Source organism: Spirosoma oryzae (assembly GCF_003002825.1).
Classification (GTDB): domain Bacteria; phylum Bacteroidota; class Bacteroidia; order Cytophagales; family Spirosomataceae; genus Spirosoma; species Spirosoma oryzae.
Genome location: NZ_PVTE01000009.1, coordinates 1 through 226616 on the forward strand (window position 1 = coordinate 1; position 226616 = coordinate 226616).

General features: G+C 53.1%; 247 protein-coding genes and 1 pseudogene (1 of these 248 running past the window's edge). 109 read left to right on the forward strand and 139 right to left on the reverse strand.

What is annotated here, in order from left to right; translation table 11 throughout:
* Positions 1-398: 398 nt before the first annotated feature.
* Complete coding sequence (locus CLV58_RS11765; RefSeq protein ID WP_106138014.1) at positions 399-683, forward strand: hypothetical protein; 285 nt, start codon at positions 399-401, stop codon at positions 681-683.
* Between the two features lie 27 nt (positions 684-710).
* On the opposite strand, the gene CLV58_RS11770 is transcribed toward CLV58_RS11765, so the two are convergent.
* From CLV58_RS11770 to CLV58_RS11780, 3 genes are all read right to left on the reverse strand, one after another.
* Positions 711-1280: a helix-turn-helix domain-containing protein gene (locus CLV58_RS11770; RefSeq protein ID WP_106138015.1), complete on the reverse strand. Its 570-nt coding sequence runs from the start codon at positions 1278-1280 to the stop codon at positions 711-713.
* Positions 1281-1283: 3 nt separating this feature from the next.
* Entirely contained in the window at positions 1284-3566 is a 2283-nt protein-coding gene (locus CLV58_RS11775; RefSeq protein ID WP_106138016.1) for a TonB-dependent receptor, read from the reverse strand.
* 79 nt (positions 3567-3645) lie between these two features.
* Positions 3646-4098, reverse strand: coding sequence for an HYC_CC_PP family protein (locus CLV58_RS11780; protein WP_106138017.1), 453 nt, complete (start codon positions 4096-4098; stop codon positions 3646-3648).
* A 119-nt stretch (positions 4099-4217) separates the two neighbouring features.
* Between CLV58_RS11780 and CLV58_RS11785 the strand changes: the two genes are divergently transcribed.
* The 5 genes and pseudogenes from CLV58_RS11785 to CLV58_RS11805 all read left to right on the forward strand — a co-directional run bounded on the left by CLV58_RS11785 (position 4218) and on the right by CLV58_RS11805 (position 12041).
* On the forward strand, positions 4218-4814 hold the full coding sequence (locus tag CLV58_RS11785) for a Crp/Fnr family transcriptional regulator (protein WP_106138018.1): 597 nt from the start codon (positions 4218-4220) through the stop codon (positions 4812-4814).
* A gap of 85 nt (positions 4815-4899) precedes the next feature.
* Positions 4900-5862 (forward strand): NAD-dependent epimerase/dehydratase family protein, encoded by a 963-nt coding sequence (locus CLV58_RS11790; protein WP_106138019.1) that lies wholly within the window; start codon positions 4900-4902, stop codon positions 5860-5862.
* Positions 5863-5939: 77 nt separating this feature from the next.
* Positions 5940-7409 (forward strand): annotated as a pseudogene (locus tag CLV58_RS11795) (DASH family cryptochrome).
* A gap of 273 nt (positions 7410-7682) precedes the next feature.
* The gene (locus CLV58_RS11800; RefSeq protein WP_106138020.1) at positions 7683-8189 is read left to right on the forward strand and encodes a cold-shock protein; all 507 of its coding nucleotides are present in this window, start codon (positions 7683-7685) and stop codon (positions 8187-8189) included.
* Positions 8190-8432: 243 nt separating this feature from the next.
* Positions 8433-12041, forward strand: coding sequence for a CRTAC1 family protein (locus CLV58_RS11805; RefSeq protein WP_245882309.1), 3609 nt, complete (start codon positions 8433-8435; stop codon positions 12039-12041).
* Between the two features lie 153 nt (positions 12042-12194).
* Here the strand turns inward: CLV58_RS11805 and CLV58_RS11810 are convergent, their stop codons facing one another.
* Complete coding sequence (locus tag CLV58_RS11810) at positions 12195-12704, reverse strand: DUF4494 domain-containing protein (RefSeq protein WP_106138022.1); 510 nt, start codon at positions 12702-12704, stop codon at positions 12195-12197.
* Positions 12705-12872: 168 nt separating this feature from the next.
* Here CLV58_RS11810 and CLV58_RS11815 point away from each other — a divergent pair, with 168 nt between their 5' ends.
* Both CLV58_RS11815 and CLV58_RS11820 read left to right on the forward strand, forming a co-directional pair.
* Positions 12873-13559, forward strand: a complete 687-nt coding sequence (locus tag CLV58_RS11815) for a thioredoxin domain-containing protein (RefSeq protein ID WP_106138023.1) — start codon at positions 12873-12875, stop codon at positions 13557-13559.
* Positions 13560-13761: 202 nt separating this feature from the next.
* Positions 13762-14304, forward strand: a complete 543-nt coding sequence (locus CLV58_RS11820) for a YceI family protein (RefSeq protein WP_106138024.1) — start codon at positions 13762-13764, stop codon at positions 14302-14304.
* A gap of 111 nt (positions 14305-14415) precedes the next feature.
* Here the strand turns inward: CLV58_RS11820 and CLV58_RS11825 are convergent, their stop codons facing one another.
* Positions 14416-16455: a M3 family metallopeptidase gene (locus tag CLV58_RS11825; RefSeq protein WP_425443517.1), complete on the reverse strand. Its 2040-nt coding sequence runs from the start codon at positions 16453-16455 to the stop codon at positions 14416-14418.
* 240 nt (positions 16456-16695) lie between these two features.
* Positions 16696-17220, reverse strand: a complete 525-nt coding sequence (locus CLV58_RS11830; RefSeq protein WP_106138026.1) for an acyl-CoA thioesterase — start codon at positions 17218-17220, stop codon at positions 16696-16698.
* A 208-nt stretch (positions 17221-17428) separates the two neighbouring features.
* Between CLV58_RS11830 and CLV58_RS11835 the strand changes: the two genes are divergently transcribed.
* From CLV58_RS11835 to CLV58_RS11845, 3 genes are all read left to right on the forward strand, one after another.
* The gene (locus tag CLV58_RS11835) at positions 17429-17884 is read left to right on the forward strand and encodes a DUF2147 domain-containing protein (RefSeq protein ID WP_106138027.1); all 456 of its coding nucleotides are present in this window, start codon (positions 17429-17431) and stop codon (positions 17882-17884) included.
* A 168-nt stretch (positions 17885-18052) separates the two neighbouring features.
* Complete coding sequence (locus CLV58_RS11840; protein WP_106138028.1) at positions 18053-19189, forward strand: flavin-containing monooxygenase; 1137 nt, start codon at positions 18053-18055, stop codon at positions 19187-19189.
* A gap of 57 nt (positions 19190-19246) precedes the next feature.
* Positions 19247-19432, forward strand: a complete 186-nt coding sequence (locus tag CLV58_RS11845; protein WP_106138029.1) for a CsbD family protein — start codon at positions 19247-19249, stop codon at positions 19430-19432.
* Positions 19433-19685: 253 nt separating this feature from the next.
* Here CLV58_RS11845 and CLV58_RS11850 read toward each other — a convergent pair whose 3' ends face one another.
* Entirely contained in the window at positions 19686-20531 is an 846-nt protein-coding gene (locus CLV58_RS11850; RefSeq protein WP_106138030.1) for a bacteriorhodopsin, read from the reverse strand.
* Positions 20532-20868: 337 nt separating this feature from the next.
* Between CLV58_RS11850 and CLV58_RS11855 the strand changes: the two genes are divergently transcribed.
* Both CLV58_RS11855 and CLV58_RS11860 read left to right on the forward strand, forming a co-directional pair.
* Positions 20869-22323: a leucine-rich repeat domain-containing protein gene (locus CLV58_RS11855; protein WP_106138031.1), complete on the forward strand. Its 1455-nt coding sequence runs from the start codon at positions 20869-20871 to the stop codon at positions 22321-22323.
* Between the two features lie 211 nt (positions 22324-22534).
* Positions 22535-23455 (forward strand): EamA family transporter, encoded by a 921-nt coding sequence (locus tag CLV58_RS11860; protein ID WP_106138032.1) that lies wholly within the window; start codon positions 22535-22537, stop codon positions 23453-23455.
* Positions 23456-23525: 70 nt separating this feature from the next.
* Here CLV58_RS11860 and CLV58_RS11865 read toward each other — a convergent pair whose 3' ends face one another.
* Both CLV58_RS11865 and CLV58_RS11870 read right to left on the reverse strand, forming a co-directional pair.
* The gene (locus CLV58_RS11865) at positions 23526-24317 is read right to left on the reverse strand and encodes an SDR family NAD(P)-dependent oxidoreductase (protein ID WP_106138033.1); all 792 of its coding nucleotides are present in this window, start codon (positions 24315-24317) and stop codon (positions 23526-23528) included.
* Between the two features lie 54 nt (positions 24318-24371).
* A complete protein-coding gene (locus CLV58_RS11870) occupies positions 24372-25349 on the reverse strand; it encodes an N-acetylmuramoyl-L-alanine amidase family protein (RefSeq protein WP_245882310.1) in 978 nt (325 codons plus the stop codon).
* Here CLV58_RS11870 and CLV58_RS11875 point away from each other — a divergent pair.
* Complete coding sequence (locus CLV58_RS11875) at positions 25349-25531, forward strand: hypothetical protein (RefSeq protein ID WP_106138034.1); 183 nt, start codon at positions 25349-25351, stop codon at positions 25529-25531. The two genes, CLV58_RS11870 and CLV58_RS11875, sit on opposite strands and share 1 nt — an antisense overlap.
* An 87-nt stretch (positions 25532-25618) precedes the next feature.
* Here CLV58_RS11875 and CLV58_RS11880 read toward each other — a convergent pair whose 3' ends face one another.
* Positions 25619-26035 carry an OsmC family protein gene (locus CLV58_RS11880; protein ID WP_106138035.1) on the reverse strand — a complete coding sequence of 139 codons (417 nt, stop codon included), beginning with the start codon at positions 26033-26035 and terminating at the stop codon, positions 25619-25621.
* Between the two features lie 114 nt (positions 26036-26149).
* Between CLV58_RS11880 and CLV58_RS11885 the strand changes: the two genes are divergently transcribed.
* Complete coding sequence (locus CLV58_RS11885) at positions 26150-26743, forward strand: Crp/Fnr family transcriptional regulator (protein WP_106138036.1); 594 nt, start codon at positions 26150-26152, stop codon at positions 26741-26743.
* 14 nt (positions 26744-26757) lie between these two features.
* On the opposite strand, the gene CLV58_RS11890 is transcribed toward CLV58_RS11885, so the two are convergent.
* The 3 genes from CLV58_RS11890 to CLV58_RS11900 form a co-directional block, all read right to left on the reverse strand.
* A complete protein-coding gene (locus CLV58_RS11890; protein ID WP_106138037.1) occupies positions 26758-27213 on the reverse strand; it encodes an RES family NAD+ phosphorylase in 456 nt (151 codons plus the stop codon).
* Positions 27213-27635: a type II RES/Xre toxin-antitoxin system antitoxin gene (gene parS / locus CLV58_RS11895; RefSeq protein ID WP_106138253.1), complete on the reverse strand. Its 423-nt coding sequence runs from the start codon at positions 27633-27635 to the stop codon at positions 27213-27215. The genes CLV58_RS11890 and parS overlap by 1 nt, the downstream gene beginning before the upstream one ends.
* A gap of 149 nt (positions 27636-27784) precedes the next feature.
* Positions 27785-29491 (reverse strand): IlvD/Edd family dehydratase, encoded by a 1707-nt coding sequence (locus CLV58_RS11900; RefSeq protein WP_106138038.1) that lies wholly within the window; start codon positions 29489-29491, stop codon positions 27785-27787.
* A gap of 166 nt (positions 29492-29657) precedes the next feature.
* On the opposite strand from CLV58_RS11900, the gene CLV58_RS11905 reads away from it, so the two are divergent.
* From CLV58_RS11905 to CLV58_RS11915, 3 genes are read left to right on the forward strand one after another with little or no spacing between them, the layout of a single operon-like run.
* Positions 29658-30953: a CitMHS family transporter gene (locus CLV58_RS11905; RefSeq protein ID WP_106138254.1), complete on the forward strand. Its 1296-nt coding sequence runs from the start codon at positions 29658-29660 to the stop codon at positions 30951-30953.
* Positions 30950-32272: an acyclic terpene utilization AtuA family protein gene (locus CLV58_RS11910; protein WP_106138039.1), complete on the forward strand. Its 1323-nt coding sequence runs from the start codon at positions 30950-30952 to the stop codon at positions 32270-32272. The genes CLV58_RS11905 and CLV58_RS11910 overlap by 4 nt, the downstream gene beginning before the upstream one ends.
* Positions 32269-32580, forward strand: a complete 312-nt coding sequence (locus CLV58_RS11915; RefSeq protein ID WP_106138040.1) for an AtuA-related protein — start codon at positions 32269-32271, stop codon at positions 32578-32580. Before CLV58_RS11910 ends, CLV58_RS11915 begins: the two co-directional genes overlap by 4 nt.
* Positions 32581-32592: 12 nt before the next feature.
* Here the strand turns inward: CLV58_RS11915 and CLV58_RS11920 are convergent, their stop codons facing one another.
* Positions 32593-32877, reverse strand: a complete 285-nt coding sequence (locus CLV58_RS11920) for an Rdx family protein (RefSeq protein WP_106138041.1) — start codon at positions 32875-32877, stop codon at positions 32593-32595.
* Between the two features lie 156 nt (positions 32878-33033).
* Between CLV58_RS11920 and CLV58_RS11925 the strand changes: the two genes are divergently transcribed.
* The 4 genes from CLV58_RS11925 (at position 33034) to CLV58_RS11940 (ending at position 36865) form a co-directional block, all read left to right on the forward strand.
* Positions 33034-33810 (forward strand): lytic transglycosylase domain-containing protein, encoded by a 777-nt coding sequence (locus CLV58_RS11925; protein ID WP_342748905.1) that lies wholly within the window; start codon positions 33034-33036, stop codon positions 33808-33810.
* A gap of 266 nt (positions 33811-34076) precedes the next feature.
* A complete protein-coding gene (locus CLV58_RS11930) occupies positions 34077-34892 on the forward strand; it encodes an MlaE family ABC transporter permease (RefSeq protein WP_106138043.1) in 816 nt (271 codons plus the stop codon).
* Positions 34893-35007: 115 nt separating this feature from the next.
* Positions 35008-35757 (forward strand): ABC transporter ATP-binding protein, encoded by a 750-nt coding sequence (locus CLV58_RS11935; protein WP_106138044.1) that lies wholly within the window; start codon positions 35008-35010, stop codon positions 35755-35757.
* Between the two features lie 82 nt (positions 35758-35839).
* Positions 35840-36865, forward strand: a complete 1026-nt coding sequence (locus tag CLV58_RS11940; protein WP_106138045.1) for an MlaD family protein — start codon at positions 35840-35842, stop codon at positions 36863-36865.
* A 4-nt stretch (positions 36866-36869) separates the two neighbouring features.
* Here the strand turns inward: CLV58_RS11940 and CLV58_RS11945 are convergent, their stop codons facing one another.
* A complete protein-coding gene (locus CLV58_RS11945) occupies positions 36870-37778 on the reverse strand; it encodes a hypothetical protein (protein ID WP_106138046.1) in 909 nt (302 codons plus the stop codon).
* A 157-nt stretch (positions 37779-37935) separates the two neighbouring features.
* Here CLV58_RS11945 and CLV58_RS11950 point away from each other — a divergent pair, with 157 nt between their 5' ends.
* The 3 genes from CLV58_RS11950 (at position 37936) to CLV58_RS11960 (ending at position 40680) form a co-directional block, all read left to right on the forward strand.
* A complete protein-coding gene (locus CLV58_RS11950) occupies positions 37936-39186 on the forward strand; it encodes a cation:proton antiporter (RefSeq protein WP_106138047.1) in 1251 nt (416 codons plus the stop codon).
* A gap of 119 nt (positions 39187-39305) precedes the next feature.
* A complete protein-coding gene (locus CLV58_RS11955) occupies positions 39306-39875 on the forward strand; it encodes a DUF4142 domain-containing protein (protein ID WP_106138048.1) in 570 nt (189 codons plus the stop codon).
* 124 nt (positions 39876-39999) lie between these two features.
* Positions 40000-40680 carry a hypothetical protein gene (locus CLV58_RS11960; protein WP_106138049.1) on the forward strand — a complete coding sequence of 227 codons (681 nt, stop codon included), beginning with the start codon at positions 40000-40002 and terminating at the stop codon, positions 40678-40680.
* Positions 40681-40768: 88 nt separating this feature from the next.
* On the opposite strand, the gene CLV58_RS11965 is transcribed toward CLV58_RS11960, so the two are convergent.
* A complete protein-coding gene (locus tag CLV58_RS11965; protein ID WP_106138255.1) occupies positions 40769-41497 on the reverse strand; it encodes an EcsC family protein in 729 nt (242 codons plus the stop codon).
* A gap of 89 nt (positions 41498-41586) precedes the next feature.
* On the opposite strand from CLV58_RS11965, the gene CLV58_RS11970 reads away from it, so the two are divergent.
* Together CLV58_RS11970 and CLV58_RS11975 are read left to right on the forward strand one after the other, a co-directional pair.
* Positions 41587-42306: a murein L,D-transpeptidase catalytic domain family protein gene (locus CLV58_RS11970; protein WP_106138050.1), complete on the forward strand. Its 720-nt coding sequence runs from the start codon at positions 41587-41589 to the stop codon at positions 42304-42306.
* Between the two features lie 105 nt (positions 42307-42411).
* Positions 42412-43053, forward strand: a complete 642-nt coding sequence (locus CLV58_RS11975) for a histidine phosphatase family protein (RefSeq protein ID WP_106138051.1) — start codon at positions 42412-42414, stop codon at positions 43051-43053.
* A 215-nt stretch (positions 43054-43268) separates the two neighbouring features.
* Here the strand turns inward: CLV58_RS11975 and CLV58_RS11980 are convergent, their stop codons facing one another.
* Together CLV58_RS11980 and CLV58_RS11985 are read right to left on the reverse strand one after the other, a co-directional pair.
* On the reverse strand, positions 43269-44042 hold the full coding sequence (locus tag CLV58_RS11980) for an SDR family NAD(P)-dependent oxidoreductase (protein ID WP_106138052.1): 774 nt from the start codon (positions 44040-44042) through the stop codon (positions 43269-43271).
* Positions 44043-44129: 87 nt separating this feature from the next.
* Positions 44130-45800 (reverse strand): UxaA family hydrolase, encoded by a 1671-nt coding sequence (locus CLV58_RS11985; protein ID WP_106138053.1) that lies wholly within the window; start codon positions 45798-45800, stop codon positions 44130-44132.
* A 231-nt stretch (positions 45801-46031) separates the two neighbouring features.
* Between CLV58_RS11985 and CLV58_RS11990 the strand changes: the two genes are divergently transcribed.
* The 5 genes from CLV58_RS11990 to CLV58_RS12010 all read left to right on the forward strand — a co-directional run bounded on the left by CLV58_RS11990 (position 46032) and on the right by CLV58_RS12010 (position 52311).
* Positions 46032-47231, forward strand: coding sequence for an acyltransferase family protein (locus CLV58_RS11990; RefSeq protein WP_425443511.1), 1200 nt, complete (start codon positions 46032-46034; stop codon positions 47229-47231).
* A 3-nt stretch (positions 47232-47234) separates the two neighbouring features.
* The gene (ade, locus tag CLV58_RS11995; protein WP_106138054.1) at positions 47235-48890 is read left to right on the forward strand and encodes an adenine deaminase; all 1656 of its coding nucleotides are present in this window, start codon (positions 47235-47237) and stop codon (positions 48888-48890) included.
* Positions 48891-48987: 97 nt separating this feature from the next.
* A complete protein-coding gene (locus tag CLV58_RS12000; RefSeq protein ID WP_106138055.1) occupies positions 48988-49587 on the forward strand; it encodes an RNA polymerase sigma factor in 600 nt (199 codons plus the stop codon).
* A 108-nt stretch (positions 49588-49695) separates the two neighbouring features.
* Entirely contained in the window at positions 49696-50967 is a 1272-nt protein-coding gene (locus CLV58_RS12005) for a replication-associated recombination protein A (protein WP_106138056.1), read from the forward strand.
* 165 nt (positions 50968-51132) lie between these two features.
* A complete protein-coding gene (locus CLV58_RS12010; RefSeq protein ID WP_146141419.1) occupies positions 51133-52311 on the forward strand; it encodes a carboxypeptidase-like regulatory domain-containing protein in 1179 nt (392 codons plus the stop codon).
* A gap of 60 nt (positions 52312-52371) precedes the next feature.
* Here CLV58_RS12010 and CLV58_RS12015 read toward each other — a convergent pair whose 3' ends face one another.
* The 7 genes from CLV58_RS12015 to kdpB form a co-directional block, all read right to left on the reverse strand.
* Positions 52372-52959, reverse strand: coding sequence for a GNAT family N-acetyltransferase (locus tag CLV58_RS12015; RefSeq protein ID WP_106138058.1), 588 nt, complete (start codon positions 52957-52959; stop codon positions 52372-52374).
* A 30-nt stretch (positions 52960-52989) separates the two neighbouring features.
* Positions 52990-54813, reverse strand: coding sequence for a HAMP domain-containing sensor histidine kinase (locus CLV58_RS12020; protein WP_106138059.1), 1824 nt, complete (start codon positions 54811-54813; stop codon positions 52990-52992).
* Between the two features lie 87 nt (positions 54814-54900).
* Positions 54901-56031, reverse strand: coding sequence for a sensor protein KdpD (locus CLV58_RS12025; RefSeq protein ID WP_106138060.1), 1131 nt, complete (start codon positions 56029-56031; stop codon positions 54901-54903).
* A 52-nt stretch (positions 56032-56083) separates the two neighbouring features.
* Entirely contained in the window at positions 56084-57259 is a 1176-nt protein-coding gene (locus tag CLV58_RS12030) for a porin (protein WP_106138061.1), read from the reverse strand.
* A 207-nt stretch (positions 57260-57466) separates the two neighbouring features.
* Entirely contained in the window at positions 57467-59194 is a 1728-nt protein-coding gene (gene kdpA / locus CLV58_RS12035) for a potassium-transporting ATPase subunit KdpA (protein ID WP_106138062.1), read from the reverse strand.
* Between the two features lie 55 nt (positions 59195-59249).
* Positions 59250-59813, reverse strand: coding sequence for a K(+)-transporting ATPase subunit C (locus CLV58_RS12040; RefSeq protein ID WP_106138063.1), 564 nt, complete (start codon positions 59811-59813; stop codon positions 59250-59252).
* Between the two features lie 101 nt (positions 59814-59914).
* Positions 59915-61969 carry a potassium-transporting ATPase subunit KdpB gene (gene kdpB, locus CLV58_RS12045; RefSeq protein WP_106138064.1) on the reverse strand — a complete coding sequence of 685 codons (2055 nt, stop codon included), beginning with the start codon at positions 61967-61969 and terminating at the stop codon, positions 59915-59917.
* 32 nt (positions 61970-62001) lie between these two features.
* Between kdpB and CLV58_RS12050 the strand changes: the two genes are divergently transcribed.
* The 4 genes from CLV58_RS12050 to CLV58_RS12065 are packed head-to-tail and all read left to right on the forward strand — an operon-like array spanning position 62002 to position 63357.
* Positions 62002-62298, forward strand: a complete 297-nt coding sequence (locus CLV58_RS12050; protein ID WP_106138065.1) for a hypothetical protein — start codon at positions 62002-62004, stop codon at positions 62296-62298.
* A complete protein-coding gene (locus CLV58_RS12055; protein ID WP_106138066.1) occupies positions 62295-62648 on the forward strand; it encodes a toxin-antitoxin system TumE family protein in 354 nt (117 codons plus the stop codon). The genes CLV58_RS12050 and CLV58_RS12055 overlap by 4 nt, the downstream gene beginning before the upstream one ends.
* Positions 62649-62695: 47 nt before the next feature.
* Positions 62696-63013 (forward strand): hypothetical protein, encoded by a 318-nt coding sequence (locus CLV58_RS12060; RefSeq protein WP_106138067.1) that lies wholly within the window; start codon positions 62696-62698, stop codon positions 63011-63013.
* Entirely contained in the window at positions 63010-63357 is a 348-nt protein-coding gene (locus tag CLV58_RS12065) for a toxin-antitoxin system TumE family protein (protein ID WP_106138068.1), read from the forward strand. The genes CLV58_RS12060 and CLV58_RS12065 overlap by 4 nt, the downstream gene beginning before the upstream one ends.
* On the opposite strand, the gene kdpA (CLV58_RS12070) is transcribed toward CLV58_RS12065, so the two are convergent.
* Both kdpA (CLV58_RS12070) and CLV58_RS29140 read right to left on the reverse strand, forming a co-directional pair.
* The gene (gene kdpA, locus CLV58_RS12070) at positions 63344-65059 is read right to left on the reverse strand and encodes a potassium-transporting ATPase subunit KdpA (RefSeq protein ID WP_106138069.1); all 1716 of its coding nucleotides are present in this window, start codon (positions 65057-65059) and stop codon (positions 63344-63346) included. The genes CLV58_RS12065 and kdpA (CLV58_RS12070) overlap by 14 nt on opposite strands.
* Positions 65060-65108: 49 nt before the next feature.
* Positions 65109-65189, reverse strand: a complete 81-nt coding sequence (locus CLV58_RS29140) for a potassium-transporting ATPase subunit F (protein WP_106138070.1) — start codon at positions 65187-65189, stop codon at positions 65109-65111.
* Positions 65190-65676: 487 nt separating this feature from the next.
* On the opposite strand from CLV58_RS29140, the gene CLV58_RS12080 reads away from it, so the two are divergent.
* The gene (locus tag CLV58_RS12080; RefSeq protein WP_106138071.1) at positions 65677-66699 is read left to right on the forward strand and encodes a sugar phosphate isomerase/epimerase family protein; all 1023 of its coding nucleotides are present in this window, start codon (positions 65677-65679) and stop codon (positions 66697-66699) included.
* 40 nt (positions 66700-66739) lie between these two features.
* On the opposite strand, the gene CLV58_RS12085 is transcribed toward CLV58_RS12080, so the two are convergent.
* The 11 genes from CLV58_RS12085 to CLV58_RS12135 all read right to left on the reverse strand — a co-directional run bounded on the left by CLV58_RS12085 (position 66740) and on the right by CLV58_RS12135 (position 78960).
* Positions 66740-68086: a sigma-54-dependent transcriptional regulator gene (locus CLV58_RS12085; protein WP_106138072.1), complete on the reverse strand. Its 1347-nt coding sequence runs from the start codon at positions 68084-68086 to the stop codon at positions 66740-66742.
* A gap of 293 nt (positions 68087-68379) precedes the next feature.
* Positions 68380-69000, reverse strand: a complete 621-nt coding sequence (locus CLV58_RS12090; protein ID WP_211300853.1) for a DUF4190 domain-containing protein — start codon at positions 68998-69000, stop codon at positions 68380-68382.
* Positions 69001-69205: 205 nt separating this feature from the next.
* Positions 69206-70186, reverse strand: a complete 981-nt coding sequence (argC, locus tag CLV58_RS12095; protein ID WP_106138074.1) for an N-acetyl-gamma-glutamyl-phosphate reductase — start codon at positions 70184-70186, stop codon at positions 69206-69208.
* Between the two features lie 54 nt (positions 70187-70240).
* Positions 70241-71503 carry a glycosyltransferase family 4 protein gene (locus CLV58_RS12100; protein ID WP_106138075.1) on the reverse strand — a complete coding sequence of 421 codons (1263 nt, stop codon included), beginning with the start codon at positions 71501-71503 and terminating at the stop codon, positions 70241-70243.
* Complete coding sequence (gene argG / locus CLV58_RS12105; protein ID WP_106138076.1) at positions 71487-72686, reverse strand: argininosuccinate synthase; 1200 nt, start codon at positions 72684-72686, stop codon at positions 71487-71489. Before argG ends, CLV58_RS12100 begins: the two co-directional genes overlap by 17 nt.
* A gap of 201 nt (positions 72687-72887) precedes the next feature.
* Positions 72888-73307, reverse strand: coding sequence for a response regulator (locus CLV58_RS12110; RefSeq protein ID WP_106138077.1), 420 nt, complete (start codon positions 73305-73307; stop codon positions 72888-72890).
* Positions 73304-74365 carry a sensor histidine kinase gene (locus CLV58_RS12115; protein ID WP_106138078.1) on the reverse strand — a complete coding sequence of 354 codons (1062 nt, stop codon included), beginning with the start codon at positions 74363-74365 and terminating at the stop codon, positions 73304-73306. Before CLV58_RS12115 ends, CLV58_RS12110 begins: the two co-directional genes overlap by 4 nt.
* 240 nt (positions 74366-74605) lie before the next feature.
* On the reverse strand, positions 74606-75328 hold the full coding sequence (locus CLV58_RS12120) for a hypothetical protein (protein WP_106138079.1): 723 nt from the start codon (positions 75326-75328) through the stop codon (positions 74606-74608).
* A gap of 767 nt (positions 75329-76095) precedes the next feature.
* A complete protein-coding gene (locus CLV58_RS12125) occupies positions 76096-76974 on the reverse strand; it encodes a diacylglycerol/lipid kinase family protein (RefSeq protein ID WP_106138080.1) in 879 nt (292 codons plus the stop codon).
* Positions 76975-77242: 268 nt separating this feature from the next.
* Positions 77243-77980, reverse strand: a complete 738-nt coding sequence (fabG, locus tag CLV58_RS12130; protein WP_106138081.1) for a 3-oxoacyl-ACP reductase FabG — start codon at positions 77978-77980, stop codon at positions 77243-77245.
* A complete protein-coding gene (locus CLV58_RS12135) occupies positions 77977-78960 on the reverse strand; it encodes an NADPH:quinone oxidoreductase family protein (protein ID WP_106138082.1) in 984 nt (327 codons plus the stop codon). The genes fabG and CLV58_RS12135 overlap by 4 nt, the downstream gene beginning before the upstream one ends.
* Positions 78961-79129: 169 nt before the next feature.
* On the opposite strand from CLV58_RS12135, the gene CLV58_RS12140 reads away from it, so the two are divergent.
* Positions 79130-79579 (forward strand): YybH family protein, encoded by a 450-nt coding sequence (locus CLV58_RS12140; RefSeq protein WP_106138083.1) that lies wholly within the window; start codon positions 79130-79132, stop codon positions 79577-79579.
* A 79-nt stretch (positions 79580-79658) separates the two neighbouring features.
* Here CLV58_RS12140 and CLV58_RS12145 read toward each other — a convergent pair whose 3' ends face one another.
* The 3 genes from CLV58_RS12145 to CLV58_RS12155 form a co-directional block, all read right to left on the reverse strand.
* On the reverse strand, positions 79659-80477 hold the full coding sequence (locus CLV58_RS12145; protein ID WP_106138084.1) for a ThuA domain-containing protein: 819 nt from the start codon (positions 80475-80477) through the stop codon (positions 79659-79661).
* A 3-nt stretch (positions 80478-80480) separates the two neighbouring features.
* Positions 80481-81155 carry a hypothetical protein gene (locus tag CLV58_RS12150; protein WP_106138085.1) on the reverse strand — a complete coding sequence of 225 codons (675 nt, stop codon included), beginning with the start codon at positions 81153-81155 and terminating at the stop codon, positions 80481-80483.
* A 163-nt stretch (positions 81156-81318) separates the two neighbouring features.
* Positions 81319-82467, reverse strand: a complete 1149-nt coding sequence (locus CLV58_RS12155; RefSeq protein WP_106138086.1) for an aldose epimerase family protein — start codon at positions 82465-82467, stop codon at positions 81319-81321.
* Between the two features lie 171 nt (positions 82468-82638).
* Here CLV58_RS12155 and CLV58_RS12160 point away from each other — a divergent pair, with 171 nt between their 5' ends.
* Positions 82639-83508, forward strand: coding sequence for a sugar phosphate isomerase/epimerase family protein (locus CLV58_RS12160; RefSeq protein WP_106138087.1), 870 nt, complete (start codon positions 82639-82641; stop codon positions 83506-83508).
* A 72-nt stretch (positions 83509-83580) separates the two neighbouring features.
* On the opposite strand, the gene CLV58_RS12165 is transcribed toward CLV58_RS12160, so the two are convergent.
* Entirely contained in the window at positions 83581-84240 is a 660-nt protein-coding gene (locus tag CLV58_RS12165) for an MBL fold metallo-hydrolase (protein ID WP_106138088.1), read from the reverse strand.
* A 129-nt stretch (positions 84241-84369) separates the two neighbouring features.
* On the opposite strand from CLV58_RS12165, the gene CLV58_RS12170 reads away from it, so the two are divergent.
* Positions 84370-85404 (forward strand): sodium:calcium antiporter, encoded by a 1035-nt coding sequence (locus CLV58_RS12170; protein WP_106138089.1) that lies wholly within the window; start codon positions 84370-84372, stop codon positions 85402-85404.
* Between the two features lie 32 nt (positions 85405-85436).
* Here CLV58_RS12170 and CLV58_RS12175 read toward each other — a convergent pair whose 3' ends face one another.
* Both CLV58_RS12175 and CLV58_RS12180 read right to left on the reverse strand, forming a co-directional pair.
* Positions 85437-85748, reverse strand: coding sequence for a cupin domain-containing protein (locus tag CLV58_RS12175; RefSeq protein ID WP_170108692.1), 312 nt, complete (start codon positions 85746-85748; stop codon positions 85437-85439).
* A 101-nt stretch (positions 85749-85849) separates the two neighbouring features.
* Positions 85850-86080: a helix-turn-helix transcriptional regulator gene (locus CLV58_RS12180; protein WP_106138091.1), complete on the reverse strand. Its 231-nt coding sequence runs from the start codon at positions 86078-86080 to the stop codon at positions 85850-85852.
* Between the two features lie 305 nt (positions 86081-86385).
* Here CLV58_RS12180 and CLV58_RS12185 point away from each other — a divergent pair, with 305 nt between their 5' ends.
* The 8 genes from CLV58_RS12185 (at position 86386) to CLV58_RS12220 (ending at position 96722) form a co-directional block, all read left to right on the forward strand.
* On the forward strand, positions 86386-87282 hold the full coding sequence (locus CLV58_RS12185) for a LysR family transcriptional regulator (protein WP_106138092.1): 897 nt from the start codon (positions 86386-86388) through the stop codon (positions 87280-87282).
* A 268-nt stretch (positions 87283-87550) separates the two neighbouring features.
* Positions 87551-89050, forward strand: coding sequence for a tetratricopeptide repeat protein (locus CLV58_RS12190; protein ID WP_146141420.1), 1500 nt, complete (start codon positions 87551-87553; stop codon positions 89048-89050).
* A 114-nt stretch (positions 89051-89164) separates the two neighbouring features.
* Positions 89165-90010, forward strand: a complete 846-nt coding sequence (locus CLV58_RS12195; RefSeq protein WP_106138094.1) for a hypothetical protein — start codon at positions 89165-89167, stop codon at positions 90008-90010.
* 251 nt (positions 90011-90261) lie between these two features.
* Positions 90262-91260, forward strand: coding sequence for a YeiH family protein (locus CLV58_RS12200; RefSeq protein ID WP_106138095.1), 999 nt, complete (start codon positions 90262-90264; stop codon positions 91258-91260).
* A 177-nt stretch (positions 91261-91437) separates the two neighbouring features.
* Positions 91438-92685: a sulfite oxidase gene (locus tag CLV58_RS12205; protein WP_106138096.1), complete on the forward strand. Its 1248-nt coding sequence runs from the start codon at positions 91438-91440 to the stop codon at positions 92683-92685.
* Between the two features lie 337 nt (positions 92686-93022).
* The gene (locus CLV58_RS12210) at positions 93023-93538 is read left to right on the forward strand and encodes a hypothetical protein (RefSeq protein WP_106138097.1); all 516 of its coding nucleotides are present in this window, start codon (positions 93023-93025) and stop codon (positions 93536-93538) included.
* A gap of 524 nt (positions 93539-94062) precedes the next feature.
* Positions 94063-95013: a TlpA family protein disulfide reductase gene (locus CLV58_RS12215; protein ID WP_170108693.1), complete on the forward strand. Its 951-nt coding sequence runs from the start codon at positions 94063-94065 to the stop codon at positions 95011-95013.
* Positions 95014-95147: 134 nt separating this feature from the next.
* On the forward strand, positions 95148-96722 hold the full coding sequence (locus tag CLV58_RS12220; protein WP_106138099.1) for an amidase family protein: 1575 nt from the start codon (positions 95148-95150) through the stop codon (positions 96720-96722).
* A 75-nt stretch (positions 96723-96797) separates the two neighbouring features.
* Here the strand turns inward: CLV58_RS12220 and CLV58_RS12225 are convergent, their stop codons facing one another.
* The 4 genes from CLV58_RS12225 to CLV58_RS12240 all read right to left on the reverse strand — a co-directional run bounded on the left by CLV58_RS12225 (position 96798) and on the right by CLV58_RS12240 (position 102791).
* On the reverse strand, positions 96798-98594 hold the full coding sequence (locus CLV58_RS12225) for a thiamine pyrophosphate-dependent enzyme (RefSeq protein ID WP_106138100.1): 1797 nt from the start codon (positions 98592-98594) through the stop codon (positions 96798-96800).
* 263 nt (positions 98595-98857) lie between these two features.
* Positions 98858-99628: an MIP/aquaporin family protein gene (locus tag CLV58_RS12230; RefSeq protein ID WP_106138101.1), complete on the reverse strand. Its 771-nt coding sequence runs from the start codon at positions 99626-99628 to the stop codon at positions 98858-98860.
* Positions 99629-99710: 82 nt separating this feature from the next.
* A complete protein-coding gene (locus CLV58_RS12235) occupies positions 99711-100124 on the reverse strand; it encodes an EamA family transporter (RefSeq protein WP_106138102.1) in 414 nt (137 codons plus the stop codon).
* A 174-nt stretch (positions 100125-100298) separates the two neighbouring features.
* The gene (locus CLV58_RS12240; RefSeq protein WP_245882311.1) at positions 100299-102791 is read right to left on the reverse strand and encodes a PAS domain-containing sensor histidine kinase; all 2493 of its coding nucleotides are present in this window, start codon (positions 102789-102791) and stop codon (positions 100299-100301) included.
* A gap of 708 nt (positions 102792-103499) precedes the next feature.
* Between CLV58_RS12240 and CLV58_RS12245 the strand changes: the two genes are divergently transcribed.
* Both CLV58_RS12245 and CLV58_RS12250 read left to right on the forward strand, forming a co-directional pair.
* Positions 103500-103838: a PadR family transcriptional regulator gene (locus tag CLV58_RS12245; protein WP_106138104.1), complete on the forward strand. Its 339-nt coding sequence runs from the start codon at positions 103500-103502 to the stop codon at positions 103836-103838.
* 38 nt (positions 103839-103876) lie between these two features.
* Positions 103877-106564 (forward strand): ABC transporter permease, encoded by a 2688-nt coding sequence (locus CLV58_RS12250; RefSeq protein WP_106138105.1) that lies wholly within the window; start codon positions 103877-103879, stop codon positions 106562-106564.
* 276 nt (positions 106565-106840) lie between these two features.
* On the opposite strand, the gene CLV58_RS12255 is transcribed toward CLV58_RS12250, so the two are convergent.
* The gene (locus CLV58_RS12255) at positions 106841-107704 is read right to left on the reverse strand and encodes a hypothetical protein (protein ID WP_106138106.1); all 864 of its coding nucleotides are present in this window, start codon (positions 107702-107704) and stop codon (positions 106841-106843) included.
* A gap of 540 nt (positions 107705-108244) precedes the next feature.
* Between CLV58_RS12255 and CLV58_RS12260 the strand changes: the two genes are divergently transcribed.
* Positions 108245-109468 carry a site-specific integrase gene (locus CLV58_RS12260; protein WP_106138107.1) on the forward strand — a complete coding sequence of 408 codons (1224 nt, stop codon included), beginning with the start codon at positions 108245-108247 and terminating at the stop codon, positions 109466-109468.
* Here CLV58_RS12260 and CLV58_RS12265 read toward each other — a convergent pair.
* From CLV58_RS12265 to CLV58_RS12400, 27 genes are all read right to left on the reverse strand, one after another.
* Complete coding sequence (locus tag CLV58_RS12265; RefSeq protein WP_106138108.1) at positions 109460-109744, reverse strand: hypothetical protein; 285 nt, start codon at positions 109742-109744, stop codon at positions 109460-109462. The genes CLV58_RS12260 and CLV58_RS12265 overlap by 9 nt on opposite strands.
* A complete protein-coding gene (locus CLV58_RS12270) occupies positions 109734-110036 on the reverse strand; it encodes a hypothetical protein (RefSeq protein WP_106138109.1) in 303 nt (100 codons plus the stop codon). Before CLV58_RS12270 ends, CLV58_RS12265 begins: the two co-directional genes overlap by 11 nt.
* Positions 110026-110301: a hypothetical protein gene (locus CLV58_RS28010; RefSeq protein WP_146141421.1), complete on the reverse strand. Its 276-nt coding sequence runs from the start codon at positions 110299-110301 to the stop codon at positions 110026-110028. The genes CLV58_RS12270 and CLV58_RS28010 overlap by 11 nt, the downstream gene beginning before the upstream one ends.
* Positions 110302-110552: 251 nt before the next feature.
* Complete coding sequence (locus CLV58_RS12280) at positions 110553-110852, reverse strand: hypothetical protein (protein ID WP_106138111.1); 300 nt, start codon at positions 110850-110852, stop codon at positions 110553-110555.
* Positions 110839-111105: a hypothetical protein gene (locus CLV58_RS12285; RefSeq protein ID WP_106138112.1), complete on the reverse strand. Its 267-nt coding sequence runs from the start codon at positions 111103-111105 to the stop codon at positions 110839-110841. Before CLV58_RS12285 ends, CLV58_RS12280 begins: the two co-directional genes overlap by 14 nt.
* On the reverse strand, positions 111098-111415 hold the full coding sequence (locus CLV58_RS12290; protein WP_106138113.1) for a hypothetical protein: 318 nt from the start codon (positions 111413-111415) through the stop codon (positions 111098-111100). The genes CLV58_RS12285 and CLV58_RS12290 overlap by 8 nt, the downstream gene beginning before the upstream one ends.
* 498 nt (positions 111416-111913) lie before the next feature.
* Positions 111914-112201 carry a hypothetical protein gene (locus CLV58_RS12300; protein ID WP_106138115.1) on the reverse strand — a complete coding sequence of 96 codons (288 nt, stop codon included), beginning with the start codon at positions 112199-112201 and terminating at the stop codon, positions 111914-111916.
* Positions 112194-112451: a hypothetical protein gene (locus CLV58_RS12305; RefSeq protein WP_106138116.1), complete on the reverse strand. Its 258-nt coding sequence runs from the start codon at positions 112449-112451 to the stop codon at positions 112194-112196. The genes CLV58_RS12300 and CLV58_RS12305 overlap by 8 nt, the downstream gene beginning before the upstream one ends.
* 239 nt (positions 112452-112690) lie before the next feature.
* On the reverse strand, positions 112691-112951 hold the full coding sequence (locus tag CLV58_RS12310) for a hypothetical protein (protein WP_106138117.1): 261 nt from the start codon (positions 112949-112951) through the stop codon (positions 112691-112693).
* Positions 112952-112955: 4 nt separating this feature from the next.
* Positions 112956-113237 (reverse strand): hypothetical protein, encoded by a 282-nt coding sequence (locus CLV58_RS12315; RefSeq protein WP_106138118.1) that lies wholly within the window; start codon positions 113235-113237, stop codon positions 112956-112958.
* Positions 113234-113500, reverse strand: coding sequence for a hypothetical protein (locus CLV58_RS12320; RefSeq protein WP_106138119.1), 267 nt, complete (start codon positions 113498-113500; stop codon positions 113234-113236). The genes CLV58_RS12315 and CLV58_RS12320 overlap by 4 nt, the downstream gene beginning before the upstream one ends.
* A gap of 200 nt (positions 113501-113700) precedes the next feature.
* Positions 113701-114045 carry a hypothetical protein gene (locus CLV58_RS12325; protein WP_106138120.1) on the reverse strand — a complete coding sequence of 115 codons (345 nt, stop codon included), beginning with the start codon at positions 114043-114045 and terminating at the stop codon, positions 113701-113703.
* Positions 114018-114482, reverse strand: a complete 465-nt coding sequence (locus CLV58_RS12330; RefSeq protein ID WP_106138121.1) for a hypothetical protein — start codon at positions 114480-114482, stop codon at positions 114018-114020. Before CLV58_RS12330 ends, CLV58_RS12325 begins: the two co-directional genes overlap by 28 nt.
* A complete protein-coding gene (locus CLV58_RS12335; RefSeq protein WP_106138122.1) occupies positions 114479-114925 on the reverse strand; it encodes a hypothetical protein in 447 nt (148 codons plus the stop codon). The genes CLV58_RS12330 and CLV58_RS12335 overlap by 4 nt, the downstream gene beginning before the upstream one ends.
* Entirely contained in the window at positions 114922-115236 is a 315-nt protein-coding gene (locus CLV58_RS12340; protein ID WP_106138123.1) for a hypothetical protein, read from the reverse strand. Before CLV58_RS12340 ends, CLV58_RS12335 begins: the two co-directional genes overlap by 4 nt.
* Positions 115233-115523, reverse strand: coding sequence for a hypothetical protein (locus CLV58_RS12345; protein WP_106138124.1), 291 nt, complete (start codon positions 115521-115523; stop codon positions 115233-115235). Before CLV58_RS12345 ends, CLV58_RS12340 begins: the two co-directional genes overlap by 4 nt.
* A 168-nt stretch (positions 115524-115691) precedes the next feature.
* Positions 115692-115937, reverse strand: coding sequence for a hypothetical protein (locus CLV58_RS12350; protein WP_106138125.1), 246 nt, complete (start codon positions 115935-115937; stop codon positions 115692-115694).
* The gene (locus tag CLV58_RS12355; RefSeq protein ID WP_106138126.1) at positions 115934-116422 is read right to left on the reverse strand and encodes an HAD domain-containing protein; all 489 of its coding nucleotides are present in this window, start codon (positions 116420-116422) and stop codon (positions 115934-115936) included. Before CLV58_RS12355 ends, CLV58_RS12350 begins: the two co-directional genes overlap by 4 nt.
* Positions 116423-116465: 43 nt before the next feature.
* Positions 116466-116708 carry a hypothetical protein gene (locus CLV58_RS12360; RefSeq protein ID WP_106138127.1) on the reverse strand — a complete coding sequence of 81 codons (243 nt, stop codon included), beginning with the start codon at positions 116706-116708 and terminating at the stop codon, positions 116466-116468.
* A gap of 83 nt (positions 116709-116791) precedes the next feature.
* Positions 116792-117280, reverse strand: coding sequence for a hypothetical protein (locus CLV58_RS12365; RefSeq protein ID WP_106138128.1), 489 nt, complete (start codon positions 117278-117280; stop codon positions 116792-116794).
* 335 nt (positions 117281-117615) lie between these two features.
* Positions 117616-117852 (reverse strand): hypothetical protein, encoded by a 237-nt coding sequence (locus CLV58_RS12370; RefSeq protein ID WP_106138129.1) that lies wholly within the window; start codon positions 117850-117852, stop codon positions 117616-117618.
* A 178-nt stretch (positions 117853-118030) separates the two neighbouring features.
* Entirely contained in the window at positions 118031-118381 is a 351-nt protein-coding gene (locus tag CLV58_RS12375) for a hypothetical protein (protein WP_106138130.1), read from the reverse strand.
* Between the two features lie 11 nt (positions 118382-118392).
* Positions 118393-118716 (reverse strand): hypothetical protein, encoded by a 324-nt coding sequence (locus CLV58_RS12380; RefSeq protein ID WP_106138131.1) that lies wholly within the window; start codon positions 118714-118716, stop codon positions 118393-118395.
* Between the two features lie 12 nt (positions 118717-118728).
* Entirely contained in the window at positions 118729-119280 is a 552-nt protein-coding gene (locus CLV58_RS12385) for a hypothetical protein (RefSeq protein WP_106138132.1), read from the reverse strand.
* Positions 119281-119305: 25 nt separating this feature from the next.
* Complete coding sequence (locus CLV58_RS12390; protein ID WP_106138133.1) at positions 119306-119533, reverse strand: hypothetical protein; 228 nt, start codon at positions 119531-119533, stop codon at positions 119306-119308.
* Positions 119534-119572: 39 nt separating this feature from the next.
* Complete coding sequence (locus tag CLV58_RS12395) at positions 119573-119980, reverse strand: hypothetical protein (protein WP_106138134.1); 408 nt, start codon at positions 119978-119980, stop codon at positions 119573-119575.
* A 10-nt stretch (positions 119981-119990) separates the two neighbouring features.
* A complete protein-coding gene (locus CLV58_RS12400; RefSeq protein ID WP_106138135.1) occupies positions 119991-120839 on the reverse strand; it encodes a GIY-YIG nuclease family protein in 849 nt (282 codons plus the stop codon).
* 128 nt (positions 120840-120967) lie between these two features.
* On the opposite strand from CLV58_RS12400, the gene CLV58_RS12405 reads away from it, so the two are divergent.
* The gene (locus CLV58_RS12405; RefSeq protein WP_146141422.1) at positions 120968-121558 is read left to right on the forward strand and encodes a hypothetical protein; all 591 of its coding nucleotides are present in this window, start codon (positions 120968-120970) and stop codon (positions 121556-121558) included.
* A gap of 540 nt (positions 121559-122098) precedes the next feature.
* On the opposite strand, the gene CLV58_RS12410 is transcribed toward CLV58_RS12405, so the two are convergent.
* From CLV58_RS12410 to CLV58_RS12445, 8 genes are all read right to left on the reverse strand, one after another.
* Positions 122099-122389: a hypothetical protein gene (locus CLV58_RS12410; protein ID WP_106138137.1), complete on the reverse strand. Its 291-nt coding sequence runs from the start codon at positions 122387-122389 to the stop codon at positions 122099-122101.
* A 49-nt stretch (positions 122390-122438) separates the two neighbouring features.
* Positions 122439-122633, reverse strand: coding sequence for a hypothetical protein (locus CLV58_RS12415; RefSeq protein WP_106138138.1), 195 nt, complete (start codon positions 122631-122633; stop codon positions 122439-122441).
* Positions 122630-122896, reverse strand: coding sequence for a hypothetical protein (locus tag CLV58_RS12420; RefSeq protein WP_106138139.1), 267 nt, complete (start codon positions 122894-122896; stop codon positions 122630-122632). The genes CLV58_RS12415 and CLV58_RS12420 overlap by 4 nt, the downstream gene beginning before the upstream one ends.
* Positions 122897-122908: 12 nt before the next feature.
* The gene (locus tag CLV58_RS12425; protein WP_106138140.1) at positions 122909-123301 is read right to left on the reverse strand and encodes a hypothetical protein; all 393 of its coding nucleotides are present in this window, start codon (positions 123299-123301) and stop codon (positions 122909-122911) included.
* Positions 123302-123315: 14 nt separating this feature from the next.
* Positions 123316-123537 (reverse strand): hypothetical protein, encoded by a 222-nt coding sequence (locus tag CLV58_RS12430; RefSeq protein WP_106138141.1) that lies wholly within the window; start codon positions 123535-123537, stop codon positions 123316-123318.
* 105 nt (positions 123538-123642) lie between these two features.
* Positions 123643-123831 carry a hypothetical protein gene (locus CLV58_RS12435; protein WP_106138142.1) on the reverse strand — a complete coding sequence of 63 codons (189 nt, stop codon included), beginning with the start codon at positions 123829-123831 and terminating at the stop codon, positions 123643-123645.
* A 9-nt stretch (positions 123832-123840) separates the two neighbouring features.
* Entirely contained in the window at positions 123841-124041 is a 201-nt protein-coding gene (locus CLV58_RS12440) for a hypothetical protein (protein WP_106138143.1), read from the reverse strand.
* A 109-nt stretch (positions 124042-124150) separates the two neighbouring features.
* Positions 124151-124840, reverse strand: a complete 690-nt coding sequence (locus CLV58_RS12445; RefSeq protein WP_106138144.1) for a hypothetical protein — start codon at positions 124838-124840, stop codon at positions 124151-124153.
* A gap of 638 nt (positions 124841-125478) precedes the next feature.
* On the opposite strand from CLV58_RS12445, the gene CLV58_RS12450 reads away from it, so the two are divergent.
* The 50 genes from CLV58_RS12450 to CLV58_RS12690 all read left to right on the forward strand — a co-directional run bounded on the left by CLV58_RS12450 (position 125479) and on the right by CLV58_RS12690 (position 177883).
* Positions 125479-126405, forward strand: a complete 927-nt coding sequence (locus tag CLV58_RS12450; protein ID WP_106138145.1) for a hypothetical protein — start codon at positions 125479-125481, stop codon at positions 126403-126405.
* Complete coding sequence (locus CLV58_RS12455) at positions 126402-126836, forward strand: hypothetical protein (protein ID WP_106138146.1); 435 nt, start codon at positions 126402-126404, stop codon at positions 126834-126836. The genes CLV58_RS12450 and CLV58_RS12455 overlap by 4 nt, the downstream gene beginning before the upstream one ends.
* A complete protein-coding gene (locus CLV58_RS12460) occupies positions 126757-127173 on the forward strand; it encodes a hypothetical protein (RefSeq protein WP_106138147.1) in 417 nt (138 codons plus the stop codon). Before CLV58_RS12455 ends, CLV58_RS12460 begins: the two co-directional genes overlap by 80 nt.
* A complete protein-coding gene (locus CLV58_RS29145; protein WP_106138148.1) occupies positions 127151-127570 on the forward strand; it encodes an endonuclease VII domain-containing protein in 420 nt (139 codons plus the stop codon). Before CLV58_RS12460 ends, CLV58_RS29145 begins: the two co-directional genes overlap by 23 nt.
* On the forward strand, positions 127570-127860 hold the full coding sequence (locus CLV58_RS12470) for a Thoeris anti-defense Tad2 family protein (RefSeq protein ID WP_106138149.1): 291 nt from the start codon (positions 127570-127572) through the stop codon (positions 127858-127860). The genes CLV58_RS29145 and CLV58_RS12470 overlap by 1 nt, the downstream gene beginning before the upstream one ends.
* Complete coding sequence (locus CLV58_RS12475) at positions 127857-128240, forward strand: hypothetical protein (RefSeq protein ID WP_106138150.1); 384 nt, start codon at positions 127857-127859, stop codon at positions 128238-128240. The genes CLV58_RS12470 and CLV58_RS12475 overlap by 4 nt, the downstream gene beginning before the upstream one ends.
* Positions 128241-128280: 40 nt before the next feature.
* Entirely contained in the window at positions 128281-128580 is a 300-nt protein-coding gene (locus tag CLV58_RS12480) for a hypothetical protein (protein ID WP_106138151.1), read from the forward strand.
* Positions 128577-128885, forward strand: a complete 309-nt coding sequence (locus CLV58_RS12485) for a hypothetical protein (RefSeq protein WP_106138152.1) — start codon at positions 128577-128579, stop codon at positions 128883-128885. Before CLV58_RS12480 ends, CLV58_RS12485 begins: the two co-directional genes overlap by 4 nt.
* A 10-nt stretch (positions 128886-128895) precedes the next feature.
* The gene (locus CLV58_RS12490; protein WP_106138153.1) at positions 128896-129099 is read left to right on the forward strand and encodes a hypothetical protein; all 204 of its coding nucleotides are present in this window, start codon (positions 128896-128898) and stop codon (positions 129097-129099) included.
* The gene (locus CLV58_RS28015; protein ID WP_146141423.1) at positions 129086-129496 is read left to right on the forward strand and encodes a hypothetical protein; all 411 of its coding nucleotides are present in this window, start codon (positions 129086-129088) and stop codon (positions 129494-129496) included. Before CLV58_RS12490 ends, CLV58_RS28015 begins: the two co-directional genes overlap by 14 nt.
* Positions 129489-130061, forward strand: coding sequence for a hypothetical protein (locus tag CLV58_RS12495; protein ID WP_106138154.1), 573 nt, complete (start codon positions 129489-129491; stop codon positions 130059-130061). The genes CLV58_RS28015 and CLV58_RS12495 overlap by 8 nt, the downstream gene beginning before the upstream one ends.
* A gap of 1384 nt (positions 130062-131445) precedes the next feature.
* Entirely contained in the window at positions 131446-133167 is a 1722-nt protein-coding gene (locus CLV58_RS28020) for a hypothetical protein (RefSeq protein WP_146141424.1), read from the forward strand.
* Positions 133164-133652, forward strand: a complete 489-nt coding sequence (locus CLV58_RS12505) for a hypothetical protein (protein ID WP_106138156.1) — start codon at positions 133164-133166, stop codon at positions 133650-133652. Before CLV58_RS28020 ends, CLV58_RS12505 begins: the two co-directional genes overlap by 4 nt.
* Complete coding sequence (locus CLV58_RS12510) at positions 133649-134176, forward strand: hypothetical protein (protein WP_106138157.1); 528 nt, start codon at positions 133649-133651, stop codon at positions 134174-134176. Before CLV58_RS12505 ends, CLV58_RS12510 begins: the two co-directional genes overlap by 4 nt.
* Complete coding sequence (locus CLV58_RS28355) at positions 134176-134325, forward strand: hypothetical protein (protein WP_170108695.1); 150 nt, start codon at positions 134176-134178, stop codon at positions 134323-134325. Before CLV58_RS12510 ends, CLV58_RS28355 begins: the two co-directional genes overlap by 1 nt.
* On the forward strand, positions 134322-134570 hold the full coding sequence (locus CLV58_RS12515) for an Acb2/Tad1 domain-containing protein (protein ID WP_106138158.1): 249 nt from the start codon (positions 134322-134324) through the stop codon (positions 134568-134570). The genes CLV58_RS28355 and CLV58_RS12515 overlap by 4 nt, the downstream gene beginning before the upstream one ends.
* A complete protein-coding gene (locus CLV58_RS12520) occupies positions 134567-134941 on the forward strand; it encodes a hypothetical protein (protein WP_106138159.1) in 375 nt (124 codons plus the stop codon). The genes CLV58_RS12515 and CLV58_RS12520 overlap by 4 nt, the downstream gene beginning before the upstream one ends.
* Positions 134941-135144: a hypothetical protein gene (locus CLV58_RS12525; RefSeq protein ID WP_106138160.1), complete on the forward strand. Its 204-nt coding sequence runs from the start codon at positions 134941-134943 to the stop codon at positions 135142-135144. The genes CLV58_RS12520 and CLV58_RS12525 overlap by 1 nt, the downstream gene beginning before the upstream one ends.
* A gap of 207 nt (positions 135145-135351) precedes the next feature.
* On the forward strand, positions 135352-135630 hold the full coding sequence (locus CLV58_RS12530; protein WP_106138161.1) for a hypothetical protein: 279 nt from the start codon (positions 135352-135354) through the stop codon (positions 135628-135630).
* 122 nt (positions 135631-135752) lie between these two features.
* Complete coding sequence (locus CLV58_RS12535; RefSeq protein ID WP_106138162.1) at positions 135753-135992, forward strand: hypothetical protein; 240 nt, start codon at positions 135753-135755, stop codon at positions 135990-135992.
* An 11-nt stretch (positions 135993-136003) separates the two neighbouring features.
* On the forward strand, positions 136004-136183 hold the full coding sequence (locus CLV58_RS12540) for a hypothetical protein (protein WP_106138163.1): 180 nt from the start codon (positions 136004-136006) through the stop codon (positions 136181-136183).
* Positions 136184-136509: 326 nt separating this feature from the next.
* Positions 136510-139272, forward strand: a complete 2763-nt coding sequence (locus CLV58_RS12545) for a hypothetical protein (RefSeq protein WP_106138164.1) — start codon at positions 136510-136512, stop codon at positions 139270-139272.
* A 65-nt stretch (positions 139273-139337) separates the two neighbouring features.
* Positions 139338-140630 carry an ATP-binding protein gene (locus CLV58_RS12550; protein ID WP_146141425.1) on the forward strand — a complete coding sequence of 431 codons (1293 nt, stop codon included), beginning with the start codon at positions 139338-139340 and terminating at the stop codon, positions 140628-140630.
* Between the two features lie 3 nt (positions 140631-140633).
* Positions 140634-142364, forward strand: a complete 1731-nt coding sequence (locus tag CLV58_RS12555) for a hypothetical protein (RefSeq protein ID WP_146141426.1) — start codon at positions 140634-140636, stop codon at positions 142362-142364.
* Positions 142365-142435: 71 nt separating this feature from the next.
* A complete protein-coding gene (locus tag CLV58_RS12560) occupies positions 142436-143323 on the forward strand; it encodes a hypothetical protein (RefSeq protein ID WP_106138167.1) in 888 nt (295 codons plus the stop codon).
* Positions 143324-143941 carry a hypothetical protein gene (locus CLV58_RS12565; RefSeq protein ID WP_106138168.1) on the forward strand — a complete coding sequence of 206 codons (618 nt, stop codon included), beginning with the start codon at positions 143324-143326 and terminating at the stop codon, positions 143939-143941.
* Positions 143942-143992: 51 nt separating this feature from the next.
* Positions 143993-145921 (forward strand): hypothetical protein, encoded by a 1929-nt coding sequence (locus CLV58_RS12570; protein ID WP_106138169.1) that lies wholly within the window; start codon positions 143993-143995, stop codon positions 145919-145921.
* Positions 145922-145997: 76 nt separating this feature from the next.
* On the forward strand, positions 145998-146465 hold the full coding sequence (locus CLV58_RS12575; RefSeq protein WP_106138170.1) for a hypothetical protein: 468 nt from the start codon (positions 145998-146000) through the stop codon (positions 146463-146465).
* On the forward strand, positions 146462-146644 hold the full coding sequence (locus CLV58_RS12580) for a hypothetical protein (protein WP_106138171.1): 183 nt from the start codon (positions 146462-146464) through the stop codon (positions 146642-146644). The genes CLV58_RS12575 and CLV58_RS12580 overlap by 4 nt, the downstream gene beginning before the upstream one ends.
* A gap of 104 nt (positions 146645-146748) precedes the next feature.
* Entirely contained in the window at positions 146749-148440 is a 1692-nt protein-coding gene (locus tag CLV58_RS12585) for a hypothetical protein (RefSeq protein ID WP_106138172.1), read from the forward strand.
* A complete protein-coding gene (locus CLV58_RS12590; protein WP_106138173.1) occupies positions 148437-151112 on the forward strand; it encodes an SGNH/GDSL hydrolase family protein in 2676 nt (891 codons plus the stop codon). The genes CLV58_RS12585 and CLV58_RS12590 overlap by 4 nt, the downstream gene beginning before the upstream one ends.
* 11 nt (positions 151113-151123) lie before the next feature.
* Entirely contained in the window at positions 151124-151330 is a 207-nt protein-coding gene (locus CLV58_RS12595) for a hypothetical protein (protein ID WP_106138174.1), read from the forward strand.
* The gene (locus tag CLV58_RS12600; protein WP_106138175.1) at positions 151330-151929 is read left to right on the forward strand and encodes a hypothetical protein; all 600 of its coding nucleotides are present in this window, start codon (positions 151330-151332) and stop codon (positions 151927-151929) included. The genes CLV58_RS12595 and CLV58_RS12600 overlap by 1 nt, the downstream gene beginning before the upstream one ends.
* A 1-nt stretch (position 151930) precedes the next feature.
* Complete coding sequence (locus CLV58_RS12605) at positions 151931-153421, forward strand: hypothetical protein (protein ID WP_106138176.1); 1491 nt, start codon at positions 151931-151933, stop codon at positions 153419-153421.
* 64 nt (positions 153422-153485) lie between these two features.
* Positions 153486-153860, forward strand: a complete 375-nt coding sequence (locus tag CLV58_RS12610; RefSeq protein ID WP_106138177.1) for a hypothetical protein — start codon at positions 153486-153488, stop codon at positions 153858-153860.
* A 318-nt stretch (positions 153861-154178) separates the two neighbouring features.
* Positions 154179-154769: a hypothetical protein gene (locus tag CLV58_RS12620; protein ID WP_106138179.1), complete on the forward strand. Its 591-nt coding sequence runs from the start codon at positions 154179-154181 to the stop codon at positions 154767-154769.
* Entirely contained in the window at positions 154766-155368 is a 603-nt protein-coding gene (locus CLV58_RS12625; RefSeq protein ID WP_106138180.1) for a hypothetical protein, read from the forward strand. The genes CLV58_RS12620 and CLV58_RS12625 overlap by 4 nt, the downstream gene beginning before the upstream one ends.
* The gene (locus tag CLV58_RS12630; protein ID WP_146141427.1) at positions 155334-155804 is read left to right on the forward strand and encodes a hypothetical protein; all 471 of its coding nucleotides are present in this window, start codon (positions 155334-155336) and stop codon (positions 155802-155804) included. The genes CLV58_RS12625 and CLV58_RS12630 overlap by 35 nt, the downstream gene beginning before the upstream one ends.
* Positions 155804-156412: a hypothetical protein gene (locus CLV58_RS12635; protein ID WP_106138182.1), complete on the forward strand. Its 609-nt coding sequence runs from the start codon at positions 155804-155806 to the stop codon at positions 156410-156412. The genes CLV58_RS12630 and CLV58_RS12635 overlap by 1 nt, the downstream gene beginning before the upstream one ends.
* 3 nt (positions 156413-156415) lie before the next feature.
* The gene (locus CLV58_RS12640; RefSeq protein WP_106138183.1) at positions 156416-160879 is read left to right on the forward strand and encodes a hypothetical protein; all 4464 of its coding nucleotides are present in this window, start codon (positions 156416-156418) and stop codon (positions 160877-160879) included.
* Positions 160876-162375 (forward strand): phage tail tip lysozyme, encoded by a 1500-nt coding sequence (locus CLV58_RS12645; RefSeq protein ID WP_106138184.1) that lies wholly within the window; start codon positions 160876-160878, stop codon positions 162373-162375. Before CLV58_RS12640 ends, CLV58_RS12645 begins: the two co-directional genes overlap by 4 nt.
* A complete protein-coding gene (locus CLV58_RS12650; RefSeq protein ID WP_106138185.1) occupies positions 162365-162595 on the forward strand; it encodes a hypothetical protein in 231 nt (76 codons plus the stop codon). Before CLV58_RS12645 ends, CLV58_RS12650 begins: the two co-directional genes overlap by 11 nt.
* Positions 162592-164658 (forward strand): hypothetical protein, encoded by a 2067-nt coding sequence (locus CLV58_RS12655; protein WP_106138186.1) that lies wholly within the window; start codon positions 162592-162594, stop codon positions 164656-164658. Before CLV58_RS12650 ends, CLV58_RS12655 begins: the two co-directional genes overlap by 4 nt.
* A 55-nt stretch (positions 164659-164713) precedes the next feature.
* On the forward strand, positions 164714-165040 hold the full coding sequence (locus CLV58_RS12660) for a hypothetical protein (RefSeq protein ID WP_106138187.1): 327 nt from the start codon (positions 164714-164716) through the stop codon (positions 165038-165040).
* A 14-nt stretch (positions 165041-165054) separates the two neighbouring features.
* Positions 165055-165876 carry a hypothetical protein gene (locus CLV58_RS12665; RefSeq protein ID WP_106138188.1) on the forward strand — a complete coding sequence of 274 codons (822 nt, stop codon included), beginning with the start codon at positions 165055-165057 and terminating at the stop codon, positions 165874-165876.
* Positions 165877-165942: 66 nt separating this feature from the next.
* Positions 165943-168066, forward strand: a complete 2124-nt coding sequence (locus tag CLV58_RS12670; RefSeq protein WP_106138189.1) for a GDSL-type esterase/lipase family protein — start codon at positions 165943-165945, stop codon at positions 168064-168066.
* A gap of 108 nt (positions 168067-168174) precedes the next feature.
* Positions 168175-170802, forward strand: a complete 2628-nt coding sequence (locus CLV58_RS12675; RefSeq protein ID WP_106138190.1) for a hypothetical protein — start codon at positions 168175-168177, stop codon at positions 170800-170802.
* A gap of 3 nt (positions 170803-170805) precedes the next feature.
* Entirely contained in the window at positions 170806-171276 is a 471-nt protein-coding gene (locus CLV58_RS12680) for a DUF5675 family protein (protein ID WP_211300854.1), read from the forward strand.
* Positions 171276-176714 (forward strand): hypothetical protein, encoded by a 5439-nt coding sequence (locus CLV58_RS12685; RefSeq protein ID WP_106138191.1) that lies wholly within the window; start codon positions 171276-171278, stop codon positions 176712-176714. Before CLV58_RS12680 ends, CLV58_RS12685 begins: the two co-directional genes overlap by 1 nt.
* Before the next feature lie 98 nt (positions 176715-176812).
* Entirely contained in the window at positions 176813-177883 is a 1071-nt protein-coding gene (locus CLV58_RS12690; RefSeq protein ID WP_146141428.1) for a hypothetical protein, read from the forward strand.
* A 2-nt stretch (positions 177884-177885) separates the two neighbouring features.
* On the opposite strand, the gene CLV58_RS12695 is transcribed toward CLV58_RS12690, so the two are convergent.
* The 6 genes from CLV58_RS12695 to CLV58_RS12720 form a co-directional block, all read right to left on the reverse strand.
* The gene (locus CLV58_RS12695; protein WP_106138193.1) at positions 177886-178284 is read right to left on the reverse strand and encodes a hypothetical protein; all 399 of its coding nucleotides are present in this window, start codon (positions 178282-178284) and stop codon (positions 177886-177888) included.
* 2 nt (positions 178285-178286) lie between these two features.
* Positions 178287-178493 carry a hypothetical protein gene (locus CLV58_RS12700; protein ID WP_106138194.1) on the reverse strand — a complete coding sequence of 69 codons (207 nt, stop codon included), beginning with the start codon at positions 178491-178493 and terminating at the stop codon, positions 178287-178289.
* Between the two features lie 228 nt (positions 178494-178721).
* A complete protein-coding gene (locus tag CLV58_RS12705) occupies positions 178722-179159 on the reverse strand; it encodes a hypothetical protein (RefSeq protein ID WP_106138195.1) in 438 nt (145 codons plus the stop codon).
* A 120-nt stretch (positions 179160-179279) separates the two neighbouring features.
* Positions 179280-179705, reverse strand: a complete 426-nt coding sequence (locus CLV58_RS12710; RefSeq protein WP_106138196.1) for a hypothetical protein — start codon at positions 179703-179705, stop codon at positions 179280-179282.
* Positions 179706-179919: 214 nt separating this feature from the next.
* Positions 179920-180354 carry a hypothetical protein gene (locus tag CLV58_RS12715; protein WP_106138197.1) on the reverse strand — a complete coding sequence of 145 codons (435 nt, stop codon included), beginning with the start codon at positions 180352-180354 and terminating at the stop codon, positions 179920-179922.
* Positions 180355-180356: 2 nt separating this feature from the next.
* Positions 180357-180896 (reverse strand): hypothetical protein, encoded by a 540-nt coding sequence (locus tag CLV58_RS12720; RefSeq protein ID WP_106138198.1) that lies wholly within the window; start codon positions 180894-180896, stop codon positions 180357-180359.
* Positions 180897-181272: 376 nt separating this feature from the next.
* On the opposite strand from CLV58_RS12720, the gene CLV58_RS12725 reads away from it, so the two are divergent.
* Both CLV58_RS12725 and CLV58_RS12730 read left to right on the forward strand, forming a co-directional pair.
* Positions 181273-191343 (forward strand): AAA family ATPase, encoded by a 10071-nt coding sequence (locus CLV58_RS12725; RefSeq protein ID WP_106138199.1) that lies wholly within the window; start codon positions 181273-181275, stop codon positions 191341-191343.
* Positions 191343-195881 (forward strand): hypothetical protein, encoded by a 4539-nt coding sequence (locus tag CLV58_RS12730; RefSeq protein WP_106138200.1) that lies wholly within the window; start codon positions 191343-191345, stop codon positions 195879-195881. The genes CLV58_RS12725 and CLV58_RS12730 overlap by 1 nt, the downstream gene beginning before the upstream one ends.
* A 43-nt stretch (positions 195882-195924) precedes the next feature.
* Here the strand turns inward: CLV58_RS12730 and CLV58_RS12735 are convergent, their stop codons facing one another.
* The 4 genes from CLV58_RS12735 to CLV58_RS12750 are packed head-to-tail and all read right to left on the reverse strand — an operon-like array spanning position 195925 to position 197493.
* Entirely contained in the window at positions 195925-196326 is a 402-nt protein-coding gene (locus CLV58_RS12735; RefSeq protein ID WP_146141429.1) for a hypothetical protein, read from the reverse strand.
* Between the two features lie 44 nt (positions 196327-196370).
* Positions 196371-196640, reverse strand: coding sequence for a hypothetical protein (locus tag CLV58_RS12740; RefSeq protein WP_106138202.1), 270 nt, complete (start codon positions 196638-196640; stop codon positions 196371-196373).
* A gap of 12 nt (positions 196641-196652) precedes the next feature.
* Positions 196653-197075, reverse strand: a complete 423-nt coding sequence (locus CLV58_RS12745) for a hypothetical protein (RefSeq protein WP_106138203.1) — start codon at positions 197073-197075, stop codon at positions 196653-196655.
* A gap of 13 nt (positions 197076-197088) precedes the next feature.
* Positions 197089-197493 (reverse strand): hypothetical protein, encoded by a 405-nt coding sequence (locus CLV58_RS12750; RefSeq protein WP_106138204.1) that lies wholly within the window; start codon positions 197491-197493, stop codon positions 197089-197091.
* A 201-nt stretch (positions 197494-197694) separates the two neighbouring features.
* On the opposite strand from CLV58_RS12750, the gene CLV58_RS12755 reads away from it, so the two are divergent.
* The 5 genes from CLV58_RS12755 to CLV58_RS12775 are packed head-to-tail and all read left to right on the forward strand — an operon-like array spanning position 197695 to position 202664.
* Entirely contained in the window at positions 197695-198390 is a 696-nt protein-coding gene (locus CLV58_RS12755) for a hypothetical protein (protein ID WP_146141430.1), read from the forward strand.
* 32 nt (positions 198391-198422) lie between these two features.
* Positions 198423-199613, forward strand: coding sequence for a hypothetical protein (locus CLV58_RS12760; RefSeq protein WP_106138206.1), 1191 nt, complete (start codon positions 198423-198425; stop codon positions 199611-199613).
* Between the two features lie 14 nt (positions 199614-199627).
* Positions 199628-201868 (forward strand): glycosyl hydrolase family 28-related protein, encoded by a 2241-nt coding sequence (locus tag CLV58_RS12765; protein WP_106138207.1) that lies wholly within the window; start codon positions 199628-199630, stop codon positions 201866-201868.
* A gap of 2 nt (positions 201869-201870) precedes the next feature.
* The gene (locus CLV58_RS12770) at positions 201871-202218 is read left to right on the forward strand and encodes a hypothetical protein (RefSeq protein WP_106138208.1); all 348 of its coding nucleotides are present in this window, start codon (positions 201871-201873) and stop codon (positions 202216-202218) included.
* Positions 202215-202664 (forward strand): hypothetical protein, encoded by a 450-nt coding sequence (locus CLV58_RS12775; protein ID WP_106138209.1) that lies wholly within the window; start codon positions 202215-202217, stop codon positions 202662-202664. The genes CLV58_RS12770 and CLV58_RS12775 overlap by 4 nt, the downstream gene beginning before the upstream one ends.
* 72 nt (positions 202665-202736) lie before the next feature.
* Here the strand turns inward: CLV58_RS12775 and CLV58_RS28360 are convergent, their stop codons facing one another.
* The 45 genes from CLV58_RS28360 to CLV58_RS28380 form a co-directional block, all read right to left on the reverse strand.
* Complete coding sequence (locus CLV58_RS28360; protein WP_170108696.1) at positions 202737-202898, reverse strand: hypothetical protein; 162 nt, start codon at positions 202896-202898, stop codon at positions 202737-202739.
* Complete coding sequence (locus CLV58_RS12780; RefSeq protein ID WP_106138210.1) at positions 202895-203185, reverse strand: hypothetical protein; 291 nt, start codon at positions 203183-203185, stop codon at positions 202895-202897. Before CLV58_RS12780 ends, CLV58_RS28360 begins: the two co-directional genes overlap by 4 nt.
* Before the next feature lie 3 nt (positions 203186-203188).
* On the reverse strand, positions 203189-203494 hold the full coding sequence (locus tag CLV58_RS12785; protein ID WP_106138211.1) for a hypothetical protein: 306 nt from the start codon (positions 203492-203494) through the stop codon (positions 203189-203191).
* Between the two features lie 12 nt (positions 203495-203506).
* Positions 203507-203659 carry a hypothetical protein gene (locus tag CLV58_RS28365; protein ID WP_170108697.1) on the reverse strand — a complete coding sequence of 51 codons (153 nt, stop codon included), beginning with the start codon at positions 203657-203659 and terminating at the stop codon, positions 203507-203509.
* Positions 203660-203975: 316 nt separating this feature from the next.
* Entirely contained in the window at positions 203976-204881 is a 906-nt protein-coding gene (locus CLV58_RS12790; RefSeq protein WP_106138212.1) for a hypothetical protein, read from the reverse strand.
* Positions 204878-205345, reverse strand: a complete 468-nt coding sequence (locus tag CLV58_RS12795) for a nucleoside triphosphate pyrophosphohydrolase family protein (protein WP_106138213.1) — start codon at positions 205343-205345, stop codon at positions 204878-204880. Before CLV58_RS12795 ends, CLV58_RS12790 begins: the two co-directional genes overlap by 4 nt.
* Positions 205345-205710 (reverse strand): hypothetical protein, encoded by a 366-nt coding sequence (locus tag CLV58_RS12800; protein ID WP_106138214.1) that lies wholly within the window; start codon positions 205708-205710, stop codon positions 205345-205347. The genes CLV58_RS12795 and CLV58_RS12800 overlap by 1 nt, the downstream gene beginning before the upstream one ends.
* Positions 205694-206041, reverse strand: a complete 348-nt coding sequence (locus CLV58_RS12805; protein ID WP_146141431.1) for a hypothetical protein — start codon at positions 206039-206041, stop codon at positions 205694-205696. Before CLV58_RS12805 ends, CLV58_RS12800 begins: the two co-directional genes overlap by 17 nt.
* 29 nt (positions 206042-206070) lie before the next feature.
* Positions 206071-206586, reverse strand: coding sequence for a hypothetical protein (locus CLV58_RS12810; protein ID WP_106138216.1), 516 nt, complete (start codon positions 206584-206586; stop codon positions 206071-206073).
* Complete coding sequence (locus CLV58_RS12815) at positions 206583-207245, reverse strand: metallophosphoesterase family protein (protein ID WP_106138217.1); 663 nt, start codon at positions 207243-207245, stop codon at positions 206583-206585. Before CLV58_RS12815 ends, CLV58_RS12810 begins: the two co-directional genes overlap by 4 nt.
* Entirely contained in the window at positions 207245-208144 is a 900-nt protein-coding gene (locus CLV58_RS12820; RefSeq protein ID WP_106138218.1) for a hypothetical protein, read from the reverse strand. Before CLV58_RS12820 ends, CLV58_RS12815 begins: the two co-directional genes overlap by 1 nt.
* Before the next feature lie 10 nt (positions 208145-208154).
* Positions 208155-209069: a uracil-DNA glycosylase family protein gene (locus CLV58_RS12825; protein ID WP_106138219.1), complete on the reverse strand. Its 915-nt coding sequence runs from the start codon at positions 209067-209069 to the stop codon at positions 208155-208157.
* Positions 209066-209446 (reverse strand): hypothetical protein, encoded by a 381-nt coding sequence (locus CLV58_RS28370; RefSeq protein ID WP_106138220.1) that lies wholly within the window; start codon positions 209444-209446, stop codon positions 209066-209068. The genes CLV58_RS12825 and CLV58_RS28370 overlap by 4 nt, the downstream gene beginning before the upstream one ends.
* Positions 209446-209814 (reverse strand): hypothetical protein, encoded by a 369-nt coding sequence (locus tag CLV58_RS12835; RefSeq protein WP_106138221.1) that lies wholly within the window; start codon positions 209812-209814, stop codon positions 209446-209448. The genes CLV58_RS28370 and CLV58_RS12835 overlap by 1 nt, the downstream gene beginning before the upstream one ends.
* Entirely contained in the window at positions 209798-210055 is a 258-nt protein-coding gene (locus CLV58_RS12840; RefSeq protein WP_106138222.1) for a hypothetical protein, read from the reverse strand. Before CLV58_RS12840 ends, CLV58_RS12835 begins: the two co-directional genes overlap by 17 nt.
* The gene (locus CLV58_RS12845) at positions 210052-210288 is read right to left on the reverse strand and encodes a hypothetical protein (protein ID WP_106138223.1); all 237 of its coding nucleotides are present in this window, start codon (positions 210286-210288) and stop codon (positions 210052-210054) included. The genes CLV58_RS12840 and CLV58_RS12845 overlap by 4 nt, the downstream gene beginning before the upstream one ends.
* 194 nt (positions 210289-210482) lie before the next feature.
* Positions 210483-210785 carry a hypothetical protein gene (locus CLV58_RS12850; protein WP_106138224.1) on the reverse strand — a complete coding sequence of 101 codons (303 nt, stop codon included), beginning with the start codon at positions 210783-210785 and terminating at the stop codon, positions 210483-210485.
* Positions 210772-211161 carry a hypothetical protein gene (locus tag CLV58_RS12855; protein ID WP_106138225.1) on the reverse strand — a complete coding sequence of 130 codons (390 nt, stop codon included), beginning with the start codon at positions 211159-211161 and terminating at the stop codon, positions 210772-210774. Before CLV58_RS12855 ends, CLV58_RS12850 begins: the two co-directional genes overlap by 14 nt.
* 174 nt (positions 211162-211335) lie before the next feature.
* Entirely contained in the window at positions 211336-211632 is a 297-nt protein-coding gene (locus CLV58_RS28025; RefSeq protein WP_146141432.1) for a hypothetical protein, read from the reverse strand.
* Positions 211632-212108 carry a hypothetical protein gene (locus tag CLV58_RS12865; protein ID WP_106138227.1) on the reverse strand — a complete coding sequence of 159 codons (477 nt, stop codon included), beginning with the start codon at positions 212106-212108 and terminating at the stop codon, positions 211632-211634. The genes CLV58_RS28025 and CLV58_RS12865 overlap by 1 nt, the downstream gene beginning before the upstream one ends.
* A gap of 38 nt (positions 212109-212146) precedes the next feature.
* Positions 212147-212347 carry a hypothetical protein gene (locus tag CLV58_RS12870; RefSeq protein ID WP_106138228.1) on the reverse strand — a complete coding sequence of 67 codons (201 nt, stop codon included), beginning with the start codon at positions 212345-212347 and terminating at the stop codon, positions 212147-212149.
* Between the two features lie 64 nt (positions 212348-212411).
* A complete protein-coding gene (locus CLV58_RS12875) occupies positions 212412-213164 on the reverse strand; it encodes a GP88 family protein (RefSeq protein ID WP_106138229.1) in 753 nt (250 codons plus the stop codon).
* Entirely contained in the window at positions 213161-213361 is a 201-nt protein-coding gene (locus CLV58_RS28030; RefSeq protein WP_146141433.1) for a hypothetical protein, read from the reverse strand. Before CLV58_RS28030 ends, CLV58_RS12875 begins: the two co-directional genes overlap by 4 nt.
* Positions 213321-213683, reverse strand: a complete 363-nt coding sequence (locus tag CLV58_RS12880; RefSeq protein WP_106138230.1) for a hypothetical protein — start codon at positions 213681-213683, stop codon at positions 213321-213323. Before CLV58_RS12880 ends, CLV58_RS28030 begins: the two co-directional genes overlap by 41 nt.
* A gap of 27 nt (positions 213684-213710) precedes the next feature.
* On the reverse strand, positions 213711-214547 hold the full coding sequence (locus CLV58_RS12885) for a hypothetical protein (protein WP_106138231.1): 837 nt from the start codon (positions 214545-214547) through the stop codon (positions 213711-213713).
* Between the two features lie 68 nt (positions 214548-214615).
* Positions 214616-214993 (reverse strand): hypothetical protein, encoded by a 378-nt coding sequence (locus tag CLV58_RS12890; protein WP_106138232.1) that lies wholly within the window; start codon positions 214991-214993, stop codon positions 214616-214618.
* Positions 214990-216138, reverse strand: coding sequence for a vWA domain-containing protein (locus tag CLV58_RS12895; protein ID WP_106138233.1), 1149 nt, complete (start codon positions 216136-216138; stop codon positions 214990-214992). The genes CLV58_RS12890 and CLV58_RS12895 overlap by 4 nt, the downstream gene beginning before the upstream one ends.
* Entirely contained in the window at positions 216135-216482 is a 348-nt protein-coding gene (locus CLV58_RS12900) for a hypothetical protein (RefSeq protein WP_106138234.1), read from the reverse strand. Before CLV58_RS12900 ends, CLV58_RS12895 begins: the two co-directional genes overlap by 4 nt.
* A gap of 45 nt (positions 216483-216527) precedes the next feature.
* Positions 216528-217574: an AAA family ATPase gene (locus CLV58_RS12905; RefSeq protein ID WP_106138235.1), complete on the reverse strand. Its 1047-nt coding sequence runs from the start codon at positions 217572-217574 to the stop codon at positions 216528-216530.
* 118 nt (positions 217575-217692) lie between these two features.
* A complete protein-coding gene (locus CLV58_RS12910) occupies positions 217693-217971 on the reverse strand; it encodes a hypothetical protein (RefSeq protein ID WP_106138236.1) in 279 nt (92 codons plus the stop codon).
* A 236-nt stretch (positions 217972-218207) separates the two neighbouring features.
* Positions 218208-218543, reverse strand: a complete 336-nt coding sequence (locus CLV58_RS12915; protein WP_146141434.1) for a DUF5983 family protein — start codon at positions 218541-218543, stop codon at positions 218208-218210.
* A gap of 81 nt (positions 218544-218624) precedes the next feature.
* A complete protein-coding gene (locus tag CLV58_RS12920) occupies positions 218625-219035 on the reverse strand; it encodes a hypothetical protein (RefSeq protein WP_146141435.1) in 411 nt (136 codons plus the stop codon).
* A complete protein-coding gene (locus CLV58_RS12925) occupies positions 219002-219337 on the reverse strand; it encodes a hypothetical protein (protein WP_106138239.1) in 336 nt (111 codons plus the stop codon). Before CLV58_RS12925 ends, CLV58_RS12920 begins: the two co-directional genes overlap by 34 nt.
* Before the next feature lie 32 nt (positions 219338-219369).
* Positions 219370-219687, reverse strand: a complete 318-nt coding sequence (locus CLV58_RS12930) for a hypothetical protein (RefSeq protein ID WP_106138240.1) — start codon at positions 219685-219687, stop codon at positions 219370-219372.
* Complete coding sequence (locus CLV58_RS12935) at positions 219684-219959, reverse strand: hypothetical protein (protein WP_106138241.1); 276 nt, start codon at positions 219957-219959, stop codon at positions 219684-219686. The genes CLV58_RS12930 and CLV58_RS12935 overlap by 4 nt, the downstream gene beginning before the upstream one ends.
* Positions 219959-220255 carry a hypothetical protein gene (locus CLV58_RS12940; protein WP_106138242.1) on the reverse strand — a complete coding sequence of 99 codons (297 nt, stop codon included), beginning with the start codon at positions 220253-220255 and terminating at the stop codon, positions 219959-219961. Before CLV58_RS12940 ends, CLV58_RS12935 begins: the two co-directional genes overlap by 1 nt.
* A complete protein-coding gene (locus tag CLV58_RS12945) occupies positions 220252-220695 on the reverse strand; it encodes a hypothetical protein (RefSeq protein WP_106138243.1) in 444 nt (147 codons plus the stop codon). Before CLV58_RS12945 ends, CLV58_RS12940 begins: the two co-directional genes overlap by 4 nt.
* On the reverse strand, positions 220670-220825 hold the full coding sequence (locus CLV58_RS28375) for a hypothetical protein (protein WP_170108700.1): 156 nt from the start codon (positions 220823-220825) through the stop codon (positions 220670-220672). The genes CLV58_RS12945 and CLV58_RS28375 overlap by 26 nt, the downstream gene beginning before the upstream one ends.
* A 486-nt stretch (positions 220826-221311) precedes the next feature.
* A complete protein-coding gene (locus CLV58_RS28750; RefSeq protein WP_146141436.1) occupies positions 221312-221785 on the reverse strand; it encodes a hypothetical protein in 474 nt (157 codons plus the stop codon).
* A 2-nt stretch (positions 221786-221787) separates the two neighbouring features.
* Entirely contained in the window at positions 221788-222636 is an 849-nt protein-coding gene (locus tag CLV58_RS12955) for a GIY-YIG nuclease family protein (protein ID WP_106138245.1), read from the reverse strand.
* A gap of 21 nt (positions 222637-222657) precedes the next feature.
* Positions 222658-223668, reverse strand: a complete 1011-nt coding sequence (locus CLV58_RS12960; protein WP_106138246.1) for a hypothetical protein — start codon at positions 223666-223668, stop codon at positions 222658-222660.
* Positions 223669-223761: 93 nt separating this feature from the next.
* Positions 223762-224361, reverse strand: a complete 600-nt coding sequence (locus CLV58_RS12965) for a hypothetical protein (protein ID WP_106138247.1) — start codon at positions 224359-224361, stop codon at positions 223762-223764.
* A gap of 113 nt (positions 224362-224474) precedes the next feature.
* Positions 224475-225350, reverse strand: a complete 876-nt coding sequence (locus CLV58_RS12970) for an AAA family ATPase (RefSeq protein ID WP_106138248.1) — start codon at positions 225348-225350, stop codon at positions 224475-224477.
* Positions 225351-225385: 35 nt separating this feature from the next.
* Positions 225386-226555 carry a P-loop NTPase family protein gene (locus tag CLV58_RS12975; protein WP_106138249.1) on the reverse strand — a complete coding sequence of 390 codons (1170 nt, stop codon included), beginning with the start codon at positions 226553-226555 and terminating at the stop codon, positions 225386-225388.
* 30 nt (positions 226556-226585) lie between these two features.
* A protein-coding gene (locus CLV58_RS28380; protein WP_170108701.1) for a hypothetical protein crosses the window boundary here: on the reverse strand, positions 226586-226616 show its final stretch. Its footprint extends 137 nt past the window's final position; 31 of the gene's 168 nt are visible here — the last part of the coding sequence; the start codon falls outside the window, past its right edge; it ends in the stop codon at positions 226586-226588.

Sequence of the window (226616 nt, forward strand, 5' to 3'; positions counted from 1 at the left end):
CGTAGCCGAAAGCCTGCATGGTGAGCAATATTGTGATGTGAGATACCACAAAATTGCTCAACTCGTCAGGCTTTCCCTATTTTCGGATAGACTCTTAATATCATAAAATATAACAATAGTTATATTCACTAAAAATCACCATCAACGCAATGACCTTTCTCCATCTACCTCGCCTATCTACTACAGCAATTCTGCTGTGCCTTGTTGGTTTAATTAGTTGCGGACGCTCATCCCAGTCTGGCGCGGACCCGACACCGCAATTACCTCAGCCAACCAACCAACCTTACCCGCAAAGCGACGGCGCGCCTATCACACCTATCTTCGGAAACTATACCGCCAGCTGGTATGAAGAATCATCCGATCGGACGAATTATCCGATTAATAATCAGACAGTATCGTTGAGCATTAGTCCAGTTGCGGGCGATACAGTACAGGTATCTATCCAAGCAACGAAAAACGGCAAGTTCTCACCGGGGCAGAATCTTACGTACACTAAAGCGGTCGTTATCAGTAGGATCTTTACGGACGGCAGTGTTACGTATTACGTATACCTGACACAACCTACGCAGGAAAGCTGTGGCTATAACACACTATACATCTACTCGAACACCACAATGGACTACTTTTTCGTTCCACCGGGTAACCGCCCCTGCGTAGGCTCCCGTATCCGCCTGCTCAAATAATAGTTGAGGCTTCTTCACCGGCACACTCTACAGTGTGTCCAGGCTGCGCCGGTCGGCCTGGGCGGCTTTGCGAAACTGCCCCGGCGTCTGCCCGACGACCTGCCGAAACTGATTCGACAGGTGCTGAACGCTGCTGTAACTCAACCGCCACGCCATTTCACTGAGGGTCATTTCCCCGTACCGCAGCCACTCCTTTACCTTCTCGATCTTCAGTGCGATCACGTATTTTTCGACCGTCTGCCCCTCGCTGGCCGAGAACAGGCTACTGAGGTACGAGTATTCATAACCTAGTTTACGCTCCAGAAAGGTCGATATGTTTTCCGTTGGCAGGCGGTCGCCCTTTAGGTGCTGTATTTCGTTGATGAGAAGGACTTTCGTGTACTCGACCAGCGACTGCCGCCGATCTTCGACCAGGTCAAACTCGTTGGCCTGCAACACCCGGCGCACATCGTCCATCGTCACGGATGGTGGTAGTTCACCAATCTCGACTTCTCCGAGGTCGACCCGCCCGACCGTCAGGCCCAGCGTTTCGAGTTCGTCGCGCACCACCCGTTTGCAGCGGTTGCAAACCATATTGCGAATCATCAGCGTCGTCATTGGCTAGCGTTGGGGTTTAAAGCGGAAACCAACATAGACCATCGCCCCCGTAATCGGGCCCCACACCTGCGAACCGGCGTCGAAGCTGGCGCTGTATGGATCGCTGGGATTGATAATCGGGTTGGTTTGCCGGAAGCCGGTCAGGTTTTCGCCACCCAGATACACTTCCCAGCCACTGCGAAACGCCCGACTGACCTGCGCGTACAGCGTCGCGAAACCGGGCGAATAGGCGATGGGCATGTTTTCGTAACTCGTATGCACGTAACCTTCGCGCAGGTACGGAATCCGGCGGGGACCGTTCCATTGCAGCGTAGCGTCAAACTTCCACTTGTCGAACGGCAGGGCGTAACCCGCGTTGAGCAGCACCCGGTCGCGCGAAACCATCATCTTCGGCAGCAGGCGCGACTCGCCAAACGGACCGCCCATCGTTTGCTGCACGTCGAACAGGCGGTAGGCCACTTTGACGTCGAACCGGCGCGCGGGCTGTACGTTCAGTTCGGCCTGAAAGCTGTTCGCGTAGGACTGAGCACTACGCCCCTGACTGTTCAGGTTGTAGAAATGAATTTCGCGCGGATGGTCGACGTCGACGATCAACTGATTCTGGAACGTCGTTCGGTGATAATCGACCACAAACGACGATTTCATACCCAGCAGCTGAAAATCCTGACTCAGGCTCAGGCCGTAGTTCCACGAGATTTCGGGTTGCAGCGTAGACTCATTGACAATGGCCCGCGAACTGACGAAGTAGCCAAAGTTCTCGATGAGCAGATTCGGCACCCGGAAACCCCGCCCACCCGACGCACGGAGTGTCAGGCTGTTACTCAGGTTGTATTTGAGGTGCGCACGCGGGGTCCACTGCGCGCCGAACAGGTTGTGATAATCGAACCGGCCACCCAGCACCAGCGTCAGCTTATCGGAATCGGTATAGGTGTACTCGGCGAACACGCCCGGTACCGACTCTGTCCGGTTTTGCTGAATCGGGGTCAGCGACTCGCGGTAATCATCGAGCAGATAGCTTAGTCCCGCCTTGTAGGTGTGGTTGGTATTGCCGATGATGTTCTGGTAAATCAGGTTGGCGTAGAGCGTACGCTGCTGCCCCAGGTACGGCCGGTAGCCGAAATTCGCCGTCTGGTCGTGGGTCAATCCGTTCAGAATCAGGCCCAGCCCTTTGTACGGTTTATCCGGGAAGAGAATCGCCGTTTTCGAGAAAAATTCGAGCCGTTTAGTTGTGTTGCCGAAATCGTACCGCGTTGGTCCGAAGCGCGACAGTTGTCCCCCGTCGCGATTGTCGTACAAAGCCTTGACGCCAACCTGCGCCATAAACCGATCACTGCTGTATTTGTAGCGGTTGATGGCGTTGAGCTGCGTGTACAGCGGTAAATCGCGAAAGCCATCGCCGTTCTGGTCGATCTCGGCCTGTTGCGTGCTGGCGTGTCCCAGGACACCGACGCTCCATTTTTTGTTGATTGGCTGCGACCAGTTGACGTTCCCTTCGAACCGGCCGAAACTGTTGGCGTAGCCGTTGAGAAACAGGCGATCGGGCGAATCGGGCTTCTGTAGTTCGATGTTCATCTGCCCACTCATGCTCTCGTAGCCATTCACCACCGACCCGGCCCCCTTGCCGACGTCAATGCTCGTAATCCAGGTGCCGGGGATGTAGTTCAGGCCGAAGGTCGTCGCCAGTCCGCGAATGGTCGGGATGTTCTCGACATTGGTTTGTACGTACTGCCCGCCCAGTCCCAGAAACTGAATCTGCTTGGCCCCGGTCACGGCATCGGCAAACGACACACTGACCGACGCATTCGTTTCAAAGCTTTCCGACAGGTTGCAGCAGGCGGCTTTGGCGAGTGTGCGTTGCGTGATGAGTTCGGTCTGGATGGGATTGATCCGGTCGATCTGCCCCGGCGAACCCGACACGGTGACAGCCGCCAGTGTCCGTGCGGCCCGTAACGTGGCCACCACAGCCTGCGCTGGATCGGCGATGGTCAGGGTATCGGATTGGTAACCAACGTAGCTGACAACCAGTCGCCGGGCAGCGTCGACAACGGGCAGCGCGAACCGCCCTACTGAATCAGTTGAGACACCAGTCGTCGTACCGAGCCAGTACACATTAGCCCCGACGAGGGGTACACGTTTGTTGGAGACGGTCTCCCCCACGGTGCCGCGCAGCAGCGTAACGGTCCGCAGCGTGTCAGCGGGTTGACCGGATGAAGTAGAAAGCGTATCAGACTGCGCCAGACCCGGTACAGACACCGCCAGCAACAATCCTAAAAGCAGATAATGCATGAAGAATCGGATTGGTAAACGAAACAGAAAAGCGGCTGCATCCGGCCGGACACAGTCGTAGCTTAGCGAATCAAACCAATCAGATCAGGAGGGTTTGTACGAACGTGAGAATGGCACGCCCGGACAAGGCAAAGGGAGGGGAATCAGAAACGCTGGCAACCGTGCTCTGTTGGTTGAAAAGCCAACCCAGCAGGTACTTGACAAGGGTAATAGCGCCCGCCACGACGGCTTCGGTGACAACCTTGACGAAGTGGGCAATCAGCTGGCTCAACGACGACGATGTTTCGACGTTGTCGTACGACAGTTCATCGTCGCAGCAGTCGGTTTTCTTGACCATCGTCTGCCCCGTTGGTTTCGTCTGGACATCGCTGGCGCAGGTTTTGGCCGGTGTCTGTTTGCTGAACGCGACAACGAGTGTCTTTTTCTTCCCGCGCATCTGACAGGTATGCTCAACGAGACCAAAGCCGGTACTGCTTAGCAGCACGACGCAGGCCATCAGGACGTTGAACAGTTGACAGAGTGCACGTTTCATAGACGGGTCAAAAGTAAATCTGCCCGGTAAGATTTGCAAACCAGCGCATTCGAAAGGGGGAAATTCTGCACGGCTACCCCTGAATCGTGTTAGCTTTCCAGCAACAACTCACTCACGTTATGTATACACTCGTTCAGGCAGCTACCCAGCTCCGTCAGCAGATCGATCAATTTACACCCTTATCCGACGACGAATGGGCCAGACTGGTCCCGCACCTGACCATTGTGACGCTGCAAAAGCAACAGACCTTTGCCCGGCAGGGCATCACAGCCGACCGGATTGGCCTGGTGCTCGACGGGGCATTGCGGCAGTTCTACACGAAAGACGGCGACGAGCGCACAACGTATTTTTTCTTCGAGCACCAGCTTACCGGAGCCTACATGAGCTGCGTAACAGGTCGGCCGTCGCCCGTCACGATCGAAGCCCTCACACCGACCACCTGCGTCAGCTTTCCCTACGCTGTATTCCACGATTTGCTCGAAACGTACCCCGGCTGGCAGCGGTTCGGGCGGTTACTGGCCGAGTACCTGATGGTTGCGCTGGAAGAACGGATGGCAAGTCTGCTGCTTCTTAGTCCCGAAGAGCGGTATCTGTCCCTGCTGGAAGGGCCGTATAAAGACCTGCTTCAACGCGTCCCCCAACATTACATCGCCAGCTATCTGGGCATCACGCCCGTCAGTATGAGTCGCATCCGCAATCGTATCCGACCGCGTTGAGTGCATTCCTTATCTTTTGTTATCGTTTTGGCGCGTGAGCCAGCCGCACCTTTGTCGTAGCAATCACCCGCAAACAGCCAACGACATGCACACGATCTTAGGAGCCGGCGGACACGCATCCGGCGCATTGACCCGCGAGCTTATCAACGCCCAGTTACCCGTTCGGCTCGTTAGTCGCCGACCCATTTCGACCGACGCTCCCAATGTAAGCTGGCTACCGGCCGACCTGCTCAGCTATAATGAGCTGGTGAAAGCGACGAAAGGCGCTACCGTGCTCTACCTCTGCCCCGGTCTGCCCTATGACAGCACCGTCTGGCGGCAACAGTGGCCGACGATCGTTCGCAACGCCATCGACGTCGCCAAAATCAACCAGGCCCGGCTGATTTTCCTGGACAATGTTTATATGTACGGACTGGTCGACGGCCCGATGACCGAGCAAACGCTTTACAACCCCATGAGCCCGAAAGGCGAGGTGCAGGCCCAGACGGCAACGACACTGCTGGACGAGGTCAGGGCCGGAAACATTCGGGCCAGCATTGCCCGATGCCCGGACTTCTACGGCAGCGGAGCCAGCAGCTTTTATGACGCCACCGTACTCGACAAGTTTGCCAAAGGACAGCGGGCGCAGTGGATCGGGCGGGTCGACAAGCGGCATAGCTATCTGTATTTACCCGACATCGGCAAAGCCATGTATTTGTTAGGGCAGCGACCGGAAAGTGACAATCAAATCTGGCACCTACCCACCGCCCCTGCCCTGACCGGCCGGGAGTACATCAGCCTGGCAGCCGCTGCCTTTGGTGTACCTGATCGCTATATCGCCTTGCCCAAACTCGCCGTTCAGTTGACAGGGCTGTTCATACCATTCATGAAAAATCTGGCGGAAGTATTCTACCAGTACGACCACGATTACGTATTCAACTCCGATAAGTTCGAACAGGCATTCGACATGCAGCCAACCAGCTATCTTGATGGTGTTACGGCCCTCGCCGATAGCCTGCGGCAACCGACGACAGCCCCAGCGAAGCCTTTGTCGCTGGTAGCCCGTTAGCTCCGGCAGAACATCAACCGCCACAGGCAGTTTGTAACAGCACGGCCCCGGTCCGACGAAGGATGGGGTTGTGCTGTATGAAAAAGACGATTATCTACTGGTTCCGCAACGACCTGCGCCTGCATGACAACGAAGGGCTGTACCGGGCGTACGACGATGCCGAGATCATGCTGCCTGTTTTTGTAGTCGATCCGCGATCCGTTGCCCCGATTCCCGGCATCGACGCACCGAAGGCCGGGCCGCACCGCATCCGGTTTTTGCTTGAATCGCTACACGACCTGCGCGAATCGCTGCGCAAACGGGGCAGCGATCTGCTTATCCGGCTGGGCGATCCGGTTGAGGAGTTGGCAAAGCTAGCCAGGGAACAGGGGGTAACCGCCGTCTATGCCGGTCAGGAAGCCACCACCGAGGAAATCGATCTGGAACAGCAACTGGCCAAACGGCTCAAGGCCGATCACGTCGACCTGCGGCTGTTCTGGATGCTGTCGCTCTACCACATCGACGACCTGCCATTCGACGTATCGGAACTGCCCGATGCCTACCGAGACTTCCGACGGGGCTGCGAGAAAGAAGCGCATGTCCGGCAGGTGCTTCCCGAACCAACCATCAGCCCGATTCCTAATGGCATCACTGCCGGCAAGCTACCGACGTATACGAGTCTGGGCATGACTAAACCTAACGTCGATAAGCGGGCGGCCATCAAATTCACGGGTGGCGAAACCGAAGCGCTCGCCCGACTGCACGACTACATCTGGGAGCGCGACCAGTTGCGGAATTACAAATACACCCGCAATCAGCTACTGGGCGACGACTATTCGAGTAAGTTCTCCCCCTGGCTGGCTAACGGTTGCCTGTCGCCCCGGCAGGTGTACTGGGAGGTGAAGCGATACGAAACCGAACGCGTCAAAAACGTATCGACCTATTGGCTGGTGTTTGAGCTGATCTGGCGGGATTATTTCCGCTTTCAGGCCGCGAAACAGGGTACCCTGATTTTCCAGGCAAAAGGTCCCCGGCAGGTAGCGGTAGCGGGTTGGACGAAAAACAAAGCCTTGTTTTCAGCATGGGCCGCCGGGCAAACAGGCATTCCCTTTGTCGACGCGGGCATGCGCGAGCTTAACGCGACGGGGTACCTGTCCAACCGGGCCCGGCAGAACGTAGCCAGCCTGCTCATCAACCGCGACGGCAAGCCCGACCTGAGCGTGTGGTGGCCGTGGGGCGCAGCCTACATGGAAAGCCTCCTCATCGACTACGACCCGGCCAGCAACTGGGGCAACTGAAACCTGGTCGCTAAAGTGGGGGCCGACCCGCGTAACGACCGCTATTTCAACATCTACACCCAGGCCACGAAATACGACGCGAACGGTGACTACGTAAAGCTGTGGTGCCCCGAACTCAAAAACGTCCCTGCCGATAAGTTACAGTTACTGTCGCTCAATAGTCCCGGCGAATTGGCGGGCTGGGGCGTCACGCTGGGGAAGAACTACCCGAAACCGCTGGTCGATCCGCAAAAGTGGACCCGCCGGAAAGTGAAAGCTACGAAAACCTGACGGCGCTGGAAACATAACAGCCAGCCGCAGCAGCCTTGGAGAACTTATGCGCCTGCCGTACGGTTGTCAATAAAGAACTCACCGCTTCAGCTCATCCGGACTTCTTATTTAACCTCAACCAGGTTTGCCACGATTTGCTGACGACTGATTTCTGTCCGATTCAGCAATGTCGACTGGCTTCTACAGTCCGCTTTCCTTTCAGGTCTGAATTGCCCAGACAGTGCTGTCCGGAACAGGACTATTTTTTTACACACGCTAGCAATACGAGTAACTATGGGCGCATCGAGCGAGACCTTCAGTAAACGAGAAAAAGAAAAACAACGTCAGAAAAAAAAGCAGGACAAACAGGAGAAGCGCGAAGACCGGAAGGCTAACGCGATCAAAGGGCAGGGCCTCGATCAGATGATGGCCTATGTTGATGAGTACGGCAACATAACGTCTACCCCGCCGAACCCAAATCGCCGGAGTACCGTGGCGCAGCACGATATCGCGATAAGCACAGCCCGGCGGGAAGCCGAACCACCCCAGGACCTAATTCGTCGGGGAACAGTCACGCGCTTCGATTCGTCGAAAGGCTACGGCTTTATCCAGGATGGGCAAAGTCAGCAGAGCGTATTCGTACACCAGAACGAGTTGATCGATTCAATCCAGCAAAACGACAAGGTTACGTTTGAGATCAAGATGACCCCCAAAGGTGCCAGCGCCATCAACGTAAAGAAATGGGTCAACGAACCGGCTCCGGCTCCAGCCGCTGCCGACGAGCCAACCAGTCAGTCCTAACGTAGTATGGTAGTTGCTCTCTGTCAGCAACTATCACCTCGTATACACGCTCGGTTACCGAGATCGAAAGCCCAGCCATACGCCCGAGCGTGTGGCTGGGCTTTCTGTTTGAACCCATATCGGTACTACTGTAATCGTTATGATTTATCTTCCCTTGAGCGTATTTTTGTCAGCTACGATTTTGTCAAAAACACTCAGCCGATCCGCATTCCGCGCAATTCTTCCGTAATCAGCCTAACCCCCGTGAAACCGACCCTTTTGTTTGTGCTGCTGGCCCTGCTGCTGACCAGTTGCGAGAAGCCCCTCTTCACGCAGCTCCCCGCTGACGATACCGGCATCACCTTCGCCAACCGCATTGTCGACAACGATTCGATGAACATCATCGACTTCGAATATATCTATAACGGCGGGGGCACCGCCATCGGCGATTTCAACAACGATGGGCTGGCCGACATTTTCTTTACCGGCAACCAGGTAGCGAACCGCTTATACCTGAACAAGGGGGATTTCAAGTTCGACGACGTCACCAAAACAGCGGGCGTCGACGGGGGCGGCAAATGGTGTTCGGGCGTAGCCCTGGTCGACATCAACAACGATGGCTGGCTCGATATTTACGTTGGCGCGACGGTGAGTAAAGTCGCCAGTCGGCGGGAGAATATGCTGTTTGTCAACCAGGGTTCGACAAACGGACAACCGCCCGTGTTTCGCGAAATGGCCAAGGAGTACGGCATCGCCGACGACGGTCACACGACCAACGCAGCCTTTTTCGACTACGATAACGACGGTGATCTCGATCTGTATGTGCTGACCAATACCATCGAGGAATACCCCAACGCCTACCGTGCCCGCCTGACAGATGGCTCGTCGATCACGACCGACCGGCTGTATCGCAACGACCCTAACCCTACGCTGGGCCACCCGGTATTTACCAATGTCTCCAAACCCGCCGGCATTCAGATCGAAGGCTACGGGTTGGGCCTGAACATCACCGACATCAACCGCGACGGCTGGAAAGACGTCTACGTAACCAACGATTACCTGAGCGACGATCTGTTGTGGATCAACAACAAAAACGGGACGTTTACCGACCGGGCACCCGAGTACGTGAAGCACACCAGCGGCTCGGCGATGGGCAATGACATTGCCGACGTCAACAACGACGGACTGGTCGATATTATGGCCGTGGACATGCTGCCGCGCGACAATTTCCGTAAGAAAATGCTCGTCGGGCCGAACAACTACCAGACGTACCTGAACAACGATCAGTACAAGCACACCTACCAGTTTGTGCGGAATACGCTGCAACTGAATCAGGGCATGGCCCGTACCGATTCGGGGGGTACGCATCCGGTGTTCAGCGAAGTAAGCCTGTTCAGCGACGTCGCCGAAACCGACTGGAGCTGGACGCCCAGCCTGCTCGATTTCGACAACGACGGCCATCGTGACCTGCTGGTTACCAACGGCTTTCCCAAAGACATTACCGACCGCGACTTTATCTCGTTCCGGGCACAGAGTTCGTCGGTGGCCACGAAAGAGTTTATGCTGGCGCAGATCCCGGTCATCAAGATCAGCAATTACGCCTTTCGCAACCGGGGCGAAGCCGGTGTTCCGACCTTTGAAGACGTAACCGAGAAGTGGGGGCTGAAAACGCCGTCGTTCTCAAACGGCGCGGCTTACGGCGACCTCGACAACGACGGTGACGTCGACTACGTGGTCAACAACATCAACGACTCGGCCTTCGTCTACCGCAACAACCTGATCGAGAGCAAGCAGCCGAAAGCCAATTACCTGCGGATGAAATTCGTCGGTGAGGGGCAGAACCGCATGGGTCTGGGCGCGATCGTTGAACTGCGCTACGGCAAAGGACAGCAGCAGGTGTACGAACATACGCCGTATCGGGGTTATCTCTCGACCGTCGAAGCCGTTGCGCACTTCGGGCTGGGCGACCAGAAAACCGTCGATGAGGTACGGATTATATGGCCCGGCCTGAACGGTGCCCCGCAGCATCAGCAGGTCCTGCGCAACGTGCCGGTCAATCAGGTGCTGACCGTCGACGCCCGTAACGCCCGTGCCCCCTACGTACCGGCAAGCCAGCCGGCCGGGCTGTTCGCCGACGTTACCGACTCACTGAACATCACCTATCGCCATTCCGAACCCGACTATATCGACTTCAACACGCAGAAACTGCTGCCGCACAAACTCTCGCAGTTTGGACCGGCCGTATCGGTGGGTGATGTCAACGGCGACGGGCTGGACGACCTGTTCATCGGCGGCTCACGGTTGAACAAAGGGCATTTCCTGATTCAGACGCTTCGCAACGGCAAGCCAACCTTTACCGAACAGGATCTACTGCCTGAACCAGCCATTGCGGGTACGATGTACGGCGGATCGGGCAACGCCAGAGATAAAGTGCAGGAAGACATGGGCACGTTGCTGTTCGATGCGGACGGCGACGGGGATGTTGATCTGTACATTGCCAGTGGCAGCGTAGAGGGTCAGGCCAATTCCACTGCCTTTCAGGACCGGCTGTACCTGAACGACGGCAACGGCAAATTCAGCCTGACACAAACTGCCCTGCCAGCCAATACGACGAGCAAGTCGTGCGTCAAAGCCGTTGATTTCGACCGCGACGGTGACCTCGATCTGTTCGTAGGTGGTCGTATCGAACCCGATCATTACCCCAAACCGGTGTCGAGCTGCCTGCTCCGTAACGACTCGCGGCCCGGTCAGCCCAGCTTCACCGACGTTACCAAAGCCGTTGCCCCCGCGCTCGTCGATGCGGGGCTGGTCTGTGATGCGCTGTGGACCGACGCCGATAACGACGGCTGGCCCGACCTGATGCTAGCCGGTGAGTTTATGCCGCTGACTATTCTGAAAAATCAGAACGGCAAAAAACTGGACGCGCTGAAAACCGACCTGGATGGTTATAAAGGCTGGTGGAACAGCCTGATCGCGGGCGACTTCGACCGCGACGGCGACATGGATTACGTAGCCGGTAACTTCGGTCTGAATGCCCGGATGCGGGCGTCGGAGCGCGAGCCCGTACGCATGTACGCGGGCGACCTCGACAATAACGGCTTCTACGATGCCATCCCAACGCTGTTTCTACCCGACGAAAATGGCGTCAGCCGCGAGTTTACGCTGCACGGGCGCGACGACCTGATTAAGCAGATGATCGTCATGCGGAAGCGGTTCCCGATGTACAAAGACTTTACGCAGGCCAGCATCGACAAACTGCTGACACCCGAAGAGCGGGAAAAGGCGGTGGTATTGGAAGCGAACTACTTACAATCGGCCTACATTGAAAACAAAGGCAACGGCACGTTCGCCATTCATCCCCTGCCCGACCTCGCACAACTCGGCCCGATTTTCGGGATGGTCGCCCAGGACGTCGACCGCGACGGAAATCTGGACCTGATGCTGGTTGGCAACGACTACGGTGGTGAAGTGCTGATCGGGCGGTACGACGCGCTGAATGGCCTGTGGCTGCGGGGCGATGGCAAAGGCGGTTTTGCCGCGCAGTCGATCGCCAGGAGCGGCTTCTACGTTCCCGGCGACGCCAAGGGACTCGCCCAGCTAACCGACGCACGGGGTCGCCAACTACTCGTAGCGTCGCAGAACCGGGGCCGACTCTGTGTCTTCCAGAATAGTAAACCGGCTCCCTCCGTCCGGCTGAAACCAACCGACGCGTCGGCGCTGCTGACATTTGCCGATGGTCGGAAGCAGAAGGTTGAACTTAGCTACGGCAGTTCGTTCCTGTCGCAGTCGGGCCGGTCGCTCTTAGTAAGCCCCCAAATCAAAGCCGTCGACATCATCGACTCAAAAGGGACAAGACGACAGGAGAAATTATAGACAGGATTACAGGATTTTCTACTATGGCTGGCGGTGTTGTCAGGTCGGGAACTTGGCAACACCGCCAGCCATAGTATTGAAAAAGGTCGGGTTTAAAATCCGACCTTTACAACAGAATAAAATCCTGTCAATCCTGTAATCCTGTCCAAAAACCTATTCCTGTTCGCTGACGACTTCGGCGAGGGGGCGCAGGTTGCGTTGTTCCTCTTCGTTGTACGGGAAAATATCCAGAATCTTCGTGATGTTGACGTCGGTGATTTCGAACGGATCGAGCGACGATTTCAGACTTACCTCCACGCGTTCATACGCTTGTTTGGGCGTTTCGGCATTGACAAGCATCACGCTCGGCGTTTTCTTCTGCTTACCGGTTTTTTCGTCGTCCAGGATAAACAGCGCTTTAACCTTGAACCAGGTTTCGCCACCGTCTTCGATCATCAGCACGTCGGCCAGTTTCATCCGCGAAATGTTCGTAATTTCAAACTCCGGCGTGTTGGCAGCAATCTCCTGATAGAGTCGACCTTCAGCATCGGTATAACTCACGGCATCGACCAGATAAGCCTCCGTGACGTTCTTTTGCTTGATAAACTCTTCGTTGCGCGTTCCGACGGTAGCGTCGTCGACAGGCTGCTGATAACGGATCTTTCCGAGAAACCAGTTGGGCATTTTTGATTGATTTAGTCTGTAATTAAAACAAAAACCGGGCGGCAAAAGTGCTTATTTTTGGGATCTGTTCGTGCTTTATTCCGCGTTGTTTTTACCACGCAACGGCCGATACACCATTGCTCTACGCCTGACAATCTATTCGCTTATCGCAGCAACTCACAAACGACAATGAAATTTATCCTCCTCTCCCTCCTGCTTGGCGCGGCCGTCTCCGGGCAGGCACAGACTGTTTCCGCCGACACGTTTGCCACACAGCTGAAACAAAGCGCACAGGCACAACTGATCGACGTACGGACACCCGCCGAATTTGCCGACGGGCATTTACCCAACGCCGTCAACATCAATTCCCAGCGTCCCGACTTCTCGCAGGCGCTGGGTCAGCTCGACAAGTCGAAACCCGTCTTCGTCTACTGTATGTCGGGCGGACGCAGCAAAGGCGCGGTCGAGACGCTCCGGGAATTGGGCTATACCGATGTGCATGAACTGAGGGGAGGCTATCTGAAGTGGGCGTCGAAGATGATGCCGGTAGCCGGCGTAACGCATTCGACAGCCAAGCCAGAGTGGCCTGTCGCCCGCTTCGACAGTCTACGCCAGAAACAGTCGCTACTGATGGTCGACGTGTACGCGCCCTGGTGCGGTCCGTGCAAGAAAATGGCCCCGGCCATCGTCAAGCTACAGCAGGAGTTTGCTGGGTCAGCGACCATTCTTAAAGTGAACGCCGACACGGAAAAACCTTTTCTGGCTGCGTATCAGGTCGATGAATTACCGACGATACTGGTCTTTCGAAACGGCAAACTGGTCGACCGCCAGATCGGCTACCGCGACGAAGCTGCCATGCGCGCCCTGTTGAAGTAACTATGTAGCCCAGACCTCCAGGTCTGGAGGCCGGCAGGTCAATTTATTCGGATGGAGACTACGTTGGCCGCTTCGCGTCCTCCAGACGTGGACGTCTGGGCTACACGAACGTCAAATTATTTTTTGGCTACCTGAACCATTCGAAACAATTACGTGTATAGACATTAAATATACATGTAACTAAGTAACACATCACTCAATCATGGAAGCACAAACAGCCACCACCTGGGTTATCGACCCCCTGCACTCAGAAATCCAGTTCAAAGTAAAACACCTGATGGTATCGACCGTGACCGGTTCATTCGGCCAGTACGAAGGTTCGGTCGAGATGGTGGGCGACGATTTTGAAGACGCCAAGATTCAGTTTTCGGCGGATATCGACAGCATCAGCACGGGCAACGAACAACGCGATGGACACTTGAAGTCGGGTGAATTTTTCGACGCGGAGCAGTTCCCGAAACTGACGTTTGAATCGACAGACATGCGCAAAACCGGCGACGATACGTACGAACTGCGCGGTAACCTGACCCTGCACGGCGTAACGAAGCCCGTCACACTGAAAGCCGAGTACGGTGGCCAGATGGTTGATTTCTACGGACAGACGAAAGCGGGTTTTGAAGTGACCGGTACCATCAAGCGGAAAGAGTTCAGCCTGACCTGGGACGGCGTAACCGAAGCTGGTGGCGTTGTTCTCAGCGATGATGTTCGGCTGGTCATGAACATCCAGGTGACGAAGCAAGCGTAGTTATACAGTTATAAAGTTGTAGGGTTGGATAGTTGTAAAGTTGGCTGACGCCGATGTTGTTCGCGTCAATCAACTCTATAACTATCCAACCCTACAACTTTATAACTCCACTTACAAAATCAGACCGCTTCGGCGCAGCATGGCTTTGGGCGACGGTTCGCGACCCCGGAACTTCTTGTAGAGCTCCATCGGGCGCTCGCTGCCGCCTTTCTCCAGTACATTCTTCCGGAAACTGTCGGCAGCGGCTTTGTTATCCAGCCCACCTTTTTCTTTAAAGAACTCAAACGCGTCGGCATCGAGCACTTCGCTCCATTTGTAGCTGTAGTAACCCGCTGAGTAACCACCGGCGAAAATGTGCGAGAACGCCGGGCTGAACGCAACGCCATCGACGCGCGGGAACAGGTTCGCCACCGAATCGACGCGGTTTTCAACCTCCGTGATGCTCTCACCCGTTGGCTTCTGACCGTGGTAATACATGTCGACCAGGCCGAAGCGAAGCTGTCGCATGTTGGCCAGACCAGCTAAGAAATTCTGGCTGGCGCGGATTTTCTCGATTAGTTCGTTTGGAATGACTTCGCCCGTCTGGTAGTGCTTGGCGAACAATTTCAGCGCTTCCGGATCGTAGCACCAGTTTTCCATAACCTGCGACGGCAACTCGACGAAGTCGCGGGGCACGCTGGTTCCGCTCAGACTTTCGTATTTGCCATTGGCCAGCATACCGTGCAGGCCGTGGCCGAACTCATGGAACAGGGTCGTCACTTCATAGAATGTCAGCAGCGACGGTTTGGTGTCAGTCGGGCGGGTGAAGTTGCAGACGTTGATAATCTGCGGCCGGATGTTCTGGTTGTTTTCAATCTTCTGCCCCTGAATGTCGTTCATCCAGGCACCGCTACGCTTACCGGCACGGGGGAAGTAATCGCCGTAGAACACCGAAACGAACTTGCCGTCTTTATCGAATACGTCGAAGGTGCGGACTTCGGGGTTATACACCGGGATGTCTTTACGCTCCTTGAACGTGATACCATACAACTTGTTGGCGACCATGAACGCGCCGTCGAGTACGTTGTCGAGCTTGAAATACGGCTTTAGCGTTTCATCGTCGAGGTCGTACTTTTCTTTCTTCAGCTTCTCGGCATAGTAGCTGTTGTCCCACGCCTGAAGTTTGTCTTCCGTGAAGCCGTTGGCTTTCGCGTAGGTCGTCAGTTCGGTCAGTTGCTTTTCAGCAGCCGGGCGGGCGTAGCCGACCAGTTCGTCGAGGAAGCTCTGCACTTTGGCCCGCGAGCCGGCCATACTTTCTTCCAGCACAAAATCGGCATGGGTTGGGTAGCCAAGCAGGTTCGCCCGCTCATAGCGCAGGTCAACGATTTTTTTGATGATCGCCGAATTATCGTTTTTGTCGCCGTGGAAGCCGCGTCCGTTAAACGCCATGTACAGTTTCTTCCGCAGTTCGCGGTTATCGGCGTACTGCATAAACGGCCCGTAACTCGGTGCCTGTAGGGTGAATACGTACCCTTCTTTCCCCTGTTTCTGCGCGGTTGCCTTTGCCGCTTCCAGCACGTAATCGGGCAAACCGGCCAGTTCTTTTGGGTCGGTCACGAGCATCGAAAATTCGTTGGTCTCGTTCAGTACGTTCTCGCCAAACTGAAGCGACAGTTGCGACAACTCCTTATCGATGGCCCGCAGGCGCTCTTTTCCTTTCTCGTCCAGATTAGCACCATTGCGGGCAAAGCGCTTGTACGCCTTTTCCAGCAGCATGTCGCTTTCGGGATCGAGCTTCAGACTGGCCCGTTTGTCGTACACTGATTTGATGCGGGCGTACAGTTTCTGATTCAGGGTAACGTCGTTGCCGTACTCGGTCAGCATGGGCGACGCTTCTTTAACGATCTTTTGCAGGTCGGGGGTCGTTTCGGCGCTGTTGAGGTTGAACAGAACCGACGTCACTTTGCCGAGCAGATCACCCGTGCGTTCGAGCGCCACAATGGTGTTATCGAACGTAGGTTCTTCCTTGGTGCTGGTGATGGCGGTTACTTCCTTACGCGCCTGCTTGATGCCTTCTTTGAGGGCAGGCATGTAATCGTCGTTGGTAATCTTGTCGAATGGAGCCGTCTGATGCGGTGTCGTGTACGGCTGTAAAAACGGATTCTGATGCATGGGAACGCGGGTCGTTTTAGACGGCGATGGTTGCGCTACGGCCGTGATAGCCGCCACGCCCAACCACAGGCCCGTCAGAGCAAGCTGTTGATGACGTAACATAGCGTGGGTTAAAATGAGTTTCCCCGCAAAATACAACAAAAACAGGCAGGGCTGGCGGGACTTTGATGAGCGGTGTAGCCTGGACCCGCGCCGGCGGACCGGTCCAGGCTACACGGCAACGCCAGGCCACAACGAAAGTTATACGGCGACACTCAGCACCTGCTGCTTGATTGCTTTGATCCGGTCGTTGAAGTCGATGTGCGGATAGTCGACGTTGGGCAGTTCCGTGGTTTTCAGAAAGTCCATGATAATCGGGTCGTGGGGAACACGCTTGCCGGTGTCGACACTGACATATTTCGAGACTGTCCAGAGCACGTTTTTCAGGTGCGTCCGGGCATCGTCGGTCATATAAAACTCGGTAACGATCGTGTCTTCGTTGTGGTAAATCAGCCGTGACGCGATACGAATCCACTCGCTAACCAGCGCGGGGCGGATGTAGGCAATCTGGTGTTGATAAACGACCCAGCTTGTCCGTAGTTCATGGAACATCTGGCCGGGGTTGAAATCGTAGAGTTTGGCAACCTGATCCTCGCGGGCGTTGAAGTAGTAGTCGAAATACTTGGCGTTGTTGAGGTGCTGAAGGGGGTCGCAGTCCTGAAAGCGGATAATCACCCGCGATTCAGTTTCGGTCGGATAGTGGCGTCCGGGATCGAGTCGGAACATAGTTGTCTGGTTTTCGGTATATGGTTTTCGGGTTACGGCGGTCCGCCGGGTCAATGATCTATCGCACGACGAGCTAGGCACCGAAAACCGTACATCGTAAACCGAAAACTACAGTCTGAGAACCGTAAAATTTCCGGCTAGATTCCGGTTCGGTGTAATCACAGATCACATCTTTGCGTTTAGTACAAAAAAACCAATTTTTATTCCTATGAACAAAGGTCGCTTCATCGTCGCTACACTCGCCATCGTATTTGTTTCCCTGACTGCTTTCGCCCCCAAGGCCGACAACCCCGACGCTGTACTGGGTACCTGGCTCAACGGCACCAAGAAAGGGCATGTCGAGATCTACAAAAAAGGCGGTACGTACTTCGGCAAACTCGTCTGGCTGGGTCAGCCCAACGATCCGACAACGGGCAAACCCCGTACCGACGAGAACAACGTGGATGCCTCGAAACGGTCGCGACCGTTGATGAACCTGCCGTTGATGTACAACTTCAAGTACGACGGCGGCAATGTCTGGAGCGACGGCAAAATTTACAATCCCGAAGACGGTAAGGAATACAACTGCAAGATGACACTGACCGATCCCAACACGCTCAACGTGCGCGGCTATGTCGGCATCTCCCTCCTCGGCAAAACGCAGATCTGGACGCGGGTGAAATAAAGTTTTCGGTGTACGGTTTAAAGTTTACGGTTTACCTAGGCTGACGGTACTTGTGCGCCGAACTGCCACCGCCGACCAATCGACAACCCCACGATTTGTCGAGAACAACCACCTTCAGTCTTATCACCGTAAACTGTAAACCGTATACCGATCGACTACCAAACGCACATGCACACGCTCATCATCGGAGCGGGGCCGGCGGGACTGGCGGTGGCCGGCGAGCTGGCTTACCGCAAGCAGCCCTTCGTGATTATCGAAGCCAGCGAATACGTGGGCTATAGCTGGCGGCAGCACTACGACCGGCTGCACCTGCACACGGTCAAGGAGTACTCCGCCCTCCCCCATTTTCCCTTTCCGGCCAGTTACCCTACCTACCCCTCGCGCTTGCAGATGGTCGAGTATCTGGAGCAGTACACGGCTCATTTCCACATCAGGCCGCGCTTCGAACAACGGGTGGTCAGTATCCGGCGCAATTCGGCTGGCAAAGGCTGGACGGTACAAACGCAGACCGATAGCTTCACGGCGGAGCAGATCGTGGTAGCAGCCGGCTACAACCGGGTACCCAATATCCCTGACTTGCCCGGTCAGCGCGATTTTCGGGGTATCATCTGGCACAGCTACGAATACCGCAACGGAGCTGCCTTTCGCGATGAAAACGTACTGGTTGTCGGCATGGGCAACACGGGCGCGGAACTGGCACTCGACCTGCTCGACTATGGTGCCCGGCCGGTAATCTCCGTGCGTCGCCCGATCAACATCACCCGGCGGGACACCTTTGGCCGCCCGACGCAACGCACGGCTATTTTCCTGAATCGGTTTCCAAACTGGTTTTACGATCTGGTAACCGGCATTGCGCAAAAGCTGACAATAGGCGACCTATCGGCTTACGGACTGGGCAAACCCACTCACCCGGCGTCGTACGACACCCGGCGGGACAGGATTCCGGTTATCGACGTGGGCACACTCGACAAGATCAAGTCTGGCGCGATCAAGGTGGTACCGGCGGTGCAACAGATCAACGCCCGCACCGTTACGTTCAGCGATGGCCGTGAACTTCCCTTCGACGCGATCGTGCTGGCAACGGGCTACCGGCCGGGCCTGGCCGACCTGCTGGGACCGGATCTGTCGCAGCAGGTACTCAACGAAACGGGCTACCCTCGCCGGTTGTGGTTTACCGAGTCTACTCTGAAAGGCCTTTATTTCCTGGGCTATTCAACCCCGCTGACGGGCATTCTGCACAACATTGGCCGGGAGGCTGGCAGTATCGCAGAAGCCATCGCCGAAAACAATTTTGTCACCACATAGTTCTATTCGTATCAACCCGGAAATACCGGACTTTTCGCAACACAAATCACTACGACCATGAACGAGACAACAGCAAGCGGCATGTGGGATCAGCTAAAAGGAAAGATCAAACAGGCGTATGCCGACCTGACCGACGATGATCTGACCTACGCAGAAGGTAAAGAAGACGAAATGTGGGGCCGCCTGAAAGAAAAGACGGGTAAGACCAAAGACGAAATTCACAAGCAGGTAGCCGACATGTAGTTTGTCTACCAAGATGAAAGCAGAAAGCCGGGGCAGTGCTCCGGCTTTTTTCGTGTCCTGCCAGCAATTTCAGCAAAGCCGCCAAACAGTGGCCGATAAGCAACCTGCGCCAGCAGTTAGTAGCAGCAAGAACCAGCATTCCCAGACCTAAAAGGTTGTTAAAACCTTTTAGGTCTCCACCCCTTCTTTACTAAAAACGGCGTCAGTTGCTTTCTGACACCGTTTTTATTACCCCTGACACCCATCCTGATCACTAACTCACCGAGCGATACGGCGCGACACTGTCCATGGGCAGACGCTCTTCCAGCACGGCGTCAGCAGCCTGGTAGGCGATAGCGCCCACGCCAACTTTATTGATGACGTCGGCGATGGAAAATGATAGGTGAATCCAGTTGGTATCGATGCTCGTGATAGCCGTCAGCACATAACCGATTGGGTAAACACCCCAGAATGTTACGACCATGATCCCCATTACTTTATAGGCCCAGCGTTCAGGGGCTTTTACGTGCCACTCGTTGCTACAGTCGCGCCAGATTTTGTAAAGAATGTAGACGACGATGACGTAGCCGACCGTTGAAATTGCCCCCCAGACCAGCTTGGGTACCACAAGAATTTCGTTGTCGGGCGTCAGTTGCTGTTCGCCGATGTAGCCCGTTACGATCATAAATAAATCCGCCAGCAGCAGCGTATTGATCATGCTCCGGTACTTCCGGTAATGCACTTTCAGCATCGCCGTCATTTTCAGCAGCAACAGCGGGGTTGTAATCGCCCAGTCCATGTAACGCAGTTGTCCGATCGCGTTGTACGACGTACGAAGAAGTTGCGCCCGTCCTTCCTCGTTGTCGATCGTGGCCAGTTCGTGCAGCATATCCTTGTAATAACTCTGAATCAGAAAGTACGATATGCCCGCAACAGCCGCGATAATCGCCGTGTAGTCGCGGGAGATCCGGTGCTCGGGTGCTACGCTGCTCCGGCTCATCAGCGCAAAAATGACGTTGCCGACAAAGGCGTAAAACGCGACAAGCATGGAGAACCAGGTAATCATCGGCAGTATGCCTACGAGTCCGGCGGTTGGCAGAAATTTCTCGGCGAATTCCATTCTGTTTGTACTGATTAACGTTGAGTTGATTGGTTAGCGCGGGCGCTCAATACGTGAACAAAGACCGTTCGTCAGCAAATGTTTGTCACCGATTTGGACCAAACGAAACACAGTATAATGAGCGGTGTAACAGACCTGTTCAATACAAACAACAGACTCTGTTAATCAGCACATTAACTAACCATACCAACCGATTCGAGCCGCAATTAAATAGTAGTTAATCTTTACCAGTGCGCTTATTGACTCGCCTGCTGGCTGGAATTGTACGGTTCTTTTTGCTACACGTTGTGGAAAAATAAACGCCCTGGCATCTTAGAACTAAAATTTTCGTTGCGCCATGAAATCGATACTACTTTGCTTACTCCTGCTGGCGTTGGTCAACGCCGGTCAGGCACAGGACCGCATTGCGCTGCTGCGCGATACAACCCGGCTAGGCATTTCTCCATATGCCCTGCAACAACGGTATCCTTCGACGCATGCCCGAATTACGGCACGTCCGGGCAGCATGACCTCATCAAAACCAGGCGCATTCGACAATAAAGGAAAGCAGTTCCTCGATACATTAAACGCGGTTCAGCAGCGGTTTTTCCGCTTCATTGACGCCCGTAAAAAACGGTTGCCAGTCTTGGGGCTGGTCGTTGAAACGCAGGAGTATGTCAACGCTGACGGTACATACGACCAAGTGCTTTGTCATTTCCTGACCGACACGCTCTCCAGTGAGCAGGAACTGGCCTGTCTAACGCTGCTGGCCGAGTGGTATGCGGCTAACCCGTTCCCGCTCAAAAGCAAAGCCGGCTTCTGGCGTCAAAGCCACACGCAGTTGGGTTCAACTAAACAAAAACGAAAGATCATTCGAGGGCCGGGTACGATCAACACCCTGGCCACAGCCCGGCAAACCGATCGGCCCGATACCGTCAAGGTGCTGGCACTCAACCAGCTCGATTTAGTCAGCATTCCCGACATCGTCTACCGCTTTCCAAATCTGGAAGAACTCGACTTATCGACTAATCAGCTTACCCAGCTACCCGCCCGGCTGACGAGCGACCTGCCCCGGCTTCGGCGACTGAGCGTATTGCGCAACGACATTCCCGACGACAGTGTCTTCTTCACGAAAAACAAGCACCTCACCGCCCTCAATTTACAGGGCAACAAACTGACCCGTATTCCGTCGTCCGTACAGTTAAATCGTAAGCTAGAAAGCCTGTGGATGGGTAATAACAACCTGAGTGAACTGAATACCAGACCGCTCCATAGCCTGCGACGGCTCAACGATCTGAACCTGTACAATGCGGGTCTGAGTCGGATACCCGCGTCGATCAAGCGTCTGCGTCACCTGACCGTGCTCGATCTGTACTACAACAAGCTAACGACCTTACCGAAGCAACTGGGCAAACTGAAACGGCTCGATCAGCTGGCGCTGGCCTACAACGACCTGACCGAACTACCGCCGGCACTGGCTAAACTGAAACGGCTTCAACAGCTTTACGCGCACCACAACCGCATCAGTCAGTTACCGCCCGCGTTTACGCGCCTGCGTAACCTGCAAAAACTGGATCTTGGCAATAACTGGATCACGGTAGCCCCGCCCGTACTGGCCAGCCTGCCCGCCCTGTCTGACCTCGACATAGCTGGCAACAACCTGCAGGAATTTCCGACCGTGCTGTTTTCGATCAAACCCCTGAAGCGGGTTTATCTGGGCAGCAACCCACTGTTTGGTCAGGAGGCCATGAGTAGTCCGTACGCTCCGCAAATCCGGCAGCTCCAGGCCCGCCAAACCGAAGTGTTTTATTAGTCCATGTAGTTGTGTAGCCTGGACGTCCACGTCCGGGTGGACGCAAAGCGGCCTGTTAGCTGCCGCCTGCAACAGTTGCCCTGACGGGCACCCGGACGTGGACGTCCAGGCTACAGACCGCCGGTCTAGGCTACACCCACACACAAAAAAAACACCCTGGCTGGATAGAAAGTGAGGGGAAGGCTGTTAGCCCGGTAGTAACCGTTACGCTATGCAGGCTAATTCTCCCTCCCTCACTACCTCCCCCAATCGTGTTATGCTCTGGTCGGCCCTGCTGGCCGTGTACATTTTGTGGGGATCGACGTATCTGTTCATCCACTTCATGACCGAGCAGATGCCCCCGCTGTACATGGCATCGATGCGGTACATTGTGGCAGGTACACTTCTGTACAGCTACGCCCGGCTGACGGGTATGCCCCAGGCAACCCCCGTCGAATGGCGATCCGCCGGAATCGTCGGTGTGATGCTGCTGACTATTTCCAATGGCTTGCTGACGCTGGGCATTCAGTACATACCGACGGGGATGGCTGCCCTGCTGGGAGGAATGCTGCCCGTCTTTCTGCTCAGTCTCAACTGGTTTTCGTTTGGTCGTCAGCGCCCGTCCAACGCAGCGCTGATGGGCTTACTGCTTGGCGTTGTCGGTGTCTTTTTCCTGATCAAACCCGACCGACTACAGCCAGTAGGTGGCGCGCAGGCTAACCTGATCGGGTCGGCGCTCGTCATTGCTGGCAATTTTTCGTGGGCAATCGGTACGCTGCTCACGCCCCGACTGACGTTACCCAGCGGTCCTTTGTCGAGCGGTATTCAAATGCTGGTGGGTGGCCTGGTGTTGTTGTTTATCAGCCTGTGTCTGGAACCGGTTACCCCGCTTAGTATCTTCCAGGCTCCGCCGAAAGCCCTCGGCTCCATGCTTTATCTGGTCATTTTCGGGAGCATCATCGGCTTTTCGGCTTATTCGTGGCTGGCCCGCAACGCCCCGCCCCAACTCCTGTCGACTTACGCGTTTGTCAACCCGGTCGTGGCGATGCTGCTGGGCTCCCTTCTGGCGGGCGAACTCTTCTCCACACAGTCGCTCATCGGTGCCCTCATCATCCTCGCCGGCGTCGTCCTGATCACGGTGGGGAAGAAGTGATTGAATGACTGAGTGATAGAATGATTGAGTGGGTCTTACGCAAAACCCACTCAATCATTCTATCACTCAGTCATTCAACCGTTGGCGGAACGCCAACGCTCGACCAGCCGCCGTCGATAACCAGACTTTGTCCGGTGATGTGGCGCGACGCGGGCGAAAGCAGAAAAAGCGCAGCATTGGTAATGTCGTCTACCGTGCCGGGGCGTCCCATCGGGGTAATCCGCGACCAGGTCGGAATATAGTCAGGGTCGTCGAGTGTGCGCTCGGTGAGCGTGGCTCCGGGGGCAATGGCGTTGACGTTGATACCCAGGGGGGAAAAGTCGATCACCAGTTGCCGGGCCAGCATTTCCAGCCCCGCTTTGGTCATGCTGTAGACGGGCAGACCGGGGTGCGCGATATGCCCTACCACCGACGACATAAACAGCACACTACCACCACGACGACCGATTGTGTCGGCCTGCTGCCGCATCTGCATAGCCGCCCGCTGCGCCAGGAAAAAAGTACCGCGCAGGTTCAGATCAACAATTTTCTGGAAAGCCTCGGGCGTAGTCGTGAAAATATCGCCGAATACCGTAATACCTGCGTTGGCAATCGCCAGATCGACCGACCCGAACCGGTCGACCGCCGTATCGACCAGGCGCTGAACAAACGTCACGTCCGACGCATCGCCGGGACAGGCTTCACACAGCCCACCCGCTTGTCGAATGGCTTCAGCCGCTTGCTCAGCGACACTAGCGTCAAAATCGTTCAACAATACCTGCGTTCCCTGTTGGGCCAGCGCCTTCGCAATGGCAAAGCCGATACCGATACCGGCCCCGGTGATGATGGCCGTAGTTTTCGTTGTGGGTTGATTGGTCAGCATAAAGTAAGCAGGCGTATCGACAGGGTAAGGCCACTCCCGACGGGTTTTACTGCCTTACTGATCGCGGTAATCGTCCATCAGCCCTTCGGCCAGCCAGCTGGCGAGCGCCTGCCGGTTGCTGGCCAGCAGAAATCGCTTCTGATCCTGCCGGTTCTGAATATTTCCCAACTCGATAAACACCGTCGGGGCCAGGCTCTTACGGACCACGTACAGTTCACTGCGCGTGCTGACATTACCCACGTACGGGCGGCTCGGGCGATAGCGCCGATAATTCGCCAGAAAACGCTTGTGAATACGGTTGGCCAGTCGTTTGCCGACCGCACTGTTTTCGTGGTGGTAGAAAAATACGTCGATCATTTCCCCCCGGCTTCGACTATCGACATGAATGGTGACCAGCCGCTGATAGGCACCTTTGTGTTTGGCGTAGAGCCGATTGACGGCTGAGGTTGTCTGGTTAAGTCGCGCCAGTTGGTTGAGGGGTATACGCTGCCCGGAATACGATACCTCGTCGTTATCGAGTTTCAGCACGGCATCGTTGCGGACGCCATCGTTCGGGTCGCGGACCATCATGTATACCGTAGCCCCCTGTTGTTTAAGCAGTTGTGACAGACGCATGGTCACGTCGTAGGCATATTCATCTTCCGCCAGCCGGAAGCGCCCGTACCGACCGATCGCGCCGGGGTCAGGCCCGCCATGACCGGAGGCCAGGTAATAGACCGTACCCCGCAAGGATCTGGACCGGGTCAGGCGTTTGGTCGGGATGCGGTTCGCGGTTTTTCCTTTCTTCGAAACGATCTTGATGACCCGCCGTCGGACGACGATTTTCTGGCGTTTAGCCTTCCGGTCCTGCTTCGGCCGGACGCCTTTCGCAGGCCGTTTAGTGGCTTTGATCGCCTTTTTCGTCGCAGGCCGGTGTTTGTCGCGACGGATGTTCGACGGTCTGGAGGGAGTATGCCGTTCCGCCCCCATCGTTACCAGCATGGGCAACCCGCACGTCAGCAGGTACAGCAAAAGAAGAAAACGTATACGCAATGCAGCAACAGCTCAATGAAGCCGTAAAGCTATCGGTCAATGCGTTGCGGGCCAAGCGTACGCCCACATACCCTATCCAATGGGGACAGTTTTGTCGGAACGTGGACAAAAAAAGCGAACAGAGCCAATCCGTTCGCTTCGGTTATGTACTTCGTTACGGTAGTAATTTATTTCTGATCTGATGTCAGGCACTTTCTCCTCGACCGCCTAGTCTATTCCTCCGTGCCCAGGCACCAGATCAGAAACGAGTTATCATAGGTTACAGTAGATTAAGCAAGTGTCGATTCGACGCTTATTTCGGCGTTGAACAGTTTCGAAATCGGGCAGTTGTGTTCGGCATGGTCGACCAGCTCATCGAATTTCGCTTTGTCGAGACCCGGAACCGCTGCATCGAGTTTCAGCGCCGAGCTGGTGATGGCACCGTCCTGTAGGGTGATCGTACACTGAACGTCCAGCGTGTCGGCGGTGAAGCCAGCCTGCTGAATGTTGAAGGCCAGTTGCATGGCGAAACAACCCGCGTGGGCAGCCGCAACCAGCTCCTCAGGATTCGTGCCAACCCCATCTTCAAAACGCGTGTTGAACGAATACTGTGTCTTGTTCAGCACGGTACTGTCGGTTGTCAGCGACCCTTTGCCGTCTTTACCTGAACCAGCCCAATGAGCAGAAGCCTTACGTGCAATTTTCATAACTCTATAAACCGTTTTGTGGTAGTTGATTTGATAGGTCAAAGGTAAAACCGTCGATTCACCCGTTTTTTCACCTATGTTAAAAAGCGTCGAGCACCGTTATTCTTCCCGTCTATGAACGCTACGCAACAAGCCGTACTGCACCAGCACCTCCACCAGTTCGCCAACCTGTCCGAAGCCGATACGCAACTAGCCGATCCGTTCTGGCAGGTGCGCCACATGGCCCGCCCCGACCTGTTTACGTTCACGAATTCGGTCTGTCGGCAGCTGGGCTTTGTCCTGAAGGGATTCTTCCGGGTGTATTACGTCGACCCGCGCACGGAACAGGAGCACAACATGTACTTTCTGGCCGAACATACGTTTCTAACGTCACTGAAAGGGTTGTTGACGCAAACGACCTGCCCGTACCTGATCGAAGCGCTGGAGGACTGCGAACTGCTGGTCATCGACTACGAGCGGCTGTTGCAACTCTACGCCCAGTCGCACGCTTGGGAGCGCTTTGGCCGGTTGCTGGCCGAACAGTATTTCATGATCAACCAGAGTCGTTCGGAGAGCTTACTGACCCAGACAGCCGAAGAACGCTACGTCGACCTGCTCGACAATCACCCCGACATTCTGAACCGCGTATCGCTGGGTCATATTTCGTCGTATCTGGGGATCAAAGGGCCGTCATTGAGCCGCATCCGTGCCCAGGTCGCCCGACGGTAAACGTTTCAATAGCATTACGATAACAGGCGGGTATCGATAGCGAACGGTATGTTTTCAACAATCCGCACGGCGGTTTGAAAGTCGGGATGTAGCGTATGGATGAGGTAGTTGCGGGATCGACTGACGATAGCCGATGGCACAGACATAGTCAACACGCTGGGTTGCGAGAGCCAGTCTGTCAGATAAGTCTGTACCGATTCAACCTGCGTTTCTGCATGCCAGTCAGCGGGTAGGTCGGTCAACGACACGGCCCGATAGTCGTCAGGAATTTCCAGTACCAGTAACTGAAAAGCGGGCACAAAAGCCGGATTCAGGTGCGCAATAATCTCCAGCAGGGCCAGTTCGGGCGTGGCTGACGTATACAGAATAGGCACTCCCTTCGGATTCCATCGTCCACCAGCCCGGCGCGCGCCTTCCGCCGACAGCGGATCGTTGATGTACGCGCTTTTATATAAGCGATAGACAAACATCAGGCGTACACTCCGTACTCAATGCGGGTCAGCACATCGTCAACCAGCATGAAGCCACTGATTGTGTTCAGCAACGCAAGCGGTGGCTGATTTTTCAACTCCCGCAGCGGGTAGCGCAACCAGTTGGCTAACGCATCGGCCCGCCCGTCGAATACCAGCAGCCCGTGAGCGGCCAGATTTTCTAACAATAGCAACCGCTCCGACGAAGGGCTGTCCAGGAGTCCCTCACTCCGAAAGCGATGCAGGGTCCGTTCGGCGATTTGAAGAACAAAGGCCAGTTCCTTGAACGTCACGCCGAGCAGATTTGCCAATTGGTCGGCCTGCTGCGTATCAACCCGTTGTTGAGCCTGCTCGATAATTGTAAAGCCAGACGCGCGCTTAGGTTGGTAATTTGTGTGTTGTTGCCGGGAGATTGCAGTCATGGCTTCGGTCATTTCTACAAAGATAACTGCTTTTTAGCAACTATATCACTGCCAATTGACAACAGCGGTTTTATGGACAGGATTACAGGATTAGCAGGATCGTCTTATTAATTGAAATCCTGACAATCCTGTAATCCTGTCCATAAACCTTAATGACTGTCGCGTCGGACTTCGCTGCCGGAGCCGCCCTTTAAAAAGTCAAAGTCGGCCCCTTCGTGCGCCTGCGTGACGTGCTGAATGTACAGATTCACGTAGCCCCGCCCGTAGCCGAGGTCAGGCGCGATAAACTGCGACCGGCGTTCGGTCAGTTCGTCGTCCGATACGTGCAGGTGCAGGCTGCGATTTTCCACGTCGAGCGTAATCAGATCACCGTTTTGCACCAGCGCGAGGTTGCCGCCAACCGCCGATTCCGGAGACACGTGCAGGACCACCGTACCGAAGCCCGTACCGCTCATGCGTCCATCAGAGATACGGACCATGTCGTGTACGCCCAGCGCCAGAATTTTAGCGGGTAGCTGCATGTTACCTACTTCGGGCATACCGGGATACCCCTTCGGCCCCACATTTTTCAGCACCAGCACACTGTCGGGGTCGACGTCGAGCGCGGGATCGTCGATACGGGCTTTGTAATCGTCGATGTTTTCAAACACCACCGCCCGGCCTGTATGCTTCATCAGCGCCGGCGTAGCCGCCGAGGGTTTCAGCACAGCCCCGTTCGGACACAGATTCCCGCGCAGCACGGCAATGCCCGATTCCGGTTTGAACGGCTTCGTGATACTACCAATAACCGCCGGATCATAGCATTGCGCATCGGCGCAGTTCTCACCGATCGTATGACCATTCACCGTCAGCGCATCGGTATGAATGAAGTTTTCCAGTTCACGGATTACGGCGGGCAAACCACCAGCATAGAACAGGTCCTCCACAAAGTGCTCGCCCGACGGTTGCAGGTTGGTTAGCAGCGGAATCTGGGCAGAAAGTCGGTCGAAATCATCCAGCGACAGCTCGACACCGACGCGACCCGCAATGGCCGTCAGGTGCAGAATGAAGTTGGTCGACCCACCTAGGGCCGCGTTAATCATAATGGCGTTTTCGAATGCTTTACGGGTCAGGATTTTCGAGGGCGTCATGCCTTCGCGTACCAGTTCGACCATGCGCGCCCCCGTCAGATGCGCCAGCACTTTCCGACGCGAATCGGCGGCCGGAATCGTCGCGTTGTCAGGCAACGCCAAACCCAGCGACTCGACCATAGCCGCCATTGTCGACGCGGTTCCCATCACGGCGCAGTGCCCCTGCGAACGGGCCATTCCCGCTTCGGCCGCTACGAACTCGGCCTGACTCATCTCACCCATTTTGAACGCTTCGGCAAAGCGCCAGAGGTCACTCGTACCGATTTTGCGGCCCTGAAAACGACCGGCCAGCATCGGTCCGCCCGACACGACCATCGTCGGAATGTCGACACTGCACGCACCCATCACCAGCGAAGGCGTCGTTTTGTCGCAGCCGCACATCAGAATGACACCGTCGAGCGAGTTACCCCGGATACTTTCTTCGACGTCCATACTGGCCAGGTTCCGAAACAGCATGGCCGTCGGCTTGATCTGGCACTCCCCCAGCGACATCACCGGAAATTCCAGCGGAAAGCCCCCGGCTTCCCAGACACCCCGCTTGATGGCTTCGGCCAGTTCACGAAAGTGGGCGTTGCAGGGCGTCAGTTCCGACCAGGTATTACAAATTCCGATGACGGGTTTCCCTTCGAATTCGTGGTGCGGGAATCCCTGATTTTTCATCCAGGCGCGGTAGATGAAGCCGTCTTTTCCGGTGCGGCCAAACCAGTCCTGCGAGCGTAAAGGCATTGGTAGTCAGTTTGTCGTGGGCAGGGTGTACTTTCCAGGTTAGTCCTATCCCGGTTTTTGCGCACAACCCACTGTCGTAAAGGTAGGCAACGGCTCCTTTTTACTTTGCCTAACGAGTAATCCGCCAACCCTACTTTCCCGATGCCGTATGGAACCTGCTAACCCATTGCTCGCTCTGCTTGGCTTTGCAACCATCGCCATTTTCCTGCTGCTGATCATCACCAAGCGGTTGTCGGTCAATACAGCGCTGGTGCTGGTGCCGCTGGCGATGGGGGTCCTGGCTGGTTTTTCGCCCAAGGAACTCGGCGAGATGATTCTGGCGGGTATCAAACAGGTAGCCCCAACGGGTATCCTGCTGATGTTCGCCGTGCTTTACTTCGCCACCATGCTCGACGCCGGCCTGTTCGATCCGGTCATTGCCGCCATTATTCGCTATGTACAGGGCGACCCGCTCAAAGTCATCGTCGGCACGGCTATCCTAACAATGATCGTTCACCTCGACGGCGACGGTACGGCTACGTTCATGATCGTAATGTCGGCTTTTCTGCCCATCTACCGGCAGTTGCAGATCAATCGGCTGGTGTTGCCGGGCATCGTAGCCCTGAGCGTAGGGCCGTTGCACCTGGTCCCCTGGTCGGGCACGTCGGCGCGGGCTATTTCGACGCTTAAAACCGATGCCGCTCACCTTATTGCGCCCAATATTCCGGCCATTCTGGCGGGCATTGTCTGGGTGTTGGCCGTAGCGTACTGGTTTGGCCTGAAAGAGCGGAAACGACTCGGCATCAATGCGCTGACCTTTGTTCACCGCGATAACCTGACCGATGCGCAGCGGCAGCTTCGCCGGCCCAGACTGGTCTGGCTCAACGCCATACTAACGATTGGGCTAATTCTCACCTTGATGAAAGGCTGGGTACCCGCCCCGGCCCTGTTTGTCACGGCAAGCGCGCTGGCACTGCTGATTAATTACCCAAAGCTGAGCGAACAACAGCAGGTGTTACGCGCCCACGGCAACAACATCTTCATGGTGTCGAGTATGATCTTTGCCGCCGGGGTATTTTCGGGCATCTTGACAGGTTCCAAGATGATCGACGCCATGGCTGGCTCGCTGGTATCGGCCATCCCGGCACAGCATGCCGCCTGGCTACCAACGCTGACAGCCGTTACGAGTATGCCCGCCAGCCTGCTCTTCACGCCCGACGCCTATTACTTCGGTGTCATTCCTATCGTGAGTCAGTCGGCCGCGCAATTTGGTATCGACCCCCTCGAAATCGGACGTGCCGCCTTGCTGGGACAGATGACCGTTGGTTTCCCGGTTAGTCCACTCACCGCGTCCACCTTTCTGCTGGTCGGGCTGGCCGAGGTCGACCTGGGCGACCACCAGCGATTTACCCTCAAGTGGGCATTCGGCACCACACTCGTCATGACCATCGTAGCGTTGCTAACCGGCTCTATTCACCTATGAAACAGCGCATTCGTATTGGCTGTGCCGCCGGCTTCTCCGGCGACCGCCTAGAACCCGCCCTGCTGCTAACCCAACACGGGCAACTGGATTATCTGGTGCTGGAATGTCTGGCCGAACGTACCATTGCCCTGGCGCAGAAACGCAAACGCCACGACCCTACGCAGGGCTACGATCCGTTGCTGGAACGGCGACTGGAAGGGCTATTGCCCCTACTGCTGGCTAACAACGTCCGGCTGATTACCAACATGGGGGCGGCTAATCCGTTGGCTGCTGCTGAAAAAATTGCCGCCATCGCCCGGCGACTGGGCCTTTCGGTCACTATCGCCGTGCTGACGGGCGACGACGTATTCGATCAGCTGTCAGGGGATGAGACAGCGCTGGAAACCGGTCAGCCGTTATGCGCGTCCGGGCCTTTATTATCAGCCAACGCTTATCTGGGCACCGACGCTATATTACCGGCGCTGGCTACCGACGCGCAGATTATCATCACCGGTCGGGTAGCCGATCCGTCGCTGTTTGTTGCCCCGTTGGTGTATGCCTTCGGCTGGCCACTGACCGACTGGGACCGGCTTGGTCAGGCTACGGTGGTGGGGCATCTGATGGAATGCGCCGGACAACTGACAGGCGGCTACTTTGCCGATCCAATTCGAAAAGACATACCGGACATGGCACACCTTGGCCATCCCTTCGTCGACGTCACGGCTGATGGCATGGCGGTTTTCGGCAAAGTCGCCGGTACAGGCGGAAAGCTGAGTTTGGCGACGGCGAAGGAACAACTGCTCTACGAGGTTATGGACCCCGGCCAATACATTACGCCCGACGTGGTAACCGACTTTACGCAGGTACGCTTGCTAGAAACCGGGCCCGACCAGATTAGCGCGACGGGCGGGCGGGGCAACAGCCGCCCGGACACCTTGAAAGTAAGTGTGGGCTACGACGGCGGTTTCATCGGCGAGGGCGAGATTTCCTACGCAGGTTCGAATGCACTGGGTCGGGCCGAGTTAGCCGGCAGCATCATACAGGAACGGTTGCAGGATCAGTTCAGCGACCTGCGTATCGACTACATCGGCAGCACGTCTGTTCACCGTACCAACTTTAATCAGCCCCCCGCCCCCTACGAGATTCGATTACGGGTAGCGGGCCGGGCCACGACCGCGCAGCAGGCGGCACTGGTCGGCGAAGAAGTCGAAGCCCTGTACACTAACGGACCAGCAGGTGGCGGGGGTGCCCGAAAATACGTCCACGAAGTCGTCGGGATTGTATCGACATTACTCGACCGCAGCCAGATAAACCCACAGATTACGTTGATCGACGCATGAGTATCAAACTGTATGACATTGCCCACAGCCGGGCCGGCGACAAAGGCAATACGCTGACCCTGTCGCTGATTCCGTACGATCCGGCCGACTATCCACTCCTGCGCGACCGCGTAACGGCCGAAGTCGTACAGACGCATTTGCAAACAATCGTCACCGGTCCCGTCACACGCTACGAGCTGCCGAATCTACCCGCGCTTCATTTCGTCTGCCAGCAGGCACTGACCGGCGGAGTAACGACGTCGTTGACGATGGACACGCACGGAAAAAGTCTCAGCTACGCCCTGCTCGAACTGTATATCGACGCCTAAGTTACTGAGCAGCTAAGCAGGCTTCCGGTCGGAATGCCCTAGCGGTTTGTCGGGGGCAACGGCGTCGCGGACGAGTTGCTTCAACTCTTTGATGTCGGGAAACCGACCGGCCGTTTTTCGGTCGAAAATAACCTGTTCATCGACCCGCACCGAAAAAAGACCACTGGTTTCCGACGGCTGTAGCAGCACCCCGTGTACATCGTCGGTGAAGGTGGTAAGCAGTTCCTGCGCCATCCAGGCTGAACGCAGCAGCCAGCCGCATTTAGGGCAATATTCAAGGGTTATCGTTGGTTTCATACGCTGTTTCAGGAGATTATAGACAACCTGTCGAACGGCTGTGGAACGAGTCGTCTGGAATGGACAAAACCAGTCGTCTCTCGTATCCGTCTGACGATCCTGGCACTAAACTGGTGGTTTTCAACGTTAAGACCCTAATACCATCTATAAACTGTTTTGCTTAAACGAGTTGGACTTTCGGTATTGATGGCCGCCCTGCGCCCGTCGCTTACCATTGCCGCCAAGTTAACGGCGGCCCCCGTTTTACCTCCTAATCTGGCTTCAGCCAATCAGACTGTTTCGGCCGATGCCACGGCCACCCGGCTTATTCCAGTCACTACCAAACCGGAACTTCCCCTGCTGGATGTTGACTTCTGTGGCGAATGTATGCCGTTTCACCAGAACGAAGTAGTAAGTCGCTGGAAACATGTGTTCACACTGTTTCGCCCGCAGGCCCGCTCGCTCGACGCTCTTCGCGAACGCGCCGACGCTTTCTTCCCGATCATCGAACCGATTATGGCGAAGTACGACATTCCCGACGATTTCCGGTACGTCCCCATTGCCGAGAGCGACTTGCAGCCTCGTGCTGTCTCGCGGGCAGGTGCCGCCGGTTACTGGCAGTTGATGCCCGGCACGGCCCGCGCGCTGGGCCTGAAAGTCGGCAAAGGTGTCGATGAGCGGTTCAACGCCAAGAAAGCAACCGAAGCCGCCTGCAAATACCTACGGTCGCTATACAACCAGTTAGGCTCCTGGTCGCTGGTAGCTGCTGCGTATAATGCGGGGCCGGGTCACCTGAAAAACCAGCTCCGGCGCAACGGCAAAGCCGATTATTACAGCATGACACTCCCCCGCGAAACCCGCTACTACCTCTTCCGGGTGCTGGTCTACAAAGAAGTGATGTCGCGCCCCAGCGATTATTCCGCGTTTCTGTCGCCAATGCCGCAGGCGGCCTAGCGGTTGAATGATGGAGTGATAGAATGATTGAATGGTGCTAGTCCGTTTAGTTGGCCGACTAACCAGCTTTTCTATTGTCAGCTTCCACACGACCGACAGTTGACTGACTGAGTGATTGATTAACTGAATCGTTTTCGCCAGTTTATTCAATCATTCAGTCACTCTATCATTCAACTACTCCCCATTATATTTGCAGGTGCAAACTTCCGGGCAGTCAAATCAGTTTACTACCCTGCCGACGTCCCGTTTGCTTACTCTGCTCCTGAATGCTATCCGATACAAAAGCGTCTCCCGCCCCGCCCCCCGAGAAACCTGCCGAACCGGGACGGCTCACCCGCCTGTTTCTATCGCTGGCGGATGTAGCATCATTTGTGGGGCGATTTTTTCGGGAGGCCTTTCTACCCCCTTACGAATTTGGTGAGATCGTCCGGCAGTGCTACGAAGTGGGCTACCGATCCCTCCTGCTGATCTCGACGACCGGTTTCATCACAGGTATCGTCTTTACCAACCAATCGCGCCCATCGCTGTCTGAATTTGGCGCTACCTCCTGGCTTCCCTCACTGATCGCGATTGCCATTGTACGAGCGCTGGGACCGCTCGTTACGGCGCTGATTGCCGCCGGAAAAGTGGGATCGAGCATCGGTGCCGAGCTGGGCTCGATGAACGTTACCGAACAGATCGACGCGATGGAAGTGTCCGGCACCGACCCGTTCAAGTTTCTGGTCGTCAGCCGCGTGCTGGCTACGTCGTTTACCATTCCGATTCTGACGTTCTACACCATTTTTGTTGCGCTGATTGGGGCCTTTATCAACGTCAACGCCAACGAGCAGACCAGCTTCCCGTCGTTTATGCAGGAAGTATTCGGTGCCGTTACGTTTCTCGACATCTTCGCGTCGCTGTTCAAATCCATCTTTTTTGGCTTTACGATCGGTATAGTTGGTTGTTACAAAGGCTTCCACTCATCGAAAGGTACCGAAGGGGTTGGCAAAGCCGCCAATGCGGCCGTTGTTACCTCGATGTTTCTCATCTTTATCGAAGAGCTGCTCGCCCTTCAGATCATCAGCGCCCTGCGGGGAAGCTGATATAAATGCATGAATGATAGACTGACTGAGTGATTGAATAAGCTGACGCAACAAAAGCTTTCAATTCGCATTTCATTCTTTTATTCAATCATTCTATCATTCACTCATTCAACCTATGGCCTCCGAAGCTGTCATTGTTATCGAAAACCTGCGAAAGTCGTTTGGCAATCTTCACGTATTGCAGGGCGTCGATCTGACAGTTAATCAGAACGAAAACGTGGTGGTGCTGGGGCGGTCGGGAACGGGTAAGTCGGTGTTGATCAAGATTCTGGTCGGGCTGCTAAAACCAGACTCCGGCTATGTGTCGGTACTGGGTCAGGAAGTTGAAACGCTGAAAGGGCGTGAACTCGATCAGTTTCGGCAGAAAGTCGGCTTTTCGTTTCAGAACAGCGCGCTCTACGACAGCATGAGTATCCGGGAGAACCTGGAATTTCCGCTGGTGCGTAACGTGCGCAACCTGAGCCGGGCCGAGATCGACCGGGCCGTCGAAGAAGCGCTGGACGACGTAGGGCTGAGTCAGACCATCAATCAGATGCCGTCGGAACTATCGGGGGGACAACGTAAGCGCATCGGTATCGCCCGCACGCTGATTCTCAAACCCGAGATCATGCTGTATGACGAACCCACCGCCGGACTCGACCCCATCACCTGCATCGACATCAACAACCTCATCAACGAAGTGAAAGAACGTTACAAGGCAACGTCTATCATTATTACCCACGACCTTACCTGCGCCAAAGCGACCGGCGACCGGGTAGCGATGCTGCTCGATGGCAAGTTTGAACGCGTCGGTACCTTCGACGACGTATTCGCGGATTCCGATGAACGCGTTCAACAGTTTTACAATTACAACTTTGTGAATTAAACCAGTCACCCACACGGGTAGTTTTCCTCTTACCGGGCAGCATACCGCCGTCCAATAACCTATTCACTACGCATCAACTCGAATGAGTGCAGAATCAAACAAACGCTCGGTCACCGTCGGCATCTTCGTCCTGGTAGGGCTCGTCATTTTCGTAGCCGGCGTCTTTGTGCTGGGCGGTCAGCAGAAACGCTTCACCCGCAGCCTTCGCATCATGGCCGTTTTTAACGACATCAGTGGTCTGAAAGTCGGCAATAACGTCTGGTTTTCGGGCGTGAAGATCGGAACCGTCAAACGCATCAGCTTCTTCGGCAATTCACAGGTCGAAGTCGACATGGACGTTGAGCAGAGTTCGCAACAATACATCCGCAAAGACGCGAAGGCGACCATCGGCTCGGACGGGCTGATTGGTAACAAAATCGTCGTTATTCAGGGTGGCACCATCAGCCACCCGGAGATTGAAGAAGGTGATCGGTTACAGACCGTAGCTGCGCTTAGTTCCGATCAGATTCTGGAAACGTTGCAGGAAAACAACCGGAACCTCGTGCGTGTCACGCAGGATTTCAAGGCGCTGGTCGGCAACATCCGGCGCGGTAAAGGCACCGTCGGCGCGGTGCTGACGGATTCGCTGGTGGCCAACAACTTCAAGATGGCGATGGCAAACCTGGAAAAAGCGTCGGTCAATACCGCAGCGATTACCGGCTCGGTATCGCGTTTTGCGTCAAAGCTGAACACGAAAGGTACGCTGGCAAATGAACTGGTTACCGACACGACTATTTTCCGCCGACTCAGCCGGTCGGCCAACAAACTGGAAAACGTCGCCAGTAATGCCGACAAAACTGTTGGGACGCTGGGGCAGGTATCGCAGAACCTGAATCGGGCATCGGAGAAACTCAACAACAACAACAGTCCGTTGGGCGTACTGCTCACCGACCAGGAAACGGCAACCAACCTGCGTATCACGCTGCGTAACCTGAACGAAGGAACGCGCTTGTTGAACGAGGATTTGAAGGCGGCTCAGAACAACTTCCTGTTGCGTGGCTACTTCAAGAAAAAAGCGAAGGAAGACGAAAAGCGTAAAGCCGACAGCACGGACGCTTCGCAGAAGTAACCCTTTATACAAACTGCTGCCACGACAGCAACCCAATTGCCAGCACGGCCAATCCGAGTCCTATCCGGTTGGCCGTGTTTAGTTTTTCGTGAAAAAAGATCCCGGCAACGGCGGCTGCGACCAGAATAACGCCGATGTTATACAACGGGTAGACAAACGCACCATTCCCCCGGAAAGCCGACAGGGCCAGTAACAGCGTGTAAAAACTCAGGAAGTTTGGCACACCCAGCGTTACGGCCCCCAGCAGACTCTTTGCCTGCAATCGTATTTCCCCCCGCACCAGCCGGACGAGCAACATCACGGCACCAGCCGCAATCGCACCAATCACCATCGTCAGGGTTACCTGCACGGTTTTGTCCGCCGACGGAATGTAGTGGATGTTCATGTAGTTGATCGTCGTATTTGTTCCGCCGTAGCACAGAAACACGGCGATCGGCAATAGCACGGCCCCCAGACTTTTCGGTTGCCCAGCGGTAGCCGCGTCCGGAGTAGCCGGGCGATACGTGCTCAGGGCTACGGCAACAATGGCCAGTGCCAGTCCCACGTAATTCAGGGCATCGAAGCGCATGGAGTTACCATCGCTGAAGATGAACAGGCTGAAACAGACCGGAATGACGAGCGACAGATTATTGGCCAGCGACGTCACGGTGATGCCCATGCGCTGCGTCGACGCGCCCGACAGCAGGAACGTTACGATAAAGCCTACACCCAGCCCCAACGCCATCCAGGTCCAGGTCTGGCTAAAGTCGATAGTAAACACTTGTCCAGCCGGTAACAGCAGCCAGCCCGTCAGGAAACAGACCGGATAGTTGAATACGATCGCCTGGAACGTATCGACGTTATAGCGCGGGAACAAGCGAAAATTAAGCAGTAACAGTACCGACAGCAGTACGCTCAACAGTAAGAAAAGCATTGACAAACGGATTGTAAAGGGCCGTAAAAATAGCAGTCTGCCCGTGAATAGCGCAGGGCGCGCGGTAGCCAATTACCAAACAGATAGCGCCTAACCGAGTTGTATTTGGGTACACAATTCTGTTTTTACCCAATATCACTACGCTAATTACGTGCTTATGGATAGTTATACTGCCGTCAGTATACTGGTGGCGCTCGGTGCGATGCTGTCGTATATAAACCTCCGTTTCGTTCGCCTGCCGGGCACGATCGGCATCGTCGTGTTAGCAGCCGCCGTTACGATTATATCGCTGATACTGAGAAACATATCGCCAACATTCGCGGAAGCCCTGCGCGACATCACCGAGCGCATCGACTTTTCCCGTACGCTTCTGGAGATCATGCTGGGCTTCCTGCTTTTCGCAGCTGCCCTTCAGGTCGATTTCGATGATTTGAAAGCCCAGTTCAGGCCCGTACTGGTTCTGGGAACCGTTGGCGTCATTTTGTCGACCGTCCTGTTTGCCTTTGGGTTTCTGTTCCTTACCCGCGCACTGGACATCGACATGCCGCTCATCTTCTGTTTCCTGTTCGGCGCTCTGATTTCCCCGACCGACCCGGTGGCCGTGGGGGCCGTTCTACGTCAGTCGCCCATTCCACGGCGGCTCGAAACGATCATCACCGGTGAATCGCTGATTAATGACGGTGTAGGACTGGTGCTGTTTGTGTCGTTGCAGGAAGTAGCCGACCCGAATGTCGACTTTCACTTTTCGGATGCGATACTGCTGTTTGCCCGTGAGGTAATCGGTGGCATCACGCTGGGGCTCGCCCTGGGCTACGTCGCTTACCGACTGATTAAGGCTACCGACGATTTTCAGACCGTCGTGCTGTTATCACTGGCGCTGGTCATGATCCTGTCGGTGTTTACGAGTGCCGTTCACGCATCGGTACCACTTGCCGAAGTAGCAGCCGGTCTCTTCCTGGGCACCCGCCTGCCCGACTCCAAAGCGGAGAACTCACCCAAAGCCTATCTGAACCGGTTCTGGCACCTGATCGACGAGATCCTGAATACCATTCTGTTCGTCATGATCGGTTTACAGATCGTCGTGCTGCCATTTTTGTCGAACTACCTGGTTATCGGCCTGCTCAGCATTCCGCTGATGGTACTGGCCCGTGGCCTGAGCATCGCCTTACCCTTTCTGCTTCAGTTCCGGCGGGAGAAACAGACGCCCGGTAGCCTGCGTATCCTGACGTGGGCGGGTCTGCGGGGCGGTATTTCGATCGCCTTGGCACTGTCGCTGCCCGACTCATCGCACAAAGAGCTAATTCTGGCGAGCTGTTACTGTCTGGTGCTGTTCTCCATCATCGGGCAGGGACTTACGCTGGGACCACTGGTAACGTCGGTAGCGCAGCCCAAACAGGCAGAAGCCTAGCCAGCTGTAGGTCAAGCTACCTGCGGCTGCGTGTACCCGCACAAGCGTATTCTAAACATTCCCTACAGGCTAAGGTTGATTTACTGATAATTGCCAAAGCCTAATTAATCAGCGCAACAATGAAAAAGGTAGTCTTATTGGCCTTCCTGATAGCCGGTGGCCTGACCGTACAATCGTGCGGAAGTGAAAAGAAAGACAGCACCGAACGGGCTGAAGACATGAACGAGCAGAAGGTCGACGACAAAATGACGTCTGTCTCGGAAGACGGGACGGAGTTTGCCGTCAAGGCCGCTAATGGTAGTATGCTGGAAATAGCCGCTGGCAAAATGGCTGAAGAAAAAGGAACGAGCCAGGCTGTTAAAGACTTCGGCGCTATGATGGTCAAGGACCACGGTAAAGCCAGCGAAGAGCTGAAAAGCATTGCGACCAGTAAGAACATCACCCTGCCCAGTACGATGGGGGAAGAACAGCAGAAACACGTCGACGAACTCGCCAAGTTATCGGGGAAAGAGTTCGACAAAAAATACGTCGACATGATGGCTGACGATCATGATGACGACATGGATATGTTCGATAAGGCGTCGAAAGACCTGAAAGATCCCGAGCTGAAAGCCTTCGCTACGCAGACGGCATCGGTTGTCAAGGGCCACCTGGAGCGGATCACCACGATCAAGAAAGACATGAAATAGGTCCGTCGTTTGTCGTCAGTGGTTCGTAGTCGATGGTTATTGCGAACACGTGCGGTGACAACCATAAACACGAAAAAGGACGCGGGCAATCAGTCGGCGTCCTTTTTTTGGTTTACTTCACCTGATGAGGCTTCTGAACCGACTTTTATGGATTACCGCTGGTAGTCAACTACTGCTGGTATCCGCTGCGGTTGGGCAGCGCAGCGTGGCCCTGTCGGCAGTTGTCGCGCCGACCTACACGACCACGAATTACGCCCGGCAAACGCTATACCCTACCAGCGACGGGCAGATTGTCGAACCCGTACACCTGGCGGGGCATCGTGGTGCAACGGGCTTCACCATTGGCGGCTCCCTACTGTACACCTACGCTCCTGGCTGGACGTTCAGTACGGGTTTGTTGTATCGGCAGTCGAGCATGCGACAGGAGCGGCTGCCCATAGCCGGCGAAGGCTCTACGCGGGTTAGCAGCCGGTCAATCCGCCTGCCGGTCGCGATCAGTTATCGACCGTCGTTAAAACCGCTGTCGCCTTATTTTTCCCTTGCCCTGCTCACCGACTTACCACTAGCGACACGCCTGCTGGCGACCCGGAATGGTGAACCGACGCAGCAGCTACGCGTTCGGAACACGCTCAACCCAACGTTTTCGGCCCAGCTTGGCGCAGGTGGTTATTGTCAGCTCACCGATCGGTACGCTCTGATTGTCCAACCTACCCTTGCCTACACCATCGGCCGTTTTGGGGGAGCCACCGCCTTCAGCCCTTCGTTTGAACTGGGGCTACAGCTACAAGCCGTGTATCGGTTGTAGCTAATCGGTTTACGGTTTACCTCATCAAACAGTGGTAATGCTCATGTAGCGACCACCGTAAACCGAAAACTGAATACCGTAAACCGGCTTACATCTTCCCTTCGGCCTCCCACCGCATGCGGTATGCGTTCATGGCAGTGTGGCCTAGCTGGTCGATCAGGCGATAATTGGCGACGATACCTACCGCAGCCCCGATGCCCGGTATCAGCTGTGCCATTTTTACCAGATCGATGTAATCGCGGTATTCCTGCTGGAACGTTAGCCAGTCGAACTGATTGATGTCGACGGGAAGTTGGGTACTGTGCGCGGGCCAGTTGGCGATGTGCTGGTACACGACCTGCCGGCGCTCCTGACTCGAAAAGGCCAGTTGAAAGACGTAGAGCATAAACACCCGTTCGCGGTAGTCGCGGGTGGTGTAGCCGTACAGCGCGGCAATCTCGAACAGCAGCTTCATCTTCAGGCCCATCAACAGCGGAAAATCGGCCAGCCCCATCAGCAGGCCACCCGCCCCCGTGACGCCCCCTTCGGCCGCACCCGCCCGCTTGTAGAAGTCGATACGGGCCACGACAGTCATTTCACGCTGTGGTAGTGTCTGCTCCAGTACGGGCGGTTTGTTCAGTGCTTCGGCCCCAAACAGCATGGCCCGCGTCATCTGTTTGATAGCCGCCGTCACTACCTGATGCACGCGACGCGGAATCAACCGGTTGACCCTACGCTGTACGGCCGACGAAACACGTCCGAAGGCCGAGGGATTACGCTGCATGTCCTGTTGCCACTGGGTCAACTCGCTGCGGACCGATTCTTCGTACGATGACATAGCGGATAGCTGCTCAAAAAGGTGTAGTTTCGTCATGCTAAACCGACAACGCGGCTGTTTGGTGCGTTTGTCAGTGGCTTGTCTCGTCTATGCCGACCTATACAAAATTTGGGGTATTGCTGGTAGCCGCCGGGCTGGCGTATGCCTGTAGTTCAGCGCCCGCTTCCACCACCGACCAGCAGCCGCACCTGACAGCAGCGGCCGCACCGGCATTGCCCGACAATCCGCTTTACAACGAACTGGGCCTGAAGGAAGCTGGTCTGGCGCAGACAATCTTCGAGTACGCAGTCACGGGTCGACGTAATCTCGGTAATCGGCACCCCATGCTGACCATCGCCGACATGAGTCAGCCCTCGACGCAGAAGCGGCTGTACGTCATCGATCTGAAAGCGCGGAAACTGCTGTTCAACACTTACGTTGCGCACGGTCGTAACTCGGGCGGACTCGTACCGGAACGTTTTTCCAATACGCCGTCATCCTGGCAAACCAGTCTGGGCTTTTACCGCACGTTGGGTACGTACATGGGCAAACACGGCCTGTCGCTACAGCTGAAAGGACTGGAGAAAGGCTTTAATACCAACGTACAGGACCGAAACATTGTGCTGCATGGAGCCAACTACGTCTGTGAAGATACCGTGCGCCTGAAAGGGCGACTGGGTTGGAGCGAAGGCTGCCCCGCCGTACCGTACGCCCTGTCGAAACCGATCATTCTGGCCGTTAAAGACGGTTCCTGCCTGTTTGTGTACGCCCCTAACGAAGATTACCTGAAAAAATCTGTCTACTTAAACGTAGCCAAAGACACTTTGTAAGGTTTTCGGTTTACGGTATACTAGTTTACGGTGGCTGGTTTTATCACAGCCTTCGTACCCGCCGGGTGCCGTAAACCGTGTACTATAAACCGAAAACCGTATTACGTGGATATTTACCTGGTTCGCCATACCGAAGTGGCCGTGGGGCGTAGCGTCGCCTACGGACAGTCGGACGTGGCATTAAGCGAGTCGTACGCCGAGCAACGCGATCATCTGATCCGTCATCTACCCCCGGCACCGGCCGTTATTTTCACCTCACCCCTCTCCCGTTGTCGCCGGCTGGCCGACGATCTGGTAAAGTCGCTGACGACAGGTAGCTCCATCGAAACGGCACCGGGTCAGACGGCACTTGCCGGTACCCACCGCCCCCTTGTCCGATCCGACGACCGGCTGAAAGAGTTTTTCTTCGGTGACTGGGAAATGACCCCCTGGACTGACATCGACGCTGATGCCCTTGCCACCTGGCGCTCGGATTTCGTTACGATTCCAACGCCCAACGGCGAAAACTTCGGCGATTTGTCGGCGCGGGTGCGGGCGTTCTGGCACGATAGCATACTCCCCCTGACCCAGACAGGCCACAATCGGCCGGTACTTGTCGTGTCGCACGGCGGGGTAATCCGAACGTTGCTTTGCCTGTTTCTGGACCTGCCCCTACAAAACGCGTATCGGCTCAACCTCGATTATGGTGCGGTGTCAAAAGTCACGCTGACCGGCTCTTCGGCCACCGTTCAATACATCAACCGATAACAGTAACGCATGGTTGTCATAGTTGATTTGAGCTGACGCACGTAGAGACGCAATCGCACCGGCGACCCGGCCTTTGCGTCTCACCTACCGGATGGTTTTGGATGACGCGAAGGGTTGAGCCGAAACATATAACCAATGGTTTTGGATGACGCGAAGGAGACGCAAAGGCCGGGTCGCCGGTGCGATTGCGTCTCTACACACACCGGATGGTATACCTAATTATTTAACCGGATGAACCCACCGTCGAGGGGGTAATCGCAGCCGGTGACGAAACCCGCTTCATCGGAGCAGAGATACAGGGCCAGGGCACCGACTTCCTGCGGTTGCGCCATACGACCGATGGGCTGCGTTTTCGACAGCTTGGCAAACATCTCGTCTTCCTGACCAGGGTAGTTTTTCGCCAGAAAACCGTCGACAAAGGGCGTATGCACCCGCGCCGGGGAAATGCAGTTACAGCGAATATTGTCGGCCAGGTAATCTTTGGCTACCGACAACGTCATCGTCAGCACGGCCCCTTTACTCATCGAATAGGCAAAACGATCCGGGATGCCGACCGACGAAGCCACCGAGGCCATGTTCAGGATAACCCCGCCCCCGGCCGCTTTCAGGTGCGGAATGGTCGCGTACAGGCAGTTGTAAACACCTTTGACATTGATGCGGAAAATCCGGTCGAAATCGGCTTCGGCTGTCGTGTCGGCTTTCCCGACGTGCGCCACCCCCGCGTTATTAACCAAAATGTTTACCGGCCCATCGGCTGCGATCTGTCCGATCACATCGATCACCTGCGCCTGATCCGACACATCGACAGTATGCGCCTGAGCGTTTCCACCCTCGGCCCTGATCGACCCGACAACCTGCTGAGCAAGCTGCTCATTGAGTTCAAGGATGTGTACCGTTGCACCCGCTTTGGCAAACGCCTGCGTAATCGCCAGCCCGATACCGCTGGCCCCACCCGTAACGATGGCCGTTTTGTTTTCTAAGGAGAACATAATGAAGGATAGAATGATTGAGTGATGGAATGACTGAATGGGCTGACGCGTAGCATTCAATCATTCGATCACTCAATCATTCGAAAGTTAAAGTGAAACGCCCCGCTTCCAGGGGATAAAGTCGTCCTGACCGAGTTGTTCGGCTTTGGTAATTTCTTCGCCGGACGCCAGCCGGATAATGTATTCCAGCAGGTTGTCGGCACTTTGCTCGATGGTTTGCTCGCCGTCGATGATGGGTCCGCAGTCGAAGTCGATGACGTCGGGCATCCGCAATTTCAGCTTCGTGTTGGTCGCTACTTTCACCACCGGGCAAACGGGGTTACCGGTGGGTGTACCCAAACCAGTAGTGAACAGTATGACATTGGTACCCGACCCCGCCATACCCGTCGTTGCTTCGACGTCGTTGCCGGGTGTGCAAAGCAGACTCAGACCGGGCCGCACGGCCGGTTCCGTATAGTCGAGGACGTCGACAACGGGCGAGTTACCGCCTTTTTTGGCAGCGCCCGCCGATTTGATGGCATCGGTAATCAGCCCGTCTTTGATATTGCCGGGCGACGGATTCATGTCGAAACCCGACCCGGCAGCCTGTGCCTGCGCCGAGTAGGTACCCATCAGGTCGATAAACTTCTGCGCATCGGCCGGATCGACGGTGCGGTTAATCAGTTCCTGCTCGACGCCATTCAGTTCGGGAAATTCAGCCAGTACGGTTTTACCGCCCAGCGTAGCCATGACGTCCGACAGATGCCCCAGCGCGGGGTTGGCCGAAATACCCGAAAAGCCATCGGAACCGCCACATTTCAGCCCGATCGTCAGCGCGCTCAGCGGGGCCGGTTTCCGTTCCAGCTTATTGATTTCGGCCAGGCCTAAAAACGTTTCTTTCACCGCCTGCGCCATCAGCGCATACTCCGTACCGGCCTGCTGTTCGAAAATCAACAGCGGCTTGTCGAAGCTGGGATTATTGCGCCGAATTTCCTGCTCGATAATATCGGCCTGTAGGTGCTGACAACCCAGACTCAGGATAGTTGCTCCGGCGACGTTGGGGTTGTTGATGAACCCCGCCAGCAGCGCACCGAGTGCGTTGGAGTCCTGCCGGGTACCGCCACAGCCCATCTCGTGCGTCAGGAACTTGATACCGTCGACGTTTTTGAACGGGCGCTTGTCGTTTGTCGTGTGGGGCAAGGTCCGGTTTTGAGACTCGTCAACGAAGGGTGACATCTTCTTAATGACGTCCAGATCACCTGCCTTGTACAGGCTCAGCAGTTCGTGTACCTGTTCGCGGTACGTTTCGGGCTGGGCGTAGCCGAGTTCGCGTTCAAAAGCATCTTTCAGAATCAGTACATTCCGGTTTTCGCAGAACACCAGCGGCACAACCAGCCAGTAGTTTCGTGTACCGACGCTGCCATCCGCACGGTGATAGCCCATGAATGTCCGGTCCTGCCACTTCGTCACGTCGGGCGGCTGATAATCGTACGGTTGCCGCTTGTCGATGCCGTAGCGGTCGGCGCTGTGTTTCAGGTTGAACGTCGTAATGGGTTCCCCCCGACGAATCGGCTGCATCGCTTTCCCGACCAGTACACCGTACATGGTAATGGGATCACCGATTTGCCGGTCTTCCGTCACAAACTTATGTTTCGCGCTGACGGCATACGGCAGCGTGTAGGTTTGCTGATCGAACTCGATCGTTTCCCCGGCCGACAGGTCGCGCAGGGCAACGATCACATTATCGGCGGGATGAACTTTTAATACGCGGGCGGGCATGCCAGAACTCATTTTTTTACAGGAAAGAAACCAATACCGCCAAATATACCGCTAATCGCGTTTTGTTGACCGAATTACAGGATTGAACGGTACGCAGGTAAGGCTGACTACTGCGGATATACGCGAATCTTGCATAGCGTTGGGAACCGGCAAATCCGGTAATCCTGTCCAACATTTGTTATTCTGAGCGTCAATCCCAAGTTTTGACGTTCTGTTCCTAGCCTACGCCTTATGATTCCCCGTTCTACCGAAGCGCGCACAGGCGTGCTTCCCGATCGACTGATGTCGATGGATGCCTACCGTGGGTTTGTCATGACTTTGATGGCTGCCGAACTACTCCAGTTTCAGGCCGTCCACGAAGCCTTACCCGGTAGTACCATCTGGGCCTTTCTGGCGCGGCAGCAAAGCCACGTCGAGTGGGTAGGCTGCACCCTGCACGACCTGATTCAACCATCTTTCTCGTTTCTGGTCGGTGTGGCTCTGCCCTATTCCGTTGCCAGCCGGACCAACCGGGGGGAGTCATTTCGCAGTCAGTTGGGACACACCCTGCGCCGGTCGCTCATCCTGATTCTGCTGGGTGTCTTTCTCCGGTCGATTCACCACGAGCAGACCTATTTTACGTTCGAGGATACCTTATCCCAAATCGGGCTGGGCTATCCTTTCCTGTTTCTACTGGGTCGGACATCGGTCCGGCAAACGTGGGTAGCCTTCGGGGCCATTCTGGTTGGCTACTGGCTGGCATTTGTGCTGTATCCGGCCCCCGGTACTGCGTTCGACTACACGGCTGTCGGTGTCCCGCCCGACTGGCCCGAGCACTTTACCGGCCTGATGGCGCACTTCAACAAAAACAGCAACCTGGCCTGGGCGTTCGACACCTGGTTTCTGAATCTGTTTCCGCGCGAGAAGCCGTTTCTGTTCAACGGGGGCGGCTACGCCACACTGAGCTTTATCCCGACACTGGCCACGATGGTACTCGGCTTGCAGGTCGGTCGCTGGCTGCGGCAGAAATGGCCCGCCAACCGGCTGCTGCGGCAGCTGATCGTCATGGGCCTCATCGGTATCGTTGCCGGCGTTATGCTGCAGGTGCTGGGCATCTGCCCGGTCGTGAAGCGAATCTGGACACCGGCCTGGGTGCTGTTCAGCGGAGGCTGGTGCTGCTGGCTGCTGGCCGGTTTTTACGCCCTGATCGACCTATGGGGCTTCCGGCTTAAACCGCTGCTTGTCGTCGGGATGAACTCGATTGCCATCTACTGCCTGGTTCACCTGATCGACCGCTTTATCATCGACTCCTTTCACATTCACATCGGCCGCGCACCGTTTCAAGTGCTAGGCGCTGCCTACGAACCTCTGCTGACCGGTGCGCTGACGCTGGCTGTTTTTTACCTCATTCTCCGGTGGATGTACAATCGCCGGCTCTTTATCCGAATCTAACTCATGCTTGAAGCCAACTTAGTAAACCTGTTCGACCAGAAAATCACCTACGCTCGTATCAGCATAGCCGGCGGCCGCATCGACCGCATTGACCCACTGGGCCCTGAGCGGCCGGGTGAGCCTTACGTGTTACCGGGCTTTGTTGACGCACACGTACACGTCGAAAGCTCACTGCTTACGCCACCGCAGTTTGCCCGGCTGGCGGTCGTCCACGGTACCGTCGCGACCGTTTCGGACCCGCACGAAATCGGTAACGTGCTGGGCGTGGCCGGGGTCGAATACATGATTGCGGAAGGTAAGCGCGTTCCGTTCAAGTTTATGTTCGGCGCACCCTCCTGCGTGCCGGCCACGCCCTTTGAAACAGCCGGGGCCACCATCACGCCCAACGACGTACGCTACCTGCTGGGACTGACCGAAATCGGCTACCTGGCGGAGGTGATGAATTTTCCGGGCGTGCTCAACGGCGACGCCGACATGCTGGCGAAAATTACGCTGGCGAAAGCCTTTAACAAACCGATCGACGGGCACGCACCCGGCCTGGTGGGCGACGATGCTCAACGGTACATCGACGCTGGCATTACGACGGATCACGAATGTTTCACCTACGAAGAGGGACTCGACAAAGCCCGGCGGGGCATGCAGATTCTGATTCGGGAGGGCAGTGCCGCCCGGAACTTCGATACGCTGATTCCGCTACTGGGTGAATTCCCGAAACAGGTCATGTTCTGCTCTGACGACAAGCACCCCGATACGCTGGCCATGGGCCACATCGACCAGCTGGTCCGGCGCGCGCTGGCACAGGGACAATCGCTCTGGAACGTACTGCGGGCCGCCTGTCTGAACCCGGTGCTTCATTACCGGCTTCCGGTCGGGCTGTTGCGCGAAGGAGACCCCGCCGATTTCATCGTCGTCGATTCCCTGACCGACTTTCATATACAGCGTACCGTTATCGACGGAGAAACGGTTGCTGAACATGGTCTGTCGGCCATTCCCGACTTACGCAGCGACCACGTCAATCAGTTTAACTGCTCGCCCGTAGCGGCCGATCAGCTAGCCGTTTCGGCGGAGCCGGGTACCACGCACATTCGCGTGATCGAAGCCCTCGACGGCCAACTGGTTACCAACGAACTGCGGATCAGTGCGTCGATTGTCGATAACCGAATCGTTCCTGACCTGACGCAGGACGTGCTGAAACTGGTGGTCGTCAACCGGTACAAGGATGCGCCACCGTCGGTTGGGTTTATCAAAAACTTCGGTCTAACGCAGGGTGCCATTGCTTCGTCGGTGGGCCACGACTCGCACAATATTACCGCCGTGGGCTGCGACGACGAGAGTATTTGCCGGGCTATCAATCTGGTCATCGGCGCGCGGGGTGGCCTTTCAGCCGTTGCTGGCAACGACCCCGACGAAGACCAGTTACTACCCTTACCGGTAGCCGGATTAATGACGGACACCGATGGCTACGCGGTAGCCGCCCAGTATGCCGCGCTCGATACGTACGCCAAGCAGGAACTGGGCAGTACACTGTCGGCCCCGTTTATGACCCTCAGTTTCATGGCCTTACTGGTTATCCCGTCGATAAAACTAAGCGACTTAGCTTTATTTGACGGAAACCGATTCTCATTTACCCGACTACAGCTCAGCGAGTCAGGCAATTAAAAAAGTTTTATAAAATGCTGTGTTAAATTCAATATTTTATCGGTATGTTTACAGACGCCTAGCTATTTCTAACTCCTTTTCCTTCCTTAAACGCCCCATGGCTCGCTCTCGTAATCAGTCAGGACCCAGCGACGAAACCCTTTGGAACATGTTTCGCGATGGCGACGAAAACGCGTTTGCCCGGTTATACGAAAATTACGTTCAGGCGCTCTATCACTACTGCGCCCACTTCGCCACCGACCGCGCTTTGATTAAAGATTGCATCCACGACCTGTTTGTTGAGCTCTGGAAACACCGGACGACCATTGGTCCGACCACGTCGGTACGGTTCTACCTGATGGCGTCGATCAAGCGCAAGCTGGTTCGTCATCTGACCGCCGAGCAGAAACTGGTCAGTCAGGATGAAGTTACGAATGGCCGTCGGGTGGGCGACACGCTGCCCGGTGCCGATCCGTCGCATGAGAATCTACTCATCAGCCACGAGGAAGATTCGTTTATGAACAACTGCCTGCATCAGGCGCTGGACAAGCTACCCCGGCGGCAACGCGAAGCGGTTCATCTGCGGTACTTCCAGAACATGAGTAACGAAGAAATCTCGGCTCTCATGCACATTAACATTCAGTCGGTGTACAACCTTATTTTTGGGGCGATGAGTAACCTCAAACGCCACATCACTCCTGAAACCGTGTCGCTCTGATTATACTGACTACGCCTACCCTTTTCAACGCAGGCCCGATGCTGTCGCCCCCGACGGTATCGGGCTTTGTCTTTTGCAGGCCCCATTATCTGGCCGTATTTTCGCTTGATGAATACCGACTCAACACCCCTGCCCGAACGGGTTCGCCCCCGCACAATCGATGAGGTTATTGGCCAACGTAAACTAATCGGTCCCGGTGGTGCGCTGCGCCGGGCCGTCGATGCCGGGCGGCTTCCGTCCATGATCCTGTGGGGACCGCCGGGGGTGGGCAAAACCACGCTGGCGCTGCTGTTGGCCGAAGCCGTCAAACGACCGTTCATCGCCCTCAGCGCCATCAATTCGGGAGTAAAGGAAATTCGTGACGTATTGGGTCGTCCATCAGGAATGTTCCCACCGGTCGTGTTCATCGACGAAATTCACCGCTTCAACAAAAGTCAGCAGGACGCGCTGCTGGGTGCTGTCGAGAAAGGGCAGATTACCCTGATCGGCGCGACGACGGAAAACCCGTCGTTTGAAGTGAATTCAGCCTTATTGTCGCGCTCACTGGTATACATTCTGGAAGCACTCAGCCGCGATGAGCTGGTACAGCTGGTCGACCGGGCGATTGCGCAGGATGCTTTTTTACAGTCGAAACATATTCAGGTCGAGTCGTACGATGCGCTGCTCCGCCTGTCGGGGGGCGATGGCCGGAAGCTGCTCAATCTGCTGGACCTGGTCGCATCGGCTCACGTATCGGCCGATCCATTGGTGATTACGGACGAGGGCGTTACGAGCGTCGCGCAGCAGAACATCGCCCGCTACGACAAATCCGGCGAGCAGCATTACGACATCATTTCGGCTTTCATCAAGTCGCTGCGGGGGTCCGACCCCAACGCGGCCCTCTACTGGATGGCGCGGATGATCGTGGCCGGTGAAGATCCGGTATTTATCGCCCGCCGTATGCTGATTATGGCGTCGGAAGACATCGGTAACGCCAACCCTACGGCGATGATTATGGCGTCGGAAGCGGTGCAGGCGATCAAAGCGATTGGTATGCCCGAAGGCCGGATCATTCTGTCGCAGGTGGCGGTTTATCTGGCGACGTCGCCCAAAAGCAACGCCAGCTATCTGGCTATCGATGAAGCCATTGCCCTGGCCGAACGCACGGCTCATCTGCCCGTACCGATCCACCTGCGCAATGCGCCGACCAAGCTGATGAAGCAGATCGGTTACGGCAAAGAGTACCAGTACGCCCATGCCCACGAAGGCAATTTCGCGCTGCAAAACTTCCTGCCCGACGATCTGAAAGGCCACAAGCTGTACGAGCCCGGCCAGAACGCCCGCGAAGCCGAAATCCGACGCAGCCTCCAAAAGTGGTGGGGCGACTGGTACGGCTATTGAGCCAGCAATCCTACCAAACGACGGATTAGTCAAAGGTATTTCTGTCATCCCTCCTGCGTCGGGATGACAGAAACGCTCTTATTAACTATCTTTTAACTAGCCACTCAATACATAATCACCCGTAGAACCAGTAATTCACGAAAGACCACCACACATCGTTTAGTCATGGCTCTCCGGTTAGGATTACTGCTGCTCATACTGCCCCTGCTAATCAGGGGACAGGAAAATCGCGTTATCCGAGGGCGATTGCTAAGTGCCAGTACGAATCAGCCGTTACCCTTCGCAAACCTGACGGTAGCCGACGGCCGATTGAGTAGTGCGACAAACGCCGAAGGCTATTTTATGCTTGACCTGCCTGAGTCGCATGTACGTGATACGCTGACAATGGTAGCCCTGCATTACCGGTCGGTTCAATTACCAGTATCGGCATTGCCCTCGACAGAGTTTACAGTCAGGCTGAATGAGGTACCGAATACGGTGACAACAGCCGATATTTATTTCGACGCAGCTCCTGCCTTTGCTACGCGTGACACACTGCTGAAAGCCGTAGCCGCTATCAGCCGAAACTATTCACAGCAACCCACCCTGCTGCGTGGCTTTTACCGGGAAAGCGTCCGCGATGAAACCAGTGATGTACAGGCGATGGAAGCAGAAGGCTTGATCGAGGTCTACAAACCGTCGTATCACTTCCCCGATCAAAGCGATCGCATCCGGTTTCTGAAAGGGCGCCGAAAGCCGCTTAACCAGTTTACCACGCCGATACTGACGCCGGGGCCGTGGGTCAGCAACATGCTCGATGTCGTGAAATATCAGGAGTTTCTGTTCCGCAATCGGGCAGTCAACAAAAACTACGTGTTCAACCGGACGGGCGAGACTATAATCGGCGATCAGCCGGTGTATATCATTGGCTTTCGCCCCCGCGATGATGCGCAGCTCGACGGTTATTTCACGGGTTCGTTGTTTCTGACCAAACGTAGTCTGGCAATAATCCGGGCTGAATATACACTTACACCTGCGGGACTGAATTTACTCAATCAGGCGCGGGGTTACGTGCAGCTTTACAAAACGAGGTTGCTACAGCGTACCTACGTCGCAACCTATGCGCTGTTCGGTCAGCAATGGTCGTTTCAGAGTGGGAGCGTCGAAAATACGTTGGCCTATGAGCCATCGGGAAATCGGTTGAAGGCCCGAATCGATTTTGTCGTTACCCGACGTAATGACAACCAAATCAAACCCTTCTCGCGCTTTGCCGAAGCGTCCATGCGACTCCCGATGCAATCGTACACCAAAACCGACGATACATTCTGGGAGGGCGAAACGTACCTGCTCCCGACGCGACCCTGATTATGTATTTCGTCGCCGGCAGCATCCTCGCTGCCTGACCATAGGTACTATCGCGCTGCTTTATCCTTCGACAGCAGGGATGCTGCCGGAGACAGGAGCTACCTGTTTGCCGTAGAGCAGGCTTTCTTTTTCGCCGTACTGGATTCGTTTTTCGAACTGAAAGCCCAGCTTTTCAATCAACGCAGTCGATGCGCGGTTTTCCGGGTTGCAGAAGGCCGTCAAGCGCGCGAGTTTCAACTCGTTGGTAGCGTACGCCAGCACGGCCGAAGCCGACTCGTAGCCATAACCTTTCCCTTCGTAACCCGGCAGAAACGCAAAGCCCAGATCGATGTCGGGCAAGGTATCGCGTCGGAATAGTCCGCAGGTACCAATAACCTCGCCCGTGTCGCGCAGACTAACCCGATACGAACCGAAGCCGTATTGCTCATAGCTCCGCATCGCTCCGTTTTCGATGTACCGCGCGGCTTCTTCCAGCGTATGTACGTTGCGATCGCCAATGAAACGAAGCCAGAGCGGACTGTTTAGCAGCGCCAGCATAAAGGGCGCGTCAGCCGGCGTCAGTTGCCGGATGGTCAGGCGTTCGGTGGTCAGTTGCCAGTGGTCGGCCGATTGGAGTTGGGGTTGTTCAGCGGTGGGCAGATTGGTCATAACAGGGTACGTAGGCGTCTGACCGGCAAGCTACGCAATCATCGACTTATCCGGTACCCGTTGGGGTTCGGTTGCGATGGGCAGGCGAAAATAAAAGGCAGCGCCATCCGTCACACTGTTGTCCAGACCGATGCGACCTCCCATGGCGGTGATAAATTCGCTGGATATTGCCAGCCCCAGCCCTGTCCCGCTCGACTGACCATTGGTACCGGGTGCCCGGAAATACCGGTCGAAAACCCGGTCGCGGTGTTCGGGACGGATACCGGCACCGTGGTCGCGCACCCGAAATTCGACAGTACCACCGATGGGGTACACGGACAGTTCGATGCGGCTGTCGGGCGGACTGTGCCGGACGGCGTTCGACAGAAAATTGACCAGTACCCACGATGCTTTATCGACATCGGCCCGCACCGCAGGTACGCCGGTGGGCACATCCGTACGGATCTGCAACTGCTTGTTCGCAGCCTGTACCTGAAGCGCCTGCGTGGCGTAAGAAACAATGTCGGTGGGCGACACGCTACCCAGTTGCAGCTGGATCTGCCCCGATTCGACCTGCGCCATGTTGAGCAGTTCGCCCGTCAGTTTCATCAACCGATCGGTATCGTCGCGCACGTTGTCGACCAGGCTTTTCTGCTCACCGTTCAGATCGCCCACGCGCTTATCTTCCAGCAGCTTCAGACTCATTTTGATGCTGGACAGGGGCGTTTTCAGTTCGTGCGAAACCGTCGCGATGAAGTTGGTCTTGGCCAGATCAAGCTCTTTGTAGGACGTAATATTTTTCAGCACGATCACGTAGCCGGCCAGCGTCGGCTGCGACTCACCCGTTCGCGATACCTCGACCGGACTAATCTGCCGGGTAAAGTAACTCTCCCGCCCTTTACCCGACTCGTCGGGGTGCGGATCGTAGATTTTCAGCAGGTTATCGCCCACCGGCGGTTTCAGGGTGTTTATCGACTCGGCTGAAGCATCGGTTTCGTCCATACCCATCAGCCCCTGGATCAGCGTGCGCAGCAAATCATTCGACGTAGCTATATCGGGTGCATACCGACCGATCAGCCGCTGCCGTTCGACACCCAACAGCCGTTCGGCCACGGGATTGATAAACAGGATTCGCCGGTTTTCGTCCAGCCCGATAATGCCGTCGCTCATCACCTCGATCAGCGTGTCGATGCGTTTTTTCTCGAACAGTACCCGTGCCAGATTCGAGTGTTCGTATTCGTCCAGCTTCTGCGCCATCGAGTTGAACGAGCGAGCCAGTTCGCCGAATTCGTCGCTCGATTTCACCATGATCCGCTCTTCGAAATTGCGGCTGCTAATCTGCCGGATACCCCGCGTCAGCTCACGCAACGGGTTAGCGATGTAACCGGGGAAGTTAACGATGAACGAAAACAGAATCAGGAAGCAGAGCGTCCCGACAACAGCCACCCAACCCAGTGCTTCCTTGGCCGTCCGCTTGGCGGTTTCGTTCTTACGAACCATCGCCTGCCGGTTTATGTCGTCGAGTTGAAACAGATACCGGCGAATGCGCTGCACCGACATAGAGTCATTGCTACCTTTCATCCGGTTGAACTCCCGCCGAACGGCGTCGGTCATAGCCTTCTCCCCTACTTCCGTTTCGTTGGCTTCCTGCTTTTTCAGGTTCGTTTCGAAATCGGCCAGGGCGTCGGGACTCCGCAAATCGGCCAGCGATTTCTGCATCGTGCTGACGTATTCGAGCGAGATGTAATTGTCTTTCAGAATAGCCTGTGAATCGTCGGCCAGTTCGTTGAGATAATACATGCTCAACCCGCCCAGTGCCAGCAGAATGGCAAACACGAATACCAGCGCCGTCGATATTTTAGCTTTGAGAGACATGGGAAGGAGTTGAGTGCTTGAATGATAGAATGATTGAATTGTTCGCGTCAGCCTATTCAATCATTCTATCATTCAAGCACTCACTAATTAAGATAGAATAATCAAATCCGTGTCGGAGTCGGCGAGTTTGTTGAGTAGCTGATTGAACGCGCTTGTGCGTAAGATAATCTGGATCAGGCTAAAGTGCGGCTTGCCGATGCAAAGTGTCGTTACGTTGCGCTGTTTGAGTTCGTCCATGATGCTGTTGACGATGTGATCACTTTTAACCTGAATCACTTCGGCCCCCAGTTCCGTCGCCAGTTTGAGGTTATTGATCAGGTGCCGTTGTACGTCGAGTTTGATCCGGTCAGCACTCTCCTCGGGCGTCTGTACGTACAACACAAACCAGCGCGAATTGTAGTAGGCCGCCAGCCGGGCTGTTTTGCGGATAACGCGTCGGGCCGTCAGGTGATTGCTGCTGATCGCGGCCAGAAACCGCTCGTTTTTGGGCTGCGTACCCGGCGGCAATATCGTATCAATCTTCCGCTCGACCGCCGACGCCACTTCACGCAGGGCCAGCTCACGCAGCTGCAAAATCTTCTCCGACTGGAAGAAATTGGCCAGCGCCGTCTGCACCTTACCGGGGTCGTAAATCTTGCCTTCCTTGAGCCGGTTGATAAGCTCGTCGGCCGTCAGGTCGATGTTCACCACCTCGTCGGCGGTTTGCAGCACGCGGTCGGGTATTCGCTCGGTCACGTCGACGCCGGTAATCGAATGAACTTCGTCGTACAGACTTTCGATATGCTGAATGTTAACCGCGCTGATTACGTTGATGCCCGCATCGAGAATCTCGAATACGTCCTGCCAGCGTTTCTCATTTTTCGAGCCGGGAATGTTCGTATGCGCCAGTTCATCGACGATAACGATCTCAGGGTGTCGGTTCAGTACGGCCTGCACGTCGACTTCTTCCAGTTCGCGGCCTTTATAAAACAAGGTCCGGCGCGGGATGATCGGTAGTCCATCGATGAGGGCGTGCGTTTCGGCCCGGTTATGCGTCTCGACAAATCCGATCTGCACGTCGATGCCGGTCCGCAGCAGCGCGTGGGCCTCCTGCAACATCCGGTAGGTCTTGCCCACACCCGCACTCATGCCGATATACACTTTGAACTTCCCCCGTCTCGACTGCTGAATGAGCCGGAGAAAGTTGTCAGCCGATTGATCGCGTTGGTCAGGAAGCATGGTGATTTATAAGAATCGGTTTTTGATGTAGCCTGGACCGGTCTGGGCTATATCAAAAACTAATGGCCAGGCTGGTTGTAAATGAGACGTTGGTGTTGCTCTGCCCCGTACTAGTTGAAAAAATAGCGTCTTTGCTATCATACACTTTACCTTCGAAGCGAAACAGGGCGTTCGGCAGGATTGCGTAATCATAGCCCAGCGAGTAACCCAGCGTCTGAAATCCATTGGCTGTACCGGTCGCGATAATCACCCCGTTTTTATCATCATAGTACTCGACGCGCCCGTTGAGGTAGCTCTTGTCGGACGTTCTGTAGCGGGCAATAATGACGGGTGAATACCACACATACGAGCCACTACCTACCCGCTGATCGGTCATCGCATTGATTACAGGTTTACGATCGGCACCGATGTCGAAGCCTAGGATTACGCCAAACTTACCCGCCGGGTTGATAATGGCGTACAGGTTGTTGAAGAAGCGGCCCTGCTTCAGCGAATCCGGCCGATCGCTGCCCAGGAAGCTACTCCAGTTCAGCGTCAGCATCGACGACGGGCGGTACTGCACCTGCGTACTCACGGCCATGCCACTGTATCCCGGCAGCTTAGCGATACGCTGCCAGCCGTTGAGTACCGATCCCAGCAGCGTCCATTTCCCGTTTGGGCTGTTGTACGTCAGTTTCGCACCCGACAGGTAGTATGGCGAATTTTCAGCCAGTATACTGCGGGTCAGCGTCCAGCAATCTTTCGAGATGGCGCTTTCAAAGCCGATGTGCGATGAGAAGATACCCGCGTCAAGCCACAGGTCGCGGTTCTGAGCCAGCTTTATTCCCACGTTCGCTTCAAACACGTTTTTCAGCAGCCCCTGCTCAGCGGCATAGTTATACTGCGCGTAGGTACCCACCTGCACCGCCAGATTCGCCCGCAACCGCTCCGCAGTATAGGCGGCTTTCAGAAACGCCAGGTTGATGTTGACTTCCCGATTCCGCTTATGGTTATACAGAAAACCGGGCCGTTCCTGATCGGTTTTGGGGGCCGTAAGGTCACGGGTGTAGTACGCTTCCACATAACCCGACATCGTCAGACCGGAAGTTGGCGCGGCCGTCGTAGCCGATACGTCGGACCGCGCTTGTGTAGCAGCGGATGTACCGGTCGTATCAGTGGTCTGGGCGATAGCCGATGCGGTTAGTAGCGGTACGGCAGCAAGGGAGAAAAATTGGGCAATACGTTTCATGGTTGGTGGTCCGTACGGGACGGACTCGTTGATTTTGTTGTACTCAGAAATCTAGTAAGCTCAAATCAGTTGACTCAGTAAATCAGTTGACTCAGTCAGGTAACTAGTTGTTGATTTTACCCCCCGCCCCCTGAAGGGGGAGAAGGCAATCAGCGATTTTCTCCCCCTTTAGGGAGCCGGGGGGTAGGGTAAATTCACTCATGTTACTTATCGCGGCTGCGTCAGAAACTCGGCAATCGGCCCGATGGCCAGTGCCGGAAAGAAACACAACGCGCCGATAATAACAATGACAATAAACAGCAATGCGCCGAAGGTATACGATTCCGTGGGTAGCGTACCGGACGAACTCGGGATAAACGGCTTTTGGTACAGTTGCGCGCCAATCAGCAGCGTACCGACGATCGGGATAAACCGACCCAGTAGCATCGCCAGTGCCGTCGTCAGGTTCCAGAACGGCGTATTGTCGCCCAAGCTTTCAAAGCCTGATCCGTTACCCGCCACCGACGATACGTATTCGTACAGCATCGTCGTAAATCCGTGGTAACCATTCGGTCCGGCGGTCCGGTTGCCAAGCCACCCCAGCGCTACCCCGCCGTCCGGTGCCCGACTAACGATCAGCACGGCGACGGCTGTCAGCCCCAAGTAGATCAGCGGCTGCGCGACGATAACACCGACGGCCAGTTGAATTTCGGTCTGCCCGACTTTCTTCCCCAGCAACTCGGGGGTTCGGCCAATCATCAGGCTACCGATAAAGATGGCGATGATGATATACAGAAACAGGTACATAAACCCTGTTCCGACCCCGCCGTAAAAGGCGTCGATCTGCATCCCCAGCAGCATGAATACGCCCGAAAGAGACGTATAGCTGTCGTGCATCGAGGTAAGTGCCCCCGCCGGAATCACGACGTTGACCCCACACCAGAATGCCGACGCCAGCGTACCGAAGCGCATCTCTTTCCCCTCCAGACTTCCCGCTGACTGATCGATCCCCAATGCGCTGATCGCCGGATTACCCGCCCATTCCTGCTGCATGATCGGAATCGTAAGCAGAAGCCAGCAGCCGGTCATCAGCGTGAAGATAATGACGCCCAGTTTCCGCCGGTTCAGGTAGTACCCAACGAAGCAGACAAATGCCATCGGCAGCAGAAACACGGTAATCAGGTGCAGGCAGTAGGTTGCCATACCCGGATTTTCGAACGGATGTGCTGTGTTTGTTCCGAAGAAACCGCCCCCATTGGAGCCCAGGTGCTTGATCGGCAGCATAGCCGCCACCGGCCCACGCGCAACGGAAACCAGGTCACCTTGCAACGTCTGAATGGTGTCGTACGGCGCGAAGGTCATGGGCACACCGGCAAACACCAACCCAATGGCAACCAGCAGCGACAGGGGCAACAGCACCCGCGTGAGGGAACGCACCAGGTCGCCGTAGAAATTACCGGGACTCGCACCCGACTCCGCCCGCAGCGATCGCACCAGCGCCACCCCTACCGTCAGACTCGTCGCAGCCGACATGAATTGCAGGAACGTCAGTACGAACAGTTGCGAAAAGTACGTCGCGCCGGATTCGCCCGAATAGTGCTGGAGGTTGGTACTGGTCAGAAAGCTGATCGCTGTGTTCAGCGCCAGCGTCCAGTCCATCGGCGAAATACCACCCTGATTCCAGACCGGAATCTGCGTCTGTGTCATGAGCAGTGTCACAGCCAACACCACCCAGACCACGCTCGTTACCGCCACCGCCCCCAGGTATTGTGCCCAGGGCATCGGCTGGGTAGGGTCGACTCCGATCAGGCGGAACAGCAGTCGTTCAACCGGAGCCAGCCCGTCGAGTACGCTCGGTTCGTTCCGAAATACCCGGCTCAGGTAGCGCCCCGTCAGCACGGCCAGGCCAACGGCTGTACCGAACAGCAGCGCAAAGCCAATTAACTCACTTGTCATGGTCGATTTACCCCGGTTCGATCCGGTGGTTCACCGGACGGGACCAGTAGTTACGTTAGCGGAGCTGATCGAGGGCAACGTTCAGTTTCAGCACATTCACCGTCGACGGACCAAACAGACCCAGCAGCGGCCCATTCGTGTTGGCGTCGACCAGTTGAGTCAGCCGTTCTGTGGGCAGACTACGTACTTTGGCGATGCGGGCGATCTGGATTTTAGCCGCTGCGGGCGACAGGTCGGGATCAAGACCGGAGCCAGACGCCGTGACCAGTTCGGCCGGAATATCCGCTTTCTTCACCGTCGGGTTGTGTACCAGAAAGGTGTCGATACGAGCCTGCACCATTTTCAGGTAATCAGGGTTCGACGGACCCTTGTTCGAGCCGGCCGAACCAGCCGCGTTGTACTCGACCGCCGACGGCCGTGAGTTGAAATAGCGATCGTCGGTAAACTTCTGTCCGATCAGCGCGTAGCCGACAACCCGGCCTTTTGCTTCGACCGTAACGCCTTTGCCGCCACCGGGTGCCAGTTTGGCAATTCCCGCTACCACGAGCGGATAGATAACGGACGTAAGAATGAGCATGACCACGGTCAGGCGTATGGCAGGAATGAGATTCGTTTTCATGACTATTGGGATGAAAGAAGAAAGACGTTAGAGGGGTGCACTTTGTCCACTCTCTCAGCGACGCTCTTTCTTCTTTTCTCTAGCTTCTTTTTTCTACGTTTTTATACAAACAACCCGATGACCAGATCAATCAGTTTGATACCGATGAAGGGCGCGATGACCCCGCCGACACCGTAGAGCAGCAGGTTCTGCCGCAGCAGCGCCGATGCGCCGATGGGCTTGTATTCGACACCGCGCAGCGCCAGCGGAATCAGCATCGGGATGATGATCGCGTTGAAAATAACCGCCGACAGGATGGCCGACTCAGCACTGTGCAGCCGCATGATGTTGATCGCCTGGAGCGCCGGGATCGACGTGATAAACAGGGCCGGTACGATGGCGAAATACTTGGCTACGTCGTTGGCGATACTGAAGGTTGTCAGCGTACCGCGCGTGATGAGCAACTGTTTCCCGATTTCGACGACTTCGATCAGCTTGGTCGGGTCGTTGTCGAGGTCGACCATGTTGCCGGCTTCCTTGGCCGCCTGCGTACCCGAGTTCATGGCCACACCCACGTCGGCCTGGGCCAGCGCTGGCGCGTCGTTGGTACCGTCGCCCATCATCGCCACCAGTTTACCGCCGGTCTGTTCGTGGCGGATGTACTGCATTTTATCTTCCGGCTTGGCTTCGGCGATGAAATCATCGACCCCCGCTTTCTCCGCGATAAACTTGGCTGTCAGTGGGTTATCACCCGTTACCATCACCGTCTTGACACCCATTTTCCGCAGACGATCGAAGCGCTCGGCGATACCCGGTTTGATGATATCCTGTAATTCGACCACCCCTTTCACTTCCTCGTTTTCCGTTACGACCAGTGGTGTGCCACCGTTAGCCGCAATCTCCTTGGCTTTCGCATCAGTCTCCGCCGGAAAGTGATTGCCAACGCGCTCCACGATGTTCCGAATCGAATCGGTTGCCCCTTTACGGATGCGCTCGCCGGTCACTAAATCGATACCCGACGAACGCGTCTCGGCGGTGAACTTGATCAGCTTGGAACCCGTCGTGTTCAGATGCCGCGTTACGTCCGCCCCGGCCAGTTCGACAATCGATTTGCCTTCGGGCGTTTCGTCGGCCAGCGAACTCAAAGCCGCAATTCGTACCATATCGGCCTGCTTGACGCCCGGTGCCGGATAGAAGTTGGTCGCTTTCCGGTTGCCGATGGTGATTGTTCCGGTTTTGTCGAGTAGCAGCGTGTCGATGTCGCCCGCCGTTTCGACCGCCCGTCCCGACTTGGCAATGACGTTGGCCCGCAGCGCCCGGTCCATACCGGCGATACCGATTGCCGACAACAGCCCGCCGATCGTGGTTGGAATCAGACAGACGAACAGAGAGATCAGGGCCGCAATCGTGATGGGTGTGTTGGCGTAATCGGCGAATGGTTTCAGGGCGACGCAGACGATAATAAAGATCAGCGTGAAACCCGCCAGCAGAATCGTCAGCGCAATTTCATTCGGTGTCTTCTGCCGCGACGCGCCCTCGACCAGCGCGATCATCTTGTCGAGAAACGACTCCCCCGGCTGTGTCGTCACCTGCACTTTAATCCGGTCCGACAGCACTTTTGTACCACCCGTCACCGACGATTTATCGCCACCGGCTTCGCGGATAACCGGTGCCGATTCGCCCGTAATGGCCGACTCGTCAATGGTGGCCAGCCCTTCGATGATTTCACCATCCGAGGGGATAATGTCGCCCGGTTCGCACAGGAAAACGTCGCCTTTTTTGAGCTGCGCCGACGAGATCGTCTGTACTTCGTTGGTGTACATGTTCCCTACAGCGCGAATCACCTTGGCGGGTGTTTCCTGCCGGGTTTTGCGGAGCGATTCGGCCTGCGCTTTCCCCCGTGCTTCGGCAATGGCTTCGGCGAAGTTGGCGAACAGCAGCGTCAGCAGCAGAATCAGTGTGATGGTGATGTTATAGCCCAGCGAGCCCTGTGTCTGATCGCCCGACACGCCGATGTATATCGTCACCAGCACCATAATCAGCGTGCCGACTTCGACGGTAAACATAACCGGGTTCTTGATCAGAATCGCCGGGTTTAATTTGACAAATGACTCCCGGATGGCCGTTCGGACGAGGTCGCCTTGGAACAAACTGGGAGAAGAAGATTGGGTTGCCATTTTGGTTATCTTTGAAAAAACAGATTTTGGATATGACGGTCGAACAGGCTTCTATCGAGCAGGTATTTCAGAAAGCGGGCTACTCATCGAGTACTGACTACGCCATCAAGAAAATGCAGGAAGAATTGCTGCGGGAACTCAAGGTGTGCAGCGACCGGATCGATGCGTTTGAAGCGAAATACGGAATGCGCTACGAGGAGTTCGACAAGCGTTTCAATGACCTGACCCAGTTTGGTTTATTCGAACGGGAAGACGACATCATGGACTGGCGGGCTGAACTTGTCGTATTGAGAGGTGTTGAAAAACGACTGGCGAAACTGGTAAAATGAAGCACGACCTTACTGAATTCCACGCCATCATTCATGTCACCACGCCCCTCGACCCGACCGAACGTCCTGAGCTGACTCAAGTTCGTGGAAGCATTACCTTCACAGACTCGTCGGTGCTCCACGTCCGTGAGAACTACGTAACGGTGTCCGGCTGGATCGACTATTCTTACCATTGGCAAACCGCCGATCATCAGCTTATTCACCGCTGGGACAACGCCCACGAGGTACCGTTTCCCTCTTCGCCCCATCATCAGCACGTTGGTTCGGAGGACAATGTGCAGCCCTCGGAGCCGATGACGCTGACTGACGTGCTGACCATTATTACCCAGCGATTGACTAGTGAGCGTTGACTGAATCGGGTGCATCTTCGTTACCTTTGAAAAAACAGATTTTGGATATGACGGCTCCTCTTTCAACAGACCAGCTTGACAGCCTGGCCCAGTCGCTGGGTTACCGAAGTGTATCTGATTTTACGCGCATTCAGCTTCGTCATGCCGTCGAACAAAAGATGGCCTATTATCAGAGCCGTATCGACTATTACCAGCAGAAATACGGTATGGACTTCGCTGAGTTTCGCCGTCGTGTGGTCGACAAAGCTGATCCACAGTTACTCAAGTTTGGTATCATCGAGAAAGAAGATGATGACAATGATTGGGAAGACGCCATTGACTTTCTCGATGATTATCTGGCCGCGTTGACCCATATCCAGCCATGAGTCTGACAGTTTCTGACTTCTCTTCTGTCATTGTAGAATACACCACAACAACGGAAGACAGCCCAGGACAAAAGCGTGTCGAGCGGGGCAGAATCACCTTCATCGATGGATCTCGATTAGTTACGTACGAATCCAGAAAAGGCAGCCGATTCAAGTATGGTTACCAGTGGATGAACCCTGCGGCTGAAACCATCTTTCGTTGGGACAATACACCACATTTTCCAGAATTCGCCACGTTTCCTCATCACCGTCATGTAGGTGCCGACGAAGTTGCCGAACCACACGCATTTGTAAGTCTTGTTGACGTGCTGACTATCATTGCCCAGCGCATCACTTCAGGCTGAAGTACTCGGCCAGCGGACCCAGCGTAAGAGCCGGGAAGAACGACAGGGCGGTGATAATCATGATGACCGCGAAGACCATCAGCCCGAACGTACCATTATCCGTTGGCAGCGTACCACTCGACTCCGGCACGTATTTCTTCCGGGCCAGCAACCCAGCAATCGCTACCGGGCCGATAATGGGTAGAAAACGACCCAGCAACAGCACGATCCCCGTCGCGTAGTTCCAGAAAAAGTTATTGTCGCCCAGCCCTTCAAAGCCCGATCCGTTGTTAGCATTGGCCGAGGTGAACTCGTAAAGCATCTCCGAGAACCCGTGGTAACCGGGATTATTGAGCCAGGCCGACGGCTTCACCGTCCACGCAGCTTCGGGATAATTGACGAATAGCCAGGCTGCCAGCGCCGTCCCGCCTTTCACGAGCAGCGTACTAACGAGCGCCACAATCGACGCGATCTTGATCTCCCGCGCTTCCACTTTCCGACCGAAAAATTCCGGCGTTCGGCCTACCATCAGCCCCGAAATGAAGACCGCGATAATCAGGAAGTAATAGAAGTTCAGAATACCGACCCCGCAGCCACCGTAGAACGCGCCGGTCATCATGCCCAGCAGTTGCATCATACCCGATACCGGCATCGATGAATCGTGCATGGAGTTGACCGATCCCGTCGAAATAACGGTCGTCAGGATACTCCAGTAACCCGATGCCACCGGCCCGAAACGAACTTCCTTGCCCTCCATCGCGCCGGTTGGTTGTGCCACGCCCATACGGGCAATCGCCGGGTTGCCGTGCAGTTCGCTGATGAGCGTTGGTACCAGCAGCATCAGCACACCGATGGTCATGACCCCGTAGATCATCAGGGCAAATTTCTTCCGGTTAATCAGAAAGCCCAGCGCGAAAATCATCGCAATTGGAATGATGACCTGCGCGACCATCTCGGCCATATTCGTCAGGTAGTTGGGATTCTCAAGTGGGTGCGCGGAGTTGGCACCGAAGTAACCGCCCCCGTTGGTACCGATGTGTTTGATACCGATCATGGCAGCCGCCGGACCACGCGATACCCCGACCGTGTCGCCCTGCATCGTAACGACGCTGTCTTTGCCGTCGAAGCTGGCGGGTGTACCGTTGAATACCAGTACCAGCGATAGTACCAGCGACAGCGGCAGCAGAATCCGGGTTATGGCTTTCACGAAGTACACGTAGAAATTACCAACCGTGTCAACGCTTTTCGGCAGAAACGACCGGACAATCAGCATCAGCGCGGCAATACCCGTTGCGGCTGAAACAAACATCAGGAAGTTGAACACGCCAAGCTGCGTCAGGTACGTAGCCCCCGACTCGCCGGAGTAGTGCTGCAGGTCGCAGTTGACCAGAAAGCTGATGGCCGTGTTGAACGCCAGGTCCGGGGTCATCGAGGGGTTACCATCGGGATTGAGCGGCAGACTTCCCTGCACCAGCAGCAATACAAAGGCGTAGATCAGCCAGACGGCGTTAATTGTCAGCAGGGCCAGCAGGCTGGCTTTCCAGCTCATCTCCTGCGTTTCGTCGACACCGCCGAGCCGGTAAATCAGCCGCTCGATGGGTCGCATAAAGTCAAGTAGGTTGGGCTTGTCGGCGAACACGTTCGCGATAAACTTGCCCAGTGGAATCGCCAGCAGCACGGTTAGCCCGTACATCACTGCGATACCTGTCCATTCAGAAAACATATTGAGCGAATGAGTGAATTGTGAATGAGCGAATTGATGGCTTCACTCGTTAGAACTGTTCAGGTTTGATGAGGACGTAGAGCATGTAAGCGAATACCAGTAGCGCTACGACAAACAGAAGCGTAATCATGGGGAGATCAGATTTTTTCGAACCAGTCGATGGTTTTGTAGAAAGCCCAGAAGCAGATCAGGGCTGAAACGATAAGTACGAGCAGGGTTGCCATAGTGGGTGATATCAAGTTGTCGAACCACCTATGCCAAGAAGCACACCAATCTGACAGGCAGCAGCAACACCACCCGTAACCTATTGATTTATAGATTCTTAAAATAAGTTAGTAGCGACAAGCCGCAGGAAGTCCCAGATCATCCTTTCCAAAATGGTAGGGTTGGTTTTTCATTTTGACACGCCCAGAAGAGCCATTCGGCAGTCTGATCGATTGCACGGTAGTTGCGTTCATCGCCGGAACGGGACGGCTCAAGAGCGAAATTTTTCAGGAACAGGCGATTGTGTGCGTATTTTTTACGCGATTGATTCTTTATGGTAAACACGGAAAAGCCACCCACTCAACTGGACAGTTCGTTCCGTTCATCTGACCATCCTAATCGCTTACATCCGAATGCATACCCGTCGACAATTTCTCCATCAGCTTGGCCTGGCCACCGCCGGTCTGGGTCTGCTCCCCCATCTACCCATACAGGCCATGGCCGGATCAGCGACTAAACCGCTGAGTTTCGACATTTCGATGGCAGAGTTCTCATTTGCCGGCGACCTGTTTTCCGGCAAGATGACCAACCTCGATTTCGCGTCACGGACGAAGAACGAGTTCGGTGTCAACGTACTCGAATACGTGTCGATGTTCTTTAATGACAAGCACACCAATTCGGCTTATCTGAAAGACCTGAAGCAGCGGAGCGACGATCTGGGCATGAAAAACCACCTCATCATGGTCGACGGAGCGAACATTGCGGATCTGGACGCAGCAAAGCGGCAACAGGCGGTGACTGCGCACCATGCCTGGGTCGATGCGGCAAAATACCTCGGGTGCAGTGCGATTCGAGTAAACTTGGGGGATAGCAACCGCGCGTTGTCGGGCGCGGCCGACGATCCGGCTGATGAGGCCGCCAAAGCCGCTGCCGACGGCTATCACAAACTGCTGGAATACGCAGCCAGGCATCAGCTAAACGTGATTGTCGAAAATCACTTCGGCAACTCCACCAACGTCGACTGGCTGATTGGCATTTTAAAGCAGGTGAACATGCCCAACGCCGGCCTGCTACCCGATTTCGGCAACTTCTGTGCGCAACGCAGCAAAGCCGCCACAGCCGACATCAAAGGCGCGCTGAGCACGACCTGCGTCCGCGAATACGACCGGTATGAGGGGGTAAAGAAAATGATGCCCTACGCCAAGAGCATCAGCGCCAAGACGCACAAGTTCGACGCGAAAGGCAACGAGACAGAAACCGACTTCCGGCGTATCTTCCAGATCATCAAAGATGCGGGTTTCAGCGGCTACGTAGGCATCGAATACGAAGGCGGCATCATCGGTATGTACAAGCCTGACGCCGGCTACCTACCCACCGCCGACGGTATTAAAGCCACGAAAACGCTGCTTGAAAAAACACGCGCGGAGTTAGCCTGATCGCACAACCTAAAAGGTCTCTAAAAACCTTTTAGGTTTATTAATCCGCTTCCATTTCGGTCAGTTTGCGGTAGAGGCTTGTCAGGCCGATGCCGAGCAGGCGGGCGGCTTCGGTTTTGTTGCCGTTGGTGTGTCGTAATGCCCGTCGGATAAGCTGTCGTTCGTGCGTGGCCAGATCAAATGTATCACTGCCATTGGTCTCCGCTGTCGTTGTACCATGCTGCATATCATAAGGCAACAGATCAGGCGTCAACTCGGGTGAATCCGACAGGATAACGGCCCGCTCGATGATGTTCTTCAGCTCCCGGATGTTGCCCTTCCACTGATGCTTCTTTAACCGCTGAACGAATCCCTCGCTGAGTCGTACGTCGCGCCGACCGATCTTGGCGGCTTCCTGCCGGGCAAACTGTTCGGCCAGTATAGGCACATCATCAAGCCGCTCGCGGAGCGGGGGCAGGTCGATACTGAATACCGACAGCCGGTAGTATAAATCGAGCCGAAAATGACCCGCTTCGGACGCCTGTGCCAGTTGCCGGTTAGTAGCCGCCACAACCCGAACGTCGGTGCGGGTCGGCTTTGTGTCGCCAACGCGCAGAAACTCGTGGGTTTCCAGCACGCGCAACAGCTTGGCCTGTAAATCGAGCGGCATCTCCCCGATCTCGTCCAGGAAGATCGTGCCTTTGTCGGCTTCGGCAAACAAGCCTTTCTGGTCGCGATTGGCCCCGGTGAACGCCCCGGCCCGGTGGCCGAACAGCTCGCTTTCCAGAATATCCTTGCCCAGTGCGCCACAGTTGATCGCCACAAACGGTCCGTTGCGCCGGGGACTGCCGCCGTGGATGGCCCGCGCAAAAACCTCCTTACCCGTACCGGTTTCGCCCATCAGCAGGACGGTCGTGTCGGTAACGGCTACGCGCCGGGCCAGATCGACGGCCTGTTGAATCGCCCGCGACTGCCCGACGATGGGGTCGAAGCTGTACTGTTTGTTGACCTGCGCTTCCAGTCGCTGAATGCGAAACTGAAGCTGTGCTTTTTCGACGGCCCGGCTTACCAGCGGAATAATGCGGTCGTTATCGTCGCCTTTGGTGATGTAGTCGAACGCGCCGTTTTTGATCGCCAGCACACCATCGGCAATGGTACCGTAGGCTGTAAGAACAATGATCTCAGTAGCCGGATAGCGCTTTTTGATTTCCTCAGCCAGCGCGATGCCGTTCTTGTCGGGGAGTTTGACATCGCTGATGACCAGTTCGACGGTTTCCCGTTCCAAGATTTTCAGCCCGCTGCGGGCATCTTCCGCTTCCAGCACGCGGTATTCTTCCAGACTTAATATGCGGGCGAGCAGGCTACGCAGCCGGGGTTCGTCATCGATGAGCAAAATAGTAGCTGCCACCTGTACTTCGTTTTAAGGTATCCAGTAGTTGAGTTATACAAACCGATACGGGCCACGGTCGGTTAGACAGGGCCGTGTTGCCGCTTTTCGGCCCGAAAACTACCGCTTTTACGAATGCGCTCGCTGCTTTTTGTTGGCGGGCCGATCGCGCCCCGGTTGTGATTCAGTGTGTTCAGTTGTCTCTATAAACGAACCGATCTCTTTCCTGAGCCATTCGCTATCGACAGCTGTCTCAGAAAAGAGATCGGAAAGCACTAAAAACCGAATACGGCAACCCGTATGCCGCCTGTCGCTTAACGGCCAGCCAGGTAAATCACGGTGACAACGGTGGCGACAATACCGAGTACCAGCCCGGCAACAGCCATACCGCGCCCGGACACCTCCGGGTTTTTCCGAATTTTCGACAGGGCCACACCGCCGAAGATAATGGCCAGAATACCGAGCACGATTCCGAATACGAAAAAGGCCAGAATACCGCACACCAACGAGGCAATCGCCAACCCACTAACGGTACCCGCCGGCTGACTCTTCCGCTGACGCCATTGCCGCTTCAGCTCCTTCCGTGTCGCTTTATCGATGGATGGGGCAGTGGTAGTCTGCTTAACGTCCGGTTGGGGCAGGGTCGATTGCACCAGACTATGACGCCCAGCTACGTTCAGCTGCTGGTATGGTCTTACGTCAGTCGCCGTGGTAGCCAGCACAGTAGCGGGTTCCGCATCAACGACGGGCGTTATCGGGGTGATGGTTTCGGCTGCCTTTGCGGGTACGTGCTCGGCAGATGGCGTAGCTGTTGCGCGGGCTGCGGCCAGGTGTCGGTCGGGCATGAACAGCGCCTGTGAGCGCCGTTGGCAGGCAGATAAGCTGACCAGTGCGATAAGGATTGCAAGGCTAAGGAATCGTGTAAACATGTTCATAAAAAGAGAATTGGTTGATTGGAGTGTGTCACCAAAATAGGACGGGAAAAAGTAAGTCAGAAAATTTACTTCACCAATCCTGCGCTCTGTTTTTATAGAAGTTTACACAGATAAAAAGAATAGCACTCCTTGCTGCGGCACCATTTCCCTATCGATGCCGAACAACAGCATAAAAAAAGGCCAGCTCCGTAAGCTGGCCCCTTGGCTAGAATGCGACGGCTTTCAGTCGCAGGCCCGTATCTTCGGGTAGGCCGACTACCAGGTTGAAGTTCTGAACGGCTTGTCCGGCGGCTCCTTTCACCAGGTTATCGATGACGCTGGTGATGAGCAGTTGCCCATCGTGTACCTCCAGATGCAGCAGACATTTGTTGGTGTTGACTACCTGCTTCAGATCGATAGGGGCGTCGCTGACGTGCGTAAACGGGTGTTCCGCGTAGAAGCGTTTGTACAGGTCGTTTGCTTCCTCAAGCGTACCGGTAAACGGCGTGTACACGTTGGCCATGATCCCCCGTGTAAAGTCGCCCCGGTACGGAACGAAGTGGATGGGCGCGTTGAACTCCGGATCGAACTGGGTCAGGCTCTGCCGGATTTCGCTCAGGTGCTGGTGCGTAAACGCCTTGTAAATCGACACGTTGTTGTTACGCCAGGTAAAGCCCGTCGTCGGTACGAGCGCCTGTCCGGCACCGGTACTGCCCGTAATAGCGCTTACCTGTACCGCATCGTTGAGCTTACCCGCTTTAGCCAGCGGCAGCAACGCCAGCTGAATACTGGTTGCGAAACAGCCGGGATTGGCCACCCGCGTCGTTTCACGAATACGATCCCGTTGCAGTTCGGGCAGGCCGTAAACGAAGTCGTCGTGTTCGTCGCGGAAGTCGGTGCTCAGATCGATCACGGTAATGTCGTCCGACACCTCGTATTCGTTCATGAACGTTTGCGACGCGCCATGTCCCATGCAAAGAAAGATCGCATCGAGCCCCTCCTGCGCCAGCAGACCGGTCAGGTCATCGCCGGTAAACGTCAGGTCGGTATCACCCAACAGATCGGTATGCGTCGACCAAACGGGTTTGCCCGCCTGACTGTTACTGTGGATGAAGGCAATGGTTACGAATGGGTGGTTCAACAGAATACGCAGGAGTTCCCCCCCCGTGTACCCGGCCCCACCGACGATGCCGATAGTCAATTTCATACGGTTACAACCAGCCCTGGGCCGGCCTGTCAAATTGGTTAGTTGATACCCTGACTAAGCGCCATCGGCCCGCATACGTTTGTACAACGCCACGTGCTCTGCGACAAACTTGTCCCACGAAAATTGCCGGGCCTGCTTCAGCGATTTTTCGACCATCTCGTTTCGTACGGCTGCTGAGTTGGCAACGGTCAGCATGGCCTGGCAAAGGGTGTCTGCGTCGGTCGGCGGCACCTGAATGGCGGCATCCCCCACCACCTCCGGCAACGAAGACACGTTAGAGGTAATGACGGGTAATCCGCACTGCATCGCTTCCAGGGGTGGCAGGCCAAAGCCTTCATACAGCGACGGAAACGTAAACGCAAGCGCGCCGGCATACAGGGGCGCCAGGTCGTCGTCGGGAACGTACCCCGTAAACACCAGCCGCGATGCCAGATCCGTGCTACGCGACGACTCTGCCATGATAGCGTCGAACTTCCACCCCTTTGTACCAACTAGCACCAGTTTGGTGTCAGAAGCGATAGCATGACTATCAACCAGTTGCCCGAAGCAGCGAATCAGATGATCGATATTCTTGCGCGGCTCCAGCGTGGCAATACTCAGAAAATACGGTCCTTCGCCCAGCCCGAATCGCTGCCGGACGGCCTGTTTGCGGGCTTCGTCTGCCACAGGGTGGAACAGGTCAGAGGCAGCCGCCAGCAGGATGGGCACGACCCGGTCAGGGTTGAAGCCGGTATACGAACAGAAGTCATCTTTGGTCGCCTGTGAGATAGTGGTTACCCACGAGTCGGGCGATAGCGTAGCCAGCACTTTTTTAACCGTCTGCTCCCCATCCGTGAACCACTCCGGATGCATAACCGGAATCAGATCGTAGATGCTCTGCACCGTCTGAACGGCCCGTGCCTGCTGCACGGCGGCCGGCACGGGAAAAAACGTAGCGTGGTAGATGGCCTGCGCCGGAAACTGATCGGGCTGTAGACGCGCATGCGCCCGGTTGGTCCGCTGACGCAGCTGATAACCCACCTGCCGGATCGCTTTCGATGGAATGCCCGACAGCGCAAATGGGGCCAACAACCGGTTTTCAAACCGGGCTACAGCCTGCTCCGCCCGGCTGTTGGCAAAGGGAATCGCCGACTGGTAATGCTCGTCGGCATACCGCATGGTCTCCGGCAGGTTCGTCGGCGCAACCAGCGTTAGCTGGCACTCAGGCGATTGATGGATTCCCTTGACCAGTTTTTCGATAACCCGACTGATCCCCGTACGAGCCTGCCGGTGGTACAAACTCATCCCCAGCGAACTCGCATCAAGAATTATGTTCATTGATCTTCTCGTAAATCATTACCTGATTCGACGCCACCTTCGAGAAGCCGCGTACATCGTCGCCAGTCCAGGCATTGTTCATTTCGCCGTACGAACCAAACTTCGACGACATCAGATCGTGGTCCGATTCGATGCCCAGTACCTGAAAACGATACGGTGCCAGCAGCACGTGAACCTTGCCGGTTACATAGGCCTGCGTGTCGCTCAGGAAGGTTTCGATGTTCCGCATGATGGGGTCCATGAATTGGCCTTCGTGCAGCATCGTGCCGTACCAGTTGGCCATCTGCTCTTTCCAGTACAGCTGCCATTTGCCCAGTACGTGCTTCTCGATCAGGTGGTGTGCCTTAATCAGAATGAGCGGAGCCGGTGCTTCAAAGCCAACGCGGCCTTTGATCCCGATGATCGTATCGCCCACGTGGATGTCGCGGCCGATACCAAACGGACCCGCCAGTTCGGTCAGCTTCCGGATCGCGTCGACGGGGTTGTCGTAGCGATCGCCGTTGATACCTTTGATTTCACCGTGTTCGAAGGTCAGCGTAATCGTTTCGGGTTCGGTTTTGGTTACCTGTGTTGGCCAGGCCGACTCAGGCAGAAACTGATCGGAGGTCAGCGTTTCTTTCCCGCCGACCGACGTACCCCACAGGCCTTTATTGATCGAATACGCGGCTTTGTGCCACTCCTGATCGACGCCCTTCGACTTGAGGTACTCGATTTCAGCTTCGCGCGACAGCCGCAGGTCGCGAATGGGCGTAATCACTTCCGCGTCGGGCGCAATGATCCGGAACGCCATGTCGAAACGCACCTGATCGTTACCGGCTCCGGTACTGCCGTGCGCAATGGCCGACGCACCGATCTCACGGGCGTACTCTGCCGCAGCGATGGCCTGAAAAATCCGTTCAGCACTGACGCTCAGCGGGTATGTATTATTTTTCAACACATTACCGAATACCAGAAACTTCAGGCATTGCTGGTAATAGTCGTCGGTTTTCTGGATGGTCGTGTGCGATTTCACACCCAGTGAATAGGCCCGTTCTTCGATGGCTTTCAGTTCGTCATCCGAGAAACCGCCCGTGTCGACCAGTACGGAGTGTACCTCCATATCCCGGTCTTCAGACAAATATTTTACGCAGAAGGAGGTATCGAGACCTCCGCTAAAGGCAAGAACTACTTTTTTCTGGGACATTATGCGAAAGACGCCGGGCAACTGCCTGCCGTCGGGATAGTGTTGGCGGGGCAAATATCGGGCTTATCGGCGGATTTCTGCCAACGAATTGCCGATCTCCTGTTCGGCTCGAACCAGCAATCGACCGCGCCCCCGTACAATTGACACTATCGGGTGGCCGATTGTAGCGGCCTTGTCTGGCCAGGAGGCTTATTCCCAGCCCTACTCGCCTTCGCTGAAGTATCGACTGGCAACGGTGAGCAACGATTCGACCCGGAGTGGCTTTTGCAAAAAATCGACTATGTGGCCATTCTGCTGCGCCCGCTGGTAATCGTCGGGGTTGAGGGAGGTCGTTAGCATAACCACAACGGCGTTGGCCTTATACCGATCGTCGAGCTGATTGTACAGGTTCATAAAATCCCAGCCGGTCAGGCCGGGCATGTTGATGTCGAGGAAAATGATCCCCGGCTGCTCCGTTGCAGGCTTGTCTTCCGACAGGTAGGCAATCGCATCGGGAACATTGTTGATCGCTTTAACGGAGACACCCAACCCGGCCCGTTCGACCACTTTTGTGTGGATCAGGTTGGTAAATTTATCGTCGTCGATCAACAGTATACTATGTAGACCACCGCGCGTTTTCATAATGTGTGTACAGGAATTGTGAAAACAAACCTACTCCCCTGCCCTGGCGTGGACTCGACCCACAGCGCACCACCGTGCAATTCTACAATCTTTTTGCCATGCGCCAACCCAATACCGTTGCCTTCGTACGCATCCCGGTCGTTTAACCGCTGAAATATCTTAAAAATTTTCTCGCTGTGCGACGGATCGATACCGATACCGTTGTCGGCGACGGTAAACTGCCAATGATGATCGTGCAGCCGGGCGGAGATGGTAACCACCGGTTTTCGGTCGGCCGGCGTAAACTTGATGGCATTACTGATGAGGTTCTGTAGCAGCTGTCGTAGTTCGATGGCGTACGCGTTGACCGTCGGCAGCGCCCCGCACTGAATCACAGCGCCCGTTTGTCGCAACTGCGTTGCGAGGTCTTCTTTCACCGTGTCGACAAGATGCTGACAATCGACCGGTACCAATGCTTTCCTGCGCCCGATGCGGGAGTAATCCAGCAAGTCCTTGATCAGATCGCGCATCCGATGCGTACAGTGGTTGATAACGCCCAGGTACATTTCGGCTGTCTCATCCAGTTTGTCGCCATATTCAAGCTGCAGCAGTTCGACAAAATTACTTACGTTGAGCAACGGCTCCTGCAAATCGTGGGACGCGATGTAGACAAACTGTTCGAGTTCCTTGTTCTGGCTTTCCAGATTTTGCGCATGTAGCTTGATGGTCGTTTCCGCTTCGATTCGTTCGGTCAGGTCGCGGGTAATTTTGGCGAACCCGATCAATACGTCCTGTTCATTGTAGGAAGCGACGATCGTAACGGCTCCCCAGAACCGGCTTCCGTCTTTTCGCAGCCGCCACCCTTCGTGATATACCTTACCAGCGGTAGCCGCTTCGGCCAGGAGTTGAGACGGCAACCCGGCCTGCCGATCGGCTTCGGTGTAGAAAATTCTGAAGTTCTGGTTAATAATTTCCCCAGCCTGATAGCCTTTAATCTTCTCAGCGCCTTTGTTCCACGTTTCTATGTACCCCTGCCGATCCAGCAGAATGATGGCGTGATTATCAATCTCATCCATCATTTTGAGTAATCGCAGTTGCTTCGCATCTAGCTCCATCTCAAAAATAACTCAATCCATACTAACCAGTGGTGGACGTGTATCGGCGACCGCACACTGAAATTGCATCAATCTTATAGCCAAATTATCACATAGGATTACTTTTTTAATCTACCTTATTATCCGGCAACTAACAGCACCGGTTGTGCCGGAAACGGCTATGTAGCCAAAAGCGCACCGCGTAAAAACGCTTAGGTAACGACGTCAATTCGTTACGACGTTGGTATCATCGAGCGTGACCGACGCTCCGTTTATGGTGATCGAACTACCCTGCATCGAAAACGTCCCGACGATTTCCAGATTCAGACAGGCGGCAGCAGGCATCGTAGCGTCAAGACGAACCGTATGTGTGTCGCTGATCGTCACGTTCTGCCAGGCAGCTGGTACGCAGTTACAAGACCACACCGACGGGTCATTCCAGTTACCCGACTTGACCGAGTAAACGTTATTGGATACTGGCCCTACCTTGACAAGCCATACTTCAGCGTCCGTATTTGTTTTACCCTGTATATCGCCGTCGGTTGAAGTGGTTGTACCAATCACCAGGAAGCCACCATCGGCTCCCGCTACGGCATCCGTAACCGTTTCGGTACCGGAACCACCCAGCTTCTGCTGGTAGCTCAGCGTCTGCCCCACAACCGTCTGCAACCGGATATCCCCCTGCCGCTCGCTGACGACATCGACGATAGTATGACTGTTCGGATTAGCACCGGCAACCAAAAATGACGTAGTGAAATTCGCGCGGTTGGCAAGCGTGACGCCGTCAGTTATATCACCATTGGCACTGATCATCAGGCTGCGAGTGTCTGTTCCCGTCGCAGACCCAACGGCAAGAACAGCAGTATTGTCATACGGGCTTACGATCACGCGATCGAGTCCACGACCACCCTTGTTCTTCTGCCAGACCACAGCCAGTTGGGAATCCAATTTAACTACCCAATCGGCTGGTGAAGAGGACGCTCCATTCGCCCTTCCCACTAGTGTATACGTACCGTCTGGCATCTGTACAATTTGTCGTACACTGGAATAAGTCCGTGGCTCATTTCCAGCGGGTATGTTGACAGAACTCGTTATCGTGTTATTTCCAGCCGCGTCAAACTTATACAATTCCGTTCCGAACGAACTTCGTGAATAGCCCATGGTGGCAGCTGCCAAAAAACCACCGTCAGCTGTGCAAATTAGCCCGGCGAACTCTCGTGTTGCCGAAGTCGATGTTTCTGTGCTCTCAACGAACGTTTTATTCCAGCGAATACTACCGTCTGCATTTAACCGGAACAACGACCATTTGAATCGATTATAGGCTAATACGCCAAAACCGCCATCAGGCGCTGCGGCAATGTGAGTCGTGATAGTATAATAGCCGGGATATTCGGGCGGATCGGGAAGTATAGTCTCCCAAATCGTGTTACCTGAATCGTCCAGGCGAATCACTTTTCGGTGCAGAACGGCATACCCGTCACTGTTGGCGCGAACGACCCGAGGCTGATAGGGACTTGACCCATATGACCTGCCCAGCAGCCGCTGCCATTGAATTATCGGTGTTTGTGTAGTCTGGGCGTGGGCGGCTGTTGCGCTGACGAATAGCAGCCATACGCGCAACCAGTAAAGTCTCGTTTCTCGTTGGTAATTTTTCTTCATAGGCAGCACAAAAAATTGTCCGTTTGCCCATAAAGATATAAGTCGCTAGGTATACTTCATAAGAGTACTAACAGACTACCCGGCAGGATGCGTACGTCGGCTTTCCCGTCGGCGAGGGTCAGCGGTTCGCCGTCGGCGTGGATGAGCAACGGACGATCGGCCTGAACGGTTGCGTGGGTAACACCCGTTCCCTGCCAGTAGGGCGATTGATCGATGCTTTTGTTGAACAGCCGCCACGCTAGCATCCCCCCCGCCTGCATCGGAAAGGGGCGCAGCTCACACTGTTCCAGCCGCCCGTCGGCGATGTTAGCCGTGGGGGCCATCCAGGCATTGTTACCAAACTGCCCGGCGTTAGCAAACGTCAGTGAGAACAGCGTTTTCTCGATCCCATTCACCGCATACAGCTCCGGTTTGTAGCGCATGAACGCATTTACCGACGTGCGTACGTACGTCGGTAAACCCCGGACAGGCTGTTTGGCGAAGGCGTGCGCGACGTAGGCTTCGAAGCCGAAGCCAGCCGTACAGAAAAATGGATGCTCATTGATCATCGCGCTGTCGACAACGACGGGCCGGCCCGCCAGCGCCGACTGCACCGCCCGCTCTGGATTAAGCGGCACACCCAGATGGCGCGCAAGCCCGTTGCCCGACCCGAGCGGGACGATACCAAGTGCGGTGTTCGACTGCCGCAGAGCGCGGGCCGTTTCATTGATGGTCCCGTCGCCCCCGACAGCCAGCACACGGGTAATACCCCGACTGACGGCCTGTGTGGCCAGTTCAGTCGCGTGGCCGGGCCCTTCGGTGACGACTAGTTCGGGGGTGTAGCTACTCGCTTCGGCCTGCCGGGCGATATACTCACTCAGCCGCGCCTTGGCTCCCGCCGACGCCGTGCCGGACAGCGGATTGATGATGGCCAGAACGGCCGGTAATGCAGCCATTCAGCTGAAGAAAATAAAGAGCACCAGAATAAAAATCAGGATAAACACGTAGTACCAGCCATCGGAAAAGATGTACGGCTTGTACTCCTGGTAGAATTTGCGAATGCGGCTCATGGGTCGGTGTGCAGTTTACGGTAGCTGGTTTTCAGGGCTCAGCCACGATCTGACTGATCCTGTTTGCAAAAATAGCGCTATAGTTCGTCAGATGGTATGTACCAACCACCCGACACCAGCAACAGCCTACCGAAAACCGTACATCCGACACCGATTAGATAGCCTGTCCGCCGTTGACTGCCAGCACGTGTCCGTTGACAAAGGACGATTCTTCGGACGCCAGAAACAAGTACGCATTGGCAATATCAGCGGGTTGACCGATACGGCGAACCGGAATGGCTGCGACGGCTTTTGCTTTAACGTCGTCCGGCATGGCATCGGTCATCGCCGTCTGGATAAATCCGGGTGCCACGGCATTGGCTGTAATGCCCTTCGGTCCCAGCTCTTTCGCCCACGAACGGACCATGCCGATGATACCCGCTTTGGCCGCTGCGTAGTTCGTTTGTCCGAAAGCGCCGTGCACCCCATTGATCGACGAGGTGCAGATGATCCGGCCATACTGCTGCTCGACCATGTACGGCGCAACGACCTTTGTGCAGTTGAATACGCCGGTCAGGTTGACGTCGATGACCTGCTGCCACTCGTCGTACGACATCTTCAGCAGGGTTTTGTCGCGCGTGATACCGGCGTTGTTGACCAGAATGTCGATTCGTCCGTAGCGGTCGACAACGTCGCGGGCGGCCGCTTCGATGCTGGGCACGTCGGTCGTGCTGACGGTCATAAAGTCGCATCGATAGCCCTGGTCAGTCAGTTCACGGGCGGTGGCTTCTCCTTCGGGCAGAACGTCCCAGATAATAACTGTGGCCCCTTCCTGGCAGAACCGTTCGGCGGCTCCGCGTCCGATGCCGCGTGCCGCACCGGTAATGATCGCTACTCTGTTCGCAAGTCTCATGGTGTATCAATGATTACAACCGCCTTGCCGATGACCTTCCGATCGAGCAGATCGCGGAGGGCAACGGGGGCGTCAGCCAATAAATACTGTTTATGGATATGTTGTTTCAATTGCCCGGTCGTAATCCACTGAAGCAACTGCTCAAAATTCTGCCTACTCCGCTTCGGTTCACGTTGCGCGAAGGCTCCCCAGAATACCCCCACAATAGACGCGCCTTTCAGCAAGGCCAGGTTCAGCGGAATACTCGGAATACTGCCAGCCGCAAAGCCAACGACAAGATAGCGGCCTCGCCACGCCAGCGACCGAACAGCCGGCTCGGCAAAGCGATCGCCGACGGGGTCATACACGACGTCGACGCCTTTGCCGCCCGTTAGCTCGTTGACTCGCGTGCGCAGGTCTTCGGTCGTGTAGTTGATCGTTTCTGACGCACCCAGTTCACGGCAAACCGCCAGTTTCTCCTCGGAAGACGCAGCCGCGATGACCCGAGCGCCCATCAGCACACCCAGTTGCAAAGCAGCCAGCCCCACGCCCCCGGCGGCTCCCAGCACCAGCAGCGTTTCGCCCGCCTGTAGGTTGGCCCGGTCTTTCAGCGCATGGTACGACGTGCCGTAGGTGTACATGGTCGATGCTGCCGTGACGAAGTCCATCCCGGCGGGCATAGGCAACGTTGTCGTAGCATGCGCAACCACCTGTTCAGCAAATCCGCCGTAGCCCGTCAAGGCAAAAACGTGATCGCCCGGTTTGAGAGTCGTCACGCCCTCGCCTACCGACAGGACGCGACCGGCGACTTCGCCCCCCGGCGCAAATGGCATGGGTGGCTTCACCTGGTATTTTCCTTCGATGATGAGCGTATCCGGAAAGTTGACGCCACAGGCGTTCACACCGATCAGCACCTGTCCGGCAGCGGGCTGCGGCTCAGGAACCTCGGTCAACCGTAGCGTTTCCGGCGGACCGTACTGTTGGCAAAGAATGGCGTTCATAGTAAGTTGGTGTACGGTTTTCGGTTTACAGTTTACGGCGGTCACCGTTGCGCGCTAGCTAACGAATGCACTAATCTACGCGGAAAAGCAGTAGCGTTCCCGGCAAACAGCCATTGGGAGTGTTTCGCCGAATAAGCCTGTAGCGTAGCTTTACCGAAAACCAGATCCTATGCGTTACTTCTCTATTCTCGCTTTTGTTTTCCTGTCGCTGACAACGTTTGGTCAGCAAAAAGAAACCACCGCAGACAAAGACCGGCGGGCCATTCTTCTGATCCTGAAACAACAGACTGCCGACTGGACAGCCGGTCGGGTCGAGCGGTTTATGAACGCCTACTGGCGATCGGACTCGCTGACATTCGTTGGCAAAGCGGGCATTACCTATGGTTACAAAGCGACACTGGCTAATTACAAAAAACGCTACCCCAGCCGGGCAGCTATGGGAAAACTCAAATTCGACATTCTCCAGATCGACTTCCCGGCCCCCAACCTTGCCTACGTTATCGGCGCGTATCACCTGACCCGCCCGCAGGTAGGCAACGCCAACGGTCATTTCACGCTGCTCTGGCGCAAGATCAGGGGACAGTGGCTCATCGTCAGCGACCACAGCAGTCAGGATTGATATTGAGATGAAAGAGAAAAGACGCAAGAAGAAAGACAGTCGGTGAGCCATCTTTCTTCTTGCGTCTTTTCTCTTTCATCTACTTCCCACCCAGCCACAGCAGTCCGTTCAGGATCAGCTGATTTTGGTCGGGACTGCTGAAGGTCGACGATAGGGCTTTGCCGGTGCCGTGTTCGTAGTCGATGTCGTTGTGGCCCATGTTGAGGTACAGCATTCGGTAACGCTTGTTCGTCCAGACAACGGGATAGTAGCCACTGTGCCAGATTTCGTGCGGTTTAGGCCCGGTACCGAGCGGAAAGCTGGTTGAGTCGATGGCCAGCAGAATGTCGATGTCGGGATTCTTCCGCAGATCATTCGACCAGCGATACCACTCATTCGGAGCCGTTTTAAACGTGCGCGGCAACGAACGTGTAACGGGGTGCTTCCGGTCTTCAACACGCAGCACAGCCGATGTGGGTCGCCAGGTATTGCTGCCGTACTGCCCCGACCCCAGAAACTGATTGTGATACCAGTCCCAGTTTTGCGGGTAGGTCGAAGGCGTCAGGGCGAAGGCGGCAAAATGAAAACCCATCCAGCGCCCGCCCCGCTCCATGTACTGCTGAAAAGCCGCCCGTTGCGCCGGATCATCAGGACGCGTGTCGAGAAACAGGACGACCTGATAACGCGACAGAAAATCAGTGTTCAGATTCGTCCAGTCGCTGGTTGAGTCGTACTGAAAGCCGTGCTGAGCCGCCAGTTGAGGAAACCAGCGGTTGGCTTCCTGCACGAAGCTGATGTGCGCCTGATCGTTTTTGGCCGTAAAAAAGGCAATGACCCGGAAGGCCGGTTTTTGCTGCGCCTGACTACAAATCGACAGCAGCAACAGCAGCAAACACAACAGAAATCGGCGTAGTCTCATCAGTTAAAACGTATAAAACAGCTGCGTTTGCAGACTGGCCCGCCCCGAAAAGTACGACGAATACGTTCCCTGCGGCAGATAATAATTGAACGTTGGCTGAACGGACAGCGACAGGTGATTGCTCATCCGGTAGATAGCCCCTACCCCAACCGTCGGCACGACCGTCACCCTGTGTTTATCTGTTTCAAGCCGTATTTCCTGGTCATTACCGATGTTGAGATACGTTGGTGAGCGAAAACTGAACAAAGTTCCAACTGAAAAGTAAGGCGACAAGCGCCGGGCCGACGATTGAAAATTGACCAGTATCGGTACCTGGTAATGACGCGAACGAGTTCGACCAAAGGGTGAGTGATCAACAGGCATACTAGTCTCGAAAGTAGGCACGTCGGTCTGATTATAGCTCATCCAGATGCCCGTCGATACTGACCATTTAGGCTGAAGAGCATACCGTCCCAGCAGCCCGATTGTATAACCTCGTCCGGTTGACCGGCTGGCAAGGTCAAGCGGAATGAAACCGCCTTTACCAATATCTGGTATCAGAACACTCTGCTTGGTTTTTGAATAACTGTACGTTGGTGCCCCACTGATCGACAGCGAGAATTTGCCCTGAGCAAAGCCACCGTACGCCGAAAGCAGCACGCAGCCATACATGACAACAATGCCGAAGACAGTTTTCATAAGTTGGGCGGAGCAGGAAGGTGGACGGAGCGGAAACGAGCAGGCCGGGTTCGTGCCCGACTCCGAATTTTCGGATAAACAGACAAGCACCCGGCCTGGTTGTAACGTCTCGTCTGGTTTAACAGCATCTTAACAAAGCCGCTGACTTACAGACCGTTTCCGCTTACTTTGCTGAAAATGTGTAGATCGTTGTCGTCTGATACGTCTGCCCCGGACGCAGTACCGTCGATGGGAACTTGGGTTGGTTCGGCGAGTCAGGATAGTGCTCGGTTTCGAGGCAGAGCGCGTAGCGTTTTTTGTACGTCGCGCCCCGGCCCGACAGCGTTCCGTCGAGGAAGTTACCCGTGTAGAACTGCACCGCCGGCTCGGTCGACTGCACCTCCATCACCCGGCCGCTCGTGGGTTCCATCACGGTCGCCACTTTTTTCAGGCTCTTGCTGCTGTCGGTCAGTACCCAGGCATGGTCATAGCCACCGCCGTTCTTGATTTGCACGTCGGTCGAGTCGTTGATGCTCTGACCGATCACGCGCGGTTTGGTGAAGTCGAAGGGCGTACCGGCAACGGGCTGCAACTGCCCGGTCGGAATCAGGTCTTTGCTGACCGGGATGAACTTGTCGGCGTAGATCGTTACGACATGATCAAGGATATCGCGTTTGACGCCCCCCGTCAGGTTGAAATATGTGTGGTTGGTCAGGTTTACGACCGTCGGCTTGTCGGTCGTGGCCTTGTAGTCGATCTTCAGGGCGTTGTCTTTTTGCAGCGTGTAAGTCACTTCCACGTTCAGCGCACCGGGGTAGCCTTCTTCGCCGTCCTTCGATACGTAGGTCAGTTTCAGCGCCGGTTCCTCACCCTCGACCGGCGTCGCCGTCCAGACGCGTTTGTCGAAGCCTTTCGCCCCGCCGTGCAGGCTGTTTGGGCCGTTGTTGGTCGGCAGCGTATACGCCTTACCGTCGAGCGTGAATTTGCCCCCGGCGATCCGGTTACCGTAGCGGCCAATCAGCGCGCCAAAAAACGGAACGCCTTTTTCGTAGCCCGCCAGCGAATCCATTCCCAGCGTCACTTCTTCGAACTTACCGTCTTTGTCGGGGGCGGTCAGCGACACGATCGTACCGCCGTAGTTGGTGATTTTAGCGGTCATACCGGCCGCATTGTGGAGGGTGTAGAGGTCGACGGCCTGTCCATCGGACAGCGTTCCGTAGGCCGCTTTTTCAATACCGGCTTTCTGCTCGGTTTCTTTTTTCGGAGAACAGCTATTCATCATCAGTAAGCCGCCGGCCAGTACGGCAAACGCCAATCGGGTTGAAACAAACATACGAACTTGCGTTAAGAACGCACCGGTACGCGGTGTGTTATTGGTTTTTTGCCTGATTAAAGGCAATTGCGCGATGAATGTACTCAACCGCTTCGGCGAATTTCTGCGATAACGCATAGCGGTAGAAAAGCCGTACTTTCGCGTTTTACCCTAGTATTCCCAACTTTTATCATGCAACGACGCGATTTTATCCGGCAGTCGGCCCTCCTGACAGCCGGTGCTTTTGCCCTCAGCCAGACCAACTTACTGGCCAATGCTCCCGCCAAAACCATTAGCCCATTTGGCGTTCAGCTATACAGCGTACGCGACGTTATCGGTAAAGACCCCAAGGGGGTGATGACGCAGCTGGCGCAAATGGGGTACAAACAGTTTGAAAGCTACAGTGGCCAGCAGGGCTTTTTGTGGGGCATGACACCCGCCGAAATGAAGTCGTTTCTGAACGGCATCGGCGTGAAGATGGTCAGCACGCACTTCAACTTCGGGCAGCAGATGGACAAGCCCGACGAGCTGCAAAAAAGCTTCGATATGGCGAAGGGCGCTGGCCTGACCTATATTCTGTGCCCGTATATCGGCCCCCAGAAGTCGATGGACGACTGGAAACGGATCGCCGATCGCTTCAACAAAGCGGGTGAGCAGGCTAAGAAAAGCGGGATGAAGTTCGGCTACCACAACCACGATTATTCGTTCAAACCCCTCGACGGTCAGATTCCGCAGGAGTACCTGTTGGCTAACACCGACCCTAAAAACGTGATGTTCGAGCTGGACCTGTGCTGGATCGACGTAGCGGGTCAGGACACCGAAGCGCACCTGAAAAAATACGGCAAGCGCTACGAACTCTGCCACATCAAGGATTACAAGAAAGTAGATGGTAAACCTGTGCAGAACGACCTTGGCAAAGGGGCCGTCGACTTTAAAAAGACGTTGCGTGTTGCCATGGAAAACGGCATGAAATACTACATCGTCGAGCAGGAAGAGTACCCAACCGACGTGCTGACGAGCATGAAAAACGATGCTGAGTACATGAAGACGTTGTCAGTGTAGTTTTCGGTTTTCCGTATACGGTTTACAGTTGCGTGGCCGTAAACCGTATACGGAAAACCGAAAACCAGATAGCTACAAGCTTACCCCGTCCCCCGGCTGTTCGGGTCGGTGGAAGTTGATACCGCGCTTGCCGAAATACTGCTCGTAGTTGGTATAGCGCTGGGTAACAAAAAACGGCTTCGCGTACCCGTCATGCAGCGGTAGAATTGCCTTCGGCTGCATCTTTTCGACAAATCGGGCAACGATCAACTCCGTCAGGAACGGTGCCATGACGGGCAGCATCAGCAGGTCGACGCCACGGAACGCCAGCAGCTTATCGGAGAACGAATCGACGGTGTTCAGCACCTTCCCGTCGATCAGAAACGCAAACATGCCGGGAATGTGATCGGCCAGGATGGGTTCGTGCGCCACCGCGATCGCCTGCAACGCAAAGCGTCCCACCTGTAAGCTACCCTCCGCAATTTCCTGCACCTTGATACCAACAGGTGCCAGTTTCTCCACCACTTCCTGCGTCGACCAAACGGTAGCCTTACTCAGGGCCACAATTTTCGTCAGCGCATCGATGTCCAGATGATCGGGATGACTGTGTGTGATGACGATGTTCGCAACCTGACTGAACGTCTCAGGTTTGACCAGTCCTTCAACAAACGAAAACGTACCGGGATCGAATAAAAGCTGTTCGCCTTCTTTTTCGAGCAGCAGGCAGGAATGCAGGTATTTCTTGATGTTCATGGTTGTGCAACGCGGATGACATAGCGATAACTTATCGACACCGGTCAGGGTTATTGGCTACGTACCAGCGCGACGGCTGATGACATTGGCTCCGTCGTTACTGTCGGCCAATGTCTTTCCGGCTTCATCATGTTTGCTTCGTTATCACTACCCGTTCTTCTTCTCATTTTTGGCGTAGCAGCAGCCGTTGTCTGGCGGGCGGGCACGGCGCTCTCCAATACAACCGATAGCCTCGACAAGCGTTTCAAGCTTGGCGAAGCGCTGGGTGGTACCATCGTACTCGCTATCGTGACCAACTTGCCGGAGATCGCGATCACTGTCAGTGCTGCCCTTGGCAACAAGATCGGCCTGGCCGTCGGTAACATTCTGGGAGGTATTGCCCTGCAAACGATCGTGCTGGTGCTGCTCGATGCCTTCGGTGTCGGCAAGCAGGACACACTGACCTCCCGCCAATCGTCGCTGACACCTGTCCTGGAAGCAACGCTGGTTATCGCCATGCTGACAATAGTTGTCATGGGGCATCAGCTTCCCGAAACCATGCTCTTCGCTCGAACGACACCCGCGAGTATTGCACTGATCGGTGTGTGGCTGGTGGGCGTATGGCTCATCGGAAAATCGCACAACGCCTTACCCTGGCACACGGCTAGCACTCCGCAGTCAACTAACCAAGGGAAGTCGGACGATGAGAAGCGAAGCACGGGCAAGACGCTGCTTATTTTCGGCGTCGCTGCGCTGGCGACGCTGCTGGGCGGGGTCGCCCTGGAAGAAAGTGGCGATGCCATGTCGAAGCTGCTGGGAATGGATGGGGTCATCTTCGGAGCTACCATCCTGGCTGCAGCTACGTCGTTACCCGAAGTATCGACTGGCCTGACTTCGGTTAAACTAAAGGATTATACGCTGGCTGTCAGCGACATTTTCGGAGGTAACGCCTTTTTGCCGGTACTGCTGGCGCTGGCAACAACAATATCCGGCAAGCCGGTATTGCCCAACGCGCAAAAAAGCGACATCTACCTGACGGGGCTGGGCATACTCGTTACGATTCCGTACATCTACGGTATGCTGTTTCGGCCCAAACGTCAGCTAGCACGCATGGGCATCGACTCCTTTGTCGCGCTGATCGTTTATCTGGTCGGAGCCGCCGGCTTATTCATGATTGCGAAGTAGCTCGATACCACAGCAACGATCGCGAAGTCGACCTACCGATTTGCGTTCCAGACCAGAATGGTACAACCGCTGGGGCTGGTAGCGTGGTGCTCCGTACCGACCGGATAATAGACATAAGCACCCGGCCCGAACGCTTTCCCATTTTCGACCTGCGGATCGACATACACCCCGTCGACCACAAATACCTCGTCGGGAACGGCATGTGCATGAACGGGAAACGCTTTCCCGGCCCCGATACGGATCAGTGTTCGTTTTTCACCCGGCAGGCTACGCAGCATGCATTTTTCTACCCCCTCCGTCACCGTCTCCCACGGCAGCTCCGACGCGTTTACAGCCTCTATCATAGTCATAGGTTTTGTAATTCGTACCTGTAACCAACGACACGCGCGGATAATTCGAATTACGCGATTGCGTCACCAGTGGTGATCGAATTATACGGTGCATGTTATTCCAGTTCACTCAGACTATGGTCGCGTTCAGCAATTGGAACCGGACCGGCTTCATGATTAAACAGACGCAACACCTGATTGACTTTATCGAGTCGTAAGGTCGCTTTTCCCTGCTCCAGATCACGTATAAATCGCAGCCCAACACCCGCTTTGTACGCCAGTTCCTCCTGCGTCAGGCCCGTCTGCTTACGACGTTGTTTGATAAATTGACTTAACGTGCTGTGCATAACTATACCCAAACAGGTATAAATAAGTGTCTACAAACAAATATATACCTTATCGGGTATATTTATCACAATACCGGGCAATACTATACCCGATAAGGTATACAAGCGCATACTATTATCGGCTTGGTTCAGGTAAAAGCGAGTCTGTTTTACTGGCGGCTTATTGATTACTTTCTGATTTCTTTGTACCCATTGTCAACAACCGGTTCCATAGACCACGCTGTTAGACTAGTAGTACTGCTCTACCCCACCAGTCGCTACCGGTATTGTGTACTACTTCATCGGGTCTGTATTCCCCCTCCCCCATGTTCGATTTTCGACTGACCGTTTTTTATACCGTTGCCAAGCGGCTGAGTTTCACCAAAGCAGCCGCCGAACTGTTTGTGACGCAGCCTGCCATCACCAAGCATGTTCAGGAACTGGAAAGTCAGCTCGGCATGGCGCTGTTCGACCGGCGGGGGAATCAGATCAGCCTGACCACGGCGGGGAACGTGTTGCTGCGCCATGCCGAAACGATTATGGGCGTGTACAGGCAGATCGAGTTCGACCTGAATGCGCTGAAGGGACAACCCGGTGGACGATTGCGGCTGGGTGCCAGTTCGACCATTGCGCAGTATGTGATTCCGGCCGTACTGGCCCGGTTTCAGGACCATTCGCCGGAGGTGAGCCTGTCGCTCCTGAGCGGCAATACCGATCAGATTGAGCAGGCGCTGCTCAACAACGACATCGACCTGGGACTGGTCGAAGGGCGCACGCACCACAGCGACATCCGCTACACGCCTTTTGTGAAAGATGAGCTGGTGCTGGTTTGCCGGGCCGATCACCCGCTGGCCGGGCGCGATGAAATCACGCTCGACGAACTCAAGACGGTACCCATTGCGCTACGGGAACGGGGGTCCGGCTCGCTGGAAGTGGTCGAACATGCCCTGCGCGGAGCCGGTCTGCGCCTGAACGACCTGAACCTGGCCATGCAGCTAGGCAGTACGGAGGGGATCAAGTCGTACCTGACCAACTCCGCCAGCATCGCGTTCATCTCCATTTTTGCCGTACAGAACGAACTGAAAAACGGCATCCTGCGCGTGCTCGACGTAGCAGGCCTGACGATTCAGCGTGACTTCTATTCGGTGCAGCTACAGGGTGTCAGTGAAGGCCTGGCCGACACGTTCATGCGCTTCGCCCGGCAGCAGTACAATCGCCGGTGATGAATGATCTGAATTAGCCATACTTGCCGAATCCGGCTTTGCGTTTACCACGGCACGTATACCCATGCGCGCGCTGATAGTCTCGCGGACCTGTCGATCTGGATAGCCCGGTTAGTGAACATGGCGAACTACTAAGTCGACAGATTTACTCATCCAGTTAATAAACAGCCGTGCGACTATATCGCTGTTTAGTCGGTACTTTGTAGCCACTTTCTCGTACTCCGGTACAGTCACCGCTACTGGTTTGCATCTCGCTTTCGCTCTGCCCGTGCCTACTTTTCTGCTCACCCGTCGTTTAAGCTGGCTACTGATTCTTGGCCTGTTAGGTTACAGCCAACGAACGTCGGCCCAATCGGTTACGCAGGATTCTATTCAATGGTATAACACCCAGCTGGCTGAACAGCAGCAACCACTGGCGCGGGCCCGGACGCAGGTAGCACTGGCCTGGCACCTCACCTCGGCTGGCGAAACGGAACGCGCAGCGAATCTCCTGCTAACGGCAATCGACGTTTTCAGGAAATACCGGCGTTACAACGATCTACGACAGGCTTACGTCAGTCTGGCGCAGCTGTTTCAGTTCCAGCATAATCTGCCCAAATCGGTCGAATACAGCAAACAGGCGCTCGACTATGCCCGATTGGCAGGTGACAGTAGCAAGCTTTGCCTGACCATGCACGACTACGCCATGATTCTGGGCGAGAACCGCCAATTCGGCCCTTCACTGGCCTATTTTGATGATGCCATTCAGCTGGCAAACCGGCTCAACGACACGAATAACCTTATGCTGGCAAATCTGAACATGGCCAGTATTCTGATTGAAAAAGGCGACTACCTGCAAACGATCAGCCGTGCTCAGCGAGCGCTACCTATTGCCGGTCGGCTAGGTGACAGGGATGCGGTATTTCGGGCCGATGCGATCATCGGTGCTGCGCTGACCAAACTAAACCGGTTCGCCGAAGCGGATCAATACTACAAACGGGCAGAAGCGTATCTGCCCATAGTTGGGTCGCGCTATTACGACCGGGAAATGGCACTTACCCGTACCGAATGGGCCGAACGACAGGGCGACTATCGGGCGGCTTTTCAGTACCAGAAAGCTTATTTCACACTCGACACGCTACTAGCCAATCAGCAAAACAAAGAGCATGTAGCCGAGTTGGAAATTCGCTACCGGACCCGGGAGAGCGAGCAGGAAAAAGCCCGACTACAACGTGATCTGACGTATCAGCGGTGGTTGTTTGCAGGGGGAGCCTTATTGCTGTTGCTGATTGTCGTAGCCATCTATCTACAACGCATTCAACTGGCCCAGCGCAATCAACTACTCGAAGTACAGGCGCAGTTGGCTAGGGTACAACTACAGACCGCCACCGATCAGCTGGCCGTATTTGCCGACTCCGTAGTACGGAAAAATGCATTTATCGACCAGATACAAAATGAACTCGATAGTCTGAAAGGACAGCAGTCGGCCGGTAGCCAGCAACTCATCGAACAGCTCAACCAGGCCCGGCTGCTGACCGATGCGCAGTGGAATGATTTCCGGCTGAAGTTCGAGCAGCTCCATCCTCAATTTATCGACCGCCTGCGCCAGTCGGTGCCCAACCTGACCGATACGGAATTGAAGATGGCCTGCATGATCCGGCTGAATTTCTCGACAAGTCAGATTGCGGGGATGCTGGGCATTTCGGCCGACAGCGCGACCAAGAACCGGTACCGACTGCGCAAGAAGATTAACACGGAAGATATAAACAGCTACTTATCAAATACTTAATTAATTGTCCATTTTTTGTCCATCCCAGTTTTATCGCTTGACAGACGTCTGTTCATAGGTTTGTTCTACAACTAGTTATCAGTAGACATACCCTCGTTATTTAACCAGACGCGAATGAAGCTCATTGCCTATTACTGCCTGATTTCACTGACCTTTTTGCTATCCTGCAAATTTAGCGAAGGCCCCGGACCGGACGCATCGTCGACCAATCCCGACGATTGCGTGCTCACCAAGGCTGTCTACGGACAGGGTGAGTACGACGAGTTTACGTACGATTCGCGGGGCCTGATTACCTCCATTCAGTCGTATCAGAATAATGCAAAATCCGGTCTCTATACGAATACGTACGACGCCGACGGTAAGCTCACTGGTCAGAATCTGAACGGGTTCACGGTCCAATACGTATACTCCGGCAGCACGCTGACCAAGATTCAGCTGGTAGACAGCGGTGTCGTGCTGGGTGAATACGCCGTTACCGTTGACGGTTCGGGCCGAATCAGCAACCTCAAGGTACAAAATGCCCAATCCCCCTTCGACACGTACGCGGGGTATAATTCGACCTTTACCTACGATGGGCAAGGCAACTGCACGCTGGTCGAGTTAAAGGATACGCAAGGCCGTGTATTGAGCCGGACCGTATACAGCAATTTTGTGGCGGTACGGTCCCACGTAACAAAGTTCAAGAATCAGTTCATCAACCCATACACGGCCACGATCACCGAGAATTTGCAGTACGCGCTGCTGTACAAATTCCCGAATACGTCCCCCAATAAAGTGGAACTGTACTCAGCGATCGACCTTAACGGCAACTACACCGGAACGTTGAGTAAACAATCCGAAGACGTTTACCAGCGAACCGCCAACCAGAGTGGCATGCAGACGCAGCGCGTGGCGACCTCCACAACCAGCGGTGGCACCCGGACCAGTACGACCACCTTTGAATACACCGGTTGCCAGTAGATTGCCTGAGATCAGGTTGCCTTATTGCTGCCGTTACCGCATTACTCCTCTTTATTTTTCCGTCAACCACAACTACGTTCAATCTTTCCCGAACCGCCCGGTCTGGCACCGACTTAGGTCGCTGTTGGTACCGGGCGGTTCGCCGTTTAGACTACGCTACGCATTACCGCCGGTAATTGGGCATCAGTAGCGGTGATTGGTCCCGGCGGAGGGCGGCCGGTACCTTTGTTCTACGCAAAGCAACACAGGCTATGAACACCGCGCATCCGACTACCACGCCCCCCCAACTACGTTCCCGGCAGCACCCGGCACAACGGCTGCTCGCTTATCGCTTTACCACGCGCCAACTGCTGTTTATCGGGGCTTCACTTCTCTGCCTGACGCCCTTTCTGTCGCCCCCGCTGGCGCTGCTGCTGGGGCTGCTTGTCGCGCAGTTTATCGGTCATCCGTATCTGCACCTCAACAGCAAGGCTACCCATTGGCTGTTACAGGCGTCGGTGGTTGGGCTGGGCTTCGGCATGAATGCCCACAGTGCCATGCAGGCGGGCAAGGAAGGTATCTTACTAACCGTCGCGTCGATTGCCGGAGTGCTCACGGTCGGCGTGCTGCTGGGGAAATGGTTGAAGATCGATGCCGTAACGGCCCACCTGATCGCGGCCGGTACGGCGATTTGTGGCGGGAGCGCCATTGCCGCACTGTCGCCGGTCGTGAAGGCCGACGAAAAGCAGGTATCTGTCGCGCTGGGCACGGTCTTTATCCTCAACGCTGTCGCCCTGCTGGTTTTTCCGGCTATCGGTCAGGGATTGCAGCTGACGCAGCATCAGTTCGGTCTGTGGTGCGCGCTGGCAATTCACGATACGAGTTCGGTAGTTGGGGCAGCAACCCGGTTCGGGCCCGAAGCGTTACAGGTGGCTACGACCGTCAAGCTGGCGCGGGCTCTCTGGATTATTCCCGTTTCGCTCGGCACGGCGGCCCTGTTCAACACCGGCAGCGGCAGGATTACCATACCTTATTTTATCGGTCTGTTCGTACTGGCCATGCTCGTGCACACCTACGTCCCCGCCAGTCAGCCCATTGCCGACGTAGCCGTAACGCTGGCACACCGTGGCCTGACGTTGACGCTGTTTCTGATCGGCGCAGGGCTGTCGGGCAACGTAATCCGGGCGGTGGGCTGGCAACCGCTGGCGCAGGGCATTCTGCTCTGGCTGCTGATCTCGGCCGCATCGCTCTGGGCGATTCTGGCGGTCTGATTTAATAGAAGAAAGATGTGAGAGGAAAGAAGAAAGACAGGTACGATGAACGGGAATGGATTGAGTGAACCATCTTTCTTCTTTTCTCTATTCTCTTTCTTCTCGCACCTCTCCTCTTTCTTCTCGCATCTTTCTTCATAAGAAAGTAAATTGCATAGACCTTTCGCTTCATTTTGCATGGATAGTACGCAACCCACGTCTTCGCTGTTTAACCGGCGGGGCTTTTTGAAAACATCATCGCTGGCAACGTTGACAAGTCTGCTAGGCACGAACATCGTTTTCGCCGACCGGATGCCGAAGAATTACCTGCCGCTGGTGTTCGACGGACAGATCGACCCGATGGCAAGCAAGCATAAAAACATGGTGGTGCTGAACGACAAACCCTGGAACGTCGAGACGCCCGCTTATCTGCTCGACGACGCCGTTACTCCTGCCGACAAAATGTTTATCCGGAACAACGGTCTGATTCCCGAATCGATCGACGTAGCCAACTGGAAACTGACGATCAACGGCGAGTCGGTGAAAGCGCCGAAAACGTATACGCTCAACGACCTCAAAACCAAGTTCAAACCTTACACCTACCAGCTTGTGCTGGAATGCGGGGGCAACGGTCGGGCGGGCTACTTCCCCAAAACATCGGGCAACCAATGGACCGAAGGGGGCGTTAGCTGCGCCGAGTGGACGGGTGTCCGGCTGAAAGACATCCTGGCCGACGCTGGCATCACCGACACCGCCGTCTACATCGGCTATTACGGCCAGGACCTGCACCTCAGTCGCGACCCCAAACAACCAGTTATCTCACGGGGTGTCCCCATTACCAAAGCCCTCGAAGACGAAACCCTCATCGCCTGGGCTATGAACGGGCAGGACATCCCACTCGTTCACGGCTATCCGCTGCGGCTGGTCGTTGGCGGCTGGCCCGCGTCGGTATCGGGCAAGTGGCTGCACACGATTGCGGTCCGCAACAAAGTCCACGACGGGGCCAAGATGACCGGCAAAAGCTACCGCGTCCCGATTCATCCGGTACAACCGGGCGTCGACCCACCGGCGAGTGAGTTCAGGATCATCGAGTCGATGCCCATCAAATCGGTGATTACCTTTCCCCAGTCGGGGCTGGAACTGCCGATGGGTCAGCAGCTATCGCTGCGGGGGCATGCCTGGGCGGGCGACCGAGTGGCGAAGGAACTGCACGTCTCGATCGACTTTGGCGAAACCTGGCAGAAAGCCGATCTGAAAGCACCCAAAAACCGGCTAGCCTGGCAACACTGGGCCGCCGACGTAAGCTTCCCGACGCAGGGCTATTACGAAGTATGGGCGCGGGCCACCGACGACAAAGGCGTATCGCAGCCGATGGTGATGCCCCAATGGAACCCCGAAGGATATATCAACAACGCCTGCCACCGTATCGCGGTGAAGGTGGTGTGAATTACCGGGCAGCAGCCGACCGTCCCCCCCCCCTTCAGGGCAGGGCTATTAAGTTCTTGAATTGACGCTGACGGTAGCCAAATTCACTTCGGCCCATCTACCCCCCAGCCCCCTGAAGGGGGAGCGTTCCGCGAAGAAATAACTCCCCCTTCAGGGGGCTGGGGGTAGATAGACTAGAACTTAACAGCCCTGCCCTAAAGGGGATGAAATTTGCACAAGAACAGCTCCCCCTTTAGGGAGTTGGGGGGGGGTAAACAGGCTAGAACTTAACAGTCCTGTCCTTCAAGGTGTTGAGAGTACTCGAATGTGAAATGATTCGCGAATACGACTTTATTCAATGAACAGACCAACGAAGTACCACTGGCTGATCGCCAGTTTATGTGTGTGGTTGCTGTGCGCGTGGGTGACCCGACACTCGGTGGCCCAGCAACCTGTACCGGGCCGAAAAGGCGCACCAAAAGCCCGCACAACGCACAGCACAGCTCCAAAAGCCGTAAAGCCGGTCAAGGCAACTACAGCCGTTGCCGAAACAGTACCTATGGCCGCTACAGTCGTCAACCCGCAGGGCGTGGTGGTCGATGCGGAGACGGGCCTGACGGTCGACGATAACATGGTGCTGGTGAAAGGGCAATGCACCGTCTGCCATACCAGTAAGCTGATTCTGCAAAGCCATTTCGACCGCGACAAGTGGGTCGAGCGGATTCGGTGGATGCAGCGGACGCAGAAGCTGTGGGACCTGGGTGAAACCGAAAAGCCGATTCTCGATTATCTGGTAAAAAACTACGGCCCCCTTCCCATCCAGTTCGACGGTCGCCGACTCCCCCTCGACCCGCCCCGCTGGCATACCCGCTAAACCGTTACGTCCTAAAATTTAATGCCAGAAAAGGCCCTGAACATGCACGAAAGTTCAGGGCCTTTTCCGTATCATTACCCGTATGTACAGCGCCTAACGAATTAGCGCCAGCAGCTGATAATCAGCCCATCAACCCGACCACACCGATGAAAAACGCCCTACGTCTATTCTGCACAGTACTAGTCCTGGCGAGTTGCAACAGGCAGCCGGAACAAGCGCCAACCACAATCCGATTACCCATCACAATCAAAGAAGGCTACGGACCGTTTTACCCCGGATTTGGCATCCTTAGCGCAGATTGGCCAACCGATCCAATATGGGGCAAAACATACTATCCTGTTCGTGGGATTCCCCGTCACTGGAGCAGCCCGGTACGGACCAGAGTTATCGTAAATTTCCAGCAGTTCGTTTATCAGCATGTCAAAACGGGGAATTTAGAGCAGGCCCTTTACGATACGTACAGCAAAGCACCTGGCTGGACGTCCAATACGAATTCTCTGTCGACGAAGCCCATAAAATGCTACGTGAACGTTGTACGCGGCTTCGATGAGCACATTGGTAAATGGGCCATTCTAGTCGACACAGACAATGACCTCGATTTCGCTGACGAAGCACCTGTCTATCCTGAGTTTCTTCACCCGAAGGAAATCGATTATAAAATCAAGGATCAACGCATTATCCAGTACGAACTATACAAGAACGGACGGGTAGAAACGGCTCGCACGCCCGTAGTTTTTCGGTACACCAACACTCATTTTTTGTATAGTTTCCCCCGTTACGCAACGGCTATAGCCCAGGTAGCTGGTAAGCAGTATGACCTCCTTATTGACCCTCATTTATCACGCCTTGATTTCGAAGCATCAAAAATTGCACTGGCATCATCCATCGGGAGCAACGGCCGGATCGACGGACAGAAGATGGTCGAGATCGGTGATGAAATTGAATTGGGTGGTATCGCTTACCGTAACAATGGTATTTCACCCAGTGATAATACGTTGGAACTTGAGCCAGTCAGCGCTGTGTCAGCTCAGACAAATCCACTACAGAACGGACGGGTATTTCAGCCATTTACTGACACCGAGTTTATCAGCGGTAAACCAATCGATTTGCAGAAGCAACGGGGTAAGTACGTCTTTATCGACTTCTGGCATACCGGCTGTCGAGGCTGCGTCGAAGATATGCCCAACCTGAATGCGATCTACCAGCGTGCCGACAAGCGTAAGCTTGCATTCATCGGCATCAATTGTGGCGACTCCCCCGAACGACTGCGTACTTTCCTACAGAAAAAGCAGGTGAAATGGCCGCAAATTCTGTCGACCGACAAAAACAATTACTACCAAAAATACCGCGTTTCCGGCTTTCCGACGTCCGTGCTACTCGATCCGCAGGGAAAAATCATTGCTAGGGATTTACCCAGTCACGCGCTGGACGATAAGTTGGCTGCGTTGTTTTACGAGAAACGAATTGCCAGATAAGCTAAAAAACAATTATTCTATTGCATTTTTCACATAACACCATCTATTCGTTGGCATAGACCCTTAGATTAGGCTGATACAATCCGTTTTCGACCACTGTGTCGGATCGCCTACCGCCTATACTTGCCGACTTGATGAAAAGACGACTACTACTTGTTCTGTTTACCGCCCTGGTCGTCACCACGTACGGGCAATCATTTAAGCCGAAACAACTGCGCGAAGCCACCGTCGACCAGTTGCACACAGCCATGCGGGCGGGTAAGCTCACGGCCGTTCAATTGGTTCAGCTTTATCTCGACCGGATCGAAGCTTACGACAAACAGGGGCCTTTCATCAACGCGCTGATTATGGTCAATCCGAAGGCACTGACCGAAGCCCGACGGCTCGACTCACTGTACAAAGCGACGGGCACGTTTGTGGGGCCGCTCCACGGTATTCCGGTGATCGTGAAAGACAATTACAATACCGCCGACATGCCCACTACCAACGGGACACTGGCGATGAAGACATCGATACCACCCCGCGATGCATTTGTCATCAAGCGGATTCGGGATGCAGGAGCCATCATCATTGCCAAATCAAATCTGGCCGAGTTTGCTACATCGGGACACTTTTCCGTGAGTTCGATTCTGCCGGGCTATTCCCGTAATCCGTATGACACCCGCCGAACGACGGCCGGGTCGAGCGGGGGAACGGCAGCAGCAGTGGCTGCCGATTTTGGCACCATCGGGCTAGGCACCGATACGGGCAGTTCTATCCGGGGACCTTCGTCGCATCAGAGCCTGGTCGGATTTCGGCCGACGCTGGGTCTGGTCAGCCGGGATGGCATTGCCCCGCTTGCCATGACAAACGACACCGGTGGACCAATCTGCCGGACCGTCGAGGATGCCGTTCGACTGCTCGACGTCATCGCAGGTCAGGACGAAGCTGATACCGTTACCCAGCGGAGTAAAGGAAACAGTCCCGTGTCGTATCGGCAGTTCCTGGATAAAAACGGGCTGAAAGGGGCCAGAATCGGTGTATTTCGCCAGTTAGTTACCCCGAAAAATGCTGATCCGCAGGTGTATGCGCTTTTCAACAAGGCACTGGATGAACTGCGAATGGCCGGCGCTATCGTTATCGACTCCGTGCGGGTTCCGGAGCTGGACACGATCAATAAGTCGTTCGACACCATTCCGCAACTCCGGCGCGATTTCAACGTGTACCTGGCTAACCTGGGGCCTAATGCACCGCATAAGTCGCTGCGTTCGATTATCAAATCACGGCAGTTTCACCCGTCTATCGAGAAGACACTACTCGATGCCGACGCCGATACCCTGTCTCCTGAAGCGCACAAAGGCTGGGCTAAAAACATGGCCTTACGGGCGCGACTGCGGCAGCTACTGCTGCGCGCCATGGACTCGACGGGCGTCGATGCACTGGTATACCCGTCATTCAGCTACCCGCCCCGGCTGATCGGCGACCTGAATACGCCCTCCGGTACGAATAATAATGCGCTGTCGCCCCCTACTGGCTTTCCTGCATTTACGGTACCGATGGGCTTCACGTACAACGATTTACCCGCAGGCTTACAGTTCTTCGGACGTCCGTTTAGCGAACCGACACTCGTTCGGCTTTGCTATGCCTACGAGCAGGCTACGCACCACCGGCATCCGCCCGCCACTACGCCGGTTCTTCCCAAGAACAAACGAAAAATGGCGACTATGTAGCATCAGCCAGATACAGGCAATGCCGCTCCCGTTTACGGAAGGGCATTGCCTGTCGACGCGATTGCGATGCCTCGTCTACGTGCCCGGAATAAGGTCGATCAGGCTGCGGCCCTTGGTGGCGACGGCTTCCTTCACCTGGTTGCGGATGAAATTTTTGATGATACTACCCCGGTCGGCTTCGCCACGAATCATGGCTTTCGTGAACTCCAGCGCCTGTTCCGTCGTGATTTTTCCCGGCATCGGCGGCTCGTTCTGATCGACGATACAATCAACCAGAACGGGACCATCGTGGGCCATGACTTCGCGAATGATACGCTCGGCGTCTTTCGGTTCGCTGATCGTAAAGCCGGTAGCCCCACAGGCACGGGCAAATTGGGCATAGTCGATCGATTCCAGTTCGACGCCGTATTCGGGATTACCTTCCATCACGATCTGCTCCCACTTGATTTGCCCGTAGGAGTTATTGTGGAAGATAAACAGCTTGATTGGCAGCTTGTACTTGACCGCCGTTGCCAGTTCGCCCATCAGCATCGTAAAGCCGCCATCGCCGACCATAGCAACGACCTGCCGATTCGGGTACGCCACCGATGCAGCAATGGCATACGGAAAACCAGAGGCCATGGTCGCCAGCAGGCCGGACGTTGAAAAGAGCATGTTCTCTTTCATCTGAATATGCCGGGCTACCCAGGTCGTGTTGTTGCCGCAGTCGCAGGTAACGATGGCATTGTCGGCCAGCATCGGACTGACTAGGTGCGGAATCACCTGCGGTTTCATGGGCATGGTATCCTGCGTTCCCCGCTGCGTCAGCAGCTCACGCCAGTAACCCATTCGCTCCTGCGCTTTTTTCAGAAAACTTCGGTCTTCTTTACGCTGAATCAGTGGTAACAGCGCTTGCAACACCGTTTTGCCGTCGCCCAGCAGGCCCACTTCGACGGGGGTACGCAACCCGATGTGGGCCGCGTCGAGGTCGATCTGTATGGTTCGGGCCTGTCCCGGCTTAGGGTAAAATTCGAAATACGGGAAGTTCGTGCCGACCATAATCAGCGTGTCGCATTCTTCCATGGCATCCTGCGACGGTGCCGTGCCGAGCAGACCCAGTCCACCCGTCGTATACGGATTATCGTCGGGTAGCACGGCTTTACCCAGTAGCGCTTTTACGATGGGGCCACCTACCGCTTCAGCCAGTTGAATGACCTCATCACGAGCACCCAGCGCCCCCCGGCCTACCATGACCACGACTTTCTCGCCAGCGTTGATTACATCAGCCGCCTTCCGTAGCTGATCGACTGAAGGTGCCACTGAATACGCCGTTTTCGTCACGCTGCTGTGATCGGCGACGTTCGACGACGAACGTGTATCGTCGCTGACAGTCCAGTCCTGGTAATCTTTTGGAAACGAAATATGGGTCACCGTCCGCTGCCCTAACGCCGTCCGAACGGCCTGATCGAGCACATTGACCACATGATCGGGCCCCATCACCCGCTCATTGTACGCAGCCAGATCGGTAAATACTTTCACCAGATCGAGGTCCTGCTGGTAGAACGTACCACTGATGTCGTGCGCGGCACTTCCCGTGATCGCCAGCACCGGCTGTCCGTCGTACTTGGCGTCGTACAGACCGTTCATCAGGTGAATGCCACCACAACCCGACGTCGCGATACAAACCCCCAGCTTGCCGGTAAACTTGGCATAGCCGCAGGCCATAAACGCAGCCGCTTCCTCGTGCCGAACCTGTATCAGCCTGATTTTGTCTTCGTGCGTCCGCAGCGATTCGTAAATTCCGTTGATACCGTCGCCGGGCAGGCTAAACACCGTATCGACTCCCCATTCCACTAATCGTTCGACCAATAGGTCAGCTCCTGTTTTAGCCATCGTCGTCGTGCGTTACATTCGTCAAAGTCGGTTTGGTAGTCATCACAAACCAGTTCTCATCGTAAAACAGGCAACACACCGACTTGTTGGTCCGGCACCCGGTCAGCGGTTCTACGCCAATGGGGAATGGCTTCCCCCACCGTTCTACGCGCGGTTTTGACCGGGTTTAAAAGTGATTAATGTGTAGAGACGCGATCCTTCGCGTCTCACCTACCGGATGGTTATCAGGCTGGCGAACAATGTAAAATGACACATAGATGCCATCACACACGCGCCTGCCCGCGCAGGAAACCCGTTTCGTCGTGAGCGAAATGATAGAGCTTGGCGACGTCGTTGCGGAGCCAGTTGAGAATCGGCGAGGCAAACAGCAGCAGCGCCAGGCCCGTACCCGTAAATGGAGCCAGCCAGTACAGCCAGTGATCGGTCCAGATGCCGGTGACAAGGGCAGGACCGAAACTACGGGCCGGGTTGGCGCTACACCCCGACAAGGGCGCTTCCAGTCCAACCAGCCCGGCAAACAAAATCGGAATCGTGTATGGGGTGTACGGTTTGAGCCGATCGTGCGCCGTAAATAGCAGAATGGTGCAGACCAGCAGAAACGTCGACAGCACCTCACCGGCAAAGGCAGCTACGATGTTATCGCCGGGCACCGTAACCCCCTCCCGCTGACTCGCGCCCATTGCGCCCCAGACGGCCGTCAGTACCCACGCACCCACTACCGCCCCGATCAGTTGCGCCAGTACGTAACCCAGCAACCCGCGCCACGGCATCAGCCGACGACAGAAGAAGGCCAGTGTCACGGCCGGGTTCAGGTGTGCCCCACTGATCCGGCCCAGCGGTGACAGCGTGATCAGGCAACCGGTTGACCCGAATAGAAAGCCCGTGAGCACCCGACGCCAGACCGGATCGGGTAACCAATCGGCGACGGGACTTCCGGTCCCAAAATCATAAATCACCGCCGACAGCCCGCCAAATAGCAACAGCGCCGTACCTACGCACTCAGCCGCCAATGCCTTCCACTCGTTCTGCTTCATGATTTCTCTGCTCTTTTCCGATAACGTACTTGCGGTAGAAGACTTGGGCAGGACCGGATTGCTTACCCTGCACTCACGATACTCACAAAATCAGCACAAGCGTACCGCCGATGATTAGCGTTGCACCCAGAGCCACCTTCCAGGTCAGTACTTCACCCAAAAACAGTACCGACAGCACAATGGCAATGGCGACGCTGAGCTTGTCGACCGGTGCTACCTGCGACACGGTTCCCCGTTGTAATGCCTTGAAATAAAAGATCCAGGAAAACCCCGTCGCGATACCCGACAGCACCAGAAACAGCCAGTTCTGACGCGTTAGATTAGGCACCGTTTCGATACCGCCACGCCAGAAAACCAGCCCCCACGCCACTACCAGGATTACGACCGTACGGATAGCAGTGGCCAGATCCGTGTTGACGCCCCGAATACCCACTTTCGCCAAAATGGCCGTCAGTGCAGCAAACAGGGCCGAGAGTAGCGCATAAATCCACCACATATGTTGACCGTTTGACTTGGTTAACCTTTGGCCCAAAGGCCCCCTTCCTATTTCGGCACAATCTTGCATTTGAAGACTACACCATACTTTCTGGCACTGGTTTTTTTTGGGGAGCCTGGCAGGTTTTGAAAACTGGTCAGGTCTACGCCGATGTTAACGGTTGATGGCGTGTCGTCAGGCCGGCAAATACACGCTGAACGTAGCGCCCTGCCCCGGCTGACTGTGGGCGGTAATGGCCCCGCCATGGTTCGCAACGACCTTCTGACAGATAGCGAGCCCGATGCCCGTCCCGACGTATTCACCTTTCCCGTGCAGGCGCTGAAAGACCTGAAAGATACGGTCGACATACTTCTCATCGAAACCGATCCCGTTGTCGACCACATCGATGCGGTGAAAAACGGGCGTAAATCGGCCGGGGCGAACGTCGGCCGGCAATTGCTCGGCGCGCACGGTTTGCACCTGTATTCGAATTCGGGGAGTCACGTCTTTTTGCCGGAACTTGATGGCGTTACTGAGCAGGTTCTGAACTAACTGAGCCAGTTGCGAGAAGTCCCCCGTTACCGTTGGCAGGTCGGCGACCTCCAGTTGCGTGTCGGTTTCGGTCAGTAGCAATTCCAGGTTGGTACGCACGTCCGCAATCACGTCGTTGAGCGGAATGGGCTGACTGGCTTCGCGGTGCGTATCGATGCGGGAATACGTCAGCAGGTCGCGAATCAGCGTCGACATGCGACTGGCGGCCAGTTGCATGCGCTCGATGTAGTTGTTCGATTCGTCGTCCAGTCGGTTGGCCCCCTGCCGTAATTGCAGCAGGTTGCCAAACTGTTGAATCTTACGCAGGGGCTCCTGGAGGTCGTGGCTGGCGACGTACGCAAACTGTTGCAGGTTATCGTTCGAGCGAATCAGCAACTGGTTTGCTTCCTCCAGTTCTTCATTACTGGCCGCCAGTTCCTCATTGGTCGCAGCCAATTCTTCGGTTCGCTCGTCGACCTGTTGACGTAGCGCGAGTTGGGCCGCTCGTTCGTGCGTAACATCACGACTGAATCCACTCATGTTGACCGGCTTACCCTGCGCGTCGAAATGCGTCTGACCAATGGAGTGAATCAGCCGGACCTGCCCGGTACTCACGTTTTTGAGCCGGTATTCCACTTCCAGCCGACCACCCGAATCTACCTGCTGCGCCCGTTGGTAGGCTTCGACAAAGACGGGCAGGTCGGCGGGAATAATCGCGTCGACAACATCGTCCAGCGTCAGCGGCTCTTTGTACTCGATCCAGCTATGCATCCGCCCGGAAAATGTAGCGGACTGCGTTGGGAGGTCGATCTGCCAGATGCCGAGTTGCGCCAGATCGACAGCCTGTTGCAACGACTCCCGCGCCCGCTGCACCTGCCGGTTCGACTTTACGGTCGGCGTAACATCGATGGCCATGTTCATAATCGCATACACCTCACCGGCCGCATTACGCAGGGGCTTATACGTGTAGTCGAAATAGTAGGTACTCAGTACGCCGTCGACTTTCAGATCGGCCGGAGCCTCCCGCATTTCGTGCAGCCTTCCGGTCGCAAATAAGTCGTCCAGCAAACCCAGAAAAGGCTGTCCTTCCAGCTCAGGCAAGGCTTCCGCCAGCGGCATCCCGATAACAGAGGCATCTTTACCCCAGTAGCGAAGCATCGTTTCGTTGGCGACCTGCACGCGCATGTCTTTCCCTACGTACAGGGCCGTGGCTACGGGCGCTTCTTCGATCAGACTCCGAAAACGGGCCTCGCTATCTTCAACGGCCCGGCGGGCCAGCACCTGCTCCGTCACTTCGTAGGCCACACTAACGACGCCCGTTATGTCGCCACTACTACTACGCATCGCTTCGTAGATGTAGTTGTAGTAGCCTGTGTACGGCTGTCCGTACCGGATCAGGTCGAAACGCGCTTCGGTACGTCGAAACGGCGCGCCGGTTGCCATTACCGCGCGTAACCGCTCGATTTCTCCGGTTTCGATCAGTTCAGGAAGTACCTCCAGGAACGGTTTACCGATGGCCGACTCATCCCGTCCCCATATCGCCAGCATAGCGTCATTGGCCATCCGGACCGTCATATCGTTCTCCACGAAGACGGCGTTGGAGATGGGCGAGTGATAAAATAAACTTTCCGTAAACTCCTGACTGGCCTTCAGTTGCTGGATACCCTCAACGGTTTTCGTGGTTTCGCTACAGGTTACCAGCACGCCATTGACGGCCCCCTCATCGTTTGTAATCGGGCTGAAGCAGTATGTCCAGTAGGCATAGCCCATCTGCCCCTCCCGGTAGATAGGTAGCTTTTGATCCTCAAACCAGACAGCATCCCCGCCCTGCATGATAGCACCGATCATGGGACCGATAACGGGCCAGGATTCGGCCCAGCTCACCGGACCAGGCTGCCCCAGTGAGGCTGGATGCTTCCCATCATTCCCCAAACTGGGCCGGAAGGCGTCGTTGTAGAACGTGATCAACTCGTCGCCCCAGAAGATAAGCGAGGGGAAACGGGAGGTAAGCATCATCCGCACAAGCGTACGCAGGCTAAGGGGCCATTCCGCCAGATCGCCAACGGATGTATCGGACCAGTCGAACTGGCGAATCAACCCGCTCATTTCACTATCAGTAGGCCAGAACGACGCAGGAAACTCAGAATTGGTACGCACCAGGTATTCGTATTAGACAATACAATTCGCCTAAAATAAGCCAGAAAGTAATGCGGACTAATGATCTGCCCACCCGCGCATCACCAAATCTTATCTACCTGCCCAGCAGACGTCCAGTCGGGCAGGTAAGGGTATTAACGGGTATCAGGCCGTACAGCAATCAGGCAACCAACTCACTACAAAGTCGTAGCCTGTTCATCGCATTCTGATCAGACCGTAGTGACATCCTTTGTAACAGCCAGGAATGACGTGTAGCGTATCAGCCCGAATCCAGAAGTTTCCAGCTAAGAAGGGATTCCCAGTTGGCTCAGCCGATAACGTTAGCGGTTATTTTCCACTGGTTGAATCGATGCACTCGGCCGACGAATCGGATCGACCACGTAGCTTCTTCACCAACTCTAGCTGGTCTTTAGTCATAAAGCATTCAACCCTACCTACCGACTACGGCCCCTGAGTGCAGTTGCCAGCTACGTTCGTCAGCAAGACCACCAGTGTTAGGGCTTTTGTTGGGTAACTTTCGAGCGTTCCATGCCGATTTTTGAATAAATAAAGCTTCTAGCAGCTTGTCCGCTTCGGTACGGCACCTGTCCGATTGCGGACGAGCTTCCACTCCCCTAGTATTATAAAGCCACGCTAGAGAGCTGCTAGGACCCTATCGACACTCTGGCCGATAATTTGATCGACAAAATCACATTAAATGCACCGGTCATGAAACGAGCGTTTTTAGGAGAGTTTGAAGAAATCGTACTGCTGACGGTTGCCGGGCTGGGAGAGCAGGCCTACGGCGTAACGATCACCCAGACCATCGAAGTAAAGGCTGGGCGAGCCGTCGGCTTCAGCTCGGTTCACACCACTTTGCAGCGGCTAGCCGAAAAAGGCTACCTAACCTCACACATGGGCGGGGCAACGGCTGAGCGTGGTGGCCGGCGCAAACGGTTTTTCAGCCTTACCGCGCTGGGCCAACAGGTTATACTGGAAGTACGGCGGGTGCGGGAACAGCTTTGGAACGCTATTCCACCCCAGACCTGGCACTTGAGCGGGGGATAGTTGCCAGCCGTATCATCACGTCCGTTTCAACCAACCCAATGACCCTTGTACGTATGGAGACGCCACCCCGCTGGGCAACTTGGCTATTGACCACATTTAGTCATCCCGACACCCAAGAAGAAGTCGAGGGAGACATGCTCGAACTGTACGCACACTGGTTCCAGACCATTGGGCGACGCCGGGCCAACTGGCGCTACGGGCTCAACGCGCTACGGCTACTACGACCCCGGGCCAGGTTTCGCGCCCACGCTGATTCATCTCACTCCTTACTACGTCCCGCTATGATTCGTAATTATCTCACGGTTGCCCGGCGCCAACTTTGGCGTAATCGAGTGTTCACCCTACTGAACGTCGTTGGCTTGTCGATCGGCCTATGTACCAGCTGGATCATTTACCGCATTGTCAGTTACGAGTTGGCCTTCGATCAACACATACCGGCCAAGGAACAGATCTACCGGGTTGTTACTCACTTCAAGCCCGGCTCATTTATGCCCACCTCACCAGGACTGCCCGTGCCCTTGCTTGCGGCTATTCCCAAACAGGTACCCGGCATAGAACACGCCGTTCCGATTCGTACGCAATGGAATGAGTCAGTGTACGTGCCACAGCCAGCGGGTAAACCCGAACGCTTCCGAGCCAATGATCAACTGGTGGCCACTAACCCTGATTACTTCGAGCGAATCCCTTATCAATGGCTAGCCGGTCATCAACGGCGGGCGTTGGAAGAACCCAACCAAGTCGTGCTGACCCAGGCCCGGGCGGCTCGCTATTTCCCACGCCTGTCGCCCCAACAGGTGCTGGGTCGTCGATTGATCTACTTCGATACGCTCTCGGTTCAAGTCGTTGGTGTAGTGGCCAACCCTACCCGCCCCTCTAGCTTGGGTGCCCAGGAGTTTCTATCGCTGGCTACCGTGTCCGCTCGCGATCCGAACCGGGACCAATGGGATAACATCAACTCCGCCGATCAGCTCTTCGTCTGGTTAACCCCTCAGGCTAATCCAGCCCGCCTGGCCGAGCAGATCAATCGCCTAGCTGCCGTACACTCGAGCGGTGTCCGGTTGAAGAACGGTCAACGGGAACGATGGCATTTGCTGCAACCGCTGGCAGACGTACACTTCGACACCGAGTACGCCGACAGCAGCCATCCTGTCGACAAGGCGGTACTATACAAATTGATGGGTCTGGCCGCGTTTATTCTGTTGCTGGCCATCATCAACTATATCAACCTAACCACCGCCCTGACGCCGGGCCGGGCCCGGGAGATCGGCATCCGCCGTACGCTGGGGAGTCGATCGGGAGCCATCATTGGTCAGTTTCTGGGCGAAACAGTTCTAGTCACGCTATTGGCTTTAGGATTATCATTTGCACTGGCTCCGCTGTTCTTCACCCAATTTGGCGACTGGGTGCCCGCTGGAGCTGAGCAGTATTTAGACTGGTCGTCAGCCAGCTTGTTTGTCATCGGTCTGCTTGTTAGCGTAAGTTTGCTGGCGGGACTCTACCCGGGCTGGCTGGCGACCCGTTCACAGACCATCGGAACCCTAAAGGGTGCACCCCTGGAGACGGCTCATCCGCTCTTGAGGGGACTAACCCTGCGGAAGGGATTAATCGTCTTCCAGTTTGGGCTGGCTCAAGTCTTCATCGTCTGCGCCTGGCTGTTAGGCCAACAGTTACGCTACGCTCTGCACAAAGACATGGGTTTTGAACGACAGGCGGTCGTCGTTGCTCTACTACCCATCAATAACCAGACCCCGCCGGAGCAGATAGGCAAGCGGGTGGCCCTGCGACAGGCGATTAATCAACTACCGGGGGTGGCCTTGGTTAGCCTGGGGAGTCTGCCGGCCAATCAGTCCATATCGCGAAGTGAACTGAGCCTTCCCCGCGATAGTGGTGAAGTGACCCTTGGTGTGCAGTTCAAATTTGTGGACTCCAATTACATTCACCTCTACAAACTTCCCATCTTGGCCGGCCGTAACCTGCAACCCACGGACACGATGCGGGATTTCGTCCTGAACGAAACGGCCGTTCGCCGGTTAGGCTTCAAGCGGCCCCAGGACGCCATTGGGAAGCAGCTCAGTACAGGGACTGTCAGCTACCCAATCGTAGGGGTGGTACGTGACTTTCAGACTAACTCAGTACGCCACGCGATCGAGCCACTAGCGCTGATCAGTTATCAGTACCATGCGTCTTACATCAGCATTCGACTGGCGGCTGGCCGGCCCGACGATTGGGCATCAACCTTAGCCAACATCGGCAACTTATGGCGTCGCTTTTATCCTGATGAACCGTTTAATTCCCTGTTTTATGACGAATCAGTGCAGGCCTTCTATGAGCAGGAACGAGCGCTGTCGCGCATCATCAACTTGGCTACCGGTATCGCCGTACTCATCTCCTGCCTGGGCCTGTTTGGCTTGGCGATGCTGACCAGTCAGCAACGAACCCGCGAGATTGGAGTACGTAAAGTGTTGGGGGCGTCGGTGAGCAGCATCTTGCTATTACTATCCAGTGAATTTATCAAGCTGGTGCTGCTGGCCATTCTGTTAGGCTCACCGATTGCTTGGTACTTGATGGAGCAGTGGTTAGCTGACTTCGTCTACAAAATTGATGTCGACTGGTGGGTATTCATGCTGACTGGCTTACTGGCCCTGTTAGTAGCCCTGTTGACTGTCAGCTATCAAAGCCTACGGGCCGCTCTGGCAAATCCGGTGGATAGCCTACGCAACGAGTAAGCGACTTAGTAAGGATATCCCCGGTCAGCGGACCATCAGAATCTCCTTTTGATCCGTGGTTGACTGCATCGATCACCGCTATTAGTTTACCCTGACCCCATCGGGATTATTGGCGAACAAATGCCGTTGTGAGTGCGTGTCGAGCACCAGACTACTAAGCATGACATGCACCTACTGATACTTGTAGCCAAACTCGAACACAGCTTGCAATTAGGTGTGGGCATAGCTGACCAGTTCGGCGATAGCGCAAGCAAATCACCTTTATCGGCTATCGTCCTATCGGTTTCTCCTGCCTTCATAAAGGATCATATGGTTATTGCGATTTCTTATGAAGGAATATGTACTGTAACCAATGGTGTCTTTGGGGGTATTGTAAATGAACAAATATTGCTCCTCCTCTTTGTCTCTGTTAAACCAGCGACTACTATCCCTGTAATCATCCATACCGTACGGATATTTCCAGTCAGGGCCATCATGTATGACACCTCTAACCTGATTACGGTTTAGAAATTTCAGCAGTGACAGCATTCGTATTACAGTGTCTTTTTTAATCGAATCAAAGCCACTGTTTGCTGATGTAACCGTATCGATTCGACCCAGATATACTCCCAATGATGCCGTCAACCGTGTTCTGGGCACATTGTGCAGCGAAAGGCTATCTTGACGATGGTGAGTCAGATACCTACTGAAAACTAAGGTACTATCTGGTCCTACGTAATAGCCATAAAAGTGCTTTTTGTCGACTGACTCACAAAGCTGTCGTAGTACACGCATAGAGTCCCTGACTGCGATGACCGGGTCTGTAAACGTGAGCCGAGTTGGTCGAGGATGAGGACGCAGTAAACAATGGGCGGTACCATCGAAGGCTATCAATGAAAGCAGTATAGTGAATCTTGCCTTTATCTTTTTAGGTTCGACCGCATCGAGTTGTGGCTCGTACGCTACAATTAGCCAGAGCAGAGAAAGCAGATAGACTACCCCAGCTCCGATACCAATCAGCATAGTCGGGAAACCAATCAGCATAGTGGTTAGAGGAAGCGCCCATTTGGCCGGCACCACATCACCAAATCTCATAATCAGAAAGCCTGAATAGGCTACTGCCAGTGAAGTGAGTACGTGAATTAGCCGAAGTAGCTTCATGCCGGGAGAAGATGTGACTGACTCATATAGTAGGTCTGGTTTTTCCGGTGGTCAGTTGAGCGTGTGCCAGCAAAAGTAGGTGATATGCGTGTCCCATCGGTCTCAGTAGGCATTCTCAAATGCGCTGGTAAAGCGTCTATATATCGACCTCTGTTGCGGAAGCGTTTTGAATAAACTGTTTACTTGGTGGTGCACACCATGCCTCCTGGCGAAACCACCGGCTACGGACGGTTTTACCCCGACAATAGAAACGGCTATCTGTACATTGAATTACGCGCAACTAAAAAGGGGTCACGCCATTTTCGGCATAACCCCTTCCTTATCAGTTGTGACCCCGAAGCGATTCGAACGCTTGACCGTCTGCTTAGAAGGCATATGGATTGCTCTACAAATGGTTTAAACGGGGTTTTTACGGGGTCAAACTAAGTGATTTTAGACTATAAAATTCTACCTATTCCGTACCCGGTTTACGCTCTGCCTGATTGACAACCGAGTTAAACCGGCTTAGTTTCGCTGCTGATCCACTACAGGGAGTATCTAATGTTACAGCAGGTAAAATCGATTCTACAGAAGAAAAAACGGGCCACCGGACTTTATCCGATCATGCTACGGATCCGGCCCGAGGGAAAGGAACAGCTTATTTCTACTGGCTTTACCAGTAAACTGACCGACTGGGATCAGAAGAAAGGCCGGCCGAAGAAGTCTCATCCGTTATTCGAGGAAATGATGCTCAAGCTGCCCGAACTGGAACTATCGGTAGCCAAGGGCTTAACCAACAGTCAGACGGGTCAATCCAGCCGGCAGATACTGGAAAAAGCCGTCAATAAGGCTTCAACGGGAAGCCAGACCGGGGTACTGGAATACACCCGGGAAACGATCAAGCGGCTCAAAGCCGAGAACCGGCATGGTTATGCCAATGCTTTCCGGGGAATGGAGCTGAGTCTGGAAAAGCAGTTAACCAAACGACAGACGGATTTCCAGTTTTCCCAGCTAAGCCCCCAGTTCATCCGGGCCTGGGAAAGCAGTCTCCGCCAGAAAGGATGTAAAGACACGACTATCTCAGCTTATTTCCGGGCTTTCCGGACGATGATCGGTTACGCCCGGTTGGAAAAGCTGACCACGGTTAATCCCTTTTCCGGGGAGGATAAATTCAATATGAGTCCATACGGCAGTATCAAGACGGCCAAACGGGCTATTGAACGGGACAAGATCGAGCTACTCCACCAACTGGAGCTGGAAGAAGATAGTCCGGAGTTTCACGCCCGTAACTTTTTTATGTTTTCCTTTTTCACCCGGGGCATGAACCTGATCGACATTGCCCGGCTGGAACCCAAGCAGAAAGTCGGGGACTATTTGGAATACCGCCGGGCCAAGACTCATCAGTGGCAACGGGTGTTTATGCTAGATCCGGCCAAGGATATCTGGAACTATTACCTGGAACGGATGAAGAAAGGTCAGCAAACGGTCTTCTGGTTTATCTTCTGGCCCAGGCATAATACACCGGAACTACAACGAACCCGGATGCAGACGGTACTCAAACAGATCAACAAACTACTACGGAAACTGGCTAGTCAGGTTGGGATTGAAACCCACCTGACGACCTACGTAGCCCGGCATTCGTTTGCTTCCAGTCTGAAACACCTGGGTATTCCCACGGATCAGATCTCGGAGCTACTAGGTCATGACTCGGTAGAAACGACCCGGATTTACCTGGAGAGTTTCTCGGACGAGACCCTCAACGAAGCCGTTCGAAAGCTACTGTAACTGAATAATCTTTTTGGCTTCATAAACCTTTAACTGGAATGGATCTAGCAACTGAAAACATTTAAGATAAACCGAGATAGGTCTTTTACGATCGAACCGATCGTCTATATAATAAAGGTTTTCACACTTAATCCAAGGACTTGAAACGTTGTTAATAGGACCTAATTCAACAATCCTGTAAATTTTACCGATTCGGTAATTAGAACCAAGTAAATCTGGATCTTGTCGATTAATCAGTTGAACCAAATCTCCTATGTTTAGCTCTTTAAGATTCATGGTTTTTCAGTTTCTTTTTGGCTTCTAGTATTTTGGCTTGGAAAGGATCAATGGGTATAAAACAGTTTTTTTCAATCCAAACCTGGTTACCATATCTCTTTGTTTTCGGATCATCATTGGAGTTTATTCCGGCTACTTTTATCCATTCTCCATTAGCCGAATCGTTTGAGGTATAAATTTGGGTTATTCTGTAATGAGCCAGCCGAGTCCAATTAGTATATAGTTGAAGCCATTGACTATCCGTATTGACTAGCTGAACCCAATCACCGGGTTTTAATCTGTTAACTTCCATGTGTCAACTGGTTACGTGCCTGAAGAACTTTAACCTGAAATGGATCGAGTAATCTGAAATTCCGAAGATAAACAGCTGTCAATGTAACAGAAGGATTTGAATATGGGTCTATACAGTTAATCCAAGAGGACGGGATACCCATATAAGGTCCTAGTTTTGTTACCTGATAAAGTTTACCAATTTCATAACCAGTTCCATCCAAATAGTCATCCTCAGCTTTAACCAACTGGACCCAGTCACCTACTTTTAGATCTTCAGGATTCATGATTTAATCGGTTACGGGCTTCTAAAACCTTGAGTTGAAACAGATCTATTAGCCGAAAACAATCCAGGTATATCTGAGCGAGGTTACCGTCTACGGTTGTGGAGATTGCCTTGGTAAATAGAAGACCCTCACAGCTAACAATTGGACGAGGAGCTGTTGGAGCATATACCCGAATCACTTTGTAAATCTTACCCATTTCATAATTGGTGGCTTTCAGATCGTTATCATCATCGGTGATAAGCTGAATAAAATCACCAGGTTTCAAGGTTTGAGCATTTATCATTAGCTTTCAGTTGATTACGAGCTTCCAGAACTTTTACCTGGAACGGGTCCAGTTTTTCAAAACAGCAGTTATAAATCCTGGGGAATTTTCTATAGGTTTTCCAGGGATCAAGATCTTTTTTGAACGGTAGTCCGAGTACTTCAAACCAGTCAGGTTGAACTACTTTTCCAACCGTGTATATACGATTTAACTGGTAGTCAGTATCGAACAGTTGGTTATCCTCTTCCCGAACCAATCGTACTTTATCACCGGTCTTAAACTGGGTCATGATTGGACTGGGTTTGTTGCTGACGAATTTGAAGTACTTTGGCTTGAAAGGGATCGAGCTTTCTGAAACACCGATCAAATAGTAAGATTGGACGTCTACTGTGTCTATAACTAATTCCGTCTACCTTGATAAATTCAGATTCAACTTCAACGACCCGATAAATCGTTCCGATTTGATAAGAATGAGCTTTATTTAACCAATTATCATCGTCATTGACTAGTTGAACCCAGTCACCAATGGCAAAGTCACTCATAAGTCGGTTGGTTTAACTGGTGAAGAGCCTGGGCAACCCGGGCCTGAAACGGGTGAATCCGTTCAAAACAACGGCTATAAATCCGGGGATGGGTGTGATAACTGGTTACTCCGTCGAGCCATACAAGACCATCTAATTCGATGTAATGATTGAACCAGAAAAAGGTGGGTCCCGTAGCCCCTATTTCAGGGATTTTCTTTACCCGGTAAATCCGCCCGATTTGATAGTTGGTTTTTTCTAATTCCTCATCCGTTGTATCGACTAGTCTGACAAATTCACCCACCTGTAGATCGGTTAAATCATTGTACATTGGTCAGGAGTTGATTACGGGCCTGGAAGACTTTAAGCTGGAATGGGTCTAGTTTTCGAAAGCAATGAACATAAATTCCAGGTTCACCGGTACCATTACTAAAAACTGAAATCAGATCTTTACATCGGATAAAACTGTACGGTCTTCCCATTACCGGGCCCAATTCGGATACCTGGTAAACTTCATTCAATCTACCTGTAGAACCGTTCAAATCTCGATCATCCATACTCACCAGTTGTACCCAATCCCCTACCTGAATATTATCCATTGGTTTTGGTAGTTAAGAGTTTGTCGCGGGTTAGTCTAACTTTCGTTTGAAACGGGTCCTCGAGCCGGAACCAGGATTTAGGTAACCAGACCGAACTGATTCCGTCGTCCCATTCGGCTTGGATTAACAAATTACTTGAGTTACTTATCCGGTAACTTAAACCAGTGGTAACTAATCCTTTAGTGTATAAAGCTGACTCACACACCACCCAATCACCGACTTCAAAGGGTCTATCCATTTTCCTGTAGTTGTTGAAGGGTTAACCTGACTTTCGTCTGGAATGGATCTTCCAGCTCAAAATTCTTTGACTCTAACCAAAAATGAGTATATCCATTACTTGGCTTTAAATCAGTTTCTGAATTAAGGCCCTTTACAGCTAAATGCCATTTAGAGTCTTTGTCTAATTCAGTTATCTGATAAACATTTTTAAGTTGGTAACTAGGATAGTACTTTTTTAATATAAAATCATCGTCAGCCACCAGTATAACCCAGTCTCTTACCTTAAACCGATTATTCATTATACCTCTGGATTTGAGAAAGTGTGTTCCTTATTTTGGTTTGAAAGGGGTCTTCCAGTTGAAAACGGGAAGCGGCCAACCAAATCCCATCCCCGTTGTGATCTTTTTCCCAGGTTCCTTCTATAGAATCATCGATCACATCAGTTACCCGGTAGGCTTTACCTTGCTGAACCTGGGACTTTTTAAAATCCCCCGTGTACATAAAATCTATACAGACTACCCAATCTCCTTTCTTAAACGGATTGTCCATGCTGCTGACGGGTTTGGTAGATTTTGATTAGAAACGAATCAACGGGTTCAAAACAAGCAGCCAGTAACGGAATCCGGGTATTTTGAAATCCCGGTTTTGTGTTAGTTACCGTTAGATACTGGGACGAGACAAGAGTAGCTACCTTTTCGATCTGATGATAGGAACCAATGCTAAGACCTGCCATTATAGCTAGTGAATCTGTCAGGGATACACAACGAACCCAGTCTCCGACTTGAAAATTAGCCATGTTGGTTGGATGAATTTAACCGGTGAGCTTCGAGTACCTTGAGCTGAAACGGTGTGATTGGACGGAAATAACTGGTTGGGTGATAAAAGTTTTTCTCGGTAAACTCATACCAGCTTTTTATACCAACAGTAATAGATACTACCTGGTAAATTTGACCAAGCTGGATGGAATCCTGTTTAAAGTAATCGTCATCCTCTTCTCCCTCTTCAGGTAAAGCTGTGCATAGTACCAGTTCTCCTTCTTCGGGCAACATTAGATTATTTATCAGTTTTCATAGTTTGTAAGGCTTCCCGAACCTTGGTTTGGAATGGATCCTCGATTCGAAAGTTGGAAGCTAATAGGTAATAATGACCGTGAGACAGGCTGGGTAATGGATCTTTGGTTGAATTGATACCCTCTACCAAAATGTAGTTTGCCGCTGGCTCTACATGACTGATTTTGTAGGCTTTACCAATCTGGTATCGTCCTGGGTAATATTTCCGCAGTACCTGATCCTTATCATTCAGCAGGACTGCCCATTTTTCAACTGGATCAGTCATGGTTGATTGAGTTGATCCCGGACTTGTCGAACCTTTGTCTGAAACGGATCTTCCTTGATAAAACAGTAGGAATAAATCCAGAAATCAAAGTCCATGTTAGGATGCTTTTTAAACTGTCTACAACGAACACACTGTGTATATCCTAATCCCCAATTAAGATCAGTTACCTGATATCGGTTTCCAATTTCAAGTCCTACGGCTTTTGAATACGGATCATCCAGATTGACACAAACAATCCAGTCACCTACTTCGAAATCAGTCATGGTTCAGTAGTTTATTCCGGGCTAGGCGGACTTTGGTTTTGAAGGGATCTTCCGCTTCAAATAGGAAAGAATTATGAAACGTTTTATGACCTATTATAAGTCCTTTACATCGAATAAATGTACCAAATAAAGTAACTTCCTCTACTTGAAATACCTGCCCTAACAGATCCGTTATATCGGGAACTTCCTGATTTTCGGGATTAGTTAAAACAACCCAATCTCCTTTTTTCAGTTGCAAGGCTTCTTTTTTTCTCATCGAGTATTTCCCTTCCTTGTTTATCCAGTTTTTCCCATAACCCCCAGACCAGATCGTTCTGATACACCGTTCTGGTCATTAAGCCAATCCGGTTCAGCTTTTCGTAGCAGGCCAGAATCTCGGGAATTGTCCCGGCTTTCCAGATTTGATTCTGTAGAGCCAGCCAGTCGTTGACAAACTGATCTTTCTGGGCTCTACGGGGCTTTAGGACAACCGATCTGTACCAGCCGTATCCCAAAGCCCCCAGTAGCAAACAATTGATTACTGCCCACTTAAAAAGCTCGTCCATGCGGATGGTCCGGTTAGTTTCTGTTTATTCTCTTCCTGGCTTTTAGTCAACAGGAATGATTCAACCTGCTCTCGGAACGTAAAGGGTAGATCACTCACGTGCTGCTCCAGGTATTGTTCCATCAGATTCACAACCTCAGCCTGGATATAATACGGTTTGGTCAGTTGCTGAGCCCGGTCATCATTAGTGAAGATACCCAGATAGGAATCCCGGTGATGGCCGTATACGACTTCCAAATCGTCCAGGTAAAACGGACTGCTCTGCATTTCGGAAGCTCCACTAACCCAGACATAAGCCCGACCATCGTCGTAGATATGTTTCTCCCGGATGAACAGGTAAAATTCCAGTTTCATCATGTACTCTTCCAGCAGACTACTGGGTTGAAAACCTTCCCGGAGCCGGACAATTACATTTTTGGCTACCTCGTCTTTTCTCATGATACCTTGATTTTGTCAAACTTGATTCCATACCCACCCCAGCCATGTTTTGGCTCGATAGACTTCTCTCCCATCACGGCTTCCCAGATTTCTTCAGACGTAAATTCTACAGCAGCTTCTTCCAGTAACCAATCAATCAGATGTCTTTTACTTAATGAATATCGGATCAGGTCATAATTGGTATCGTCCCGACCCAGATAGGTGTTGGTAATTAAAACCGAGTAGACGTAGGTTTCCTCGTCTGATTGAATACGAGTAAGTTGGTAACCATCCGCTTCCAAGGCTTTCAACATCCGATAAGCCAGGTAGGTAGCATTTTCGTTATCCGTTGGAAACCAGTCTACGTAAGCTTCTGTCATCAAATCAAGAGCCTGGTTAATTTCATCCCGTTTGTCAACCGAGACGGTTTTATCGGCCCAATCGGGCAGTGGAAATAGATTCATAGTTTGCTTAGTTGTTCCTGTAGATAAGCCCGGTACCAGGTATGGCAGAACTCCACGGCCTGATCCAGTTTTTTGAATTCTTTGGTTGGAATATCTTTGATCCAGGCAGAAACCGATTGGACATCCCATTGAGATGATTTTGTTCGAGGACATACCCACCAATGTTTCTTTCGGATTGTTTTTATTCCAGTATCCCTTGGAACATTATCGTGGCCTTTCAGAATATCAAAGGGCATAAAACCCTCCCAGACTACTTCTTGGTAATCATCGGAGTCCGGGTAATTATCCAGCCGTTTCAGCGTGTAATTCATGGGTTGTCAAGTTTAGCTTTAGTCTGAAAGATCTTCCACAGGAATTCAAGTGAGTCTGGTATAGCGTGTAAGTGATGATCTTTTAACCAGTAGGAAAATTGAATCAACGAAGAATCTTCAGATTGAAGAATCAGTTTACGTCGGCTATCTACTTTGTAATCATGTTTGACACAATCAGTCCAGTACGAAGCCAAGTTACCCGGAAAGTCATCATAGTACAGATACCAGGTAGTGGGTTTTTCTACGGTTGTTTCAGTTTGGTTTCCCGGATCAGAAATATCTTCCATAGAAAATCGATGTTAGCAGGTGGTCCGTTTCTATATCTAACTCGTAGGTAGTCCCGAAATAACTTCAGATTTTGTTTGTCTGAACTCTTTAGTAATACCGGACTTGCAATCCGACTAGCACTGTTGAAAACAGCGTAACCGTTAAACCAAGTCAAACTGTAAAAAAGACTATATTCCGGAGTTTCCATCGGTTTCCAACTGTTGTTTGGTCAGGAATACTTTCCACAGAAACTCAATCGAATCGGGTACGGCTTGAAAGTGATGTTCGTTCAGGTAATGCTTGAATTTCCAGATATTTAGATGATCATCACTTACCAGAATTGATTCCAGAATGTAATAACCCTGTGTACCAATCCAGTACCGGTCAACATCTGCATCAGCATCGTAGTAGAGATACCTGAGTTTATCTCTCATAATCGATTTAGAATTCGACCGGCCCGATAAACATGATTATGGGTCAAACCGGCATACGGATCGATCTGAATAAATCGATCGGCCTGCCAGAGTAGAAAGTCAGAATCATCATCGAAAATCACGTAGTCAACCGGTTCAATACCGTACTGAGTATTGGTTCTGAGCCACATAAGGACCTCTACTCCCCGAACCCGGTGATCGGTCAACGGTGTACAGCCAATAACCCGTTCGTCATAGGCAAACCCGGAATCTCTCAGAACCTGTAAACACCGTTCTTTTCCGCTGGCCCGCCAGGTAGAACTGATAACCACTTGAAGCTCGGGAAACTGACTCAGTAGCAGATTAAGGTTATCAATGGTCCGCTGGTCAAAATCAGGTTTATCAGCTGCTACGGCTTCACCAGCTTGTATCCTGGTGTACCAGTCATGATTGAACAGTTCGTGGTTTAGGACTCCGTCAAAATCAAGGAACAGGTATTGCTTCATCAGTTATATCTGGACTGGTTTTGGGTTGTTTCTTCGTCTACCATTAATGGCTATTTGCTTTTTTAAGAGCCTGTTTTTTGTTCCGAGCCATAATCGTTTTACCCCGGATAACAAATGGGTGAAGCTGGTTCGAATTATCATTTTTGTACATATCCGATTGATCCGGAGTCATCGGTGGCGGGCTATACGGATTACCATTTGATCCAGTATAGGTTCCGTGGGTTACTGAACTCATAGCGGCCATAGCTCCCATCATAGCCATCATTCCTTTTAAACGGGAAGTCATAAATCAATTAGGTTTGGTTTAAACGTAAAACGAGCCGGTCAGCATAACCAACCGGCCCGAAAGTCAGATAAAGCAAATCGGTATTAAGCCGCCAGCAGCATAGGTTCCAGACCCAGACTAACCAGGTCAACTTCGGTTACCTTGTCCAGTGAATCCGTCCAGTAACCACTGTCGATGAGTCCCTGGGCCAGTTCCCGGTTCAGGTTTTGGGAAAAGCCCGGATTGGCAATCAGGTAGATCGTTTTCATCGGAGCCAGATCCTCGGATTTCTGGGTAAGCTGATCCCGCAGCAGTTTCAGAGCGATAGCCTTGTTGCGGGCATTCTGGGTCCGCTCTTCCATATCAGTTACTTTCTTCAGCTGCTCATCCAGTAGCTCCTGAACAACACTGGCATTATCCAGACAACTCTCGAAGGTCTGGGTAGTCAGATCGATTTCCATTCGAACGGTTTTACCCTTGAGTTGATCCGGCAACAGATCCAGGGCTTCCCGGCGGGCAAATAAACTACGGTTGAACTCCAGAACGGTTACGGCTTCATTCTGTTTTACGCTGATATACTGGTCAGAATTCATTGGTTAGGTAGAATTTGGTTGATTGGGAATAAAAACTGAGCGAATGGTCTACAAAGAAAATCGGGTTCGATGAAACTACCAACTGGTACAGTTACATCGATTAACAAATAGTTTACATTGTTAGTAAACGGTTTTTGATACCCCATTTAATCCCCTGACCGATCCGACTTTTAATCCGTACTTCCCCCTACCCCAGGGGTACCCCGGCCGGTTGTAAACCAGCGGTTCGTTTACCGTTACTTCGGCAGACTATTCTGAAAACACATCGCCTGCTGGTAGTCCTCGAAGGTATACGGGATACCATCAACAAGAATCTGGTACATAGCTAGCTGGTTTTAGTTGAGTTGATAGGTTTTGACTTTTCGGATGGACAGCCACTCGGCTTCTTTCTGGGTAAGTTCCCGTTGCCGGTCCCGGTAGTATAGGTTTACCTGGGACATGGCCAGCAGGGTCAGGATGATACTGGTTACTCCGCCACAGGCCAAAAGCGATCCGTCGAGCCGGGTATAGCCAATGAGAGCCGATTCACCCATAAGTAAAGCCACAAAGAAAATAAGCCAGGAAGTTGCCATTGGATAAACAGTTGATGGGGTTACCGAGTTGATTACGTAGCTTTACACTGTGATGCTGCCGGAAGAGCCGGTCAGGAATACCCCGTGGGTTATCCTGGTCTATCACGAGACTAAAAAGCCGGATCTGTTGTCCTTTAAGGATCAGATCCGGCTTCACTGTTTAAAAGGTATTTAGGGACTACAGGTCGATGTACTCAATGACTGAACCCGTTGATTCCGGAGTTTTGGTATCAAAGAGACGAATCAATTCAGCCTTTCCATACCTGATGGCTTCTTCGGCGGACTTAAACCAGGTATCCGAATCCTGGTATCGGTAGTTTGCCGGACCATTTACATACCCCCAGTCACTGGTCAGGGTTTCTTCCAGTAGGTATTGATCTTTTTTAACGAATCGATCGTCTATAAGGCTACCTGATTTTATCGGCAGATAGATCCGACACTGGTAATTCAGTTCCGGTAATTTAGCTGTATCCAGCAGCGCATGAACAAACGGCTTCAATCCAGTAAATTGATTGTCAACAGGTGGCATAACGGGTTGGTTTACAGGTCTACGTATTCGATTACCGATGATTGCTGGGCTGGCTGGGGTGTACCGAAGATGGTCAGGAGTTGTTGTTTACCGTACTCGATGGCTTCCTGGGGTGTGTCGAAGAGTTGATTAACATCAACACGGTTTCTATACTCTTTATTAGTGAAAGTCCCCCAGACATTATACAAGCTTTCTCCCAGTAGTTTAGTGTTGGGTTTCTGAAATCTCTCCTCTATCTGACTAATTGAATTTACGGGTAAACCGATTACAGGTATATACTTAATTTCGGGAAGTATTTCCCGGCTGATTTGATAGGTAACAAATGGCTTTTTCATAACTATCCCGGATTACAAGTTGACAAATTCGATGACGTTGGTGGATTCAGGCTCCGGTTTACCGAACACTCGTTGTAGCTCGGCTTTTCCGTAGGCCTTGGCTTCTTCGGGGGTATCAAAGATTGCTCTGCTCATTTTGTACCGGTAGGTATCTTTCTGATTCCTTCCACCCCAACGACTACCCAATCCTTCACTCAATAACGTTTCAACTGAACGGTATTGCTGGACAATCATATTACCGCCGGGTTCAGCTGGAATAAAAATACCAGCCTTGTACTTGACGGCTTCTGGGAGCTGATCATCATCGATTAAAGCCGAAACAAAGGGTTTGTTCATGGGTTTAACGAGTTTGAAACGGGTGTAACGGAAATTCCAGGTATTTATGTCTGTATCACCAATGAGCGTGATGAAATCATTGGCTTTGTTGGAATAGCCATTGTTAGTAATTTGGTCTACCTGATACTCTTTTCCTTCGACCAACTTAGTTAACGGCTCGGAACAATTGGATGGAGATTTAGCATCAATACAGATGACCTTGTCACCCGGTTTGAACGGATTAGCCATGGTGTAACGGGGATTTAGTTGTGGATTACTGTTTAGCTGGGAAGAAGCCGCTACGTCCGTACCGGTTCTTGAGTACTCGTTCACCCTCAACTGTTCGGTAGTAGATTTTCAGAGCCCGGTATTTCAGGTTATTACCCAGAACAAAGTCAGAGAAGGTTAAGCTGGCAGCCGGCTTATCAAGTGAGGTATTCAGTAGATCAGTGGTTTCCAGCTCCAGATTGAAGTTTAACTCATTGATTGGGTGTTGAATCATACGGATTGTTTGGTGGATTGAATAATGGATCAAACAGGCTTATTCATCGGTTACAGCCAGTCCTTTTGGAATCAGGTTACCGACGTCGTAGTACAACGACTGAAGCCAGAGTACGGCTTCGGTAGAGTCACTCAGGTACTCAATTCGTCCAGGGTCCTGATTAAAGTAGTCAATGATGAAATCGTCCGTATGAGCTGATTCTGGATGAGTCAACCGGAACAGCTCGATAACGTGGCTGATTCGGATCTGGGAGAGTGGTCGAAGAACCGGCTTGACAAAGTTGGGATGTACCGTAGTGGTATAATCCGTTTTGCCTGGTTCAGTCACCCGGTACGTAATGTGATGACGGGTTAACTCGGTGATAGTGGATCGTTCATTAGTCACGCCCATCCCGTTGATCTCGATGGGTTGACCGATGTGGTAATAGGTAATGGGCAGGTAATCCATGGGTTACGGATTAGTTGTGGTACCCTCTTGAAGGCATATTCACTCGTATCGTTTCGTCTTTGATAATGGGTTTCTTCCCATTTTTCCGGTAATAATCAGTTTTACTCATGAACGTTGAAAAATCAAGGTTTTCCAATGCCCATTCGACATAGTTTGGATCAATCTTTTTTATTTCAGCTAAGCTTTTCATCCGATGTTTACCAAATGGAATAACTACACTATCCTTTACGGTTAAAAGATTGATTCTGTGTAAGTTATCGGGTTGATCTGGTTTACAGAATGTAGCTTCTTTTCGGTTATACGTTTTTAATCGAAGCCTACCAATCTGATATTGTTGCCCCCATTCCCCATGTATGAATTCACTCTTCATCGTATCTAGTTTGTACTGAAGCCAAGTGTATAATTTTGAGTAATCTCTGGTTACAATGTCAAACGTATTTGTTGAAGGATCATAGTGGGTGTAACTCAATGGAGACTTGTTTACACCGTTTAACAGGTAGCTTCCTTTATCTTCAATATGGATATAGTCTCCAATTATCTGATACAAGTCTCCACCACGAGGTTTGTACTGAATGTTCAGAATGGGTTTGAAATATTCGATTCGTTTTCGTTCGACAGCCGTCAAGTCTGATAAAAACACTTCTTCATACCGGTACCGGGTAAAGTGTTTATTGGTCGAATGAGCCCCTATCCTTCCCTGTAGATTGGTTGTCTGTCCAATGTAGATCAGAATATTATCGTGATACAGATAATAGATGTATCCAATTTCCTTGTGGTTTCTCTGAGGAGCATTGTACCAGTCTGAATAGACAATAAACGGAGCTTCCGGAGTAGTTTCCGGGGTTTGATCAGCCGTCATGAAGGTTGGTGTATTCGGTACGAGTGAGGAAGGAGTCCCGTAGTATCAGGAGTCCTATTAATACACCAAAGATACACTATTACTGATTAACTGTAGTATTAAAATGGGGATTGTCGTATCTTTAATCTATGGATACTTTACCGGATCAATTAATGAATCAAACCAAGAATCAATCTTTTCTCCCTGACCAGAACAAGACCTCAATCAAGGAACACGGGGCTTACTTCAAAAACCCGTTCGATCTCTTTGGTATCAATCTGAAAGTTGTTCATGAACCAGCCGAAACCTTCGACGGAGTCAATGCGGATACTGGAGAAGTCATCAAAGGCAGCATTTATGGGAAAACCAAAACGATAGCTCACGACTCAACTCCGTACATCAAGCTATTCCAACCGGAAATGATGAAGTTTGGTGATTTGGGTGTACCCGGTCTTAAACTGTTATGCTATATCATGTACCGGCTGAAACCACGGCAGGATTTTATTCAGATGGATATCGAAGACTTTCTCCGGACTGCCGGATACTCCACGATTCCCAATAAACGAGGGCAGGTAAACCGGATTCCGTATTACACAGCCGTAGTTGAATTACTAAACAAAAACTACATTGCCAAGAAGACTGGTGGTGATACCCATTTCTTTATCAATGGCAACCGATTCTTTAACGGAGACCGCAGAACTCACTGGAAACCAGTACTGAGTAGTATCGAAGTAGTGTAGTAAGTAGTATCATCTGGTGATAGTACTTGGTATTAGTAATCAGTGAGTTACGTCTCGTTCCTTTTTGAATATATTCAACCCGTATTCCAACGGATTCATCCCGGGTTTTCAACGGGTTCAGACGGGTAAAAATTGGCTCAATCGGGATCCCGGTATTCAGTCCGTAGGACATTCATGGCTTCTTCCCGGGTATATACGGTAGTCCAGCGGCCCAGAACCATCTGATGATCACAAACAGGACAGGTGGTTGCGATGATAACCCAGGGTTTCCCGTCTTTTTCACCAGGATGGAAATCAACGGATTCAACGGGAATACTGGAAAAGCAACGTGGACAAGGGATGGAAGACATGAGTCAAACAGGTTTATACGGCTATAACTCAGGAATCAACGGGTTTTTGAGGGTTTGGAATGAAGGGCGAAAGGGTGGTTATTCCTTGACTATCAAGCAGTTACGTCCTCAGTCCCGTTAATCCCGTCCGTATTCCACCGCTTCCCAGGTATTGTGTTATTCCGGGAATTCATCTGGAATATGTGCGGGTTTATTCCGATAAACACTGGATTATTCCGGGATATTCAACGGATTCAAATCTTCGTCTGTAATCCGTTTCAACCGCAGCGGCGGACCGTCCATCTCCACCCAGTACTCCCTGCAGGCCTTCGATACTGGCATTCAGGGAAGCCAGGTCAGCCTGTAATACCGGAAGAGATTCACTGGATACCTGGTCATGTTTACCGGTTAATTCGGAGATCATGGTGGTTAATTCATCCCGTTGTTCCAGGTATTGGTTCAACTGGTTGACAAGGGCAGGACGGTCGTCTGGTGTTTCCATGAGTGATTCGATTGGTTTACCGGTGTAACCGGGTATTGGTTGTCTGGATTCATACCTGGTTTGGTTTAGGGATTCGACGGAGTTGCTGGAGTACCCACTGTAGTTCCTGATTCCGGCTGCCTAGGTTGACGACCTCTTCGTAGCGGCTCTGTTGAACGGCGGACTCAGCCTGCACCAGGTTATCAGCCATCCGTCCCTGGATCAGATCGACCAGTTGTTTCCGTAGTCTATTACCTGGGTTCATTGGTCTAGTTCAGGGTTAAACAGGAAGGCCAGGTGTGGGAAATCGATTCGCATCCGTTCCAGGTAGTAATCCATGTACCGGTTGTTCCAGTCATTGACGTCCTCTCCTGGCTGTTGATCGAGCTCGGCCGGTACATCCCGTTTGTGGTTTTTGTGTGGATATCCGTTCAGTTCCGGATACCTGTCGAAATCAAAGCAGTCCTGGCCCAGCAGTCCGGCTCTCCGTTTAAATCGTTCTTCCGGTGCTTCAGTAGTCTGGTTCATGGTTGGTAGAGCTTACAGTAACAGTTGTTCAAGGGTGTTGATCGATTCCTGGAGCTGATAGATAACTCCGACTCGAAACAGGTACCGTTCGATATTCCCCGATTCTTCCAATTGATCTCGTTTCAACCGTTCTTCATCCAGTTCGGTCTTCCAGTTAGCCAGTACGGCTTCTTCAGACCAGTTATCAGGTGAATCTCCGTAGTGAGCTGTGTCGAATCCGATAACCCATCCCTTTCCTTCCTCGAAGTTAGCATAGGTCAGACCTCCGTGAATATCCACTGGTATATGCTCGTAATGAACGTTGAACCACGGATGTCCTTCCGGTAATTCAACGTAGCCGTTTCCCCAGCCTGTTCCAAATTGTTTGCCCAGGTGTGACTCCATCAGGTGATAGTTCAGTTCCATAATAGGTCTCGTAGTTAGTAATGAGTTTGTATCAGATCATAAAGCTCCGGTTGGTCTTTGTAGTCTTCCAGAGCCTCTCCGTCCACATCGATTCGGTGTTGTATCTGGGGTGTGTATAGGTAAAACCCACAGCTCTCGGCTACCCGGAAGACATCGTGGTCAGCCGTTCCCAGATCCTTCCAGGATTCAGATTCATCGACGGGGAAGTTTGGGTTCTTGTCCAGCAGGCAATCCATTCGGGTGGATTCTACGGTCCAGTTAGAATACCCTTCGTCGAAAAGAGCACAGTGGACACAGGTGTAACAGCGTTTGTCGGAGCTCACAAGGAATCAGTAGTTAGTTCACTTGACATAGTTGATTGACAGAAGTACGTGATCGGCTTCAGGTTGGTCCTCGAAGAACGGAGAACTGTACAGGGTCAGCCCACACTCGATGATCTCGGTAGCCGGATTCTCCTGAATAAACTGGATCAACCGGTTAGCGGCTTTCGTAAAGTCTGCTGCTTTGTAGATAAGCATGGGATCCGTCATAGCCTGTAGTTAGTTATGTGAACTGATGGCCTGATTCAATACCTCTTCAGGATACATACCACCTAGTACCAGGATCACCGTCTGGGTTCTCGACGGAGCCCGGTGATAACTGATTGATTCCCGGTTCAGGTAATCCAGCATGTTCATCAGATCACTGGCTGAATTGAACCGCAGGTAGGTTTGACGAGCACTTATACCTTGGTAGATCATTGGTCAGTAGTTAGTTGTGGAATCAGGTGAGCAAAGAAACAACGATTCCACCGGATCACCAAGCCCCATCAAGGCCTGGATCACCGGTGGAATCAATTGTCGAATCAGACTAGGCTGCTACGGCCAGCTCTGGAGCCACCGGAATGGTTACACCCGGCTCGTTCCGCTCATTGTACTGCTGGTTGAGCCAGGCCTGATACTCCGGAGTCTTGTGCTTCTTGCCATCGGCTCCCTCAACCTTGGTTTCCCCCTCGAAGGGTTCCAGCTTGTACTCGTCGTAAGTCGGCTTGGTCTCCGAAGCTGGCAGGTCTTCCAGCTTACCGAAGCAAAGCTCCGTGTTACGGAACACCAGCTGGTCCTCCACCAGCATGATTTCACCCGTTTTTGGATTGCTCATCGGATCGATGGTCACGTTTTTGTCTCCGTCCAGACCTGGCCGGCACATGATCGAGACCCCGTTCACCGTGTAAGCCTGCTTGTTGTCCAGCTTAGCCCGGTACGTCTCCCGGATCGAATAGACGCCACCGTGACCCAGACTGTTGATGTCAACCCCGATGGAAAACCCACCTTCATCGACGGCCTGCTGGGTCATGTTCACGTAGAACACCAGCTTCTTGGGACCACCACTGACAGATTCATCCCCCTTTCGACGGAAAGCCAGACTCATCAGGCTGTTGGTGGTGCTGTCCTCGATGATCTGACGAAGACCCACCGATACGTTCTGGACCCCGTTCTTCTCACTGGTTGGACGGATGTCGAATACTTCTACTACTGGCTTGGCAATGGCTACTGTGTTCATGGCTTTTGTTTGGTTTGTTTGTTTGGAAATGATTGGTACTACTGGGCAAAGACTATCTGTTCAAGATGGTCACTGCTCACTTCTTGTCGTAATCCCGGGCATCAGCGGGAGATACAACGACTCCGTTAATCAGAACGTAAGACATGGCTCTACGAAGATTAGCAGGTGATACCCATCCGTTACCGGTCGATGAGTTTTACCCGACTCCAGCCCGTTTGAAAAACCCTCGGAAACAGACCGGGGGTAGGGGGAAGCCGGTGGGGAGCTGGGCGGGGTTCATAATCCACGTTCTCACTCCCCTCTATATCAACTACTTATCTCCTATGAGTTTCTCCCCGCTACCCATTCCAGATACTTTACCCCCGGGGGTACTTCTCACCAGCCGGATCAACCGGGGGATATATACCGGGAATCCCTACCGGATACACACCCGTATTAAAATTTAGTATTCCTGAACTTTTTTGGTAAAAAGTTGCCTACTCGTATAGCGGTATATCCGAAGTTCTGTTATCTTTGATACGGTTACTACACGTAACCCTTCCCGGGAACCTCTCCAGTTCCTTCTTCCGAATCCCGTTTCGGACCTACTACCGGATCGACGGTAGATTTCTTCTCCCCTCTCTTCTTCTGCTATCCCAGTGATCGACTACGTCTCGTTCCGGGAATCCGATCACTCCTACACCTCCCGATCGGGTCATTCCTACATCTCGGTAACCAGTTTACTGTCTGTTTTTAAGCAACCCTTCGACGGAGCTTACTGGAGTCTATACAAGGCCATCGAGCAGTATCTCACTGATAACGTCTCAGAAGTCTTCTGGCTGACGTTCAAACGACAGGTGATACAATCACTACCCAAGCGGGAAGATCGTTTAACCTGGGCCATTTCTGAGCATCTGAAAGAGCATGAGCTCTACATCCAGGCAGTCCGCCGGTTGATCCTGGCTCAGTGGGAAGAAAAAAAGGACAAGGCCTGTGAGAAAGGAACGGCTTACCACCTCAAACGAGAACACCAGGCTTATCAGAACGGCTTCGAGCTACACCCGTCTTTACCTACTGAAAAAGTTATTTCTACTACCCAGTCAGTATACAGCTTTGATCTGACAGAATTACCTGACGGTTATTATGCCGAACTACTGGTCTACAATCATAACAACTATCTGGCCGGGCAGATTGATAAAGTCTGGATTACTACTGATCGAACTACGGGAATCCGGTACGTAGACATCGATGACTATAAGTCCAATGAGCAGATCAAGACCAGTAATAAGTACCAGAAAATGCAGTACCCGCTGCAGATGCTGGATGACTGTTCTCTGAATCACTACCGGATGCAGATCTCGACCTACGGCTGGATGCTGGAGCAGTTCGGTTATAAGGTCCGCTCTACCCGGTTTACCCACATCAAGGATGAGCTGGACTTTCTGGGTGAGCCGGTCCAGACCGAGATTCCCTACGAGTTCGACTACAAAGCCTACAAGCCCCTGGTCGAAGCCATGCTCAGTCACTACCAGGCTACCCGGCAAACAGCTTCTTCCCCTCCTACCGCTATAGTTTCCCCCCTGTGAGCATCCTTCATTCTACCGTTACCCGTCGTCAGCAGCTGGGAGCCGCCAAAAAGCTGATCGAAGTTTACCTGGTCTGCAACGACATCGGCTACCACGACTCGGATCTGAACCTGCTGGCTTACTACTGCCTGTTCGGGCCGACCAAAACCACCAACCTGCGGATTCAGCAGGAGTACTATCCCCGGCTGGAAAAAAAGAATGCCTGCTATTCGATCTGGAAAACGAGGAGTAAGCTGAAAAAACTGGGCCTGCTGATTCAGAACGTCTACACCCTGGAGCTGTCGGTGAAGCCCGAGCTGCTGGCGGCCTTCGAAGAAAAAACCAAACTGGGCTATTTAATCAACTTCCGTTATGAAGAGCTGGAAACAGATTCAGGCCCAGCTGGCCACCGAATTCAACCTGCCCCTGAAGACGATCCAGCTAACGACTGATCCCTACTGGCAGCTCATCCGCCAGAAGCTGCGGAATCCTCAGGACTGGATCTACCGGCTGGAAGGGCTTGGTTCCTACCGAATGAACGGGAACCGGTTATTCAAACTCCTGGCCATGCTGCTGATCCGGCTTCGGCAAAACCGCGCAGGTCTGTTCCCGCTGGCTCCCCGGGATATCGAGGAACACCACCAGCAGATCCGGATGCTCTGGAGACTGAAACAGGCCCTGAGTTGGCGGCTGCTCAAACGAACCGACGGACTGAACCGTCCCGCTCCCAAAGCCCAGGTCGAAGCCCTTATCCAACAGAAAGCCAATGTGTCAGACAAAGACGTGTAGAGACTGTAAAGAGACTAAACCAGTCACGGAGTTCTATAAATCAGGTACAGGTAATCGTCTTCAGTCGTACTGTAAACTGTGTAATAGTAAACGGGCTTCAGCTAGTTACAAACGGATTTATCAGAAAAATCCGGATTTAAAAAAGTCCAGAAATTTACGTAACCGGTATGGTATAACGCTGGATCAGTACAACCAGCTTTTACACCGGCAGAACCGATGCTGCCGAATTTGTGGTACTCACGAAGATCTGGAGGGAAAGTCTCTGGCCGTCGATCACTGCCACAGCTCCGGTAAAATCCGGGGGCTACTCTGCTCCAACTGCAACACGGCCCTGGGCAAAGTCCGGGACAACGTCGTCATTCTCCATTCCATGATTCACTACCTCCAGGCTGCATAATGAACTTTTCTGAAGCCCTACAAAAGCTGGTAACAGGGCATAAAATGAGACGGTATTACTGGAAGCCTTCCGATTATATCTATTTCTGTCCGGGAGTATTTCTTGATCCATACCGGGACGATGATGAACCGATTGCGGGAGTTCCTGTAAAATACTTCGAAGTTGGGTTCATTGGCCGTACATCGTTAGAGCCTCAGTTTTTTAATCAGGACAATCAACTTGTCAAACTGTCAGCCGCTTCGGTATTGGCTGAGGACTGGTATGAATTCACTCAAACACCTGTAGAATGAACTACTTCTCTGAACGAGCCCGGTTGCTGATTGCCGGCATCAAACACATCGACGGGGTTCTGGAATCCCGCTACAACCAGGTCAAACGGGCTACCGTCGGTCTGTCTCCCGAGATTGAAGCCGAAGCTGATCGTAGGCTAGAGATCTGTCTGGACTGTCCGTTCAACTCGGTCAATGCCCGAACTTCTCCCGAATACAAGGCCCTCACGGGGCAATCCTATAGCACTACCCGGGATGAATTGCATTGTTCCCTCTGCTCCTGTCCGATTCATTACAAGGTCCTCTCGATGGGAACGGCCTGCGGAGCCAACGAGTGGAACAATGCGAATCCGGGTAAGTACGTCCAGCCGAAGTGGTTCACTTACCCACCGACTACCTGACGTATACAGTTAACCGTTAGTAATAGAATAAACAGATACCATGAAACAAACAGAGTTTACCAAACAGCAGCGGGCCCAGCTGTCAACGGGTCGAATACTGAATTACCTGGCCCTATTGGACCGCCGGGCTGCGGGAACCCCCGATAAACAGCTCCAAAGAGATTACCGGGTAACCAAAAGCCGGATTGAGTTCCTGCTACAGGACTGGGTCCGGCCGGCCCTGGAAGAGCTGCTCTGGCAGCGGCCCCTAAACGAGACAGGATTGATCCGAAGTACCGATGAACCACCAACAATTACCACGATACTGACTGATTCCAACTTAGACCGTTATTTCCAATGACACTGACTACCGAACTACTCCAGGCCCTGGGTTTCCAGGAAGGTGAAGCCACCTGGACTGATGAATACGGAGTAACCCTATACAAGACGGCTATGCCCGACGATCTGTTCACCCTCAAACGGGTACTGACAGGTACAGCTTACAACAAGGGTAAAAAAGCCATGCAGTACCTGGCTACCACCAAACCCTGTCCGGTAAACCCCTGTCCTACGGAAACGAAGCTGATGACCACGGTACTACCGGTTGACACAACCGATCAGAGCTATAGTATTCCGCAGTGGGGAGCCCGTTTCCTGGAATCATAACCGTATTCATATGATTTCCGAAAAATTGAAACAGGCCCTGAGCCATGTCGAACAATCCGATGAAGAGCGTCTGAAACACAGAGAAGCCCTTCTTGAACACTACAACGGCTTACTAGAAACACTCGAATCAGGTTCTTCCACTGCTGAAGGAGTTCGACAGATTATCAAATTGATAACCACCCAGGTAACCGAATTAAAAAATGAACAGAGCTGATTTCATAAAATCACTTCTGGCTGTTCCAGCCCTATTAAGTTTATCATCTAAAGCTAAAGGTGATTCAGCTTTTAAAGATGGTGTTGATCGGAGTAGTTGGACAAAGCCGTACATACCGGTAGATGCTGTTATAGATTCTACTAAGTTGTATGTTGCAGATGGAGAATCATTTGTACTTCCTCTAACAAATGGCTATTTCTCAAAAAACGATTTGATCTGCCCGGACAATGATAAATCGTACTACTTATTTGTTAGTAACAGCCACGAAACAATGCCAGGTGTTTATCTGCACACGGTACAGGTAGTAGGAAATTGGGGAGATAAAAAGACCATAACTCTGGTACCAGGTACTTCTTACTCCAGAGTATGTTCAGCCAAAATGGAGTACAATGGCTAAAAAGAAAAACATTTACACTCGGATCGGTTATGACCAGGTTCGGGCTGAGCTCGACTCCACAGCCGACTGGTTAAGTCTTCAGGTAATCGAGGATCTGTTCGATGACATTGAGTACAAGGTTACCCAGACCGGAGGCATAGCCCCGCTAATTTCAGACCGAATAGAAGACAAGCTGAAGGGCATTGTTAATGTCATCCATATCCAGATTGGAATGTTGACAGCTATTCTGGAGAAGGATGGATTGACCAGTTATGTCGAGGAAAAAACGGAGATCTTCCGGAATACCCTCGAACAGATTCAGCAGTACTACCAGAAGCGGCCGGTATCCAGCATTGAAAGCCGGAAGATTACGAAAGTGTCCGGTAAAACCAAGACCGGAGCTTCCCGGGAAATTACCTTTGTTGTGGCTACCAAGTACCAGCAGATAGCCAACCGGAACATCATTAACGACAAGGTACTCAAGACCTTACCCTTGCTGGAAAAACTCGAAGAAGCGACTGAAGCCCTTGACGTCAAGGGTGATTACGAAGTACCCATTTCCCTTCAAATTCGTGGACTTGCCTAATTCCGCTTCACAGGCTCCCCGGGATTTTTTCAATGTTGATTCACCTGAGATGTTTATCAACATGGACCCGGCCAAACTTCCCCCCAAGAATCACCCGGAGTTTTTACAGCTGGCGGCCCACGAACGGGACAAGTGTAAAAACGGGGTAAACATCAACGGACAATACGTCGTTCCCAGTCTGTACTATGATCTGAACTTTCACACCATCCTTTATGATGCCCTGGATGAACAGGGTAATGAAATCCGAGTAAAGGGTCGTCCCCAACTCCGGGATAACGGCTGGATTCTTCATAACGATTACTACCAGGCTAAGAAAGAAAAGAAAGGCTATGTGGTGGGGGGTGCCCGCCAGATTGGCAAGGACCTGCTAAATACATCCCTGTTGTACACCCCGACGGGTGAAATCCAGATCGGAGATGCCCAGGTAGGTCAACAGATCTATGGAGCTGATGGTAAACTAACCACGATCACCGGGGTATATCCCCAAGGGGTTCAACCTGTTTACCAGATGACCTTACGGGATGGTCGAAAACTATATTGTGGTTTGAATCACAACTGGTATGTCTGGAATAATCGAAAATTCAGTGGACGGGGGGTTTATGAAGTCAAAACTACCCGGGAATTGTTGGTCGATTATAAAAAAGAAATTGATCAACGACCAAATCGGTACGAAACTCAGCATAGTAAATATGCTATTCCAACGGCTAAACCCGTCGAGTATAGTGAAAAAAACCTGCCAGTTGATCCGTACATTCTAGGTATCTGGCTAAGCTGTGGAGATGACCGTCATACAGCTCTGATAACGTCAGATCGACAATTGGAAAAGGTATGGTGTGATTTTGCCAAGCAATCAGGTTTAACTTGTAATCGCTGGAAAAAGAAGTGGGTTGGGCATCCTGAAGAAGTAATTATCAAAGGACCAAAGAATTGCCTTCACTGTAACCCACTTCGAAAACAGCTGACAGAACTTGGTCTACTTTGTAATAAGCATATCCCGGAACTCTACAAGAAAGCGTCTGTTTCACAACGACTAGCTTTAGTCCAGGGAATACTGGATGGGAAAGGCTCGTTCAATGCTTCTAACAATGTTGAGTTTTCAACGGATATAACTCAGTTGATGGCTGATATGGAATGGGTTTGTCGAAGCCTGGGAATGAGCGTTAAACAGCGGTCTAATTTTGCAGAACTAAAAAACTCAACCAGTACACCAACGGTTATTACCATTCATTCCATATTCCCTCTTTTTCGACTTGATTATAAACTAAGTGAGTTAGCTGATAAATCTGAGCAGCTAAATCCGTACAAATCCAGTATCGTTGATATCCAGTACGTCTACAATGCTCTGACTACCTGTATTACGGTTGACAATCAAGACCACCTGTTTTTGACCGATGGGTTTACGGTTACCCACAACTCGGACTTTATCGTCTCGCTTACCTGCCGGGAGTTGTTCTGTTTTGATAACGCCGAGGTTCTTGGTTTGTTCTCAATTTCCCAGGACAAGGATACCTTCAACAAAAAGTTTGGGGTAGCTATTTCGGATAAGGATAACTTTCTGATTGTTCCCAGTATCGACAAGGACTTATCCCAGACCTTGATTCGGTTCGGAGTAACCCGGAAAAATAACGAGCCGATCATTCTTTCCCAGCTGTTTACTTACCTAACCAAGGCGGGTAAAGCCACCGAAGTGGGGGCTGGTAAATCGACCACATTCTTTTTCTTCGACGAGATTGCCAAGGAAGAAATGCAGGGAGCCTGGGATGCGGTTAAACCAGCCCTCCGTTCTTCATTTGGTGGTTACCGAAACCCACCCCTATTTGCATTCACAGGTGGAAACGTAGAAAAATCCAAAGATGCCATTGATTTGTTCATGAATCCTGACGTAAACGAGCTTCTCAGCTTTGATACGGAAGGAAAACAAACGGGCAAGTTTATGGGGGGGTGGTACCGGGCAGATTTCAAAAACACGATTCCACTGGCTCAGTACCTAAATAAACCCGTCACGGGAGAACTAGCCAAGCTCCAGATTCAGGTGACTGATTTTGAACGAGCTAATACAATCCTGGATCAGGAACAGACGGTAGCCAAGGAAAGTAAAAAGCCGGGGACGTTGGCCAAACATAAAATGTACAATCCCCGTACATTGGACGAAATGTCCCTTTCCGTTACGGAATCCCCGTTCCAACGCTACCGGGAAGGACTCAAACGTCACCAGGACTGGCTGTACGAAACAAAGCCCGGAAAAGCTGTTGAGCTATATACATTACCCGGCGGAGAAGTCAAATACACCCTCTCGGAGAAACTACCCATTGCCAATTTTCCCCACAAGGATACCGATCTGATTGAGGATGCCCCGATCATGCTTTATGATGAACCGGTCCACAAAGGCAGTTATAAGCTTCACGTGGGTGGGCTTGACCCCTATAACATTGGGCAAACGGGTACATCATCCTCCCTGGGGGCCCTCTACCTGATGCGCCGGCATTACGGAGGACTCGACGATGCCTTTCAGGATACGATGGTGGCCAGCTACGTAGCCCGGCCCGAACGGATTCCGATGTTTCTGAAAAAGATCAAGGAACTTCTGGATTACTTCGAAGCCAGTATGCTCCACGAGTCCAGTACCGATGCCGTCCTGGATTACTTCGACAAGGATTACGGAGCGGAAACCTACCTGGCCAAGACCTGGAATCTGAAGCAGGAAATCCAGCCCAACACCAGCTACAAGGGAACCTACGGAGTACCCCCCACCCCGGCCTTCCAGAAAGCCTGGATGAACAAAATCATCGATTATATCTCCGAAGTCATCGGGGAAACCGATACGGGAAAACCGATTCTGGGCTACACCCGGATTCTGGATCCACTGCTGATCGAGGAAATGCTCCAGTGGAAAGAAGACCTCAATGTTGATAGAGTGGTCTCATTCGGACATATGCTACTTTACCGGGACAGTCTGGAGAAAAATGACAAACCCGTCGTCATCAACCGGACCGAATCGGATCAACCGGCTCAACCAAAAACCCGGTCTGTCTGGGGGATCAGTCAGAAAACCAGCAGACGGACTACTTCCGTAAAACAAACCCGTAAACCCTTTGGGATTAAATGACGAAAACGGTTATATTTGAAGACGAGATTACGGTCGCAACCGTCCGTGGGTTAATCGATCAGATTCAACCTGATCTGCTGGCGGGTGATCTGATCAAGCTCTTCTTTTCTTCCCACGGTGGTGATTGTTACGCCGAGGAAATCCTCTCCGAATTTCTGGCCGACTGGGCCGACAGCATTATCCTGATCGGAGCTTATAAGTTGTTTTCCAACGGGTTTGTCGTTTTCCTGAATTTTCCGGGTGAAAAGCGGCTGCTTCGGGACTGTATGGGAATGATTCATGAATCTACCCTGATCATCGCGCTCCGGGAAATCAAAAAGCCCAATACCTACGCGAATCTGGATAACGAACTCCTCAAGATTATTCTCCGGGAAGACTTCCAGAAACTCCAGCCCCTGCTGACCCCTGACGAACAGAAACGGTATTTGGCCGGGGAAGACCTTTACTTTCATACCGACCGCCTGCGGGCCATCTTTTCCCTATGACCGATATCAAAGACTCCGAGTTCTACCAGGAGCTTACCCTGACCGATGCTGAACGGGCAGCCTTCAGTGACACCCTGGACTTTAAGCTGGAAGACATTCCTCTCTCGTTTTCGGGTCCCCAGGAGCTGAAGGCCTTTGTAAACGGGATGGTGTTTTTCACCGATAATCTCCACCCGGTGGCCTACCGAATGAATGCCCTGAACCCGATGACGACGCCGGCTCCGGTTATGCTCCGGTTCAATCAGGAACTGCTGGTGATCAACAAGCTCCTGACCATGCACCGCTATGAGCTGAATCCCGACCATACCAAAGCCTGGTACAAAGGAAAAATCACCGATCCCAATCCGACTTACCTCAATGACACCGAAGCCATTCTGGGCATCATTCCGATGGGGGTTCACTTGAGTCCGGCCGAATGGGATCTCTACAAAGGGGTATTTGATGAGCTCTTCGAGCTACACCAGGAAAAACTGGCGGCTCCCGTTCTGGGCCCCACCGAAGAGCAACTAACCAATCTGAACTGATGAGAGCCGACGACGACCGGATTCCCCTTGAGATGACGTACGAGCCCAAGCCGGTTCCTACCCGTATCCAGTACCGAAAAATGATTCCCCGCCAGTACCGGTTTTCCAATCTGGTATCCACCCTACTAACCAACAAAAAGAAACCATGACGGATCGTTTCCGACAGCAGTACACCCCGGTCACTGACCAGCAAAAGGGGTTCATGATCGAAATCAAAAAGAAAGCGACCGAACTGGAAAGCCTGCTTAGCCAGGTTCAGACCTATTCGAACCTGGAATCCAAGAGTGACAAAAGCAAAGCCGAGTACGGCCGGGCCCTCTCGATTGCCACTACCAAGCTGGAAGAATCGGTCATGTGGGCCGTTAAAGCCGCGTCAACCGATCTGAACCAATGAGCCGTTACTGCCAAAACGTCGATGCCATTCAGGCTACGACCGATAACCAGTCGGAACTGGAAAGTTTTCTGGGGGTAAACCTTCGGTTACAGGACAACTGTGAACACTGTCCCACCGAAGTGTACCGGAATTTTGTCCCCAAGTGGGTAGCCATCCCGATAAACCCACCGATCAGCTTCGTGGAAATCGGGGGCTGGATAAGCCGAAACGCATCGGGTCATTACCAGACGTATACCGCCCAGGCCTGGCAGGATGCCGGATTCTGGGTAAGCCCGGAAGAAACAGCTACTCCGACGGATAGCTCGACTCCTCCGGCAGAAGAACCATCCAGTCCGGAACCCTCCAGTCCGGCATCGTCAACCACTGACTAGTGAGAAACGTCCTGCAGCTTCATCCCAAAACTCTGGCCCGGTTGATGACCGACCAGGGACACGGTGGACTTCCGGCTTACCTGGATAGTCTCGGATTCTCCGACGTTCGGATACTGGCCAATCCCAACGTACCGGAAGACAAAATGATTGTACCCAGTGAATGGCTGGACCCTAAATCAACTGCTATCGATGACAAAGATTGAAATTACCAAGAATGGGATGCGGGAATCAATCCTGCTATCTGACAACCTGAGCTATTCAGAATACGAGGAAGCCATCAGGTATTTACAGAACATCTTGGAACCAGCTTCAACTATTAGCGACGTTGATCCAAATCAATTGATTAAGGAGCAACTAGGACCGGTCATTGAGGAATCAATCGACAAAGACCTGAAACAGGGAACAAAGTTATGTACCTGGCCACCAATCCATCCGAGACGACCGTTTCTACCTCCTTGGCCAAATCCAATTTATTTTTATTCTCAGACCAACCCATGACCGGAGCCGAAATACTAACTGCTATTGAACAGGGTCTGAAAGTCCGGCTGCCGGAATGGAAGGGCTACTGGAAAGGTGTCGAGGATACCCACGGCCGGCTGCACATTCTTGTCTTCACCCACGACGGAAAAATCCTGGATACCCCGGACAGCCATTACCTGTTTCGAGATGATTGGGAAATCTGTCCGTAACCCTACTGACAAATGGCCCTTGTAATGATCGTGCTAGGAATGCTGTTAATGTGTGCTGAAATCTGGCTCCCTCCGCTACTGGATTGGTGGATGATTCGTAATGACCGTAAACCCAATTCCAAATGAACCTGACTGTTGGTGATTTACAGGATGCCTTGTACGGCGTCGATCGGGATTTACCCGTCTACTTGGACAAAACGACCCCGGAGATTCAGGCCCGGGGACTGTTTAACCTGGCTACGGTTAAAGTAGCCGGGGTGTACGACGTACCGGGTCTGAAAGATCGGGTTTGTCTAATCTCCTTCCGGGATTTCTCGGATTTACCCGAACCTGGTGAACTACCCGATTTTCTTCAAAACTAACCAGTTAATCGATGAACGGTCTTGAACGCGAACAGACTATTCAATACATTATTGAAAATGCTGGTGGATTCGAGGGGAAAACCCCGGATGAAATCAGACAGTATTTGCTTGAAAAAGGGGACGGATTTATCCAGACCTTGGCACGAGGTTTAATACGAGACTACTACTTTGGTCCTGAATCCCGACTCTAATTTAACAACATGGTTTCTCCTCCTTTTGAACTGATTCTTTCGGTAGCTCTTATTGGGTTACTCTGGTGGTATCGGTGGGTTACCAGGAACGCACCCTAGTTACACTACCTGGAAAGACATTGCCCTGTTGGTACCAGGGACGTTACGGTGGATACCGAAACCTCGACTGGATTCCGGCCGGGGTTTTTTGTTTTTAACTAAACGTATATATCCTACCGTTAGTTAGTTTATCCGTCTGTTCAGCTTCCCTGAACGGGGTATTCAGCTTACTTGACCCACCCGTTCAGGAACCGAGAAGCCCGTAGAAATGGGTCTAGTTTCGGGCTATGTATCTGTCCCCCCACCCGTTTCTGGCCGCCCAGTCGGCCGGTGGAACCCTCCCGCCCCAGCTGCTTCCCCTCGACCAGAAAACCGAACACTGGCGAAAAGCCTGTATGGATGCCCTGGAAGGACTGGGTTTTCGGCAGTACTGGGACAACCAGAAGCTACGGGAGAATTACCGGATGGCATCGGGGGAGTTTCTGCTTTACCAGTACCAGGACGAAGAACCCAACGAGTACGCCAGTCTGATTCAGCTGGCCGCCCAGTACAGTAAGGAAGACCAGCCGATGGGCCGGATGCGGCATTTCGATTTTACCCGGCAGGTGATCAACACGCTGACGGGGGAGCTGGAATCCCACCCGGCCGAGCAGCGGGTCGTGGCCAAAGGAGACAGTATCGATTCGGCCCGGAGCCGGGAAAAAGCCCGTCTGTTGTCCGAATACGTTCACCAGCAGATCGATGCCGAGATCAACGCGGCCCTCATCGAGCAGGGCCTGGATCCCCAGAAGTCTGATTTTCAATCTCCAGAGCAGCAGCAGGCCTACAGCCAGCAGGTCGAGGAAGCCCGTAAGGCCCTGACCCCCGAAGAAATTCAGCGGTATATGTCCAGTAACTGGCAGCACGTAGCCGAGATCTGGGGAAACATTACCCTGGAAGATGCCCAGGAACGCTACCAGATGAAACCCAAAGCCAGCCTGGAGTTCGGGGACATGCTCAAGGTAGACCGGTGTTTTCGGCATTTCTACCTGACGGGTACGGGGTTTACCCAGGAAAGCTGGAATCCGCTGGAAACCTTTTTCCATACCTCTCCCGACGTTACCGACGTCGAAAAAGGAAACTACGCCGGCCGGGTAACGTTCCTCTCTCTACCCGACATCATCGACCGGTATGGTCATTTGATGGACGGCTCCGAGCTGGAGGATCTCTACGGTAAACTGGCACTCAGCGGGGGTTACCAGACGGTTAAGGACTGGTACGGTAACCCGATCGATTACCTGTCGATCGAAGGAATGCCCTACGGCGTCAAGGTTCCCACGACCAATCCGGACCTGCTCCACTACCTGCCCCAGGTATCTCAGACGGGGGGTGGTTACCCGGCCCACGAGGTGCTGTTCGGTACCGGTAACCGGTACGGGGATCAGCGGTTTTATTACGGTAATCTCTACCAGGTGACCGAAGCCTACTGGAAATCCCAGAAACGGGTGGGCCGGCTGACCTGGCTGAATCCCGAAACAGGGCAGATCGAAAAAGTCATCGTTGATGAAACGGTCGTCTTGCCCCAGGGTACCAAAGAGAAAAAGGGGAATCTGACCAGGAATGACCCGGACGAGGATTCGGTGTTCACCGGTAAGGCCTTCGAGCCGACCATCGAATGGACCTGGATCAACGAAGTCTGGGGCGGTATCAAGCTGATGCCGATGGGTTCCCAGCCGGGAGCTACTGCCAATCATAAACCCCTCTACCTGGCCGTCAAACCACTGGATTTTCAGGGTAAGCCGGATGCGTTTCTTTATGAGCCGGAACTGCCCGTAGTGGGCTCGGTCTTTACGGCCCGGAATGCCCCGTCCCAGTCGCTGGTCGATCTGATGAAACCCTATCAGATCGCCTATAACCTGTTTATGAACCAGGCTCTGACGATGGCCGAGGAAGAAATTCTGCCGTTTCTGCTGATGGATCCCAACCTGATTCCAACCATCAACGGCTGGAACGACCGGGAAAACGGGGGCTTTCTGAACTGGCTGCAGAGTATCCGGGATACCCGGCTGGGCTTGGCCGATACCCGGCCTTCGGTTACCCAGGGAGCTAACCTGGGCGGACAGCTACCCCAAGTAATCAACCTGGATGCCACGTCCCGGATGATTGCCCGGGTGAACCTGGCCATGAGCTTCAAACAGATGGCTTTGGAGCAGGTGGGTTTTTCTCCCCAGCGGCTGGGCGACGTTAAACCTACCGAAACGGCCACCGGGGTCAATACGGCAGCGGCCCGGAGTTACATCCAGACAGCCCCGCTGTTCACCCGGTTTTTCGATTACATCCGCCGGGTCAACAAAAAAACGCTGGACTTTGCCCAGTTCTGCCAGGCTACCGACCGGGATATTACCGTCAGTACGATTCATTCGGATTATTCCAACAGCTTGCTGACCCTGAACGGAACCGAGCTGCTACTGGCCCAGCTCCACGTGTACGTAACTGATGCCCAGGCCGAACGGCGGAATCTGGAAATTGCCCGTCAACTGGCCCTGGAAAACAACACCTCGACGCTGTCGGCTTCCGATCGAATCGAGATGGGTACGGGCAATTCACTGGAGAAAATCAAGCAGATCGTCAAAAACTCGGAACTGAAAAACGATCAGCTCGTCCAGCAGAGCCAGCAACTCGAACAGCAGAAACTGGCAGCCGCCCAAAAACTCCAGGACGACCGGCAAAGCTTCGAAGCCGAGCAGAACGAGCTGGACCGGGAAGCCCGCAAAGAAGAAGCTTACATCCGAACCTTTGGCGGTAAGAACAATACAACAATGGGAGATACCAATAATGATGGTACTCCGGATTCCTTACAGTTTGCCAAACTCAGCCAGGCCCAGCAGGCCCAGCTCCAGAAACAGCAGGCTGATCAGCAGAAGAATGAACTGGCCCGGACCAAGCTACTGGTCGATAATCAGCAGCACCAGGATGGACTCCGGGAAGCCCAGGCCGAGCGGGCCAGCCGGGAAAAGATTGCCCGTATGAAAATCTCCCAGGCCCAGATCCAGGGGGATAAATCCAGGTAAGGCTATAGCAGTCCCCCTTTCAGCGGCCCCCTCCGCATCAAACCCCCTTCGACCCCTATACTTTTATGCCAACGCTCACCAGTACCCTGGACGAGAGTCTGTACGACACCATTTTTTCCGGAGCAACCCCTACACCAGCTCCTGATCCGGTTAGCTCTCCTTCTCCCAGTCCGGCCGTCGCCACGGCGGGACCCTCCAGTCCGGCTCCTGCAGCAGTTTCTACTGCTCCGGCGGACTCCAACCCGGCTCAGCCCACTTCTTCCGCAACACCTCCGACTCCTACCCAGCCCGCCCGGGTCACTCCAGACCGGCTATTATCCGAACAGGAGATTATGGATTCGGTGTTTCCCGAAGAATCGGTCAATCCACCGGCAACTCCGGCTACGACTGCTCCGGTAACTACTCCGGTTTCAGATCCCGCTCAACCCACCAGTGATACGGTGGATGAAGCCGAACAGGAAAAAGAATTCACCAGCCAAGTCTTCAAGCGTCAGGTTCAAAAGCTGATCGATAAGGGGCTTTGGCAGGACGTGGAAGGCCTGGACGAAATGGTTCTGGACGAAGACAGTTTCGACGAGCTGGCCCGGATGCAGGACGAGTACCGCATCGAGCAGGGCTGGCAGTCGGTCAAACAGGCTTCTCCGCTGGTCAACGATATTTTTTCGATTATCGAAGCCGGGGGTAATCCCGAGCAGATTCTGGAACTCCACCGGGATCACCAGCAGCTGGCGGCCATCAACACCGATACGCTGGAGGGGAAAAAAGAGCTGATTGCCCGCTACTACGAAGACGTAGTCGGCTTTCCCAAAACTGAAGTCAACCGCCGGCTGAAAAAGCTGGATCTGGACGGGGAAGCCGAAATCGAAGCCGAGTTCAGCATTGCCAACCAGAAGTACGGGGAGCATTTTCAGAAGGAAAAAGACCGGATCACCCAGGCCGAAACCGACCGGCTGGCGGCTATCGAAGCCCGCAAACGGCAGAAGCTCGAAGCATCGGTGGCCCACCTACGGAGCCAGAAAGTAGCCGATAGTGAGATTCGTTCCCAGCTGGGAGCTATCTACACCCCGAAGTGGAAAATGCCCGATACGGGAGAAGTACTTTCCGAATTCGATTACCAGCTGCTGCAGATCCGAAACGATCCCCAGAAAAGTCTGGAATTGGCCCGCTTCGTTTTGAACCGGGACAAGTTCGTCAAGGAACTCACCACCCAGGCGACCAACCAGGTCGTCGAGCAGAACTACCAGAAACTCAAGTTCAAGCCGAAACCCACGGCAACAACCCCCGCTCCCGGCCAATCGGGACCGGGCCGTCCCCGGACCGATACACCGGAGAATCTCTATAAACCCTTCCTTTCTTAACCAATGATTCAAACTGGGAGCCCGAATAACGGGATGAACCGGGGTGTTGCCATTCACACGACCAAGCTGGAGCTGGGTACCAAGCACACCGAGAAAAACTCACTCACCCAGCTGATGGGTCCCTCCGAGCAGTACCTGGGTCTGTTGAAACTCTGGAACCAATACCAGATCATTTCGACTCCGCTGCTGTCGGCTACCGAGCTGAGCAACAACGTGATGTATACCAACGGCCTGGGGGCGTCCCTGAGCTATTCGGTACCCGTCAAGTTTGCCCTGCCCTTTACCACCGACGACATCAACGAGGAAGCCAAACCGGGTCTGAACCGGGAAGTTTTCTGGCTGCTGCTCAACACGCCCAACTACACCAAGGGTGATTTGCTGACCTACGACAGGGAAAACGGTAAGCAGGTCGTCGTCGATTTCTCGGTCGAGGAAAACCCGGCTCCCTACGGGGGCGGAGCCTGGCTCTACGGGGTTAAACTAACCTCGGACGATCCAAAAGATTTCGTGTCCCGCCGGTTTACGGCCGCCGGGATCAGCTGGGTTAAAATCGGTAACGTCAAATCGGAATGGAGCCGGGAAAACTCGGCCATCACCCAGGATTCGGACGGTACCGAGACGCTGATGTTCAAGACGGGTAATGCCCTTCAGTCGGTCGAGCACTGGATGACGGGTCACGCCGACATGCTCGAATACAACGTCGATAGCCGGGGTGGTGGTACGAACCTGGCCCAGACAAAATCCGTCATGGGTCAGTTTGCCGATCCCCACAAGGCGGCCGTGATGTATTTCTTCGAGACCCTGGGTGATCCCAACGATCCGAACAACCCGGATATTCAAAAGAATCCGATCCCGAATTCGGGCCGCTGGATGCCAGTCATCATCATGATGCTCATGAAGGAGACCGCCCGGATGCAGAACGACTTTTATATGTACTCCCAGGGTGGTGTCGTCTGGGACGGCCGGGGTACGGCAACCCGTATCGGGATGGGGTATTATCCCCAGATCAAATCGTCGGGTAACTACCACACCTACCAGAAACCCGAGCAGATCGGCCCGCTGCTGAAAGAAATCACGGGGGATCTGTTTTTTGGCCGGGTGGATCTGCCCTACGACCAGCGGAAGGTTAAATTCCGGATGGGTATGGGTGCGTTGATCGAAACCCAGAAATACTTTAAACGGGAGTTCGGTCAGGACATCGCCTTCACCGTCTGGGCCCAACACAAAGCCCTCGATGGAATGCTGACGGGGACCAACCTGGATCTATCCTACAAGGGCTACCGGTTTACTTCGTTTTTGTTCCCCGAAGTAGGGTTCGTCGAGATCGAACACGATCCGGCCCTGGACCAGATCGGCACCAAGGAAACCAACGGGTTCCGGGGCCGCTACTCGACAAAATCCTACCGGGTGTTTGTCGAGGATCTCACCGAGGGAGCCTTCTCGAATGCTATGCCCCCGGCGGCCAATTACGACGTCCGGGAAGGTTTCAACAACGGAGCCAACGTGGTACTGGTCAAGCCCAAAAACTACGATAAGGTTTATAGTTCCTACCGGGTCGGTACCTACTGTCCGGATATGCTCAAAACCTACGTCGGAGCCGGAGCCAATGCCCACATGCGGTCGGATGACGACAACAAGTTCTCGGTTCAGATGCAGTGGGCAGGTGAAGTCTGGGTAAAAGACCCCAGCCGCACAATCCTCATCGAGCTGGAAGACCTGCTGGAAACGGCCTAGTTTGATTACCCCCGGCCGGGTAATTCCGGTCGGGGCCTTTTAACCACCCCTGAGAACGTACTGACAAGCCTATGGCTGATCTAAAATTTATCCGGCAGCGGCCGAGCAAAGTCGCCCGGTACTACGATACCGAAAGCCGGCACAATAACCGCTCGGTCTGGCCGGGTGTCCACCAGACCTACGGAGTCCGGCTGGAAACCGATAACCGGACCTGGGTAACGGGACTCAACGCGGATGCGGCCAGCATCCGGGCCATCAAAAATCCAAAGCTCAAGGAAGCGGCTCAGAAAGAAGCTAGTGACCGGCTTGATTTTTTCACCAAACATTTTAACCAGGATCTGTCGGCAACCTCGGACTTCTGGAGTGATTACCGGCTGGATCTGGTTCGACGGGATTTGCTGGAGTACACGCTGGATCTGGAAAAGCCAGAGGAAGCCCTGCAGTACTACGTAGCCATTGCCAACCGGCGGCTGGCCCCGTCGGAAGAAGACCTGGACGAACCGGCTTACGAAAACACGTTTCTCTACGTCTACGATCCCAAACTGCACATCAGCCGCCGGGCCCGCCTGCGGGAGCTAAAGGACGAAGTCGGTTCACTGATTCACGCGCAGCGGAACAACCCCGACCGGCTGTTTTACTGGGTGGCTTATCTGAACATGCAGCCCAACATTCACATGAGCCGGGAAGAGTTGTACGAAAAGCTGAACAACTACCGGGACACCAAAAAAACGGTGGAAGAGTTCGAAGCCCTCGAACTGGTGCTCAACAAAGATTCCGAAGAACTACAGGCCGCTTATTTGTTCCGGCAGGCCCGTCAGAAAAAACGGATCGTCAAAGTCGGTAGTCAGTACACGCTGCTGGAACACGAACTGGGTAAAACCGATTCGGAAGCCATCGATACCCTGCTGCTGCCGGAAAACACTCACCTGCTGGATTCGCTGATGGATCTGGCCCGCTAGATGACCACCGAACAGCTGTACTACCAGAGCCTGGCCCAGCTAAGCCGGCTGGGTACGGGGGTTGGTCAGAAGATCGAACCCGACATCTGGGTTGCCCTCTGGAACGCGGCTCAGGCCAGCTGGTTCGGTAAGTCCCTGGAAAGCCGGTCGGATTCAGTACTCCGGGATCAGCTCAGCTACCTCTACGTTCCCGACGAACTGCTGACCCCTGTACAGGGAGAAACCCCCGACCGGTTCCGCTCGTTTAACCTACCCGATACCCTCTACCAGCTGACCAGCATCCGAGTACGGGCTATCCGTGACAGCTGCGAAGCCGAGCTGCTGGCCACACCCCAGATGCCCCAGCTAGTAGCCGAGCAGTGGGAAGACCCGATGCTGCGGCCGGACTTCGACTGGCGGGAAACGATCTACAGCCAGGCCCGGGGCAAGCTACTGGTTTACCAGCGAAACTTTCAGGTAAACCAGGCCCGTATCAGCTACTACCAACGGCCCATCGATCTGGAGCTACCCGGTTACCAGAAACTCGACGGGTCGATTAGCCAGGCAATCAATTCGGACATGCCGGCCGAGCTGCAACAGGAGATCCTTCAGCTGCTTTTGCCCCAGCTACAAGCCTAACCTTTTCTTTTTTACCCCTACCCTTTTTTCCGGTACGCACCGGATCCCTTTATGAACGAAGGAAAACTTTACAACGGCCAGCGAATCTCGATGGTCACAAACAACACCAAGTTGTTCGCCGGGACTGGTCCTGAAGACCTGGCAACCGAGCAGATTGGTGTGTTTCAGCAGGACGGTAAGACCCGCTTCAAAGGGACCCGTACACCGGTCAAAAACAAAGGCCGCAAGTTTAAAATCATGCAGGGTTTCCCGAATCGGTATTCGGCCCTGACGTCCCGGGCTCAGCTGCCCTCCTTCCCCCACCAGACGGTCGAATTCAAGGCCGAACAGATCGTGGGCTGGAACGGGATTGCCGCCAAACCCTTTACCAAAGAGCCGATGGTAGCCGTGGGTTACGACGGTTCGGATGCGGCCAAAACCCTTTCGGTTAAAAAAGGAGAATCGGTTCAGTTCCATTTGCACCTGACGGGATCACCCATCCATAAGCTGACCAACCAGCGGGGCTGGCTCCACCAGGAATTCAACATCGAACCCGACTGTCTGGGCGATGCCGAACCCGGTACCCAACAGGCCTGCGCGAAAATCCAGAAGGCCTTCCTCGACCAGTTCGAACGGAAAACCTTTGGTACCATTCCGCTCAAAACTCTGGTCAAAGCCACGGGTGTTTCGACCTGTGATACCCCGCCGTCGGGTCTGGTTCAGTTCAGTGAATACAGCATCGACGTTACCGATACGGGCTCGGAAGCGGCCCTGGGCCGGGTTCAGGCCCAGTACCCCGGTAAAGTCGTTACCCGGAAAAGCTACGCCGACCAGATCTCGACTTACCTAGTTCAGACGCCTTCGGGAGCCGGTAACGCCCCGGCTCAGCTATCGGTAAGCAAGAACCCCGTGTTGCCCAACTGTTCGACCTGTCCGAGTGGCTACACACTGGTGGCTCAGGGTTCGGTCTTTGAGGTTACGGTACCCAACGACACGACTCCGGCCGACCAGCCCGGTCAGATCAGCAAAACCAAAATTGGCGGACAGCCCGAAGAAGCCGTCTTCCAGTACGTTATGCCGGCCGCCCAGGATCCGGCCCAGTTCGAGACCAACATCAAAGCCGGTACGGGTACCGCTTCGGCCGAAGTGAAGTTTCAGGGACTCCAGCGGGGTCTGTGTACGCCCCCGGCGGCCCAGACATTATCCTGGACGGCAACCGGTAAAACCTTCTCGAAGGCTCCCGCCGACTACACGATTACCCTGCAGGATACGACCTGCGGTACGTCCCGGCTGGTCGAATTGCAGGCCCGCTACGGTTCGGGGGTATCCGAAGACGTGGATGGTCAGTGTACCCGCCGGTATAAACTGACGACTTACTCGGATGCAGTTTTCGACGACAGCTGCGGGCTGGAACGCTACAAGTTCGTGGCCCCCGATGCCTACGACAGCATTCCCTGGGTACCGGTAGTGCTGACGGGTTCGGGTACAACGGGTTGCTCGTGCGGTATTATCCTGGAAGGAGCCCGGTTTATCCGGCCGGTAAACGAGGTAACGTTCCCGCTGATCGGCTACGACCGGCGTGATCTGGAACCCGTTCAGATCCGGGTATCGGCGTTCTCCCACGATTATACGGGGCCGGTCTGTCAGACAACGTCGGTTCCCTTCACGATCCTGCAGAACTCGGATTATCCGGTTGGTTTTGGCCGGGACGTCATTGAGACCGAACGGGACAGCCTGGGTTATTTTCTGAAGGAGTACACCTATCACCCGATCGTTCGGGAACTCTACGGGGATCGGTTCATTGCCAAGCCGGAGCTGTACTACGACGAGTACCAGCTGACGGTAAACACGAAGTCGAACAACATGGGCTTCTTCGGGGAAACGGGCTTTAAGATTATGTACCGGTTTTTCTTCCCGGTCGGGCAGGGTAAGGAGTTCGAAGCAGCCATCAACTCGCTGGTGGCTTCGGTAGACTCTGACCTGTCCCTGGTAACCCTCTAAGGTGGTTGTGATGCGGATGGGGTGGTGTCGATGATACCACCCCATTTTTTATGGCTCCCGTTTTTTTCTTTTTCCCATGACCCGTCATCACCTCGAACTGCTTTCGCTGCCGGCCACCGACGAGACCATCCTGCTGCAGGACCTGTCGGTTTATAACGGCTACCCCGAATACCCTCGGCTCGTACTTACGGTTCCGGGCCGAAATAGCTGCTCGGTTCCCATCAAACCCGGAGAAACCACCGTCATCCGGCCCCTGAACCCGGGAGAACTACTGCCCGACGGTATCTACACGGCTGATTACTCGGTAACCCCGCACGACCAGATCCAGCTTTGTTACCCCTTTCTGAGAACCTACCAGCTGGAATGCCGGCTTAACCGCTGGATTCAGACCATCGACTGGTTGCAGGAACCGGTGACCAGCCGTAACTACCAGACCCTGCAAAAAGTCACGGCCCTGCTGCTGGCGGCTACCTCATCGGTTCAGGCCGGGGATTTAGCCGGGGGGCAGCGGTATTTTCAGGGGTTACAAACCACCTGTCCGTGAACCTCTCTACCCCGCACCTGCGGTATCTGCTCACCCAGCTACCCCGGCTGAGCTGCCCCAAAAAGCATGACATCTACCGAACAGTCCTGGAGACCGCCCTGCTGCGACCAGACCGCCGGCCGTATCAACCTGAAATCGAGCTTCTCACCCGGGCTTTCGGCGGTTCAGCAAACGGCTGATTCCATCTTGTCCGAAACCCTGGGAGCCCGCTCCCACCTTTCCTCCTCGGCAATCTGGCTGGCCTACTGGGCTAGTCGGAGCCGCCGGTTAACCTGTTTATCCCGTGGCCTGTCAGCCTGCTAATCCCTGCCAAAAACCAACCTGTACCCGCTGCCAGGGAACAGGTTCAACCACTCCGGGTTCGGGGACGGGTCTGATTATCGATTCAAGCCAGGTTATCTACCACCTGACCCCCGGCCAGACCAGTAAGCTGATTTGCCTGGCGCTGGCCAACGGGGTTAGTCTGGAGACGATTCTGGAACGGATCGATCAGGCCCTGTGCGCCCGTAGTCTGCCCGAACCGGCCAAGCTAAATCTGGCCTGCTTTCTGCAGAACAAACCGGCTCCGGCTACGATGGGGGGGTTGCTGGAAGCTATTGGCCAGGCTATCTGTAACCTGCGGACGGCCACCGACATCGGTAATCTGATTCAGCAACTGCTGGCCAGTTCGGTATTTGTCTCGGGGCTGGCCACACTGATTGCCACCAACCCCAGCTTTATTTCCACGCTGCTGGCCAACCAGAGTTTTCTCTCTCAACTGGCCGCCAGTGAGTACTTCGTTTCCCAGCTGGCCAACAATCCCAGCTTTATTACCCAGGTCGGTACCAAGCTGGTAAATGATTCCCACTTTGTCTCCAGCCTGGTGCAGAAGATCACCACGGATCCAACCCTGAAAGAGCAGTTCTGCTGCGATACGGGGGGCTCGTCCCCCTGCCAGACAATGATCGTCGGCGGAGTTCCCCAGGTTATCTGTTCCTGCCAGGCTCCGACGAGTCTGCTGCTGACGGGGCCGGCTACGGGTTCCCCAGACACCGATCTGACCTACCAGCTGAGCTACGCCGGAACGCCGGGCCACGTCAGCTGGAGCATTGCCGGGGGTCAGATTCAGTCCCAGACGGATACAGCGGCCACCGTTCGCTTCAGCCAGTCAGGTAGTCTGACGGCCACGGTGACGGGCTGCGACGGGAATAACTACCCCGTCAGCAAACAAACCAGTATCGGCCCGGCCTGCATACCGGTAAGCGGCCTGACCATCACCGGTCAGATCAAGCCGATTCCGGGTACCAGCGTTACCTACCAGCGGGCCGTAACGGCCGGTACGGTACTCAGCCACAGCTGGACCATCTCGGGTGGTATCATTACCGGTTCGGCTTCGGGCGAATCGGTGACGGTTACCTGGACGGGCAACGGTATTCCGGGCGTACTCAGCCTGTCGGTCAATGACTGTTCGGGCTCGGCCAAAACCACCCAGCTCTCGGTTGCTCCCCAGCAATTGACCACCGAGCAGATCGGGGAGCTGAGTGCCAGCTGCCGGATCAGTGGGTCCTGTAACGATAACGGACTTTGCAGCGTTCGTCACCTGGTCAGCTTCAGCGGCTTACAGCCGAATCTGGGCTACAGTGCCGAACTGGAAACAGCGTCGGCCAGCGGAGCCAGTCTGACCGTACTGGATTTCAACCAGTCATCTACTACGGCCGTTGGCCAACTGGTGTATACCCAGCTTAGCGGTACGGGCAGCTACAGCGGGGCCCTTGTGCTTAAACAGGGCGGTCAGACCATCGGCAGCAAGCTACTGACCCTAACTAACTCCAGCAGCTTTGCCGCCCTGCCATCGTGTCAGAGTCCGGCTACCGTACAACCCACCAACTCGGCCGGTCAGTACACCGTCAGCTTTGACGATACCGGTCTGACGCCCCCCTACACCTATACTCTCAAAGACCAGGCCGGTACGACCCAGGCCAGCGGCAGTTTATGAGCTACGTCCGAAACATTCAGCTCCCCTCGACATTAGCGAGTGGGAGCTTTCAGCTGAGCATTCAGGATGCCGCCGGGGTTACCCTGCCGCCCCAGTCGCTGAGCTACAGCCGTCCCAGTTACCCTTCGGGTATGAGTCTGCGGGTTACCTACCAGGCGGCTACCAAACGGCTGTACATCAACCAGGCCGGGGACAACATCCAAATTCGGATTCTGCGGCAGGACGGGGCCGTATTTGTCATGGCTAACCCGGATAATCCGAATCTGTCGTCCGGGGTTTTCTACGGAGCCGGTCCCCTGTCAGGGCAGGGAATATATACCCGGCAGTGGGATTTCCGGCAGAAAGCCGATGGGTCGGGCGGAATTCCCCAGTTACCGATCCAGATTACGGGGAAGCTCGATAACGGCGTTACTTTCGATTTTTTCTGGACCCCCACGGAAGTAACGAATCTGGTCCTGTTCGAACCCAGTTCAACGACGCCGGTCGATCCGTCGGTAAAGGCTTACAACAAGGTACTCTTCTGGGACAACTCGATCGGTTTCCACCCAGCGGTTCCCGGTATCGGCTGGCCCTACAACTGGGGGATGGCGGCTACCGAAGCCAGCAAGGATTACCGCCACCGGTTAATCGACAAGCTCCGGCTGAGTAACCCGGCCCTGCAGGCTTATGCCCTGGGAGGTGAAAACAATGCCAACGGCATCAACGGCCTGACCAGTGGCGTAACCGTAGCATCGGTACCCGACTGGGAAGCCAATTACGATACCCGTAGTCTGGACAGTTACGCGGATGCCTATAACGTAGGAGCCGATCTGCTGATATTTGCCATCGGGGAAAACGTGGATGACGACGGGGTTACGGGCCGGGGCTTTAAGCAAAAAGTCCTCGATCTGTTTGCCCGCTTCAAAGCCGTCAACCCGACTATTCAGATCGTGATTCGAACGCCGGTCTGGAACAAACCGACCGTAACGGGAAATCTGATCCAGATTGCCCAGGAACAGGGTATTCCGTTCTGGACGGGTTCGGCCCTGATTGGTGATCCGGCCAACTTTGGCTTCGATAAGCCGGCCGGACAGACGACCGAACCGACCGATGGGGTCAAAGCCCACCCCAACAACACGGGGATGGCAAAAATTGCCGAAGGGGTTTATGCAGCTATTCCGGTTAAAAACTCGACGATTCCACCCTCGGCCGGTAACGCTACCCGAATCAGCGGGGGTTTCTACGAGTCTCCTTCGCTGGCGGATATGTTCAGTCGGGCTCCGTTCGTTCCCGATCAGAACCAGCTTTCCGACTGGCCCAATGCTACGGCTAAAATTCTGGAAAACGACCAGATCGTACTGGGGATTCATAAATCGATTGGCGGTTCGATTACCATCATCAAGGATAAACGGGACGGAATCAACCTGGTCAATACCTACGCGATCGGTCAGCCCAGCAATCCTGATGCCTGGGATACGGGACGATCGGGTGACTACTCGATCTACGGAACGCCGATCGGGTCAGGAGATTCCTACTACGAAGCCGGACAAAACACCAACCAGACCGGGGACGATACGGGCTACAACGGGGTTCCCGGTGGTTCCCGCTACCTGGACCGCTCAACGATTACCTTTTACCAGCGGAAAAACGTGGAAGGACTGGGTCTGGTCGATTACGTCCGAACGACACCCAAACAATGGAGCATCCAGAACATCGATACCCAGTACGTTCGTCACGCCTGGTACTATCTGCTGGGCAGCAGCTACTGCTGGACCTATCTGATCGAGTGTAACCGAACTGATTCCCAGCGTACGTTCGAAGGTCGAGAACAGGAAGGTCCGTTTATTTATACCATCGGTAACAACTACCAGTACCTGGTCGAGCTGGGAACCGATGGTACGACTACCCAGATTCAGAAAAGTGATTTCCCGGGCGGTCAGAACGATACGGGGATCTACTATACGACGGGTAACTACATCGGTTCCTACAACCCGACGTCGGGCCGGGGGCTTACGCTGTTCGCTCCTCACTGCTCCCGGGTCCGGGGTAAACAGTTTATCGGTCAGGCGGGTGACGAGTACTCCAACTCCAGTGGTTACATCGATATTGCTGACTTTAAAGATGCCGACAGTATCGGTAAATGGATGGTTCAGGGCTTTACCCACGTGGGTAGCAATGCCGAGTTCAAGACCTGGCGGGCGGCTCAGATGATTCCGACGCTGCCCCTGAAATGGAATTTCTCGGGAGGAGACTTCCAGGGCTGGGCCAGTCTGTCGGGTAAGTTCCAGAAGATCGGGGGCGTGAGTACGCTGTTCATGGGGGAACCCCGTAAGCAGGACGGATCCCGGGGTGAGACCGTATTCGTTTCTCCGTCGGGCAGCTGGCAGGTAGACAGCCTGCAGACGTTGTATCTCAACGCGGCCATCAAAGGCTTGTCCCGGCTCTATATCAGCTGGCTTAAACCCGGTCAGACCGAGATCCAGGCGGCTCAGGCCGGTCAGTACAAGGAATTCGACGTCAGCGCCACCGACAGCTTTCAGACCTATACCTTCTCGATGGCGGGTAGTCCCTGGAACGGGATCATCTCCCGCTTTCAGTTCGGTATTCCCGGTGCCAACCGGAGTGGTCTCAACGGCTCGGAATACCTCAAACCCGGCTGGATCAATACCGTCAACCAGGCTCCCCAGTTCTAAACCTCTCTTTTATGGCCTGTTCATCCTGCCAGGACCCACCCGTTGCCGGCTGCGTGGATACCCTGCCCGCCGACTGTCTCCAGTTCCCCGACGGAACCAAAGCCGGCGGGCTGCTTTACCAGCTTAAACCGCTGGTCAGTAACAACCAGCTCGATCTGATTACCTACCTGAAGGCTAACCCGGCCGTTGTGGCCCAGCTCAAACTTCTGCTCAGCTAATGGCGGCAACAACCTTATCCATTTCGGGGGGAACGCCCCCTTTTAAAGTTACCATCACCGAAGCCGCTTCGGGTAACCAGATTCCCTGTAGCTCGGGCTGCGGCAGTAGCAACGACCGAAGCCGGAACATCGTTTTTTCGGCCCTGACGGGGACTTACAACTACCGGATGCGGATCGAGGATTCGTCCTCACCCGTCTGCGTTTCCGAGCAGCTGACCGGTGCGTTGACCTGTCAGTCCGGATCGACCGTCAGTTTTACGGCCAACGTAATCCAGCCCACCTGTTCGGGGTCTACCCTAAGCTCGTCGGCTACCGTTCAGCTGAGTAACATTGCCAACGGAAACCGCTACCACATCTACCAGAACAACAGCATTTCGGGTAACGACTGCGGGGGAGCCATTTCCTTTACCGGTTCTTCGGTAAGTATTCCCGTCAATGCTCCGGCCCAGGGACAGTCCCAGCCCTACGCCATCCGAATCTGGGGTGGTTCGGACTGTTCCAGTTACGCCGATGCCATCGTTACCGTCAATTCACCGACCTGCCAGCCTGGTTCCAGCTGTAACCTGACTATTTCGCTGGGAACCCCGACCTGCTCCTGATATGGGTAAAATCCCGTTGAGTATCCAGAACGCACCCGGACCGGCTACGATCTCGGTCAAGCTGGCCGGCGATGCCACCGAAAGGTATACCGGCTATACCGACGGGTACTGCTATTTCAATGCTCCCCAGGACGCCCAGACCCACACCTATACCCTTCAGGTCAACGCGGGTTCCTGTCAGACGGCCCAGACTTTTTCGCTCTATTGCGGAGCTCCTCAGACCTGTTCCCCACCCAATAACGTGTACCGGTTTGCCGTTCCACCGGGCGAGGTTCGTTACAATACGGCCGATGAAGCCTGTCAGGGAGTCTGTAGCGGAACGACCGGGAACGAAGGCGGGCATCCGGTCGATTACCTGGGAGTGGGTGGTAAAATCTTCGATAACTTCGTCAACTGTACCGCCTGGAATAATACCGGCTGGTTTCCCGTTCACCAGAACCCGGGGGATCCGTTTACCCAGATCGTTCAGGTTCAGAACGGGATTATTCAGGCCCTGCAAAGCTGCCCGTGCGGAAACAACGATACCCAGCCCAGCTTTACATTGTCCGCCCGCAACCCGACCTGTGACGGCTCGATTTCGAGCGGCTTACTGCTAACAGGTATTCAACGGGTGGATCGGTACCGGTACACGAGTGGTACCAGCTACACGGGTCCCATCGACTGCCAGCAGGGTACTCCGCTAACGTCGGCCAACGGCTCGTTTCTGATCGACATTCCGGCCCCGGCTCCGGGCAACTCAAACACCTATACGGTACGGGGCTGGAATACGGCCAACTGCGGTCAGTGGTGGGATCAGACGGTTACCGTTACGGCTCCGGTCTGTCAGACGGGACCGGCTCCGATGACCGTGACGGCTTTTCAGCCAAGCTGCCAGAACGGGCAAATTACGGGGGGCGGCTTTTCGATTCGGAACGGGGATAGATCGGGAAAATTCCGGTACTGTTACGGTAGCAGCTTTGGTTGTACCAGTGACTGCTCGGCTCCCGACGGGTATCTGCAGAACGGTTCTGTCGATTACGGTTTATCTTTCAATAGCCGCTCATCGGGCTACAATCAGGACGTAACCATCCGGGTTTACAAGGGAGACTGTTCGTCGTTTACCGATACGACCCTGACCTTTTCGGTACCGGCCTGTAACGTCCCCTGTACGCCTTCGGAAGCCAATGTATCCGAGCGGTATGACGGTAAAGCGGAGATTAAAAACTATAGCTATCAGAATACCAACTGCGTCGATCAGACGGTTTACGTAGCCTTCAACCCCTTTAGTATACCCGACAAGATCAGTTTGTTTATCGACGGCCGTCAGGTATTTACCTCGGGCTGTCTGGGGGATGACGTGCGAACCGGTAAAACGGTCCTGCTCCACCACGGGGAAACGCTCCGGGTCGAAGTAGACGGAACCTGTTCGGGTAATTCTGGTACGCTCTGGCAGCTGGTGATGTCGAGTAAACAGGGGGTATTCGGACAGGAGTATACGCCCGTCAACCGGTAAACCCAATCCTTACCCGTTCGTTCAGGACCCTGACCGGTTCGAACCGGACGGGTAAGTTTGCCTTATGAATCCAACGCCCCTAGAAGCTAACTGGCTGGCCGAATCCGAGCGGGTTCCCTTCCGGCTTTACCCGTATAAATCACCCGGTCAGCTGCCGGCCGAAAGTCTGACTCCGGACCTGCAGCTACGGATGCAGTCGATCAAGGGTCAACTGGCCGTAGCGACTGGTCTGGGCTGTTCCTGCCGGGTCCACGGTCAGTTTTACCGGGCCGTACCACCGGGCGATCCCCAACCCCAGTTTTCCACCAGCTTTGGCTCCCAGGCCGTGATCGATCTGCAGACGGGTCACCTTTATTTCGGACCCGCCCAGGAAACTCTGGAAATCGGAAAAGCCGCTCAGACCGACTGGCAGTACTTTCTTCACTACAGTATCAACTGAGCCTTTGGAGCCTGTGAATCAAATTCGTTGGAATGGATATGACACCGGTACGTTGAAGCAGCATTATGCCGACTTTACCGGGTTTAACCCGGACTATATCCAGGTTATACTCTATGACACGAAAGAGTTGATGTTTACTTACCCTTTGGACAAACTGGAGAATTTTCATCAAACGTTTGGCCTGGTAACGATCCAGGCTAACCACCTCAGTGAAGTCGTATCCTTGATAACGTTAACCGAACGGGTAGCCACCAGTAAACCCGTAATAGCCGTTCGGGCTTCTATTATGGAACGGGAAAGACTAAAAAATCTCGCCTTATGATTGTTCAGGAAACCGAATACCGTATACCAGCCGTCGATGAGCTGGTAGATGGTTTTAACTACGAGAAACTAATACCGGCTTTGGGTTGGGTAGCTAAAACCCAGGAGGGAGTACCGTCAGCTGATACTCAGGAGTTGTTTGCCAGTTTGATTCAATGGGAACAGGTCCGGGTTTCCTATACAGTCACCCGGGAGATCGAACCGCCTAAACCTTCATACCTGGATCGGTTCAAAAGCTGGCTTTCGGAAACCCCGTTTTTCAGTACGTACGTGGCTCCCCTGCTGGCCGTGGCCGCTCCATTGGTGCTGCTGGTACTAGGCTTTGCCGGCATCGGCTTTCTGGACCTGTTGAAAATCGGGGCTACCGGTCATCAGCTGGTTTATCTGTTTCTGAACGGACTGGTTCTGCTCACGCTGGCCCGGATCGGTGACCGGATAATCCGGTACGCCTTCGAGCATTTCAACCTGCTGAATACCCGGCCGTCAGCAACGGATAAACCCTGGCTGCTCCCCGTCCAGACTGATTATACCCGAATCCTGCTGATTGTGATGGGGGTTCTCTACACGGTAACCCTGCTGGCCAAGTGAATACCCGACGGGACTGGATTTATCAGGTACGCAGCCGGTTTCGGGCCGATACGGTAGACAGCCGGTTGTCCAATCGGATGATCAGCTTCGAACTGGAAAAAATGCTGACCCTGTTGATCCGGCGGGATTCCGACAGCCGCAAGACCTGGAAGCAGACCAACCTGTTTACCCGGCAACTCATCGAACTGACCACCGTAGACGGTCGGAGCCGCTCGGTAAATCCCTTACCACCGATTTTTCAGGGAAGTCTGAACCCGTACCTGCAGATTCTGGGGAGTGACGGGACCAGCTGGACCTTATCGACGCCGTTGCAGCAGGCGGGTAGCTGTGGTTTTTATGGCTGGCTGGATAACGAGAATTACCTGGTACTGACCCGGCCGGGTATTACCCAGATCGAGGTTCGGTATTTCGGTAAGCCGTACCGGCAGCCGGGTAGCTGCCAGTCGGAACTGGACGTGCTGCTGCCCGTACCGGACCACCTGGAAGAAGACCTGCTGACGAGTGTCTGCAAGAACCTGGCCGCTGCTCCCCTACCCATACCCGAAGATTCCTTTCCCAACCAGAATGCCCAGACTACCGCTCCACGACCCACTGCGTAGGGGAACCCCCCGTTTTAACAAAGGGCTTTACCAGGAGCTGGCTCCCCCGGTACCGTTTATGGTCTGGAAGCAGATTATGCTACGGATGATGGCCCTGATCGGGGAAGAAATCCTCAGCAACCGTACGGGATTTACTCTGCCGGCCCAGCTGGGTCTGCTGGTGGTAGAAAAGATCAAACGACGGTCTGATGCCAAAAAACCCTTCATCGACCGGATTCATTTCTGCAAGACCGGAGAAAAACGAATCAACTACAACCGGCATACCTTTCAGCACACCTACCGGATCGTCTGGGCCCCGCTAAGCAACACCCGGCTGCCCACCCGAACCCTGTGGCGATTCAAAGCCAGCCGGGCCCTCAATCGTCAGCTGGCCCAGCGGATCTTTGCTGGCCAGGATTACCTGCCCCTGGCTAAACAAGCTATTCCCCACCGGTAATGTCCTACACCTTTGTCAACGCCGATACACTGATTCGACGGGTTCGACGGGTCCTGCGATCCTACGACGAAACGGGAATGATTGATCCGGTGGATTTTCCCCGGCTTCTCCGGGCCGGTCTGCACGATCTGGGCCTGCTGCCCGGCTACGAGCTGGAAACCCCCTTAGCCCTGATCCGGGGGAAAGCCCGGTTGCCTGACGGATTCCAGTCGGTTCATTCGGTATCGACCCAGACGGGCGATCAGACCCGGTACTACGAACCATACCCCCGCAGCCGTCACGGCTATAAACTGGAAGCCGGCTGGCTTCATCTGCCGCTGGACGATCAGGAGATCTGGCTGCAATACGTGGGAGATAGTGAACCCGGTGAGCTGCCGGCCATTCCGGACAATCCGATCATTCAGACGTTTCTGGAGAAAAAGCTGGTGTACGAGCTGATTCATGACTGGCAATTTAACGGGGAAGAACTGAACCTGGAACGTAAGCTCCAACAGGCCGCCCAGGAGTACGAAGTAGCCTACCGGAATGCCCAGTTTGCCGTCAAACTCCCGTCTCCCCAGCAGGTAGCCACTTTTTTTCACCGGCAAAAACGCCGGCTTTACCGGTAAGTTATGGAACCCATCCGTTCGTCCTCGGACCAGGGCCTTTCGCCCGATACCCATCCCATTCAGCAGAAGCCCGGCGTTACCTACGTGCTCAACGGCCGGGCGGAATCCCACCCTACCGGTTCCTACCAGTGGAGTAATGAGCCAGCCTCCGAGCTGGCTTTTTTGTTACCCGATGGGTATACCCTCTACGGTACCCTGCGGATTGCCGAACTGGCCCGGACGTTACTGTTTACCGGTAACGGTAATCTGTCCCGAATCGATCAGGTGGGCCACAACCTGGGCCCTGAAGTCAGTGACGAATCGGTACCCGTCGGTACGGTGATAAATCTATTAAGCTCGGCCTGTCTGGACTTCAGCTCGGAACTATCCCTGGCCTACCAGCTTAAAAACGATTCCTTATTTATTTACCTGGCCGATGGTCGTAACCCGGACCGCCGGATTCGGCTAGCCGTCAATGTAGCCGGTCAGCTGAGTCTGCATACGGACAGCCGAACGATTACGGGTAGAGGTCCCTGTCAGGAGCCTCAGTACGGAAACTCACTGGACTGTGATCGCTGCCGACTCGATCCACTGGCCAGTCTACCCCATGTCAGTATCGGTTCGGTCAATACCGGAGGTAGTTTTGAGACGGGAGCGGTTCAGGTACGGGCTGCCTACGCTACCGCCCAGGGAGAACGATTAACCGAATTTGGTTCGGGTAGCCGGTTGATTCCGCTTTTCGACGGACCGCTTATCAGTAAACCCGGCATAGTCTCATCCAAGAGTATTACCTGTCAGCTATTGGCTCCCTCGGATACGATCTATACCCACGTGGTCCTGGGGGTCCTGCTGAACATCGGCGGGCAGGTAACCACCTACCAAACGGACGTGTATCCGATTACTGGTCAGCAGATCGTTCTGCAGGGCAACGAAACCCGGTTTCCGCTGAGTCTTGCCGAGCTGCTGGAAGTGAGGACCCATTACGATCACAGTGATGGGCTGACTATTGGGGCTAACCGGCTGCTGCGGTGGGGGCTGGCTGAAAAAGCCATTTCGAATCTGCAGAAATACCTGCTTACTATCCCGGTTCAATGGCAGACCACCCGGCTCAGGGAAGGAGCGTACGGAGATCCGCTGGTAGCGGCCCAATTCAAAACCTACCCCCGGGACGAGGTAATCGGGCTGGGGATCGTTTTCGAGTACAACGACGGGGACGAGACGGGCGTGTTTCATCTACCGGGCCGCCCGTCGGTATCCACGGACTGGACAACGGACATCTCGGCGGACGGACTAAGTCTGGATACTACTGGTTCGGGCGTACCCCGCTGGAAAGTACGTTCGACGGCTACGCTGAACTTTGCCCCCCGTAATCCCGAACCGGGAGCGTTGTGGGAATCCGGCTCGATGGGATACTGGGAATCCAGTCTGAGGTATCCCAACCGGCCCGAGGTGTGGGGAGAGCTGTGCGGGACTCCGATTCGTCACCACAAGCTACCCTCCTCGGCCGTCACCCACATTCACGACGGGCTGGTAACGGGGAATACGGCCCCGGCTCTGACCAAAGGAGCCAACTACATTTATCCACTGGGTATCCAGATTGATCCGGCCTTGATTCGGCAGGCCGTACAGCGGGCCGAAGCGGACGGGGTGGTCAAACCCGGTCTGATCAGCCGGTTCCGCATCGTTCGGGCCGACCGGACGGGACAGGCTTCGGTGGTGGCCCGAGGAGCTCTGTTCAATCTGAATTCTTACCAACACAAAGCCAAAACGGTTTATTATCCGAACTATCCCTTCAACGACCGGAGGACCGATCCCCTGCTGAGCGTGGAAGATTATTCGTACGGAGATTCGGTTCAGGGAACTCTGGCGGCCCAGACCCCGCTACCATTTACACCGTCGAACCGATATACGTTTCATTCACCGGATACTCATTTTACCACCGCTGGTCGGGCGGACTATTTGCAGATTGAAACCGAGGAAGTCGGTCAGATGCAGGGTGAGTTTCGGCTGGCCGAGGGACAGGCTGAACAGAAACTGTTCAACCGGCTACTGGGTCAAATTGCTTTTGATCTGACGGCTACTTCCATCAGTCGGGATGGTGACCCGGTTCTGCTAATTCTACGAATCCTGGCGGAATCGGAAACCTACAAAACCTTACTAAAATCAGCCATTCCGTACGAGAACCAATCAACCCAGTTTACGGGAGTTGGGTATTACAATGGCTACAAACTCAATACCAGTCCGGGTAGCAGTATCCGACCCCTGGAACAACAGGTCTATCTGGAACCGGCTGTTCAGCAGGTAGGACCCGATCTGATTAACAATCGTTTTCGGGAACGCTCGGTCTATTTGAAAACAAGTGACGGCGGAGCCAGCGGACAGACTATTCAGGTAACCATCGGGGGAGCTACGTTTACCATTCCCAAACCCCGGTTTTCTACGTTACCGTTACCTACTGTAGCCGATACCAGCCGGCGGACCATCTACGAAGCCGGCGGGCTGAACATCGAAATAACCGAACCTGTTTCGCTACAATATGCTACACTCCGGGTTCGAAAAGATGCTCAGTACGGGAACCTGTCGAGCATGAACTACCTGGAGATGGGGGATGCACCGGTGGAACTATCCGCAACGGGACTGGTGAATTACTTCGGTGGGGATACATTTATCAACCGATTCAGCCTGAAGCGGAAACATTCCTTTTTTACCCAGACCTGGTATAAACTGCCAGCCGGCTCATCCGTCAATTATACCGATTTAGCCAACGTAGCGTATCCAACGTATGTATTCAATACAAGCGGTCTACCAACCAGTGTACCCGATTTAGGAGGTATAGGTAGTTTAGTCCGTACAGCTGTCGAAGCTTCATTTGGGCAGGTCGTTACCCGGCTGGATCAACCGGTCAACAAAGGGCTCTACCAACGGGGATACGTCCATCTCTACAGTTACGGTATCCCGTACTTTCTCTGTGAATCATCGGTCAACCTGGATCTTCGGCGGGCGGATGATTTGCTGGAAGGCGGGTTTTATCCACTGACCGATCCCTTCCAGTGGACCCAGGAAAACCAGGTTCCCATCGATCGGGACAACACCTACCTCTATGATAAAGCCTACTCGGCTCCACTGCGGCAGAACCGGCTACTGACTTACCCGGATTTTCAGCTGTACAACCAGTACTACGACCAGTTTCATCCCAACCGGACGATCTACTCTGAACCCGACGAGTTCCGTTACAGCAAAGCCCTCAACAGTTACGATTTTGGTCTCGAGCAGGGAAAGCTCATCGGGCTGACGGCCCTGGAAGCCGGTAAAATCCTGGCCCGCTTTACGGGAGGTAGTTCGGTTTACAATGCCTACGATACGCTGCCCGTCGGAGCCAAAACCGTCGAGCTGGGCAACGGGGGCATGTTTGCTACCCGGCCCCAGCAGTTTATTGCCGTGGACGGGGGAGCCATTGGGGCCCAGCACCGGGAGCTGATCCGTACTCCCTACGGAGTGGTCTGGGCCGACAGCAGCCGGGGAGCTTTGTATTTGCTGGCTCCGGGGGATATTCCCCAGAATCTGGCCCAGGGTCCCCTGGAATTCTGGCTGCGGGAACACCTACCGGCCAAACTCAAAACGCTTTATCCGGCCCTGCCGGAAGAAGCCCTGCCGATCCGGCTGGTCTATGATGACGTCAACCACCGGCTGCTACTGAGCCGGGCCGACTACTACCCAATCGTTTCAGGTATGGTGTACCGGGCGGATCAGGGCGTATTTTCCCTGAATGGTCCCCCGGTTCGCTTATCCGATTCGACAAAGTTCGAGAACCGGAGCTGGACGATCGGTTATCATTTTCCGACCAAAACCTGGGCCTACTACAGTTTCAGCCCCAGTCGATATCTGGGCTGGCCGGGTGGTTTTGTTTCCTACTACGAGCCGGGTATGACCGGCGGGAAAGGGGGCTGGATTCACCGCAACAGCCGGCTGAAGTACCAGCGGTTCGGGGGTAAACCTTATCCGTTCATGCTGACCATCCATACCGGTCAGCAGGTTTCTTCGGTTCGGCTGGCCAGTCTGAGCTACGGACACGACGTTCGGCTTTACCGGGCGGGGACGGATGCTTACCAGCAGCTCGACGGGCAAACCTATGATCAACTGGTAGTTACCACTGACCGGCAGACATCGGGTATCATCTCGCTGGCTCCGGCTACCGGTGGATCCATGCGGGCTTTGATCAATCCGGGTCCCCGGCTGGTGCAGGTTCAGAGCGGCATCTGGAACATCAACGGTATCCTGGACAAAACCGTAGCCGGGCAGCCCCTGTGGCTGACGGATCCGTCGGGTACGGTTCGGTTCGTCAACGATGCAGCGGTTCGCAATCCGATCCGTTCGTTCGACAAATCAGCCCTGATCGGATCGGGTTTTAGTTTCAGTTTCATCCAGAACAGCCGGTTCGACCGGCAATTCATTCATCAGTTCGTTACCCCCGAGTTTAAACCGGTATGATCGATTTTACCCAGCTTCTTTCCCTGGCACCGGCCAATGACGGAATCGATCTGTCGGGCTACGGATTTGATTCGGCCGGGCAACAACCGGTCTCAATCGATACCGGCCGGGATCTTTCGGCAGAACCGGACGGCGATTCGGACGACGCGTATTTCCAGCAGGCCGAACAGCCCGTCTGGGACTACGATCCGACGGACGACGACGAGTTTGTCCGGCAGCTGCTGTATCAGCCGACGTACCGGTCCCGGGCTTTATCAATCCGGCCGGCGAGCCCGGACAACCAATCGGATTATTCCGGAATGCCGGGGAACAAGACTGGTCAATTTTATCGGACTACGAGGAATCTATCGGCTTTGGATGCGTTTCGATACTACACCGAGCAGAAGGGCCTGGCTCCCCACGTAGCCGCCGGTATCGTGGGTAATCTTCAGCAGGAATCAGGTTTTAATCCCCGGGCGGTGGGTGATTCGGGGACGTCTCACGGGCTGGCCCAGTGGCATAACGAGCGGTGGCAGGGACTGCAGCAGGCAGCCCGACAGCAGGGCCGGGATCCCTACGATCCATATTTCCAGCTGGACCACGTTCTCTCGGAACCGGGGGAATCGGCTTCGGTCTTAAACAAGTTAAACCAGACACGGACGGCTTCGGAAGCAGCCCGGGTTTTCGGCCGGAGCTACGAACGGTACAATCCGGTCCAGGCCAACGAAGCGGGTCGGGCGGCCTATGCCCGCCGGCTCCACGGAGAACCTTCCAGTCGGGAAACCTACCAGGACGGTGGGTTGATTACGGGACTGATCGGTCAGGTAGCCGGCCAGGTAGTAAACTACGGACTGGAAAAGATATTCAACCCGACGGCATCTTCGGTTCCGGCCATCAACGGGTTTATTCAGCAGCAGCTGGGACAGGGTAATGTACAGGACCAGCAACTCCGGGCTTACCGAAATCAGCAGGAAGACGAGCTGAGTAACCCGGCCACCTACCAGCAGGGCGGGATGTCTCCCGGCTTTAACCAGCTCCGGGCCTACAAACCCCAGCTGGTGGGTGGTATTCCCCTGTCAGCAGCCGGAGCAACAGACTGGAAAACGAGCCAGTTGCAGAAGTTTGGCTTTTCCTATAACCAGGATAACACGGGCCGGGAGCTGATCAACTACTCGATGAAGACCCTGGGTAACAACGTGACCGGTAAAGCCTACGGGAATGATCCATTGAAACCGGCTACTGGTCTGCAGCCCGTTCAACCGGCGGCTCCCCAGCAACAGGCTCCGGTTATCAAGGCCCCCACGGGCTGGCTGGATGCGCTACTCAATCCGGGTATTCCGGTAGCTGTTCAGGCGGCTTCGGCCCTGGCCCTGAACGGACAGGCTCAGCAGCAGCGGGCCCTGGAGTGGAATAAACTCAAGGATCTTCCGTACCAGAAAGTACGGGCGGCCCAGCCCATTACCGGTACGGCACAACCCCTTTACGCCCGGTACGGGTATAATTCCTATGACTGCTAGTATCAAACCGATTGTTACGGAAGTCTCCGAGGAGCAGGTCCGGATGGTCAAGCTCTACAACGACGATCTCCGGCAGAGCATCAGCTGTCTTCGGGAACTACTCTCGGCCGGGGTTCGGACGGGTTCCGAGTTTCAGACCGAGTACACGTATATCCTGCCCGATGAGATCGACCGGGGGCTGGTACAGCAGAAAATTATGGAACTGCTCAAAAAGTTATGAAGCTGAAACTAAAACAGTCGGGCGGTCCAGCTACCAATCAGGTAATCGTGGAAGCCGGTGAAATCGGCCGGGATTTGCAGGGTAATCTGGTTCAGATCGATTCTCAGGCTCCGTCCCATGACGATCCTAGGCTGATTCATTCCGGTGGGGTTAATTACGCACGGCCGGGTAAGGGTGGCGTACTGACCGATCAGCTCAAATCGATACTCTCTGATTCCCAAACTCAGATCAACCGGGGTGAGCGGAGTCAGAATCCGGCCGATGCTCAGATTGCCATTTCGGGTAAACAAGCTAACCAGCTAGGTAAAGAACTGGGGTTACCTGTCAAGATCCGTGGTTCGATATCCCCCAGTAAACTATTTCTTAGCCTGCAGACGGCCCGGGATAAAATGGCTAAAAAATACGTGTTGAAACCAAAACACCAGCAACTCTCGGGTAAAGCCTTTCAGACCAGTCAGCACGTGAATGCCCTTCAGCAGCAGCAGCTACCGGACGATCAGGCCCTTTATAATCTGGTGTTCGGGATGCAGGAAGCCATGAAAAAACCGGAACCGGTAGCTACGGCCGTTATGCAGCAGGGTGGCCGGGTCAAGTTATCTACCCAGGGCTACAAACGAAATTCACCGGATAAGCACGAACCGGCTCTGGTGATCCCTTCCAACCAGATCACGATGGACGGAGTCGATCACGATATCCTGCTCTACGGGGACGGAGGTGAGGTGATTCACGCTACTCCGGACAAAGATTACTACCTACCCAACTCCAGTCAGGTGCTGGAGATCCCATTAGGGCAGCAGGGTTACCACCGACCCTCGGTGAGCAACGGACAACGAGATCCGGTGACGGGCCGGGTATTGTTTCCTGCGGATGGACCCCTGCCAGTAATTGGTAAACCGGGCCAGTTCGATTATTCCCAGTCAGCCATCGATCAGTGGGCCACTGGAACCCTGCCGGCTCCGGTTAAACCGGCTCCTGTCAAAAAAACAGCTGGTAAACTAAACCCGAAAACTAGGGGAGTCAACCGGCCTACCCCTACCCGTCCGGTAACCCGGCAGGCTCAGGCAGCCGGTCTGTCCAAAACCGATTATTCGGCTTTTCTGCCCGATCCATCAGGTGATCCCACAGTTCCGCTGGTAGCTCCCCAAACCTACGCTCCAGGTCAGATTCAAGCCGATTCCCTGGAACGGACCATGACTCCGGTTCGTACCGAGTCGGGTGTACCCGTCCAGTCGATCGTAGCCGGTGAACCAATTATTTCCAGTCTGGATAGCCGGGTAGCCGAACGTCGGCCCGGTCAAAAATACGTGGATGAGCTGAATCCATTCCGGCCCCGGTCCGAGCAGTTCATGGGGGATCTGTACAACCTGCTGGATGCCCAGACCCGTCAGCCGGGATACCTTCAACAAATGGACTACGTACCCCTGCACCTGGACCGGGTAAACCCTACGGCCAGCCGGCAAGCAATACAGGATGCCTACCAGGCGGCTAATCAGTCGATACCGGATCCGGGTACCCAAATCGGCCGGGCCCAGCAGGTAGCCCAGTACAGTAGCTACCTGGACAGTCTGAATCAGCTCAACGGACAGATCGACGGGCAGAACGTACAGATCGGCAACCAGGAGAACCAGTACAACCAGGCCGCCCGGCAGCAGATCGAGAGTCAGAATGCCCAGCTGCGGGATCAGTTCTACGTCCGGGACTTGCAGACCGAAGAAGCCCGCCGGCAGCAGACCTCGGCCAGTCTGAACAGTATTACCGGTAAGCTAAGTCAGGCCCGTCAGCAGATGGCCAACTACGACCTGTTTAAGTCGGCTTTTGCTCCCCGGTATAAAGTCAACGGGGACGGCAAGCTGGTCCTGGACAGCTCGGCTCCTCCGGTTCAATTCGGTCAGAAAGCCGTTCCAGCCAGTCCGAATGAACTGACAACGACGGAGACCACCCTGGACAAAGACGGTAAACCGGTCAAGACCCGGATCACCAAAAAAGAACTGGACTTTCTTACCCAGAACCGGGGCATCCTGCAACGACTCGGTCAGCTGGGAGCCCTGAAAGCTATCTACTGATTTCCCAGCCAGTTCTTCTGAATTCAGTCCCTTTCCTTTTTTCTCTTTTCTCAACGTGATTGAATTCGTCAAAACCCTGGGTATCCTGCTGGATAACTTTCCCCCCGTGATTCTGAGTCTGCTGGCCGTCCCGGCCGGGGCCCTGATTTTCGGACTCATCCAGAAACAGCGGGGTATCATCAAGACCCCGAAGGAGCTGGTGGAAACGATCTTTATCGGTACGGTAACCGGCGGCTTCTGCGGGGCTCTGATTGCTCCCATGATCGGTTCGGTCACCAACCTGCCGGGCTACTGTTCCTCCTTTGTTTCGGGGGCTTCGGGCCACTGGATCGCCACCACCCTGCTACCCAAAAAGCAGGATGATTACTTACACAAACCCTAATCCGTCCATTACCGATGATCTACGGTACTGAAGAAGCCTTTATCTGGCTTACTGTCCTGCTGGGCCTTGTCAACGTATTTTTCCTCTACATCCGCTGGGACCGGACCCATGAGCTATCTACCGGTCACGACCGGGTGGGGCTTATCAGTTGTTTTGGCAGCGGGCTGTGTCTGCTGATCTGTGCCCTGACGCCCAGTCTGGCCTACCTGTTTATCTGGCTGGGACTTGGCTTTCTGGGGCTGAGTCTGGGTTACGAGTACTGGTACTTTGGTAAGTACCCGGTTAAAGTCGTCAAGATCGACACTATTCCGGCTTACAAACCCCGGTTACACTGGGTAGCCGATCTGGTCGAAGCCAACCCGGATCCGATCCGACCCAAACCCTTCTGGCAGCGGCCGTTTTCGAGGGCTGAAGTCAGCTGGGGTATCTGCTTTTTTCTGATCGTCTTCGGCTTCGACCGGGTCATGACGGCCCTGGCCTACAAGGATAACGAAGTGATTGCCGCTAAACGGGAAAGCTCCCAGGTCGTTAAATCCGTCGTCAGTCAGCAGGGAGCCCGGACCCGTTCGGCCATTGCCCAGGCGGTGGATTCCCTCCGACAAACCGATACGGTTATTTTGAACGGAATGCTCTACTACCGGATTCACCTTCAGCACCTGGACCAGCAGCAAAAGTTGGGAGACCGGCCGAAGCTGGGCAGCATAAAACCCAGACGGTCCGGAAAACTCAGCTACCCGGTTCAACCGATTGCTCCCAGCTTCGAGCAGCTGGATTCCCTGAGTAGTCCTGGTCAGTACGCCCTCTTACCCCCCGATACGCTGCGGATTCAGTTTTAGAAACCGGACTGCTCAATTGATTCAGTCTATCTCACCTACTTCACCCAGGCTTTATTTTTAGCTTTTATGGCTGCTTTATTCAATAACCCCAACGGCTATGGACTGGAACGGGAAATTCAGGAAACCATGCGGGAATCCGATATTCTGGGTCAAGATGGTACACAGTACCGGTTTACGGCAGAAGACCGGGCCAAACTCAATACTGTTGTTTCTAATAGTTTGACGTGGCGGGGAGTTTGGACGGCCCATACGGTATACGCGGTGAATGATACGGTAACAAACAACGGAAACACCTATCGACGATTGGTAGCGGGCACATCAGGAGCTAGTTTCGACCCGGCGATGTGGGAACTACTGGCCGCGAAGGGGGACACGGGTGAAATTACGAAAGCTACTCTTGACTCCGCCATATCGGGGGTGTTTTCTCCTCCTGCAATCGACGGGTATCTCTACCGGGCAAAGAACAACAACCTGAACCTAGTACAACCCTGCTTCGCTTTCGACCTGTCTGCAATCGCCTGGTCATCAGGGGCCAGTTTCACGTTTTCCTGCAAAATTGTTTCCAAGTCGGGCAACATCGTCTCTACTCCCCAGATTCGCACGTTCTGGAATGGTGTTTCTACAATCAACGACATTACGGGACCGTCACTTAACATATCGAAGTCCACGACATTACCAGCTAACCAGACCATCAGTTATGCAGTAAGCGGCACTAGCAATTTCTCCAAAACCAGCTACGTGCATGTGTTTCTGGACGTGTCACTAACCGACGGAACAGTGTCGAGCGACCTGTTAATCTACGATGTAGCATTCACGGTTTCGGGTATGCCCGGCCCAAAGCTACCGGGATCGGACCTCTACCGAGCGAACGGAACCGACACGATAACGGCTGTCACGACCCTGACCGAAGCGGCAGCTACGAAAACGTACGTGGACCAGAAAAAGGTAGAGGCACTGGCCTATACCGATGCAGTGGTTGGACCCTTGAAGTCTAACCCTGTCGTCGGGAGTCGATACACCGGAGTGGCGAACACGGTCAATCCTACCTTAATGCAGCCGATCATCGTCTTCGATACTCAGGGGATCAACTGGGCAGTCAACGATGCTATTGCGTTCACCTGTAAGCTAATCTCCCGTAGTGGCAACATCACCAACATCGCCACTACCCGCGTGTTCGTGAATGACGTAGCCGCACTGGACAGTACGGGTGGAAGCTCTGGCAACATGGGATCGGCTTCCGCCAGTCCGGGGACGGATACAGCATTAGTCTACACGGCAACCAGGGCAGCAGCGGTGAAGGCTCGTTACATCCACGTCTATATCGACGTGACACTAACCGCTCCGACGACTCCAACTACGTTCGACATCTACGATGCAGCCCTGACGGTTAAAGGTATTTCAACCGTGCGGGTAGCGGGATCGGCCCTCTATATGGCTAACGCGAACGATACTGTTACTTCGTTTTCCTATTTCGATAATCAGTTAGCCAATGTCGGCTACGTAAATACGCAGCGAGATGCCGCAAAAACCTACGCGGATAGCCTGATCTCTAGCAAGCTGAAGGGGAAAAAGTGGAACGCACTGGGTGATAGTATCACCTATGGACATGGGGTCGGTGTGAACGGGACCTACCGGGCAATACTCGCACAACGTTGGGGCATGACAGCTCGAAACTACGGAATTTCGGGTACCTGCTTGGCTGGTACGAGTAACAGCTTCGGGGCGAGTATGGCAACCCGGTATAATGATATGGACAACGACGCGGACTATATTACTGTGTTTGGCGGCACAAACGACTGGTCGGCAGCAATTCCTATAGGAGTGAATACAGACACGCCAGTGGATACGTTTAAAGGAGCTTTAAACGTACTCTGCAAGGGGTTGATTGAGAAATATCCGACTAAGAAAATTGGATTCATTAGCCCTTTAAACCATAGAACGACCAACAATTCAGGAGGGCTGTCTGTCTTGAATTATGTAGACGCGACCATCGAAATATGTGGTTTGTGGGCAATCCCTGTGCTCGATCTATATCGTCGTGGTGGCGTTCTACCAATCAACTCGGTACAAAGGGGTACCGTGATGTTCGATAGTAACAATGATGGTATAGGTGACGATGTTCAACATCCAGGCCCCGTGGGTCACGGAATGTTGGCTGACCGAATCGAAGCTTTTATGTTGATGCTCTGATATTTACTTAATCTGACTAGAATCTGTATAACCTAAACGATTCAGGTTTCCTGCTGCCCACTAAAACCGGCTTACCTTAACGGGTCTGCCGGTTTTCTTTATTTTTCTATGGCCGTTTCGTTTATTTCCCGAACCCTTTCTTCCCCCGACTACATTGCTCCGCTGGATCAGAACCTGGTATTCCAAAGTCTGATCACCCGCCAGCAGGCCTACGATAAGGGGGTACAGCAGGTGGATAGTCTACTGGAGAATCTGTCTTCCCAGCCCATCTACAACCAGGGTCACAAAGCCTACTACGAGCAGAAGGTAGGACAGCTCACCGACCAGCTCAACCGATTGGGGGGAGCCGACTTTTCCGACCGAACCACCCTGCAGCAGATCGGACAACTCTCGGGACTAGTCAGCCGGGACGGGCGGATTTTGTCAGCCATCGAAGACGGTAAACGAATTCAGCAGGCCCGCCAGCAGATCGATACCTGGAAAGCCGACCCCAAAAAGTATCCCGGGCAGTACGCTCCCCAGAACGAGTGGCTGCTGGGCCAGCAGATTCAGGCCTACAGTACCGATTCATCCGAGGGAGCCCGTTTTCAGGGCGGGGCTACCCCCTACGTCAACCACCGGAAAATCATCGGGGACCGGGTGCTGCAGATTCAGAAACAGATTGCTCAGACGGGGGGCTACGATACACTGGTCGGTGGCAAGCAGCAGTTTATCCAGACCACCAAAGCCCTAACCCCGCTGCAGATCCAGCAGATCGTTCAGGGAGAATTGGCCGGAGATCCTGCTCTGATGAACCAGCTCCAGATCGATGCCCAGTACGAAGCCCGGAACCTGCCGACCGATACACCCAGCTACCAGCGGGCCCGTCTGGCTCAGCTGACCTCGGCCCGGGACCGATTGGCCAAACAGGCCGATGACTATAACTCAGAGGGATTATTGGCTCTGACGACGGGATCTCCCGCCCAGCAGGAAGCCGCCCGGACTGAGCACCAGCAGCAGCTCAAACAGATCAGCCGGCAGATGCGGGCTTATGAAGAACAGATCCGGGCCGTTGGCTCCCAGAGTCGGGACGAAGCCGTGCTGGGGATGCACCTGGACAGCTACGTAACGGGCCTTCAAGCCGAGTACGGCTTTGAAAGTCGGAAACTTCAGGCTAACCCGATTTACGGGGTGGAGCTGGCCCACCAGGACCGGCAGGCCGCCCTTGAGCAGGCGGGTAGTCAGTTCCGAATCCGGGAGCAGAACGAAAACGACCGGTTTCTCTACGGCTGGAAAAAACAGGACGAACACCTGGACAAACAGCAGGCCTTTCAGCGGGAACAGAAACTCCTGGACCTGGAAGCTAAAACGGGTCTACAGGCTAACGGAGATGGTTCGTATTCTACCCCGGATACAGCCTTTAAAGCCGTGGACCTGGGAGCTTCCCAGGTAACGACGACCAGTCTGGAAGCCATGCAGGCCCAGAGTCAGTCGGACGCCCGGGCCCAGAACGGCCGGATTCTGGATCTGGTGGTTAGTTACGTAGGTAACGGAGACCTGCAGAAGATGGCCGGACTCCGGGCCCAGCTAACGGTCAGTACGGATAGTGACGGCAATATCAATGGGATCAAATACCCCAAATCGGTGGCTCCCAACGTAGCCGTTGCCGCCCGGCAGATCGTGGATGATTACCACCAGTATCTGCAGGGTAACGGTCATAACCCGGACCTGATTCGGCAGCTCAAACCCGAGCAGCGAGCCATGCTCCAGCAGATCGAAGTCGGAGCCGCCCAAAACCGGATTGCCCAGCAGCAGTACAAAGACATCGAACAGCAGGCCATTCGGGAATCCGGTATGACCCAGGCTGAGCTAAACCGGATGAACCAGCTCCGGCTGGAAAAAGCCCGTAACCCCCAGCTGTTTTCAACGGCTACACCCGTACCCGGCGGGGGTGGACTGGCCATAACCAGCTCGGCTAAAGCCCAGGAACTGGCCAGTCTGGAAGCCCGCTTCAAACCCGCCCAGCAGACGGTAATCGAGCAACTGGGTAAATCAGGTATTTATAACCGGGGGTTTCTGGTGACGGGAGACGCGGCCAAAAAAGACTCCGATCTCTACCGAATCGTCAAACACCGGATCGACCAGCAGGCCGTTGACCCGGCGGGAGCCACCAACAGCCAGCTCCGGGCCATTCAGTCTCAGCTGGAAAACGGGGAGATTACCCAGATGGTGGTACTGAAAGATTCCCAGCAGATCGAAGTATCGGGCTTTACCAAAAACGGAGAGGAGAAAGTACCCTTTAAGGCCCGGGTCGATTTCATGGGCTCCGCCGACTGGAATGCGGTACTGTCCGATAAACTCCGTACGGAACAGGGTGGCGGACAGAAAGCCCTGCTATCCGAGCTGGATAAAAAAGGGGCCCTGCTGGCTGGTAAACGGGCCGTAGCCTTTGCTCCGGTTCAGAGTCAGCTGGCCTTCTCGGTATCACCGGTTAAAACGAGTAGTGGCTACGGACTGGGTCTACTCTACCAGGGTAAACAGATTCCGATTCCACCCTACTTTAAAAACGGGGTTCCCTTTATTCCAACCGTGTTCCAGCAGAAACCCATCCAGTTCGTCTCGGGCGGTTTGGATAACTGGTCATCGACCAACATCGAACGGCAGCTTAAAGCCCGCTACGGAGCTACTGACCCGGCCTACAAACCGACCATTCACGATTTTTACCGCTTCATCACCGATCCCGAACTCTTCCCCTAAGCCATGATCGATTCACAAGTTGAAAAACAGGAACTAAACCTGTACCTGAACCGGACCTACTATCCAACCGGTACCAACGGATCATTAACCGACGGAATGCGGGAAATCAGTAAAACCATCGAACTACCCTGGAAGGATAACCAGCCCCGCATCAGCTGTATACCGGAAGGAACCTACCCGGTAGTGATCTATAATTCACCCAAACACGGTCCGAGCCTGCTGCTGAAGAAAGTACCCGGCCGCTCGATGATCGAAGTCCATTCGGCCAACTGGGCCATGGGAAAAGACGGTACCGGTAAAACCCCGCAGCTGCTGGGCTGCATTGCCCCGGTGACCCAGCTGGATACCGAGACGGGTGGTCGGCCCGGCGTGGGCTGGAACTCCGGTAAAGCCCTGGAAAAAGTCGAAGCCCTGACCTTCCCTGTTATCAAGGCCGGTGGTCAGGTATTTCTCCACATCCGTAAAGCCGCTTAATGAATCCCCAGGCCCCAACACCACCTAACCCTGTATTTGATCCGAACAGGGTTCCATTCGAAGGAGCCGGTGAGCCAAAACCCCTGCCCCTGTCTCCCCTGGAGATTGCCAGCAGCATTTCGGCTCCGCTGATTAAGGAAGCCGCCCGGAAACCCAGTCCGGCGGATACCCTGCTGAAGCTGGGTCAGTCGGAAATGCTCACCGGCCGGGAAGCCCAGGAAGCCAGCCGGTACACCGACGGAGGTAACACCTACCTGCGGGGCCGGGATAACGAAGCCGTGGCTGCCGCCGGGCAGGGGTTCTGGAGCCGGACCTGGAACGATACCAAAGCTCTGGTGGGTATTACCGGCTCCTCGATCCTGCAGGCTCCCCTAGCCATCCCCCAGCTGGTTAAAGCCGGGGTGAGTCTTTTGCAGGGAGAAGGAATCGACAAAGCCCTGGACTACGCTCGGGGTGAAGAAGGTTCCTGGATGCGGGGTCTATCGGACTGGCAGGATCAGCTGAACCAGGATACGACTAACTACAGCTCCAGCTGGGCCCGGGAGAATCCCTGGAAGAATTTAATTCCCGGTTACGGCGGAGAAGGCGGTACGGACTTTGGTAGCTTGGTTCGCTCGGGTGGGTTTGTGCTGTCAGGCATTGCTACCAGTCTGGCCGAGGGAGCCCTGGGGGCGGCTTTAGCTCCGGTAACCGGCGGAATTTCTCTGGCTGCCGTTGGTGTCGATCTGACGGGTAAACTCGTCCGGGGTTTCAAGGCTTTATCAACCATCGGAAAAAGTCTGGATAAGCTGGATGATGCGCTACGGCTCAAACGGGAAGCCGAAGGAGTTCTCCACGGGGTAGACACCATTCAGGGGTTGGGTAAGCTCTGGAGTGGAATTGATACGCCACTGGGTAATCTCTCCACCCGATCGGCCCTGCACGGTTTCTTGCTGGCTAATTCCGAAGCCAGTCTGGAAGGCTACGGAGCCGAGAAGGAACTGGAGCGGACCCTGCTGGATCAATACTACCAGCAGACGGGGCAGGAAGCCACGGGAGAAGCCCGGAGCCGGATTCAGTCGGTGGCTCAGCAGGCCGGTAACAGTACCTACCTGTGGAATCACGCCTTACTGGGAGTGAGCAACAAGTTTCAGATCGATTCGATCCTGAAAAACTTCTCGGCCACCAAACAATTGTTTTCCGGACTGGAAGGTGATCTGTACCGGGCCGAACGAAAGACAGGTACCAATGTATTCGAAGCCGTTCGGCAAGGTAGTAAACCACTGATCAGTTCGGCTCCCGAAGGAGCCAGCTGGTTCAGCCGGGGTTTAGGAGCCGGTAAAGCCGTGGGTACCCAGGGCCTGCTGAGTCTGTCCGAAGGTCTGGAAGAAAGCCTGCAGAAAGCCGTTACCGACGGAACCCAGAGCTACTACCAGTACAAATACAACCACGGTGGTAAAGCTGATTTGCAGAACGGACTCGATGCGGCCACCCATGGGCTGTCGGAAGCTTTCGGGACCAGCTCAGGCTGGACCGAGTTCATCGGCGGAATGCTGATTGGTTCTCTCTTTGGTGGGGGCAGTAAGGCCCTCTTCGACTGGCGGTCGGCTCCCGGCCAGCAGAAACGGGCCGAAGCCCTGGCCCAACAGTTCAACCTGTCGATGCCGGACTTTCAGCGGGTTATTCAGCAGCAGCTGACGGGTAGTCTGGCCGGAGCCGATCTGTTGACCAAAGGAGCCGAGACCAACGCGGTGTTGGGAGCCAGTTCCGTGGGAGCCCAGGCGGCCAGCCAGGGCCAGCAGCGGATTTTTCAGAACCAGAAAAACTCGGCCGAGTTTTCGTTTCTGTATCCCTTCGTCCGGCAGGGAGCTGATTCGGTACTGAAAGAACAACTGGATTCCTTTAAACAGGACATCGAAAAACGGCCCGACGAATTCCGGCAGGCCTACGGTATTGACGGCTCGGTACCAACCGATAAACTCCGGGGAATCATCGATCACCTGGGTACCAAACTGGAAAGCCTTCAGCGGGCCCATGATCGTTACGCTCCGCTGTTTATCAACCCGTATAAGAAGGACCCCTCGTCGGAAGACTACCGTGACTTTGAAGCCTACCGGGCCGAGCTGCTCCACAACGATTACCTCCGGCAGAGCTACGGGGAGCGGATAGCCAAGCTTCAGGGTAAAACCAGCCTGCTGGGGGAAACCGACTGGACGTCCCCTGCTGGCTGGAAAGCCCGGAAGGGACAAATCAGTAACCGGCTGACCGAGCTGGACAGCTTGATCAGTCTGGCCAAGCAAAGCCTGGCTCCTACTGGTGACCGAACCAACCCGACGGATGAGGAAGTAGCCCGGGTGGACCGGCAGCTTCGTTCTCAGCAACGGGCTGAACGGGAAGAGCTGGAAGCCCGGCTGTCGGCCATCGAGCAGATTCAAACGGGTAACTTTACCGACTATGACGCCGTACTGGATACGATCAAGGCCGAGCTGACCCATCCGGACATGGGTACGGGTCTACCGAAAACGATCACCCATACCGAACTGGCCCAGCTGCTACAGGACCGCTACGACGTCGGGGAGCTTCAGGCTTCGATCGATAAGCTGACCGAGTTATTCAACGGATTGAGCAGCCGGAAGGGCTTCGAGGATTACCGGGTAACTACGGATCGGTACCGGGCTAAACAGGTTCAAAAGGAACTGGAAAAACTCCTGTCCAGCCGGACGGCCCTGCGGGATGAAATCGTGGGTCAGTTCGATTCAGTAGCCGATGCCGAATTGCACCTGGGTTCCCTGGATGAGCTGACGGCCCGCTACGGATCCGACTACAACCAGAATCCGGACTCGGTTCGTACGGAGCTGGGGCAACTGATTACCGAAAAGAAAGCCGAAAAAGCGGACGAAAAAGCCCGGCGGGATGACGAGATCCGGATTCTATCCGAACTGGTTAAAGGGGATCCCCGGGTGGCTGCCGTTCAGAGCCGGGCCGATCAGACCGGAGCCGAACTGACAAAACTTATCGAGGCCCAGACGGGTAAACCGGGCGAAGATCCCTTGACCCTATCCCAGACAATTGTCCGGCAGTACGAGACAAAATTCCCGGTAACGTCAGAGACGGTTTCCGATACGGACTGGAATCAGTTCGTCGATACCGGAAAATTACCGGTTGGTTCAACCGTAGTTGACAAACTAATTCAGAAAATTAAACTGGGTCAACCGCTGGATCAGCGGGAAACCTCCCTGTACGGAGAACCGGCTATTGCCAAACAGGTAGAAGCAGCTCTAAAACAGGCGGCTGAAAAACCCAAGGCTCCATCCCTGTTTGATCTGGGTACAGCGAGTACCGAAGATGACTCAGAGAAAGTTGAATCCATTCCCAAACCGGTTGACAAAAATACGACATCAGACCTCGTCACATCCGCTGAAGCTCAACCGGTTAAGCCGATTCGTAGTCTGTTCGATCTGGGAACACCCGGAGAAGTCGAGGATGAAGCTAATCCGGTATTCGATCCGATCAAACACGGATTGAAGCTGGGTATCACCCCAATCGAACGGGAACGGCTGAATCCCGAGCAATTGACAGTACTGGATAAAGCTAAGACCATCAATCCGGCAATCGAGGAACTCTACACCCGGCTGGGACGTCCGGCTATGAAGCCCGGTAGTCTGGCCAACAAGTTCAACACGACCGGAATGCTGCTCTTCGACGGTAAGCCCATCTACGCCGACCCGGACAAGCTGGAAACGGATCCGGTTCTGCGGGCTGAATGGGAAAAAGTGGTAAACAGCCGGCAGAATCTGATACGGGCTCAATCGGCAGGTACACCCCTATCGCAACTGTTGGACTGGTCAGTACTGGACCGGCAGCAGGCGGGACTATCGGACGAAGCTACGACGCTGTCGATGGATCCAGGCCTGCAGCGAAGTTCGGTTCCCTACTACCTGGTGGGCCGGGACAAGCAGTCCGGGGTCGGCAGTCTGGTGATTCCCTTATCGGAGAGTTTACGGGTTAATTCGTTTGTCCTGCCGATGCTACTGGAACAGCCTGGCTTCTCGCCGGCCCAGCTAAGTCAGCTACGGGAACTGGGACCGGAAAATCCGCTATTGACCCAGGTTCTATCGATTACGGGAGAGCCAGGTTACCGATTCTTACAGAAGGCCCGGCTAGTCAATGCCGTGGAAAGCTTCGGGGAGTACATGGCCGCTGCCGAACGATTCAACCGGGATACCGGGCAATTGACGGGTTTGCTGGATAATGGACAGGTTAGTCCGGAGCTGGTTCATCAGCTGGACCGGCTGCAGCTGGAACTGGCCGCCAGTAAACCCTTTACCGATCAGGGCCTGGTACCGGTAACGGAGATGGGTTTTGGAATCGATGGAAAACACCTGATCGTCCGTAAGAGCCGAACCGAATCGGGAGTTGTTGAAATTAAACAGGTAGCTTCCACTTTGGATAACGATGTTACTATTGATGAAGAAGCGTTTGCCAGCTGGCAACCAGTGATCCAGCAGAGCCTGCAGAATTACCAGGCGGCCCGGGTCAATGATCTCTACGACGGGTATTACTACATCAGCAGCCCCTCATCGAGCAGTAACTACGTGTACGGCTTTCGGGTAGTATCGCCCGACGGGATGGCTAAGCTGGAACAACTGATTCAGCGGGGTGAATCGTTTAGTCCTCAGGAGCAGTCGTTCTATCTATCAATCGGGCAAAAAGAGTACCGGCTGGAAGTCCGGGGGGATAAACTGAATGAAGGTAAACTGAGTCTACAGCTGCAACCGGCCGATCTGGATGGGAAACTAAGTAAGACTGAAAAGCAGCAGCAGACCTGGTATTCCCCCTCGATCGACGTAGCCGGGGTTCGGTCGGGTCAGAAAAAACTGCTGGACGAGCTAAACCGGGTAGCCGGTGAACTAAAACAGAAAGACGGGAAAGCTACGCCCATCAAACCGATAATCAGTCAGGTTCAGCTGGACGAAGCCGATCGGTATAAACGCATGGTTCAGATCAGCTCTCCGGCCGTATTCCGCCGGGCCGATCTTCGGTGGAACCTGTTGCAGCCGGCCGGGGACGAAATCGTGTTGAATCTGCCGGTAAAGCCGGTTGTTCAGACGGGTATGGAACAGCTACCTGCCGTATCAGGGTCTTCTCCGGAGAACTCGTTTATTCATTCAAGTCTACAATCATTATTGGATCAGGGTGTAAGTCTCGATCTATTGAAAGCAGTATCGGAATGGATAAATGAGAATCCAACGGATATTGTTAATCTTTCGGGAATGACATTTACGGTAGACGATTTATTGGAGCTTGATCCAACAGACGAAGATCAAGTAGCTGCTGTATATAACGATATGACCAGTGTACAAACAGGTAGCTGGCACCCAACTCCGACAACCCGGCTGCAACAGAGTCCGGACAACCTGGATCAGATCGTTGACCGTTTAATAAAGCAGTGCCACTGAGTCTGTTGATTTTTTACCGTTCGATAAAAGAGCCTACCGATGTAACTATCTGGTAGGCTTATTTTTAAGCAATACATACTAGAATAAATACGACTGTTATGGGCACATATCCTTTGATTGTAATTCCTTCAGTAATCAACAAAATCATTCTAGGTGATATACCAATTAACCCTCCTCCACGACTTCCTACTAAACCAACTATACCAACCGAACCGAAGAAACCGGATTTAAAGCCTATAGCTGATTTTCCATTATTGGTTTTGATGAAGTATGGATCCTTCATTACAGGATTTGCTTCATTCATTATTTTTGTCATCAATTTATTAAATTTAGAAAGAACTGGACGCTTTACTTTACTACCTACCCTATTATTTATATTCTTTGGCTGGAGATTATCTCGCTATATAACCAACAAGAAATTAGATGTCATTATAGACAACCAATACTTAGAAAGTAATTACGAATCAGACGTTGAGAATTATAAAACCTTTGAATTACCCCAATATCAAAAAAACGTTCAACACTATCGTACGTTATACGATTCATACAAAATTACCAAAAAGAGATGGGAAGAAGAGTTAACAAAAAGAGAAGATGAAAAATATAAAGCAAGTTTGAAAACTGAATTAATTACAATTCTACTAAAAGGTTCAAAAACACTTATTAAAAATAAAAAGAGAATAATTAAAGGAACTTCTGAGGAATTATTTTTATATTCATTAAATACACATTTTCCAGGAAAAATATTAACCGGTTTTAGTATACCTGTGGCGGGGGAAGATTATTTATATACACCCGACTTTATTCTATTTGAAAAAGAACTTAATCTGTATATCGACATAGAAATAGATGAGCCCTACGTTGGCCGTACCGGAGAGCCCATCCATTTTATAGAATCTTCTGATCAAGTACGGGATGCCTGTTTTATAGAAAACAATTGGATTGTCGTTCGTTTTACCGAAAAACAGGTTTACGGGTCACCAACGGCTTGTTGCCATGAAATAGCTCGTGTAGTTAATCAGATCAAACCTATCTATGATTGGGCTGACCCGAGTATTACTGTAACCGTAGAACCACAGTGGACACTACAAGAAGCCATTCAAATGGCTAAGGATAATAGCCGAAATAAATATTTACCTTTTTTCAACTGGTTTTCACCAGTTAAATAACGTTATTGTTTATTTCCTGTGACAGTCGTTGTTGTATACGCTTTATCACTATCTGTATTAGCTATACTACCAGTAACGGCTGTGTAGCTAAAACCATTTTCGGTAAATTCTCCTGTCAATTTTTGATTGGTATAACTGGGATCTCCAGTAAATGTTTTACCATTCATAATAAGTTCTTGTCCACCCAGTTGTGAACTAGTTAATAAAAGACGATCCTGAGAAGAGCCTTTCTTTATATCAACCGAACTAACCCCTTGTTGGGTGTTATAAATAGTACTATTGATTGATACAACCTGTTGATAACGTATGGAATACGTACCCGTATAATCCGGCGTAGCTTCAGTGGATTTACAGCTACTACCCAGCACAACGGGTAATAGCAGATAATACAGCTTTTTCATAGTTAAGTGGTTTGTTTGTAACCTATATATTCATATTGGGATTCGGGAATGTTTTTCTGGTTTTGATCTATAAGACTGATTACACTTGTAAATCGTAAACCTTCATCGGTAAAGGTTCCAACAATACTCGGATTAGGAATTTCAGGATCGTGTACAAATTCATTACCTGTTAATACAACCTCAAATAGTTCTTCATTATCAGGAATCATGAGTAATCTGTTTTTAGATGATCCCCGTTTGATAGTTAACTGTGAGACCGATCGTGTAACATAATTGATATTTACCGGAAATAAGGTCTTTTTTGAACACCTGACGGTATACGTACCCAGGTATTGGTTGATATCTTCGTTCATTGGGTTGATAAGTAAGTAACCATTGTTCTCCTGATCTCAGGATCAATGGTAGTACTACTTACTCACGAAGTCAACTCCTATTGATTAAGCGGCAATCTGATAAGTTACAAATGTATGTTTTTCGGGAGTATACAAACCTACCTTTTCACACTCAGCCCGGGTAAAAAACTCGATGGTAAAATCCATGGTGTTCTTTTTCCGGGCTGCTTTTTCCAAAGCATACCGTTTGTCGGTTACACCGGTTACGTCCTGTAACCAGCCTTCTTTTTTGATCTGGTAAGCCCAGTGCTCACAGGCTTTGAACGTCCGGTTCAGCTTGCAACAGGCTTCCTTGACCAAGCAAGTGTCTACTTTACTAGTGTCACCATTTGGAAACACCGTGTCTACTAAAAAATACAGTTCTTCATCTGACCAGATAGCGGGGTTAGCCGAATGCCCGTTAATCGTATAATTACGGGGAGATTGTAAACCATTGATTCGTTTCATAACTTTAACTATCAAATCACCATGAGCCTGGCTCATGGCTTGTTTTGGATTAAATGTTTGGAAATAAAAAAGCCCTCCGGACCTTCCGGAGGGCTTTTTCGGTAAAATGGATTACCGAACGGCTAATACTATACGTACGTTTTACGGATTGACTATTTACAGTCGAACGTGTCCTTCTTTGATGGTGAATTTGTAAGCCGGATTTTCCGGGTCGTCTTCGAACTGAAACAGCTCGACCATGTACTGGTACTGTTTATCCAGAAAATCAGCAATGTTCAATTGCTGCAGAATACCTGGGATTTTAAAACCATACCCTTTACCTACTCGTTGAAGCTTCAAAATTTGGTCGTCTTCTTCGTTAGCTTCAACAGGCATTACGATCAGTTCTTTGGCCCGACCTTTTCCCGGTGCTTTACCGACTTTGAAGTAGCCATCCAATGGCGTATCCAGTTCTTCAATTACTTTAGTGTGCAGTACGATCTCACCCCGTTTGGTTACGTTGCCTTCTAAAACGGGGGACGTTTGGGGACGCTTTAACTGAAAATCTTTTCGGTGAAAGAATTCGACATCAACCTTTTTCATGTTAGGGATTTGTTTGGCGTAATTTGGACACGATTAACAATCGATACCACAAAGGTAAGTATCCGTTCGTATAAATGGTTCGACATTTGTACAACCCAAATAGGATTATACTATAACTCAAATATACAAAAATTACTTATTGGTATACGTCTCAAGTATACCAAATTACTAGACAAATTCCTATATTGATTTGATTTTACCGGTTGATCAGCTCTTAATGAAGGACGTGGACCCGGCGGTAATCCGCCAGGATTGACTTGACTTCCTCATTTTCCTGTCCGTTAATCCAATGGAGTTGAATGGTGTATCCCTGCTCCCGTTTGAGCGCGTACCTAAGTTCCAGTGTTTCATTGCTATACCGTTGGTATAATTTTTCTACTTGTTCGGTATAACCCCATTCCAAATACTTTCGAATGAACTGTTGATCAGTGAAGACCTGAATCTTTTTGTCGGCAGGTTGATGATCTGATAACCACTGTAAACCGTCTTTGACAGCCAGAAAACCACCAATAATGTTTGTTGAATCAGCTATATCGATCAGGTTTACCTTAGAATCAACCAGAAGGTTATTCTCCCGAACGGTATACGCCGTATGAATTGGTCCGCCTGGATTCGGGTAGCAATGAGCGGTGGTGAAAATTTGAATCATCGTTAGAGTGAATCGAAACTGAATTTAGGTTGAACTTCAACTATGGGTGATTTGGGAGGCTGGGTAGCACCACGCTTCTGGTGAGCCACAATCTGTAAAGCAGCCGGGTTATGTTTTTTGAAATATTCTATCCGGTTACCGTTAAACAGGTAATGGGGATTGATCCAGTATTCATTCATACACCGCCGAGCCAAGAATCCATTTTTGATTAACTGCTCAATCGAAGCATAAAAAGTGGGGCGGCTGAATCGTACGGCTTTACAGACGTCAACCGCTCGTAGTTTGACAATATCCTGGTTCTTCTTCAGGGTATACGTTATGTGTAAGAGTAGATCCCGGGAGGATGGACTCAGTACCCCAAATACCAGGTCTTCGGTTGTCTTATCATAGTAGAGCTTACAGCTTAATCGTTGATCACTGTAATACCCTTTCCGTAGTTCTTCATAATCGAGGGTTACATCTTCTTCAAAAACAGTTTTAATGGTTGACGACTGAATGACTCGTATTACCGGCAGTCGGTACGAGTAGATAAAAGGATTCATAAAAGTCTGATTGATCCGCAAGTAGTAAAGATTTCTAACACATTTTTGGTTCGATTTGGTTAACATTTTTGATACTCTTAAAAGTTAATATTCTTTACCATACCCCTATTTTTCTACCGTAAAACATATAACCCTTCATTGATCCAGTATAACTATAACAGGTTAAGTTAGAAACACCCTATGCTATTTAATTGGTAATCAATAATCTATAACACATTTTTATGTTAACTTTATACTAACACGGGAACCCACGGAAAAACGGGAAGCTTGGATTCTTTTCCGGATTAAACCTGAATAAATCCGAATTGAATTACGGACCAAACTCGTCCATTCAGGCTCCTGACCCGGTGAAGCAGTTCGGTTACCTTTGCTCATTATGCCCTACCAGCCTCTTTGTCTGAATCCCCAGGACCCAACCGTCAAGCAGTTTATCAACCAGTACGGTATGCGGGAAACGTACCGGATCTACACCCAGCACCAGTACTGGTTGCCGGACTTCACGGCGTATCAGAACCGGACCCAGGCGGACGTCCTGCCTACTCAGGGAGCTATGGATTACCTGCAGTCGATGGTCAGTCTGGATCAGTTCAACACGGACAACCTGGCAAACATCGGAGTCGAACTGCCCCAGGGTACTGAAGCGGCTTTCTGGCGGGATACGTTTTATTTCGGAGACAGTATCAGCCGGGGAGCCCTTTCGGAAGAAGCCTTTCACGCCGTCTTTCAACGAGTAATTCCAGGTACTGAACAACAGGACCTGCTGGACACGGGTAAACAGCTGCTACAAGCGGATCTGAAAGTACTGGGTCATACCAGTCTGAACGGCTACTACCAGACCATGCTCCAATCGGCTCCCCAGACCTACGAAAATCTCTCGAAGGAAGCGGGACTAAACCGGCTCTACGAGGAGAAACTGGCTACTGAGTTTGTCCGCTGGAACACCTACGGTAAACAGGCAGCCTGGGAAGCTGACTGGACGAAACGATTGGCTCCGTACCTTGGAGCTAAATCGGCCAGCCGGATCAGTGGTCTAATCAGCCGGCTGTTTACCCGGTTGAAAGCCGTTATGGGGTTATACGACAAAAACCGGCTTAAAGCCGATCTGTTCTTTTCCCGTCTTCGCTCAGGTGTCTACCAGACGGCTAAGGTAACCGAAGCGGGAAACCTTAATACCGTCCCCACGACCCGGCTCATCCGACTGGGTAACGGACAGACCGTATCGGTTCGGGAATCCACCCAGCTGCTGCGAAATCTGGGAGCCCTGGTGCTCCAGTTAGGGGATCACGATTTATTCAGTTACCTATCCGAACCCGAACGAATCGAGAAAGCCCTGGAATTAATGAGCAGCCAGTATGGAAGGACACCTGGTGGAAAACAAGTGTCACTGGTTTTAAAACCTACCTATTTTGATAAGGTATCAAAGCAGAAAGAAGTCAACCCAGAGTACCAGTTGATCAAAGCGGATCTGGAAGCTTACCTGGGTGAGCTGCGGAGCGTATCGACCCTGCTGGATGAATCGGAAGAAGACGAGATTGGGGGCGGCATAAACGAGTTTGCCGGCTACGACAAGGAAGCCAACGAGATCGGCGGGTTTGCCGGGCTGTCTACCTGGGTCAAGCAGTTCATTGCCCGGACGGGTATTCCCCGCCTGGATAGTAACGGCCTTCCCCAGGTTCATACGGTAGATACGGGCAATGGAGTCATCGAACTTCCGATCCTGGATGTAGTCGATCCCCAGCAGGTGTATACCGGTCTGGCCCGGAGTTTATCAAATACTACCGGGGTCAACGACCGATTGGAAAAACTGCTGGTCCTGACCCAGTTCGACGGTAACCCGGCTACCCGGGCCGTGACCGATCAGCTCCTTCGGGATATGGCCCCGGTTCGCTACCAGGCTACCCCGGCCCTGCAAGCCATCCAGGAACGCTTCACGCTGACGGATGGTATCCGAACACCCCAGCAGCTGGATCGGGCTTTACAAATAGCGGATGCCCGGTTGACGGCCAGGGATCGTTCCGCTATTACCCAGCAGGCCTTTACCCGTTTGCAGGAAACCAGTCCTCGGGTGTTACGAGAAGAACTGCTGGCGGCTATCCGGACGGATACGCTGGATAGTTATCTGTCTTCGGCCGGTAAAAACGTACTGATCCGAATTCTAAAAGGATTCGATCTCTGGAAACGGGACATGCTGAATATGCGGGTAGATCCATCCAACGGACTCTCGGTAATCAGTGAAGCCAACGTGGAACGGGCCAGCAAACAGCTCCTGGCCCGCTGGGAGAGTAACTGGAACCGACGGACTACTGAAACACCAGATCAGCTACCCACTGGACCGGATGTTGTCAACAGTCGAGTAACCTTGGAAACAAAGGATTTTCCGCTGGTTCAGCTGGAAGCCCTAGCTTTACCCGAACAAACGGCTTACATCGAATCCGTATTTGATCGGGAAGTTGATAAACAGCTTCGCTTTTTAAACCGGTTCGGCATTCAGGTACCGTCGGCTTATCTATACTACCGGCTTCAATGGTTTGCCGAACAACGGTATCCTGCATTACCCGGCATTAACCAGACTCGTTCAGCCCGGTTAAAGGATTTATACCCGATACCGGATAGTTTGTTGTTGACCCCGGATGATCTGGGTTTACTGGATAAATACGTCCAGAACCCAGCCGTGTCTCCCTACCAGGCAACCGGCTCCAAAGGACTCGAAGCCGGGATGCGGACACGGCTGCAGAAACTGGCCGAGGGAGCCGCCCGTTTCGACGAGTCGGCCGTGGACAGCTCCTACCAGAACGCAGAAGGCAAAACCATCTACAGCTACCAGCAGAAAACCTACAGCCTGGAATTTTTCAACTGGTTTGGGCAGACCGGTTTGACTAAACTGGAAGACCTGTACCGGACCGGTAACCGGACCCGGCTCCGGGATGATCCGTCCGGTAATCCGGTTTACCTTCAGCTCGATAGCTGGGCTTTGCAGAAAAACCGGCTGCTCAAAGCCATCCTGACCGATCCGGCCGTACGGGCCCAGCAGGGTAAACTCACGGCCTTTACCGTGGACGGTACGACCCAGACCCAGCTGGAAGGAACCCCGGACAACGCCCGTTCAAGACCCGATGCCCAGGCCGGGGAAGGGGTTACCTACGGAGGGATGTCCCCCCGGGAGTTCGACCAGTTCAACCTCAACAGCCTGGTGTCTCGTTCGACCACGGTGGGCAGTCTGACCATCAGCCCGGTGTTCCTGGGCAACCGGGAAACCAGTAAGACGGGGGAGTACATGAATCTTCCGTTACTTACGGGTCTTATCGAAAACGATCAGCTGACCGATAAGGGAGCCAATCTGCTACTGGACGAGATCCAGAAAGAATACGAACGAATTCAGCAAACCTACAAAGAAATAAACCCGGACGAGAACGGGAAGCCTAGGTATTCAGCTGAACTTGAAAAGGCCCAGAACTACCACACCGGGAAATCCCTGAAACCCGTGGTGGTCAAGGATCCGACCCGCTTATCGGTGACGGTTCACGTACCGAGCGCCGGTAAAGATTTTCGGGGGCTGCAGTTCACCGACGGACTCCGGGGCTTACTCCCCGGTAACTGGCAAACACTACCCCAGCCGGGTGATACCGAAGCCGGTAACCTGATACTATCGGCCCTGGCTGGTTATGACTTTCCCCGCCAGAAACTACTGGCTCCGATCAAGCAGCAGATCCGGGCTAACCTGGACGAGCACCTGGACCGTTTTGCCCAGGAAGGACTCTGGAAAGCCGATCTTTCAGGTCCCACGACCCTGCTGAATCTCCGGCTGAGCAAAGCCCGGGTGGAAAACAAGCTGGTATCGGACCTGCTGAATAACATCGCCATGGGGCAGCTGGCCTACGGGGATGCGGCTCTGCTCTACAAAAACGACGGGGTAGACGTCTTCAAACGACTCAAGGGGCTCAACGCGGCTATCATTAACTTTAAAATACCCTTCAGCTCCCCGGCCCAGGGAATTGATGAACCGGCTACGTATCTGAAAGCTTTGACCATCGGAGAACCGACGGCTGTCAGTGACGTCTCCGGGGGCTCGATCGATCTGGCCGATGCTCAGGGCTACCAGAGTGTTCAGGCCCGTCGAAAACACCTCTACGGAGCGGGCCGGCTGGACAGTCTGCAGGTCGAAGTGCTCGACGCCATACAGGAAGGCAAACCTGTCCGGGGCAAACTGCTGGCCCGGTTGCGGGAATCAGGGATTATGTACAACTCGGAGAAGACCGTGGGAGCCGACGGGCAGCAGTACAAAAAGCTCTCGGAGACGATTCTCTCCAAAGAACTTACGGCCGATCCCTACCCGATCACCAAAGAACAGTTTGATCAGTGGGCCAGTCTGGACAGCTACAACCGGACCCGGCTGAATCCCGGATCTCCCGAAGTAAGCTCCTATATCGACGACAAATCTGGTCAGCGGGTCTACCGGCAGTGGGTCCCCAAGCCCGGCCGCCGGAGTCTGAACGAGCTTCGGTTGAAAATGGACGGCTTTGAGCGGGTCGGGGACAACTGGCAGTTTCGGGGTTATGAACACCGTATCGATCTGGTAACACCCCTCTCGGCCAGTAAAACCCTGAACGTGAATGTTCACGAAACGAGAACTGACGCTGGTCAGCCCGACTGGGGGCAGGTCGATGACCGGAGCATTCACCAGCTGGATTTCAGCTTTTACGGGCTGCAGACGGAAAACCCTTCGGGTAAAACCAAGATTGTCGATCCGACCCAGATGCTGGAGATCATTGCCAACGAGTTGGGAGACGATGCTAGGGTCTGGTTCGAACAGGAATTTATCGGCAAGAACCAGATCGAAACCCTCTGGCAAAGCTACCTTCAGCAGCGGGATTCGACCAACTACCAGCTGGCAGAGAAAGTCTTCCAGGACGAATCGGGTAATCTGACGCTCCACCGGTTCCGTCAGCAGGCCTTCGAAGCGGTTATTCGCTCGGGTAAAGACAAACAGACAGTTGATCTGTTCGATCCCCAGCATAACCTGAATCTGAACCTGCCCCTGACCAGGGATCAGTTCATCAGCCAGTTCTTTTCCCATTTCTCCAAAGGAGTACTATCCCACAAACGGGCGGGGGATTCACTGGCCCACGTGTCTTCGTTTGGTCACCAGGTCATTAAAAAGCTCCGCCGGGTCAAGCTCGACGACGGTTCGACCAATATCACCTGGGACGTTATCCGGGACGGCTCCCGGGAATACCAGCTGGCCCTTGGGCAGGGTCTCTCGGGTAGTTTGGCCCCATTCCGCTACAAGCACGAGTTCGACGGTAAAAGGCGGATCGAGCCAACTGGTTACACCGATTCAAAAGGGAATACCAACTCCAGCTGGTTTAGTCAGGCTACTACGCTACTGGGTGATCAGGACTCGGTCTACGTACTGGACAGTCTTCGGCACCTTAAACCCCGGCTGGAAGAAACCGCTCCCGGCTCCAATGTGTACCGGCAGACGGGGTATTTCTCCGAAGCCCTGATGCCGGTACACGACGATCAGATTCGGGAGCTGACGCCGGACCTGCGGTATAGCTTTGGGGTCCGGATTCCTTCCCAGGACAAGCACTCGGCCATGAATGTGGAGTGGGTGGATACGCTGCCGGTTTTCATGGGTTCCAGTGTGATTCTGCCCAAGGAAGTCGTCGAGCTGTCGGGTTCCGATTTTGACATCGACAAACTCTATTTGACCCGCTTTGATGGATACTGGAAGAAAGATCGGAACAACCGGAATCAGTTCGTAGCTTACGGATCGGAGCAAACCGACGAAGCCCGGTGGGAAAGTTACGTCCATTACCTGCTGGATCATTACCCGGCCATCAAACGGGAGCTTCGTCAGAAACTCCAGGATCCGACTTATCAGGATTTAGCTGTAGTAGTCCGGGCTCTGCAGGCCGATCAATCGGAACAGTTACTGGATGACGAACAGTTGTCGGACTGGACGGCCGCCAGTCTCCAGCTATACTTTGCCGGCGATCTAGCTGGTTTGAAAGCCGGGCTGGACAGCCAGTACCAGCAGGCCCTGTCAGAAGTCCTCTCTCAGTTCGGCCTGCCGGCCAGTCAGAACACCTATACCAGTCTGCCCAGGGCGGAACAGGAAGCCCTGCACGTGGGGATCATCCAGAACCGGATGCTCTCGCTCCAACAGGGACTCCTGGCCAACGATACGACCATCAATGACAGTAATCCGACGGGTGGTCAGTACAACCAGCCGGCGGCTCTGGATAAACTGAACGAGCTGAAGGGAGAAACCCAGGACGGCACCCGGCTGTTTGGTGAATCGGTGGCTCCGATTTCGACCCACTGGCAGCTGACCCACAGCAGGGTTCATCAGAAAAACGGAGTGGGTAAAGCCCTGATCGGTATCGGGGTGAATACCAACTTGTTTCTAATCAATGCCGTCCGGCTGGGCTTTCAAGTCCATCCCGACTACCTGCCTAAACTGGACGACAACCGTTCCCATGACGGGATCTACCGGGCCCAGACGGTGGGGAAAAACGGCGAGGCAGTTCGGAGCTTTGATATCAACTCGACGATCATTACGGCCGATACCGACGAAGCCAAGGAAGCCCTGAACGCCTACTACCAGCTCAACAGCGATACCCAGGCTGTGGTACTCCACCTGACGGGGATTGGCTACAGTCTGCTCGACGGACTGACACTGGTCAACCAGCCGGTGATTCAACGCTACGTGGCCCTGACCGAACAGGCCCGCCGGGTCAAACGAGGTATTGGGGTTATCAGCAAGGAAGAAGAAGGACTTCGGTTTGCCAGCAAGGATAAACTGGTCCGGCAGGCGCTGGGCTTATCGGATACCGACAAACTGGACCTATCCGGAAGCTACACCGTCGAAGCCCTGCGGAACCAGTTGGCTGGTTACCGCAAAACCGGAACGTATCAACGGTCCTCAATTGATGGACAACTGCTGACCGATTTTCAGAACCTGGTCGAATTGAACGAGTACGCCAGTAACTTCGTCCGGTTCATCAAGCTCAAAAAAGGGTTTGGTCGGGAGCTGCCCGCCTTCGATCAGCTGGTCAAAGCCGGTGAACGACTGGGGTTTGGAGCCGTAGAACCCGAAGCCGCTCCGATCGATATCAAAGCCAAGCTGGAAGCCAAACCCAGACTGGCCGCCCAGTATTTGAACCTGATCAACCAGATCGTCCCCCGCTCCCAGGCCCTGCAACAGCAGGTGATTCTCCGCCGGCACCCCCTGTTTACCGGACTCCAGCAACAGGTCAGTAATCAGCTAAACATGGTCTCGGCGGCCGATCAGGAGATTCTGGCCCGGGCGGTGGAAACCTTTTTGTTAACCAAACTCTACCAGCAGCAGGGCTTCCAGCTGGATCCGGCCAGTGTATACCAGGACGGCGGGGACGAACGAATCACCCGGCAACTTCAGGCCTTTCAGCGGGATTACGCGTTTGTCCGAAAAGATGAGAACGGACTGATCCTGGAAAAAAGTATCTTTGCCGATAACCCGATCTTCGAGCTGCTTCAGCCGGTAACGGGTACTGATGGAACCAGTACCCTCCGACTCGGCGGAGCTCTCAAGCTCAGTCCATCCCAGCAGGAGAATCTGCTGGATGCGTTCCAGGATCTCTACACCCGGCCGAACCAGCCAGTGATCGACGGACAAACGGTTGGACAACTGATGGCTACCCGGCTGGTGAATTACCACCTGGTCAAGGAAGGGTTTCAGTTTACGGTCAACAGCATCAGCCGGCTGTTTCCCCCGGCCGTCTTTGCCCAGCTCAGCCAGCAACTCGATCAAATCCAGGCTAATCCGGACGTATCCGGAAATACGGTAAATCAGTGGTCCGCTGACCTACTGACCAGTCTGGGTCGGGACGTGAACTACCAGACGTATGTTAAGCCCTTACGCAGACCAACTGGTAAAAACTCATTAGCCAGTCTGGTTAAACAATCCGGATTCTGGCAGTACCAGACGGCCGACGAGCAAGTGAGTAAACAAGCCCTGACTACCGACCTGGTACTAGATAGCACCCGGATTCCCGCTGATAAATCCCAGGAGCTGTATCCCAGTATGGGTCTGGGGTATTCACCCAAAACCGGATCGGTTGATTTCCCCCGCTTTATTCGGGTTGAAGAATGGATGAACGGGGGTACGGGTGAGTACGGCGAGGAACTACCCAGCTACAAACAGGCTAAAACCTACGAGCTGGTGAGTGTTATCGGTACCGATGGAAAGGTGATTCCCCTGTCACAAATCGAAGCCAGTCCGGAAGTATCCGGAAGTAAAGCCCGCTACGTCGAAGTCATTCCATCGGGAGCCAAAGGAATCTCGGGGGCTACCGGCTTACCGGCCCACTACAGCCCGGCAGCCAAGACCAAACGGGATGCCTTGAGTAGTCAGGTTAAGCCCGGTTCGGCTACGGCTAACTACTATGGATTAGCGGGGAATCCAATGCTACCTGCTCTAGTAACGGGTGTAAGTCAGTCACCGATAACTATTGTCGAAAAACCTGTCGTTACCAACAAAGAATTGGTCATTTCTGTTTTACCGGAAACGACCGAAAAGGGTAAGCGGGCAGAAACCACTACGAAGTTTGGGGTTGAGAAGCCGCTGAGCTACGAGCAGCTGGGAACCGAGCAGAAGCAGTTTGTGGATAAGCTCCAGTCATTTGTGCTGACTGATTCGTTTAATCCCCGGGATGCCGAGTCGGTACTGGTACTGGAAGGGTCGGCGGGTACTGGTAAAACAACGTCGGTAAAAGTAGCCCTGCAGCAGCTACTGGAATCCGGCCGAGTTTACCCTGAACAGATTATGCTGTCAGCTCCTACGCACACGGCTCTGAAGACCTTGTTCCGGTCCGTTCGGGGAGTAAGGCATCGAAACCGAAATCCGATGAATACGGCCCGTTTTTACAAAAACAACGTAAAAACAGTTCAATCCCTGCTGGGAGCCGTTCGTCGGGTCAATCAGAACGGGGAACTTCAGTTTTCTATCAGCAAGACCACCAAGGAAAAACTGCTGGATATCCGGTTGCTGATTATCGACGAAGCGTCCATGATTTCCAATGTTCGGGAAAAGGGAGCAACGGTTAGTATGTTGGAAGGGCTTCAGGGTTTACAGGACGAACTACCGAACCTGAAAATTCTGTACATCGGGGATCCGAACCAGATACCTCCGGTGAATGGAAAAGAAAGTGTTGTTTTTAGTCTGTACCGGAATAACCTTCATCGGCTGACGCAGGTATTCAGGCAGTCGATGCAGAATCCGGTCATTCGAACGCTGACCCGGATCCGGGAGAAGATTGATCAACCGACGGATCCGCTGGATTACAAATCAGCCATCCATAACGGGGAAGGGATTGTATATACCGGGTCTTCCGCTGCCTTTATGGAACAGGTACGGGATCAGTTTACCTCGGACGGTTACGCAGCCAACAAAGATTTTACCAAGGTTATTTCCTACACCAACCAGGCCGTACAGCGGTTTAACCAGCTAGTCCGTCGGTACCGGTTCGGAGACCTGCCGAAATTTCTGGAAATTGGGGATGTCGTGATGGGCTACGCCAATACCGATATTATCAACGGACAGGAGTATGAGGTCCGCTCTATCACTGAGAATCATCCGATCCAGCTGGACGAACTACTCAACAGCAGTACGGCTACGGGTCAACGGCAGCTCCAGTTACTAACCGATGAATTTCCCCGGCAGGTTCAGCAGCTACGGGCTAATCCGCCCATTGGCTACAAGGTAGAACTCGAAGAAGTTAACTCGATCAAGGCTGAATTCGACGAATCACCCCGGCAGACTAGTTATCTGCTGGACGTCAAGAACGAGTCCGATATCGATTACATCCGGGAGCATCTGAATCTGGTAGGAGCCGTACGAACAAAGATCAACGCTACCTGGTCGGAGTACAACCGAACCAAAAACCGGAGTTTATTCGGCCTGATTCAGGAGCTGGAAGGCGTTCGACAAAGTCTGGAAATGATTAACTTTAACCAGCCAATCATTCAGTACCAGAACCAGTTCTACCCCCAGAAGCAGCTGGTGTTGATTCTCCAGACTGCTGGACAAAGCCCGGACCAGATTGAACAGATTCTTAGCCGGGGTAATATCGTGGACAAGACCTACGATTATGGCTATGCGATTACAGCCCATAAAGCTCAGGGAAAAACCTACGTCAACACGCTGATTAACCTGGAAGACATTGACGGTAATAACGACCGGAGACGGCTAGCCAATCCCAAAGAAGTAAACCGGATTCGGTACGTAGCCTTGTCCCGGGCTACTGGCATCGATTACGTACTGACCCCCAAAGCTGAATCCGTTTCCCAGCCCATTACCGTTAAACCTTCCCTATTTGACATCGGTACCCCGGGAGAATCCCTGGATGAGCAGACCGATACTGATTTACGGCTCGACCAACCCTGCGCCAAACCCACCGCCTGATGGCCTGTACCCTTCCCTACATCCAGAAACTCTCCGTTCCGTCTTCCGAGAAAACTCGGCTGGAAGACCTACACTTTCAGATCGGTCAGCAGCTGCGGGCCCATCAGTCGGCCGACGGCTCTACGTTTATCCTGAAAGGTGGCTATCTCCGGCTCAACTCCCCGGGTTCTGCCGCCCGGACTGAGCAGGAAGCTTTGCTGGACTCGATCAACAGCCAGTACCCCGAACCTGTGGTGCGAATCGAGACCATTCAGGAAGCCTACGATCCGGGAGACGGTGAACTGACCTACCGACCCATTTCGGTTGTGGGCGTTGACGTTCGGCCCCTGCTGAACCCCAGCTACCGGGACCAGATTGGAGAACTGACCAGCCCCGAAGAATCGACCCTGACGGGGATCGGTGGGAATCCAGCGGAGACTGTAGTTCAGGCTGATCTGGCCCGGGGTCTCAAGGATTTTGTACTGGATCCCATCCAGGATCCCGACGGGTCGGGCGATCTCCGGTTTGTGACCGAAGCCCACCACGAGCTGTTTCAAAAGACGGCCGAGCAGGTGACCAAAAAGCTCCGGAATTACCTGGATCTGCTGGAAGGAGGATCGGTCGAACGGCCTGGCCAGCAGGTGACTATCCAGCAACTTCGGGAGCAGCTACAAGCCTTGGAGAATCCGGATAGTCTGGCCCAGATCGAAGCCGTCTCCGATTTTATCGTCCAGGCTTCGGGTTGGCTGGACGGGCTTTACAACACGTTTTTTCTCGACGAAGACTCGGTCCGCTCCACCCAGCGGGAGCTGCAGACGGGTATCAACCGAAAGACCGGACAACTACTCACGCCAGCCGAACGGGATACCAGAATCAACTGGGTTGCCCGGCAACTAGCCAAGCAGAAACACTACCTGTACCTGTTCGACGAGCTGGGCCGCTTCAAACAGCAGCTTCAGGAGCTCGGCTACGTCTCTGCTACCCAGCCCGTTTACGACCGGGGTGAACGTTTACAATCTGAAACCCGGGATATTCTGGGCCAACTCGGCGTGAGTCCGGGTAATACCGAATCGGTACTGGACGTCTTACGTTCCGAACAGTTTACCGAAGGAGCTCTACGGGCCGAGCTGTTCCGGGTACTGTCCGTTACCCATTCTGACCAGCCGGGGCTTACTATCCACCGGACCGTAGAAGACTACCTGGAGCAGGTGTTGAAAAGCTATCCGGGCAAGACCGTGGAATCGGTTCTGGACGAAGCCCTGTCTAAAGCCGTTCGACTCAAGCAAAGCCTGGTCGAGCACCACTACGAACTGGTGACCAGCTGGCTCTGGCCACATATCCAGGCCAAGCAGCAACGCTACACCGGCCCGGACAAGCTCGACCGGGATCAGCTGAAGAGTTTGCTAAAGACGGCAAAAGAGGACGAAGGTATCTTTCAGTATGGGCTGGATGCTCCCATTCAGTCATCCGATCCCGTGACGGCTATTGTCGCCAGTCTGACCTCGGATGCCCTGTACCGCTCGGCCGAGGAAAGCCGGCTGAATTTGAGTAGGCTTCTTTCGGTTCGGGAACCACTGGGGCTGGAAAAAACCATGTCGCCGGCCCAGATCGAAGCCTACCACCGGGCGATGACCCATGATACCATCCTGCCCCTGGAAGGCCCTGACTCTGGGGAAGCCGGTGAAGACTGGGATGGACCGGTACTGACCGTTTCCGTCTTCGGACAAACCAAACGAATCAAAGGGTATACCAAACGGGCCTTTCTGACCGAGTACAACACGGCCCTGCAACAGGCCCACCAGAAAGAATTCTTCGGTCAGCTACCGGGTAAACTCGATGAGCTGATGAGTCTGGTTACGGTTCAGGACGGTTACCTGGATGTATCGGACCTGAAGGCCCTGCTTCAGACCAGCTCCCAAGACGAATACCTGGGTCCGCTGCTAAGTAAGCTCTTCAGCTACGACCGATCGATGGGTAGCTGGCAACTCCGGACCAATCCGACGGGACCAACGGATCAGAACTACGTCCGGGGTAAACTCCGTTCGGGTCTGATCCAAACGTTTTTCAGTCTGCACCAGCAGCCCCTGGATCAGATGAGTAAAGCCAGCCTGTTTACCCGGTGGAACCTGCTGGATCAAACGGGCAAGCCTAACCGGGATGAACAAACCAGTATCAACTCGGACCTGCAACAGAACAGTCAGGAGTACCGGCTGACGGATCCCGAACTACAGGGTAAGCTAACGGGCAAAAAGAATGAATCCTGGCTGAATAACTTTGTCGGCTACCGGGTATCGGATACCGAACACTACCTGTACGTACGGAAGCTGGTAATCAACAAAACGACCGGTAAACCTGAATCCCGCTGGAGCTGGGTGAATATCTATCAGCCCGGTTCACTTACGAACGTTACCCGGCTCTACTACGCCAAAGGGGAACTGATCCGGCCGGCCGATCGGTACCGCACCGACCGGGGCAGCTTTGGTATCCAGGTCCAGCAGCAATGGGCTGACCTGCAAACCGGTGATTCAGTCCGGAAGACTTACTTCGACGGACTCTGGGATGGTTACGAGCGAGCCAATCGGCAGCTGGGTACTCCTGCTTTAGCTCACGGGGTACTACCCCAGGTCGAACGGCTTCAGTCCTTAACCGAAGGACCCAAGGGTCACTGGGAACGGCTCTGGGACTGGATCAAACAGCACACCCTACTCAGCTGGGTACGCGACAGCTACCACTGGCTGACGGGGGAAGCGACGGAAGATCAGCAGGTAGGCCGAAAACCAATTTACCTGGATAATTCACCGGTTCACCAGATCCGGGCTCGCTATACCAGCTTTATTCCGGATGGACAGCTGGAAGGCGATCTGTTTCGATCGGTCCTTATGTACCAGTCGATGGCCAGTAGTTACCGGGAGCTGACTCGACTCGATCCCCAGGTTCAGGCCCTAAGAACCCTGATTACCGGAGATACCAGCCTGTCTCTGGATCCCCGGGAAGCCCTGGATAAACCGGTCTGGGAGAAAAAAGCCGGGGAACTCCTGGAACGCCAGCAGAGTAAGGTAGCCAGCCGGCTGAACAAAAAGCTGACCAGCTTTCTGGATGACGTCGTCTACGGGGAATCCGATTACGGCCAGGTATATACCCTATTCAACAAACCCGTCGATCCCCAGGTACTGGCCAAAAAGATGTCGGGTTTTACCGCCTTTTCCAACCTGGCCTGGAACGTTTCCTCGATGATGGGAAACATCGGGGTCGGCTTTTTATCGAACTACTCCGAAGCGGTCAAAGGGAAATACTACCGACCCGAAGATTGGCTGTCGGCGGGGAAAGACTACTGGCTAAGCATGGGTCAGGGGGAGTTCATCCGGGACCTCTCGGAGATCAATCCCGAGAAACGAAGCAAGTGGACCCAGGTAGCTTCCCAGCTCGACGCCATTCAGGGAGAAATTCTGGATGAATCGGGCAGCTACAGCCGGGTTCAGACGGTTGACAAACTAATGAACCGGGCTCTGTTCTGGACCCAGTCGGGAGCCGAGCACATGATTCAGATGAAATCGATGATTGCCCAGATCCGGGGTTTTAAACTAGAATCCGGTAAGACCTTCTACGAAGCCATCGAGCAACTACCGAATGGTAAAGTAGAAATCCGGGCCAGTCCCCAGGAAATCCGCAAGTTCCAGCAGCAGCTTCACTCGGTCAACAAGCAGCTTCATGGCCACTACAGCCAGTTTGACAAATCAATGCTCCAGCGGCATTGGCTGGGTCAGATGCTGATGATGTTCAAAAAGTACATCTACTCCTCCATTCGTTACCGGTTCGGGGACAGCCGTTTCGACTGGGAAGCCGGGGATGAAACCGAGGGACACCTGCGGGCTTACTGGAAACAGATCGTCTCGGAACTGGGGGATCAAAAAGGAGCGTTTCGGAAAGCGGCCGTTCTGGGTAACGGGATGCTGCTCCGGCCCAGTCTGTCCGCCGTCGATCAACTGGTCGGGGGACAACTGGGTAAGCTGAGTCCGGGCCTGGGTAACTACCTGTACGGAGATGAGAGCCAGCTCCGGAATAGTGCGGCCCGGCAAACAGGATTCGACGTGTTGTGGTATTCCCTGATGATTCTGATGGCGGGCTTTATCCACGGGCTGGATGAGGACGATGATCCCAACGGAGTAGCCCTGCAGAACATGGAAGCCTTTGCCCGGCGGATGGAAGGGGACCTGGGAATGTACCTGCCGTTTTACCTGGGTACCGGGGGTAAAACCCTGTTCTCGTCTTACGACAAAGCCTGGCAGCTGGTCAAGTCTCCACTGGCTCAACTGCGGGCCTACGATGGTACGGTCAACCTGCTTTCCCAGCTGACGGGCGTGGAACATACCGAGGATGGCTGGGACATGAGCTGGAACGATACCTACAGCCGGGATGGAGCAGGTTATGAGAAGGGAGAAAGCAAGCTGTACCACAAAGTGGAAAAAAGTTTGCTGGGTCCCCTGGCTCAGCTGAACCGGTTGATGAACCCCGAAGCCCAGCTGCAGTACCTGAACCTGAGTCGGCGGAACAGCCAGTAAAAAAGCCCCCGACCTGGTAACAGCATCGGGGGCTTGTTATTCATTAATCTACATCCCAGTCGGCTTCGTTGTACTCATATTTTCGCCAGTACATAGGTAAATTCAGTTCAGCAGCCATTTGGCCACGATCTTCGTCTGATAGGAACACACCACAGTCCGGAACAAAGTCAACCAAAATTACCATTTGTTTAACCTTACCATCCCAATAACCAAGTCGGAAATCACCTGATTTCATCTTCTGTGGTTTTAACTCGTTAGTTTGTCCAGGTTCCTGAGCTTTGGGTTGATACATACCTTCGAAAAAATACATCCATTTACGGGTCGGGTAAAACTGAAGAGTAGATTCCTCACTTCGACTAAGGTAGTCCAACCGTTTTATAGTATATCCCTTGTATTCGTATTCCTGATAGTCACAGACCTTTATTACTCGGTCTATGGTATCCACGAATTCGGTTAATACGGGTTGCCTCAGCTTTTTCATTAACCTAATTATTTTTTAGCTAATACCAACATGGGATCATCAAACAAATAAGAACCGGTAATTTGACCGTTTCTATACTGCTCGACAGCAACAACATCTCCCTGCTTAAAACCGGTTACGTTACCCATGATTTTGGCAGATACTTCCAAAGCACCAGCTTCGGTACCGTCAAGTGGGCCAGCCCAGCCTTTGAGCATAATACAACCAATCCCATTTTTTACACAGTCAGGTTTGGTACTCTTAGCAGCTTTAACGAAGATGGTTTGTAGTACAGCCATTTTTTGAATTAGTTAATAGTGAAAACGATATTGATCAATTAATGCTTTATTACTACCCCATCCAGCCGGACCTGGTTTTTCCATTAGTTTACTGGATAGTAAATGAGCCTGTTGGTAGCGGATAACAAACGAGGTTAATCCGAATTGACCGTTACCTTGCAAGGGTTCCAACCGGGTTGAGAACTGACTGGCTAATTCGTTGAACCGACTGGTAAAACAAGCCAGATCATCCAGGTCCGTATCGTTGGTAATGTTGTAGGGAACCAGGATTCGAATTTTATCCTGGGCGTCCGGTTCTCCCCGACGAACTTTTTGAGGGCCTTCGGGTACAGCCATTCCTTCCCCGATATGATCACCGGTACTAATGTAGTGGTTGATAGCCAGGAATAACCGGTTGATGGGAGTATTCTCTAACGGTTCAATGGGTGTAGCCATTGGGAGATTAGTGTTAGTATTGGTTACCTACCCAGATTTCAGTTTTAGCTAGCTTAACCAGATCGACGGGTTGGGTATAATACGCAAATTCGTTAAACCGAAGCACAAATTCAGGTTTGGGCAACCGGGCATCATACGGTTCATCCCCTTCCCCGTGAATCCAATCCAGATAATCCGAAATGGATTCAACGTGTCCATCGGCAAAAACAAGTCCTTCTCCGTAGTTGCTGGCTACGGTTTGATGGGAACAGGGTATCAAATTAGACCGGTGATCCGAGTCGTTCCAGATTTTTTCTTGGTTATCTAGTAAAGCCTGCTCACTGGTGAATACCCGTAATGAACGTACCGGATACCCATCCCGGGTGGAAAACGCATTATCGGTCGCTAATCCCTGGGTGGCAAAAAACAGAGTCTTCATTATGTCAGTTGTTTGTGTGGTTACTAGTTACTAACTCACTCCGCCAGAAGTTGACGGTAAGATCGGATAAATCGGGGAATTCTCCGAAAGATTGTGTAATTGGTTAATCGACTACGGGGCTATAGTACTGCCCTAAACGGGTCAGGGTCTGAGGGGCCGGGATAGAGCGGATGTATCTTGCTTTATCTCGGCCTTCCCTGTATGTACCTCCACGATACTCCCTGTCCGGGTGATCCCTGCTGCGGGGGGAAATCACCGGTTTTAATCGATACCACCCCGGTCTGGAAAACCGAAACCATCTGTGCGTCCTGTCAGTCGATGAGCCGGGTAGCTTCCTATGATCGGCTGACGGGGGCTCCTACGGGACTGGCTTACTACTACAACTTGGCGGGTGGTCAATTATCGGCTCCCCTGATCTGGACGCCCGGCCCCTGCCAGCATCCTACCCTGAGTCGTTCCTACAAAGGATTGACCAGTACTCCTTCCGTAACGGCCGGGGATATCCTGCGACAGATTCAGGTTCTGTGTCAGCAAACGGGTCAGGTACTCAGCGAGAGCTGGTACAACGACACCCGGTTGGGTGTTCAGATCAGTAAACCGCCGGGTTCTACCGTTCAGTATATCGTACCCGACTGCTCGGGAGCCGCTCCGATTGTCATTACGGACGGAAGCCTGCAAGTCGATTACCTGGCCGGAACCATTGACGGAATCACGGGGAACAACCAGTCCTTTAGTACTAGTAAGGCATTCAAAGCAGATAGTCTTAAAGTCTACCTGAACGGTCAGCGGCTGTTTCCGGGTATCGACTTTTCGGAAGTGGGAACTACCGGCTTTCAGCTTATCGACGCTCCCGAACTAAACTCCGAACTGATTGCCGAGTACACCCTGCTGGTTTAACCAGCCTATCTTATTTAGCCTACCGTTTTTTCATGCCCCGTACCTCGATTTCCCGGGCTCAACTGGGTCCACTTTTAATCAACGATTCCGATATTCTGGTCGGAGCTGGTATCCAAACGGCTAAACTGGCCGAGGGACTGAGTTTTCTCAAACGGGACGGTTCGGTTGCCCTGACGGGGAACCTGTCAGCCGGGGGGTTTACGATCACCGGTCTGGCGGATCCGACGGCCGCCCAGCAGCCCGCCACTAAAAACTACGTGGACCTGGCCCTGCAGGTGGGTACCAACAAGGGAACCGCCCGACTGGCAGCTACCGGTAACGTATCGATCAGCAATCCGGCAACCAGCAGCTTCGACGGAGTTACGGCCAATCCGGGGGATGTACTCCTGCTGGCTTTTCAGACCGACGCAACCCAGAACGGACTCTACGTCTTCAACGGGTCGGGAGCCCCGCTAACCCGGGCTACCAACGAGGATACCTCGGCTAAAATGCAGCCGGGAGCTTTCGTCTTTATCTCGGAAGGTACCCAGTACGACAATACCGGCTGGAGTCTGGTGACCAACGGACCGATTACGCTCGGTACGACCAGTCTGACCTTTACACAAACGTCAGGAGCCGGCCAGATTCAGGCGGGTAACGGACTGAGTAAATCGGGTAATACGCTCTCGGTCCTGACGGCCAGCTCAGCCCGGATCACGACGACCGCATCGGGAATCGATCTGGCGACTACGGCCGTCAGTCCGGGAACGTATACCAACACCAGTCTGACGGTTGATACCTATGGCCGGCTGATGGCAGCCAGTTCGGGAACTCCTCCGGTAACCAGTGTTACCGGTACCAGTGGCCGGATCAGCTCGACGGGTGGTACGACTCCGGTACTGGATCTGGTTCAAACCGGGACGGCCGGTACCTATACCAAAGTTACCACGGATTCCTATGGTCGGGTTAGTTCCGGAGGTTTACTGACCACCGCTGACCTGCCTACAGGTACCCTGCTACTGGCTAACTACGTCGTCCGGCAAACCCTGACAGGAACTACGAACGGATCCAACACGGCCTTTGCCCTGGGGTCGGTTCCCCAGACGGGTACGGAGATGATTTTTCTCAACGGCCAGCTCATGGCCCAGGGCAGTTCCCTGGACTACACCATCTCCGGGGCCAACGTTACCTTCACCTTCGCTCCGCTGGCTGGTGACAGTCTGGTGGCTACCTACTTCAAGTAATTCCTGCCTTTTTCATGGCTAAAACCCAGTTTACCGGAACCCAGCTCGGGCCCGGAACCATTACCCGTACGCACCTGAACGTTACCCAGCCCGGATCGGCCCTACTAACCCGGCTGACAAGTAGTGCTGGGCTGAGCCAAACCTCAACGGGGATTGATTCAGGAACAGGAGACGTCAGTCTGGTACTTATCCAGCCGACGTTTGCTACCGTTACCGAGCTGACGGCCTACACCGGAACCCAGACCCAGCTGTTACTGGCTGATGGCCGGAGTTACACCTACAATAGCAGCAGTAGCCTGACAACCGATAATTACTACGTAGTTGCCGCTACGGGAAAAGGGTCGGGGCGGTACCTGTTAAACAATACCGGAGCTAATACAGCAACCCTGACGGTAGCCACTTGCCGGGCCATGACGGCTCCGGCCGGACTGGCTCCGTCGGTAATCAGCCTGGGAGATTCGATCATCGGGGGTTTATTCCGGTATGATTCAGCGGATACCAGCACGGCCGATGACGGAGCCATGACCCTGGTTACCAGTACGGGGCTCCGTTATAAACGAATCGTCGACGGCTTTGTCAACGTCCGCTGGTTCAATGCCAAAGGAGACGGAACGACCGATGATGCTCCGGCCATCAACGCGGCCATCAACTACGCAGTAGCCCAGATTGGTGTTTACAAACTAAAGACGGTGTTTATCCCGGAAGGGAATTACCTCTGTAACAGTTCGATCAACTGTTCCAACCGGAGTGGTCTGACGCTGACGGGGGCAACGGGTCGGACCCAGAACACGGTATTGATTGGTAACTCCGGTACCATTGCGGTTGATTTCTCCGGTTCATCGGAATCTACCCTGGCTAATTTGAGTCTTTCCATTTACAACGGGCTGAGCAATCCGGCCCTGGTCGGTCTTCAGTTTGCCCTCTCCAAGGACTCAACCAGTCAGGCGACGGCCGGTAATCAGAAAGGAGGGTTGAACTGTTCGGTTAGTAACGTTTCTATTAAAGGCGGCGACTTCGTCAGTATCAACGGAGGTCTTGGGTTCATTGGTCTGATCAACTGCCGTTCGGAAGAGTTCTGTCTGCACAACGTTACGATTCAGGCCAACACTCCGGTTCTGTTTACGACGACCAACACGATTCAGGCTACTACCGGCTATAACTACACCATCACCTCTCCCAACGCGGGTACGTATATCCAGGACAACAACTCCGGATCGATGGGAGTCGTCAACTGGAGCGGTCAGAACAGTCTTTATAGCTGGGAATACCAGACGCCGACGCAGTTACTGAACGGGGTCAACAGCTACAATTTTCACGGCTACATGACCCGGCTAAACAATACTCAGAACGGCACCTACCAGGCAGCTGTCCGGGTTTGTCAGCCGACCTACGGCTTAAAGCTTCAAGGTACCGTGGAAGGCTCGAGTACCCTGCTGGCTATTCAGAACACACTGGTCAATCCGGACATCAACCTGGTATCGGCCAACGTGACATCCACCAGTTCACCCTTATTAACCATCGATAACTATGGGGGTATTCAGGGGGGCCGGATTGGAATCAGTTTCGGTAACCCCGGAACCGAGTTGGGTACAGGTCGCTGGCTGATGACGACCCCGGTTATTAATTCGGGTAATTCACCGACCAATGCGTTCCTTTCCAACGTCACGTTCGACGTTCCCCAGTGGACGGACATGGGTAAGGTAGTCATGGGAAACCTGTTGAAAAACACCCAGAACACCCGATTTAACGTGGCTACTCCGATTGAAAAAATGGGGCCGGCCATTCGTTCAACCTATAACGTAAAAAAAGGACTCGGGGTAACGCCCGGGGGTAACGGTACGGTAACCGGCGTTATTGCTCAGTTTACCAGCGCAGCCAAGACCGATACTACGACAGGAAACGGCGGTTACTACTCATTTTACGTCAACGGAACGGTTAGCCTCGGTGACTACAACACCAATAACGGGATCGCCATGTACCGGGTTGAAGGGTATCTGTCGGTAGCCCAGAACGTAAATGGGGCCATGGTACCGGTCAGTTCAGAAATCAGTGTTCATACGGCTAGCAGTTTAAACGGTAACTACCTGCAGATTGCCAGTGTGAGTATCTCCCTGGACATGAGTGCGACTCCCTACCCGGTATTGAAAATGAGTGTAAATACCTCGGGCAGCGGAACCGGGGAAGCTGTCAATTTTTACGGACGCGTCGAAATTATGAATGATCACCTGGTTAACCAGGCTCTTCTGTTAAGTTAGGTATGACCTACAACATTCCTCCTTACCTCTACCGAATGGAGGGTGGTACGGTGACTATCTCCCTGCTAAGTAGCCCTTCGATCAACATTTTTGATTCGAGTCTGTTTGCCCCCGCCAGTTTCGTCAGCGGAACCAATATCCAGTCGGGCACGGGAAGTACTAGTTTTTCGATTCCGCACGGCCTGACGGGCACACCCAGTTTCTTTCAGGTGATGGCCAGTTCGGACGACGCCGATAACACCAACATTCGAAAGGTGACCGCAACGGCAACCAGTTTGATTATCAATTATAAAGTAGCACCAGCGATTGGTACTAACAACCTATCCTGGAGCTGGATGGCCCGCCTATGATTACTGTTAACCTGGTTACCGATTTACGTACCCGAACGGGAACCCCGGCCAGCAATATTCTGACGCTGGGCAAAACCACCGCCGGAGACGGAATGGGTGGGATCTTTTACTGGGATAGTACGGATAGTACGACCAGTGACGATGCTATGAATACCATCCAGGTAACGGGGCAATCCACCGGCCGCTGGAAACGGGTGCTGATTCCAGGATCCATCCAGAAAACCGGTTCGGTGCTGATGTCAGGGGGAGCCCTGCAGACCACATTTGGTATTACCCACAACCTGGGGGTTGTACCGTCCACTGTATTCCTCTCGGCTACCACGGCAGCCGCTTCCGGAGCCCGGTTTGTCACCAACAAAACGGCTACCCAGTTCATCGTCAACTACACGGCAGCTCCCGGAGCCGGTACCAACAACGTCGGTCTGGACTGGTTGGTAATTGCCTAACTAACGGATTATAAAAAAAAGGCCAGCGAGGATTGTCCCCCGCTGGCTTTCGGCATTCCTAGCAAACCAAAACTAGATTAGAAATGGAATCCTGTACCGTTCGTACAGGTTTTTCAACTGATTCAGATATAATTGGTAGTCGGGATCCTGTTGTAGCTGGACCAGTCGTTTAGCTTCGTCGAGAATGTATTCGGTCCAGTCTCCGTCGTCAAAATCTGCTGCTTCTGTATTCATCCGACAAGGAGTAAATGGGATAAAGAGTTGAACTGTTTTGCCTGAAGCTGTTCCCGTAAATCGGCTCGTTCGGCTTTCAGGCTGATGATCTTTGCCGTGTGAGTGTTTACCAGCGTCCGTAGTTCGGCCAGTTTCATCTCCAGTCGGTGCTGATTCTGGAGCTGTTCTTTCAGGCCGGCTACCTGATGAAGCAAATACCGGTTGTGGCGGATATAGAACAGGTTCTGGTCGGTCAGCGAGAGCTGGTTAATGCTCAGCTCCCGGTTGTTGCAGGGTTGTTCCTCCATTGATCATGATTGAATAGGAAAGCTTTTCAAGGCTTCGATTTCTGATTCGTAATAACGCCCGGTCCAGGAATTGCTGTTGGTTTTCGGGTTATAGTTCCAGCTACCCAGGTGAAGATTATCGATGTATGAGAGAGGTTTACCTTCTTCCATCATCTGAATCAGGTAGTCAATCGACCGCTGGTGTTCATAAAGAACACAGGCTATTTTAAACGAAAGAGCGTTTACCTGGGCTACCTTTTCGGGCTTCGTCGGTGGATCATACCCTTGTCCCAGGTGGTAGTATCCGATCCAGATTTCGTAGTCATTCATTGATGAGAACAGTTAATAATCGGTTTCAGCCTGATCTATTTCACACTCTTCGTATCCCTTTTTCCAGCTATTGAAGTGAAAATCTCGGATTAGTTTAAGTAACTGGTCAGGATCGGTTGTATTCAGAAAGGCCAGTAACCATTTTTGTTCTTCTTCTGCAGTCATCGACTAAATGATATTTAGGTGGTTTCGGTACGAAATAATCCCGGAGAGGATTAAGGTAGAATCGGACTACGGGTTCATGTTCAGGTCCTAATCGGAACTCACAGCCATACCAGAACATTAATCCTAAGCTTAGTAGTATCCCAATAAACAAGGCTTCCTGGTAAAGACAGGCAAATCGGTAGGCTACAGCCGTTAAAAAAGCTTTCATGGGTTAAATCCAGTGTGAATAAGTATCTTTGTTATAACCGGTACAGTAAGTTCCGGGTGGATAAATTACGGGACGAAGCCTGGTCGATTGAACCAGGCTTCACTTTTTTCAGATACCCAACAGCGTCAGTCCCTTCTGTAGAATAGTTTGGTAATCACTCCCCTCCGGACCCGTTACCTTGATCGTTATCCCACAGCTCTGCCCGTCGATAGTCCAGTCCAGATCGACCGACTTGAGCAATTCTACATCGGCTTGGGGTTCAACGGTTCCCATATTCATTCCATTGGGAGTTGGACCGTTCGGAACAAACTTAACGTAGGAACCCATATTCGGATCAGCTGGAGCTAATTCAGTGGTTGTCGTCGGAACTGTAAACGAAGACCAATCAGTCCTGGCATAGTTAGACGATGTTGTTTGTTCAGTTACCACTATATCCCGAAGTTTATCCAGTTGATCTTTTGTGTCCTGGATACCCAAAGCAAGTTCAAACTCTTCTGGTGTTGGTTTGCTTTCTAGGCCCAGCTTTTGCCGGATTTCGGGTAGATGGGTATTGGTTACAAACGGTTCAACGTTTGCAGCCGGTTGTTCAGCAATAATATCCCCCTTTTTCTTACAACCACTCCCCCCGGAATACCCCAACCGGATATACCGTTCTTCCAGCATTTCAGTATACAACCGTTTGATTCGTTCCTGGGTCAGGTGTCCGGCCAGCGTAGTCAGCCGATATTCCCGGTTACGGGTACTGGTTCCGTGTACCTCGATAAACTTTTTGTTAACCAATAACTTAAAAAACGACCCGTCCATCGAACAGGATTTAAGTAGCTCACTGACCACTAGTGGCTTATAGGTAAACTCGTTGAGTTCGGTTCGAATCGTCTTCATAAACCGCTCGTAGTTTACCGATCCCCGTTTCTGACGAGAATTCGATTCCCCGGAAACCGGCAGAGCAGTTACTTTGGCCGTCAGGGTATTGTTGAGCAGGGCTCCGGGATTGATAGAAGCAGTAGGAATCATAGGGGTTCAGGTAAAATAGTGGCTAAGTCAGGAGCTGAATACGTATAAGGTTTAAGGACTTTACCGTCAGAAGACCGTCGCAGTACCCAGCGGTTACCAACCGGAAGCAACTCACTGGTAATCCCTTTCAGATAATATCCGTTCTGGCTGATAACTCCCTCGGCTTCACTGGTAACCGTCTTACTCATATTCGACCGCTGTACTTCGTTCCAGCCCGTTTGAGCCAGCTCACCCAGTCCCAGGTCTAGAATGGTTCCGCAGGCCACGTAAATCAGATCCAGCAGGCCATCGAAGGTTTCTACCAGATCATTGCTTTGGGCCGCCTGATTCAACTCGTCCAGCTCTTCCTGGAGTAAGCCCACGTGTAAACGGTGATCGATCTGATGGGGTAAACGGGGCTTATCACCAATAGGTAAGCCCATAGCCGCCCGGAAAGCGGCTACGTCAGCTAGTAATTGTTCCATTAATCTAAAACAGGTAAGTGGATACGGGCCTGTTGCTCAGCTAAAAACTGGAGCAGCTCGTGGGTAAATTCACCCTTGTCCTGGGTGGACGGAATAATCAGGTAGACAGCTTCCAGTTGGTCGAGCAACTGACGAACTTGACCCTGATGGACCGAATACGGCTGGGTACTGACTTCCCAATAGTCGGTATTGACCCGAATGGTCATGTTGGGTTGCAACGGTAGGGGAATCCGGATTTTGTGTTTATTCCGCCAGGCCAGGCAGTACTCAGAGCTAACCGTACCTACCAGATAGGTTCGGTACTGAATCGGCTGACCGGGGATTCGTTTCCGCAAATAAAGCGGCTGTTCAGGCAGCAGGGACATACTGCGTTTGGTTATGAACCGTGAGTTGCCGGGCCAGTTCGGGATTCTGGGCTTTAAGGGTTTCCAGCTGCTCGGCTCCCCGGCGGGCATTCCGGATGACTTCCTGCCAGCGACCATCTTCCTGACCCAGCCGGTAGACGACCTGTAGCAGAAACTCCAGGGGATCGGCCTGGGGACTACTCAACGTAGTTCGGATCGAATCAGCAAATTGCAGATCAGTATATTGCAGTTCAGGCCCCCGGTAGTGGTAAGTCTCTTTGACAGGCGTTAGCTGATACATGGACCGGATTGCCCGGCGGATATGGGTAACGGGATGAACCGTAGTGGCCATAGTGTGAGTGGAGTGAACCAGTGGAAGAATCAGGCCGCTGAATCAGGGCTGGAAGCTGCTTGAGCAAGCAGGGAATCAACCTCGTCCTGGGTATAGACTTTTTTACCCTGTAGCAGGTTGTTCAGAATAATCCACAGATCAGTTAGCTCCACGGGAGATGACTGCAGGTAGATCTGACTAAAGTTACGAAAAATTTCGAATTCCGTATCAATTTCTTCCGTTACGGCATCCGTATTGGCCCGGTTATCATCCGCCAGATCAACCAGTTTAGGATGGGTCAGGGTACGAATCTGTTCCGCCTGGGCCAGAATTGGTTTATTGGCTTCGACCAGTTCCCGGATCAGAAATCGGTTCCGTTTGGTATAGAACTGGTTATCCGTCTTAAACATCCGGCTGACGTAATCCAGCAAATACGAGCAGAGTACAGCAACTCCGTATGCTTTGATCACAGCCGGGGAGTAATTGACCTTGCTCAGGGCTTTACGGGGATTAATTGTTACCAGAGGTTTACCCGTTCCTCCCGTTGTTGGTGGTATCCGGTTCATAATTCGACTATTATTGGTTTGTGAACGGGTCGATACTGCTCGTTAATCAGACTGGCATTGACGAATCGTTTCCAAACAGTGTTCCCAATTTCCCAGCATCCTTCACCCCGGGCTTCGTGGATATGACCGCAGACATGGAGCTTGAGTTGATTCATATCGGCTATTCGTTCGTGAAGGGCTTCACAACCAGCCCGAATTCCATCAACCGTTTCGTCCAGTATGTCGTGCACCGGCCCGTGAGTAACCAGTATGTTTGTTTCTTCGGGAATCATGTCCCAGAGAATTCTGGACGGTTCTCCTCGCCTAACCATCCAGAACCAGTTCCAGAAAGCCGGGCTGTAATTTGATCCCCAGAACTTTACCCCATCGATCGTTACCTGCCGGTGGTGTAGATAAGTTACTTCGGGAAACTCGGCTACCAGGTTATCGAACAGAACCGGATATTTCTCGGGGAATTCATCGTGGTTACCGCAGATAAACAGCTTATTGGGAATATGAGTAAACCCGGCATACCAGTTTAAAAAGGAGCTACAGTCCTGAACGGTTCCATGCCGAGTAAAGTCACCGGCATGAATCAGTACGTCGGCTTCTAGTTCATTGATAACCTGAGTAAACTGGTTATGAAATCCGTGGGTATCGGAAATACAAACGATCTTCATCAGGCAGCCTGTTTAAAACCGGTGTGTTCCTGAATCGTCCGGAACATCAGGGCTTCCAGTAGTAGAAAGTAATTAACCAGGTCCTTACTCCGTTCCTGTAGCAGATCAACTGGTGGTAATACCCCGTTCTCCAGATCGACGATCATATCCTTCATCGAGGTAATCTGCTTGCTGACCATACCCCACAGAGCCCGTTCGGGTAACTGATCATTCATCCGGCCCGTCGAATCGAAGTTGTGGAACACATTCCCACCCTTCCGGTACTCGACCCCTTTCTGAACCATGCTCAATCGAACCCGCTCAAAGCGGTTTTCCAGGAACCGGCCAAAACCTTCAGCAGTCGATAGATCCAGTCCTTCCATCGAGATGGGTTCGGGAGCCAGTGAGTTTAGTACCACTATCGGAGTTTCCGGTTCTTCGTTGAAGATCTGAGGATACTCATCTTCAGTAACGGGTATCAAACTAACATCGTCCGGGTCCTGCAGACGGGTTTCATCAGATAACCAGTCGGGTAAACCAGAAACAACCGTGTGAGCCTGGCTTACCGGTACTGTAGTCATGGGATTGCTCCATAGTTTATCCTGCTGATCCTGAGGTAAACTGTTCAGACCGGTAAATGGGGTGAAGTTCTCGGGCTCAAACTTGTATTTGACGCAGGGTGAGAAATTCTGAATGACTTTAAAGTCGGATTTGACGGGTCGATGATTCAGCCGGTATACTGTTTCCTGAATACAGACAAACGTGTTTTCCGGTTGGTATTCTTTCTCGAAGATAGTGACTACCTGATGAGTCTTGGAAAAGCTTTTCCGGTTGTCGATAAGTTTAAACGGAATCTGACTTCGGGTGAATAACGGAGCAAACTGCTGGGTAAACTGCTGGGGTGTAACTAGCGTGGCCATGAACTAAAAATCAGGCAAATTGAATGGATTGCTCGGCCTGTAGCCGGGAGAAGACATTGGTAACCAGCGGTGTATTGTTCTGGCTAAACCAGGAGGAATGATTCAGGCAGTGAATCGTATGAGCTGGGTTGATCTGAGTAGCCAGCTTACCAGCTACCGGACCCCAGAGTACCCAACTGAGCTGAACCTGCCGGTTGAGCACGGGGATTACCTGGGCTATAAACGAAGACCACAACAGTACGTGGCCGTTGGGATCGGAATCCGGACTGGTAAGGGCCGCCGAGAGCAGCATGACCCCGGATTTCCGCAGTGAAACTAACGATTTTTCCAGACTAAACCCAGTCTCCAGCCCCAGATCATCCCGGATTCCCTGTTGCAGGACCAGTAACTCCTCGGGTAAACTACCCTGCTCGACGGCAAAGGATAACCCACAGGCCTGAGAAGATGGGTACGGAGCCGTGTTGATCCAGATGGAACGGAGACTGGACAGGGGTTGAAGAAAAGCTCGGAACAATTGAGGACTTTCGGGATAAATGGTCTGGGTAGCCCGTTGCCGTTTGACCTGGGAAAGAATGAGCTTGAAGGAGTCTGAGTAGAGATACTCTCCCAGTTCGTTGAGCCAGCTGTAATGAAACCGTTTGAGAATTTCCCGCTGGTAGGGAGAGATTTCCCAGTTGGGATTTTCTTTTTCGGCCTGGATACTGACAAACAGGTAATCCGGGTCATTCACCTGTTTTACGTAACCTTCCAGCACGAATGGAGCCACTAGCTCATACCGATGACCGGTGGGATCGAACAACAGCAGATTCTTTTCCAGCTCGATGGCTTTCAGTAATTCGGGTACCGGCAACCGGTTCCAGCGGCTATCGAAGCAATCAGCTCCCAGTAAATAGCTCTCAGTCAGTTTGATTTGACCGGAACTCATTTGTGAAATGATTGTAGGTACGTTCTCATTCGGTCGTAGTCCGATAAAGACATGGTTTGCTTGAACGGTTTTATTGCCGATTGATCTAGTTCTAGTTCATCGAAGTCGAATACAGGCAGTAAACCTTCTAATACCAGGTAGGTATCGTATTGGATTACTTCGACGTATTCTCCATCACAATCAAATTGACCACAGGTACAATTGATTAATGGTAACCAGCTTCGGTCAAATCGGTGTTCAACCTTTGTCAAATCAAAGACCTCCAGGAAATGGTCCGGGTTGAACTGAGTCTTTAGCTTTTGTTCCCCGAAAACCAGTACAACGTAATCCTGTTCTTCGTAGCTGGTATAGTTCTCCCGTTCAATCTGTACTTCCATCAAACTTCAGTTAGTTGTTCTTCGGTGTACCGTTCAGCAGCCCGTTTACAGGAAGCCATTCGATGGTTTTTCAGGTCATCGGCAAAGTTCTGATTCATCTGATCCACTCGGTAAGCCTTTCGACCACCAAAGTATACCACGGCTTGTTGTTTACAAACAATAACTGTGGTGTAAGCCTGTGTAATTGCTGATCCACCCATACCACCAAAGCCAAGGGCTGTAGAACCCCAGGTTTGTTGGAAATGGTAACAGTTGATGTCTCCCTGGTACGGACGACGTCCCTGGTCATTGGGTAATAGGTCAACAGCCAGGGCGGTATACACTGCCTGAGCTAAACTTTCAACGGGATTATCAGCGGTTAGAGCCATTGGTTGATTGGGCTAATAAGGTGGGGAAACGATCGGGTCGTTTGGTTGGATCGACGGTAACTTCAAATTTCAGGGTAGTCAGGTCATATCCCCGCTCTTCCAGTTCTTTCCTAAGGTCATCATTGATTACCTTCCAGAAGAGATAATGTAAATCAGATTTGGTCGAAATACCCAAGGGGTAATAGCCCATGAAGTCTTTCTCCCGTTTACTCCATTTAACCCGGAGTTTGTTATCAGTCATTGCGGTTTGATAAAAGCCGTGAGCCGGTCGATAAAGCCCGGAAGGTCCTCGGTAGGAATTTCCAGTTTACAATCCTTGACCGGCCCGTTTGGATTCACTGGAATCAGCATAACCCGGCTACGGGGAGAATCCGGGTGGGATTCGATCAGATCAACGGCGGAAATGGTTCCGTAACCATCCCGGCCATTATATCCCGCTGTCAGCTTGCGGGACAGATTCAGTCTGTTTAGCATGGTAGTGTGCTGAGAAGACTTTGAACAGGAATTGAAGGGAATCTAAATCAGGGAGAGTTCCTTCAGAGTATTGACTATTGATCTGTTCCTCAAATAAATGCCCTAGTTCTTTGGTTGTGGTAGCTATTAACCTAGTAGGATCATACAGTAAATCTCCTGGCTTTCTTGGAGAGCCAGAAAGACACCGCACCCATTTATAATGCCGGTATAGATACCACTGTCTCGGGTACTGCATTGCTCCAGAGTTCATCCTCATTTTCATTTGTTATTTCAATTGTACCGAAAGGACTCCCCGGAATCGGCTCTAGTACTACTGATGTATCAAAGAGTGTTTCAGCAGCAGCCGTATCTATCCCGTCCTGACAGTCCCAATTATCAGGATTGTCCGAGCTGCTTAACTTGGCTACAGCCTCTTCTTCGGTTTCAGCTTCAACGGCTACTCGGTATCGGAGCCAGACTTCTACTTTTTCGTCTCTAATCAGATTAAACGTTGGCATTACTCAGTGAACGTTGGGTTAATAAATCAGCCAGATCCATTAATTCAGTATCATCCATACGACCTCGAAGTTCATAATCACCGAACTTTTCATTTTCCGGATTATAGGCTGTACAATAAATGATTCCCTGATTTTTGACTTTCTTCAATCGTAAAGCCACGATATTCATGTATTGGGTATTGCCCAGGTTACCATGTACTTCAATCGTTGGTTGATCCAGTCGTTCGTCTTCAAAAAGAGTCTCGTCTCCTTTCTTGTACAACTCCTGAGCCTCTTCTGAAATTAATTCGATCGGACCATTTTGTAGGGAATCTTCAATAGATGCCCAAGCCCGACTTCGTAAGGTGGATAAACTGGTGGAATAATAATCTTTCATGGTAGTACTTCTTTACCCCGGGCAATTAGATCGATGGTTAAATGAACCATTCCCTGTACCATTTCCCGACCAAACGGTGTGTTGTTTTCGATCTCGTTTAGAATGTCATTCAGTGTGTAAGATCGATTGTCTTTCCCTTTGATAGTTAAATAGGGTCTTCCCCGAGCTTCTGGACTATTCTTTTTGATCCAGTCCTGTAAAGCTGTTTTGACCAGTTCCGTATCGTTCATCGGTTAATTTCTGTTTTGCTTCAAATACTTTCCAGAGGAATCGTAATGATTCAATACACGGTTTATCCTCAGAAAAACGTCCGTACTTTTCATCTATCATAGTTTCAAAGGCCACACAAATCGATTCTATTCCAGATCCGACCAGTCTTTTTGGGGCATATTGTTCAGTTTCATCACCGGGTTCTATCTCATTAACTGTGATAAATGTATCAAATCGGTAGATGTATGACCGTTGATCCATCACAAATAATCCGGTCGGTTATTCGGTGTGTGAACCACTGTGGTAAACTTGATCGGTTTCCGTTTGTACCGGTCTTCCACTGGTTTAGCCAGCTCCCGTTTGCAGAACCGGTAGATCAGATCAAAGACCATCTCTTTTTTGGTCTGGTGGGTAGCATTCCCTTCCAGGTATAGATCGTCGATGTGAACGTAGTCCGAACCGATTACTGTCTGAACCAGCTTGTTGTGGCTGTCCAAATGATTTTCGATCCGGCTGATAATCCACATAATCCGAAGCCAGTTATCATGGAATCCCAGCTCATAGACGTTTCGACCCAGGTACTCATTGGTCTTGCCGTGACAGCCGTAACAACCCCGTTTCCACCAGCCGGGCTGCGGTTTCTTACCCGGTGGATGGAGATCGTTATGACCGTAGTACTGGTAGCCCATCCAGTCAGCAATTACCTTGGCTTTTTCAATTATTTCTCGTGGCTTCATAAGTTAACGGGTATACCCATAGGTGTACCCCGATATGTTTAGTATAAAAGTGAATACGGATGATCCTGATCAATCCGGGTTAAATCGTATTTTTCTTCCAACCAGGTTAGCTCGGCTTCCACGGCTTCAATACTGGTAAAACTAAGCTCGTATTCATCTCGACCAATATCACTCAGATCCAGCCCGTAGCGACTACCGAGCAGGCTGATAAATAAATAGTTATAGTCCTGATAGCTCATAACTCATTGATTTAGTCAAAGTTAAAAAGATCCCGCCGGATTACCAGCGGGATCAATTCGGTTTTTATACCTTAACTACAAACGGATTAGTTAGGGGATCATCCCCCGGAACCTTTTTGTAGATCAGACCAATGATATAGCCCGGTGGATCAAGCCAACGTTCATCTGAAAAACTCCCGTCGTGTACGGGAAACCCCTGCCAGGTTTTAGGTACTTTCGGGTAAAACACAACTGCTGTATTACCCCCTTGCTCAAGAACCCACCTTGCCTGCAACCAGTTGATTTCCGATCGGGAAAATGTGAGGTGGTACGGAGTTCCCCGGTACTTCTCCCACTTTTTGTAGTCTTTTGTGTAATCGTAGGCTACTAAACCGGTGTACTCTTTCAGGACGTCTACTCCCGTCTGATTCAGGATAAGCTGGTAAAAGTCAATATCGGAAGTACCATTTGTTCGGACGGCTATTACAGAACCTTCCTGGGTAGCTTTCAGGTGAAGTCCCCAGAGTTCCTGATGGAGTAGTTGGATAAACGTTTCCCGGTGGTGGATGAATACCTCGGTATTTAATCGACGGGTTCTCTCAACGGCCGGCATCTTTCCGTGACCGGCTTTAAACAGGCAGGCTTTGATGCAGGATGGGGAAGCATGACCGCAGAGTGATTTCCCTTTACTGTTCTGGGTATGCGGGGCCAGGTTGAGAATCCAGGTTTCCGTATCGTTGGAAGCCAACTTTTTGTTATTCGATCCTGGCTGAAGCAATCGTTTTTTACCCAGCAACAGTTCCATGAGCCGCTGCTGGGTATCTGCTTGTGTAATCAAAGTATCCGCATAAATTGCTGATTATCCGGCCCGTCCAGATACAGCTTGTTTACATAACTGGTACTCATCTTCGGCGTCAAACCGGCTCCGTTCGTCCAGTTTTCCAGCCCGTCGAGGACGTTCATCATCACATCAGGTATCTCGTACTTATCCAATTTATCCGACAGTACCAGAGTCAGGGTGAATGTTAGTTCCATGGTATTTGGTTAAATCAATTTCACACAGACTAACCAACTCTTTTGAGTTATCTGATGCTACTCCTTTTTCCCAGTAAATAACACTTATGTGTCTATCCCATTGAACCGTCTGTAAGTCGTAGCATTTTAGTAGTGATTCCAGTTGCTCTTTGGTAAAACCTAAGTCCTGGGGAAAAACGATTGGTAACTGACAATTTTCAGTAGCAGCCGTTGCCAGTAACAGAAGCATTCGGGTTTTCAGCAGTTCATATTTCAACGATTCGTTTTCCTGCTGCTGGAATTCCAACGCTTTACCTAGTTCGATAAAATCAGGTATCGTCATAACTAACGGTTAGATATATACGTTGATTTAAAAATAGGCTCCGAAGCTCTTTTCAATCTGTTCCAGTTCCTTGGCTTTCTGGCTCCGCAGGGTATCCGATTTACGGATGCTGTCAGCCGGTACCAAAATACCCGACAAAGCTTCACAGGCCTGATTCAGGGCTACGTCTTCAGCCAGGTTAAGCTTGGGGATGGTGGTGATCAATTCTTCCAGCGAGGTAAACAGGGAGCCTTTCACCGGAGCCTGTTCGTTTTTGAAGATGTAGCTCATCCGGTCGATCTGAGCCTTGATCCGGTGCCAGTTCTCCTGCTGGGCCGCCTGAATCCGATTGGTCAGATCAGCTTCGGCATCTCGTTTGAGTTGCTCCTGGTGCTGGATTCCCACCGGAATGGCAAACGTGGTGGTCGGGACATTGTCAAATTTGATCTTGACCGAGAACTTGTCCTTCAGCTGATCGGGTTTGGGATACTCGGATTCCCGAAACAGTCCGTTGAGCCGAATCCGGGCATTATCCATTAGCCGGGGATAATCCCGGATGAAACGGTCTACTTCGGTTTCGTACTCGTTACGGAGCCGGCCCAGCTCACCCACGTAGGTAAAGTAGTTACTGGCCGGTAGCAGCCGGGCTCCCCCATCTTCCCAGGGGAGGGTATTCTTGAGATGAAAATCCCGGATTTTGTCCTTGGCCTGCCGAACGGCTTTTAGTTCTTCCGAGGTGATGAGCTGCTTGTTGAAGTTACCGGCTTCCTTGACTTCGTGTTTGGTTTCAATCTCGGCCGTAACGGTCCGGTCATATTTGTAACCCCGCCACTGGGAAATAATCAGGTTAGCCAGCAGGGCCTGTTCGGTGAGTTTACGTTCCATGGTGTTTATTGTTGGAAAGTGTTCAAGAAAAATGAACAGGATGGTTCGGCTGAACAGTCCTGATTGGGTTATGCTAAGTCGGGAATAGAATTGTCTTCGGGGGTATTCGTGTTGTAGGAAACTACAGCTTTCATCAGTTCATTGAATCGTTGCCATTCCAGATCCTGGAATAAATCAAGTAAGCCGTAACACAAAAAATCCAGTGATCCTGAAGCCGTTTTGAATACATCGACCTGACGAAATCCCTTGTGAAAGTAATTTATCTGTTCTTCTCCCTGAACACTACTCCAAAGGGTATGGAACGCTTCCGGATCGGTAGCCCGGGCTATCCGCATGGCATTCAAAAAAAGCAGTCCCAGTGTAGTAGCATAAGGAGCTTCCCTTTTATTACCAAAGTGTTTCTGGACTAGTTGTATATACTGGTCGTTTTCTTTTGAAAAGCTCATAGTTCAGCAATGTGTAATACCCGGCCAAATGGCGGGCTGAAGTTTTTATTATCCCCCAGAATTACCCAGAGAACCGGGTACTGCTCGGTCGGGTCAAAGTCCGGGTAATCGTCACATATTCCGTCTGTAAAGTATACAGCACAGGCCGGTTGGATTCCTTCGTCACGTAAGTAAGAAAATGGTGGTTCGAAGGAGGTACCCCCACCGCCGACGGGGACTAAATCAGCTGTTTCGTCGGGTTCAACCGTTTGCATACCTGCCAGGTGATGGTCTACATAGAGTACCTCAATCGGCTTACCGAACTGACCGGCTATACCCCGCAGCTCAGCTCCGAATACGTTTAACTCCCGGGCTCCGATCGAACCCGACGTATCCACGAACAAATAGATCTGACCAATGGTCTGACTGTAAAGACTGGGCATGACTACCGATCCCCCACTATACCGACGGGATGGCCGGGTAAAACAGTAGTCGGCTTTATCGGCAATAGAGACGAAAGCAGCTAGCTCATTTCGCCAGTCTACCTGGGGCTCCAGGGTCTCGTCGATCAACCGGGCCAGACTACCCGGCAATTTCCCGGCTTTCTTGGCCGATACGGCGGCTTGCCGAATAATTTCCTTGATCTCGTTTTCCTGCTCGGAAACGGATTTTCCATCCACTTCCTGGGTAGCCTGCTCAACGTCCCCGATTCCCCCGGCCAGCTGGATTTCCATGTACTTCGGCATATTCGGGTCATCCCTGAGTAGATCGTAGATTTTTTCCGACGACATTCCCTTGTACTGTTCGTCGTGGTAGCCCCCTTCGGGTAATTTGAACCCGGCATCAAGTAACCATAGATTGATAAAATGGTCACAGGCTATATTCCAGCGATGGTGTTCCCGACCCTGCTTCCGAAACTGATGGAGTAGGATAACGTGTCCAACTTCGTGTAAAATTAATCCTTGAGCGGCTTCTTTGGTCATCCCGTTGATCCAGGTCGGGTTGTACTTAATGTATTTTCCATTCGTACAGGCTGTAGGTATAGCTGGATCTTCGATCAGAGTCAGGTACATACAGACTTGGGCAAAAAACGGCTGATGGAAGAGCAGCTGTATCCGCTGGCCTATCAGTTTGTCATAAGCTTTTTTATCAGTGTATTTGATCATCGTTTGTGAACGTAGTTGTAGGTAAGTAATCCCAGAGAGCCGTTGAAGACTTCGTAGGGAATCGGCTGATTTCCGAGCCGCCGTTTGACCCAGTGAGCCTGAGCCCGAATCCACAGATGTTCGGGAACCGGCCGGGTCTGTTCGATACGGTCCAGATGACCGTGGTCGTCACCCCACCGGACACCTTCTGATCGAATCACCCAGAGATGCCGATCCTGTCTATACGTTAATTCCGTGTTGGAAGCCCAGTCCGGCAGGTTAATGGGAATCAGCTCATTCGACGATTCTTCAGTTCTGGTTAATTCACCAGTTACCGGGTTCAGGTAAACGGTTCGGTTTGCCATACAGAAAGAGTCCGGCTAGTATAGACCAGCCGGACCCGGATTAGCTTAGTTCAGGACCATATCGCCCAGGGTTACCTCAGCGTTTTCCAGCACCCACTTCAGAAAAGCTGGAGATTCCGTACTCAATAGCTCAGGTTTCCGCTCGTCGAGTAGTTTCATAGTCATTACTTCAATATCCTTGGGCAACCGGCCGATAAACCGAAGGATATTGTCAATGGTATCCTTAGTAGCCCGGTCGATCAAAGCCCCTGACAGGGCAAACTGGGTCATGGCTTCATCAGGTACAGCTACTTCATCGGGATGGGTCATGATCCGGTCCACGTCAGGCAGAGTACGGTAGATTCGCAGGAACCCACCGTACTCACTGGCAAAGGCTTCTCCGGCCGCCCCCTTGAAGGATTCGTGTTCGAGGTGATGGGGCAGGTTATCGTTCTGCAGTATACCCACGGCGGCCAGGGTACGGGGGTTGACCACGTTGGTCATATCCCGGGTAGCCCGGTTTTTCTCCTCGTCTTCCAGCACGGCCGGACGGAACCGGATAAACTGAATCAGCGTCGTCGGCATACCGGCTCCGATGGCCCATTTGGTCCAGTCTTCGGCATTGACTTCCAGATCGGCTACCACCTTGAAGCGGGACATCACCGGAGCCAGAATACCCGATACCCCGGCATTATCCGATTTCCGGTTGGTAGCGGCCATGAAAATGACATGATTGGATACTTTATGTTCACCAATCGATCTAGCTAGTAACAACTGCATCAATGACGCCTGAACGGCCGGAGCCGCCTGACCGATATCGTCTATGAAGCAAAGCAGGGGCCGGTCGGCATTGATGAGCCGAAGCAGATCTCCATAGGGCTCGAACCGGGCTTTACCATCCTGGAAAACAGGTAGTCCCTTGAAATCAGTCGGGTCACTGACAACCGGGTGCATCACCATCAGCTCGTAGGGCAGCCCGTCGGTCCACAGGGTTTCCCGGCAGACGGCTTCGATAATCGAGGTCTTTCCGATACCCGGAGCCCCTTTAACTAGTAGGTTATGGTTATTAAGCAGACAGAATTTAACCAGGTCGGCAAATGCAGCAGGACGCATATAGATATAGTATACCCTTACCCAGCAGGACTGGATCGGGACTTGGAGTTAAAAGTGAGAAAATGGAAAAGAAAAAGGCGGACCTGGAATCAGGTTGGCCGGTAGGGATAAATAAAAACTAGGAAAGCATTACCCAGCCCATCTGATTGACTGAGTCTTGGTAGTCGGGTAAATCCTGATCGAATCGTTCTCCGGTAAAATGCATTTTAGCCCGGTCCAGGGTTTCCATAATTGACTGATTGTGGTGAGCCAGGTAATGAAAGACGTCGGCCAGCAGATCACCCGGAGCCTGGGTCAAATCTTCGGGTTCAAAATCGTAGAACTCCTGCAAGATGGCTTCGATCTTTTCAGCCCGTTGGTCAATGGTTTTATTGTGAAATTTCAGGTCTGGATTCATACTTGGGTTTACAATCGTCACAAAGCTTACAGATACCCGTAGGGCTTACCTGGCTTCGGTTACTGGTCGGACTTAGATCGGTCAACGTCCAGCAGCCGTAGATACCAGATAAAGCATCCTGATAAACACACCAGTCGGGTTGAGCGTACCGATCCATTACCATTTCCCAGGTCGTTTTTTCCTGAATAAGCTGGTCAACCTCGGTCTGGCTTAACTCGTGGAAATACGGCTTTGGCTCAATGGTCATACTGGGGTAGTTCTTCGTGAATCAGTCCGTCGGGATCGAGTTTGATCCAGTTACAGCCCAAACTTTTAGCAAATTCCATAACCCGGTGCAGATTCTCGGAGATACCCATTTCCTGGGGAGTTTCTCCATCGGTATCCGAGTACAGAAAATATCCGTAGCCAAAATTGTATTCTCGGGTTGACGGAGCCAGTAAGAGTACCGGCGGATCAGGGTTTTCATCCCACATGATCGACTTGATCAGTTCAATGTCTTCCGGGGTCAAATGGCTATCCGAGCAGTCCAGGTAAGTATATATTCCCCGGGCTGAAGGCAGTGTTTCAGTCATCAAAAATGTCTTCGAGTAAATCGGTGATAAACTCAATCAGTTGCTTCCACCAAGGTTCTTTCTTACCAGATTTTTCCTTGCTCATAACCGGGATCCGAGTAGTATCCCTACCCCACCCGCAAAACCCGTCAACACCCAGCTGTACCAGGGTACTTTGGGTTTAACAACGGGTGGAGACGGGCAGGGTTGGATGATAATCGGTCGTCCCGATAGGGTATACTGTTGTTCGTCCAGTCCCCGTTGAATCGTGTAGCTGGTTTGCCGGACAATCTGATTCATCTGAACCCGGTTGGTCTCACAATCAGCCAGTTGCTTCTGGTAATCAGCCAGGATACCGGCGGCCTGATCGGCTAACTGATCCCGTTGGACCAGTCGGTTGTATTCCCGAACGGGTATAGTGACCTGAGCCCCCGGATACACCAGGGTATCCCCCGTTTCGTGGGGAACCTGTAGCGTATCTATTTGATAGTGGACTGGTATTGCCGGAGCCATTGGTCGTAACGGGTTTGAAGAGCCTGGGTCTTTTTGGTATCATACTGGCCTATAATAACCAGCAGGGCGGAATCACCCCGGGCCTGATCGGTTTTGAGCCGCTGATTGGTTCGGTCGAGCCGATTGGTCCAGTCATTGATCTGATGACGGTTCAGACTGTCTACGTATTCTCGAAGACTGCTGAGTTGTTGATCTTTTTCCCGGGTACCCAGGTTAAACCGGACGTTCAGATAGATCAGATACACAAAAAGCCCAAGCAAAAAACCGGGTATAAACCAGCTCTTCCAGGTGGAGTTTTCCATGAAGTAAAAGGGAATAAACGAGCAGGCTCCGTCTATTTCTGGTAGGAAGCCAAAGTGAGTTCTGCCTTTAGCTTACCCAGGATAGATTGGTGAGCCAGCAGTGATTTACCGAGTCCGGCGTTGAGCCGTTCGGCCAGGGTATAAAGGGCTTTGGTGGTAGGCGAAGGTCCCGATAACTTCAGGTATTCGCAGGAAGCCAGTAGTTTGGCCGAGTAGCCCTGTACGCCGGCTAAGTTAGCAATATGTTTCGATATGGCATCAGGGTCCTCGTCATTTACCTGGGTAGCCAGCAGGATATCCAGCTCGTTGAGCCCAAGTTCACAGGCTGGTTGGGGCAGAAACAGATTCATTCGTTTGGAATGTAAATATCAGCCATATCCAGAATCTGCTGTACCGCTTGGTTAAGGGGTCGGCTAACCGAAGCCCGGCCAATCTGATAGGCCTGTTTGATCCAGGTTCGGTAGGGTTCAGGAGCGGCAATTGTTTCGGTACTGGTTCCCTGCGGATTATCCTGACAAAGACGAATGTTGGGTCCTAAAGCAGGATTGCTCTGTTCCATCCACCGGGTATCCAGATAGATGGTTGAACTGGTTTTTCCGATTTTATCGGCTAGTGGTTTCATCAGTCAGCTCCTTCTACGGGTTCATCGAGTACCATCGATTCGACCAGGCTCTGAATGGTCCTGTCCGGGTTACCGAACAGATCGGAGAACAACTCACTTAACATTTCAACGGGTCCATGACCGTAGTTCAACTGATAAATTTCTTCCCCACAAACAGTATCCTCCAACTTCCCGTGGATTTTGGTTTGCTCCCAGAGGTAATCCAGTAACTGATCGTGAACGGTAAATCCCAGCTCAAATCCATTGGTCTGTTCCCAGTCGTAAAGCCAGCTACGGAGATAGGATTTTGAGATCATAGCAGACTAACCGATAAAATGTCGTCTCCCTGTTTGATGATCGGTGGACAAATTCGGGTTGTTTCCCCCGTTTCTTCATCGACCAAAGTCTGAGGTGTTTTCAGGGCTTTCAGATACGTTTCCCGCTGCTTTTTGGCTTCGTCCAACTGGACCCATTCAGGATCGTTGGAAAAATCATACGTCTTGCGGCCCGGACTGAAGCGGAGCTGAATCCCGCCGTAGCTACCTCCCTGATTCCGGTACTCGGTCCGAACCGTTTCCCGAACCCGGGCTTTCATCACGTTCAGGGCAATCTCGGCCCGCTCGATCTGCTCCAGCAAACCCAGGGTCGGTTCGGAAGCAATCCGGGCGGCAATGTAGTTACCGGCTACCTGTTCGATTTCGGCTTTGGATAAAGCCTGGCTGGTAAATAGACTAAGTGTTTGACTTGCTTGATTCATACGTTTGAATAGCCTTGGTGATAAGCTGGATTTCAGTCTGGTACTTCATGGGTTGCCGCTGGTACTCGGCTAGTTTTTCCTTGTACTGGTGATACGTATCAATTTCCACCGTGAGTTGATTGGTTTCCATCTAGTTTTAGTTTAGCTGAGTATACCTTGAACAAAAACTGAAGTGTCTGACGATCTGAAACGTGACTACCGTACTGTTTTCGTAACCCCCGTTTGAACCCCCGTAACTGTTCCTGGGTAGCTGATCCGATGTAGTGGTTCGGGTTGAAATTCTTCAAACCGGACTTGGGAGCGTTTTTGACTACCCAGATCTCACAGAACTCGTTATAGGAGTGGGACAGATGGTACAGATAGTACGGTGGATTGTCCATCGAGGTGTTGTTTAGTTATGAAGATTTTCCAGAGGAATCGAAGGGTGCTCAAGGTTGTTTCGTCTTTCATCTGCTGAGAAAAGAGTACACACTGGTCGAATGATCCGAAGCCTATGTAATTATCTGGACTAAAAAAGTCAGCGGATAAGTCTGGTTCTTCCGGTGTTATGTACAGGTAATTCGGGAAAACTAAATACAAATGTCCTCTAGCTTCTACCTTTGATTTATCTGTGTATTCAAGTGTCATTGAGTAAGGGAAAAAGCTTGGATCGGAAATGCCGGCCGGCTACGTTATCATTCAGATACACCGGATTTTCCAGAACGTTTTCCTGGTGGAGATACTTGTCTTCCAGATAGGATAGCTCCCGGCTCGAATAGGCCCACTGCAGGATCACCCGGGTAAAGCAACTGGCCGGATAATTTTTAGCCAGCTCAATCAGGGTTTTGTTGGAACCCATGTAGGTTTCCCAGTCCGAAGCCTTGGTTCCCCGGATCTTGACCACGTTCTTCCTGGGAGTTCCGTCGATCTTGAGCTGCTGAGCTTTGGGAGCCCGTTTACACGTTTTAAAAAATAAAGTTTTTCGACCTATATAATGTCTGATTCCTTCTTCGGAATTAGAATTAGGCTTAAACGTTATTTTATAACAAAATCCTACTGATCCTTCAGGAGGATTTTTAACGGTTTGGTTATCGTATAGCCAAGGATTCACAGTCAAACTTTTTGTTTATACTTCCAGATAAAACCAAAGGCTTGTCTTTGAAGACCTTTACAACACCGTGAAATAGCACTTGGATTTAAGCCTAGTTCAGACTTCACTTCTACTAACCCGTTAAAAGTATTTAATAATGTCCCATCTAAAGAATACTGATAAACTACTTTACGTGTTTTCAGTCCTTTTCTTAGGTTACCATCAATAATGGCTTGTGTAACTACCTTTTTTTCACCTTTAATTTTAGAAAGAATCTCTCTTCTACTCAAACCCAACTGTAATGACTTATGAGGAGTAACCAGAGCTAAATCATTTATTCCTTCTGAAACATTACCCAAAAAACTGTTTTTATTTTCAGGAATTACACAAAAAGGGTATCCCAACCGAATTGCTCTTTTTTCTAAATACTTTCCTTCAAAATGACTTTTCCTGAGTTTTTCGGCAATCTTTTTTCTTGTTTCTTCTGATTTCGGCACACCTTCAAAAATAGGCGGAACATTACCTCCGTCTTGTAAATTCAACCCTCTATTTTGTGGATACTTACGGAAGTTACTTTTGAAATATTCAATCCAGTAACGTTCTCTATTATTTAACTCGGAAGCATCACAGAATTCCAAAACCTCAAACTTGTGTTTTTTATACCCGTATTTTTCAAAGGAGTGATACAAAATTAAGCTTCGATCCTTTTTATAATAATACCGGTAAGCAACCCACCTAGATGGTATATTAATACTCTGTCCGATGTAGACTCGACCTGAAGGACTGGTAATTTTGTAAATCCCAGGTGTGTTTTCTGGAATTTTTGGGAAAGGATTGTCCGAAGAGGTATTAGTATTAACGGTAGCTCTCATAAGATCACAGGTAAGGTTTTATTAATGATCGAGGGTTTCATCCAGAAAATCCCGTACGGCAGCCGTTCCCCGGGCTTTTGCCACGTCCCAGGAATCCTTACCCCAGTCAACCGGATAAGTCATGTACGACCAGTCCCAAGCTTCGGCTCGTTCCTGGGCAGCTACCAGCCCCGGCTGATCGTTGTCAAACAGTAGAATCGGTTTACCAAACCCTTCCACCTGGTTGATCTGCTGGGGAGTCAGCCAGATGGTTTCCGACAGGACGCAGCAGGCATTATAGCCCAGTTCTTTCAGCAAGACCAAATCCTTCTTCGACTTTGTCATCAGAACGTAGTCTTCTTTCCGTAACTCCGAGGTACCGATTACCCAGCTAGACGACGACTGTCGGAACTTGTACCGTTTGTTTTTGACGTACGGCCGGTAGATCTGCCATTTATCAACGGGCCCCAGCTGATAGCCGTAACTCCGGGTAAGCCCACTCTGGGCCAGCCAGCCATCCTGCCAGTAAGCATCGATGGGAAATACCCGGTGGGATTCCAGTTTGTCCGGGGTAAATTGGAGATCCGGTAGCTGCCAAAAGGCCAGGTTACTGTCTTTCCAGTGAGTCCGGTGGACCTGAATCGGCGTGTAACCTTCCCGGGGTTTCTGGTCCCGGTGGGTAATCTGCTGATCGTAAATAGCCGGTACCGATGTATTGGTGGTTCCGTCGATCAGACCAAAGTCTTTGGCAATCCCGTCCAGGGCGGCCTGATAACCACAACCCATATACTGCCGGGCCACGGCAAAGCAGTCCCAGGCTCGGGATAAACTATCCGGTGGGGTCCAGGCCCAGTCCTTGAAAACCAGCCGGCCGTCACTTCGTTCGAAATAGGAACAACCCGGTGATCGGTCCAGTTTGGGCCGGCCGGGCAACGTATTGGTGTATTTCTCCCCCAACCGGGGATAATGACCCAGGTACCGCTCGAAGATCTGCTCTTCGGTGATACGACTGAGAATAAACTCCTTGGAAACGATCAGATCGAAACTGAACATGCCGGATCAGGCTAGGAAGCGAGTGGGTAGGGAAGAAAAACCCGGACCAATCAGACGATCGATCCGGGTTACTATCAGCGAAAACGGATTAGCCTAGAACGGTAGATCGTCAGGAGCTTCTACCGGAGCTTCACCGGAGAATTCATGAGCTGGAGTTGGTTTGATATCCTGTTTCTGGGGAACCATAAAGTCGTACTTCGGATCCATCTTGAAGGACTTGCCGTTGCCCATCCGAACTACCGTCCAGTTCGAAGGAATTTCCAGAATGTCCTGACCTTTCCGGTATCGTAGATACCAGGTGGTTGCCAGCTGGTCATAATTAGGAGGTAACAGTGATTTCACCTTTTCACAAACGGCTTCCCAGGTAGTTAATCCCCGAAGATAATCCTTCAACTGTTCGTCGGTCAGATCTGATCGATAGGTTGAAAAGATATTCATCATCCGACGAGGCTCGTCTTCGGGCTGATTGGGATACAGCGGAGTTTCCCGCAGGGTCCAGTCACCCAACCAGAATGTACTTTTTTCTACCTTTTTACCGGGTTCCCGGCGTTCCAGCTTGATTTCCAGCCGGGGATCTTTACCAGCGGGCTTCTCGTAGCTGAAACCGGTCATATAGATGTGATCGGTACCACCAAACACCGGGGTAATACCAATGGGAGCTGATTCAATGCCGTCAAACGAAAACTGTAGCATACTAAGGGGTAAGTAAGAAAAGAAGAAAAAAGGGTGTCCCGCCGTGGCGACGGCCGGAGCTGGATTCAGCTACTAGGAATGGGATACCCGAAGAAGGGAAATTCAGAAGGGTACTAGGCGGTTGCCGGAGCGGGAACCTGATTTTTCTTGTCTTTCAGCAGGGCAACAAAGTCGTCCGACTGCTGCAGGGCCGGGAATTTAAGCCAGATAGCATTCAGCTCACCAGCCGAAGACGCGTTGCTCACTTCAATGGTGGCAATCTGGAGCAGGGCTTCGGTATCAGATTCACCCGAAGTAGCCCAGTTTTTCATGTCCTGGCCGGTTTCTTCGGTTAACATGAACGGGTCCCGGCTGACAAACAGACTGGTTCGGTCTTTAGCAGCTTTAGCCAAATGGTTTTGCTCAATCTCAAAGTTCAGGGTCAGTTCGTACTCCCAACCCTCGACGTTAATCTCCTTGAGTCCCAGCTTTTGAACTGTATTCCGACCGTTGCCGTCTTTAGTCATCTCGTAATCCTGCTTCCGGCGGGACGTCGTAAATACGTGGGCGGTGGATTTGAGGATTTTGTTTCGGAGTTTCTCGTGCCGGGGTTTAACGATCCCCCAGTTAGTGTACGAGTTCCCCGTCATCTGGGCCTGAACGTTCAGGATAAATTCCCAGGCATGGGTCATCGAATCAATGATGATGACTTCCATCCCGGCCTTTTCACAGGCAACAATGGCTTCAATGTATTTCTCGGGAGCCGGGTTGGTTAGGTTTATGTAATTGAACGTTCCGATGTAGAACTCACTACCGTTACCATCTGAGAAGGTTTGGTCACAATAGAGTTCCGCCGATCCACTTTCTGTATCAATAACAGCAATTTTATCCCAGTCATTGACCAGTCCATAAGCGACTCTGAGTGCGGATAAAGTCTTTCCGGCTCCGGAAACCCCGGAGAAGCCGACCCGTAGTTTTACGGCTTGCCGGCTGGCTTTTCGTAGTTGCATCAAATATAGGTGAAAAAAGGTAATTACTTACCGGATCAACCGGCATTTTTCAAATCAACTAAATCAAACAGATTCGGGGGTATAGGTCTGGGACCCGTATGACGTCCACCCTGGGGACCGTTTGTTGGACCAAACACATTTCGTTTCCGGGAAATGAACTGCTGAATTTCGGTGATCTCGTCAGCCCGGGGAAACTCCTCAAAGTTCTTGCTCACCGGCTCGACCCAGAGCCCACCCCCGACTTTCTTGGGTCCCCGGCGGTTCTTGAGGATCTCCAGGTACAAGAAGTTATCCTTCAGTTCCTGCAGACCCGCGTACTTCCGGTATTTACCCAGCTCGTAGGTAGCCGGGTTGAACAGAGAAATCACATGGGTAGCCCGCCGGGCCGTTCCTTTGTTTTCAGCCAGTTCGGCCAGGGACGGGGACAGCTTGGCATCCATGGTCTCCCCTTTCAGGTTGAGCTGGATACTATCACCGATGTTGGTCTGGTGCTGAACCAGGATCGGAATGGCCCGGTACTTGTTTTTCAGGCTCATGCAGTACTTCACCGCCAGATCCTCGATAGCCTGAAACAGGCTTTTCTGCTTACCGGTACCTTTCTCGGTTTCGGGCTGCAGGTCCAGTACGTGATCCACTACGAACAGGCAGTACTGATTCGGATTGTTGGGGACGTAGGTTTCGTGCCCCTTGCTATCTTTAACCAGTTTACCTTGGGTCAATAACCATTCTCCGGTGTGAAGATACATGCCGTACGGATAACGGATCGTGTCGATGATCTCGATTTTAGTCAGCAGTCGATCGATCAGCACCTGAATCCCTGGTAGTTTAGCCCGTTCCTCGTCGGAAAGCTTGTTTTCTCCCCGGCCGTGAAGCTTGTCTTCCGAAACGGTCATACCATATTCCCGCTGGAACAGGTACGATGTAATCCGAATCAACAGGTCCTGAACCGATTCTTCCAGCAGGTAATAGAACACTTTGATGTCCAGCCCATCGGCCAGGTGATCGAGTACCCATTCTACCGCCGGAATCACCATGGCACCCATTAGAAAACTGGACTTGAAGGTTCCCGTGGGTCCGGTGATAATCCAGAAGTCTCCCTTGTCCATCCCGTTTATCAGCTTATTCAGCCGTTCCAGGGGCAGGGGAATCCCGACAAACTTTTTGTCCTGCTGAGCCAGGATGTACTCCGAAATTGATTGAGCCATACAGCTGAACAAAAAAACTACAGGGATAAACTACAGGTCAAGTATTACCTCTGTAGCCTCG

Excerpts from the sequence above, each read along its gene's own strand:
- CLV58_RS11770 (WP_106138015.1), bottom strand. The coding sequence starts at position 1,280 with ATGACGACGCTGATGATTCGCAATATGGTTTGCAACCGCTGCAAACGG.
- CLV58_RS11775 (WP_106138016.1), bottom strand. The coding sequence starts at position 3,566 with ATGCATTATCTGCTTTTAGGATTGTTGCTGGCGGTGTCTGTACCGGGT.
- CLV58_RS11780 (WP_106138017.1), bottom strand. The coding sequence starts at position 4,098 with ATGAAACGTGCACTCTGTCAACTGTTCAACGTCCTGATGGCCTGCGTC.
- CLV58_RS11785 (WP_106138018.1), top strand. The coding sequence starts at position 4,218 with ATGTATACACTCGTTCAGGCAGCTACCCAGCTCCGTCAGCAGATCGAT.
- CLV58_RS11790 (WP_106138019.1), top strand. The coding sequence starts at position 4,900 with ATGCACACGATCTTAGGAGCCGGCGGACACGCATCCGGCGCATTGACC.
- CLV58_RS11800 (WP_106138020.1), top strand. The coding sequence starts at position 7,683 with ATGGGCGCATCGAGCGAGACCTTCAGTAAACGAGAAAAAGAAAAACAA.
- CLV58_RS11810 (WP_106138022.1), bottom strand. The coding sequence starts at position 12,704 with ATGCCCAACTGGTTTCTCGGAAAGATCCGTTATCAGCAGCCTGTCGAC.
- CLV58_RS11815 (WP_106138023.1), top strand. The coding sequence starts at position 12,873 with ATGAAATTTATCCTCCTCTCCCTCCTGCTTGGCGCGGCCGTCTCCGGG.
- CLV58_RS11820 (WP_106138024.1), top strand. The coding sequence starts at position 13,762 with ATGGAAGCACAAACAGCCACCACCTGGGTTATCGACCCCCTGCACTCA.
- CLV58_RS11825 (WP_425443517.1), bottom strand. The coding sequence starts at position 16,455 with ATGCATCAGAATCCGTTTTTACAGCCGTACACGACACCGCATCAGACG.
- CLV58_RS11830 (WP_106138026.1), bottom strand. The coding sequence starts at position 17,220 with ATGTTCCGACTCGATCCCGGACGCCACTATCCGACCGAAACTGAATCG.
- CLV58_RS11835 (WP_106138027.1), top strand. The coding sequence starts at position 17,429 with ATGAACAAAGGTCGCTTCATCGTCGCTACACTCGCCATCGTATTTGTT.
- CLV58_RS11840 (WP_106138028.1), top strand. The coding sequence starts at position 18,053 with ATGCACACGCTCATCATCGGAGCGGGGCCGGCGGGACTGGCGGTGGCC.
- CLV58_RS11845 (WP_106138029.1), top strand. The coding sequence starts at position 19,247 with ATGAACGAGACAACAGCAAGCGGCATGTGGGATCAGCTAAAAGGAAAG.
- CLV58_RS11850 (WP_106138030.1), bottom strand. The coding sequence starts at position 20,531 with ATGGAATTCGCCGAGAAATTTCTGCCAACCGCCGGACTCGTAGGCATA.
- CLV58_RS11855 (WP_106138031.1), top strand. The coding sequence starts at position 20,869 with ATGAAATCGATACTACTTTGCTTACTCCTGCTGGCGTTGGTCAACGCC.
- CLV58_RS11860 (WP_106138032.1), top strand. The coding sequence starts at position 22,535 with ATGCAGGCTAATTCTCCCTCCCTCACTACCTCCCCCAATCGTGTTATG.
- CLV58_RS11865 (WP_106138033.1), bottom strand. The coding sequence starts at position 24,317 with ATGCTGACCAATCAACCCACAACGAAAACTACGGCCATCATCACCGGG.
- CLV58_RS11875 (WP_106138034.1), top strand. The coding sequence starts at position 25,349 with ATGCAGCAACAGCTCAATGAAGCCGTAAAGCTATCGGTCAATGCGTTG.
- CLV58_RS11880 (WP_106138035.1), bottom strand. The coding sequence starts at position 26,035 with ATGAAAATTGCACGTAAGGCTTCTGCTCATTGGGCTGGTTCAGGTAAA.
- CLV58_RS11885 (WP_106138036.1), top strand. The coding sequence starts at position 26,150 with ATGAACGCTACGCAACAAGCCGTACTGCACCAGCACCTCCACCAGTTC.
- CLV58_RS11890 (WP_106138037.1), bottom strand. The coding sequence starts at position 27,213 with ATGTTTGTCTATCGCTTATATAAAAGCGCGTACATCAACGATCCGCTG.
- parS (WP_106138253.1), bottom strand. The coding sequence starts at position 27,635 with ATGACTGCAATCTCCCGGCAACAACACACAAATTACCAACCTAAGCGC.
- CLV58_RS11900 (WP_106138038.1), bottom strand. The coding sequence starts at position 29,491 with ATGCCTTTACGCTCGCAGGACTGGTTTGGCCGCACCGGAAAAGACGGC.
- CLV58_RS11910 (WP_106138039.1), top strand. The coding sequence starts at position 30,950 with ATGAAACAGCGCATTCGTATTGGCTGTGCCGCCGGCTTCTCCGGCGAC.
- CLV58_RS11915 (WP_106138040.1), top strand. The coding sequence starts at position 32,269 with ATGAGTATCAAACTGTATGACATTGCCCACAGCCGGGCCGGCGACAAA.
- CLV58_RS11920 (WP_106138041.1), bottom strand. The coding sequence starts at position 32,877 with ATGAAACCAACGATAACCCTTGAATATTGCCCTAAATGCGGCTGGCTG.
- CLV58_RS11930 (WP_106138043.1), top strand. The coding sequence starts at position 34,077 with ATGCTATCCGATACAAAAGCGTCTCCCGCCCCGCCCCCCGAGAAACCT.
- CLV58_RS11935 (WP_106138044.1), top strand. The coding sequence starts at position 35,008 with ATGGCCTCCGAAGCTGTCATTGTTATCGAAAACCTGCGAAAGTCGTTT.
- CLV58_RS11940 (WP_106138045.1), top strand. The coding sequence starts at position 35,840 with ATGAGTGCAGAATCAAACAAACGCTCGGTCACCGTCGGCATCTTCGTC.
- CLV58_RS11945 (WP_106138046.1), bottom strand. The coding sequence starts at position 37,778 with ATGCTTTTCTTACTGTTGAGCGTACTGCTGTCGGTACTGTTACTGCTT.
- CLV58_RS11950 (WP_106138047.1), top strand. The coding sequence starts at position 37,936 with ATGGATAGTTATACTGCCGTCAGTATACTGGTGGCGCTCGGTGCGATG.
- CLV58_RS11955 (WP_106138048.1), top strand. The coding sequence starts at position 39,306 with ATGAAAAAGGTAGTCTTATTGGCCTTCCTGATAGCCGGTGGCCTGACC.
- CLV58_RS11960 (WP_106138049.1), top strand. The coding sequence starts at position 40,000 with ATGAGGCTTCTGAACCGACTTTTATGGATTACCGCTGGTAGTCAACTA.
- CLV58_RS11965 (WP_106138255.1), bottom strand. The coding sequence starts at position 41,497 with ATGTCATCGTACGAAGAATCGGTCCGCAGCGAGTTGACCCAGTGGCAA.
- CLV58_RS11970 (WP_106138050.1), top strand. The coding sequence starts at position 41,587 with ATGCCGACCTATACAAAATTTGGGGTATTGCTGGTAGCCGCCGGGCTG.
- CLV58_RS11980 (WP_106138052.1), bottom strand. The coding sequence starts at position 44,042 with ATGTTCTCCTTAGAAAACAAAACGGCCATCGTTACGGGTGGGGCCAGC.
- CLV58_RS11985 (WP_106138053.1), bottom strand. The coding sequence starts at position 45,800 with ATGCCCGCCCGCGTATTAAAAGTTCATCCCGCCGATAATGTGATCGTT.
- CLV58_RS11990 (WP_425443511.1), top strand. The coding sequence starts at position 46,032 with ATGATTCCCCGTTCTACCGAAGCGCGCACAGGCGTGCTTCCCGATCGA.
- ade (WP_106138054.1), top strand. The coding sequence starts at position 47,235 with ATGCTTGAAGCCAACTTAGTAAACCTGTTCGACCAGAAAATCACCTAC.
- CLV58_RS12000 (WP_106138055.1), top strand. The coding sequence starts at position 48,988 with ATGGCTCGCTCTCGTAATCAGTCAGGACCCAGCGACGAAACCCTTTGG.
- CLV58_RS12005 (WP_106138056.1), top strand. The coding sequence starts at position 49,696 with ATGAATACCGACTCAACACCCCTGCCCGAACGGGTTCGCCCCCGCACA.
- CLV58_RS12010 (WP_146141419.1), top strand. The coding sequence starts at position 51,133 with ATGGCTCTCCGGTTAGGATTACTGCTGCTCATACTGCCCCTGCTAATC.
- CLV58_RS12015 (WP_106138058.1), bottom strand. The coding sequence starts at position 52,959 with ATGACCAATCTGCCCACCGCTGAACAACCCCAACTCCAATCGGCCGAC.
- CLV58_RS12020 (WP_106138059.1), bottom strand. The coding sequence starts at position 54,813 with ATGTCTCTCAAAGCTAAAATATCGACGGCGCTGGTATTCGTGTTTGCC.
- CLV58_RS12025 (WP_106138060.1), bottom strand. The coding sequence starts at position 56,031 with ATGCTTCCTGACCAACGCGATCAATCGGCTGACAACTTTCTCCGGCTC.
- CLV58_RS12030 (WP_106138061.1), bottom strand. The coding sequence starts at position 57,259 with ATGAAACGTATTGCCCAATTTTTCTCCCTTGCTGCCGTACCGCTACTA.
- kdpA (WP_106138062.1), bottom strand. The coding sequence starts at position 59,194 with ATGACAAGTGAGTTAATTGGCTTTGCGCTGCTGTTCGGTACAGCCGTT.
- CLV58_RS12040 (WP_106138063.1), bottom strand. The coding sequence starts at position 59,813 with ATGAAAACGAATCTCATTCCTGCCATACGCCTGACCGTGGTCATGCTC.
- kdpB (WP_106138064.1), bottom strand. The coding sequence starts at position 61,969 with ATGGCAACCCAATCTTCTTCTCCCAGTTTGTTCCAAGGCGACCTCGTC.
- CLV58_RS12050 (WP_106138065.1), top strand. The coding sequence starts at position 62,002 with ATGACGGTCGAACAGGCTTCTATCGAGCAGGTATTTCAGAAAGCGGGC.
- CLV58_RS12055 (WP_106138066.1), top strand. The coding sequence starts at position 62,295 with ATGAAGCACGACCTTACTGAATTCCACGCCATCATTCATGTCACCACG.
- CLV58_RS12060 (WP_106138067.1), top strand. The coding sequence starts at position 62,696 with ATGACGGCTCCTCTTTCAACAGACCAGCTTGACAGCCTGGCCCAGTCG.
- CLV58_RS12065 (WP_106138068.1), top strand. The coding sequence starts at position 63,010 with ATGAGTCTGACAGTTTCTGACTTCTCTTCTGTCATTGTAGAATACACC.
- kdpA (WP_106138069.1), bottom strand. The coding sequence starts at position 65,059 with ATGTTTTCTGAATGGACAGGTATCGCAGTGATGTACGGGCTAACCGTG.
- CLV58_RS29140 (WP_106138070.1), bottom strand. The coding sequence starts at position 65,189 with ATGATTACGCTTCTGTTTGTCGTAGCGCTACTGGTATTCGCTTACATG.
- CLV58_RS12080 (WP_106138071.1), top strand. The coding sequence starts at position 65,677 with ATGCATACCCGTCGACAATTTCTCCATCAGCTTGGCCTGGCCACCGCC.
- CLV58_RS12090 (WP_211300853.1), bottom strand. The coding sequence starts at position 69,000 with ATGAACATGTTTACACGATTCCTTAGCCTTGCAATCCTTATCGCACTG.
- argC (WP_106138074.1), bottom strand. The coding sequence starts at position 70,186 with ATGAAATTGACTATCGGCATCGTCGGTGGGGCCGGGTACACGGGGGGG.
- CLV58_RS12100 (WP_106138075.1), bottom strand. The coding sequence starts at position 71,503 with ATGAACATAATTCTTGATGCGAGTTCGCTGGGGATGAGTTTGTACCAC.
- argG (WP_106138076.1), bottom strand. The coding sequence starts at position 72,686 with ATGTCCCAGAAAAAAGTAGTTCTTGCCTTTAGCGGAGGTCTCGATACC.
- CLV58_RS12110 (WP_106138077.1), bottom strand. The coding sequence starts at position 73,307 with ATGAAAACGCGCGGTGGTCTACATAGTATACTGTTGATCGACGACGAT.
- CLV58_RS12115 (WP_106138078.1), bottom strand. The coding sequence starts at position 74,365 with ATGATGGATGAGATTGATAATCACGCCATCATTCTGCTGGATCGGCAG.
- CLV58_RS12125 (WP_106138080.1), bottom strand. The coding sequence starts at position 76,974 with ATGGCTGCATTACCGGCCGTTCTGGCCATCATCAATCCGCTGTCCGGC.
- fabG (WP_106138081.1), bottom strand. The coding sequence starts at position 77,980 with ATGAGACTTGCGAACAGAGTAGCGATCATTACCGGTGCGGCACGCGGC.
- CLV58_RS12135 (WP_106138082.1), bottom strand. The coding sequence starts at position 78,960 with ATGAACGCCATTCTTTGCCAACAGTACGGTCCGCCGGAAACGCTACGG.
- CLV58_RS12140 (WP_106138083.1), top strand. The coding sequence starts at position 79,130 with ATGCGTTACTTCTCTATTCTCGCTTTTGTTTTCCTGTCGCTGACAACG.
- CLV58_RS12145 (WP_106138084.1), bottom strand. The coding sequence starts at position 80,477 with ATGAGACTACGCCGATTTCTGTTGTGTTTGCTGCTGTTGCTGCTGTCG.
- CLV58_RS12150 (WP_106138085.1), bottom strand. The coding sequence starts at position 81,155 with ATGAAAACTGTCTTCGGCATTGTTGTCATGTATGGCTGCGTGCTGCTT.
- CLV58_RS12155 (WP_106138086.1), bottom strand. The coding sequence starts at position 82,467 with ATGTTTGTTTCAACCCGATTGGCGTTTGCCGTACTGGCCGGCGGCTTA.
- CLV58_RS12160 (WP_106138087.1), top strand. The coding sequence starts at position 82,639 with ATGCAACGACGCGATTTTATCCGGCAGTCGGCCCTCCTGACAGCCGGT.
- CLV58_RS12165 (WP_106138088.1), bottom strand. The coding sequence starts at position 84,240 with ATGAACATCAAGAAATACCTGCATTCCTGCCTGCTGCTCGAAAAAGAA.
- CLV58_RS12170 (WP_106138089.1), top strand. The coding sequence starts at position 84,370 with ATGTTTGCTTCGTTATCACTACCCGTTCTTCTTCTCATTTTTGGCGTA.
- CLV58_RS12175 (WP_170108692.1), bottom strand. The coding sequence starts at position 85,748 with ATGATAGAGGCTGTAAACGCGTCGGAGCTGCCGTGGGAGACGGTGACG.
- CLV58_RS12180 (WP_106138091.1), bottom strand. The coding sequence starts at position 86,080 with ATGCACAGCACGTTAAGTCAATTTATCAAACAACGTCGTAAGCAGACG.
- CLV58_RS12185 (WP_106138092.1), top strand. The coding sequence starts at position 86,386 with ATGTTCGATTTTCGACTGACCGTTTTTTATACCGTTGCCAAGCGGCTG.
- CLV58_RS12195 (WP_106138094.1), top strand. The coding sequence starts at position 89,165 with ATGAAGCTCATTGCCTATTACTGCCTGATTTCACTGACCTTTTTGCTA.
- CLV58_RS12200 (WP_106138095.1), top strand. The coding sequence starts at position 90,262 with ATGAACACCGCGCATCCGACTACCACGCCCCCCCAACTACGTTCCCGG.
- CLV58_RS12205 (WP_106138096.1), top strand. The coding sequence starts at position 91,438 with ATGGATAGTACGCAACCCACGTCTTCGCTGTTTAACCGGCGGGGCTTT.
- CLV58_RS12210 (WP_106138097.1), top strand. The coding sequence starts at position 93,023 with ATGAACAGACCAACGAAGTACCACTGGCTGATCGCCAGTTTATGTGTG.
- CLV58_RS12220 (WP_106138099.1), top strand. The coding sequence starts at position 95,148 with ATGAAAAGACGACTACTACTTGTTCTGTTTACCGCCCTGGTCGTCACC.
- CLV58_RS12225 (WP_106138100.1), bottom strand. The coding sequence starts at position 98,594 with ATGGCTAAAACAGGAGCTGACCTATTGGTCGAACGATTAGTGGAATGG.
- CLV58_RS12230 (WP_106138101.1), bottom strand. The coding sequence starts at position 99,628 with ATGAAGCAGAACGAGTGGAAGGCATTGGCGGCTGAGTGCGTAGGTACG.
- CLV58_RS12235 (WP_106138102.1), bottom strand. The coding sequence starts at position 100,124 with ATGTGGTGGATTTATGCGCTACTCTCGGCCCTGTTTGCTGCACTGACG.
- CLV58_RS12245 (WP_106138104.1), top strand. The coding sequence starts at position 103,500 with ATGAAACGAGCGTTTTTAGGAGAGTTTGAAGAAATCGTACTGCTGACG.
- CLV58_RS12250 (WP_106138105.1), top strand. The coding sequence starts at position 103,877 with ATGACCCTTGTACGTATGGAGACGCCACCCCGCTGGGCAACTTGGCTA.
- CLV58_RS12255 (WP_106138106.1), bottom strand. The coding sequence starts at position 107,704 with ATGAAGCTACTTCGGCTAATTCACGTACTCACTTCACTGGCAGTAGCC.
- CLV58_RS12260 (WP_106138107.1), top strand. The coding sequence starts at position 108,245 with ATGTTACAGCAGGTAAAATCGATTCTACAGAAGAAAAAACGGGCCACC.
- CLV58_RS12265 (WP_106138108.1), bottom strand. The coding sequence starts at position 109,744 with ATGAATCTTAAAGAGCTAAACATAGGAGATTTGGTTCAACTGATTAAT.
- CLV58_RS12270 (WP_106138109.1), bottom strand. The coding sequence starts at position 110,036 with ATGGAAGTTAACAGATTAAAACCCGGTGATTGGGTTCAGCTAGTCAAT.
- CLV58_RS28010 (WP_146141421.1), bottom strand. The coding sequence starts at position 110,301 with ATGAATCCTGAAGATCTAAAAGTAGGTGACTGGGTCCAGTTGGTTAAA.
- CLV58_RS12280 (WP_106138111.1), bottom strand. The coding sequence starts at position 110,852 with ATGACCCAGTTTAAGACCGGTGATAAAGTACGATTGGTTCGGGAAGAG.
- CLV58_RS12285 (WP_106138112.1), bottom strand. The coding sequence starts at position 111,105 with ATGAGTGACTTTGCCATTGGTGACTGGGTTCAACTAGTCAATGACGAT.
- CLV58_RS12290 (WP_106138113.1), bottom strand. The coding sequence starts at position 111,415 with ATGTACAATGATTTAACCGATCTACAGGTGGGTGAATTTGTCAGACTA.
- CLV58_RS12300 (WP_106138115.1), bottom strand. The coding sequence starts at position 112,201 with ATGAATAATCGGTTTAAGGTAAGAGACTGGGTTATACTGGTGGCTGAC.
- CLV58_RS12305 (WP_106138116.1), bottom strand. The coding sequence starts at position 112,451 with ATGGACAATCCGTTTAAGAAAGGAGATTGGGTAGTCTGTATAGATTTT.
- CLV58_RS12310 (WP_106138117.1), bottom strand. The coding sequence starts at position 112,951 with ATGTTGCCCGAAGAAGGAGAACTGGTACTATGCACAGCTTTACCTGAA.
- CLV58_RS12315 (WP_106138118.1), bottom strand. The coding sequence starts at position 113,237 with ATGACTGATCCAGTTGAAAAATGGGCAGTCCTGCTGAATGATAAGGAT.
- CLV58_RS12320 (WP_106138119.1), bottom strand. The coding sequence starts at position 113,500 with ATGACTGATTTCGAAGTAGGTGACTGGATTGTTTGTGTCAATCTGGAT.
- CLV58_RS12325 (WP_106138120.1), bottom strand. The coding sequence starts at position 114,045 with ATGGACGAGCTTTTTAAGTGGGCAGTAATCAATTGTTTGCTACTGGGG.
- CLV58_RS12330 (WP_106138121.1), bottom strand. The coding sequence starts at position 114,482 with ATGAGAAAAGACGAGGTAGCCAAAAATGTAATTGTCCGGCTCCGGGAA.
- CLV58_RS12335 (WP_106138122.1), bottom strand. The coding sequence starts at position 114,925 with ATGAATCTATTTCCACTGCCCGATTGGGCCGATAAAACCGTCTCGGTT.
- CLV58_RS12340 (WP_106138123.1), bottom strand. The coding sequence starts at position 115,236 with ATGAATTACACGCTGAAACGGCTGGATAATTACCCGGACTCCGATGAT.
- CLV58_RS12345 (WP_106138124.1), bottom strand. The coding sequence starts at position 115,523 with ATGGAAGATATTTCTGATCCGGGAAACCAAACTGAAACAACCGTAGAA.
- CLV58_RS12350 (WP_106138125.1), bottom strand. The coding sequence starts at position 115,937 with ATGAGAGATAAACTCAGGTATCTCTACTACGATGCTGATGCAGATGTT.
- CLV58_RS12355 (WP_106138126.1), bottom strand. The coding sequence starts at position 116,422 with ATGAAGCAATACCTGTTCCTTGATTTTGACGGAGTCCTAAACCACGAA.
- CLV58_RS12360 (WP_106138127.1), bottom strand. The coding sequence starts at position 116,708 with ATGACTTCCCGTTTAAAAGGAATGATGGCTATGATGGGAGCTATGGCC.
- CLV58_RS12365 (WP_106138128.1), bottom strand. The coding sequence starts at position 117,280 with ATGAATTCTGACCAGTATATCAGCGTAAAACAGAATGAAGCCGTAACC.
- CLV58_RS12370 (WP_106138129.1), bottom strand. The coding sequence starts at position 117,852 with ATGGCAACTTCCTGGCTTATTTTCTTTGTGGCTTTACTTATGGGTGAA.
- CLV58_RS12375 (WP_106138130.1), bottom strand. The coding sequence starts at position 118,381 with ATGCCACCTGTTGACAATCAATTTACTGGATTGAAGCCGTTTGTTCAT.
- CLV58_RS12380 (WP_106138131.1), bottom strand. The coding sequence starts at position 118,716 with ATGAAAAAGCCATTTGTTACCTATCAAATCAGCCGGGAAATACTTCCC.
- CLV58_RS12385 (WP_106138132.1), bottom strand. The coding sequence starts at position 119,280 with ATGGCTAATCCGTTCAAACCGGGTGACAAGGTCATCTGTATTGATGCT.
- CLV58_RS12390 (WP_106138133.1), bottom strand. The coding sequence starts at position 119,533 with ATGATTCAACACCCAATCAATGAGTTAAACTTCAATCTGGAGCTGGAA.
- CLV58_RS12395 (WP_106138134.1), bottom strand. The coding sequence starts at position 119,980 with ATGGATTACCTGCCCATTACCTATTACCACATCGGTCAACCCATCGAG.
- CLV58_RS12400 (WP_106138135.1), bottom strand. The coding sequence starts at position 120,839 with ATGACGGCTGATCAAACCCCGGAAACTACTCCGGAAGCTCCGTTTATT.
- CLV58_RS12405 (WP_146141422.1), top strand. The coding sequence starts at position 120,968 with ATGGATACTTTACCGGATCAATTAATGAATCAAACCAAGAATCAATCT.
- CLV58_RS12410 (WP_106138137.1), bottom strand. The coding sequence starts at position 122,389 with ATGGAAACACCAGACGACCGTCCTGCCCTTGTCAACCAGTTGAACCAA.
- CLV58_RS12415 (WP_106138138.1), bottom strand. The coding sequence starts at position 122,633 with ATGAACCCAGGTAATAGACTACGGAAACAACTGGTCGATCTGATCCAG.
- CLV58_RS12420 (WP_106138139.1), bottom strand. The coding sequence starts at position 122,896 with ATGAACCAGACTACTGAAGCACCGGAAGAACGATTTAAACGGAGAGCC.
- CLV58_RS12425 (WP_106138140.1), bottom strand. The coding sequence starts at position 123,301 with ATGGAACTGAACTATCACCTGATGGAGTCACACCTGGGCAAACAATTT.
- CLV58_RS12430 (WP_106138141.1), bottom strand. The coding sequence starts at position 123,537 with ATGGATTGCCTGCTGGACAAGAACCCAAACTTCCCCGTCGATGAATCT.
- CLV58_RS12435 (WP_106138142.1), bottom strand. The coding sequence starts at position 123,831 with ATGACGGATCCCATGCTTATCTACAAAGCAGCAGACTTTACGAAAGCC.
- CLV58_RS12440 (WP_106138143.1), bottom strand. The coding sequence starts at position 124,041 with ATGATCTACCAAGGTATAAGTGCTCGTCAAACCTACCTGCGGTTCAAT.
- CLV58_RS12445 (WP_106138144.1), bottom strand. The coding sequence starts at position 124,840 with ATGAACACAGTAGCCATTGCCAAGCCAGTAGTAGAAGTATTCGACATC.
- CLV58_RS12460 (WP_106138147.1), top strand. The coding sequence starts at position 126,757 with ATGAAGAGCTGGAAACAGATTCAGGCCCAGCTGGCCACCGAATTCAAC.
- CLV58_RS29145 (WP_106138148.1), top strand. The coding sequence starts at position 127,151 with ATGTGTCAGACAAAGACGTGTAGAGACTGTAAAGAGACTAAACCAGTC.
- CLV58_RS12470 (WP_106138149.1), top strand. The coding sequence starts at position 127,570 with ATGAACTTTTCTGAAGCCCTACAAAAGCTGGTAACAGGGCATAAAATG.
- CLV58_RS12475 (WP_106138150.1), top strand. The coding sequence starts at position 127,857 with ATGAACTACTTCTCTGAACGAGCCCGGTTGCTGATTGCCGGCATCAAA.
- CLV58_RS12480 (WP_106138151.1), top strand. The coding sequence starts at position 128,281 with ATGAAACAAACAGAGTTTACCAAACAGCAGCGGGCCCAGCTGTCAACG.
- CLV58_RS12485 (WP_106138152.1), top strand. The coding sequence starts at position 128,577 with ATGACACTGACTACCGAACTACTCCAGGCCCTGGGTTTCCAGGAAGGT.
- CLV58_RS12490 (WP_106138153.1), top strand. The coding sequence starts at position 128,896 with ATGATTTCCGAAAAATTGAAACAGGCCCTGAGCCATGTCGAACAATCC.
- CLV58_RS28015 (WP_146141423.1), top strand. The coding sequence starts at position 129,086 with ATGAACAGAGCTGATTTCATAAAATCACTTCTGGCTGTTCCAGCCCTA.
- CLV58_RS12495 (WP_106138154.1), top strand. The coding sequence starts at position 129,489 with ATGGCTAAAAAGAAAAACATTTACACTCGGATCGGTTATGACCAGGTT.
- CLV58_RS12505 (WP_106138156.1), top strand. The coding sequence starts at position 133,164 with ATGACGAAAACGGTTATATTTGAAGACGAGATTACGGTCGCAACCGTC.
- CLV58_RS12510 (WP_106138157.1), top strand. The coding sequence starts at position 133,649 with ATGACCGATATCAAAGACTCCGAGTTCTACCAGGAGCTTACCCTGACC.
- CLV58_RS28355 (WP_170108695.1), top strand. The coding sequence starts at position 134,176 with ATGAGAGCCGACGACGACCGGATTCCCCTTGAGATGACGTACGAGCCC.
- CLV58_RS12515 (WP_106138158.1), top strand. The coding sequence starts at position 134,322 with ATGACGGATCGTTTCCGACAGCAGTACACCCCGGTCACTGACCAGCAA.
- CLV58_RS12520 (WP_106138159.1), top strand. The coding sequence starts at position 134,567 with ATGAGCCGTTACTGCCAAAACGTCGATGCCATTCAGGCTACGACCGAT.
- CLV58_RS12530 (WP_106138161.1), top strand. The coding sequence starts at position 135,352 with ATGTACCTGGCCACCAATCCATCCGAGACGACCGTTTCTACCTCCTTG.
- CLV58_RS12535 (WP_106138162.1), top strand. The coding sequence starts at position 135,753 with ATGAACCTGACTGTTGGTGATTTACAGGATGCCTTGTACGGCGTCGAT.
- CLV58_RS12540 (WP_106138163.1), top strand. The coding sequence starts at position 136,004 with ATGAACGGTCTTGAACGCGAACAGACTATTCAATACATTATTGAAAAT.
- CLV58_RS12545 (WP_106138164.1), top strand. The coding sequence starts at position 136,510 with ATGTATCTGTCCCCCCACCCGTTTCTGGCCGCCCAGTCGGCCGGTGGA.
- CLV58_RS12550 (WP_146141425.1), top strand. The coding sequence starts at position 139,338 with ATGCCAACGCTCACCAGTACCCTGGACGAGAGTCTGTACGACACCATT.
- CLV58_RS12555 (WP_146141426.1), top strand. The coding sequence starts at position 140,634 with ATGATTCAAACTGGGAGCCCGAATAACGGGATGAACCGGGGTGTTGCC.
- CLV58_RS12560 (WP_106138167.1), top strand. The coding sequence starts at position 142,436 with ATGGCTGATCTAAAATTTATCCGGCAGCGGCCGAGCAAAGTCGCCCGG.
- CLV58_RS12565 (WP_106138168.1), top strand. The coding sequence starts at position 143,324 with ATGACCACCGAACAGCTGTACTACCAGAGCCTGGCCCAGCTAAGCCGG.
- CLV58_RS12570 (WP_106138169.1), top strand. The coding sequence starts at position 143,993 with ATGAACGAAGGAAAACTTTACAACGGCCAGCGAATCTCGATGGTCACA.
- CLV58_RS12575 (WP_106138170.1), top strand. The coding sequence starts at position 145,998 with ATGACCCGTCATCACCTCGAACTGCTTTCGCTGCCGGCCACCGACGAG.
- CLV58_RS12590 (WP_106138173.1), top strand. The coding sequence starts at position 148,437 with ATGAGCTACGTCCGAAACATTCAGCTCCCCTCGACATTAGCGAGTGGG.
- CLV58_RS12595 (WP_106138174.1), top strand. The coding sequence starts at position 151,124 with ATGGCCTGTTCATCCTGCCAGGACCCACCCGTTGCCGGCTGCGTGGAT.
- CLV58_RS12600 (WP_106138175.1), top strand. The coding sequence starts at position 151,330 with ATGGCGGCAACAACCTTATCCATTTCGGGGGGAACGCCCCCTTTTAAA.
- CLV58_RS12605 (WP_106138176.1), top strand. The coding sequence starts at position 151,931 with ATGGGTAAAATCCCGTTGAGTATCCAGAACGCACCCGGACCGGCTACG.
- CLV58_RS12610 (WP_106138177.1), top strand. The coding sequence starts at position 153,486 with ATGAATCCAACGCCCCTAGAAGCTAACTGGCTGGCCGAATCCGAGCGG.
- CLV58_RS12620 (WP_106138179.1), top strand. The coding sequence starts at position 154,179 with ATGATTGTTCAGGAAACCGAATACCGTATACCAGCCGTCGATGAGCTG.
- CLV58_RS12630 (WP_146141427.1), top strand. The coding sequence starts at position 155,334 with ATGCCCAGACTACCGCTCCACGACCCACTGCGTAGGGGAACCCCCCGT.
- CLV58_RS12635 (WP_106138182.1), top strand. The coding sequence starts at position 155,804 with ATGTCCTACACCTTTGTCAACGCCGATACACTGATTCGACGGGTTCGA.
- CLV58_RS12640 (WP_106138183.1), top strand. The coding sequence starts at position 156,416 with ATGGAACCCATCCGTTCGTCCTCGGACCAGGGCCTTTCGCCCGATACC.
- CLV58_RS12645 (WP_106138184.1), top strand. The coding sequence starts at position 160,876 with ATGATCGATTTTACCCAGCTTCTTTCCCTGGCACCGGCCAATGACGGA.
- CLV58_RS12650 (WP_106138185.1), top strand. The coding sequence starts at position 162,365 with ATGACTGCTAGTATCAAACCGATTGTTACGGAAGTCTCCGAGGAGCAG.
- CLV58_RS12655 (WP_106138186.1), top strand. The coding sequence starts at position 162,592 with ATGAAGCTGAAACTAAAACAGTCGGGCGGTCCAGCTACCAATCAGGTA.
- CLV58_RS12665 (WP_106138188.1), top strand. The coding sequence starts at position 165,055 with ATGATCTACGGTACTGAAGAAGCCTTTATCTGGCTTACTGTCCTGCTG.
- CLV58_RS12670 (WP_106138189.1), top strand. The coding sequence starts at position 165,943 with ATGGCTGCTTTATTCAATAACCCCAACGGCTATGGACTGGAACGGGAA.
- CLV58_RS12675 (WP_106138190.1), top strand. The coding sequence starts at position 168,175 with ATGGCCGTTTCGTTTATTTCCCGAACCCTTTCTTCCCCCGACTACATT.
- CLV58_RS12680 (WP_211300854.1), top strand. The coding sequence starts at position 170,806 with ATGATCGATTCACAAGTTGAAAAACAGGAACTAAACCTGTACCTGAAC.
- CLV58_RS12685 (WP_106138191.1), top strand. The coding sequence starts at position 171,276 with ATGAATCCCCAGGCCCCAACACCACCTAACCCTGTATTTGATCCGAAC.
- CLV58_RS12690 (WP_146141428.1), top strand. The coding sequence starts at position 176,813 with ATGGGCACATATCCTTTGATTGTAATTCCTTCAGTAATCAACAAAATC.
- CLV58_RS12695 (WP_106138193.1), bottom strand. The coding sequence starts at position 178,284 with ATGAAAAAGCTGTATTATCTGCTATTACCCGTTGTGCTGGGTAGTAGC.
- CLV58_RS12700 (WP_106138194.1), bottom strand. The coding sequence starts at position 178,493 with ATGATTCCTGATAATGAAGAACTATTTGAGGTTGTATTAACAGGTAAT.
- CLV58_RS12705 (WP_106138195.1), bottom strand. The coding sequence starts at position 179,159 with ATGAGCCAGGCTCATGGTGATTTGATAGTTAAAGTTATGAAACGAATC.
- CLV58_RS12710 (WP_106138196.1), bottom strand. The coding sequence starts at position 179,705 with ATGAAAAAGGTTGATGTCGAATTCTTTCACCGAAAAGATTTTCAGTTA.
- CLV58_RS12715 (WP_106138197.1), bottom strand. The coding sequence starts at position 180,354 with ATGATTCAAATTTTCACCACCGCTCATTGCTACCCGAATCCAGGCGGA.
- CLV58_RS12720 (WP_106138198.1), bottom strand. The coding sequence starts at position 180,896 with ATGAATCCTTTTATCTACTCGTACCGACTGCCGGTAATACGAGTCATT.
- CLV58_RS12725 (WP_106138199.1), top strand. The coding sequence starts at position 181,273 with ATGCCCTACCAGCCTCTTTGTCTGAATCCCCAGGACCCAACCGTCAAG.
- CLV58_RS12730 (WP_106138200.1), top strand. The coding sequence starts at position 191,343 with ATGGCCTGTACCCTTCCCTACATCCAGAAACTCTCCGTTCCGTCTTCC.
- CLV58_RS12740 (WP_106138202.1), bottom strand. The coding sequence starts at position 196,640 with ATGGCTGTACTACAAACCATCTTCGTTAAAGCTGCTAAGAGTACCAAA.
- CLV58_RS12745 (WP_106138203.1), bottom strand. The coding sequence starts at position 197,075 with ATGGCTACACCCATTGAACCGTTAGAGAATACTCCCATCAACCGGTTA.
- CLV58_RS12750 (WP_106138204.1), bottom strand. The coding sequence starts at position 197,493 with ATGAAGACTCTGTTTTTTGCCACCCAGGGATTAGCGACCGATAATGCG.
- CLV58_RS12755 (WP_146141430.1), top strand. The coding sequence starts at position 197,695 with ATGTACCTCCACGATACTCCCTGTCCGGGTGATCCCTGCTGCGGGGGG.
- CLV58_RS12760 (WP_106138206.1), top strand. The coding sequence starts at position 198,423 with ATGCCCCGTACCTCGATTTCCCGGGCTCAACTGGGTCCACTTTTAATC.
- CLV58_RS12765 (WP_106138207.1), top strand. The coding sequence starts at position 199,628 with ATGGCTAAAACCCAGTTTACCGGAACCCAGCTCGGGCCCGGAACCATT.
- CLV58_RS12770 (WP_106138208.1), top strand. The coding sequence starts at position 201,871 with ATGACCTACAACATTCCTCCTTACCTCTACCGAATGGAGGGTGGTACG.
- CLV58_RS12775 (WP_106138209.1), top strand. The coding sequence starts at position 202,215 with ATGATTACTGTTAACCTGGTTACCGATTTACGTACCCGAACGGGAACC.
- CLV58_RS28360 (WP_170108696.1), bottom strand. The coding sequence starts at position 202,898 with ATGAATACAGAAGCAGCAGATTTTGACGACGGAGACTGGACCGAATAC.
- CLV58_RS12780 (WP_106138210.1), bottom strand. The coding sequence starts at position 203,185 with ATGGAGGAACAACCCTGCAACAACCGGGAGCTGAGCATTAACCAGCTC.
- CLV58_RS12785 (WP_106138211.1), bottom strand. The coding sequence starts at position 203,494 with ATGAATGACTACGAAATCTGGATCGGATACTACCACCTGGGACAAGGG.
- CLV58_RS28365 (WP_170108697.1), bottom strand. The coding sequence starts at position 203,659 with ATGACTGCAGAAGAAGAACAAAAATGGTTACTGGCCTTTCTGAATACA.
- CLV58_RS12790 (WP_106138212.1), bottom strand. The coding sequence starts at position 204,881 with ATGATTCCTACTGCTTCTATCAATCCCGGAGCCCTGCTCAACAATACC.
- CLV58_RS12795 (WP_106138213.1), bottom strand. The coding sequence starts at position 205,345 with ATGGAACAATTACTAGCTGACGTAGCCGCTTTCCGGGCGGCTATGGGC.
- CLV58_RS12800 (WP_106138214.1), bottom strand. The coding sequence starts at position 205,710 with ATGTCCCTGCTGCCTGAACAGCCGCTTTATTTGCGGAAACGAATCCCC.
- CLV58_RS12805 (WP_146141431.1), bottom strand. The coding sequence starts at position 206,041 with ATGGCCACTACGGTTCATCCCGTTACCCATATCCGCCGGGCAATCCGG.
- CLV58_RS12810 (WP_106138216.1), bottom strand. The coding sequence starts at position 206,586 with ATGAACCGGATACCACCAACAACGGGAGGAACGGGTAAACCTCTGGTA.
- CLV58_RS12815 (WP_106138217.1), bottom strand. The coding sequence starts at position 207,245 with ATGAAGATCGTTTGTATTTCCGATACCCACGGATTTCATAACCAGTTT.
- CLV58_RS12820 (WP_106138218.1), bottom strand. The coding sequence starts at position 208,144 with ATGGCCACGCTAGTTACACCCCAGCAGTTTACCCAGCAGTTTGCTCCG.
- CLV58_RS12825 (WP_106138219.1), bottom strand. The coding sequence starts at position 209,069 with ATGAGTTCCGGTCAAATCAAACTGACTGAGAGCTATTTACTGGGAGCT.
- CLV58_RS28370 (WP_106138220.1), bottom strand. The coding sequence starts at position 209,446 with ATGGAAGTACAGATTGAACGGGAGAACTATACCAGCTACGAAGAACAG.
- CLV58_RS12835 (WP_106138221.1), bottom strand. The coding sequence starts at position 209,814 with ATGGCTCTAACCGCTGATAATCCCGTTGAAAGTTTAGCTCAGGCAGTG.
- CLV58_RS12840 (WP_106138222.1), bottom strand. The coding sequence starts at position 210,055 with ATGACTGATAACAAACTCCGGGTTAAATGGAGTAAACGGGAGAAAGAC.
- CLV58_RS12845 (WP_106138223.1), bottom strand. The coding sequence starts at position 210,288 with ATGCTAAACAGACTGAATCTGTCCCGCAAGCTGACAGCGGGATATAAT.
- CLV58_RS12850 (WP_106138224.1), bottom strand. The coding sequence starts at position 210,785 with ATGCCAACGTTTAATCTGATTAGAGACGAAAAAGTAGAAGTCTGGCTC.
- CLV58_RS12855 (WP_106138225.1), bottom strand. The coding sequence starts at position 211,161 with ATGAAAGATTATTATTCCACCAGTTTATCCACCTTACGAAGTCGGGCT.
- CLV58_RS28025 (WP_146141432.1), bottom strand. The coding sequence starts at position 211,632 with ATGGATCAACGGTCATACATCTACCGATTTGATACATTTATCACAGTT.
- CLV58_RS12865 (WP_106138227.1), bottom strand. The coding sequence starts at position 212,108 with ATGAAGCCACGAGAAATAATTGAAAAAGCCAAGGTAATTGCTGACTGG.
- CLV58_RS12870 (WP_106138228.1), bottom strand. The coding sequence starts at position 212,347 with ATGAGCTATCAGGACTATAACTATTTATTTATCAGCCTGCTCGGTAGT.
- CLV58_RS28030 (WP_146141433.1), bottom strand. The coding sequence starts at position 213,361 with ATGGAACTAACATTCACCCTGACTCTGGTACTGTCGGATAAATTGGAT.
- CLV58_RS12880 (WP_106138230.1), bottom strand. The coding sequence starts at position 213,683 with ATGACGATACCTGATTTTATCGAACTAGGTAAAGCGTTGGAATTCCAG.
- CLV58_RS12885 (WP_106138231.1), bottom strand. The coding sequence starts at position 214,547 with ATGGAACGTAAACTCACCGAACAGGCCCTGCTGGCTAACCTGATTATT.
- CLV58_RS12890 (WP_106138232.1), bottom strand. The coding sequence starts at position 214,993 with ATGAGCTTTTCAAAAGAAAACGACCAGTATATACAACTAGTCCAGAAA.
- CLV58_RS12895 (WP_106138233.1), bottom strand. The coding sequence starts at position 216,138 with ATGATCAAATACACTGATAAAAAAGCTTATGACAAACTGATAGGCCAG.
- CLV58_RS12900 (WP_106138234.1), bottom strand. The coding sequence starts at position 216,482 with ATGGCAAACCGAACCGTTTACCTGAACCCGGTAACTGGTGAATTAACC.
- CLV58_RS12905 (WP_106138235.1), bottom strand. The coding sequence starts at position 217,574 with ATGCGTCCTGCTGCATTTGCCGACCTGGTTAAATTCTGTCTGCTTAAT.
- CLV58_RS12910 (WP_106138236.1), bottom strand. The coding sequence starts at position 217,971 with ATGAATCCAGACCTGAAATTTCACAATAAAACCATTGACCAACGGGCT.
- CLV58_RS12915 (WP_146141434.1), bottom strand. The coding sequence starts at position 218,543 with ATGACTGAAACACTGCCTTCAGCCCGGGGAATATATACTTACCTGGAC.
- CLV58_RS12920 (WP_146141435.1), bottom strand. The coding sequence starts at position 219,035 with ATGGCTCCGGCAATACCAGTCCACTATCAAATAGATACGCTACAGGTT.
- CLV58_RS12925 (WP_106138239.1), bottom strand. The coding sequence starts at position 219,337 with ATGGAAAACTCCACCTGGAAGAGCTGGTTTATACCCGGTTTTTTGCTT.
- CLV58_RS12930 (WP_106138240.1), bottom strand. The coding sequence starts at position 219,687 with ATGAATCTGTTTCTGCCCCAACCAGCCTGTGAACTTGGGCTCAACGAG.
- CLV58_RS12935 (WP_106138241.1), bottom strand. The coding sequence starts at position 219,959 with ATGAAACCACTAGCCGATAAAATCGGAAAAACCAGTTCAACCATCTAT.
- CLV58_RS12940 (WP_106138242.1), bottom strand. The coding sequence starts at position 220,255 with ATGATCTCAAAATCCTATCTCCGTAGCTGGCTTTACGACTGGGAACAG.
- CLV58_RS12945 (WP_106138243.1), bottom strand. The coding sequence starts at position 220,695 with ATGAATCAAGCAAGTCAAACACTTAGTCTATTTACCAGCCAGGCTTTA.
- CLV58_RS28375 (WP_170108700.1), bottom strand. The coding sequence starts at position 220,825 with ATGGAAACCAATCAACTCACGGTGGAAATTGATACGTATCACCAGTAC.
- CLV58_RS12955 (WP_106138245.1), bottom strand. The coding sequence starts at position 222,636 with ATGAGAGCTACCGTTAATACTAATACCTCTTCGGACAATCCTTTCCCA.
- CLV58_RS12960 (WP_106138246.1), bottom strand. The coding sequence starts at position 223,668 with ATGTTCAGTTTCGATCTGATCGTTTCCAAGGAGTTTATTCTCAGTCGT.
- CLV58_RS12965 (WP_106138247.1), bottom strand. The coding sequence starts at position 224,361 with ATGCTACAGTTTTCGTTTGACGGCATTGAATCAGCTCCCATTGGTATT.
- CLV58_RS12970 (WP_106138248.1), bottom strand. The coding sequence starts at position 225,350 with ATGCAACTACGAAAAGCCAGCCGGCAAGCCGTAAAACTACGGGTCGGC.
- CLV58_RS12975 (WP_106138249.1), bottom strand. The coding sequence starts at position 226,555 with ATGGCTCAATCAATTTCGGAGTACATCCTGGCTCAGCAGGACAAAAAG.